This is a genomic window from Salinibacterium sp. CAN_S4 (genome assembly GCF_015752305.1).
In the GTDB taxonomy this organism is placed as follows: domain Bacteria; phylum Actinomycetota; class Actinomycetes; order Actinomycetales; family Microbacteriaceae; genus Rhodoglobus.
In genome coordinates this window covers 55,724-286,409 of the sequence record NZ_JADOVB010000004.1, presented here as the reverse complement: position 1 = coordinate 286,409, position 230,686 = coordinate 55,724, and the positions used below count along the sequence as shown (strand labels likewise).

Genomic DNA, 230,686 nt, shown 5'->3' with positions numbered 1-230,686 from the left:
CAGGATGGTCCACTCCGCGCCGAGCAGCCCTTCGAGGTCTTCGGTGGATGCCCGCACCTCCTGCATGGCGAGGATGTCGACGTCGCGCGCGGCCAGCCATTCACCCATTCCCTTGCGGAACGAGGCGCGGACGCCGTTGGTGTTGACGGATGCGATGCGGAGTCGTGTTGCCATGATTCGAGACTACCGACGGCTGCCGACGCTCCGGGAGCGGCTACAGGGCGGTTGCGGTGTTACTGGGTCGGGCGTCGGTCTTCTCGCCACGTTTCTGGCTGCCCGCGAGGCTCACGCCCCTGTCCTCGGAGCTGACCGAGATCCACGATGCTGCCAGCAGGATCACCTGGCAGATGAAGTTGAACCAGATCAGAAGACCGATGATCACGGCGAACGACGCGAGCAACGGGTTGCTGGTCGCGCCGCCGAGCAGGCTGCTGCCGAGTGCCTTCAGGATGCCGAGCGCCACAGCCCCGATGATGGTGCCCTGCGCGAGAATGCGCCACGGGATGCGGATACCGGACACCACCCTGTAGAACGCACCGAGCACGACGATGTCGAGACCGAGTGCGATCAGGAGGCCGGCGATACGAGCGACGATGACCGTGACATCCGACGTCGAGTCGATACCCAGCCAGCCGAAGACTGTCGCCAATGCGGCGGTGCTGAACACGGTCAGCGCGGCGGAAACGACGAGGGCGATCCCGAAGGCGATCGCGATTCCCAGATCTTTGACCTTCAGGAGCAGGAAGTTGGTGGTGGCAGGCGGCACGGTGAAGATGTTGCGCACGGCATCGCGGCCGGACGCGAGCCACCCGAGGGCGGTGAACACCAGTCCGGCGGCGGCTATGACGCCGGTCCACGTGAGGATCCCGGTCGAGAAGAGGTCGTCCGGATCGATCGCCCCCTCGCTGCCGTCGCCACCGATCAATCCGGGTAGGTTCGAGCGGAGCAGGGTGAGGAACGCATCCTCGACCTCGGGATTGGAGCTGATCACGAAGCCGGCGATGGCGAATCCGACCCAGATGGCCGCGAAGGCCGCGAAGATGGCCTGGAACGACAGCCCGGCCGCCATCAGCGGCCCGTTGTGCGCCGCGTAATGGAGAAACACTCTGACAGGCTTCAGCTTCATCAGCCGCGCGACGATCGCGGTCACATTCTCCATCAACGCCATCACTCCACCATAGCTAGGCTGACAGAGGTGGCATCACGCCGATCTCGGTCGAACACCGCCAGAACCCCGATGGAGAGGACCAGCAGATGGATTTGCACGGTGTAGGAGTCGGCCGCGGAGTCGCTGTCGGACCCATCCTGAGAATGCCCGACCCTCTGCCGGAACCCATGGATGAGCGCCACGCGGGAGATGCTGCCGCCGAATACGCGACAGTGCAGCAGTCGCTCTCGGCCGTGGCCACCGAGCTGGCGGCCAGGGGCGCGTCGGCGGGTGGCGAGGCCCAGGCTGTGCTGGAGGCCGCGTCCATGATGGCGCAGGATCCGACCCTCACCGATGACGTCAAGGAGCGCATCGGGGCCGGCACGTCGGGCGAGCGCGCAGTGTTCGAAGCTTTCGCTGCGTTCCAGGAGATCCTCATCGGGATGGGCGGCTACATGGCCGAGCGGGCCACCGACCTCGGTGATGTGTCTCAGCGCATCATCGCTCACCTGCGTGGAGTGCCCGCGCCCGGTGTGCCCACCAGCGACACCCCCTTCATCCTCGTGGCACCCGATCTCGCTCCCGCCGACACGGCGCTGCTCGATCTCGACAAGGTGCTCGGCCTGATCACCCGCGACGGCGGACCGACCAGCCACACCGCCATCCTTGCTCGGTCGAAGTCGATCCCGGCCATCGTCGGCGTGACGGGGGCTCTCGAGATCGCCGATGGCACCGTCGTCATCGTGGATGCCGCGGCAGGGCTCGTCACGACCGACCCCTCCGAGTCGGCCGTCGCCGAAGCGAACTCGCGTATCGCGGCCCGCGCCGCCGCGTCCACCATCCCGATCGTGGATGGCGCCCTCTCGGATGGCACGAAGATCCCGCTGCTGGCCAATGTCGGTTCGCCGAAGGACGGCCCTGAGGCCGTCGAGCTGGGAGCGGAGGGCGTCGGCCTGTTCCGCACCGAGTTTCTGTTCCTCGACTCGAAGACGGCCCCCACCGTCGCCGACCAGCAGGCGAAGTACACCGAATTGCTGTCGTTCTTTCCCGGTAAGAAGGTCGTCGTGCGTGCGCTCGACGCCGGAGCCGATAAGCCCCTCGCCTTCCTCAACGCCGCCCACGAGGAGAACCCGGCGCTCGGGCTCCGCGGGCTGCGAGCCCTCAGGGCGAGCGAGCAGATCCTGCTCGACCAGCTCACGGCATTGAAGGGCGCCCAGGATGCCACGGAGGCCGACCTCTGGGTCATGGCACCGATGGTCGCCGACGCCGAGGAGACCCGCTATTTCGTCAAGCTCGGTAAAGCACTCGGCCTGAAGACCGTCGGCGTGATGGCCGAGATCCCGTCCCTCGCGCTGATGGCAGACCAGGTGCTGGCGGCGGCCGACTTCGTCTCGATCGGCACCAACGACCTGACGCAGTACACGATGGCGGCAGACCGGATGCTCGGCTCCGTCGCGAGCTACCAGGATCCGTGGCATCCTGCCGTGCTCCGACTCATCAAGATGCTGGGCGACGCGGGAGCGGCCGCGGGCAAAGGCGTCGGAATCTGCGGGGAAGCCGCGGCGGATCCGCAACTGGCCGTGGTGCTCGTCGGACTGGGCGCGACCACCCTGTCGATGACCCCCGCAGCGCTCGCCGATGTGCGGGCAGAGCTTGCGACGGTGAATCCTGAGCAGGCGCGAGCCCGCGCCACCGCCGCCCTGGGAGCGTCGACGGCCGCCGGGGCCCGTGCGGCGGCTGCCGCAGCAGGAGCCTGAGCCGAGGCATCCAGTTGAAGTTTTTGACATCTTTCGGAGAATCGGCGTCATAACCCCCACACCCGGCTGTCTCTTAGGTTGAGAGAAAACTGGCTTTTGCTCAGGCTGGCGAGGCACAATGGCGTAGTCGATTCTGGGGGAATGGACCAAGGGGATGAACATCAGGGACGGCGCGGGGCCAACCACCTCCGATCAGGCACTGGTCGAGCAGACGCGCGAGGGAGACCAGCGCGCGTTCGCCGAACTCTGGCGCCGTCACTTCCGTTCCGGCGCGAGGGTCGCCCGCCAGTTCACGTCATCGATAGATTCGGACGACCTCGTCTCCGAGGCGTACACCCGCATCTACCAGCGCATTCTGGCGGGCGGCGGCCCCACCGGAGCATTCCGCCCCTACCTCTACACGACCATTCGAAACCTCGCCTCGACCTGGGGTGCGGCGTCCAGGGACGTCCAGGTCGACGACATCGCCGACTTCGAAGACCCTGCCACCATCGATGATCCTGCGGCCATCGCCCTCGATCGCACGCTCACCGCCCGTGCCTTCCGTAGCCTCCCCGAGCGCTGGCAGTCTGTGCTGTGGTACACCGAGGTCGAAGGGATGGATCCGCACGAGGTCGCGCCAGTTCTCGGCATGACGGCCAACGGTGTCGCGGCGCTGTCCTACCGCGCCCGCGAAGGGCTGCGGAAGGCGTGGTTGCAGGCCCACATCAACGACGCCACGGCCTCAGGCGCGTGCCAGTGGACGATCTCCCGCATCGGCGAGCACGCCAGGAAAGGCCTGACGGCACGGGACTCGGACCGGTTGGACGCCCACCTCCTGGCGTGCGCGAAGTGCGCGATCATCAGCGAAGAGGTCGATGAGGTCGGCTCGAGGCTGGCATTCGTGATGCTTCCCATCCTGCTCGGTGGAGTCGCCGGCGGGGCCATGCTCGCCTCGTACGGCAGCGCCGGATCAGCGATGGCGGCAACTGTTGGCACGATCCCCGCTGTGCCCGTCGCGTTCGGGTCTGGGGCCGCGATCTCCTCCGGTGCCACGACCGCGGGTGCTCTCGGGTTCTTCGGCATGGCCGGGGCACCCATCGGCGTCGTGGGAACTCTCGTGCTGGCCATGGTGGTATCGGGCTCAGCAGTCACTCTCTCCCCCGGAGGCAGCGATGCGAGCGACTCCGCCAGCACGACGGTTTCCGACGAGAGTGACAGTGCTGCCTCCTCGGGCGGCTCCGGATCTGGCTCGGCGGACGGCACCGGCCCTCGCGCCGACGACCCCACCAACCTCGGAGTCGTCTCAACTGAGACACTGACCGGCACCCTCGACGGCGGAGTCGCCGACGGCCTCGGAACCGTGCTCGGAGGAGTCGATCGGGCGCTCGAGGGCGACGTCGACGGGGCCGTAGGCGGCGTCGTCGACGGAGTCACCGGAGTCGTCGAATCGGTCACTGGGGGCGCGGTCGCGGCTGACGTCTCACTCAGCCTCGCCGGCTCAGGGACGCCGGGGGCGAATCTCTCCCTGCAGGCCGGCGGCCAGGTCTATGCCACGACGACTGTCGACGTGAGCGGCACGTGGGTGATCAGCGCGACGGCGATCCCGGGCGGGGTCAGCTCGCTCGACCTCGTGCAGACGGTCGATCGCGACTACCTGAAAGGCTTGCTTCCCGGCGGTGGAGTGCTGGCAACGGTTCTCGGAACCGTCGACGGCCTCGTCAACGCACTCGTGACGCCGGTGCAGCTCTCGAGCGGTGGCTCGGGGATCACCGTCAACCTGCTGGGTTGAGCGGGGTTCGGTGAGGCCGCGCTAGGTAAGTCCTCGGTCGCAGGCTCCCTCAGCGCTGGCGTCGCGGAAACGCTGGCGCGTTTCTCAAAGCTCCAGCGCGGGGCCATCCTCCACGAAAGGCTTTAAGCCTTCCCCCGGAGGATGGCCTGCTTGACCTCGGCGATGGCCTGCGTCACCTGGATGCCACGGGGGCAGGCGTCTGTGCAGTTGAAGGTGGTGCGGCAACGCCACACACCCTCTTTGTCGTTGAGGATGTCCAGTCGCACCTGGGCATTGTCGTCACGTGAGTCGAAAATGAAGCGGTGCGCGTTCACGATCGCCGCGGGGCCGAAGTACTGCCCGTCGGTCCAGAAGACCGGGCAGCTCGACGTGCACGCAGCGCACAGGATGCACTTGGTCGTGTCGTCGAAGCGCGCACGTTCGACCGGGCTCTGCTTGCGCTCTTTGCCGCCCTTGGGCACGCTTCCCGCCATGAGGAACGGGTTGACGCTCTTGAAGGAGTCGAAGAACGGCTCCATGTCAACGACGAGGTCCTTCTCCAGCGGCAGGCCCTTGATGGCCTCGATGTAGATCGGCTTCGAGATATCGAGATCCTTGATAAGCGTCTTGCATGCGAGGCGGTTGCGTCCGTTGATGCGCATCGCGTCGGAGCCGCAGACACCGTGGGCGCACGAGCGACGGAAGGTCAGCGACCCATCCTGTTCCCACTTGATTTTGTGGAGGGCATCGAGCACCCGATCGGTGCCGTGCATCTGCACGTCGAAGTCCTGCCAGCGCGGCTCGTCATCCACCTCGGGGTCGAAGCGCCGGATGATGAGCGTGGCCGTGAACGTCGGAATCTCTTCCGGGATGCTCGGCTTGCTTTCCATGACCGCGTTGCTCATGAGACTGTTCCTCAGTACTTTCGTTCCATCGGCGGGTAATTCGTGATCACGACAGGCTTCCAGTCGAGACGGATGTGCTCTCCGGCGTCTGCAGACTCGGGGTCGCCGACGCGGTATGCCATCGTGTGCACGAGGAACTTCTCGTCGTCCCTGTCGGGGAAGTCTTCGCGCATGTGGCCGCCGCGGGATTCGTGCCGCGAGCGTGCCGAGTACACGAGAACTTCGGCGAGGTCGAGCAGGAAGCCCAGTTCGACGGCTTCGAGCAGGTCGGTGTTGAACCGCTTGCCCTTGTCCTGGATCTGGATGTTCTTGTAGCGGGCTCGCAGCGTCTCGATGAGCTCGGTGACCTCTTTGAGGCTCTCCTCCGTGCGGAAGATCTGAGCGTTACGGTCCATCGAATCCTGCAGTTCCTTGCGGATCACAGCGATCCGCTCGGTGCCATTGCCCGAACGCACCATGTCGAGGATCGACTGGATGCCCGCGGTGGGGTTCTCGGGCAGCGGGATGAACTCGGCGGTCTGCACGTACTCGACGGCGCGCTTTCCCGCGCGCTTACCGAACACGTTGATGTCCAGCAGCGAGTTGGTGCCGAGTCGGTTCGAGCCGTGCACCGAGACGCAGGCACATTCGCCGGCGGCGTAGAGACCCTTGACGACATCGGTGTTGTTGCGCAGCACTTCGGCGTGCACGTTGGTCGGGATCCCACCCATCGCGTAGTGCGCCGTGGGCAGCACCGGCACGGGCTCCGTGTACGGCTCGACACCGAGGTAGGTGCGTGCGAACTCCGTGATATCGGGAAGCTTCTCGTCGATCACGGCCGGTTCGAGGTGGGTGATGTCGAGGTACAGGTAGTCCTTGTTCGGGCCTGCGCCCCGGCCTTCCCTGATCTCGAGCGCCATCGATCGCGCGATGATATCTCGCGGCGCCAGGTCTTTCAGGGTCGGGGTGTAACGCTCCATGAAGCGCTCGCCCTCCGCATTGCGCAGGATCGCTCCCTCGCCGCGGGCTGCTTCGGAGAGCAGGATGCCGAGACCGGCGAGCCCGGTGGGGTGGAACTGGAAGAACTCCATGTCTTCGAGCGGCAGTCCCTTGCGCCAGATGATCCCGACGCCATCACCGGTGAGGGTGTGCGCATTCGAAGTCGTCTTGTAGATCTTGCCGAAGCCGCCCGTGGCGAAGATGATCGCTTTCGCCTGGAAGACGTGAAGTTCACCGGTGGCGAGCTCGTAGGCGACGACGCCGGAAGGCTGCTCGAGCCCATCCACCTCTGTCATCACCATGTCGAGCACATAGAACTCGTTGAAAAAGTTGATGCCGAGCCTGACGCAGTTCTGGTACAGCGTCTGGAGGATCATGTGACCTGTGCGGTCTGCTGCGTAGCAGGCACGGCGAACGGGCGCCTTGCCGTGTTCGCGAGTGTGGCCACCGAAGCGGCGCTGGTCGATCATCCCGTCGGGGGTGCGGTTGAACGGCAGCCCCATGTTCTCGAGATCGATGACTGCGTCGATGGCCTCTTTTGCGAGGATCTCGGCGGCATCCTGGTCTACCAGGTAGTCGCCACCTTTGACCGTGTCATAGGTGTGCCATTCCCAGTTGTCTTCTTCGACGTTGGCCAGAGCCGCCGCCATGCCACCCTGCGCCGCACCGGTGTGAGACCGCGTCGGATACAGCTTCGAGATGACTGCGGTGCGTGCACCGGGGCCTGCCTCGATCGCTGCGCGCATCCCGGCACCGCCGGCGCCCACGATGACGATGTCGAACTGGTGGTAGTGCACACCGTCGACGATGGCTCCGTCTTCGACCATGCCGTTCTTGTCGCCGGCCATCAGGCCACCGGGCAGAAGCTGGGGAGCAGGTCAGCGGCGGTTCCTGCGGGGCAGGGGTCGAACGTATAAATCACAAGGGTTCCCAAAATGAGCAGTAGGGCGGTGGAAATGGCAACGGCGCTGAGCAGCACCGTGCGCACGAGTCGGTTGTTCGCGTAGTCGTTGATCAGGGTGCGCATGCCATTGCCACCGTGGATGAGCGCCAGCCACAGCAGAGCGGTGTCCCAGGCGACCCAGAACGGGTCGGCCCACTTGCCCGCGACGAACGCGAAGTCGATGGCCTTGACGCCTTCACCGGCGACGAGGTTGACGAAGAGGTGCCCGAAGATCAGCACGACGAGAACGACACCGCTCGCGCGCATGTAGATCCAGCCCCACTTCTCCCAGTTCACACCGCCGCGAGGGCGGCGAACGGGTGCAGGGGTACGGGGAGCGTCGATCGTGGTCATTCTCCGCCTCCGAAGATGTGCATGAACTGGCGAGGCACAAAGCCGATCATCAGTACGACCCACAGGCCGATGACGATGTAGAACATCAGCTTCTGGTGCTTGGTGCCGACGCTCCAGAAGTCGATCAGGATGATGCGCAGGCCGTTCAACGCGTGAAGCCCAATAGCCGCGACGAGTGCGATCTCACCCAGGCCCATGATGGGCGTCTTGTACTGGTTGATCACCGCGTTATACGCCTCGGGGCTCACTCGGACCAGCGCGGTGTCGAGGATGTGCACCAGAAGGAAGAAGTAGATCGCGACGCCGGTGATGCGATGCATCACCCACGACCACATTCCTTCTCGCCCTCGGTACAGCGTTCCCGCTGGCCGCTTGGGCCTGGCAATGGTGGGGACGACGGGCTGTTTGCCTGCCAGGGTACCGGCCGACTTATCGGACACGATCAACCCTCCTTGCGGATTTCAGGCCATCAGTCGTGGCCGACGAAGTGTCCGGTTGACGGACCTAATCAGTCTATTCGGACGAACGGACGCCCACTGCACCGGGCGCCTCCGATACAGCAGAGAAACAGCGACTTTCGAAAGAAATAGCTTTCTTTCATCGCTTTCTGTTGTCGCTATTTTTTCCTGCACTTCTATCGGCGGTGAGAATTGACCGGGCGCCTCGTGGGTGCGACCCGCTGAGCGACTCGCCGCGCGATGGCATGCGCGTAGTGGCCGAGCAGTTCGTTGCAGAGCGATTCCCAGTCTCGCGGCAGAACGGTGCGTCGGCCGGCTTCCCCCATCCGTGACAGGAGTGCGCTGTCCGACGCGAGTGCCTCCACGCTGGCTCGCAACTGGGAGTCGCTGCCCGGCTCGTACAGGAATCCATTGCGACCGTGATCGACGAGGTCTATGGGGCCACCCGCGCGCGGTGCGATCACGGGGATACCGTTGGCGTGCGCCTCCTGGATGGTCTGCCCGAACGTTTCCTCGGTGCCGGTGTGCAGGAACATATCGAAGCTGCCGTACGCGGTCGCGAGTTCAGTGCCAGAGAGTTTTCCGAGCCAGCTCACCGGCATGCCGGCGAGCTGCCTCTTCACGTGGGGAACCGACGGCCCATCGCCGACGATCGCAATACTGATCCCGGCAACGCCGCGAAGGGCGGCGAGGCGCTCCACCTGTTTTTCCGGCGCGATCCGACCCACATAACCGACGACGGTCTCGCCCCGCGGCGCGATCTGCTCCCGGAGCGCGATCGCGGCCGGGGTCGCCCTGTTCCTCGGGTGGTAGGTCACCAGGTCGACTCCACGACCCCAGCGGGCGAGCCGAGCGATCCCGGCCCTCTCCAGGTCGGCCATCGAGGCGCTCGATGGCACGAGGGTGAGGTCGGCGCCTTCGTGGATCCACCGCACCACACGCCATGCAAATTTAGTGGCGGCGCCGAGCCGGTTGCGTCTGGCGTAGCCCGCAACATCCGTCTGGAAGATGGCAACGGAGGGGATGCCGAGCCTCCCCCCGGCCGCAATCGCCTGGGCTCCGAGCAGAAACGGTGAGGCCGCGTGGATCACGTCCGGAGCGAAGTCGGCGATCAGACGCTGAACCTGGGGGCTCGGAAGTCCGACAGGGAACTGCCGATAGGCGATGGTGGGAACACCGAAGACGGGGAATCCCGCGTAGCTCGTGGGCGCTCCAGCCGACGGGACTATGACTATGGCTTCGTGTCCACCGCGCTTCAAGTGGTCGAGCACCTGTCTGACGCTGGTAGTGACTCCGTTGACTGTGGGGAGGAAACTCTCGCTGACAACTGCTACTCGCACACCGACTCCGCTCGATCGTCGTGCTTCCGACGCTAAGTGGGCAGAGTGTCCTGAGGGTGAATGCGGCGTTAAGCCTATGGTGGGGGGCATGAACAACCCCTCTGCGTTCGACGACTTCTACAGTGTTATCCCGGCGGGTGGGATCGGCTCGAGGCTGTGGCCCCTGTCGAGAGCCGACGCTCCCAAGTTCCTGCACGACCTCACGGGATCGGGAAAGACGCTTCTGCGGGACACATGGGATCGGCTCGTGCCCGTTTCGGGAGCCGACCGCATCATGGTCGTCACGGGTCGGGCGCACCGCGCTGCGGTGGAAGAGCAGTTGCCGGACCTCGCTGATCCGAATGTCGTGCTCGAGAGCGAGCCGAAAGACTCATCAGCGGCGATCGGGCTCGCTGCGGCCATCCTGCTGCGCCGCGAACCCGATGTCATTGTCGGATCCTTTGCGGCAGACCATGTGATCAAGGACATGCGAGGATTCCGCCGCGCCGTGGGCGAGGGAGTCGCCGCAGCGCGCGCCGGCTTCATCGCCACGATCGGCATCACCCCGACCGATCCGGCCATCGGGTTCGGATACATCCACTGCGGGGATCCCCTCGCAATAGAGGGAGCGCCCAACGCGGTAACGGTCCAGTCGTTCGTCGAGAAGCCTGACCTGGAGACCGCAGAACGATATCTGGCAGATGGCGACCACCTCTGGAACGGCGGGATGTTCATCGCCAGGGCCGATGTTCTCCTCGCGCAGCTTGGCAAGGCGGAGCCGGAACTGCTCGCAGGCCTGACCGAGCTCGCCGAGGCCTGGGACACCCCGCGCCGGGGTGCCGTCGTCGACAGGGTGTGGCCCGGTCTTGCGAAGGTCGCGATCGACTACACCGTCGCCGAGCCCGCCGCCGCCGCGGGCAAACTCGTCGTCATTCCGGGGGACTTCGACTGGGACGATGTCGGAGACTTCGCCTCGATCGCCAAACTCCACTCCGGCGGCCGCAAGTCCGACCTCGCGATCCTCGGCGAGAACGCACGGGTGCTGGCCGATGCATCCACCGGTGTCGTCATCAGCCAGAGCGGTCGCCTGATCTCCCTCATCGGCGTGACCGACATCGTGGTCGTCGATACTCCGGATGCCCTGCTCGTGACCACGACCGCCAACGCCCAGCGAGTGAAGTCCGTCGTCGACGCGCTCAAGCTGTCCGGGCGCAACGACGTGCTGTGACAGCGAGCCGGACGTCACCTCAGTAACGAACTCGTAACGAACTCGGTCGAGGGCGACCTCGACCGATGGTGCCAGCAGCGATGTGGCTAGCGTCGTTCCCAGTGGAACGGCGTCCCGTCGGCCAGGTCACGAGGAGCAGGGCTTATGTCGAAGTCGTTTGTGGTGCGCGTGGGTGCCGTCGTCGCGGTCGCGATGCTGTCACTGGCTGGTTGCGCTCCAGCTCCTGAAGCCCCCGCAGCTGGCGGGGGAGGCGAGCAGTTCTGCGCCCGCATGGTCACGAACTCGGGCGGACTCGACGACCGGTCATTCAACGACGCGAGCTGGAAAGGCATGCAGGATGCTGCCGACCAGTTCGACATCGACGTCGACGTGCTCGTCTCCACCTCGGAGACCGATCTCGCGCCCAACGTCCAGCAGGCGGTCGACACGGGCTGCGGCTTCGTCCTGACCGTCGGGTACGAGCTCACCCCCGCCACGATCGAGCAGGCGGCGGCCCATCCCGATGTCGACTTCGCCATCGTCGACGATGTGGCGGATGCCCCGAACATCAAGCCGCTCGTCTTCGACACGGCCCAGGCGGCCTTCCTCTCCGGCTACCTCGCCGCCGGCGTCTCGACCACCGGAAAGGTCGCGACCTTCGGCGGAGGAAACCAGCCGCCGGTCACGCTCTTCATGGATGGCTTCGTGGATGGTGTCGCACAGTACAACAAGGTGCACGGCACGGCCGTGGTCGCGCTCGGTTGGGATAAGCAGACCCAGGACGGTGTCTTCACCGGTGACTTCGAAGACATCAATAAGGGACTCACCGTCACCCAGGGGCTCATCGACCAGGGCGCTGACGTGATCCTGCCCGTCGCCGGCCAGGTCGGTGAGGGTGCGGCCCGTGCTGCCCTCGATTCGGGCGGCCGTGCATCCATCATCTGGGTCGACACCGATGGATATGACGTGCTCGCGGCAGAGTTCCGACCCGTGTTGCTCACCTCCGTGTTGAAAAACACCGGGGACGCCGTGGTCACGATCGTCAAGTCGAGCATCGACGGGGACTTCAACAACAGCCCGTACATCGGCACGCTGGAGAACGGCGGAGTGGATATCGCCCCGTTCCACGACCTCGCCGGCAGGGTGACCCCTGAACTCTCCGCTGAGATCGACGCTCTGCGTGCCGACATCATCTCCGGCGCAGTGACAGTGACGAGTCCGAGCACGCCGCGGTGAGCCTGAAGGTCGCGGGCTCACGGCCGCGGCATATGTCAGGTTGATTTCGGAGCAGTCGCGGTTTGGTAACCATTCCGCTTCGGCTGTCATTTCTACTGTCAGCGATACAGGGAAATCTGTAGCCTGTAGCCAATATGTCCCAGCCCTGATGGTTGGACAGCACCCTGGAGGACACCTTGAGAATCACCTCACGCGGCCGCGTCGTCAGCGGCATTGCACTGGTCGGAGCGAGCGCCATCGTGCTCGCCGGTTGTGCAGCAGCACCCGAAACCACAGATGACGGCACCGCCGCCGCCAGCGACTTCATCCCCTGCATGGTCTCTGACTTCGGTGGATTCGAAGACAACTCGTTCAACCAGCTCGGATTCGAAGGACTGACCGAGGCTGCAGATGAGCTCGGTGTCGAGCCGATCACCGTCGAGTCGGCATCAGACTCAGATTTCGCTCCCAACATCGATGGGCTTATCGCCGAGGGCTGCAACCTCGTCGTGACCGTCGGCTTCGCGCTCTCGGCAGCGACCGTCGAGGCAGCTCTCGCCAACCCCGACGTCGAATTCGCCATCATCGATGACGCAGCCGACAACGACTTCGATGGCACGGTCGACGCACCGAACATCAAGCCGATCCTCTTCAACACCGCACAGTCTGCCTTCCTCGTAGGCTACGCAGCGGCCAGCTACACCAAGTCGGGGATTGTCGCGACCTGGGGCGGACTCCCGTTCCCGACCGTCTCGATCTTCTCCGATGGATTCGCCCAGGGCGTCGCGTACTTCAACACCGAGAAGGGCAAGGACGTCAAGGTCCTCGGCTACGACCCGGCAACCCCTGACACCTACACGGTGACCGGTGGATTCGAAGCGAACGACGTTGCCAAGTCGACCGCTCAGAACTTCATCGACCAGGGTGCAGACGTGCTGCTGCCCGTCGGTGGACCCATCTACCAGAGCGCCGTTGCCGCCATCGCCGACTCGGGCAAGGACATCGCCCTCCTCGGAGTGGACGCCGACCTGTTCGTGACCGACCCCGACACCGAGGACGTCATCCTGACCTCGATCCTCAAGGGAATCAAGACGGCAACCACCGCCGTCGTCACGGACGCGGCTGCCGGCAATTTCTCGGCTGACCCGTACATCGGAACGCTCGAGAACGACGGAGTCGGCTACGCACCGTTCCACAACTTCGAGTCCAAGGTCGACCCGGCTCTCGCCGGTGAGCTCGACCAGCTGAAGGCAGACATCATCTCGGGAACGATCCCGGTCGAGTCCTACCTCGGCTAATATTGCCTGAAGAGGTTCTCTAGGCAGAACTAGGGGCGGGGAGGTCAGCTCAGCTGGCCTCCCCGCCCTCTTTAATAAGCCGGAGCACGTCGTTCTATATCCCGAATGAAGACAGAGTTGTCTGCAGGTTAGATTGGTTGACATGAAGCTAGAACTTCGCGGAATCACCAAGAGATTCGGTTCGTTGGTCGCCAACGACCACATCGATCTCACGGTCGAGCCGGGCGAGATCCACTGCCTTCTCGGTGAGAACGGCGCCGGCAAGTCCACGCTCATGAACGTGCTGTACGGCCTATACCAGGCCGACGAGGGGCAGATCCTGCTCGGCGACGAAGTGCAGCACTTCAGTGGACCCGGTGACGCCATGGCAGCCGGAATCGGGATGGTCCATCAGCACTTCATGCTGATCCCCGTTTTCACGGTCGCCGAGAACGTCATGCTCGGGCACGAGGACACCACGTTCGGTGGTCGACTCGACCTCGCCGGGGCACGCGAGAAGGTCCGTGAGATCTCGAGTCGATTCGGATTCGACGTCGACCCGGATGCACTCGTCGACGATCTGCCGGTGGGCGTGCAGCAGCGCGTGGAGATCATCAAAGCCCTGTCGCGCGACGCGAAGGTTCTCGTCTTCGATGAACCGACAGCCGTGCTCACCCCGCAGGAGACCGACGAGCTGATGGTCATCATGCGCCAGCTCAAGGCCACGGGCACCTCCATCGTCTTCATCACGCACAAGCTCCGGGAGGTCCGCGAGGTCGCGGATCGGATCACCGTGATCAGGCTCGGCAAGGTCGTCGGTGAGGCATCGCCTACGGAGACCAACGAAGAGCTTGCCTCCCTCATGGTCGGCCGTGCCGTCGACCTGACCGTCGACAAGGGGCCGGCGCATCCCGGCAAGGCAGCACTCGTCGTCGACCACCTCTCTGTCATCGACCCGCGCAACCAGATCGTCGTCAACGACGTGAGCTTCACGGTGCACGAGGGCGAGATTCTCGCCATCGCCGGCGTGCAGGGTAACGGCCAGACAGAACTCGTCGAGGCCATCATGGGCCTGCAGCACAAGGTGACCGGCGGCATCCACCTCAACGGCAATTCGATCCGCGGGTCTGTGCGCAAGACTCTCGATGCCGGCGTCGGGTTCATCCCGGAAGACCGCACGGAAGACGGGCTCGTGGGAGAGTTCACCATCTCCGAGAACCTCATGCTCGATCGGTACCACACGGCGCCGTTCGTCAGGATGGGAACCCTGCAGCTGGCCTACCTCGACGAATTCGCGCGCGAGAAAGTCACGGAGTTCGACATCAGGGCGCAAGGCATCGGCACTCATGTGGGGCGGCTGTCCGGGGGAAACCAGCAGAAGGTGGTGCTCGCGCGCGAACTCAGCCGTGAGCTGAGCCTGTTCGTCGCTGCCCAGCCCACCCGCGGTCTCGACGTGGGTTCCATCGAGTTCGTGCACACACGGATCGTCCAGACCAGGGATGCTGGAATCCCCGTCATCGTCGTCTCCACCGAGCTCGACGAGGTGGTCGCGCTCGCGGACCGTATCGCGGTGATGTACCGCGGCACGATCGTCGGCATCGTTCCCGGAGACACCCCCAGAGAAGTGCTTGGCCTCATGATGGCCGGCGAAGTGCCCCGATCGGCAGAGAGCGCAGCATGAGCGAACAACTTCCCCCGCCGGTGCAGCCGGAGGCCACCGAGGCCCCGGTGAAGCCCACGACCGAGCCCCAGCAGTCCTCGCGCACCGAACAGGTGCTGAGGGACATCGTCGGCGGCAATGCGATGATCTCGGTCCTCGCTGTGGTGCTGGCGCTGCTCGTCGGTGCCATCCTGATCGCCTTCACCGACGAAGACGTACAGGCGGCATCCGGTTACTTCTTCTCCAGGCCCGGCGACACCCTTCAGGCCATCTGGAACGCGGCATCCGGAGCGTATTCCGCGCTGTTCCAGGGCTCGATCTACAACTTCAGGCGCCCGGGGTTCGCCGATGGGATCAGGCCGCTCACAGAAACGCTGACCTTCGCGACCCCGCTGATCGCCGCCGGGCTGGGCGTCGCGGTGTCGTTCCGCACCGGACTCTTCAACATCGGTGGTCGCGGTCAGATGCTCGTGGCCGCTGGCGCTGCGGGCTACGTCGCCTTCGCCGTTCCGATGCCGTTCCCGCTGCACCTCATCGTCGCCATCATCGCGGGCGTCGCGGCCGGGGCGCTCTGGGGAGGAATCGCCGGGCTGTTGAAGGCTCGTACCGGTGCCCACGAGGTGATCGTCACGATCATGCTGAACTACATCGGCCTCTACCTGATCTCCTTCCTGCTGCGCACAGAGGGTGCGCTCCAGGCTCCGGGATCGAATAACCCGAAGTCGCCGGCCATGCTACCGACGGCCATCTTCCCCGAGCTCTTCGGCGCCAAATACAACCTCCACTGGGGTTTCATCTTTGCCATCGCCGCGACGGCCTGGGTCTGGTACCTCATTAACAGGTCCAACCTCGGATTCCAGTTCCGCGCCGTGGGAGAGAACCCGCACGCGGCTCGCGTCGCCGGTATCAACGTGAAGAACATCTACGTCTACGCCATGCTCATCTCGGGCGGGCTCATCGGCCTGGCCGGCGTGGCGCAGGTGCTCGGAACGGTGACCACCGGATTCGGTGAGGGCATCGATGCCGGCATCGGATTCGACGCGATCACCGTCGCACTGCTGGGACGCTCGAAGCCCGTTGGCGTGTTCTTCGCCGGAATCCTGTTCGGTGCGCTCAAGGCAGGCGGATATTCGATGCAGGCGGCTCAGGGAGTTCCCGTCGACATTGTGCTCGTCGTGCAGTCGCTGATCGTGCTGTTCATCGCGGCACCCCCGCTGGTTCGCGCCATCTTCAGGCTGCCGATACCGGGAACCATGCGTCGGGCGCGCGCCGTCAACCCGAAGGTGATGGTGACCAAGTGAGCATCTCGACCCCGGTCGTGCCGGCCACGACCATCAGCCTTGCCACGGCGGAAGTCAAGAACTGGAAGCCGCCCATCGGGCTGGGAGTCTTCGCGATCATCGCGCTGCTGCTGTTCACCATCGGTGCGCGCGACGGCATCACGACGTTCCGACTCTCGACCGACAGCGACCTGATCCAGCTTCCGGCCGTGTCGGCGAACGTGACGATCGTGACGATCGTCGTCGTCATCCTGTTGTTCGCTGCTGCAGTGTTCTCGGCCATGCTGTCGTCCCGTGCGAGGAAGACACCGCTCTGGCTGACCGCCCTGTTCGCTGTGCTGTTCCTGGTGGCATTCCTGACCTGGGCCGCTGCCGGCGCCACCATCCCGGTGCCCGGACTGCTCGTCGGTGCCGTGGGGCTGAGCGCTCCGCTGATCTTCGGTGCGCTCGGCGGTGTCATCTCGGAACGCGTCGGTGTCGTGAACGTCGCGATCGAAGGCCAGCTGCTGGCCGGGGCTTTCGCGTCGGCGGTCGTGGCATCCCTCACGCAGTCGCTCATCGCCGGACTGCTCGCAGCCATCGTCGCGGGAGTGCTGGTCTCGTTCGTGCTTGCCACGTTCTCGATCAGGTACATCGTCGACCAGGTGATCGTCGGTGTCGTGCTGAACGTGCTGGTGATCGGGCTCACAAGCTTCCTCTTCTCCAAGGTGCTGAGCCCCAACTCCGATGTGCTCAACTCCCCGCCCCGGTTCGACAGGCTGCCCATTCCGCTGCTGGGTGAGATCCCGATCATCGGCCCCGTACTGTTCCGCCAGACGATCATCATCTACATCATGTACGTCGCGATCGCGGTGGTGTGGTTCGCCCTGTTCAAGACGAAGTGGGGCCTCAGACTGCGCGCGGTCGGGGAGCACCCGCAGGCGGCAGACACCGTCGGTATCAACGTCAACCGCACGCGATTCTGGAATGTCTCGCTGGCCGGTGCCATCGCGGGACTCGGAGGGGCGTACTTCACGCTCGGATCGGTCGGTGCCTTCAATAAGGAGATGACCGCCGGCGCAGGCTTCATCGCCCTCGCCGCCGTGATCTTCGGCCGCTGGGATCCGATCCGCGCAACGCTCGCGGCATTGCTCTTCGGGTTCGCCTCGAACCTGCAGAGCGTGCTCAGCATCGTGGGCTCTCCCGTGCCCAGCCAGTTCATGCTGATGCTGCCCTACCTCGTCACGATCTTCGCCGTTGCGGGCCTCGTGGGCCAGGTGAGAGCACCGGCCGCATCCGGAAAGGCGTATGTGAAATCGTGACCATCGATTCGAACACCATCGACTGGGATGCCCTGCGAGCGGTCGCGAACGAGGCGGCCACCCACGCGTACGTGCCGTACTCGAAGTTTCCCGTCGGCGTTGCCGCCATCGTGGACGACGGTCGCATCATCTCCGGAGCGAACGTCGAGAACGCGTCATACGGCCTGACCCTGTGCGCCGAGTGCGCGCTCGTGTCGTCGCTGCACATGACGGGTGGCGGCAAGCTTGTCGCCTTTACCTGCGTCGATGGGCACGGGGCTGCGCTCATGCCGTGCGGGCGCTGCCGACAGTTGCTCTTCGAGCATTCCGCTGAAGGCATGCTTCTCGACACCGTGTCCGGAATCCGCACCATCGACGACGTCATTCCGGATGCCTTCGGCCCGCGCACCCTCGAGGCGTACCGGGCCGAATAGCCCGACACCCCAACCCCGCTGTGTCTCACACCACGCTCTCACCCCACTTTTTAGGAAACCACCATGGCTGTTGAAGCTTTCGATGTCGTCGACCTCATCCATACCAAGCGCGACCACGGGGCCCTGACGACCGCGCAGATCGACTGGCTGGTCGACGCATACACCCGCGGATACGTCGCCGACGAGCAGATGGCTGCCATGACCATGGCGATCTTCCTGAACGGCATGGAGCGCGAAGAGATCCGCGACCTCACTCTCGCCATGATCGCCTCGGGCGAGACCCTCTCGTTCGACGGCCTCGGCAGGATCACGACCGACAAGCACTCCACCGGAGGGGTCGGAGACAAGATCACACTGCCGCTCGCGCCCCTCGTGGCGTCCTTCGGCGTGGCCGTGCCGCAGCTCTCGGGCCGCGGGCTGGGACACACCGGTGGCACGCTCGACAAGCTGGAGAGCATCCCGGGGTGGCGCGCAGCGCTCTCCAACGAGGAGTTCTACGCCCAGTTGCGTTCGGTGGGCGCCGTCATCTGCGCGGCAGGCACCGGTCTCGCACCAGCAGACGGCAAGCTGTACAGCCTGCGCGACATCACCGGCACCGTCGAGGCCATCCCGCTGATCGCGTCATCCATTATGAGCAAGAAGATCGCGGAAGGCACGGCATCGCTCGTGCTCGACGTGAAGTTCGGCTCTGGCGCGTTCATGAAAGACCCTGCTCGCAGTCGCGAACTCGCCGAGACCATGGTGCGCCTCGGCACGGATGCCGGAGTCAAGACCGTCGCACTCCTCACCAACATGAACGTGCCGCTCGGGCTCACCATCGGCAACGCGAATGAAGTGCGCGAATCGGTGGAGGTGCTCGCCGGTGGCGGACCGGCGGACGTGGTGGAGCTCACTGTCGCCCTCGCGAAAGAGATGCTGGCTCTCGCCGGCCAGCCCGATGCCGATGTCGAGGCGGCCCTCGCTGACGGCCGCGCCATGGACACCTGGCGCCGCATGATTTCGGCCCAGGGTGGGGATCCGGATGCGGCGCTGCCGACCCCGCGCGAATCGCAGCCAGTGCTCGCCGACCGTGACGGTGTGCTCGTCGCGCAGGAGGCTCTGCCCTTCGGCATCGCGGCCTGGCGGCTGGGCGCGGGGCGCGCGCGCAAGCAGGATCCGGTGCACCATGCCGCCGGAATCGACCTGCTCGCCAAGCCCGGAGACACCGTCGTGAAGGGCCAGCCGCTGTTCATCATGCATACCGATGAGCCCGAGCGTTTCGACCGAGCGATCGAGGCGCTCGAGGGGGCCTACCGCATCGGTGCTGCCGGCGATCCCGTGGAGGACGGTGGACCGCTCGTCGCGGGTCGCGTCGACTGACACCTTTCATCATTCCGGAGGTCACGTGGTTGGTGTGACTGGAGAGGCGGAGGAGTTCACTTCGCCCCCGCTGACCTCACCCGTCACGCGACCTCCTGAATAATGAAAGGGCGGGGCGGGTCACTGTTCCGGATCGCCGATGCGCTGCAGGGCATCGACCACGAGGGCCCAGAATCTGGAGTGGTCGAGCTTTCCCGCGACCTGGGTGGTGCAGTCGGCGGGGGCCGGCGCGCGGAAGTCGGCGACGGTCATCCCGAGCGTGAGGGTGCCGGTCAGTTCGATGTCCAGCGGCACTCGCGTCACCTGCATCACGGTCGGATCGATCACGAAGGCCACGGCACAGGGATCGTGTACCGGTGGATGCTCGAACCCCTGCTGGTCACGGTAGGTCTCGCCGAAGAATTCCAGCAGCTCGCCGACGAATCGGGCTGGCGCCGTGCCCACCGCAGCGATGGCATCCACGACGTCCGGAGTGGCGAGCGCCTCGTGGGTCAGGTCGAGCCCCACCATCGTGAGCGGCCACGGCTCGTTGAACACGATGTGGGCAGCTTCGGGATCGATGACGATATTGAACTCGCTCGTGGCGCTCCAGTTGCCGACATTCACCCCACCGCCCATGAGCACGACCTGCTTCACCCGCTCGACGATGAGGGGTTGCTTGCGCACGGCCATCGCGATGTTGGTCAGGGCTCCGGTCGGTACGAGGGTGATCTCGCCGATCTCCGCGGCCATGATGGTGTCGATGATGAAGTCGACGGCATGCCGGGAATCGAGCTGCAGGGTCGGCTCGGGAAGTCTCGGCCCGTCCAGTCCCGATTCGCCGTGGATGCTCTCCGCCACCTCGATCTGCCGCACGAGGGGCCGGTGTGCCCCGCGCGCGAACGGCACACCGGTGATCCCGGCGACGCGCGCCACGGAGAGGGCGTTGCGCGTCACTTTCTCGATGGTCTGGTTGCCCATGACGGTCGTCACGCCGACCAGTTCGATCTCTGGGCTGCCCCAGGCGAGCAGCATGGCTATGGCGTCGTCGTGCCCCGGATCGCAGTCCAGGATGATCTTGTTCGGCATCGGATATGAGGTTACCGCCCAGCGACCAACCGGTAGATTGATCCCTATGAACAGCGCGGTCGACGACTACACAATGCCCGGGGGCGGCGCCAACATCGCCAGCCTCCCCAAGGTCTCCCTGCACGACCACCTCGACGGTGGCCTGCGCCCGCAGACGATCATCGAATTGGCGGATGCCGTCGGCATGGCCGTGCCGGTGGCCGACGCCGCGGGGCTCGCGACCTGGTTCGCCGACCAGTCCGATTCCGGATCGCTCGTGGAGTACCTCAAGACGTTCGACATCACCACCGGGGTCATGCAGACGAAGGAGGGCCTCACGCGGGTCGCTCGCGAATTCGTGCAGGATCTTGGCGCCGACGGCGTGGTTTACGGAGAGATCCGGTGGGCTCCCGAGCAGCACCTCGCCCGCGGGCTGAGCCTCGACGAGGCTGTCGAGGCCGTGCAGGAGGGCCTGGATGCTGGAGCGGACGATGTTGCGGACGCCGGTGGCAGCATCCGGGTCGGCCAGCTGATCAGCGCGATGCGTCACGCGGACCGTGGGCTCGAGATCGCCGAACTCGCCGTTCGCCACCGCGGCAACGGTGTCGTCGGTTTCGATATCGCGGGAGCCGAGGCTGGCTTCCCCGCCGGAAAGATGCGCGACGCCTTCGACTTCCTCGCACGCAACTATCTCCCCGCGACGATTCACGCCGGTGAAGCCGACGGGCTCGAATCGATCCGCGGCGCCCTCTTCGACGGTCGCGCGCTGAGGCTCGGCCACGGCGTGCGGCTCGCCGAAGACATCACCACCTCGAGCGAGGACGACGAGAACACCTATGTGACGCTCGGGCCGATCGCCCAGTGGGTCAAGGACCGTGAGATCGCGCTGGAGCTCAGCCCGAGCTCCAACCTGCAGACCGGTGCCATCGAACAGTGGGGCGACGAGCTCATCGACCACCCCTTCGACCTGCTGTACCAGCTCGGATTCCGGGTCACCGTCAACACCGACAACAGGCTGATGAGCGCAACCTCGCTCACCCGCGAACTCTTCCTCCTCTCTGAGACGTTCGGCTACGACCTCACCGACCTCGCGGTGTTCCAGCTGAACGCAGCGGCATCGTCGTTCCTCCCGCTGGAGGAGCGCGAAGAACTCGCGGACATCATCACCGCGGGCTTCGACGCGGCCTGATGTCGCTTCCCCCGCTTCCGGAGAGCGCCATCGTCCTAGCGGCGGAGGCGCACGATTGGCGTGCCGCCGTGATCCTTGCCGGGGAGGCGCTCACCCGTTCCGGCTCGGCAAAGGTGGAATATTCGGGCGAGATGATCCGGATGATCGAACAAAATGGCCCGTACGTCGTCATCGCGCCCGGGCTCGCCCTCGCACACGCCCGGCCGGGGCCGGAGGTTATCGCCGATGGCTTGTCGATCGTGACCCTGGCCACGCCCGTGAACTTCGGACACCCGCACAATGATCCGGTCAGTGTCGTGCTCGGCCTGGCGATAGCCTCGGCCGACACCCACCTTGCGGCTGTGGCCGCCGTGGCCAACGTCTTCAACGACTCGTCGGCCATCGCTGACCTGGCGGCTGCAACGACGGCGCATCAGGTGCAGGAAATCATGGGCGCGGTGGAGCTATGAGGGAGCAGCTGTGAAGATCGTGACCATCTGCGGCGCGGGGATCGGCAGTTCGGGCATCCTGAAGGTCAATGCGGAGCGCGTGCTCGCCAAACTCGACATCGAGGCCACGGTCATCGCTGCCGACATCGGCTCTGTTCAGGATGTCGCGGCCGACGCCCAGGTCATCCTGACGTCGGCTGAGTTCGTCGCCGCGATCGGCACGACGTTCGCTGACGTGATCGTCATCGAGAACTATTTCGACACGAATGAGCTCAGCACCAAGCTCGAGGCCGCGCTGGGCTGACCGCTAGACGGCCAGCAGCGCCCGCATTCCCGCCTCCAGCTCGGCGACCACGGCACCGGCTGCTGCTCTGCGCTCGCCGGCATCACCCTCGGTGCTCGACGCGTCGATGTAGATCTTCAACTTCGGCTCTGTGCCGCTCGGGCGCACGATCACCCGGCTTCCACTCTCGAGGTGGATGCGCAGGATGTCGCCGGGCGGATACTGCTCAAAGCCGTCGATGAAGTCGTCGATCCGGTCGACGGCGATGCTCCCCACCCGAGCCGGCAGGTTCGAGCGCAGTGTCGTCATGGTTCCCGAGATCTGGGACAGGTCGTCGAAGCGTAGCGACACCTGGCTCGAGGCGTACGCTCCGAAACGCTCGGCGAAGCTGTCGAAGTGGTCGTCGATAGTGCGACCGTCGGCCTTCAGCTCGGACGCCAGGGCGAGGAAGTCGACGGCGGCAGAGATGCCGTCTTTATCGCGGATGATCTGCGGATCGACGAGGTAACCGAGGGCCTCCTCGAAGCCGAAGATGAGATTATCGGCTCGCGAAATCCATTTGAAGCCCGTCAGCGTGTCTTCGTAGCCGAGCCGGTACTCCGCTGCGATCGCGCGCAGGGCAGGGCTCGAGACGATGGATGCGGCCAGGGTGCCGCGATCCGTGGCTCGCCCGGCCGTGGCTCGCTCCGCCGCGCGCCAGCCGAGCAGGCAGCCGACCTCGTTACCGCTGAGCCTGCGCCACGACCCATCCCGTCCGGGGACGGCGACAGCGAGCCGGTCAGCATCCGGGTCGTTCACGATGGCGAGATCGGCTCCCACCTCCGCAGCCCGAGCGAACGTGAGATCCATCGCACCGGGCTCTTCGGGGTTGGGGAACGCGACGGTCGGGAACGCGGCATCCGGTTCGATCTGCTCGGTCACGACTTCCGGTGTGCCGAAGCCTGCCGCCTCGAAGACCAGCTGCGCCGTCTCCCACCCGACCCCGTGCATCGCCGAGTAGACGAACGTCAGCGGAGCTGCCGGATGACCCACTGTCGCCGTCTGGCGCACATACTCGAGCATCACCGAGTCATCGGCGACGATGAAGTCGGTCGATCGGGGGAGTTCGTCGATCGAGACTGTCGAGACCAGGGCGATGTCGGCGGCGATCAGCCCATCGGCGGGCGGCACGATCTGGGAACCGTGGTCGGCCCCGCCGAGGTAGACCTTGTAGCCATTGTCGTTGGCGGGGTTATGGCTCGCGGTGACCATCACGCCGGCGCTCGTGCGGAGGTGGCGCACGGCGAAGGCGAGCACGGGGGTCGGCAGGTGGCGTGGCAACAGGGTCGTCGTCACGCCGGCTCCGGCCATGATCGTGGCCGTATCGCGGGCGAAGACCTCGGAGTTGCGCCGGCCGTCGTAGCCGATCACGATGCTCGGGCTCGGTTCGCGCTCGAGGAGGTAGGCGGCGAGTCCCGCAGCCGCCTGGGTCACCAGCACGCGGTTCATCCGTCGTGGTCCGGCGCCGAGCTCGCCACGCAGACCTGCGGTTCCGAATTCCAGCCGGGCGGAGAAGCGGTCGGTCAGCGCGGCGGCGGCGGCGGGGTCGTCGGCCTCTGTGGCGGAAATGAGCCCGTCGAGCTCGGCCCTGGTGACGGCATCCGGATCCTGGTCGCGCCATGTCCTGGCGTCGGCGAGCAGGCCCGCGCTCTGCACGTGATCGCTCACAGTGCTGCCACGATTCGGGCGAGCATGCTGCTGATACGGGACTCGGCATCCTTGCCGGCCTGGATGACCTCCTCATGACTGAGCGGAGTCTTCTGGATGCCCGCCGCGAGGTTCGTGATCAGCGACATGCCGAGGATCTCCATGCCGGACTGCCTGGCCGCGATCGCCTCGAGCGCGGTGGACATGCCCACGATGTGCCCACCGATGGTCTTCGCCATCTGCACCTCCGCCGGAGTCTCGTAGTGGGGCCCGCGGAACTGGCAGTACACGCCCTCGTCGAGGCCGCTCTCCACGGAACGGGCCAGGTCGCGCAGTCGCACGCTGTAGAGGTCGGTCAGGTCGATGAAGGTCGCGCCCTCGAGTGGCGAGTCTGCGGTCAGGTTGATGTGGTCGCTGATGAGCACGGGGGTGCCGGGGGTCCAGGTTTCCCGGATGCCGCCAGCGCCGTTGGTCAGGATCATGGTGGTAGCGCCGGTGGCGGCGGCCGTGCGGACGGAGTGCACGACGCGACGGACTCCGTGGCCCTCGTAGTAATGGGTGCGTGCGCCGATGACGAGCGCGCGTTTGCCGGTCGGCAACAACACAGAACGCAGTGTGCCGACGTGGCCGGCCAGGGCCGGCTTGCCGAACCCGGTGATCTCGGTGGCCGGGATCGTCGCCGTCGTCTCTCCGATCAGGTCGGCGGCCTTCGCCCAGCCGCTGCCGAGGGTGAGGGCGATATCGTGCTTCTCGACCCCGGTTCTCTCTGCAATTTCCGCTGCCGCGGTGGCGGCGATCGCGAAGGGATCTGCTGCCGGGTCATCGAGGGGGTGCGTGAAGGTCTGCTGCGACATCCCCCCACTCTATTCTGCGACAATTGGGCAATGGCCTACGAATTCGAGCGAACGCAACGCATCGCGATCCTGGGAGGTGGGCCCGGCGGATATGAGGCGGCCCTCGCCGGGGCGCAACTCGGTGCCGAGGTCACCCTCGTCGAGCGTGAGGGCGTCGGCGGATCTGCCGTGCTCACCGACGTCGTGCCGTCGAAGACCCTGATCGCGACCGCCGAAGCCACCAACGGCATCGGCGAAGCCGCCGACCTGGGTGTGCAGTTCTTCACCCGCTCAGAGTCGGGGAGAGCGGTGCGACCCGAAGTCACCGTGAACCTCGCGGCCGTCAACGCCAGGCTCATGCGACTCGCCAGGCAGCAGTCAGAAGACATGAAGTCGCAGCTCATCAAAGCGGGAGTGCGCATAGTCCAGGGCGAGGGCCGCCTCGACGGCCCCCAGCGCCTCGTCGTCTCCACGGGCAAGGGCGGGGTCGGCACCGATTTCGATGAGATCGACGCAGACACTGTGGTGGTGTCCGTGGGCGCACGCCCGCGCATCCTGGACACCGCGGTTCCGGATGGCGAGCGCATCCTGACCTGGACGCAGCTGTATACGCTTCAGCAGGTTCCCGAGCACCTCATCGTCGTGGGTTCGGGGGTGACCGGGGCGGAATTCGCCTCCGCCTACACGGCCCTCGGCTCGCAGGTCACTCTCATTTCGTCCCGCGACCAGGTGCTCCCCGGCGAAGACGCCGACGCAGCGAGAGTGATCGAAGACGTCTTCAAGCGAAACGGCATGGAGGTGCTGTCGAAGTCGCGCGCAGCATCCGTGACCCGCACCGAAGACGGGGTCATCGCAACGCTGTCCGACGGCCGCACCGTCGAAGGCAGCCACTGCCTGCTCGCCGTCGGATCCATTCCCAACACTGCCGGCATCGGCCTCGAGGAGGCCGGAGTGCAGCTGACGGCATCCGGCCACATCCGCGTCAACAGGGTGGCGCGTACATCCATGCCGTCCATCTACGCCGCGGGGGATTGCTCGGACTTCCTGCCGCTCGCCTCCGTCGCCTCGATGCAGGGCCGCACGGCGGTGTTCCATGCGATGGGCGACGGTGTCACCCCGATCGAGCTCCGGAACGTGACATCCAACATCTTCACCCAGCCCGAAATTGCGACAGTCGGCTGGACGCAGAAGCAGATCGAGGATGGCATCGCCCAGGGCGAGGTCTACAAGCTGCCGCTGGCGTCGAACCCGCGCGCGAAGATGATGGGGATCAAGGACGGCTTCGTGAAGCTGTTTGCCCGCACAGGATCCGGCACCGTCATTGGCGGGATCATCGTGGCACCGCACGCCTCGGAGCTGATCATGTCCGTCGCGCTTGCCGTCGAGCACCGCCTGACCGTCGACCAGCTGGCGCGCGCCTTCTCGGTGTACCCCTCACTCACGGGCAGCATCACGGACGCGGCTCGCGCGATGCACATCGTCAACTAGCCGCCCCCTTTCATCATTCAGGAGGTTGTGTGGCTGGTGTGGGCTGCGGGGCGATTGTGACCCCGGCATCCCCATGAGCCTCGTACTCAACATGACCTCCGGAATGATGAAAGTGCACTGACCTCGTCGGGAGCCAGAACCGAATCCTCGGCCCGGCCATTCTCGATGCATGGGTCGCCCACAACAATTTCCTCCATCCCGCGCGCGTCGGCCGGCGGATGTCGCCGCCGTGATCGCCCTGCTGGGTGGCGCCGCCACGCGGCAGCAGCTGCTGGCGAAAGACCTGAGCGGGTACGACCTGACACGCGCAGTGCGACTGGGGGAGGTATTTCGGGTTCGTCAGGGCCGCTACATCCTGAAATCCACGACCCCGGATGTCTCCACTGCCGTGCGCGTCGGCGGCATGCTCGCCGGACCGAGTGCTGCGCGCAGCTACGGGATATGGAGCGGCACGGACCAGCGCCTGCACATTTCCGTCGGCGATCACGCCTCCCGGCTGCGGACCAACATCCAGCCGAGCATGGCCCCGCACGGCAGCCTCTCGTCGGACCGCGCACGTCGTCCGATCGTGTTGCACTGGCTGATCGGTGGTGCGGTCGATGAACTCGGCGCCGAATGCTGGCGGGTCTCGCTCGGCGCTTGTCTCACGCAGATGGTGGAGTGGTCTACCGAAGAGACTGCGCTCGCCTGCCTGGATACCGCCCTTCAGCGTCGGCTGATCGGCCGCGAAGACATGGTGTCTCTCTTTGACGGACAGCCACTACGTTCGCGATTGACCGCTGCCCGCGCTCGCTTCGGTGCAGACTCAGGCGCGGAGTCGCTCGTTGCTCGTCGGTTGCGTGCAGTAGGAATCCTGGTGGACCAACAGGTGAGCATTCGCGGAGTTGGCCGAGTAGACATGCGGGTCAGGAATTCTAGGGTGATCGTCGAGGTCGATGGTCGCACCTATCACGAGGATCCCATCGCGTTCGAGAATGATAGACGCCGGGATGCGGAGCTCGTCGCTCGGGGGTACGTCGTGGTCAGACTCAGCTACATTCGCGTGCTCGGCGACTGGGACTGGTGTCAGAAAATGGTGCTCGCTGCGATCGCCCACCACGGACATCCACTTCCATAATTCAGGAGGTGGTGTTGACCGAGTTGTTGATGTCATGAGGTGTGACCCGGCCAGCCCCTCTGGCCCCGCCAGCCCCATCACCTCCTGAATAATGAAAGTAAGGGCGAGGTCAGTCGGTGATGTTGAGCAGAAGGTGACCGGATGACACGGTGGCGCCGACTGTCGCATTCATCCCGGTGATCGTGCCGTCCTTGTGGGCGACGAGGGGCTGTTCCATCTTCATCGCCTCGAGCACGAGGATCAGGTCGCCCTTCACTACGCTGTCGCCCTCGGCGACCGCGAGCTTGACGACGGTTGCCTGCATGGGCGCCTTAAGCGAATCGCCCGTGACCGTGCTCACCGAGCTGGATGCCCGACGCTTGGGGGACGCGGTGAGCGCCGTTCCTCCACCCGCCGTCGGCACGAGTTTCGTCGGAAGGGAAACCTCGATGCGCTTGCCGCCCACCTCGACGACGACGTTGTGTCGTGCCGGTGGGGGAGTGCCGTCGGCCAGCGATCCACTCCACGGCTCGATGTCGTTGACGAACTCGGTCTCGATCCAGCGGGTGTAGACGCTGAAAGGTGACGAGGTGAAGGCGGGATCGCGCACGATCTTGCGGTGGAAGGGCAGAACCGTCGGCAGGCCGGCCACCTCGAACTCGTCGAGTGCGCGGCGGGAACGCTCGAGCGCGTCCTCCCGCGTCGAGCCTGTGACGATCAGCTTGGCCAGCAGCGAGTCGAATGCGCCGCTGATGACGTCTCCGGTCGTTACACCGCTGTCGACACGAACGCCGGGGCCACCGGGCATCCTGAGCACATTGACCGGCCCGGGCGACGGCATGAAGTTGAGCCCAGGGTCTTCACCGTTGATGCGGAATTCGAAGGAGTGGCCGACCGCGACCGGGTCGGCGTAGTCGATGCTGCCACCGGAGGCGATGCGGAACTGCTCGCGCACGAGGTCGATGCCGGTCACCTCTTCGGAGACAGGATGCTCGACTTGCAGTCGCGTGTTCACCTCGAGGAACGAGATGGTGCCGTCGCGGGCAACCAGGAACTCGCAGGTACCGGCACCCACGTAGCCGACCTCGCGGAGGATCGCTTTCGAGGATGAGTAGAGCAGCTCGTTCTGTTCGTCGGTGAGGAACGGCGCCGGTGCCTCTTCGACGAGCTTCTGGTGCCGGCGCTGCAGGGAGCAGTCACGCGTGGAGATGACGACGACGTTGCCGAAGCTGTCGGCGAGGCACTGGGTCTCGACGTGGCGCGGCTGGTCGAGGTACTTCTCGACGAAGCATTCGCCTCGACCGAACGCGGCGACGGCCTCGCGGGTAGCCGATTCGAACAGCTCGGGGATTTCTTCGCGGGTGCGGGCGACCTTGAGTCCGCGGCCTCCTCCACCGAATGCGGCCTTGATGGCGACGGGGAGTCCATGGATGTCGACGAAGTCGAGCACCTCATCGGCCCCCGAGACGGGGTTCAGGGTTCCGGGGGCCAGCGGCGCGCCGACCTTCTCGGCGATGTGCCGCGCAGACACCTTGTCGCCCAGTTGCTCGATCGCGGTGGGGGACGGGCCGATCCAGATCAGCCCTGCATCGATGACGGCCTGGGCGAATGTCGCGTTCTCGGCGAGGAATCCGTAGCCGGGGTGTACGGCATCCGCGCCGGAGCGACGGGCGACCGACAGGAGCTTCTCGATGACGAGGTAGGTCTCGGCCGAGGTGGTGCCGTCGAGCGCGTACGCCTCGTCCGCGAGTTTGACGTGCCGGGCATCCCGGTCCTGGTCTGCGTAGACAGCGACGGTCGCGATGCCGCTGTCTTTCGCGGCGCGGATGACGCGTACTGCGATCTCCCCACGGTTGGCGATCAGTACCTTGGTGATGGGAGCCATAGTTACCTAGCTTATGGGTGGGGGCGCTCAGGTCTTTGGTGAGTGGAGACAAAAACGCCGTGTCGACGCTGTGGGTTTCTACAGCGCGTCTAGTGCTGGGGCTGGCGGTTCCAGAGGCTGTGCCAGGGAACGCCGAACTGCATCAGCAGGGTGCGCACCAGCGACACCGAGAGTCCGACGACGGCATGCGGGTCTCCGTCGATGCGGGATATGAGGGGCGCGCCGAGGCTGTCGATGGTGAACGCACCCGCGACCTGCAGCGGCTCCCCGGTGGCGACGTATGCGTCGATCTCATCGTCGGTGATGTCGCTCGCGAAGGTGACCGCTGCCGTCGACACTCCCCCGACCGCGTCGCCGAGGACGCCGCCGCGGTGGTCGATCAACCAGTGGCCGGAATGCAGCAGTCCCGTTCGGCCGCGCTGTGCGCGCCAGCGGTCACGGGCAACCTCCGGAAGGTGCGGCTTGCCGAACAGCTGCCCGTCGAGTTCGAAAGCAGAGTCTCCGCCGAGGATGAACCCATCGAACTCCGACGTACCGACGACCGCCTCGGCCTTGGCGCGGGCCAGCAGTTGCACGAGCTGGGGACCGTCCAGTGGCGCCGCGGCTGCGGCCACGGCCTCCTCATCCACTCCCGACGACAGCAGTACCGGCTCGACGCCCACCGCACGGAGAGTCGCGAGCCTGGCTGGTGAGGTTGAGGCGAGGTAAAGCCGCACGGTGCTCCTATGCTCGAATAATGGGTGAATTCGCAGGCAGGTCGATCGAGGTCGACGTTACCAACATCGCGCACGGTGGAGTGGGCGTGGCCCGCCACGACGGACGGGTGGTGTTCGTCGCCGACGCGATCCCCGGGGAGCGGGTGGTGGCGAGGGTCACCGAAGACTCCAAGAAGTCGTTCTGGCGCGCAGAGACCGTCTCCGTGGTGTCGGCGAGCGAGTTCCGCCAGCCTCACGTGTGGACCGCGGCATCCATCGACCGGGATCCGGCTGAGCGGGCCGGGGGCGCGGAATTCGGTCACATCAGGCTGGATCACCAGCGTGAATTGAAGCGACGGGTGCTCGCAGAATCGCTCGAGCGCATGGCGAAAGTCACGAGCGACGTTCAGGTCGAGCCGCTGCCCGGTGATGACGAGCGCGGTGGCACAGGATGGCGCACCAGGGTCAGGCTGCATGTGGACGACTCCGGGCGTGCCGGACCGTTCGCCGCCAGGTCCCACAGGGTCATCCCTGTCACAGAACTCCCGCTGGCGACCGATGAGCTCTCGGCCGCGGCCCCGCTCGACCAGGATTTCTCCGGATCCGAGCACGTCGATGTGCTCGCGCCTTCGACGGGCGGCGTGCGGCTCATCATTGGCGGCAAGAACGCCCAAAAGCGCACCACCATCACCGAGATCGTGGGGGAGCGGGAATTTCGGCTGGCCGATTCCGGCTTCTGGCAGGTGCATCGCAGTGCGGCCGAGGCTCTCACCACGGCTGTACAGGATGCCGTGGATCCTGCACTCTTCGACCCTTCAGCCCACAACCTCGACCTCTACGGGGGCGTCGGACTTCTCGCCGCGGCCGTGGCCGACCGATTCGGACCGACCACGAAAATCACCACGGTCGAGAGCGACGCCATCGCCACCGATTACGCCGCAGACAACCTCGCGGAGTGGATCGGCGCGCGGTCCGAGACGGCACGCGTCGAGCGCTGGGTGAGGGATCTCGTGGCCTCAGCGAGTGCATCCGAGAAGTCGCGACTCGCCCGGGCGACCATGGTGCTGGACCCTCCGAGGTCGGGGGCTGGGCGGGATGTGGTCGCGTCGATCGCGGCGCTTGCTCCGGCCCAGGTCGTGTACGTGGCCTGCGACCCGGTCGCCTTCGCCAGGGACGTGGACTTCTTCGCGGGCCACGGCTACACTCTGTCGGCGCTCCGGGCGTTCGACCTGTTCCCGAACACACACCATGTCGAAGCCGTGGGAACGCTCTCACGAGCCTGAATTGGTGCGCCGCAACGACGCGTTTATCGTGAGGCACGGTTAAGCTGGGAGCTAACCACCGCGAGATCGGAACCATCTTGACTGAAACCACCGTGACCGATGCTCCGGCTTCGGCTGACTTCTCGCACATCAGGGTCGCCGTCGTCGACGATCACGAGTCGGTGCGCCTCGGCCTGAAGGCGGCCTTCATCGAGCATGGATACGACTTCGTGATCGAGGCCGCGACCGTCGACGAGTTTGTGGAACGACTCGCGGGACGGGAAGTCGACGTCGTCGTTCTCGACCTCTCGCTGGGTGATGGATCGACCGTGACGGAGAACGTCAAGCGGGTGCAGGCGACAGGATCCGCGGTGCTCGTGCACAGCATCGCCGACCGCGTGGCGAGCGTGCGGGAAGCGCTGGCCGCCGGTGCTGCCGGCGTCATCCCCAAGTCGTCCGCGACCAAGACCGTGCTTGCCGCGGCAACGACAGTCGCCAAAGGGGACGTGCTGAACAACCTCGAATGGGCGACCGCGATCGATGCCGACCGCGACTTTGCGAAGGCGCAGCTGGGGCGCCGTGAGCGCGAGATCCTGCACCTCTATGCTTCGGGGCTGCCCCTGAAGCTGGCTGCGCAGCAATTGGGCATCGGTTACTCGACGGCCCGTGAATACCTCGACCGCATCCGCGTGAAGTACGTGGAGGTGGGTCGCCCTGCTCCCACGAAGGTCGACCTGTTGCGTCGCGCCGTCGAAGACGGCATTCTTCCAGGGCTGGACCCGGATGGCGGAGATGCCCGCTAACAGGGCCGTCGTCTCGCCTGTTCCGCAGGTCAAACAGCCCAGAAACCCGATCAGCCGCAAACAGGTCGAAAAAGTCATCTCTCGCAGTGTTGCGGGCTTCGGAATCGTCTTCGGTGCGCAGACGATCCCATGGTTGCTGGGCCAGATAGACGAGTCGTACCCGCTCTGGCAGTGGATCGTGGTGCCGGCGCTGTTCGGATCCCTGGTGCTGGTGCTGGTGATGTCGATTGTCCAGGTCTGGGTCAGACCCGCGCACGCCCTGTTCGCCATCCTGTACCTGGGCGCTCTCATCAGCTGGCCCTTTGCCGTGATTCCGGGCGTGACAGTGTTTCCCGGCATCCACTGGCTCAATTACATCCTCACCGTCGCTACCGCTATGGCGGCTATCGGCTTCAATGCCCGCTGGGGCACCATCTATTTGTTCGTGGCTCCGATCGTGTACTCGATAGTCCGGACAACCCCGCAGGGCGGTGGCGCAACGTGGCAGCTCGCGGTCGTGGAGGGCTTTTACGCGATCATCCTCGGGGCCGCCATCATTATCATCGTCACGATGCTGAGGCAGGCTGCCACCAACGTCGACAACGCGCAGGCGACGGCGCTGGATCGCTATGGCCATGCCGTTCGGCAGCATGCCACCGAGGTGGAGCGGGTGCAGGTCGACTCGATCGTGCACGACAGTGTGCTGACGACCTTCATCTCGGCCGCCCGCGCGTACACTCCCGAGGCCGAGGCGCTGGCAGCGACGATGGCGGGCAACGCGATCGGACATCTGCGGGACGCGGCAGCCGCCAGCCCCGACGACGGGTCGACTATGCGCATGACCGTGCTCGCGTCGAAAATCGTCGACAGCGCGACCGACCTGTCCATGCCATTCGAGGTGCGGGTGCGGAACCCGGGCAGTGGGTCGTTGCCGATCCAGGCGGCCGATGCCGTGCACTCTGCCGTCATCCAGGCGATGATGAACAGCATGCAGCACGCCGGTGCGTCAGGCGTCTCCCGCTGGGTGAACGTGCGGGGGGTGGTGCCTGAGGGCATCGAGGTGGTTGTCGGGGACGACGGCGCGGGGTTCGAGGCATCCGAGGTTCCGGGCGAACGCCTGGGCGTGCGCATCTCGATTATCGAACGTATTTCGAACGCGGGAGGTCATGCAGCCATCACGACAGCGCCCGATGAGGGCACCGTGGTGAGAATAACGTGGCCATACGAGCCGGGGCCGACGAACGGGATATCTCTCGACGATTCGCTGGCCGACGACCAGGCGGTCGGACGATGAAGATCACAGTACCGAGGTACATGTTCGTCGGAATCGCCGCGCTATTCTCGGCCTACCACATCCTTCTCGCTGCCTTCACGATCGACCAGCCGCGCCATGCCGGTCCGGTGATCGTAGCGATGGTGCTGTACGGCATTGCCACGATCATCAGCCTTCTGCCCGTCGGGCCGGCGCGCATGCCCGTCGCTATGGCGGCCTTCAATTTCGCGGTCGTGATCGCGATAACCCTGCTCGTCGCGAACGAGCTGGACTTCGCTCGCCCGGGTGGTGCCGGCTACGCGAGCTGGTATGTCGCAGCGAGCGGCACACTGCTCACCATCACCTCGACCCGGGGGCGCCATACCTTTGCGTGGCTCGGCATCGGGTTCCTCGTGGTGCATACCATCGCGATCGTCGGCGACGTGGGACCGGCAGGCATCTTCAGCCTCGGTATTGTCGGGAGCGCCTCGTGGGTGGGGGTCTCGCATGTGCTGAGTGCAGCAATGTCCAAGGCGTCGAAAGATGCCCAGCGGTTCGCTCTCGCCGAGCGGGAGGCCACAGAGTGGCAGGCAGCCCAGGATGCCCATGTGTACGAGCGTCAGTTCCGTCTCGGCCAGACCAGCGCCATGGCCCTCGACATGCTGCGCCAGATCGAATTGAGTGGCGGGCACCTCTCCGACGCCCAACGCAGGGAGTGTCTCTACCTCGAGGGTGCCATCCGCGATGAGATCCGGGGCAGGAAACTGCTCAACGATGCCGTGCGAATCGAAGTCATGTCTGCGCGCCACCGCGGAGCTACAGTGACACTGCTCGACGAGGGTGGCATCGACGACCTTTCTGACGTCGAACTCGAGAGGGTGCTCAATCGACTGGCGCTGGCAATCAGAGAGACCGATGCCGATAAGGTGATCGCGCGCACGGTGCCCGAAGGATCCGAGGTTGCCGTGACGGTCGTCGGCCTTCGCAGTTTCGCCGATGGGGAATCAGTGGCACTCGGCCAGGATTCGCTCGAAGACGACGAGGTCGATCTCTGGCTCGAGATACCTCGAGTTCCGGTCACGCCCTGAGAGGCTTGGACAGAGCCTGAGTTATAGCAGAGGGGCCGAAGTGGCTCAGAGAGCGCTTCTTCGACCCCTCGCTAAATTCCGAGTCAGGGCGATAACCCGAATATCACCCTGACTCGCCCCCATTTCATCGGCGCGCTTACCCTAGTCCGCCGATGAATGGCGGTGTTACTCACAATGTGAGACACCTAGCACCAACAACTATGCAGTGTTGTGTAAGGAGTAAATAGTCGTCTCTTTGGGGGACTCTCGGGGGACAATCGGGGAATTCGGCCCTAAAGATGCGCTGAACCGACGGGGATCTCGTTTTCTGCGCAACGAATAGTCGGGGTACAACGTTGCAAATCGTGCTCTTTTTGACCGGATCGCGGGGCGGTTCTGCCCCTTTGCCCCGATTGTGCTGCTGATTTCGTTGTTAGCCGCGTGCCGTTCTTTGGCATCCGCAATTCTGGCCCCCATTCGGGGCGTTATCCGGAGAAATTCCGCCAACTGCCAGCTCCCGGAACGAGAGTCGAGCGGACGGAACGCTGACTGCGCTGCCAGGCCGAGACGGGAGGCGTGGCATCCACTGCCATTCCGCCGGCGAGCTCGTCGAGGGAGGCCGCGATGACCGCAGTCACCGCAGCGATCTCCTCGTCGCTCACGCCCGCTGTCACGATGCGAAGGTCGAGGGCACCAGCATCCGGCGCTTCAGTCGTCACAGCGGGATGTTCCCATGCTTCTTCGCGGGCATCGACGCCCGCTTGGTCCGCAGGGCACGCAGTGCCTTCACGACGGCGACGCGGGTCGCTGCAGGCTCGATGACGCCATCCAGTTCCCCCCGCTCAGCGGCGAGGAACGGGGATGCCACGTTGTAGGTGTATTCGTTGGCCAGCCTTGTGCGAACCGCCGCGACATCCTCACCAGCGGCCTCTGCTGCTTTGATCTCGCCGCGGTAGAGGATGTTGACGGCGCCCTGGCCGCCCATGACGGCAATCTCTGCCGTGGGCCACGCGTAGTTGAGGTCGGCGCCCATTTGCTTGGAGCCCATGACGATGTAGGCCCCGCCGTATGCCTTGCGGGTGATGACCGTGACCAGCGGCACTGTCGCCTCGGCGTAGGCGTAGAGCAGCTTCGCCCCGCGGCGGATGACGCCCGTCCACTCCTGGTCGGTGCCGGGAAGATAGCCGGGAACATCGACGAGCGTGAGGATCGGAATGCTGAACGCGTCGCAGAAGCGGAGGAACCTGGCGGCCTTCTCACCGGCCTCGATGTTGAGGGTGCCCGCCATCGCCTGGGGCTGGTTCGCGATCACGCCGACGGTGCGGCCCTCGACGCGGCCGAACCCGACCACGATATTGGGCGCGTACAGCGGCTGGGTTTCGAGGAAATCGCCGTTGTCGACGATGTGCTCGATGATCGTCTTCACGTCATACGGCTGGTTCGGGCTGTCGGGGATGATCGAGTTGAGCTTGCGATCCTCGTCGGTGATCTCGAGTTCGACGTCGCTCTCGTAGACGAGCGGCTCCGAGAGGTTGTTGTCAGGCAGGAAACCGATGAGGGTCCGTGCGTAGTCGAGTGCGTCATCCTCGTCGCTGGCCAGATAGTGCGAAACACCGGAGATCTTGTTGTGGGTGAGTGCGCCGCCGAGCTCCTCCATGCCCACGTCTTCACCGGTGACGGTCTTGATGACGTCGGGACCGGTGACGAACATCTGGCTGGTCTTATCGACCATGATGACGAAGTCGGTGAGCGCCGGGGAGTACACCGCGCCACCCGCAGCCGGCCCCATGACGATGGAGATCTGGGGGATGACACCGGATGCCTGGGTGTTGCGACGGAAGATCTCGCCATACTTACCGAGCGCGACGACACCCTCCTGGATGCGCGCACCACCGGAGTCGAGCATGCCGATGATGGGCACGCCGGTCTTGATGGCGTGATCCATGACCTTGATGATCTTCTCGCCGGCGACCTCGCCGAGCGATCCGCCGAAGATGGTGAAGTCCTGCGAGTAGACCGCAACCTGTCGGCCGTGGATCGTACCGAGGCCCGTGACGACCGCGTCACCGTATGGCCTCTTCTTCTCCATGCCGAAAGCATGGGTGCGGTGGCGTACGAACTCGTCGAGCTCGACGAACGACCCGTGGTCGAGCAGTTGCTCGATGCGCTCGCGGGCTGTTTTCTTGCCCTTCGAGTGTTGCTTCTCGATGGCGGCCTCACCACTGGCGGTGACCGCCTCGTGGTACCTCACCTTGAGGTCGGCGATGCGGCCCGCTGTCGTCGTGAGGTCGGGCACGTGCGGTTCGGTGTGTGGTGCGGCGTCGGAGATCACCATGTCACTTTACCCACCAGCGACTTGGGCATGTCGTTGGCGGAACCTTACAGAAACGGGGGCCTAACCTGTGGGGATGCACCTTCCCCTGTCGATCGCTGTCGCCGCGCGGCTCGACGTGCTGCCGCAGGCGGGGTCCACCAACGCCGAACTCGTGGCCGCGGCATCCGGTGGTGATCTCCCGCACTTCACGGTGCTCGCCACGACCAACCAGACCGCTGGTCGAGGCCGACTGGGTCGCGACTGGGTCGCTCCTGAGGGAATGACTCTCGCCGTTTCTGTGCTGCTCGGCACCGGCACCGTCGCGCCGGATCGGCTCGGGTGGCTGCCCCTGCTCACCGGGCTGGCCATGACGCGGGCCGTCGGTCGCCTCGTCGGCGGCCACGAGGTGAGCCTGAAATGGCCGAACGACGTGCATATCGACGGCCTGAAGGTGTCGGGAATCCTCGCAGAACTCGTCCCCGGCATCGGCGTCGTGACGGGCGCCGGCCTCAACCTCACGATGAGCGCGGCCGAGCTGCCGACGCCGACGTCCACGTCCCTCGCTCTGAACGGGTGGGGCGATGGGGCTGACATGGCCGACGAGGCGATGCTGGATGCCGCGCTCAGCGCGTACCTCGTCGAGCTCGACTCGCTCTACTCCGCTTTTGCTGCCGCCGGTTTCGACGCTGGTGCCAGCGGATTGCGCGAAGCCGTCAGCACCGCCTGCACCACCATCGGACGCAGCGTCAGGGTCGATCTTCCTGACGGCGACCAGCTGTTCGGCTCGGCGACGGAGATCGATGATTCGGGACGACTTGTCGTGGCGGGCACGAGCTTCGACGGCGTGCGGGCGATCGCGGCCGGGGACGTGACGCACCTGAGGTACGCGTGAGTGCGAAGCCGGAGCGCGACACCGTCATCGTGAAGCTCCGCCCGCATTCCAGGGCACTGTTCTGGCCGACGCTGGTGCTCGTCGTCGTGGTCGGCGGCGTCGGCTATGTCGCGGGACTTGCCGCCGAACAGTGGCAGCTGGTGGTCGTGCTCGTGATCGCGGCACTGCTCGTGTTCACGGGCTGGTTTATGCCTCTGTGCCGGTGGTTGTCGCGGCGCTACACCATCACGAACAGGCGGGTCGTGGTGCGCAGCGGTTTCTTCGTGCGTACGAGGCAGGAGCTTCTGCACAGCCGGGCTCACGACGTCACGGTGCGTCGGGGTGGACTCCAGATCGTGTTCCGCAGCGGGGACGTCATTCTGAACTCGGGCCAGGACGCTCCCGTGATCCTGAAGGATGTGTCGTCAGCCGACCTCGTGCAGGAGGCCCTTCACGACCTCATCGAGGCTGCGCAACGGGAGCAGACTGGTCGGTGAGCTCCGCGGTTGAGGGCGCCTCGTCCGCCACGTCGCGAAGCGGTCGTTCACGGTTGGGGTGGAACACCCAGTACCGGTAGAACGTGAACCTGAAGGCCGTGCCGAGCGCGAGGCCCACCACGTTGCTCGAGATGTTGTCGGCCAGCACCGATGTAAAGCCGAGAACATAGTGCGACACCCACAGGCAGCCGAGCGCGATGAGCATGCCGCCGACGCTGACGGCGACGAACTCGAGGCCCTCGCGCACCACCGTCGAGCGCTTCGTCGCGCCGAAGGTCCAGTAGCGGTTCCCGACGTAGTTCGCGGCAATCGCCAGCGTCGTCGAGATGACCTTGGCGATGAACGGCCCCTCGTGGATCACGGACGGCTCGAGCACGGTGGCTCGGAGGATGTTGAACACACCGACGTCGATCACGAGCCCGACGAGCCCCACGAGCCCGAATCGCGCGAGCTGGGTGACGAACCTGCGCATGAGTCCCCGTTAGGTAAGAATGGAAGTACGTGAGTGTGGTCGCGCGTGTGACAGCGTAACTTCCACCCATCACACCAGGCTGTGTGTCGGCTTCGAGCCAGCTACACGCCGCAGTTCTTGTGACACCACAGTTCTGATCACAACACAGGCACATCGAATCGATCCAGGAGTTGCGGATGCCCCCCATTGTCGGCGTCATCGGTGGCGGCCAGCTCGCTCGAATGATGATACCTCCCGCGATAGAGCTCGGTATCGAGCTGCGTGTCTTCGCCGAGAGCGCCGGTGAGTCCGCCGGGATCGCTGTCACGCAACTGGGGGACTACCGCAACGCCGATGATGTGGTGCGATTCGCCGACGGCGTGGATGTCATCACCTTCGACCACGAGCACGTGCCGCAGCGCGTGCTGCGGGCTCTCATCGCACACGGCGTCCGCGTGAATCCGGGGCCGGACGCGCTGCGATTCGCGCAGGACAAACTCCAGATGCGGCAGCGACTGTCGGAGCTCGGCCTGCCGGTTCCGGACTGGGCTGCCGTGGCATCCACTGTCGAACTCGACGCGTTCCTCGCCGAGCACGGGGGGCGCGCGGTCGTGAAGACCGCCACCGGCGGCTACGACGGCAAGGGCGTCAGGGTGGTCTCTGCCTCGTCCGATGTCGCTGACTGGTTCGATGGCGACGTCCCGCTGCTTGCGGAGGAACTCGTCGACTTCAGGCGCGAACTCTCCCAGGTGCTCGCCCGCCGACCCAGCGGGGAGATCGCGCTGTGGCCCGTTGTCGAATCCATCCAAGTCGACGGTGTCTGCGCCGAGGTGATCGCTCCGGCCCCCGGGTCGAACGGCAGGATCTCGGCGATGGCGGGTGCCATCGCCACCAGCATCGCGCAACAGCTCGACGTGACCGGGGTGCTCGCTGTGGAGCTCTTCGAATCGACGGATGACCGGCTGCTGGTCAACGAACTCGCCATGCGACCGCACAACAGCGGCCACTGGAGCATCGACGGTTCAGCGACGAGCCAGTTCGAGCAGCACCTGCGTGCGGTGCTCGACCTGCCGCTCGGGCCCACAACCATGCGCGAGCCGTGGAGCGTGATGGTGAACGTGCTCGGCGGCACCTCGGACAACCGGTACCCGGCTGCGCTCGAGGATCAGCCCGAGGCGAAGTACCACTTCTACGGAAAGGACCCGAGGCCAGGACGGAAAGTCGGGCACGTGACCGCGGGGGGCGCCGAGCTGGAGAGTGTCGTTTTCCGCGCGCGTGCCGCAGCGGCGTTCTTTGAGGATTGACACCTACCATTGGTGAGTGCCTGAACCGATAACAGAACCCGTGCTCGTCGCGGTCGTGATGGGCTCCGATTCCGATTGGAGCGTCATGGCCGACAGCGCCGCCGTGCTGAAAGAGTTCGGCATCGCGCACGAGGTCGAGGTCGTGTCAGCGCACCGCACCCCGGAGAAGATGATCGCCTTCGGTAAGGCGGCTTCTGCCAGGGGCATCCGCGTCATCATCGCCGGAGCCGGAGGAGCCGCTCACCTGCCGGGGATGCTCGCCTCCGTGACCACGTTGCCGGTAATCGGTGTTCCGGTGCCGCTCGCGAAGCTCGACGGTCTCGATTCACTGCTCTCCATCGTGCAGATGCCCGCCGGTATCCCGGTCGCGACTGTCTCTATCGGAGGCGCGCGGAATGCCGGAATCCTCGCGGCGCGCATCATCGGATCGGGCAACCCCGTGCTGACCGAAAGGCTCGCAACATACGCACGTGGCCTCGAGGCCATGGTGGAAGAGAAGAACTCCTTATTGAAGGGGTCACTGTGAGCCAGGGGTCGCTCGCGTCGAGCCAGCCGGTGCGCTACCCGGATACGCGCTCGCAGCCCGTCATGACTCGCAGGGCCTGGGTGCTGGTGCTTCTCAACATCCTCATCCCCGGTTCGGCGCAACTGCTGGCTGGCAACCGCCGGCTCGGGCGTTTCGGAGTCGGTTCCACGTTCGTGCTCTGGGCCCTCGTCATCGCGGCGGGGCTCACTTTCCTCTTGTCCCGATCGACGATCCTGACGATCGCCAGCATGAGCATCGGCCTCATTGCGATGGCCCTCATCCTGGTGTTCTACGCAGTTCTCTGGCTGATTCTCACTCTCGACACGCTTCGACTGGCGCGGCTCGTCAAGGCGGCGCCCTCCGCGCGAGGATGGGTGGCCGGCCTCGCGACGATCCTGCTCGTAGCAACCTCCGGCACCGCCGCCTACGGCGCGTTCGTGGCGACCACGGCGAGCAATTTCGTCTCCAACGTCTTCATCACCGCTCCTCCCAAGCCGGCTATCGACGGTCGCTACAACATCATGCTCCTCGGTGGCGATTCCGGCCCCGATCGCGACGGGCTGCGTCCGGACAGCATCACCGTGGTCAGTATCGACGCGGCGACCGGTGCCGCCACCATGATCGGTTTGCCGAGAAACATGGAGTACGTCCCGTTCTCCGAGGGCTCTCCGATGGCGGCGGCCTACCCCAATGGCTACGGCCGTGACCTCGGGTGCGAAGTGAGCGTCTGCCTCCTGAACTCCGTCTACACCGAGGTCGAGCTCGTGAGCCCGGAGATGTACCCGGATGCGGTTGCGCAGGGAAGCGAGCCCGGTATCGAGGGCATGCGGGATGCTGTCCAGGGAATCACGGGGCTCACCATCCAGTACTACGCGCTGATCGACATGCAGGGCTTCCTCGACCTGGTCGACTCTCTCGGCGGCATCACCGTCGACGTCGCGACTGCAGTTCCCATCCACACCGATGAGACCTTCACGACTGTCGCGGAATGGATAGGACCTGGCGTCGTGCACCTCGACGGATACCACGCGCTCTGGTACGCACGGTCCCGCCACGACACGACCGACTATGACCGCATGGGTCGCCAGCGTCAGCTGGAGGAGGCGTTGCTCGAGCAGTTCACTCCAGCCAACGTGCTGAGCCAGCTGCAGGCGGTCGCTGCCGCGGGAACACGTGTCGTCAAGACCGATGTTCCGCAGGCGTCACTGGGCTACTTCGTCGACCTGGCGTCCAAGACCAAGAACCTGCCGTTGCAGAGCGTGGAACTGGTTCCGGACAACGGAGTCGATCCCGAGGATCCCGACTTCGACTTCATCCGGCAACTGGTCGCGGAAGGTCTTGCGCCCATTCCCAGCGCAGAGCCATCCGAGGGCTAAAGGTCGGCGTGGAGTTGCCAGACCTTTTCGGCTGAGCTCCGCCAGCTGAAGGCGTTCGCGCGGTCCGAGCCGGAGTATCCGAGCCTGACAGCCAGCTGGCGGTCATCCAGGATGGAACGGATGGCGTCGGCCAGTCGTTCCGGATACAGGGCGCTGTCGCCTCGCTCCACGACGATGCCGCCGCCCGCTGACAGCTCCACCATCGCCGGAGCATCGGAATGGACGACCGGGATGCCGAGGGAGAACGCATCGAGCATGGGCATGCCGAATCCTTCTTCGAGATTGGGATGAGCGAAGACCGTCGCGCGCTCCATAACGACAGCCAGGTCGGCATCCGAGAGCAACCCGAGCCCTCTCACGCGCCCTTCGTCGAGTCCGGCATCGACGATCGCTGCAGCGAGCGAACTGTCATCCGCGGTCGGCCCCACGATAAGCAGCGGTTCGCCGGTTCCGATCTTCGACATCGACCGGACCAGCTGGTCGATGCCCTTGCCGGCCTCGAGCCCCCCGATAGCCAGAATGTATCGATTCGGCAGATCGAGTCTTGAGGCCCGCACGTCAGCGTCAGCGGGCGGGACGATGCGTGAGTTGGCAGCGCCGCTGATGACCCGCACGCGATCACCGAGATCGGCGATCTCTCCCAGCTGATCGGCCACGGCATGGCTGGGCGCCACGACGGCGTCAGCGAACCGCGTGGCGCGCTTGAGCATCGCCCTGTGCCAGGAGACGACGCGGGGAGGTAACAATTCAGGATGCGACCACGCGACGGTGTCGTGCACCGTCACGATGACCTGGTCTGCGCTGTTCAGTCGATCGTGGCGTGACAGCGGCGCGAGCAGGCTGGGTGCGTGCACCATGCCGTGTCCGGGGAGTCTCGTGAAGCCATGCTGCCACGCAGCCTTCACCTCGCGACCAGCGAGAGCACTCTTGTGGAGCGCGGCGAGGCCAGGGAGCCTCTCATTGATGAGTTCGTATTCCGGCTCGGTCGATGCCGAGACGAACGCCTCCACATAGCAATTGCGCGGAGCAGTCGCGATGAGGGCGCGCGTGAGCTCCTCGGTGTACGTGTTCACGTTTCCGGGTGCTGTTGACAGCATTTCGTCGATGATGACTCGAAGGGTGGTCATGAGGCTCCCAATGCTCCTGAGGCGAAAGCTGATTCCAGTGCAGACTTCCAGTCCCGCATCGGACCAAGGCCGACAGTCTTCCAGGCGTTGTGTCCGAGCACCGAGTACGCGGGACGGTGGGCAGGGCGAATGAACCTCGAACTCGTTGTTGGCTTCACGCGACGGGCGTCCAGCCCTGCCAGGGTGAACACTGCCTGGGCGAAATCGAACCAGGTGGCCTCACCGGAATTAGTGGCATGGTAGTTTCCCGGCGCCACGTCGGCGTCGAGCATGGCGGCGATTCGGGTCGCCAGATCCATCGTCCAGGTGGGCTGGCCGCGTTGATCATCGACGACGTCGATGGTGTCGCGCTCGCCGGCAAGTCGAAGTATCGTGGCTGCGAAGTTGCCGCCGTGCTCCCCGTACAACCATGCTGTGCGAATGACCCGGGTACCCTCGGGATGTATTTCTAACGCGAGTCGCTCGCCTTCGGCCTTGGTTCGACCGTACGCGGAGACCGGTGTGCGGGGATTCGACTCCGTGTACGGAGCACCCGCGGTGCCGTCGAATACGTAATCGGTGGACAACTGGACGAGAGTGGCTCCGAATCGAGCTGCAGCGGTAGCCAAATGCGCTGCCCCTGTCGCATTGATCGCAAACGCGTCGACTTCGTGACTCTCTGCGTCATCCACTCGCGTGTATCCGGCAGCATTAACGATGACGTCATGTCCCTCGACCGCCGCCGCGACAGCATCGCCATCGGTCACGTCGAGTTGGCTGCGGGAGAGGGCCGTGACATCTCTGCCCGACAACACCGCCTGAAGATCGCGGCCCAGCATTCCGGCTGCCCCCGTGATGAGATAGCGGGTCACGGCAGCATTCCCTCGACGAGACCATAACGCACGAAGCGCTGGCGTTGAGCGGATTCGCCGTCACCCGTCGCGCGGGGGTTGAGACCGAGAACGCCGATTATCACAAGAGCGATTATCCCCTGAAGTGGGGGCAGGAACGACGCGGCCCGAGTTGGCGGCCCGACCGCACGATCATTCATAAACCCGATGGCCCGTCTCGCGCACTCCGCGTGCAGCATCAGTTCCTGCGGGCCGCCGTCACAGTGCGGCGCGCTCTTTCAACGGTTCCCACCACTGGCGGTTGTCGCGGTACCACTGCACGACGTCGGCGAGGCCCTGCTCGAACGGCACGAGAGGCTCGTATCCGAGTTCCGCTCGGATCTTGGAGATGTCGACGCTGTACCGCAGGTCGTGGCCAAGGCGATCCTGCACACGGTCGACGTACGACCAGTCTGTGCCCGTAGCATCCAGTAGCAACTGGGTGAGCTCCTTATTGGTGAGCTCAGTCCCGCCGCCGATGTTGTAAATCTCGCCGGCGCGACCGCCGACGAGAACCATCGCGATGCCACGCGTGTGGTCGTCGACGTGCAGCCAGTCGCGGATGTTGTTGCCCTCGCCGTAGAGAGGCACGTGCTTGTCGTCGATGAGGTTAGTAACGAAGAGGGGGATGACCTTCTCGGGGAAGTGGTACGGCCCGTAGTTGTTCGAGCAGCGGGTGATCGACAGGTTGAGGCCGTGCGTGCGGAAGTAGCTGCGCGCGAGCAGATCGCTGCCCGCTTTCGAGGCTGAGTACGGCGAGTTCGGTTCGAGCGGTCGTTGCTCATCCCATGAGCCCTCGGCAATCGAGCCGTAGACCTCGTCGGTCGAGACGTGCACGAATCGCTCGAGGTTGTTGCGAAGCGCGGCATCCAGGAGACTCTGCGTGCCGAGCACGTTCGTTTCGACGAAGATGCCGGAATCACGTACCGAGCGGTCGACATGAGATTCTGCCGCGAAGTGCACGACGGCATCGATGCCGGGCAGCAGCTTGTCGAGCAGTTCCGAATCGCGGATGTCACCCTCCACGAACGTGTAGCGCGGTGAGCCTGCGACCGGTGCCAGGTTCTCGAGGTTTCCGGAGTAGGTCATCGCGTCGAGCACGACGACCTCGGCACCCTCAAGCCCGGGGTACGCATCTTCAAGCGTGCGACGGACGAAGTTCGAGCCGATGAAACCGGCGCCGCCGGTGACGAGAATTCTCATGATCTTGCGCAACTTTCTTTCATTTCACCACACGCCGATGGCTACCAATAGAGCAATTATCCTTTGATCCCTCGGTCTTCTCCGCATTTGGCCGCACATGCGAGCCAGCACCAACCGGGATCGGAAGCCGGTCGCCGTCAACAAGTGCAGGATTCGCTCGAGCTCTGGGCGGTCGCTCGGAGGAGCTGACTGAATCGCCACGCGCGTCAACAGGACTGCGTGATTGCGCAGCCAGTGGCTGCGGATCAGCTTCAATCGCGAAAGTGCCGCAGCGAGGCCGGTATTCGAACCCATGACGTTGTCGTCGTGCTGCCGGTAATCGACGCTGGACTCACCGTCGATGTGCCACGACCAGCCATGCGACCGGGCGATCGCGTAGATGAGCGAATCGTGGAAGTCGACCTCCGGTGCGACGGCGTCGGGGCGGGAAAGCAGCTCCCTGGTCAGTTGCGCCAGTCGCGGTGTGAGGAGGAAGGTGCTCCCCGGCCCGGGGCTCTCGAGAAGGTAGTCCCTCGGTCGTTGTGGGTAGTCCTTACGCACCAGGGTGCGCTTCCCGGTGGCGGTAAAGGACGTGACACTGGACGAGACGCCGTCGAAGCCGCGCGCGAGCAGCGCTGCGTGCCTGCGCAGTTTTCCGGGCATCCAGATGTCGTCCTGGTCGGCGAACGCCACGAGCGCATTCCCGGTATCGACGGATCTCAGGAGTCGATAGAAGTTCGCCGCGGAACTGCCCGTCGGCGTGGGATCCTCGAGCACAGTCAGCCGTGGCTCGCGCGATGCCAACTCTCTCAGCCACTCGAGAGTGCCATCCGTGGAGCCGTCATCTGCGGCGATGATCCTCACGCCGACGCCCTGCTGGTCGAGGATGCTGGCGACCTGCTGGGGAATCCAGCGCGCTCCGTTGAATGTCGCGAGAAGCACGACGATTTCGGGCTCGACGCCATCGCAATCGCCGGAGTTGAGCATGGAAATCTACAGTACCGGAGTGTCGAGTGTGCGAGGCTCGGATGGGGGGTAGAAACGCCATTGCCCCCGGGCTTGCACGCCCCTAGCATCATCAGCATGGGTGGCCTTGCGGCGGCCTGTTCTCTTGCGTGGACATTCGGGTTCCGTGCAATGACCCGAGGGATTCCCATGCTGGCCACTCGCTATTCCAGGCAGCGCTCACGAATCGTCGCCGCAGCGGCGACCATCGCAATATGTGGCGCGCTGGCGATCAGCCCTGTCATGGCCGCGGCGGCCGACGAACCGATCGACACGAGCTCGATCGAAGTGATGGGGACGTTTCCCGCTGCCGACTTCGTCGCGGAAGCACAGGACCTCCCGCCCGAGCTCGTCGCCAGTCTCGACACCGATCTCGGTATCACCGGCGAAGAGTTCATCGCCCAGGCGGAAGCTGCAGTCCAGGCCGTGGATGTCGTCGACTCCCTCGAGAGTGCCGGCGTCGACGTGCTCGGGTCGCGCATCGATGGCACCACGCTGACGGTGAATGTGGCTTCCGACGGTGACGTGGCCGTGGTAGAGGCGGTCGGCGCTGTCCCCGTCATCGGGGAACCTACTGCGTACGTTGCGCCGGATGCTCCGCTGAAGTTCATGGCCGACCCGAAATCCACGTTCTATGGCGGACAGGGGTACTACGTCGAGATCGGTGGTAATGCTTTCCGCTGCACTAGTGGATTCAACGGATTCTCTTCCAGCGGTGTGCAGCAGTTTGTGAGTGCCGGACACTGCCTGGTCGGCGCGCAGGGCCAGGTGCGTGCGCTCACCATGTCACGACCAAATGAAGACAACGCTCAGCTTGGATCCGCCCTGGGAACTGCGGTTCCCGGAAGCGCCGCACTCGGGGGTGGGTACGATTCCGGGTTGGTGAACGTGACAAACGCCAGCGTGAGCACAAAGGCCTCACTGCAGACGTGGGGCAACGGAGCGGGAGCGCCGCTATCGTCGACCCCCCTCGGGATCACGGGTAAGTCAGAGACCCTGACGGGAGCGCCCGTCTGCAAATCGGGCAGCAGCACTGGCTGGGCGTGCGGCAGGGTCCTCGCCGTCGACGCACTGGTGACTATCGAGGGAGAGGCCACTAACTCCATCGTGACCACTGCGTGCACGATAGAAGGCGACAGCGGTGGTCCCTTGGTGTCGGGCAATCTGGCTGTGGGCGTCACATCGTGGGCAACGACAGACGTCCCCTGCGGTAACAGGGATTTCGCCTCTGGTTCATTTCCGATGGTCAGTGGCGGTGGCTTCGAAGATGTGACGTCGCTGTATGGCTCCAACTGGCAACTGGCCATCACGGTGCCAGCGCCAGCGGTGACATCGTCGGGCGTCCCCCAGCCGGGAGGAAGCCCCATCACGGGCTCCCTCAGCGGAGCTGAGGCTGGCTCCACTGTCGGGCTGTACCTCGATGGATCGCCCGCTCCGATCGCAACCTCCGCGGTCTCCAGTGGGTCCTGGAGCATCTCCATGGCGTCGGTCCCCCTGGGTAATCACATCTACCGGGTCAACGCATCAACAGGTTTCTCGAAGTCGTCGTCGGTGATCGTGGGGCTGAATCTGGCTCGTATTAGCGGCTCCGACCGCTTCGCCGTCGGGGTAGAGATTTCGAAGCGCTTGTATCCCGATCCTGCTGCCGCCGAAGTCGTCTACGTCACGACGGGACTGAACTTTCCCGATGCCCTGTCTGCGGCGCCTGCTGCGGCAATCCAGAGGGGCGTCATGCTTCTGACCCTTCCGACCAGCATCCCCACGTCGGTTCGCAACGAGATCGTGCGGCTGCACCCGAAGCGCATCGTGGTCGTCGGTGGGGTGAACTCGGTATCCCAGGCGGTGTACAACGAGCTGGCGACACTCACGGCCCGAGACCCCGAGACGAACGAGCCGTTGATCGAACGACAGGGGGGAACCGACCGCTACGACGCTTCCCGCAACATCGTCAGGACGGCGTTCACCGGACTCGCTTCGGCGAGCACGGTCTACATCTCTACAGGAGCCAACTTCCCCGATGCCCTGAGTGCGAGCGCAGCCGGCGGAGCGAAGGGCTACCCGGTGATTCTCGTCGATGGTCGTGCAGGGAACCTCGATGCATCGACGCGCCAGCTGCTCGCGGATCTCGGGGTCACCTCGATCCGTATTGCCGGTGGACCGAACTCAGTGTCGACAGGCATCCAGGCCGACCTGACCGCCATAACCCGCGACACGGTTCGGCTCTCTGGAGCCACTCGCTTCGATGCGTCGTCGAATATCGCCGTCGATGCGTTCGGTGGCTCCAACCCTCAGGACGTGTTCCTGGCGACCGGACTCAACTTCCCCGATGCGCTCTCGAGCGCCGTGCTTGCGGGCCAGGTGAGTGCCCCGCTGATCGTGGTGCCCACCGACTGTGTGCCCACGGCCACGCTCAACGCCATCCGCAACTTCGGGGCAGAGAACATCACGCTGGTGGGTGGTCCGTTGTCGCTGACAGCTAACGTGCTCAACCTCGAGGAGTGCTGAGTCGACGCGTTCGGTAGACTCGCCGAGTGCAAATTCGCGAGCTTTCGATTCCTGATGCCTACGAGATCACCCCCGTCCAGCGGGCCGACGATCGCGGGGTGTTCCTGGAGTGGTACAGGTTCGACAAGCTTGCCGAGGTGACGGGCCACCCCATCACCCTCAGGCAGGCCAACACATCGGTCTCCAAGAAGGGTGTCGTCCGTGGCATCCACTTTGCGGATGTGCCGGTCGGCCAGGCGAAGTACGTGACCGCGATGCACGGTGCGGTGCTCGATTTCGCGATCGATATCCGAGTCGGTTCACCGACGTTCGGCCAGTGGGACACGGTCCTGCTCGACGACGTGGACCGAAAGGCGATCTATCTCTCCGAAGGGCTCGGGCACGCGTTCGTCGCCCTCACCGATGACGCGGTGGTGAGCTACCTCGTCACCGATACCTACAACCCGACTGCCGAGCACGGCATCAATCCGCTGGACGAGCAGATCGGGCTGGTGTTTCCCCCAGAAGCAGGCGAGGCACTGCTGTCACCCAAGGACGTCGAGGCTCCGTCGCTTGCCGAAGCCGAAGCGCGGGGGCTGCTGCCGCGGTGGGACGACGTCAGGGCGTTCTACGACCTCTTGAACGAAGCGAACGGAGCCTGACATGCGCGGAATCATTCTGGCGGGCGGCTCCGGCACCCGGCTGTGGCCGATCACTAAGGGCATCTCGAAGCAATTGATGCCGATCTACGACAAGCCCATGATCTACTATCCCCTGTCGACCCTCATGATGGCCGACATCCGCGAGATCCTGATCATCACGACAGCCGAATACCACGACCAGTTCAAGGCGTTGCTGGGGGATGGCTCGGAGCTCGGCATCCGTCTCGAATACGCCGTGCAGCCGAGCCCGGATGGCCTCGCACAGGCGTTCATCATCGGCGAGGAGTTCATCGGAGACGAGAGCGTTGCCCTCGTGCTCGGCGACAACATCTTCCACGGCGCAGGCCTCGGCTCCTCGCTGCGCGGCAACGAGGTCATCGAGGGTGGGCTCATCTTCGCGTACCACGTGTCGAATCCCACGTCATATGGCGTGGTCGAGTTCGACGACGACATGAAAGCGATCTCGATCGAAGAGAAGCCGACGAAGCCGAAGAGCAACTACGCAGTGCCTGGGCTCTACTTCTACGATAATTCGGTGGTGGAGATCGCGAAGTCGATCACGCCGAGCGCGAGAGGTGAGCTCGAGATCTCCACGGTGAACGAGCGTTACCTGGATGCTGGCAAGCTTCAGGTCCAGGTGCTCGATCGTGGTACGGCCTGGCTCGATACCGGCACATTCGAATCGATGATGCAGGCCTCGGAATACGTGCGCGTCATCGAAGACCGGCAGGGCTTCAAGATCGGGTGCATCGAGGAGATCGCCTGGCGCGCCGGCTGGATCGACGACGCCCAACTCGACGTGCTGGCTGCCCCCCTCAAAAAGAGTGGGTATGGCGTGTATCTCCAGGGGCTTATCGCTGCTGACCACGAGGGCTGAGGCGACCGGATTCGTGAAGGGAACACGCGCGCTCATCGTTGGACGCGGCACCGCAGGCCGCGCACTCTCCGCCGATGTGATCGCCAGAGGTGGCCTTGTCGTGGGATTTCTCGACGACAATATGGTCGACCCTGAGGTTCTGGGGGCACTCGCCGATGTCAATGACGTCATCGCCGAGCACCGGGTTGAAGTCGTGTATTTCGCGATTCCCTCCATCGATGCGAAGACCGTGAGGGACTTCGTGATGACGATCGAGGCTGACCACGTCGAGATCGCGATCATCCCCCGCACCTACGGCATCCTCTCCAAGGAGACCGTGGACATCGATGACCTGACCGATGTAGACGTCCTCGATCTCGTCGGCAGGAAGCCTGTAAAGCACGACTTCCTTGCATCCCAGGCTTTCATCTCGGGCAAGACGGTGCTGGTGACAGGAGCTGCCGGATCGATCGGCTCCCGGCTCGTGAAACAACTCGTCAACATGTCTGCCGCGCGAATCATCGGCGTCGACTGGGCCGAGAGCGGCATTTTCTTTCTCGAGCGCGACCTCGATGAGGCGACGAATCTCGAGCTCCATGTCGCCGACGTGACGAGCGAGGGCGCGATGGAGTCGATCTTCGCGCAGCACACGCCAGACATCGTGTTCCACGCAGCCGCCTATAAGCATGTGCCGCTCATGCAGCGGAATCCAATCCAGGCCGTGAACAACAACGTGTGGGGCACACTGAATCTCGCCACCACCGCCATCCGTCACGGTGTCTCTCATTTCGTGTATGTCTCGACCGACAAAGCGGTCAACCCGGCGAACGTGATGGGAGCCACAAAGCGACTCGGCGAGCTGGTTATCGACGCCGTGGCAGTCGGCTCTTCGACCACATTCAACGCTGTGAGATTCGGGAACGTGATCCAGAGCAGCGGCAGCGTGATGCAGATTTTCCGGAAGCAGATCGCAGACCGCGCACCGCTCACCGTCACCGACCCCGAAGTCACCCGCTTCTTCATGACGCTGGATGAAGCGACCCAGCTGGTCATCCAGTCTGCCTTTGTCGGCGAGCCAGGCGAGTTGTACGTGCTCGACATGGGTGAGCCCGTGCGCATTCTCGACCTGGCGAGGAGTCTCGTGAGGGCGGTGGATCCGTCGCTGACTATAGCGATCACCGGTCTTCGACCCGGGGAGAAGATGTTCGAAGAGCTGAGCTATGACCCCGCCAATGTGCGACCAACGGCGAACGACAAGATTTTCGTGGTGAACGATGCGGAGAATCACGCCTCGCAGGACTGGCTCCGATCCATCTCCGAACTTCTCGGCAGAACGCGCGAATACATAATGACGCCCGATGCCCTCATCGCAGAGCTCCGTGCGATGGGTTTCGCGATCCAGTGACAGCGCGGGTGGTCGTCACCGGCGCCTCGGGGCGCCTCGGCCGGGCCGTCGTCGCAGAGCTCCAGTCGACGGGACAATTCGAGGTGACAGGTTTCGTGTCCCCGAGGGTCGTGCCCCGCGCTGGCGAGGTCGCGGTCGATCTGCTCAGCGCGGCCAGCATCCATGATGCGATGGATGCCGCGAAACCCGACGTCGTCGTGCACCTCGGTGGTCGCGTGCCGACGAACGCGACATCCGCTGAAGATTTCGAGGTGCATCACAGCTCCACTGCAGCCATCGTCGACGCGACCGCGGCGTGGGAACCGAGGGTGATCCTCGCGTCTACGGCCGCGGTCTACGGGGACCAGGGCACGCGGAGCTTCCGCGAAAGTGATCCAGTCACCCTCGGTTCTGACTATGCGACATCGAAGTACAGGGCGGAGCAGGTGTTGCTCGCCTCGACGGCCGAGACTCTGTCGCTGAGGATCTTCAACGTCTTCGGCCCAGGTTTCGACGATTCCATCGTGACAAAACTGCAGGTGGCCACAGAGGATCGGCCGGCGCCGCTGAGAGGATGGCGCAGCTTCGAGCGGGACTACATCCACGTCTCGGATGTTGCTGTAGCCGTGCGCCTCGCCGTCGATTGCACGCTGCCGACCCGGCACGTGACACTCAACATCGGTTCGGGAGTTGCGACGTCGAACAGAGACCTCGTGACAGCGATGTCGGCACGCCTATCCCTCCATTACGCCCTTGTCGACTGGCCGCCCAGCCACAACGTCGCTGACGTGGCAGCAGCTCGCGCTGTCCTCGGGTTTTCTGCTCTGGTGCGTCCAGAAGACATCCAGGCGCGACACTGACCGTACAGTTGTCGGATGCAGTTTCGGCAGTTTCTCGCACGCGTGCGAACAGGGGTACCCCGGCGCACGGCCCGACTGGTCCGGCAGGCCCTCAGGGGCCAGCTCCTCAGGGGCCGCCTCTTCTCGCCCAGCGAATTCGACTATGCCCCGCAGAGCGGCTCAGAGGCGATCGTGCTTATGTGCCTCTGGAATCGGCCGAGCAGGGGGCAGGTTGTTCTGGACATGCTCGACACCCAGGACTTTCCTGAGGGGATCAACCTGTACCTGTGGAACAACAACCCCGCAGACCACGCGCACTACAAGCGCGTTCTCCGACAATTCCGTGGCTCGGGAAACCTGCACAGGGTGACGCTGGCGCGCAGTCCGTACAACCTCGGATCGATCGGCCGGTTCTACTGGGCGAGGAAGCTGGCGGGCCAGCGCCCGAACCTGCCCATCATCGTGCTTGATGACGACCAGGACATCACACCCGATTTCGTGTCAGTGGCGATGCGAGAATTTGATGGGGGAGCGATCACCGCGTGGTGGGCGTGGACGGTTCACAGCTCCTATCACGACCGCGTCCAGGCTGGTCCGGGTGATCGAGTGGATCACGTCGGCCCCGGCGGCAGCGTGATGTCAGCCGACATCTTCACCGATTCACGGTTCTTCACCGATATCCCCGAACAGTTCCGCATGCTCGATGACGTATGGCTCACGAATTTCGCGGTCAAGACGGGATATCGCCTGGCCAAGTTGCCCGTCGAGATCGACTTCGTGATGAACGAGACGAACCAGTATCACGGTCAGATCGACATGAAAACCGAGTTCTACAACTACCTCTACCGGTAGGCACGGTGAGCCGCAATATCCGGATATGACCCACTTTCCGCGAGTTCCCGGGTAGCCTGACAACGGATCTGTGTGTTTCGGGGGGTATGTCATGGGCTGGATCGGTCGAATCGGGATGGGCGTCGTCACGCTCATCGTGGGCACGACGCTTGTCGCCGTGTCGGCGCCGACGGCAGCGACGGCTCTCGATGGCAGTGAGTTCAATCCGGGCTACATCATCAGCGATGCACAGTTCTACGATGCGGACGCGCTCAACGAGAGCCAGATCCAGGCATTCCTCTATGCCAAGGGGCCGGCCAGTTGCAACACCACCGCCCACCCCGGCTACACCTGCCTCTACGACCTCAGCTTCCCCACGTTCACCAAGGTCGCGAACCCGATGTGCTCCCAGTACACCGGTGCCGCGAGCGAGACCGTCGCGCGCATCATCTCGAAGGTGAGCGCGGCCTGCGGAATCAGCCCGAAGGTCTTGCTGGTCATGCTGCAGAAAGAGCAGGGGCTCATCACCGACACCTGGCCGACGGCGGTCCAGCTCGCGACAGCGATGGGAGCGGGGTGCCCGGATACCGCTGCCTGTGATCCCGCACAAAAGGGTTTCTTCCAGCAGGTGTACCTCGCTGCGTACTACATGATCAGGTATGGGATGCCGCCGGGAACAGGTCCGGGCACGCCGTATACAACCAACTACGGCTCCCGATATCCGCTCGGTCAGACCAGCCAGGTGCTGTACCAGGCCAACAACCCCGGTTGCGGCTCCCGTAGCGTCGTTGTGAGCAACCAGCCGACGGCGAGCCTCTATTGGTACACCCCGTACACGCCGAACGCCGCAGCGCTCGCGAATCTGTACGGACTCGGCGATGGTTGTTCGGCCTACGGGAACCGCAACTTCTGGGTGTACTTCAACAACTGGTTCGGCGACCCCACGATCGGGCTTGCGGGAGTCACCGTGGCCAGGACCAGCGGAGCGACGCGGTACGACGTCGCAGTGAAGATCTCCCAGCAGGGGTTCGCGACGGCCGGTGTGCCTGTGGTGTACATCACCAACGGCGACAACTTCCCGGATGCGCTCTCGGCTTCTCCAGCCGCAAGCATCCAGGGTGGCCCACTTCTGCTGACAACTTCGACGACGCTACCGACGGTGGTGCGCACGGAGATCTCACGCCTGAGACCTGCCCGCATCGTGGTGGTAGGAGGTGCGCAATCCGTCTCGGACGCTGTCGTCGCCGAGTTGTCCGGGCTCGCTCCGGCCGGCCAGACGATCAGGATCGGCGGCGCCGACAGGTACGAGGCCTCCCGCAACCTCGCACAGTATGCGTTCGGTTCGTCGAATCCGACGACAGCGTATCTCGCGACGGGCGAAAACTACCCAGACGCGTTGAGCGCCAGTGCCGCGGCGGGTTCCGCCGGGTCGCCGGTCATCCTGATCCCGGGTAGCAACCCGACTGCTGACCAGCCGACCCTCGATCTGGTCACAGCCCTGCGGGTCACCAAACTCAAGATCGCCGGCGGTCCGAACTCGGTCAGCCAGGCCCAGATGGACCAGCTCGGCGCGGTCGTTCCAGCGATCCGACTCTCGGGCACGGACAGGGTCGATGCTTCACGGAACATCGTGCGTGACGCCTTCGCCGGCTCACGGCCCACCGAGATCTTCCTCGCGACGGGCTACAACTTCCCCGATGCGCTCGCTGGAGCTGCCCTCGCCGGCAAGAAGCGAGCGCCGCTCCTGCTCGTTCCCGGATTCTGCGTACCGCAAGCCACGATCGACATGATCCGGAATTTCGGATCGACGTCCGTGACGCTGCTCGGCGGACCGGACTCGCTGAGTCCGGCCGTCCGGTACTTCATCCCCTGCTAGGTGGGGAGTCGAGTAGCGCTTCAGTCGTCCAGCAGTGAGAACTCAGGGGCGGAGTACATCGTTCCCACCGCGTCACGCGGATCATGGGCATCGAACGAAGCCACCTGAGGAAGATCGTGAAGGTGAACACCGGCGGTGTTCATGATCGAGATGTTGATGAAGTACTTGCCGGGGCCGAAGTGGGTGTTGGGGAGCGTGAGTCGCACCCGCTGGGAGCCCAGGAGATCGGGCAGCGGGAATGCGGCGCGCTTGGTGGTCGTGCCGTAGACGACCTGGCCGGTCGTGTTGTTGACCTGGACTGCAAGCATCCACTCGGTCAGCGCTGTCGCCGACTCCATGGTGACGTCGATGTGAACATCGTCGCCGAGCATGACCTCGCCACCACGTCCGTTCGAGGATCCCTCGGCTGCGACGGCGACGATCTTCGGTCCGGACTGCTCTTCGAGTTGTTGCTCGGGCGTGACATCGGCGAGCCGACGATCCTCGAGGATGTCCCTGAACGCTGCGACGGCATCCGTGGGATCGCCGTCCACGACGACCTCACCTTTATTGAGGAGCACCGCGCGATCGCACAACTCGACGACCTGGCCGAGGGAGTGGGTGACGAGGATGATCGTGCGACCCTCCTGCTGAAAGCTGCGGATCTTGTCGAGGCATTTCCGCTGGAATGCTTCGTCTCCTACGGCGAGCACCTCATCGACGAGCAGCAGGTCGGGGTCGGTGTGCACTGCCACCGCAAAGGCAAGCCGCACATACATGCCTGACGAATAGAACTTGACCTGGCTGTTGATGAAGTCACCGATTCCGGAGAATGCCAGGATCTCATCGAAACGTGCATCGGTCTCAGCCGTCGACAACCCGAGGATGGACGCGTTGAGGTAGACGTTCTCGCGCCCGGTCAGATCCGGATGAAAACCGGCGCCCAATTCGAGTAGTGCTGCGATGCGACCCCGGTTCTGCACGACGCCGGTGGTGGGGTCGAGGATGCCGCCGATCACCTTCAGGAGCGTGCTCTTTCCAGAACCGTTGTGACCGATCAGCCCGACGGTCGTTCCTGCGGTGATCTCGATGTCGACATCGCGCAGTGCCCAGAATTCCTCGCGGTGACGGCGACCGACGCGACCGAAGGTCACCAGCCGTTCCTTCAACGAATTGTCCTTGCGAATGACGAATCGCTTTGAGACGTTTTTGACCCTGACCACGACGGGGGATTCGGCCCCTGTTGCGGCAGTGTTCTCGACGACGTCAGTCATGGAAGCTCCTGGATGCGGGTTCGATTTAGAGCTCCTGGGCGAAATTGCCCTGGAGCCGGGTGAAGACCCGCTGGCTGAAGAAGAGGAAAACCAGACCGATGACGAAGACGATCGCGAGTCGCAACAACAACTGGTCTGGATAGGCGGCGGATTCGTGCCCCGAGATCCAGAACGCCCGCTGGAATCCCATGACGGCGAGCGTCACGGGGTTATTCGTGTAGACCTGCAGCGCTATCGAGTCACCCAGAACGTCCCGCGCCATCCCCCAGGAGTAGAGGATGGGCGACGCCCACAGCAGTACGAGCAGCACGACCTCGAGAAGATAACCGATGTCTCTGAGGTAAACGTTGACCGCGGAGAGCATGAGCCCGAGCGCTGTGCCGTAGACGAGCAGCACCATGAGGCTCGGTATGGCGTAGAGGATCTCGGGTGTCGCAGGGAATACGCCGAAGAAGAATGACGCGACGAGGAGGATGCCCACCTGGATCGCGAAGTTGAATAGTGCAGCCCCGACGCTCGCCAGCGGGAACACCTCGCGCGGCAGATAGACCTTCTTGATCAGCCCGCTGTTCCCGACGATGGAGGAGGTGGCACCGGAGACAGCCTCGCTGAAGAGGCTGTATGCGGTCAGGCCGGTGAAGACGTAGACAGCGAAATCCGGAATGCCTTTGGCTGCACCGAGGAATTTGCCGATGACGACGTAGTAGATCAGCAGCTGCGTCAGTGGCCTGATCAGGGTCCAGACGAATCCGAGGGCGCTGTCTTTGTACCGTGACTTGAGGTCGCGCCTGACCAGCAGGGAGAGCATCTCCCTGTGTCGGAAGACGTTTGCGATCGACGCGAAACTCGCGCTCAGGGACCGGGAATTGCCGTTCACCTCGCGGAAGGGCTGCTCACTCAGGCTGGCGAAACGCTCGTGCGCATTCATAGTGCAAACTTTCCGGCTGGGGACAACCCAGTATAACTTTGGCCGCTGCGGCACTGCGCCAGTGGCCTCGGCAGGGCGATTGGTAGACTTCCGGGGCCGTACGTCAGACTCTGAGAGGTTCGAATGCCCACAGTGAAACCAGGGGTCGTCTCCGTTGTCCTCGTCAACTTCCGCGGCACCGATGACACTCTCGAAGCGATCCGTTACCTCGCTGAAATCGACTGGCCCCAGCATCTTCTCGAAATCGTTGTGGTCGAAAACGGCTCGGGTGATGACAGCGCTGATCGGCTGCGCGCGGAAGCTCCCGGCATCAATCTCATCGTTTCTCAGTCGAATGAGGGATTCGCGGGCGGGTGCAACCTGGGGGTTGCCTCATCCACCGGCGAGTACATTGCACTGCTCAACAACGATGCGCGGCCCGATCCGGGGTGGGTTAAGGCCGCGATAGCGCGGTTCGAAGAGTCTCCCCGTGTCGGTGCGGTCGCAAGCCGCGTGCTCGACTGGGACGGAAAACTCGTCGACTACATCGGCTCTGCCATGACCTGGTACGGCATGGGTTACAAGCCATTCACGGCTGAGAACGTGCCGTCCCAGCCCGACAGCGCGAAAGACGTACTGTTCGGAACCGGTTCGGCGATGTTCGTGCGACGGTCGGTGTTCGATTCGCTGGGCGGCTTCGACGAGCGATACTTCATGTTTTTTGAAGACGTGGATCTCGGCTGGCGGCTCAACCTCGCAGGCTGGCGCTTCGTGTACGAGCCGGCATCTCTCGCCTTCCACAAGCACCATGCCTCGATGAGCGCTTTCGGGCCATACAAAGAGACCTACCTGCTCGAGCGGAATGCGCTCTTCACTCTGTACAAGAACATCGGTGACGAGACGGTCGGCTCGGCGTTGCCCGCGGCGATCGGTCTGTCGATCAGGCGAGCGATCACTCGCGGTGAACTCGACTCCACCTCGTTCGACCTTCGCAAGCCCGGCGGGGATGCAGAGCAGTCGATCGTGGTCTCGAAGCAGACCATGGCAGCGACGTTCGCCATCGACCAGTTCGTCGAAAACCTCCCTGGGTTGAAAGTCGCCCGAGATCAGATCCAGGCCGGACGGACGGTGTCGGATGAGCGCATCTGGAAGTTGTTCGGCCTTGCCGATGCGCCGATCTTCCAGGAGGAGGGATACCTCCGCGGATACGAGAACCTCGTCTCGGCGTTCGATGTGACCGAGCCTCCTCCCGTCACCAACGTCGTCGTGGTCACGGGTGATCCCATCGGAGCCAAGATCGCCGGCCCCGCCATTCGTGCGTGGAACATGGCTGAGCTGCTCTCACGCCAGTGCAAGGTCACGCTCGTCAGCCTGTCGAGAGTCGAGAAGGTTGCAGCGCCATTCGACATCGTGCACGTCTCGATGGGGGACGACCGCGCTTTTGGGAAGCTCGAGGCGGCGGCCGACGTCATAGTCTTCCAGGGCAACGCGATGTCGGTCTTCGACTCGCTTCGCGACTCGAAGAAGATCCTCGTGGTCGACCTGTACGACCCCATGCACCTCGAGCAACTGGAGCAGGGCCGCGAACTCCCTGCGGCACAATGGGACCAGCAGGTCAGCGATGCGACGGACGTGCTCAACCAGCAGATGGAACGCGGTGACTTCTTCCTCTGCGCATCCGATCGTCAGCGATTGTTCTGGCTCGGACAACTGGCGGGCCTCGGTCGCATCAATCCGGACACCTACCGTGGCGACCCCGATCTCGATGGACTTCTCGCGGTGGCACCCTTCGGATTGTCGTCGACTCCTCCCGAGCACAAGCGCGACGTGCTCAAGGGTGTGTTGCCCGGCATCGCGCAGGACGACAAGGTGTTGCTGTGGAGCGGTGGCCTGTATAACTGGTTCGACCCGAAGACCCTGATCAGGGCGGTGGGCCAGCTCGCCGCGCGGCATGACAACATCCGACTCTTTTTCCAGGGCACGAAGCACCCTCATCCCGGTGTTCCGGAGATGGCGATCGTGGCGGAATCCAGGGCGCTCGCCGGTGAACTCGGATTGCTGGAGTCCTCGGTGTTCTTCAACAATTCCTGGGTCGACTACGACCAAAGGCAGAACTATCTCCTCGAGGGTGATGTCGGGGTCAGCACGCACTTCTCGCACATCGAGACGACTTTCTCGTTCCGCACACGCGTCCTCGATTACCTGTGGGCCGAGTTGCCCATGGTCGTTACCGAGGGGGACCATTTCGCAGAGCTCATCGCGGCAGAAAACCTCGGAGTTGTCGTGCCTGCGGAGGACGTGGATGCCCTCGCCGCAGCCATCGAGCGCGCGCTCTTCGACGAGACATTCATCGCAGAGGCGAAAGCCAACATCCGGCGAGTCCGGGAACGCTACTACTGGGAAGCCGCCCTCGCGCCCCTCGTCGACTTCGTGACGGCACCGCATCATGCCGGCGACAACGCGGTGCTGTCGACAGCTGCTCGACCGGCCGCAACGTCGCGTAAGCGCCGCAAGCGATCCGGACTGCGCCACGACCTCACCCTGGTTCGCCACTATCTGCGGAACGGCGGACCACGTGTCGTGGTCGACAAGATCAGGCGCCGACTCCGGCAGCGGTAGGCCACCGGTGTCTTCGACGGTTTCTGTCGCCATGTGCACGCACAACGGTGCGCGGTTCGTGGGCGAGCAGATCCGCAGCATCCTCGCACAATCACGACCAGTTTCCGAGGTCGTTGTCTCTGATGACGCCTCCACGGATGACACCGTGCAGATCATCGAGCGGGCCTGGGACGGTATCGGGTCGGGGGGCCCGACCCTGCGAATTCTGCGGAATACCGTCGCTCTCGGCGTTACTCGCAACTTCGAGCAGGCCATCATGGCGACCAGCGGCGAGTTGGTGTCGCTGTCGGACCAGGATGATTCGTGGGCGCCGAACCGGGTGGAGGTGCTCGCCGCGGAGTTCGAGTCGCGGCCGACCCTCGGCCTGGTGTTCACCGACGCCAGGCTCATCGATGAGACCGGGCACGCTCTGCCTACCACCCTGTTCGAGGCCCTCGAGATCTCACAGGCCGAACTGAGAGAAGTGCGTGACGGTGCGGCGATGGGCATCCTGCTCCGCCGAAACCTGGTGACCGGGGCGACTGTGATGTTCCGCCGGAACCTGCTCGAGCAGGCAGTTCCCATCGACCCCGAGTGGGTACACGACGAGTGGATAGCGGTTATCGCATCGATAGTCTCCGAAATCGACTGGCGTCCGGGCCTTCTCGTCGACTATCGCCAGCACGGTGCGAACGAGATCGGGGTCACAGCGCCGACCCTGGCCTACAAGATCGGCCGGGTGCTCGAGCCCAGGGGCGACCGCTATACGGGGCTCGTGAGCCGGGCAGAGCGGCTGAAAGCTCGACTGGACACCCTGGGGGTGGCCGCGGAGGTGACAGCGGCGATCGATGACAAGCTCGAACATCAGCGGCGTCGAGCCGGGCTGCCCTCGCTGCGTCTCGCCCGGGTTCTCCCCGTGCTGCGGGAGGCGTCGACCGGCCGGTATCGCAGGTTCAGCAGCCAGGGCAACCTCGACATCCTGCGCGATCTCTTGCAGCCAGCGCGCTAGAGCAGGACCTTCGCGTCGGTGGGAGGTGCGACTGTGGCGGACGAATTCCACCTTCGCATACTGACGATGACCACGATCGCGGCGAAGGCCAGAGATCCGGCCACCCAGACGCCCATCGGCGAGATGGTGATGTCCCACCACCACTCGACGCCAGAGTCGAGATCGACGCTCGCCACATCCGCTCCGGTGACGTAGCGACGGATGTTGGTGTGCAGGGCGAGCGCGTTCGCCATCGAGATCGCGCCGACGATTATCCATTTTTGGGCCGGCGTCACTCGGATCCTCGTTTCCGCGGACTGAAGGAGAACCAGGGCGCCCAACATGACGATGAGAGGGAGGATGTATCTCGGTTGCACATTGGCGCCGACGATGGAGTTCGACTGCACGAGCAGCACAGTGGGAATCACGACGAGGGCGAGGGCAACGATCGAGATGGCGATCCCCTTGCGGGCAACTCTGAACCCCAGGCCGATCAGGACAGCACCGGCGAAGACGGCGATTCCGGCGAACCAGACGCTGGATGGCATGACGGTGTCGAGCCAGCCCAGGCCCGTCGCGCCGAACGCACCGGCCCACAGTCCGGGGATGTTGATGAGATTGGCCATGGCGAGCACGACAGGACTGTCGATGGGTGGCTCGGTCTCTGAGGCGAGTCCGCCCGAGATTGCTCCGCCCTGCCCGGCAGCGAAGAAGAACACCACAGCCACGATGAGAAGGGCGATGGGACCGAGGGCGGCGATCATCCACTGCCCGCCGCGACGATAGGTCAGCAGCAGCGCAAGCGCGACGGCGAAACCCGAGTAAATGGCTGCGTCAGCCCGCGCGCCTGCGCCCAGCACGGTTGCGATGAGCGCGACGACACCGAGCCCGACCCGTCGTCTGCCCGAGCTCTCCATGAATCCCAGCACCGCCAACAGCAGGGTGCCCGCGGAAAGAACGGCCCAGCTGCTCGGATTCGTGGAGGGGATGATGAACATCCCGAGGGGCACGAGCGTGATCAGGAGTGACCACACCAGCGTCTGCCGCCGGTGCAGGGGGAGCAGCCAGAAGAGTGCAGCCACGAGGCCGACGAACAACAGACTGTTGGCGAGCTTCATCAGCAGCACAGAGTTCTCGATATTGTCTCCGGCAAACAGGCTCATCGTGAAGTAGAACACGGGAGGGTAGAGCCCTGTGTGGTTTCCGCGGGGACTCTGGACCGTGTCATCCGGGTTCACGCCAAAGTCGGCGCCCTGGCACGATGCGCTCGCATCGGGGTTGAATGCGAAACAGACGGAATCGACCACGAGATCGCGCGCGACGACACGTTCGTCCGCCTTTGTGCCCGGCTCGCAGCCACTGTCGTTCTCGCCCTGGCCGCACCAGATGCTCGCCAGGTGGAAATCGTCGTCGGCCGACGAACCGACGGGAGATGACAGCCCCCAGGCCATCAGGGCGACCAGTGCGAACAGGGGAACGAGGATGAAGGATGCCACCCGCCAGCGTTGTGAAGCGATTTCGGGGCGAGGCATGCTGACGATCCTAGCCGCGAGGGTGCCCGGGTAGAATCGTGCGCGTGCAAGCCAGCGACCAGCCAACCCGCTCAATCGGCGAGGCGCTCAATGGCAGCAGCAATTCCCTGGGGCTGATCAGACTCGTCCTCGCGTCGGTGGTGCTGGTGGATCACGCCTTCCCTCTCGGCGGCTTCGGCGCGGATCCCGTGCTCGCCGCGACCAATGGTCAAGCCTCCCTCGGCGCTCTTGCCGTTGGCGGTTTCTTTGCGATCAGCGGCTACCTGATCGCCAAAAGCGGGATGTCCGGTGACGTCGTGCAGTTCATGTGGCGGAGAGCGCTACGTATCTTTCCCGCGTACTGGCTCGTGCTGCTGGCTACCGCATTCCTCGTCGCGCCGATCGTGTGGGTGGCAGGCGACCGGGTCCTCGGTGAATACTTCACCACGCCAGGTGCCGGTCCCGTGTATTACTTCCTGTCGAATTTCACCCTCACCATCGGCAGCTATGGCATCCACGACCTCCTGATCGACACTCCATACGGAATGCTGACCGGCAGCAGTGTCTTCAACGGCTCGATCTGGACTCTCATCTACGAGTGGAACTGCTACCTGATCATCGCGGTGCTGATGGCATTCGGGATCCTGCGGAACGCGCGGATCTTCGTCCCGGTGCTTGCGGGATTCTTCCTCCTCATGCAGATCGTGGTGCTCGTCGATCCTGAGGCTGTCGGCCGGATCATCCCCAGGCTCGCTGATCCCTACATGATCAGCCTCGGCTTCACGTTCCTCGCGGGTTCGGTGATCGCGATGTACTCCCGACAGATCCCCTTCGACAACCGGATCGGAATACTGTCGGGGCTCCTTGTGCTCCTGACGCTGAATTTCGGGGGCTTTTCAACCCTGGGGACCGCCGCAGGTGCGTATTTCGTGATGTATCTCGCCGCGCGACTGCCGCAGTCGACCCACTGGGTCGGCGCAAAGAATGACTATTCGTATGGTGTCTATATCTATGGATTCCTCGTGCAGCAGGTGATCGCCCAGCTGGGGTGGTACAGCCTCGGCTACGTGCCGTTCGTTCTGATCTCGTTCGTGTTGTCCCTGGGATGCGCGTGGATCAGCTGGCACCTTGTGGAGAAGCGTGCGCTGCACTTGAAGGGCTGGGGCCCGGGTCGCGGATGGCGGTACTGGTTCGAGCGTGCGCGCGCGCCATACCTTGAGCGGAAAGCGAAGGCCGAGTGATGGACATCGGAACTGTACTGGTCACGGGTGGAGCAGGATTCATCGGGACAGCCCTGGCATCGAAGCTGGCCGGCCGGGCCGACCGTTGGGTCGTGCTCGACTCGCTTCATCCCCAGGTGCATAAAGACTCTCTTCCGCCGTCGAACCTGCACGACAGGGCCGAACTTGTCGTCGGTGACGTCACCGATGGTGCGGTGTGGGATTCCCTGCTGAGCGATATCAGGCCCGAGGTTGTCATCCATCTCGCCGCAGAGACGGGGACGGCTCAGTCGCTGGATGAGGCGAGCCGTCACTCCCGCGTCAATGTGGTCGGTACCACCGAGATGATCGACGCGTTCGGGCGTGCCGGTCACCTGCCAGCACACGTGCTGCTGAGCAGCAGCCGGGCCGTCTACGGAGAAGGTGACTGGAAGCGCGCGGACGGTTCGACATTCCAGCCCGGGCAGCGCTCGCACGCGCAGCTCGAAGCATCGCAGTGGGACTTCGAAGATTCGACCCCGGTGCCCAGCAGCGCCAAATCGACAGTACCCGCCCCGACAAGCGTTTACGGCGCAACGAAGCTCGCACAGGAGAACATCCTTTCAGCCTGGGGCGGATCGCGCGGGGTGGACATCACGAAGCTCCGACTCCAGAATGTCTACGGGCCGGGCCAGTCACTCATCAATTCGTACACGGGCATCGTGTCGCTGTTCTCGCAGTGGGCCCGGGACGGCCTGTCCATTCCGCTGTACGAAGACGGGCTCATCGGGCGGGACTTTGTCTATATCGAGGATGTCGCTGACGCTTTCGTCGCTGCCATCCTCGCTGGACCGGATGCACGCCGGCCGACTCTCGACATCGGAACCGGCGTCGCGCACACCATCGCAGACATGGCGATCGCCATCGCGAACTACTACGGTGCTCCGGCCCCGGTTGTGAACGGAAAGTATCGGGATGGAGACGTCAGGGCGGCATCCTGCGACATCTCGCTGACGCTCGACCTGCTCGACTGGTCGCCGCAGTGGAGCCTGGATCGCGGGGCGGCCGCACTCCAGAAGTGGATTGCCGCAGAGCTGACCCGGGCCTAGATGACCCAGCGACTGGCCGGATTCTCGACGATCATCGTCGCGACAGGCATTGCCGGCATAGCGGCCTACCTCGTCACGTTCATCGTGTATCGGGTGGCGGGTCCGGCCGATTATGCGCTGTTCGCAGTGTTCTGGGCGACCCTCTACCTGCTCATCGGCGGTCTATCCGGCATTCAACAGGAAGTGACTCGAGCCACCCACGCCATCGAGCCGGGCCAGCGCGCGACCGCGAGCAAAGCCCGTAATTTCGGCGCAGTGGCCGCGGCGCTGGTGTTCTCCGCAATTCTTGCGACGGCGCCATTATGGGTGGATACGGTCTTTGCGGAGGCTGGGTGGTCACTCGTGTTCCCTCTCGCGGTCGGCGTGGCATCGTATGTGCTCGTCGCCGTGCTCGCTGGTTCGCTGTATGGCCTCAAGCGCTGGCGATCCGTCGCACTGATGATCGCCGTCGACCCGATTCTGAGGCTGGCGCTGCTGATGATCGCCCTCATCTTCACGCACGACATCATCGCACTGGCCTGGATCGCGGCCCTGCCATTCCCCCTCACTCTCGCTGTTCTCTGGCCGGTGGTGCGCCGGGGGTTCGTCGGCCGAACCGAGCTCGACGTCGGTTACCGCGCTCTTACCTGGAACTCGACACGGGCGGTACTCGCGTCGGTTGCCACAGCAGTGATGGTGACGGGATTCCCTCTGCTTCTCGGCGTCACATCCGACGGGGTGTCGAACGCGATGCTCGGTGAACTCATCTTCACCATCACCCTCACCAGGGCGCCGCTGATCGTGACGGCGATGTCCCTCCAGAGCTTCTTCGTGGTGAGGTTCCGCGATCATCCCGCAACCTGGTGGCGCACTTTCGTGCGGATCGAGCTGGTCGTGCTGGGAGTCTCACTGCTGTTGGGCTTGCTCGGGCTTCTGCTCGGTCCTGCGGCTTTCGGATTCGTCTCCGGCAGGCCGGTGACCATGAGCGGCGAACTCATCGCGGTCCTGGCATTCTCCTCGGGGCTGGTGGGTGCGATGTGTGTCAGCGGGCCCGCAGTGCTGGCGAGGTCACGCCACCTCATCTACTCGCTGGGCTGGGCAGCAGCGGCCACCGCGACAGTCGTCGTGATGCTGCTGCCGATCGAATTCCTGGCGAGAGTGCAGTTGGCTCTGCTCGCTGGCCCCATCATCGGTCTCGCCGTGCACCTCACGTGGCTTGCATCCCAGCGACATGCCCCGGTGGCAGCGGTGCCGACCGAGACTGATACTCAGGGATGACCAGGTCACGCCGGTTTATCCCCTCCGCCATAGCTGCTGCGGCGACGGTCGGAGCTGCCGCGGCTGTACTCGCCGGGGCATCCACCTGGATCCTGCTTATCGCCGCGATGATCCCCTGGCTGTTGATAACGACAGCACGAATCGGCGTTGCCGCCGGAGCTGCCATGGTTGTTGCTCTCGAATTCTGGGCGCTGCTGGTCACACTCATGACGACGGCGGCACTGGGCCTGCCGATGGTGCCGTCTGTCGCGGTCCTCTGGGCACTGTTCGGCCTCGGGGGCAGCATCGTGCTGGCGAGAACCCCGACGGTGGACCGCACGCCATCGCGTGCGGGAATCACTGTGGCGCTGGCGTCCGCTTTCGGGGGGCTGGTGTGGCTCGCCACTCAGGGGCTCGCCGCCATAGTTCCGGGTGCGAGCAGGGTCTCGTGGGTCATGCGAGGAGATTCTGCCAACAACATGATCTTCGCCCGCCAGATCGTGTACGACTCCGGGATCAGGGTGGGCCCGGGAGAGAACCCCGTGCCTCTGCCTGCGTCACTCATCGCGGTGGTGATGGATGCGGGACGGGCCGGCATCCGACCCGAGGATCTGGCCAGGCACGATCTCGGCTCCTTCGCGCAGGTCTGGTCGATCAGCATCATCATCACCTGCGTTCTGGCGGGATTGGTCGCGGGCGCGATAGCCCGACAGGCGACACGGCATCGCGCCACCCTCGCTGTCGCTGGATCGGTCGGCTCCCTGGTGCCGCTCTCATGGTTTGTGACGGGGTACTCCCTCGAGTTCGGTTTCTTCAGCACCCAACTGGCCCTTCCCATCGTCTGTGCTGCGATCATCCTGTTCCTGTCTTCGCCCCGGAACCCCGCCGTGACTCTGGCGATGCTCGCCGTCTGTGCCACTCTTCTGCTCGCCGTATGGAGTCCGCTGGTGCTGGTGCCGGCCGTGCTCGGGGCTATCGTGATCGTTCGATTCCCGCTGCGCCTGCTCGGCACCCGGCGCTGGATGCTCGCTGTCCTCCTGATCGCTGGTGCGCAGTTGCTCGTCTACGGTCTTGTCGTCGTCCTTCCTGGCTTTCTGCAGAACGCGACATCCCTGGCCGCCGGCGGCGGAATCATCGAGTTCCCCCGACTGGGAATAGTTGTCGCCGTGCTCGTGGCCGGCATCAGCGCGTCTGCGCTTCTCGCGTTTCGTCGGGTGGGGCATCCGGTTGTACTCGCGACGGTGGGAACCATCGTGGCGCTCGCAGCGGGGATCGGCGCGCTGTTGTTCGCCAGCCGTGACGCAGCGGATTCCTGGGGTTACTACCCCATGAAGCTGTTGTGGATGTCGGCGACCATACTCATCGTGTTGCTCGTTGGCACGTCGGCTGCGGTTCTCGAGCGGGTGGGTGTACGGGGCTGGATGCGCGGTGCCGGCCTCGGCGTGGTCACGCTCGGACTCGTGGTGCTGTTGGCCTATGCGCCGGCGCCCTCACCGTCACCGCATCTGAACCCTGTCGACCAGGTGCTGAGCGGGCGTTCGCTGGGGGCTGCGGACGACGTGGCTGAACGGGTCTCCATCCTCGCCGACGCGCGACGCTCACACTTCCTGTGGAATTCCGGATACGAGTTCGAGCAGCCCGTCAACCTGTGGGTGACGCAACTGTGGGCAGACACGCTCGACGGTAATGACGAGCTGAGGTATGCCGCTTACGGCTTCTATGACAGCGGGGACATCGATGAGCTGTGTCGCATTGTCAGCCTGCTCGGGGGCGACACTGTCGTCCATACCGCTGAGAGCGATCTTGTCGAGCGGGTAGCGCTCGCGTGTCCGCTCGAGGGAATCGTGGTCGAGAGGGAGGCCGGCTAGTTCTTGTCGCTGCTCGCCTGCTCGGCATCCCTGAGTCGAAGCTCGAGGATGGCGACCCGCTCTGCCAGGGTGCGTGTCTTGCTCTCCAGCTGCGTGAGTTCTGAACTGTGCTGGAGCCCGACCAGGAACAGGATCGAGATACTCACGAAGAAGACGAGGTTGGTCGGCACTTCGATGCCGAGCAGCCCGGCGGCCCAGCCGAGGGTGACCGGGAAGATGCCGGCAACCAGCGCGAGAACTCCTGCAATGATCCACCAGATCGCGTGGCGTTCCCTGAGGTGCCTCCGGCGCAGCAGTTCGATCACGACGACGAGGATGAGTGCTGCCGAGACGATCCCGAAAATGTAACTCATGGGCGTCACAGTTCTGCTCCCGATCGGTAGGTGGATGACGGCCGCACCAGGGCGAACACCAGCGCGAGCGCGGCGCGTGCGAGATAGGCGGCGGCTTTCATCGGGTTGTGGGACGGGATGCCGCCGGCCCGTGGCCGCATGGCGACGGGCACCTGGGTGATGACGAGCCGGGCGCGGGACGCGATGACAAGAGCTTCGATCGTGTCTCCGAGATACTCGGCGGGATAGTGTTCGGCGAAAAGCGAAACGGCTCGTGGTCCTGATGCTTTGAAGCCTGACGTCGTGTCTGTCAGCGTCGTGCGGGAGGTGCGGCTGAGAATGGCGGCGAGCACTTTCATCGCCCAGGAACGTGGGCCCCTGACCGAGTAATCACCCTCGCCCGCGAACCGGGCGCCCAGCACGAGGTCGGCCGACTGCAGCGCAGCCAGAAGGGCGGGGACCTCTGAAGGGTCGTGTTGTCCGTCCGAATCGACCTGGACGACGTTGTCGAAACCGTTCTCCAGAGCGAACCTGAAGCCCACCCGCATCGCGCCGCCCACGCCGAGGTTGAACGGAAGTGTGGCGACCATCGCACCCGCAGCTCGAGCAACGGCAGTGGTGTCATCCGCCGATCCATCGTCGACGACGAGCACGGAGATCCCCGGCAGTTTCGTGTGGACTTCCCGCACGACGGCGGCCACCGATGCTTCCTCGTTGAACGCGGGCATCACGATGAGTGTGCGCAGGTAAGGGGAAGTCACAGAGTGGATTCTATCGGGGAGGGAGTTCATCGCCTTTGGTCACGGTACGGCAGGCCCAGGATGTGGCGGACGAGGGTGCTGCGACCGATGGCGTTGCTCGTGAGTACCGCTCCGGGGAGTTCGGTGAGCGCGTTGAGCCTGGACGAGAAATAGCGACGGGCGATAGCCGCCGTACGGTGCCATCCCAGCGTGGTGCTGAGTTCTGCGATCTCATAAAAGAGGGTGCGCTCCTGCCGGAACTTGGAGCCGTCAGGTCCCGTCACGGCCGAGAGGCTCGCGGAGTGCCTCCGGTAGTTGAAGACGACGGAGTCATCGAGCACGAGAGTGCCACCGGTCGAGACGATCTCGAACAGCTTCGCCAGATCCTGGACGACATTGAGATCGGTGCGGAATCCACTGCCCAGTCGGGACGTGCGCCAGACCAGGGAGGGGAAGTACGTCCAGTTCCCGCGGAGCAGGCTCGACGCGAGAGGCTCCCCACTGAACTGCCTCGCGCCTGTCCCCCTCAAGCGATACACAGCCTTGACACGATCGGCCAGCGGCAATGACGGCGCACCATCCTCGTCGATGATCGAGACACCGGGCTGGATGATGTCGGCATCAGGGAACTGCTCGATCAGCGCGCGGACCCGTGCGACGAAGCCGGGAAGCATGATGTCGTCGCAACCCATGATGACCATGAACTCGGACTCCGCGAGGCCGATGGACTTGTTGTAGTTGCGGCTCGGCCGCAGGTTCGTGTCGTTTCGAATGTATGAGATTCGAGGGTCATCGAGCGACGCGGCCCACTGGCCGGGAGCCGGATCCGGATACACATCGTCGATGATCGTGAGGCGCCAGTCGGAATCCGTCTGAGCAAGAACGCTCTCGACGGCTGCCATGAAGTGATCGGGGCGCCCGTAGAACGGCATCATGATGTCGAGGGTCACTTGGCTAGGCTAGCAATGCCATGAACGCACCCCGAGTCGCCCTTTCCCTGTTGACGCTCGTGAGGGGAGGTATGGGCGGCAGCGAGACCTACGCACGTGAATTGATCGCCCAGTTGGCGGGAAGCAACCGAGCAGACGCCTTCACCCTCGTGCCGCAGGCGGCTGCAGGGTTCAGCGGTGCGCTGCCAGAGCGCGTCGTTCCGCACCTGAACGGCGGAGCATCCACACTCAATCGCGTCTCGACCATCGTGTCTGCCTCCGTGCGCGCCGCTTCGATCCGCACCCTCATGGCTGACAGCGATGTCGTGCACTATCCCTTCACTGTTGCCGTTCCGCCGCCGCCCAGGGGCACGGCGTTCGTGCAGACCCTGTTCGACGTCCAGCACCTCGACCTGCCTGAATTGTTCTCGGTGACGGAGCGGGCGTTCCGACGGCGGTACTACGAGGGTGCCGCACAACGGGCAGACGCGGTCATCACGATCAGCGAGTTCGCGCGTCGACAGATACTCCACCACCTTCCGATCGAACCGTCTCGCGTTCACGTCGCACCGCTCGGAGTGAATGCCGACGACTTCGAGCCGTTCGCCGGGCAACGCAAGCCTTTCGTGCTGTATCCGGCCCGGGGGTGGGCCCACAAGAACCACTCGCGCCTGATCCAGGCGATGGAACTGGTGCGAACCCAGCATCCGGAGTTCACTCTGGTGCTCACGGGCGGCGCACTCGAATCGCTCGGTGACCTGCCTGAGTGGGTCGATCGACGGGGGCTTGTCAGTCTCGAAGAATTGCGCGAACTCTATCGTTCCGCCGCGGTGATGGCCTTCCCCAGCCTCTACGAAGGCTTCGGGCTCCCGCCCCTCGAGGCTATGGCGTCGGGATGCCCGGTGGCCGCTGCCGACTCTGGTTCGTTGCCCGAGGTTGTCGGTGACGCTGCAGTGACGTTCGACGCCCGGGATGTCGATTCGATCGCGGAAGGCATCCTCGCGGCCATCGATCACGGCGCGGATTTCTATGCAGCCGGTCTCGCACAGGCCCGACGCTTCACGTGGCAACGGTGCGCCGACGTTCATCTCGACGTGTACGAGCAGACCGCCCACGCGAATGCTCACGATCGACGATGATCAGGCCGCGCAATGGCGTATCCGGTAGCTTTGACTAGCTTTGCTTTCTGAGCCACGCCACGCACCGAACGGAATTGCATCATGACTCGCGCACTCATCACGGGAATAACCGGCCAGGATGGCCTCTACCTCGCCGAGCTCCTGCTCTCCAAGGGCTACGAGGTGTACGGGCTCATGCGTGGCCAGAACAATCCCAAGCTCGCACTACTCGAGGAGACCATCCCGGATGCGAAGATCCTCACCGGGGACCTCACGGACCTGTCGAGCCTGCTGCGTGCTCTGAACGTCGCGCAGCCCGACGAGTTCTACAACCTCGGAGCGATCTCTTTTGTCGCGTACTCCTGGGAGAACGCGCACCTCACGAGCGAGGTCACCGGCATGGGAGTGCTGAACGCACTCGAGGCCGTGAGGCTGTACGAGGGAACCAGCGGCAAGCAGGTCAGGTTCTACCAGGCGTCGAGCTCCGAGATGTTCGGCAAGGTCCAGCAGGTTCCCCAGAACGAAGACACACTGCTGTGGCCGCGCTCGCCGTATGGCGTCGCCAAGGTCTACGGCCATTACATGACGATCAACTATCGCGAGTCCTATGGCATGCACGCATCTTCCGGAGTGCTGTTCAATCATGAGTCCCCGCGACGGGGCCCGGAGTTCGTCACTCGCAAGGTGAGCCAGGCCGTAGCGCGAATCTCGCTTGGGCTTCAGGATTCCCTGACCCTCGGCAACCTCGATGCGCGCAGGGACTGGGGCTTCGCGGGCGACTACGTCGAGGCGATGTGGCTCATGCTCCAGCAGGACGTCGCCGACGACTACGTCATCTCGACGGGGGAGACGCACACCATCTCCGCGCTGCTGGATGCCGCTTTCGGGGCCGTCGGAATCGACGACTGGTCGGCACTCGTGACACAGGATCCACGCTTCATGCGCCCGGCCGAAGTCGACCTCCTCATCGGCGATTCCGCCAAGGCGCGAGAGAAGCTCGGATGGACGCCGAAGGTTGGTTTCACTGAGCTCGTCACGATGATGGTGGAGTCGGATGTCGCAGAGCAGAAGCGACTAGCCGGCCTGTAATGACTCGCGTTCTCATCACGGGTATCACCGGCCAGGACGGCTCGTATCTGGCCGAACTGCTGCTCGCGGCAGGTGACGACGTGCACGGCACGTCCCTGAGTGCCGACGAGCATTCCGTGGACGGGGTGGAGTTGCACCAGCTCGACCTCTCTCACCCCGGGATCGGGACATTGATCGCCGAGCTTGAGCCGCAGGTCGTGTATAACCTCGCCGCCATCAGCTCGGTGTTCGGATCGTGGCGCCAGCCGGACGTGACGGCACGCATCAACGGGCTCGCTGTGGCCGAGATGCTGGCCGCCGTGCAGGAGATCCCCGGGGCTCGCTTCGTGCAGGCCTCCAGCGCTGAGATGTTCGGAGCGCCTTCCGAAGTTCCCCAGACCGAGCGCACCGCCATCAGGCCGACATCGCCCTACGGGGCAGCGAAGGCATATGCGCATTCTCTCGTGAACGTCTATCGCACTGCCGGGGTGTGGGCCTCATCCTGCATTCTCTACAACCATGAGTCTCCCCGTCGTCCCGAGAACTTCGTAACGCGGAAGATCACGGCGTCGGCCGCACGGATTTCCCTCGGACTCCAGGACTCGCTCGAGTTGGGACACCTCGATGCCAGGCGAGACTGGGGATGGGCGCCCGACTACGTCGACGCGGTCAGCAAGGCGGCCGCGGTCGAGTCACCCGATGACTACGTTATTGCCACCGGGGTCGATCATTCGGTCCAGGATTTCGTCGCCGCGGCATTCTCCCGCGTAGGGATCGCCGACTGGCGCCCTTTCGTGACGGTGTCTGACGAATTCAAGCGCAGTGGCGACGCCCCTCGGCAACTCGGTGACGCCTCGCATGCCCGCGAGGTTCTCGACTGGGCCCCCACCGTCGATTTCGACGGCATCGTCGCCGCCATGGTGGACAACGACCTCGAGATTTTCTCCTAGCGGGAGCCGAGGTCCGGCTTGTCGGCCAGGCCGCGCCGCCAACTGAGGCCGTCTGACGCCTTGACGGCGCAAATGACGAGCACGAGCCATCCGAACTCCACCAGGATCGTGCTCTCGGCTGCCGAGGTCACGGCAAGCGCGATGAGCATGAGCGCGGGCCAGACGTAGACGACGCTGCGCTTATTGGCGGCGAGCAGCCATGACCGCACCAGGGCGAGCCCGATGAGCAGCAGCAACAGAACCAGTCCGACGATCCCGACCTGCAGCAGGGCGTCGAGGTAGGCGTTGTACGCGGAAGGATTCTCGCCCCGTCGGATACCGAAGCCGAGCGCTATGTACGGGGGGAGCTCCGGTCGCCAGTATCCCAGCCAACCGAAGCCCTCCAGCGGGCTGATTCTCGTGAGGCTGAGGATGCGTTGCCAGATCGTGTATCGGTATTCGAACTCGCTGCCGGCGTTGAAAGCGTCGATGATGGGCGACCTCGCCGCCCACACGATCACCAGCGAAACCACGACAGAACCCAGGATGGCGATCTCGCCGATTCGTTTCCGCTCGGCGGTCAGTCTCCGCAGCCAATACAGCGCGAGTGCCGCGAGGGCGACCGCAGCCAGCGCGCCGAGAGCCACAGGTGAGCGGGAGAACAACAGCATGAGCGAGCCGAGAACAATCGATCCGATCGAGAACCCCCGCGGCAATGACCGGGTGCGCGCCTCGACGACGAAGGTGACGAGTGACATCAGAGCGACGATGCCCATCTGGTTCCGTGTGCCGAAGAGTCCCTGGATCGGTCCAGCCGTATCGAGTCCACCGGTGATGCCCAGCACCGCGATCGGCGTATCGATGAGCAGCCCGGACAGGACCTCGAGGCTGAGGGACGCAACCAGCAGAATCCGCAATACGTCGCCGAATGCTCGAACGATCTGGATCGGGTCACGCAACAGCGCGATGGTGGTGCCGAGCAGGGCAATGCTGACCTGATACAGGACGCCGGCAAGAGTCGCCCACTTGTAGTCGCTCCAGAGTGTCGAGATCGCACACCATCCAACGAAGGCAATGAGGGAGATGGTGAGAAGCCCGCGCCACTCGAGAGTGCGCCTTCGCACGAACAGTGCTCCGGCGGAGAGCACCACGAGCCCGACGACGATGGCGATCAGTGCCGGCCAGCCGACGACGCTGCGCAGGGTGTGCGAAAGGAAAGCCACGCCGATGGAGCAGAGGGACAGCGCGCGGGCGAAGGCCGCGGAGTCGAGGAATGCGGCGATGGTGGCCCTGCGCGCCGATGCTGGAGTGTGTGTCATGGTGACCTGCTCTCTGGCCTCAGCCTCGAGCTCTCCCGGCGGTGAACGGCACCTGCTCCGGTCGCTTGGTCTTCACCGCGAGCAGTGCGAGCGCGAACAGGCCGAACTCCACGAGGAGCCTGCTTTCGGCGAAGCTCTGCACGATGAGTGTCACGAGCAACAGGAGGGGCATCATGGTAGCGGCCGAGTAACTACCGACGGCCGTCGGCGAGAACTGCGCCCTGTCGACGGCGAACAGCCACGTGCGCGACAGCGTGGAGACCGCCAGCGCGATGAACACGACAAGACCGATGATTCCGAGCTGGAACCAGACGTCGAGCCACGCATTGTGCGCGTGCAACTGGCGGATGCCGTTGTTCTCGGCGAGCGTGTCGAAGGGTTTGGCCCACGGAGCCCAGTAGCTGACCCATCCCCAGCCGACCACGGGACGCTGCTGCGCGAGCTCGCTCACGTCCCGCCAGATCTCGGTGCGGTTGGTGAGGTCCGAGCTCTTGCCGAGCAGCGCGAGCACCTGAGCCTGCAGCAGCAGGGCGACGGCGATGCCGGCGGCGGCCACGGCGACGAGCCCGATATAGGTCGAGACGACCGCTTTCGAACTGCCCGCTCGCCGAACCAGCAGCACGGCGACGACCACGGCGATGACGGCGACCAGACCGATGATGTTGGTGGCCGACCGGCTGAAGGCGAGGCAGAGCACGGCGACAGCGAGCCACGGCAGCCCCCAGCGCTTTCGCACGAGACCGTCCGCGAGCTGGATGGCGAACACGATGATCCCGATCAGGGCAACGAATGACAGGAGAGTCGAGTTGCCGACGATGCCCTGGATCTTCCCGTCATCGAAGACCTGGAACAGCTCGTTACGCGACCAGTACAGCATGGGCGGGATCGGGTCGGGCAGGTTCGAGTAGTCGATCCCGGGCTGCGGCACGGGGGGAAGCACCGGATGGCGGATGATCGCGGCGACCACGAACTCGAACACGAGCGACAGCCCGAGCACGAACTTGAGCGCGAGCGCGAATCCGCTCAGGATCTCCGCCCAGCTGAACGTCACGGCGACGGCAATGGCACCGATCGTCGTGCACCAGGTCGCCGCGATTCCGAGGGCGGTCGCCCCGGGATAGAACGACCATACGAGCGAGAGCACCGTCAGCACGAGGAACGCGATGAGCGGATACGGCAGCAGGCCGATCCTCCACTGATCGCGCTGGACGACCAGCATCAGGATGGCGATGACCGCGAGCAGCCCGACCAGGATCGAGAAGCCCGTCCAGCCGAGGATGTACCGCCAGGCATCGCCCGCCATCAGGCTGGCGACGGTGAGCACCAGAAACGCGGTACGCGCTGGCCGGGACTCGATCATTCGCATTCCGCAAGGGTAAACGACGAACGCGCTGCGCCGCCGCCCGCAGCGAACCACGGGCGGCGGCAGCGTCGGGTTAGACGAACGCGGCCTTGCCGGTGATCGCACGGCCCACGATGAGGGTGTTCATCTCGCGAGTACCTTCGTACGAGTAGATCGCCTCGGCATCGGCGAAGAAGCGCATCACACCGTAGTCGAGCACGATTCCGTTGCCGCCGATCAATTCGCGACACCAGGCAACGGTCTCGCGCATGCGACTCGTCGTGAACTCCTTCGCGAGCGCCGAGTGCTCGTCTTTCTGCACGCCCTCGTCGAGCATCTCCGAGACACGGGTCACGAGGCCGATGGATGCGGTGATGTTGCCGAGGCTCTTCGCGAGCAGCTCCTGCACCAGCTGGTGGCTGCCGATCGGCTTGCCGAACTGGATGCGCTCACCCGCGTACTTCACGGCAGCTTCGTAGGCTCCGATCGAGTTGCCGACCGCGGCCCAGGCCACCTCGGCGCGGGTGAGCCGAAGCACGGCCGCCGTCTCGCGGAATGACTGCGACTTCTGCAGCCGGTTCGCCTCGGGGACGACTACGTTCTCGAGCACGATGTCGGCGTTCTGCACGATGCGCAGCGCCTGCTTGTTCTCGATGCGCTTCGCCGAATAGCCGGGCGTCGAGGTCGGAACGATGAAACCCTTGACCTGGTTGTCGTCGGCGTCGCGGGCCCAGATGATGGTGACGTCGCTGATCGAGCCGTTACCGATCCAACGCTTGGCGCCGTTGATCACCCAGTTGTCGCCGTCGCGCTTGGCGACAGTCTGCAGCCCCTGGGCGGTGTCCGATCCCGACAACGGCTCGGTAAGACCGAAGGCGCCGAGCAGCTCGCCGCTCGCGAACTTCGGCAGCCATTCCGCGCGCTGCTCCGGCGAGCCCGCGACGGCGATGGAACCCATGACGAGTCCGTTCTGCATGCCGACGAGGGTCGCGACGCTCGCATCGACCCTGGCGAGCTCGAGGGCCACCCAGCCACGGAAGACGGCGCTGTTGGGGAACTCCTGGGTTTCCTCCCACGGCTGCCCGAACAGGCCGAGTTCGGCGAGCCCCTTGACGACGATGTCGCGGTCGAAGAACTCTGCTTTCGCCCACAGGTCATTGGCGATGGGCCGCACGTTCTCGTCGAGGAACGCCCGCAGCCTGACGATCAGGTCTTTCTCCTGGTCGGTAAGTTTGTTCTCGAAGCCATAGAAATCTGCGCTGATTGTCTCGAATGACATGTATCCACTCCATTGCTTAGTCGAAATCCTCCGAAAGACTACGGCCGCATGCTGAGGGTTTCCTTGTCCATTGGTTAATTGGTCCAACACCCATTCAGGAGTCGACCCCATGTTTGTAGGCATCACCAATACTCCCCGCGATTACGCCTGGGGTTCAGACGGAGCGATCTCGGGACTGCTGGGAACCGAGGCATCCGGGGCGCCAGAAGCAGAATTGTGGTTGGGTGCGCACGCGGGCTCGCCGAGCCGGATCGTGGATTCGACCGACACGCTGCTGGATGTCGTCGACGGCCGGCTGCCGTTCCTGTTGAAGGTGCTCGCGGCGGGCTCGCCGCTGTCGCTGCAGGCGCACCCGACCATGGCGCAGGCCGAAGAGGGATTCGAGCGGGAGAACGCTCTCGGTATCCCACTCGATGCCCCGAACCGCAACTACAAGGACGCGTTCCACAAGCCTGAGCTCATTTACGCCCTCAGCGACGAGTTCGATGCGCTCTGCGGATTCAGGTCGGCGAGCGACACCCGCTCGCTGCTCCAGGCCTCGCTGCCCGACGTCGCAGCACCGTTGCTCGCCCGGCTCACCGACGACGATGCCCTGCGGGCCACCTTCGAGTGGCTCATCACGCGGGGAGAGGGAGTGGATGACCTGGTCGCCGCCGTGAGCGCGGCGGCCGACGACTCCACACCCGAGCTCTCCACGGTGAAGCTTCTCGCTGGTGCGTACCCGGGGGACCCCGGAATCGTGATCTCCCTGTTGCTCAACCGGGTGACGCTGCGCAGGGGTGAGGCGCTCTTCCTGCCGGCGGGTAACATCCACGCCTACCTCTCCGGGCTCGGCATGGAACTGATGGCGGCATCGGACAATGTGTTGCGCGGCGGTCTCACCCCCAAGTTCATCGATGTTCCTGAGCTGCTCGCCGTGCTCGACTTCCGGCCGGTGCCTGTGCCGTACCTCGTGCCGCAGCGCCCTGGCGGCGGGGTCGAGGTCTTCCGGCCGGATGGCGCGGAGTTCGCGTTGCTCATCATCGACGGAGATGCCGTGCGCCAGCTCGATGGTCCCGCCATCGCGCTGTGCCTCGACGGCGAGTTCATGCTCCGCGGGGAGGCAACCGAGACGGTCGTGTCCCGAGGCGCAGCCGTCTACATCGCCGACGAGTCGACGCTCACCATCACCGGTGCCGGCCGGCTGGTGCTCGCGACAACCTGAGTGGCCTAGCTCGCGAGGCCCAGCCCGAACGCGCGTCGATAGGCGAGGGGTGAGACCTGCAGCACCTTCACGAAGTGATGGCGCATCACCGAGGCCGTGCCGAAACCCGTGGCCTGGGCGATCAGCTCGAGGCTGTCGTCGGTCTGCTCGAGCTGCTGCTGGGCCCGGATGAGCCGCTGCCGGTTGAGCCAGGCGGCAGGCGTGGTTCCCATGTCTGCCCGGAAGCGTCTCGCGAAGGTCCTGCTCGACATGAGGGCCTGTCTCGCGAGCTGGTCGACTGTCAGATTCGCCGACAGGTTCTCGAGCATCCATTCCGTCACGGCGGCGAAGGAGTCGGCGGATTCGGCCCTCACGGGCGACTCGATGTACTGCGACTGGCCGCCATCGCGTTGCGGAGGAACGACCATGCGACGGGCGATGACGTTGGCCGCGGCGGCCCCCAGCTCACGACGCACGATGTGAAGCGCGGCGTCGATCCCCGCTGCGGTCCCCGCGCTGGTCACCACCCGGCGATCCTCCACGAAGAGCACGTCGGGGTCGACGTCGACGAGGGGGAACCTGTCGGCCAGGGCCGCCGCGTGCATCCAGTGGGTCGTTGCTTTTCGTCCGCTCAGGATGCCGGACTGCGCCAGCGCGAAGGCCCCGCTGCACACACTGAGCACCCACGCGCCCCTCGCCTCCGCCGCGCGGATGACCTCCAGGTAGCGCTCGTCGACGTGGTCGATGGAGTGCGCGGGGACGGCGATGAGGTCGGCATCGGCCGCGGCATCCAGCCCCGAATCGATGATCATGTCGTAACCGAGGCTTGTTCGGACGGGTCCTGGCTCGGCAGTCGCGATCGTGAAGTCGAACCGGGGACCACCGGACTCGCTGCGGTCGATACCGAACACCTCGCAAATGACGCCGAACTCGAAGGGCGCAACGCCGGGGAGAGCGAGCAGGACGATCGTGCGCAGCATGGGGCTCCCTGGCGGAAATTCAATGAATGGTGCAACTCTGCCACCATCGGCAGGATCACGCAATCCGTCGAAGTCCTGCCATGCCCCAGGGCTGTAGCGTCGACGGAGTGGTCGTCAGCATCGACGGCCGCGAAGACGAGGAGCGAACATGAAGACCATCGACCTTGCCGGAACCGGGATTTCGGCGCCCAACGTTGTGCTCGGCCTCATGCGAATCGCCGATAAGAGCGACGACGAGGTGCGCGAGCTCGTGACGACCGCGCGCGATGCCGGCATCGACTTCGTCGACCACGCCGACGTCTATGGCAACGAGCTGCACGGATGCGAACGGCGCTTCGCCGAAGCCATGCAACTGACGTCGTCGCAACGCGCCGAACTGACTATCCAGACCAAGTGCGGCATCGTGCCAGAGGGTCCGTATTTCGACTTCTCCTACGAGCGCATCATCGAGTCGGTGAATGGATCCCTGGCCGCGCTGCAGACGGACGTCATCGACATCCTCCTGTTGCACCGTCCCGACGCACTCGTCGAGCCGGAAGAGGTCGCCCGCGCGTTCGACGAGCTGGAAGCCGCGGGCAAGGTCCGGGCCTTCGGCGTGTCCAACCACACCCCGCGACAGATCGACCTGCTCAAGAAATACGTGACGCAGCCCATCGTGGCCAACCAGTTGCAGCTCTCGATCACCCATTCGCCGATCATCGCCCAGGGCGTCTCGGCCAACATGGTCGGCCAGGACCAGTCACTGACGCTCGACGGGGGAGGCATCGTCGACTACTGCCGACTGAACGACATCACGATTCAGGCCTGGTCGCCCTTCCAGGCCGGCTTCTTCAACGGGGTGTTCCTCGGATCTCCCGACCACGTCGAACTGAACAAGGTGATCGACAGGCTCGCTGCGGCGTACGACGTTCCGCCCATCGCGATCGCCACCGCATGGATCACCCGCCATCCGGCGAACATGCAGGTCGTTCTCGGCACGACGACTCCTGAGCGGGTCAGCGCCGCCGCACTGGGGTCTGACCTCCCGCTCACCAAAGCCGAATGGTACGAACTGTTCCGTGCCGGCGGGCATCTCGTGCCGTAGGTCACCCGGCGCAGTTCCCGCTCGTCGGCCAGCACTATCGTTGTGACTATGACATGGCTGGTGACGGGTGGGGCTGGATACATCGGATCGCACGTAGTGCGGGCACTGGTCGAGGCAGGCCTGCCCACGGTCGTGATCGACGACCTCTCGACGGGCTTCGAGTCCTTCGTTCCCGACGGCATTCCCTTCGTGCGGGCGTCGATCCTCGACGGCGAGAACCTCGTGCGCGTCATGCAGTTCCACAAGGTCACCGGGGTCATCCACGTCGCCGGCTATAAATACGCTGGCGTCTCCGTCACCCGGCCACTGCACACCTACGAGCAGAACGTCACGGCGACCGCGACGCTCCTCGCGGCGATGGAATCGTGCGGCGTGGATCGCATGGTGTTCTCCTCCAGCGCCGCGGTGTACGGCACCCCATCCACGGAGCTCGTAACCGAGGAGACACCGAAGTCGCCGCAGTCGCCATACGGTGAGTCGAAACTGATCGGCGAGTGGCTGCTGGCGGACCAGGGCGTCGCTCGTTCACTGAAGCACACGTCGCTTCGGTATTTCAACGTCGTCGGGTCAGCTTCGGAAGACCTGTATGACGCGAGCCCGCACAACCTCTTCCCCCTCGTGTTTGCTGCCCTGGTCGATGGCAGGACGCCCCGCATCAACGGCGACGACTATCCGACGCCGGACGGCACGAACGTGCGCGACTACATCCACGTAGCCGACCTCGCAGCGGCTCACATCACGGCCGCCCAGCGGCTCGATGCCGGAGACAGCATCGAACCCGCCTACAACCTCGGCAGCGGCTCTGGCAGCTCCGTGGGCGACATCATGCGCACCGTGGCAGAGGTCACCGGCATCCCGTTGACCCCCGAGATCGGCCCTCGCCGCCCGGGAGACCCCGCACGAATCGTCGCCGCCGGCGATCTGGCGGCACGCGATCTCGACTGGAAGATGCGCCACGACCTGCGAGAAATGGTCGAGAGCCAGTGGATCGCAACACGCCGGGCCGCAGAACCCTCAGAAGCTGATTGAAGGATTTATCATCCTCGACTTGACGTGGGCCTAACTACAACGGTGTAATTATGCCTAACGCAATCGGTGGACCGGGTCGGCTGCGGAGGGGAGATCAGAGTATGACGGAGAACGGATACCGCGCAGGAGTTCCTGACGACTGGTTCGTAGACCCCATCAAGCTCGGAGTCCCTGGAGTCCGCAAGACTGTCGTCGATGACGAGAACCAGCTCGCCTGGCAGACGGACTCGTTGTGTGCCCAGACCGATCCCGAAGCCTTCTTCCCTGAAAAGGGCGGATCGACCCGTGACGCGAAGAAGATCTGCACCTCGTGCGAGGTGCGCAACCAGTGCCTCGAATACGCACTCGAGAACGACGAACGCTTCGGCATCTGGGGCGGCCTCTCCGAGCGTGAACGTCGCAAGCTGCGCAAGCGCGCGTAGTCAGGGCCGTACATAGCCACTGCACAGACTCTCGACTTCGCAGCGAGTCAGGCGGACGCAGTCGGCGCCCGCGCCTAGTCTCTACACGTTATGCAACCGAGAGTCATTGCGGTGCTGGTGGCCCTCAACGGAGCCAGGTACCTTCCGAGAACGCTTGCCGCACTCGCGGCGCAGACCCGGCGACCCGACTCGACGGTCTTCGTCGATGCTGGCTCGACCGACGCGTCATCCTCGCTGCTGACCGCCGCCGGACCCACCCGCCTTGTGACCACACCGGCTCGCCGCTCCTTCGGTGGGGCAGTGGCTCACGCGATGCAGGTGTCGCCGCCCGCCGAATCCGAGAACGAGTGGATGTGGCTGCTCGGCCACGACAACGCCCCCGGCCCCTCCGCCCTCGCCGCGCTGCTCGGTGCCGTGGAGGTGGCGCCATCCGTGGCCATCGCCGGACCGAAACTCATGAGGCTCGATGAACCGGACGTGATCGCGAGTTTCGGGGAGAGCCTCACGGCATACGGTCGCTCGGTTTCCGTGGTCGACGGGGAACTCGACCAGGCGCAACACGACATCCAGGCCGATCATCTGGGCGTCGCTGCTGGCGGCATGCTCGTGCGTCGCACCGTGTTCGCTGCGCTCGGCGGATTCGATCCCGCACTGCCCAGCGCGGATGCTGCACTCGACTTCGCCGTGCGAGCCAGGCTCGCCGGGCATCGCGTGATCGGTGTTCCCGCCGCCAGGGTCACGAGCGCCGGCCCGCCGGAACTGTTCGGAAAGAAGTCGGTGTCGGTGGGGGCGCAGAACCGCATCCGTCGCTTCGCCCAGCTTCACCGCAGGCTCGCCTGGGCACCGACTGTCGCTGTGCCACTGCACTGGCTCACTCTCGTACCCCTTGCCCTGCTTCGATCCCTGGGGCACCTCGTCGCCAAGCGCCCGGGGGCCGTGGGTGGGGAATTCGCAGCGGCATTCCGGGCGACGTTCGACGGAAGCATCCCGGCAGCCAGATCGAACATCAGGCGCAATCGCACCATGAGCTGGGCGGCGGTCGACGCACTCAGGCTCACCTGGGCCGACATGCGGGAGAGGCGATCGAGCGAACGGTCGGCTGCATCCTCCGGCTACACGACAGTGCGCGATCGCCCAGGATTCTTCGTGGGCGGAGGCGCGTGGGTGGTGCTTCTCGCCGCGATCGCCGGGGTCGCCGCGTTCGGTCGATTCGTGGATGCTCCGGCCCTGGCCGGGGGAGGGCTACTGCCGCTCAGCACCACCGTCGGCGAGCTCTGGTCGCACGTCGGCTACGGGTGGCACGACATAGCGTCCGGATTCACGGGGGCTGCCGATCCCTTCGCGACAGTGCTCGCGGTGCTCGGGTCCCTGACCTTCTGGTCACCGTCGCTGAGCATCGTGCTGCTCTATCTCGCCGCCCTGCCGCTCGCGGCGCTCGCCGCGTGGTTCTGCGCAGCCAGGCTGACACAGCGCACCTGGCCCCCCGCGGTCGCTGCCATAGCCTGGGCCGTTGCGCCTCCCTTCCTGGCCTCCCTGGCCGGCGGTCATCTCGGTTCGGTCATCGCCCACATCCTGCTGCCCACCCTTGTGCTCGCGGTCGTGAACGCGGCGCGCAGCTGGTCGATGTCGGCGCTCGCGGCCCTGCTGTTCGCGGCGGTCGTGTCGTCGGCTCCCATCCTCGCTCCTGCCCTGTTTGTCGCGCTGGTGGCCTGGATCGCGGTGAACCCCCGTGGGCTGCTGCGCATCATTGGAATCCCGATTCCGGCTGCTGCGCTGTTCGCTCCGCTGGTGATCGAGCAGTTCACCCGGGGGAACTGGCTCGCGCTCTTCGCCGAACCCGGCGTGCCGGTTGGTGGCGCCGTTCCGACCCCGCTACACCTGTTGCTCGGCGTGCCATCACCGGGATTGGCAGGATGGGACATGTTCCTCGCGCAGTGGGGGCTGCCACCGGGGATCGCCCCGATCATCGTCGCCGCTCTCCTCGCTCCCCTGGCGATCCTCGCGCTGGTCTCGCTCTTCGTCCCGGGGTTCCGTCGATCGATTCCCGCGCTCGTCGTTGCGCTCATGGGTTTCACGACGGCCGTCGCCGTCTCCCAGCTCATGGTGACCACGGTGGGGTCGACCGCGATCCCGATCTGGCCGAGCCCTGCGCTGAGCCTCTATTGGTTCGGCCTCACCGGCGCGATGGTCGTGACGCTCGACGTCGTGCGCAGGGCGGCCGCCGCGCCGGCACTGGTTGCCGCCGTGACTCTGGTAGCCCTCGCGGCCCCCATGATCACCGTGGCCGCCACCGGGGCGATGGATGTCGCGGCGAGCAACGGTCGACTTCTGCCCGCCTTCGCCTCGGCGGAAGCGGCGAACAGCCCTGAGCTCGGCACCCTCCAGATCACCGCCCAGCCCGGCGGCGGAATCGCGACCACCCTGCACCGCGGCCTCGGCACCACGCTCGACGAGCAGAGCACACTGGCTGCTACGGACGGCAGCCTGAGCGCCAGTGACGAACGGATCGCCACGCTGGCGGGAAATCTCGCGTCGCGCAGCGGTTTCGATATCGCGGGCGAACTCGACAGGCTGCAGATCGCTTTTGTGCTTCTGCCCAATGTCACAGTCGACAGCGCGGCAGGAACCAGGCAGCGGGTGGCGGATGCGCTCGACGGTAACCGCATCCTCACCCCCATCGGGGCAACGGCGAACGGATTCCTGTGGAACTACGGTGACATAGCCGAGGGCCCTGCGCCCGTGGGACCCGGCCCGCTCGGCACCACGCTCGGTACCTGGATCATCGTCGGGCAGGCCGTCGTGTTCGGCCTGACACTGCTGCTGGCGATCCCCACCACGAGGCGCAGGAGGGTGAGGGCGGCGCGAGTAGATTCCAGGGTCGACGATGCCGGTGCCGATATCGCCAGGGCCGATACCGCCAGGGCCGACACCCCCGGTGCCGACGCCGTCAGTGCCGATGAGGTGAGAGCATGATCGACGAACCAGGCATGCCCGAGGAGCCCACCGGTGAAGAATTCGCGAAGGATGAGCTCTTCCCCGAGCAGGACGAGGTGCAGAGCTCGAAGCGCCGAACCGTCACAGCGCGCGGCCTCGCAATGGTCGGTGGCAGGGCGGCCGTCGGTCTCGCCGGGGTGGGTGTGGCAGCACTGACGATCGTGGCGTCGATCTTCCTGCAGCTGCCCTCCGTGCAGTCGAGCGCCCCCAGCACGCTTGTCACTCCGGTTCCGACTGCGCAGCAGCTCGTGTGCCCTGGCGGCATCCTGAGGCTTGCCAGCGACAGTGGGCAGGATGCCACATCCACCTCGGGACTCGGACGCGCGACAGTGAGCTCCGGCAGCAGTTCAGGCTCGATCGATTCCGTGGATGCCGCGGCCTCCGACGCCGGCACGGGCGGAACATCCGCGGCACCGACCATCATCAGCACACCACCGGATGCCGCAGACCCGACCCAGCGCATCCTGCTCAGCGGTGCCCAGTCCCAGCAGGTCGCCAGTGGTGACTATGTCGGTCTCGCCGCGGCCGATTGCGGAATCGCGAGTGGCGACAGCTGGCTCGCCGGAGGGGCGACCACGACCGGCCGTACGACGCTTCTGGCCCTGACCAATCCGACCGAGGTGTCGGCAACGGTCGACCTCGAGCTGTTCGCGGAGAACGGGGCCATCGCGGCCCCAGGCACGAGCGGAATCATCGTCCCGCCCAACGGCCAGCGCGTGTTGTCCCTCGCCGGCTTCGCGCCCGGGCTCGTTTCACCCGTCGTGCACGTCACGAGCACAGGCGGGCAGGTGCTTGCGACGATGCAGCAGTCCGTGTTGCGCGGGCTCGATCCCGGCGGGGTCGACATCGTCGAATCGTCGGGATCGCCGTCGACGACGAGCGTCATCCCCGGCGTGGTGATCGGCGACGAGACGGCGATCGCCGCGGTGCGCGGTTCGACCAGCCCGAGTGAGGTGCCGGACGACTTCGCTACGGTACTGAGGCTCTTCGCGCCCGGGGATGAGACGGTTCCCGTGACGGTCAGGGTTGTTCCCGAGAGCGGATCCGGAGCCGGTGCATCGTTCTCGTACGATCTCTCCGGGGGTCTCGTGACCGATGTCCCGATCCAGGAACTCGATCCGGGCGCCTATACGGTCATCGTCGAATCTCCGACTCCGTCGATCGCGTCCGTCAGGTCGAGTTCGGCGGCCGGTGCGGCCAGCGACTTCGCATGGTTCACCGCGGCACAGGACGTCGGTTCGCTCGCCCAGTTCACTGCGGCCGACGGTCCGAATCCGGTGCTGCATCTCTACAACCCCACCAGTGCCGAGTCGAGCGTCACCCTGACCCCCCTCGACGGCGAACCCGTCACGGTGGTCGTGGCCGCCGGGGGCTCGGTCGCCGCCCCGCTGGTAGCAGGCACGAGCTACAGCCTGGGCGGATTCGATTCGCTGTACGCGGCCGTCAGCCTCGCCGGTGGCGGAATGCTCGCGCGATACTCGGTGCACCCTCCGGGCGTCGGCTCGAGCCCGATCACGGTCTACCCGTAGGGCAGTCTTCTACCGGCGGCTCTTCTACCGGCGGCTCTTCTAGAGGCGGCTCTTCTACAGGTGGCTCTTTTACAGGTGGCGGAACCGGTCGGGGGCCAGGTCCCACGGATCCTTGCCCAACAGCTCGGCCACGGCGCGGAACACGCAGCTCTCCACCATCATGCGTTTGTGCACCTCGTCGTAGCTGTGCAGCCGGGAGAGTCTCTCGATGGGCAGCCGGTACAGGATGACCCTGCGATCCTGCAGCTCGACGCGCCACCGATCGACAGCGGGAGTCTCGCCCAGCTCTGCCGGCATGGCGGCGACCTCGAAGGCGACGTCGGCCAGTTCATCCGGCCACAGGTCTTTCAGGTACTCGGCTGTCGACGCGACCGTCATATCGAACATATCGACGCGGTTGCGCAGCAGCGGGAGGTGCGGGCCGGTAACGGGCCCCCGGATGCCACGACCGTGACGGTCCCGCCATCCGCGCCGCGCTGATACCGGCTGGTCTGCACTGCCCGGACTCGTCACAGCCCCGATTCTACCGGCGTGGCTGTGGCATGCTGTCGGCAGTCGGACGTAGCCTTGCAGGGAAATGAATGGTCGCCCGTGCAGCAAGGTCGCCTGTAGCCAGGAGGCCACGTCCACCCTCACCTACGACTACGCCGATTCGATGGCTGTGCTCGGGCCCCTCAGTTACGCATCTGAGCCGCACAGCTACGACCTCTGCGACAGGCATGCCGACCGCATGTCGGTTCCGCAGGGCTGGCAGGTCGTCAGACACGTCGTCATGGGCGGCGAACTGCTCTAGACCGGCTGGTACCCTCGGGTTCCGTGAGCACCAATCCTGACATCCGAGCCGTCGTCTTCGACCTCGACGACACCCTCGCACCCTCCAAGTCGACGATGGACCCGGCGATGAGCCGTGCCTTCGCCGACCTGCTCGATCGCGTGCCGGTCTGCATCATTTCGGGTGGCAGGTTCGAGCAGTTCGAGGCGCAGGCCCTCGACGGCTTCGAGGCCAGCGACGAATCGCTCTCAAGACTGCATCTCATGCCGACCTGCGGCACGCGCTACTACCTCTGGCAGCGGGGCGAGTGGGCACTGCAGTACGCCGAAGACCTGAGCGACGACGAGAAGTCGCGAGCGATCAGCGCGCTGGAGGAGGGAGCTCGTGAGCTGGGGTTGTGGCATCCGGGCCCCTGGGGTGACCTCATCGAAGACCGCGGAAGCCAGATCACCTTCTCGGCCCTCGGCCAGCAGGCGCCCGTGGCCGAGAAGCATGCCTGGGATCCGGACGGAGCCAAGAAGCTCGCACTGTGGGGGTACGTCTCACCGAGACTGCCCGATCTCGAGGTGCGCGGTGGTGGGTCGACGTCGATCGACATCACGCGCAAGGGAATCGATAAGGCCTACGGCATCGGGAAGCTCACCGAAAAGCTCGGTGTTGGCATCGACCAGTTGCTGTTCATCGGAGACCGGCTCGACCCCACGGGCAACGATTACCCGGTGTTCGCCCTGGGAGTCCCGTCGGTCGCGATCGACGACTGGCACGGCACGCTCGCCGCCGTCGAATCGCTCAATGCCTGGTTCGATGCTCCGGATGCCGCGTTCCCCCTCTCGACGATGGAACCGCTGCCGCGCAACCCGTAGGCGCGGGGCGCGCTGGGCTGCGAGAATGGGAGCATGACTTCCGCGACATCCACTGCACTATCGTTCAAGGTCGCCGACCTCTCTCTCGCTGAGGCCGGCCGCCACCAGATCCGTCTAGCCGAGCACGAGATGCCCGGGCTGATGGCTCTTCGGGGAGAGTTCGGAGCGTCCAAGCCGCTCACGGGCGCGCGCATCGCCGGTTCCCTGCACATGACGACCCAGACCGCCGTGCTCATCGAGACTCTTGTAGCACTCGGTGCCGAGGTCCGCTGGGCGTCATGCAACATCTTCTCGACGGAAGACGGAGCTGCAGCCGCCACGGTCGTCGGCCCGACCGGCACTGTCGACGCCCCCGCCGGCGTCCCGGTGTTCGCCTGGAAGGGTGAGACTCTCGAGGAGTACTGGTGGTGCACCGAGCAGATCTTCGACTGGAGCGACTCTGCCGTCTACGGCGAAGGCGCCGTCGGGCCGAACATGATCCTCGACGATGGCGGGGACGCGACGCTTCTGGTTCACAAGGGCCGCGAGTTCGAACTCGCCGGTGCGGTGCCCGCCACGCCTGAGGATGCTTCTCACGAGTACAGCGTCATCCTCGATGTACTGCGCCGCTCGCTCAACGCGTCAGGCGAACGCTGGACCAGGATCGCGGCCGAGATCCAGGGCGTCACCGAGGAGACCACCACCGGCGTTCACCGCCTCTACGAGTTCGCGAGGAGCGGCGAGCTGCTGTTCCCGGCGATCAACGTCAACGACTCGGTCACCAAGAGCAAGTTCGACAACAAGTACGGCATCCGCCACTCACTGCTGGACGGCATCAACCGCGCCACCGATGTGCTCATCGGCGGCAAGGTCGTGTTCGTCGCGGGCTACGGCGATGTCGGCAAGGGATCGGCCGAGGCCATGCGCGGCCAGGGTGCCCGCGTGATCGTCTCCGAGATCGACCCGATCAACGCACTGCAGGCTGCGATGGACGGCTTCCAGGTGACGACGATCGAGAAGGCGCTCGCCGATGTAGACATCTTCGTCACGAGCACCGGCAACGAGAACGTCATCACGGTCGAGCACCTGATGGGCATGAAGCACCTCGCGATCGTCGCCAACGTCGGTCACTTCGACAACGAGATCGACATCGCGGGGCTCGAGAGCCTTGCCGGTGCCGAGCGTGTCGAGATCAAGCCGCAGGTGCACGAGTGGCGCATGCCGTCGGGTCGCAGCATCCTGGTGCTGTCCGAGGGGCGACTGATGAACCTCGGAAACGCCACGGGCCACCCGTCGTTCGTGATGAGCAACTCGTTCACCAACCAGGTGCTCGCGCAGCTGGAGCTGTGGGTGAACAACACCGATGCCAAGTATGAAAACCAGGTCTACGTGCTGCCGAAGCACCTCGACGAGAAGGTCGCCCGACTGCACCTCGACGCCCTCGGTGTCGTGCTGACGACGCTGACCCCCACCCAGGCCGCCTACATCGGCGTTCCGGTCGAGGGGCCGTACAAGGTCGATCACTACCGCTACTAAGGGAACCAGACGCTTCGATGCGTCAGGATGCCCGGCCGTAACTCTCGTTGCGACCGGGCATCCGGCGTTAATGCCTCCCGGTCGCGTAGCCGGCTGGGCCACGTAGCTGACTGAGCAGCGTTCGGCGACGCCCGGGAAGAAAGGGTCTCCGCTGGGCAACGTATGGCGTTGTGCCATACATCCGTAGGTCGAGGGGTCACATCAGTTGTGTGACAGTGTCAGCGAGCTCTGCCAGAGGATCGCGACCGTCCAGCTCGACCCCAGCGCCACGTCGCAGCAACGGCTCGATCTCGGCGACATTCCTGCGAATCTCGTCCTGTTGACTGGCTGACCGACCGTAGGGGTTGTTCGATCGGGTCGAGACACGCTCGATCAGTACCTCGACGGGTGCGCTCAACAACACGACGTGCTCGAATCGGTCATAGAAGCGACCCTGATTTTCGACAGTCCCCGACACGATGACATCCGAATGAGACTCGAGAAGTCCCTTCATCCTGACCTCGTCCCACAAGCCATCGGAACCCACCCAGCCGTCATCATCCGTGTCGACGGTCAGAAATCCCCGCGAGGCGAGTTCGGTGAGCAGCGTCGACTTTCCCGCGCCGGACATGCCGGTGATGAGTATCCGAGGCACGGGGCTTCAGCCACGGTCCGGGAAGCCGCGGGGCAGGCCGCCGAGCACGGGCGCGAGGCGCTCGAGTCCCGATCGTTCGAGACCGAGGGCGGCGGATTCCCTGTCGCGCCGCACCGAGACCACGGCGGCGAGGAAGAGTTCAGCATTGGTTGCGGGAACCGGCGACACGAACACGCTAACCTCGTCGGCGAGCTCGCGACTGAGTCTCTCGCGCGTCGCGGGGGTGAGCGACGCGGCCTGCGCGAGGAATGCCGCCACCCGGCGGGCGAGGGCGTCGGGGAGGGTGGCGACATCCGCCGTCCTCGCCCATTCGGCCAGGGGGGTGGGCACGCCGTAGACCGCGGTGACGGACTTCGAGACCCTCTCGTTCTGGCTGTAGGTGCCGGCCACCAGATCTCCCAGTCGTTTGGCGCGACCATTCAGCAGGGCGATAATCGCGGCCATGCCGCCGAAGGTCATGAAGATCTCGAAGACGCCGGTCAGCGCCCGGATGAAGGCGTGCCGGAAGCCGATCGACCCGCCGTCATCGCGGACAATGCGCGAACCAATGGCCAGCTTGCCGAGGGACTTGCCGTGCGTGGCCGTCTCGACGGCAGTGGGGATCACGACGAGGCACAGCACGAGGGCCGCGACGCTCACGGCAGTGATCAGTGCCTGGTCCAGCCCGAGCTGGTCGGCGAGCGAGAACAGCACCAGGACGATCACGATGTAGCTGCCGAAATAGAGCAGGTAATCGATGATCGTGCCGGCCGCCCGCAGCACGAAACTCGACGACCTCAGATCGAGTGCGACGGCCTCACCGGTGACAAGCTCCTGCAGATCTTCGTCGTGCTCGACAGAATCGATTCTGGCCATGCCATCATTTAAGCAGATGGATCTCGACGCATACTCAGCCGCCCACCGCGAAGAGTGGGATCGCCTTGCCGAGCTCGGCTCCCGGCGGCGATTCAGCGGGGCCGAAGCCGACGAACTGATCGACCGATACCAGTCGGGTGCAACCCAGCTTTCCGCGATCAAGACCACCTCGGGGCAGTCGGTGCAGGGCGACAGGCTGTCGCTGTGGCTGAGCCGGGCACGGCTGCGGTTCACCGGGGCATCCGCCAATGTGCTGAGCCAGGTTCCACGGTTCTTCGCCGCGCAACTGCCCGCGGCCCTGTTCCGGATCCGGTGGCTGTGTCTCGCTGTGTCCGCGGCATCCGTCGTCATCGCATTCCTGTACGCGTGGTGGGCGTCGTCGAATCCCGAAGTACTGGCGACGCTCGGCTCGACCGCCGACCTCGAGCGGTACGCGAAAGAGGACTTCGTCAACTACTACTCCGAGAACTCGGGAACATCGTTCACCAGCTTCGTGTGGACGAATAATGCGTGGCTCGCCGCCCAGTGCATAGCCTTCGGGATCACAGGCCTCTATCCCGCCTACCTGCTCTTCACCAACGCGCAGAGCCTCGGGATGACCGCCGCCATCATGAACGAGTTCGATCGGCTCGACGTGTTCTTCCTCTACATCGCGCCGCACGGCCAGCTCGAGCTGTACTCGATCTTCGTGGCGGGTGCAGCCGGCATGCGCATCTTCTGGGCCTGGATCGCCCCGGGCGCCCGCACCCGGGCCCAGGCGCTCTCCGAGGAGGGTCGCGCGATGTTCACCATCGTGATCGGGCTCATCCTGGCCCTTCTGGTCTCCGGGCTCATCGAAGGTCTCGTCACCCGGCAGGAGTGGCCGTGGCCGATCAAGATCGGCATCGGGACCGTCGCGCTCGGCGCGTTCCTGTTCTACCAGTGGGTGGTGGGTCGAAGAGCGGCTCGCGCCGGGGAAACCGGCGACCTCGACGAGTTCGAGGCAGGGGCACGGCAACTCGTCGCAGGGTAGCCTTATTTTGACCTATTCACGATAAGGGTAGGATGAAGGTAATGACCTTCTCCCCGGACATCGAGCTTCGCAGGGCAGGGCTCCGCATCACGAGCAGCCGCGTACGGGTTCTGTCCGCTCTGGTCGAGCAGCCGCACTCGTCGGCTCTCGTCATCCATTCCCGACTGGGGGATGCGGCAACCTCCGTGCAGTCGGTGCACAACGCCCTCGCCGCCCTCACCGAGGCCGGACTATTGCGCCGCATCGAGCCCGCGGGCTCTGCCGCGCTCTACGAAATCCATGAGAACGACAATCACCACCACCTCGTGTGCAACAGCTGCCGCACCGTCGTCGACGTCGAGTGCGCCGTCGGCCACTCTCCGTGCCTCGCGCCTGTGGACAGCTCAGGTTTCCAGATCTCGACGGCGGAGGTGACGTTCTGGGGACTCTGCCAGGACTGCGCCAGCCGCGAATCCGCCCATTCTTCGACCCCCATCCGCTCATCGAGCACTAACCAGGAGGACTCATGACTGACAATTTCACCACAAGCCAGAGCGGAGCACCGCTGACCAGCGACGAGCATTCGCTCACCGCCGGCCCCGATGGCAGCACCGTTCTGCACGACCGGTTCCTGGTCGAGAAGCTCGCTGCGTTCAACCGCGAACGCGTGCCGGAGCGCAACCCGCACGCCAAGGGCGGCGGGGCTTTCGGAGAGTTCACGGTCACGGAAAACGTCTCGCAGTACACGCGTGCCGCGGTCTTCCAGCCCGGCGCGACGAGCGAGATCCTGCTGCGCTTCTCGTCGGTCGCCGGTGAGCAGGGCTCCCCTGACACATGGCGCGACGTGCGCGGCTATTCGCTCCGGTTCTATACGACCGAGGGCAACTACGACGTCGTCGGCAATAACACCCCGGTGTTCTTCATCCGCGATGCGATGAAGTTCCCTGACTTCATCCACTCCCAGAAGCGCCTCGGTGGTTCTGGGCTGCGCGACGCCGACATGCAGTGGGACTTCTGGACCCTGTCGCCGGAGTCGTCCCATCAGGTCACGTACCTCATGGGTGACCGCGGCCTCTCGAAGTCGTGGCGTCACCTCAACGGCTACGGTTCGCACACCTACCAGTGGATCAATGCCGCGGGTGAGCGTCACTGGATCCAGTACCACTTCAAGTCGCGCCAGGGTGTGGAGCGCATGAGTGCCGAGGAGGGCGAGAAGCTCGCCGGATCGGACGCCGACTACTACCGCCGCGACCTGCATGAGGCCATCGAATCCGGCGACTTCCCGATCTGGGATGTGTTCGTGCAGATCATGCCGTACGAGGATGCGAAGACCTACCGTTTCAACCCCTTCGACATCACGAAGACCTGGTCGCACGCCGACTACCCGCTGGTGAAGGTCGGCGAGTACACGCTGAACCGCAATCCGCAGAACTTCTTCGCGGAGATCGAGCAGGCCGCGTTCTCGCCGGCCAACCTGGTGCCCGGCATCGACATCAGCCCCGACAAGATGCTCATGGCGCGCGTGCACTCCTACCCGGATGCCCAGCGCCACCGCATCGGCACGAACTACAACCAGCTGCCGGTCAACAAGCCGCACGCCGCCCCCGTCGCGAATTACCAGCACGAGGGCAACATGCGGTACGAGTTCAGCGACGCCACGGCGCGCACGTACACGCCGAACTCCTACGGTGGACCCGTCGCCGACCCCGCCCGCTCTGGCGAGGGAAGCTGGGAGTCGGACGGCACCCTGACCCGCGCCGCGGCAACCCTGCATTCCGAGGACGACGACTTCGGCCAGGCTGGCACGCTTTATCGGGACGTCTTCGACGCAGACTCGAAGGCCAGACTGCTCGAGACCCTCACGGGCCAGGGCAAGGCCATCACGGTCCCCGAGATCCGCGAGCGGTTCTTCTGGTACTGGGGCAACGTGGATTCCGTGCTCGGCGCTTCGCTCCGCACCACGGTGGGATCGCTGTAACACCCGCCAGACGCAACGGCCGGCCCTTCGGGGTCGGCCGTTGCCGCGCTGAGCGGGCATCCGTTCCCTTGCCGTGCGGCTGAGAGCGCAATTCTCGCCCGTCAGCGGCACCTTGAGGGCGAAAACTGCGCTCTCGGAGTCGGCCCGCTGGGGCTACAGCCGGCCGGCGGCCTTCAGCGCGATGTAGGTGTCCGCAAGGGCGGGCGGCAGGTCCTGGGGCGCAGCGGTGACGACCTCGGCGCCGAGCTGGCGCACGGCCGCAGCCACGCGCGACTGGTCCAGCAGTGCACGCTCGGCGGCCGCTGCCCGGTAGACCTCGTCGCGATTGTCGCGCTGCGTCGTGGCCTCGAGGATGGCGGGATCTGTGACGGATGCCACGACTACCATGTGTTTGCGGGTCAGCTGCGGCAGCACGGCGAGAAGTCCGCGCGAGGCTCCCGGCGCGTCGACGGTGGTCGCGAGCACCACCAGGGCGTGGTGGGAGGTGATGGACCGCACGAGTGCGGGCACCGCCGTCCAGTCCATCTCGATGAGCTCGGGATCGACCGGGGCCATGCTCGAGACCATGCGCGACAGCAGTTCGGCGCCCGTCGCCCCCTGCACGCGGGCGCGCACCCGCCGGTCGTAGATCACCATGTCGACGCGGTCTCCCGCGCTCGAGGCGAGAGCGGCGAGCAGCAGCGCGGACTCGAACGCCGTATCGATCCTGGGTTCGTTGTCGATGCGGGCGGCTGACGTGCGACCGCTGTCGACGATGATCACGACGCGCCGGTCCCGCTCCGGGCGCCAGGTGCGCACGACGAGACCGGGGCCGGATGCCGCGGCACGACGGGCCGTCGCCCTCCAGTCGATCGAGCGCACGTCGTCGCCGCGCACGTAGTCGCGCAGGCTGTCGAACTCGGTGCCCTGGCCGCGGACCATGACGCTCGTGGCGCCGTCCAGCTCGCGGAGCCGCGCCAGCCGCGAGGGCAGGTGCTTGCGGGAGTTGAACGGCGGGAGCACGGTGATGGCACCGGGTGCGGCGATGGTGGCCTGCCGCGCGGCGAGCCCCAGCGGCCCGAACGACCGGATCGTGACGTGCGCGGCCCGGCGCTCGCCTCGTCGGAACGGGGTCAGCATGGTCGTGATCGTGCGCTGCTCGCCAGCGGGGACATCCAGTGGCGCCCGGGCCGGCTCTGCGACCGCGGAGGGCGACCAGCCGTCGCGGACCATGCCGCGCACGCGACGGCGCCCGGGGTTGGCGATCAGCACGGTGGACGCCACGGTCTCACCCAGCCGCACGCGCGACGGCAGCTGCCGGGACAGCCGCACAGCGCGCGGAGACCCCGCGAGCGCGAGGTCGAGCCCGGCGAGCACGGCCACGAGCAGCAGCCACGCCAGCAGCGCCCAGGGCTGGCCGATGAGGATGATCGGCGCGACGCCGAACACCACGAGCGCCACGAACCTGCCGGAGATAGCCACTAGGGCTTCGCCCTCGGTCGCAGGCTCCCTCGGCGCTGGGGTCGCAGAATCGCTGGCGCGACTCTCATAGCTCCACCGCGCGGAATCACAGCGGCACCTGCACCTGCTGCAGGATCGAGCGCAGGATCGCGTCGGGCGATACGCCCTCGAGCTCGGCCTCCGGGCGCAACTGGATGCGGTGCCGCAGCACCGGAAGCACCATGGCCTGCACGTGGTCGGGGGTGATGGAGTCGAAGCCGTTCAGCCAGGCCCACGCCTTGGCCGCGGCGAGCAACGCCGTCGACCCACGGGGACTCACGCCGAGCTTCACGGACGGGCTCTGCCGGGTGGCGCGGGCGAGATCCACTGTGTAGCCGATGACATCGGCGGTCGCTCCGACGCGGGCCACGGCGGCCTGGGCGAGAGCGAGCTGCTGGGCGTCAAGCACGGCGGTGACTCCCGCGGCGTCGAGATCACGGGGGTTGAAGCCCGCGGCATGGCGGCGCAGCACCTCGATCTCGGTGTCGCGCTCCGGCAGCTCGAGCACGAGCTTGAGCATGAACCTGTCGAGCTGCGCCTCCGGCAGAGTGTACGTGCCCTCGTATTCGATGGGGTTCATGGTGGCCGCGACCATGAACGGTACGGGAAGCGCGCGAGTCACGCCGTCGGCCGAGACCTGGCGTTCCTCCATCGCCTCGAGCAGCGCCGACTGCGTCTTCGGTGGCGTGCGGTTGATCTCGTCGGCGAGCATGATGTTGGTGAACACCGGCCCCTCGCGGAACTCGAATTCGCCGGCCTTCGCGTCGTAGACGAGGGAGCCGGTGACGTCACCGGGCATGAGGTCAGGCGTGAACTGCACGCGTTTCGTGTCCAGCGCGAGCGCGTGGCTGAGGGTGCGCACCAGCAGTGTCTTCGCCACACCCGGCACTCCCTCGAGCAGCACATGGCCCCCGGCGAGCAGTGCGATCGTGAGGCCCGTGACCGCGGCATCCTGCCCGACGACGGACTTGCCGACCTCGGTGCGCAGGTTCGCGAATGATTGCCGCAGGTTCTCGTCGGTCGCTTGCTCGTCAGTCATGGGTCGATTCTCCAGTGTGTTGAGGTCGGTGTGGAACGGATAGGTCGGCGTGAATCGGACGATCAGGGGCGGACGGCGATGGCGACGTCGCGCTCGAGCACGAGCAGGGCGTCCGACAGCGAGACGAGGTCGGCATCGGTGCCGGGAATCGTGTCGACGAGAAGATCCCGGATGACGTGCCGCTGCGCACCGGTCACGGCCGCTACCGCCGAGACGATCTCGTCGACCGAGGCCGAGCGCGGCTGGCCGCAGATCAGGGCCAGTCGCTGGATGGCGCCCATCCTGAGCGCATCGAGCGCCCTCAGCCGTGATGACGAGCGCTCGTACAGGCGCGCACGACCGAGCATCGTCTCGCTGGAACGCACGATCACCGGGAGGTTCTCGATCACCAGGGGGCCGAAGCGCCGGCCCCGCCACACCGCGGCGGCGACGAACGTGAGCACGAGAAGCAGCAACACGGGGGTGACCCAGGGCGGTGTGAGTTCGCCGAGAGTCGCGGGCCCGGCATCCTGCACATCGGCGAGGGTCGGGATGTACCAGACCAGGGTCGGCGTCGCCCCGAGCAGATTCAGTGCAAGGGCCGCGTTGCCGCTGTCGATCACGCGTTCGTTGGTCAGGGCAGCGGTGAGGCCGAGCACGGTCAGTTGCGTGTCGCTGCGATTCACCTGGACGAGCGAGAACACGCCGTCCCCGCTGCCGAAGCACGCGGCAGTGTCAGCGGAGTCGTCGATGACGCGATATCCGGAAGCATCGCCGGCGACGGCACCGGCCCTCGCCGCAGCGGGCACGGCACACCCTGCCGTGAGTTCGTTGTCGGCGTTACCGGCCTGCGCCACTTCCGGGGCGATCGCCTGCAATTGCGTGAAGTCCGCATCGACGATCACGACCGAGCGAGCCAGCGCAGCGGCCGCCGTCAACTGCTCGTCGTCGAGATAGCCGTCGGGGTCGTACAGCAGCACGGTGGTGTCATCGACGCCGACGACCGCATCCCCGGCCTCGATGAGAGTGGATGCCACGATCACATCGACCCCCTGCTGCCGAAGCACCTCGGCCACCGCCATGGAGCCCCCGGGAGCAGCACTCTCGGCGTCGAGCGGTGGACCCTCGGCGGCGGAGCCTGCCGTCGCCAGCGACACGATCGCGATCGCGATCGCGAACAGGGCGACCACCATCCAGAAGAGCGCGCGTGTGGCCACGCGACCCACCGTCGGAGTCAGCACCTCCTGCCGGGGGGCCTGCATCGTCACAGCAGCTCCAGCACGGGCCGGGTGGCCCGCAGGTCGCGCTCGAGGGCAGCGGCCTGCTGGAACTGCTCGGCCGTACCGGTGCGGTCGAGGTAGCGCACCTGGTCGAAGGCGGTGGCGGAGTCGCGCAACGCGTCGGCGAGATCCGGGAACGGGGTGCTCGCAGTGACCGCGAAGTCCCTCGCCGTGGTTCCGGGGCTCGTGGTCACGATCGACCGTTCGGCCAGCCCTCTGGCTATGGCGCGGAACATCTCGGCGACCGCGATCGAGTACTCGCTCCGCGCGGCGGCGGCCTCGGCATCCTGCCGGATGCTGGCGGACGTGCGACGGTCATCCTCTCCGAACAACGACCCGGCGACGGCGCTGCGGCGGTTGAGTCGCGGCACACCGAAGATCAGGAACGCGACGACGATGCCGATCACGGCGAGCGTGACGACGACACCGAGGCCGAGTGCTGGTGGTCCCTGCACGTCGCCGAGCCGCAGGGATGAGAGCCAGTCCTGTACGGCTTTGGCGAGCAGGTCGAACCAGGTCGGTCGTGCTGCCTGGTACTGCGGTTGGGAAAGTTCGTTGATGAGCAGTTCCGCCGCCTCCTGCGGGTCGGGATCGACCGGCACCTCCAGCGGCAGCGCCAAGCCGGTCACGACCACGGGGACGGCTGGGACGGCGGCTGGGGTGCCGTTGCTTCGGCCGTTGCGCGCTGGAGGTACGGGTCGGGCACGCTCGAATTGCCCGCCTGGCGCGCTTCGACGAACCGGTTGAGCTCCAGGTCGAGCCCTTCCTTGCGCATCCTGATGTCGATGTAGATGAGCGCGGTCGTCGCGCTCTGGATCACGGCAGCGATCGCACCGAACACGATGCTCAGGATGATCGTGAGCACGTACAGCACTACGGCGCCGGCGATGAGGCCGTCGCCCTCGCCATTCGGGTTGAGCAGGACGCTGCCGAACCCGAGCAGCAGCTGCAGCGGGGCGCCGATGATGCCGGCGACCGTCTGCACTATGGCGGCGACGAGCAGCTGGATCCCCAGCGTCTTCCAGAAGTAGCCGGTGGTCAGCGACCACGACCGGGCGATGGCGGCGCGCAGCGGAAGCCTCTCGAGCATGAGGGCGCTCGGCACGAGGCACAGGCGGGTGCCGAGCCAGAACGACAGAACCAGGGCGCCGCCAGCCGCGAGAACCCCGAGGATCACGCCGACGACGATTCCGGCGGTACCGCCGAACGCGATGATCAGCCCGATCACGGCAGACAGGATGACCAGCGCGAGCACCGCTGCGCCGGTGAGCAGCAGCGACCAGCCGATGACGGCTCCGATGCGACCCTTCGCCTGGCGCCAGAGGCCAGCGAGCTTCAGCTTCTCGCCGAGCGTTCCCCTCGCGACCTCGAGCACGACGATGGACTGCAGGATCGCGGTCACGACGATGGACAGCACGACAGGAACCAGGGCGGACAGGATGATCGTCGCCACCGATCCCGCTTCGACGGCGTCCTGGTCGGCTCCGGTCGCGCTCGACACCCTCGAGAACGCGAAGAACGATACGAACCCCACCACGAGCAGGGTGAACACGAAAATGAGTCCGGTGAGCAGCAGCGAGAACCCGAAAATGGGCCGCGGGTTTCTGCGGATGACCTGGAACGACGCCGCCAGCAGGGTGCCCAGGGTCAGGGGCCGCAGCGGGATGAGTCCCGGCTTCGGTGGCGCAGTCCATCCCGGAGCGCCGACGGGAGGCGGTGGGGCCGAAGCTGCGTTGGCGTATGGCGACGCAGGCGGCGCAGCGGCAGGGCCACCCGCTGGGGACTGCCACGGGGTGTTGTCACTCACAGCTCATCCTTTGCATAGTGGAACAGTCCTCATCATGGTTTCACACTCGACTACTCTTATGCGAAAGCTCCGGCGCCCGTCCGGCTGGCTCTATGCAGTAGCGAGGTACAGGTGAACGCGCGAATTCTTGTGGTCGATGATGACACGGCGCTGGCAGAGATGATCGGCATCGTGCTGCGCGCGGAGGGATTCGAACCCTCCTTCTGCGACGATGGTGCCGCGGCGGTCGAGGCGTTCCACGCCTCTAAACCCGATCTCGTGCTGCTCGACCTGATGCTGCCGGGCATGAACGGCATCGAGGTGTGCGCCAGGATCCGTGAGGAATCCGGTGTTCCCATCATCATGCTCACTGCGAAGAGCGACACGGCCGACGTCGTGAAGGGCCTCGAGAGCGGTGCCGACGACTATGTCGTCAAGCCGTTCAATCCGAAGGAACTCGTCGCCCGCGTGCGCACTCGGCTGAGGCCCAGCCCGGAGAGCGCCACGGGCTCCCTGCAGGTCGGCGACCTGACCCTCGACGTCGCGGGCCATGAGGTCAGGCGCGGTGAATCCAAGATCAGCCTGACGCCTCTCGAATTCGAGCTGCTGCTTGCCCTCGCACTGAAGCCCCAGCAGGTCTTCACACGGGAGATGCTGCTCGAGCAGGTGTGGGGCTACCACTACAAGGCTGATACGAGGCTCGTGAACGTGCACGTGCAGCGGCTGCGCGCGAAGGTGGAGGAAGATCCCGACAACCCTCGCATCGTCATGACCGTGCGTGGCGTCGGCTACCGCGCGGGCAGCATCACGTAGCACCATGCGCGATTTCCAGTGGCGCGCGATCGTGCAGCGCTTCGTGCGGCTGTGGCGTTCGTCGCTCCAGTTGCGCACGATTGCCTTCACCCTCGCGTTGTCAGGGGTCGCGGTCACGATCATCGGTGGCTACATGTCGGTGAGCGTCGGTGCCAACCTGTTCGATGCGCGCCGCGACCAGCTCAGCCGCACCACCTCCAACGCCGCCATCATCGGCCAGAGATTCTTCGACGAGTCGACTGAGCAGCTGGGGGACGACGACATCGATGCGACGACGGCGGATGCCGCGAGGGCCATCGTGAACGCCGCTGCGAGCACCGGGGTGACCCAGTTCGCCCTCAGACGCATGCCGGGACAGGACGGCCCGCGCAGCCCCACCGAGAGCCAGACACTCGGGCTCGACCCCCAGGTCATCTCCGTCGAGCTTCGCGCCGCTGTGCAGGGCCTCACGGAGTTGCGGACGGTGTCGCAGTCTGTGGGGCTTGTCCAGGCCGATTCTTCGGTGCAGCCGGGGATCGTCTTCGGCACCGTGCTCAACGTGCGCGGTGCGCAATACGAGCTCTACCTCGTCTACAACATCCAGGATCTTCAGGAGTCACTCGGGCTCGTGCAGCGCACCCTGTTTCTCGGCGGGCTCGCCCTGATCGTGCTGATCGGCGCCGTCACCTACGTGGTCGTGCGCCTGGTCGTCGGCCCTGTGCAGCTGGCGGCCGAGACGAGCCAGAAGCTCGCCGCGGGGCAACTGGAGGTGCGCATCCCCGTGAAGGGCGACGATGTGATCGCCACCCTCGCTCGGTCGTTCAACGGCATGGCCGCGTCGCTGCAAAACCAGATCACGAGGCTCGCGGCACTGTCGCAGGTGCAGCAGCGGTTCGTCTCCGACGTCTCCCACGAGTTGCGCACCCCGCTGACGACGATCCGGCTCGCCGGCGACGTGCTCTACGACCAGCGCGATTCGTTCTCGCCGTCGGCGGCGCGCACCGCGGAGCTGCTGCACACCCAGGTGCAGAGGTTCGAATCGCTGCTGGCCGACCTCCTCGAGATGAGCCGGTACGACGCCGGCGCGGTCGACATGGAGACCGAGCCGACGAACCTGGTCTACCTCGTCGAGGATGCCATCGAGAGCGTCACGACGCTCGCGGAGTCGAAGGGGTCACCGCTCAGGATGGTCGCCCCCGGAGGCTATTTCGAGGCCGAGGTCGACAGCCGCCGCATCCGCCGCATCCTGCACAACCTGTTGGGTAACGCCATCGACCACGGCGAAGGGCAGCCGATCGTCGTCTGGGTGGACAGCGACAAGGAGGCCGTCGCCATCGCCGTGCGCGACTACGGCGTGGGCATGACCGCCGCCGCGATGGATCGCGTCTTCGACAGGTTCTGGCGCGCTGACCCGTCCCGGCAGCGTGTGACGGGAGGCACGGGACTCGGTCTCGCGATTTCCCTCGAAGACGCTGCGCTGCACGGGGGCTGGCTCGAGGTCTGGTCTGCTCCCGGCGAAGGCTCATGCTTCAGGCTTACGCTTCCCCGGGTGCGGGGAGCAGAACTGAAGGGGTCACCACTGGCCCTGCCTCCCGAAGAACCGGTACAGGAGGCGATCGATGCGTAAGCAGCCCGTCGTAGTCGCGGCAGCGCTCGCGGTGATCCTGACCCTCGCCGGTTGCGTCGGAGTGCCCTCGAGCGGTGGAGTGCAGGTCGGTCAGTTGATCGACGACCCCGACAATCCTGGGGTCGAGTTGCTCGTCTCTGGCCCGACACCCGATGCCGCTCCCGACGAGATTCTCGCAGGCTTCATGCAGGCCGTTCGCTCGCCGCAATCCAACTTCCAGGTCGCTCGGTCATTCTTCACGGCGGAGATGGCCGGCAGTTGGGATCCGGATGCCCTCACGCTCATCCGATCGGGAGTGGCGACGATCACCGCGGCCGAGGCACCAGACACGCTGTCGTACACGGTCACCACCGGTGCCCTCGTGAACAACCTGGGCAGTTACTCGGAGCCGCCGCCGGCGGCCCAGACCCTGAGCTACGGCTTCACACAGGAGAACGGACAGTGGCGCATCAGTTCGGCTCCACCCGGGATCGTGCTCTCGCGCAGCAGCTTCAGTCTCGTGTTCGCCGAGCAATCCTTGTATTTCTTCGACCCGAGTTACCGATACCTCGTTCCCGACGTGAGGTGGTTCGCCAAGCGCTCGAACATCACGCGTGACACCGTGACAGCACTGCTCGCCGGCCCATCCGATTGGCTCGTGCAGGCCGGGGTGACCGCATTCCCGCAGGCGACGACGCTCGATTCGGTGAGCGTACAGGCCGGGCAGGCGATCGTCGACCTCAGTAACGAGGTCATCGACAGCACGCCGGTCGCCCGGGACCAGATGCGACAACAGCTGGTCGCCACTCTCGGTATCGCGAACGTGGTCATCACCGTCGGCGGCACCGAGCTTACGACGCCCATCGCCTCAGGGGACGACGCGATCACACCCACCGTCGACAGCGCCGCGCTCATCGGAACCGGGACATCATTCGGTTTCAGCGGCGGGGCGGGGATCGCATCGATCCCGGGTGTCTCGAACTCCGTCGTCGCCTCCGAGGCGACCGCCGCCAGTCTCGCCCACAACAGGCTCTCTGCGGCCGTCCTCTCCCCGGAAGGTGTGTCGCTCGCGTCGGCAGGATCGAGTTCTGCCGCACTTCTCGACGATCGTCCCGGCCTCATCAGGCCGTCGATCGATACCTTCGATTTCACCTGGACGGCCCAGGGTGACGACGCCTCGTCCCTGCTCACCTTCGGCTCCGATGGCGTGCCACACCTGCTGCAGTCCGGCCTCCCTCCCGACAGCAGCATCGTGTCCATGGCCGTCTCCCGCGACGGGGCGCGACTCCTGGTCTACCTCTCGACCCCGGTCGGCCCACGGCTCGCGGTTGCGGGCATCATCCGGCAGGATGCCGTGCCGGCCAGGCTCGGCCAGCTGTTCGACCTCCCGACCCCGCTGGGTGCGCCGGTGGATGCCACGTGGGTGGACGACAAGTCGGTGGCGACGATCTCGGGCTCCGGCGTCATCACGCTCGTCGAGATCGGCGGACCAACCCAGTTGCTCGGCCAGCTCGACGACGCGACGACGATCGCCGGTGGAACCGGTGGCACAGACGGGCTGAGGGTGCTGAGCGCCGGTGAGGTGTGGCGCTCGCAGGGCAGCGGCTGGGTCCCGACGGGCATCCAGGCCGCCTTCCTCGCCACCAAGCAGTAGCCCCACCCCTCTCCCCGCGGCCCTCCGTCTCTCCGGCGCTCCGTCTCGCCGGCGCTCCGTCTCGCCGTCTCGCCGTCTCTCCGTCTCTCCGGCCCTCCGGCCCCGCGGCCCGGTGAGCTGACGCTAGCGGTCGCTATGCCTCCCCGTAGACCGCACTGTGCGTCACCTCGGCGCCAGCGTCAGGTGCACAGTCGTCCACGGCCGCGCGCTTTCCACAGTTCGGGCCGGGCGGAGCTTGCGCGCGGTGCGGCGGTGCCACCATCGCTCATGCCGTCATGGATGCCACGGGTCGCCGCCGCGCTTCTCGGCGCACTCCTCGACGCACTGGCCCTGCTCGTGCCGGTCGAGTGCGCCGGCTGCGGGGCTGACGACCGCGGCTTGTGCTCGGTGTGTGCCGCGGAGCTGCACCCGTCGCCGACTCCGCGGTCGACGGCCGGCGGGCTCACGGTCGTCACGGCCCTGCGCTACGAGGGGCGGGTCCGGCGCGTGATCCTCGCCATCAAAGAACACCACCGCACCGACCTTTCCGCTGCCCTGTCCCGCCCGCTCGCCGGTGCCGTGCGGCAGTCTCTCGCCTCCGCGCTGGCGCAGCGGCCGGATGCCCGGCTGGAGCTCGCCGCGGTGCCGACGAGCCGGTCGTCGTACCGCCGACGCGGCTACGACCCGGTCGCGGTCATCCTGGGCCACACCGGTTACCGGGCCGCTGCCGTGCTCAGGACGGCGCGACGCACGGTGTCGCAGAAGTCGCTCGACAGCGCCGCGAGGGCGTCCAACCTGCACGGCGCGATGGTGGCCACGCGACCGCTGACGGGGAGGATCTTCGTGCTGATCGACGACGTGCTGACCACGGGCGCGACGCTGGATGAGGCGGCGAGGGCCGTTCGAGCGGCCGGTGGGGAGGTCGCCGGGGCCGCAACCATCGCGTTCACCCCGAGGTTGTTCGAGGTGCGTGACAACCCCAGCCGCGAGGACTACGGTGGGGCAAAAGGCGCAGAACAAGAACCGCCTGGGTTTGACTGAAGGCTCCGGCGGCCGCGCATGAAGGCTGGGAGGTCGCCGTGGAAATTACCGTCAGCGGACGAAACCTGGGGGTTACCGACAGGTTCAGGGAATACGCGATTGAGAAGGCCGAAAAGGTCGATCATCTCGCCGAGAAGGCGATCGCATTCGAGATCAAAGTCACCCGTCATCACGAGACCAGGGGGGCCAGCGGCGACGACAGGGTCGAGCTCACCCTCATCGGTCCGGGTCCGCTGGTGCGGGCAGAGTCCGCAGGTTCCGATAAGTACGTCGCGTTCGACCTCGCCATGGCGAAACTGATCGAGCGGGTGCGCCAGTCGAAGGATCGCAAGAAGGTGCATCGGGGCCAGCACCGTCCGGTGTCGCTGCGTGAGGCGTCAGCCGGCGGGTTCGCTGTCGTCGACATCACCCCGGCCAGTCCCGAGATTCTCGAGAAGGTGAGCACGGGCTCCATTCCCGTGCAGGAGACCGAGGCGGAACCGGGGGACGAGGACTACTCGCCGGTCGTGATCCGCCGGAAAGTCTTCCCCACCAGCCACATGACCGTCGAGAACGCACTCGATCACATGGAGCTCGTCGGCCACGACTTCTTCCTGTTCATCGACAGCGAAACCGACCGACCGAGTGTCGTGTATCGCCGCAAGGGATGGGATTACGGGGTGATCGGTCTCGAGGAAGAGTCTGAGCAACTGCCCACAGTCGCAAGCCGGGGTCGCGGCAGCAGGCGCTGATCCGGCTCAGGTTGGTACGATTGGCCACCGGTAACGCGCTTATTGTCGTGCCGGAAACTCGGGCATGCCCGACGAAGACTGGAGTTATCGGTGGCCAACGTTCTTGAACGCGCGCTTCGCGTCGGTGAGGGTCGACTTCTTCGACGCCTCAAGCACTATGCGGAAGCGGTCAATCACCTCGAAGAAGACTTCAAGGAACTGACGGACGACGAGCTGAAGAACGAGACAGTCGAGTTGCGTGAGCGCTTCTCGAAGGGGGAGTCTCTCGACGACCTGCTTCCCGAAGCGTTCGCTGCTGTCCGCGAGGCTGCGCAGCGCACGCTGGGTATGAGGCCGTTCGACGTGCAGGCTATGGGTGGAGCCGCTCTCCATCTCGGCAACATCGCCGAGATGAAGACCGGCGAGGGGAAGACCCTCACCGCGGTCTTCGCCGCCTACCTGAACGCGATCCCGTCGCGCGGAGTGCACGTCATCACCGTGAACGACTACCTCGCGAGCTATCAGTCGGAGTTGATGGGTCGCGTCTTCAGGGCACTCGGCATGACGGTCGGCGTCATCCTGTCCGGCCAGACACCGCCCGAGCGTCGTGAGCAGTACGCCGCAGACATCACCTACGGCACCAACAACGAATTCGGATTCGACTACCTGCGCGACAACATGGCGTGGCAGGCCCAGGACATGGTGCAGCGCGGCCACGCCTACGCGATCGTCGATGAGGTCGACTCCATCCTGATCGATGAGGCTCGCACGCCGTTGATCATCTCGGGCCCGGCCTCGGGTGAGGCCAACCGCTGGTTCACCGAGTTCGCGAACCTCGCCAACAAGCTGATTCCGGATGTGGACTATGAAGTCGACGAGAAGAAGCGCACGGTCGGTGTGCTCGAGCCCGGTATCGAAAAGGTCGAGGATTACCTCGGCATCGACAACCTCTACGAGTCGGCGAATACCCCACTGATCTCGTTCCTGAACAACTCCATCAAGGCGAAGTCACTGTTCAAGAAAGACAAGGACTACGTCGTGATGAACGGCGAGGTGCTGATCGTCGACGAACACACCGGCCGCATCCTGATGGGCCGCCGCTACAACGAGGGCATCCACCAGTCGATCGAGGCGAAAGAGGGTGTCGCGGTCAAGGCCGAGAACCAGACTCTCGCCACCGTGACACTGCAGAACTACTTCCGCCTGTACTCGAAGCTCTCCGGCATGACCGGTACGGCCGAGACGGAGGCCGCCGAGTTCATGAGCACCTACAAGCTCGGTGTCGTTCCGATCCCCACGAACAAGCCCATGCTGCGCAAGGACCAGTCGGACCTGATCTACAAGAACGAGCAGGCCAAGTTCGGGCAGGTCGTCGAAGACATCGTTGTGCGACACGCTGCGGGCCAGCCCGTTCTCGTCGGAACGACGAGCGTCGAGAAGAGCGAACTGCTCTCCCGGATGCTCGCCAAGAAGGGCGTCAAGCACGAAGTACTCAACGCCAAGAACCACGCTCGCGAGGCGGCGATCGTCGCGCAGGCCGGCCGCCTCGGCGCCGTGACCGTCGCCACGAACATGGCGGGCCGCGGAACCGACGTGATGCTCGGCGGCAACGCCGAGTTCCTTGCCGTTGCCCAGCTGAACAGCCAGAACCTCAGCCCGAGCGAGACGCCCGACGAGTACGAAGCGGCGTGGGACGACGTCTACGCGACAGTCAGGAGCGAGGTGCAGGTCGAGGCCGAGAAGGTTATCGCGGTGGGTGGCCTCTACGTGCTCGGCACCGAGCGCCACGAATCCCGTCGCATCGACAATCAGCTCCGCGGTCGCTCAGGCCGACAGGGTGACCCCGGCGAGAGCCGCTTCTACCTGTCGCTCGAAGACGACCTCATGCGACTCTTCAACAGCGGAGCCGCCGAGGCCCTCATGGGTCGCGGCAACGTTCCGGATGACCTCGCCATCGAATCCAAGGTCGTCAGCCGCGCCATCCGCAGTGCGCAGAGCCAGGTCGAGGGTCGAAACGCCGAGATCCGCAAGAACGTGCTGAAATACGACGACGTGCTGAACCGCCAGCGCGAAGCGATCTACGGTGACCGCCGTCACATCCTCGAGGGAGACGACCTGCAGGGCAAGGTCACGCACTTCCTCGAAGACGTCGTGAGCGAGGTCATCGACGTGCACACCGCCCAGGGTCACTCTGACGAGTGGGATTTTGACGCGCTGTGGACCGAGCTCAAGACGCTCTACCCCGTGTCGATCTCGACCGACGAGCTGCTCACCGAGGCCGGATCGATCGGCAAGGTCACCTCATCCTTCCTGACCAAGGAAATCATGTCGGATGCGCGGCTGGCCTATGAGCGTCGCGAGCAGCAGCTCGGCGAGCCCGCCATGCGCGAGCTCGAGCGACGCGTCGTGCTCTCGGTGATCGACCGCCGCTGGCGCGACCACCTCTACGAGATGGACTACCTGAAAGACGGCATCGGACTGCGGGCCATGGCCCAGCGCGATCCGCTCATCGAGTACCAGCGCGAGGGATTTGCGATGTACCAGTCGATGATGGCGTCGATCCGCGAGGAGTCTGTCGGGTTCCTGTTCAACCTCGAGGTCGAGGTCACCGGTGGTTCCGGCGTCGAGGCGAAGGGCCTCGCGGCTCCCGCCACCGACACGAACAAGCTCAGCTACTCCGCGCCGAGCGCTGACGCGCAGGGTGAGGTCGAGGTGCGCAACCAGCGCGGCCAGATCGAGCAGGCGGCCACCGCGCGCGCGCAGCAGGCCCAGCAGGCGCAGAGCGGGCAGCCCGCTCCGCAGCGTGCGCCGCAGCAGCCCGCGTCCCGCGGAGCGTTCGGCCAGCGCCCGGAAGGCGAGGCTGCTGCTCCTGCGAACCGCGCAGAGCGTCGGGCTCAGGACAAGAAGAAGTAGCCACAGGCAGGATACGACGAAGGGGCGGCTCCCGTGGAGTCGCCCCTTCGTCGTTACCGGTTTAGGCGGGTTCGACCCCGAACGCGCGCGCCAGCTTGTCGATCTTCTGCGCGCGACCGAGCCGGGGCGGGTCGCTGCCATCGCGGATGACGCGGCCCCTGGCCTCGAAGTCGGCGAGGAAGTCGCGAGCCCATGCCACGTCAGACCGGGTCGGGCTGATGACTTCGTTGATGATCGGGAGCTGCTCGATGTCGAGACACAGTTTGCCGGTCATCCCGAGCGCGACGGCGATGCCGCCCTGCTCGCGCAGCACGGGGTGGTTCGACCCGACGGTGGGTCCGTCGATCGGCCCTGGCAGGTTGCCGACCCTGCTGGCGACGACGAGGCGGGATCGTGGATACGCCATCGCCATGTCGTCCGCGCTGGTGCCGGTGTCACGGCGGTAGTCGCCGCTGCCGAATGCGAGCCGGTATGCGCCGCGAGCGCGCGCGATGTTCGCCGCTTCCTCGATGCCGAGCGCGGATTCCACGAGTGCGATGACGGGGGTGACGCCGTGCAGGCGGTCGAATGTCTCGGAGACGTGCTCCGGCGACTCCGCCTTGGCGAGCATCACGCCGAGGAGTCCGGGGATGCCGACGAGAGCGTCGACGTCATCCGACCAGAAGTCCGAGGTGCGGTCGTTGATGCGAACCCATCCGCTGCCGCCGGTGCTCAGCCAGTCGACGACGCCCGCGCGGGCGCTGTCTTTGAGGCGGGGGTCGACGGCATCCTCGATGTCCAGGATGATCTGGTCGGCGCGGGAACTCTCGGCAGCATCGAAGGACTCCGGCTTAGTAGCTGCGACGAGCAACCACGATCGGGAGATCTCGGCTGACACGGTTCGGGATGCATTGTGCTGCACGACATGGCCTTTCTGGTGCCTGCGCCAAGGTTCAGGCGCCCCCAACAGGCTAGTCGCACGGCCGCCCCTGTCGCGCCCTATGCCGTTGTTGCCCTCCCCGGCAACGTCGGCATGACCCCGTTGTGTTCATAACTCCTGCAGTACGTGCGCCGCGACAGCACCGCCACCGCACCACCCCCGCAATCGCGGGGAGCGTGCGCGTTGCGCCGATCTACCAGCAGGAGTTATGAACACTGGTTGCGCTCAGACGGTCAGCACGATCTTTCCGTGCGCGAGGCCGTCGGTCATCCTCGTGATCGCCGCTGCCGCCTCGGCGAGCGGATACTCGCGATCGATCACGGGCCGCACGGTTCCGGCATCCACGAACTCGAGCAGCGACCCGAGGTCGGCCGTGGACTCCGTCGAAAACAGGGCGATCGCGCGTTGCTTCGCGCGCGGTGTCAGGGCGGCCTGCAGCTGTCGACCGGTGTTGCCCGCGAGGTTCCCCCCGCCCTCGGCGCCGACGATCACGATCCGCCCCTGCGGAGTGAGGATGCTCCGCAGCAGGGAGAGCGGCCGGTTGCCGGCGGTGTCGATGATGACATCGAATGGCGGATGCCCGGTGATCTGCTCGACCGTGTAGTCGATCACGGCCTGTGCACCGAGCGAGCGCACGAGCTCCAGCTTCGATGTGCTGCAGACACCGGTGACCGTCGCGCCGAGCGCCACGGCGAGCTGGACGACGAACGTGCCGATGCCGCCCCCGGCCCCGATGACCAGCACGCGCTGGCCCGCGGAGACGAGCCCGGCATCCCGAACCGCATGAAGGGCCGTGCAACCGGCGAGCGGAATCGCGGCGGCGTGCGGGAAGGAGAGGGATTCGGGGAGGCGGGCGAGCGAACCGACGGCAGCGACGGCATACTGCGCGAAGGAGCCCTTCGCCACGCCGAACACCCTGTCGCCTGCACTGAGGGCCGTGACACCGGGCCCGACGGATTCCACGACCCCAGCGACATCCGCACCCCGCACCGGATTCTTCGGGCGGCGAAGCCCGAACGCGAGCCTGGCGAGATACGGCACGCCCGTCATGAGGTGCCAGTCGGCGGGATTGACTCCGGCGGCGTGCACCCGGACGAGCACCTCGTCTGGCCCCGGTGTCGGCCTCTCGATGTTCCGCAGGGAAAGCACCTTCACGGGGCCGTACTCGTCCTGCACTATGGCGTTCATGCGTGGTTCGTTCATGAGGAAGTTCCTGGTTCTGAGGGGTACTGGAAGACCTCGCCGAGTTGCACGTCGAAGGCCTGGGCGATCTGGAAGGCGAGCTCGAGGGACGGCGAGTAGCGTCCCTGCTCGATGGCGATGACGGTCTGGCGCGTGACGCCGATGCGGTCGGCGAGGTCGGCCTGGGTCATCTCACCGTTGCTGAACCTCAGCGCACGGATCGAGTTGGTGATGCTCGTGGGCTTCACCATGCGGGCAGCCCCCGGCGGTACGACACGAGTTTGGTGATGGTGCCGAGGATGGCCGAGAGTATGAACGCGAGATACAGCACGTTGGCGATCCAGAAGTGGGGCAGCTCGACCATCGCGAAGAGCATGGCGGCGATGGCTCCGGCAACCACGAACGATTGCCCGACGTATTCCCCCATCCGGTAGATCTGGCGATCGCGCTGGTCTTTCTTGCCGAGGTCTTTACGTGACGCGATGACGACGACGATGTGCGACAGGATCGAGACGACGATGGCCGCCCCGATCGTGCCGAGCATGGCAGGCACGTAGTCGACCTCGGCCAGGGGCATGGCCCGGGCGAGGTCCAGCACGACGAACGCATAGACGGCATAGGCGACGACCGACACTATGCCGAGAATCCAGGTGCTTTTCTCTTCGAAAGCCATGACCCCTCCAGGGTCGGATGTAAAGAATTACTGACACGCACAATGTATGAGAAGTCAGACATCGTGTCAAGAAAACTTTACTTGAGCCTGGAGTGTCAGTCGGCGAGCACCTTCGTGATGCGCTGCAGGCTCACCGGTTCGGCGGTGGCGATGTGCTGGGCGAACAGGCTGAGGCGCAACTCCTCCAGCATCCAGCGGGCACGGATGATCCGGCTCTCCGCCGCGGGATCGAGGGGCAGTGTGCCTCCCGCCGTGATGTACCGCCCCTGCGCGAGCTGCACCTCGGTCATCCACACCCTGTCCCTGGCAGGATTCTCGACCAGCTTGCCCGCGCGATGAATCAGGGCGTCGAGGTAGGCGGGGATGCGGCGCAGCCGCTCGAGCCCGGTCGCGCTCACGAACCCATCGAAGAACAGGGCGTCCAACTGGCTGCGGGCATCGCCGAGGGGTGCGATAAGCGCGAGGCTGGTCGCGGCTTTGATGGCCTTATCGGCTTCGCGGGCTTTTGCGGTGATGCGGGAGACGAGGGCGACGGTCTGGAAGAGAGCGTCGACGATCGTGGCGGAGACCGCATCCCGCGCCTTTTCGAACTCTGACCTCGTAAAGAGTTGTCCGTCGCCGATCACGGCATCGACGCACGCGATCATGCAGTCTTCGAAGAGTGCCGCGTTCGAGCGGTACGGGCTCTGGGCGAGCACGAGTTTCTCGTTCGTGGTGAGGTGCTCCTGCACGTAACCGATCGGCGACGGGATGGCGAGCAGCAGCAGACGTCGCACACCGAGGCGGTGGGCGGCGGCCTGGTCTTCCGGGGTGCTCATGAGCCTGATGGCGACCCCGGTCTTCTCGTCGACGAGGGCCGGATAGGCGCGGATCGTGTTCGAGCCGTGCTTCGTGTCGCGGCTGCGGTCGAGCTCGTCGAAATCCCAGCTGGTGATACCGGCGCGCTCGAGACGGTCGCTCTGCGGCAGCGCGGCCGATGCCTTCTCGGTCACCCTTGCGACGCTCGCTCGCGCAACAGGCTTGAGGCTCGCCTGAAGCGCGCTCAGCGCCTTGCCGCTCGCGACGCGGTTGGCGCGGTCATCCATCACGGCGAAGGTCACGCGAAGATGGGCGGGAACCCTGTCGAGGTCGAAGTCGGCGACCGTGACCGGAGTGTAGGTCCTGGCGGTGATCTGGCGGGCAAGGAATGCGACGAGTGAACCCTGGGGTTGGCCGGCCTCGGGCTCGCCCGCCTCGGCGAGCAGGGTGCGTGCCCAGTCCGCCGCCGGCACGACATGGCGACGGATGCTCTTCGGAAGTGACCGGATCAGCGCGGTCACGAGCTCTTCACGCAGGCCGGGCACCTGCCAGTCGAACCCGTCGGGTTTCAGCCCGGCCAGCAGTGGCAGCGGGATCGACACCGTGACCCCGTCATCCTCGGTGCCGGGCTCGAACCTGTAGCTGAGGTCGAGCGACTGGTCGCCCTGCTGCCAGGTACTCGGGAAGGCGAGGTGGTCGAGGTCGGGCGTCTCCTCATCGACGAGGTTCTCGGCCGTCATCGTGAGCAGGTCGGGGGTGTCGACCTTCGCCTTGCGCCACCAGCCTTCGAAGTCCCTGGTCGACGCTACCTCGGGCGGGATGCGCCGGTTGTAGAAGTCGAAGATCGCCTCGTCGTCGAACAGGATGTCGCGGCGGCGCGTGCGCTCCTCGAGCTGCGCCAGTTCGGCGCGAAGTCGTTTATTGGCGCGGTCGAAGTCGTAGAGTCGCGCTCGCAGGGTCTCGTCCGTCACGTCACCCTCGACGAGGGCGTGCCTGATGAACAGCTCGCGGGCATACTGCGGGTCGATGCGGGAGAACTGCACGCGTCGCTTGACGATGATCGGCACGCCGTAAAGGGTGGCCCGCTCGAACGCGACCGACGCGCCCTGCTTCCGTTCCCAGTGCGGCTCCGAATACGTGCGCTTGACAAGGTCTCCCGCGATGGACTCGGCCCAGGCGGGGTCGATCGCGGCGTTCATCCTCGCGAAGAGCCGGCTGGTTTCGACGAGCTCCGCGCTCATCACGGCCGCGGGTTGCTTCTTCGCGAGGGCAGAGCCGGGGAAGATCACGAACCGGGACTGGCGGGCGCCGACGTAATCCTTCTTCGCCGAATCCTTGAGCCCGATCTGGCTGAGCAGCCCGGCGAGCAGGGAGCGGTGGATGCCGTCGGGGTTCGCGTGCGCGTCGCCGAGGTGCAGCCCCAGCTGTTTTGCGGTGCGTGACAGCTGGCGATACACGTCCTGCCATTCGCGCACGCGCAGGAAGTTGAGGTACTCGCTCTTCACTTCGCGGCGGAACTGGTTGCCGCTGAGCTCCTTCTGCCTCTCTTCGAGGTGGTTCCAGAGGTTCAGCATGCTCAGGAAGTCGCTCGTGGGGTCGGTGAATCTCGCGTGCTGCTGGTCGGCCTGCGCCCGGCGTTCCAGCGGTCGCTCGCGGGGATCCTGGATGCTCAGCCCGGCGACGATCGCCATCACCTCGCGAGTGGTGGCGTGCTGCTTCGATTCGATGACCATCCGCGCGAGCCTGGGGTCGATCGGCAGCTGGCTGAGCTGCTTTCCGACGCGCGTGATCGTGGAGTCGGCGGTGATTGCGTTGAGTTCGCGCAGCAGGTCGAGTCCGTCTTTGATGCCGCGGGATTCCGGCGGCTGCAGGAAGGGGAAGGCGGCGATATCGCCGAGCCCGAGGGAGATCATCTGCAGGATGACCGCGGCCAGGTTCGTGCGCAGGATCTCGGGTTCGGTGAACTCGGATCGCTTGCCGAAGTCTTCCTCCGAGTACAGCCGGATGGCGATGCCGTCGCTGGTGCGGCCCGACCGGCCGCTGCGCTGGTTCGCGGAGGCCTGGCTGATCGCCTCGATGGGCAGCCGCTGGATCTTCGACCGCACGCTGTACCGGCTGATACGCGCGGTGCCGGCGTCGATGACGTACCGGATGCCCGGCACCGTCAGGCTCGTCTCGGCCACGTTCGTCGCCAGCACTACGCGGCGGCGGGTTCCGGGAGTCCTGCTGCTCTCGAACACACGATGCTGGTCTGCCGCGCTGAGGCGACCGTAGAGGGGGAGCACCTCGGTTCCGGGCAGGTGTCGGCCGCGGATGGCGTCTTCCGCATCCCGGATCTCGTTCTCGCCGGAGAGGAACACGAGCACGTCACCGTCGCTCTCGCGCCCGAGTTCGTCGACGGCGTCATTGATCGCCTGGAACAGGTCGCGGCCTTCGGCACTGCTGCTGTCGTCATCGTCGGGATCTGTGCCGGGCGCGGCATCCGGCACGAGCGGGCGGTAGCGGATCTCGACCGGGTAGGTGCGGCCGGAGACCTCGATGATCGGGGCTGGGGTGCCGTCGGCATCCGCGAAGTGCCGCGCGAAGCTCTCGGGGTCGATCGTCGCGCTCGTGATGATGACCTTGAGGTCCGGGCGGCGCGGCAGCAGTTGCTTGAGGTAGCCGAGCAGGAAGTCGACGGTCAGGCTGCGCTCGTGCGCTTCGTCGATGATGATGGCGTCGTACTTCTTGAGGTCGCGGTCGCGGTGAATCTCGTTGAGCAGGATGCCGTCGGTCATCAGCTTGATCTTCGTGTCCTTACCGACGCGGTCGGTGAAGCGCACCTGGTAGCCGACGAGCTGCCCGACCTCCTGCCCGAGCTCCTCCGCGATGCGTTCGGCGATGGTGCGGGCCGCGATCCTTCGGGGCTGGGTGTGGCCGATGCTCTCGAAGCCGAGCTCCATGAGCATCTTGGGGATCTGGGTGGTCTTTCCCGAACCCGTCGCACCGGCGACGATCACGACCTGGCTGCCGCGGATCGCCTCCTCGATGTCGTCTTTGCGCTGGCTGACGGGAAGATCCGGCGGGAAAGTGACGTGCGGGGGCCCATTGGGAGGGGCGGTTTCGGTGGACATCAGCCTCACACTCTAACCCGGCCGGGTGGATGCGGGGATCATGGTTCCCGATTCGGCGATGTATGGCACAGTGCCATACCTTGCCGCAACGCAGCCATCGACTCCGGGCCTGACTCCGGGCCTGACTCCGGATCGTCTCTGCGCCGGCGTCCCTCTACGAAACGGCCGTGCCGGGTCGCGCGGCCGTGGCTCTGGGGGTTAGCGGGGAGCCGCGCGGTGCGGCATGCTGGGGAGGTGAACGAGTCACGCACGCCGGCGATCATCTCCCTCGAGCGCTTGCGGGCCTCCCTGGCCGATGTCGGGCTCGGCCTGCCCCTCGACGGTGCGCAGGAGCACCGGGATGCCGCGGCCGCCGCCGTGCGCCAGATCGACGACTACATCCGCCCCAGGCTCGCAGACCTCGACGCGCCGCTGCTCGCGGTGGTGGGCGGTTCGACCGGCTCGGGCAAGTCGACGATCGTCAACGCGCTCGTCGGGACGCCGACGTCGAGGGCGGGGGTCATCCGTCCGACGACGCGCCAGCCGATCCTCGTGCACTCGCCGGCGGATGCCGGCTGGTTCGCGTCAGACCGCATCCTTCCCGGGCTCGCGCGCGTGCGCGGGCAGGTGACGGCGGCCGGGACACCGGCGTCGTCCGCGGGGGATGCGCCTGCGGCATCCCGCATCAACGAACTGATGCTTCTCGGAATCGACCGCGTCCCGCCGTTCCTGGCCATCGTGGATGCCCCTGACATCGACTCTGTCGCCGACGACAACCGGGCCCTCGCCAGCCAGCTGCTCGCGGCCGCCGACCTCTGGCTCTTCGTCACCACCGCGAACCGTTACGCGGACGCCGTGCCGTGGCGGCTGCTCGACAACGCCGCGGCCCGTTCGATCACGGTCGGCGTCATCCTGAATCGTGTTCCACCCGGAGCGGCCGCGGACGTGCTGCCCGACCTCAGGGGAATGCTCGACCAGCGCGGACTTTCCGGCACCCAGGTTTTCGTGATCGACGAGCAGCCCCTCGACGACCTCGGCATGCTGCCGCCGACCGCGGTCGATGCGCCACGGGCCTGGCTGGAGTCGATCGCGGGCGACCGCGCCGAGCGTGCGAGGGTCGCCGCGCGCACGCTGCGCGGGGCCGTCGACGACCTCGACCGGCGTGTGCTGGTGATCGCGGATGCCCGACAGCAGCAACTCGACTGGATCGAGGGTGCCGTGGCCGCGGTCGCCCACGAGTACGAACTGGCGGTCGAGGCCGTGGATGACGCCACCAAGGATGGCGCGCTGCTGCGCGGTGAGGTGCTCGCGCGCTGGCAGGACTTCGTGGGGACCTCCGACGTGTTCCGCCGACTCGAGGGCTGGGTGTCTCGTGCGAGGGACCAGGCGACGGCGTGGTTGCGCGGTCGGCCACAGCCGGTGGTCGAGGTCGAGACACAGATCGAGCGCGGGCTGCATGCGGTCATCCTGGACCAGGGCGGCAGTGCCGCTGCCGCCGCGTGGGCGAGCCTGCAGCGCAGTGCCGCGGGTCGGTCGATCGCCCAGCAGCATCCGGAGCTGAGGTCCGAGAGTGCAGGATTCGCCGAGGCCTCCGCGACCCTCGTGCGGGACTGGCAGGGCGCGTTGATGCAACTCGTGCAGCAGAACGCGGGCTCGAAGCGGGTGCGCGCGCGGGTGCTGTCGCTCGGCCTGAACGTGGTGACGGTGGCCCTCATGGTGGTCGTGTTCGCCTCGACCGGTGGGCTGACCGGCGGCGAGGTCGTGATCGCCGGTGGTTCCGCTGTCGTGGGCCAGAAGCTCCTCGAGACGATCTTCGGAGAGGATGCTGTGCGGCGGCTCGCGGTAGAAGCCCGCCGCGACCTGCAGCAGCGTGTCGACGCCCTGTTCGACTCCGAGGCCGTGCGTGTCACGGAGGCGCTCGCGGACGCTCGCCTGGGTGCATCACCCGAGGTGCTGCGGAGGGAGTCTGAGGCTCTCCTCGACGATGTCGAGCGGGCCGCGGCATCCGGTGACCGTTCGTGAACGTGACACTGGACGCGCGACTGGATGCCCTGCGCACCCTGCTCGATGCGGGCAACTCGCGCATCCCGGTCGAGACCGCCGCCGAGCTCGACGCACTGCTCGGGCGGGCCGGCGCTCGCCGCAGCCTCTCGCCCGACTTCACGGTCGTCGGGGTGTTCGGTGCGACCGGCTCGGGCAAGTCGAGCCTCGTCAATGCACTCGTCGGGGCGGAGGTGGCGCGAACCCATGTGCGTCGACCGACGACCTCGCAGGCGATGTCTGTGGGCTGGAATGCCGATTCAGCTGCGGATTTGCTCGACTGGCTGGGGGTGCGCGAGCGGGTGGTGCGGCAGGATCCGATCGACCCGAGGGCACATAAGCTGTTGCTGCTCGACCTCCCCGATTTCGATTCGGTCGAGGTGGCGAACCGGGACGTGGCGCAGCGACTGGCAGCACAGGTGGATGCGCTGGTGTGGGTGGTCGATCCTCAGAAGTACGCGGACGAGGTGCTGCACGTGCAGTTCATCGCACCCCACGCCCGCCACGGCGCGGTGACCCTCGTGGTGCTCAACCAGGTGGATCTGCTGCCGGAGTCACAGGTCGCCGGCGTGGTGGAGTCCCTGCGGGGCATCCTCGCGAATGATGGACTCGGCCGGGCGACGGTGCTGCCGGTGAGCGCGCGGACCGGCGCAGGGATCCCACAGTTGCGATCGGCGATCGGCGATCTCGCGGCGGCGGGGGAGTTGCGGGATGCGCGGCTGACGGCCGATGTGTCGACTCTCGCGGCGGCGATCCCGGAGCCCGGCGTGCTTCCGCGGCGCACCGACGTTCCGCTGGATCGACTCTCGAGGGAGCTGGCGGATGCCGCCGGCGTGCCCGTCGTCGCCTCAGCGGTGGCTGGTTCGTACCGCAAGCGCTCGCAGCAGGCGACAGGGTGGCCGGTGGTCTCGTGGCTGGCGAGGTTCAGGGTGGATCCGTTGCGCCGGCTCGGACTCGGGCCCCTCGCGAGGGGGTCCGACCGCGGGTCAGACCCGGCGCTGCATCGCACGAGCCTGCCAGCGCTGAGCGCGGGCGGGCGCGCTGCTGTGTCGATGTCGGTGCGGGGGTTTGCGGATGCCGCGGGCGACGGTCTGACGGAATCGTGGCGGGCGGGCATCCGCTCGGTTGCTGACGGCACCATCGCCGCGCTCCCCGATGAGCTTGACCTGGCGATTGCGCGCACGACGCTGCCAGCGAAGGGCTCGTGGTGGTGGGCGATCTTCGCCGTCATCCAGTGGGTGGCGTTGCTGGCGGCGCTGACAGGTGCCGGTTGGCTGCTCGCGAACGCGCTGCTGCCGAGGATCGGCCTGCCGGCGTTCGAGGTTCCGACGGTGGAGGGCTGGGCGGTGCCGACACTGCTGATCGTCGCGGGCGTGCTGCTGGGCATCCTGCTCGGCGTGCTGGGTTCGGTGATCGGAGCGGCCGTAGCGGCCTCGCGCCGGCGCCGCGCCCGAAAGGTGCTGACGGCTGCGGTGCGCGAGGTAACGCAGCGCGTGGTCGTCGGGCCGATCGCGGCCGAGCTCGACCGTGCGCGGCAGTTCACGGCGGCGCTGAGGGTGGCGCGAAGCTAACTCCCCGCGTGCCATCGTTCGACGCGCAGGCCGCCCACGTTCAGCCCGGGGGGTTCGCGGCTGCGCAGGGGGTCGCGTATGACGTGTTCCTTCCGCGGCTCCTGCAGCGTGTACACGCCTTGCCCCCAGACCTCCGGAACAGTGCTCAATACGCCCGGTACGTCGACTGCCGTCGCCTCACAGTCTGCGAAATCCGAAGCCCCCGATGGTATCGACAGACATTATCGACTGATCGCGCCGGAATGCTGGACAAAACCGGGGTACAAACCCCTACCATCGTTACCGAAACGTCATCGAAGGGCTCGCACGCTGTCAGGCCCGTCGCATCGGCCAACCCGGGCTGGTTTCCAGAAGGGATCACCGCATGGATTCTCCCGAAGAACCTGACCTGCGAGTCCGGCACCGTAGCGAGCCGAACGTGGCGCGGCGAGCGATCATAGCGGCGGGAGTCGCGGCGCTTGCCGGAGCTGGTGCCGTAGCGGCGGCCAGCTTCGGTCGTGAATCGGTTCCGCCCTCGCCACAAGGGCAGCCATCACCCTTGCCTGCGACAGGGCAGCGCAAGCCCTCCTCGTTCGACAAGGCGCGGCGGTTGGCCGCGGGGAATAGCCCGTCGGCAACCAACCCTCCTGTCGATCGGGACAGCAGCTACGCCGCTCCAGAGCCAGGGCCACGCGCGGGTAATCGAGCCGATGGAGCCGACGGCGGAGCTCCGTCGGGTCGCACTCCGCCGCCTGCCGCAGGCATCGTGCTTGCCGTCACCGATACCCCGGAAAATCACGCCCACCTCCTGACAAGGCTGACCTTCGGCCCCCGCGCCAGCGATTTCGCCTCGATTGCAGCCATCGGCATCAACCGGTGGGTTGGCACCCAACTCGACCCGGATTCGATCCCCGACCCTGGTGGGGACGCGGCCCGCGCCGCCTTCCCCCTGTCGCAGCTGACGATAGCGCAGGTGCGTTCGTCTGTGGAGGAATTCCAGTGGGGTGCCGCGGAGCAAACGGCACAGGCAACTCTCGCCGCGCAGGTGTTCAGCGAGCGGCAGCTGTTCGAAGTCGTCGTCGATGTCTTCTCGAATCTTCTCAACGTCACCACCCCGTCTGATTCGGTCTGGGCAAGCGGGCCCGACTACGCGAAGACGGTGATCCGCGCGAATGCGTTCGGCAGATATGCCGACATGCTCCATGCCGCCATGCGACACCCCGCGATGCTGACCTACCTCAACAACGACGAGTCCACGAAGACGAACGTCAATGAGAATCTCGGCCGGGAATTGCTGGAGCTCCACACGATCGGAGTCTCCTCCGGCTACACCGAGACCGACGTCCGTAACAGTGCCATGATCCTGTCCGGCCGCAGCATCGACTACGACACGAGCGAGTTCCTGTATCGCGCGGACAGGCACTACGTGGGAGCGGTTGCAACCTCGTGGTTCTCCGACGAGAACGCAAGCGCAGAGGGCGGCCTGGACATGGGCGATCGCTACGTGGACAGCCTGGCGAAGCATCCGGCAACCGCAGCGACCGTCGCCAGGAAGCTCGCCGTGCGGTTCGTCTCAGACGTTCCCCCGCAGTCGTTGCTCACGCTGCTCGCCGACACCTACATCGCCAACGACACCCAGATCATTCCTGTACTGACAGCACTTTTCAGAAGCCGCGAGTTCTGGGCATCGGCGGGATCGAAGTGGCGTCGCCCGCTCGAGGATGCGGTCGGTTCGGTGCGCGCTATCGGCGTCAACCCGAGCGGCGACCTTGCCGACGGCGTGAAGAGCCTGTACTGGTCGCTGAGCACGCTCGGGCATGCTCCGCTCTCGTGGATTCCGCCGAACGGTTTTCCCGACGTGACCGGGGCCTGGACGTCCGCGAGCCAGATGGTGGCTCGCTGGAACCTCCACCGTGGCCTCACGGACGGCTGGTGGAAGGGGCTGATGGCACCATTGAAGATCAACGACGAGCTCGCCCCGATCGCCGGTCAAACTAACGCTCAGTGGGTGGATGCCATCGCGCAGCGCATGATCGGCCGCCCCCTGAGTGCCGAGCACTCGATCGTTCTTCTCGCCTACCTCGGCGAAGACGGCGGTACCGAAGCAGACCCCGGTAATGCGTGGCTCGCTTCTTCCCTGGCTGCGCTCGTGCTCGATTCCCCCCATTTCCAGTTGCGCTGACTGCAGACGATTTCTACGGAGACCCACCGATGACCGACACCCGATTCCTTCATCCGGACTGCCCAGACTGGCGACAGTTGGGCCCGACCAATCTCGATTCGGCGGTGCGAGCTCATAGTGAGATCGTTGTCGCAGAGGAGCGGGCCCGCCGCGAGTTATGGTCGAAAGGTTTCACCCGTCGACGGATGCTCCAGGGCGGTCTCATGGCAGGTGTTGCCGCGATCGGCGCCCAGATTGTGACGACGCAGGTGTCGTACGCCGCCCCTGGTTCGCCCGACACGGGGGCTCTTATCGTCGTGTTCCTGCGCGGCGGAATGGACGGCCTGTCGGTGCTGGTGCCCGCTACTGACGCCGACCTGCTGAAAGCCAGGCCGGGCATCGCAGTCAAGGAGAACTCGGGTCTTATTCCGTTCGAGCGAGGATTCGGCCTTCATCCGGCCCTGGCGGCGCTGCAGCCCATGCTGAAGAAGGGCAAGATTGCCGCCGTTCCCGCGATCGCAACCCCCGATTTATCCCGCAGTCACTTCCAGGCCCAGGACTGCCTGGAGAAGGGTGGGGCCGCGGGCAGTGCTGCGCAGACCGGCTGGCTCAACCGCACCCTTGAGCAAAGCGGCGCCGGCACGACATGGCGCGGGGTCGGGGCCAGCGACCGGCTGGCGCGATCCATGGTCGGAGGGGCAAACGCGGTGGTGGTTCCGGATTTGGGGGCGATGGGCATCCAGGTCGACGATTCGATGCTCGATCGCACCCGCACCGCCCTCGCGAACCTGTACACCGGCATGGATCACCCGGTCGCGGTGCAGACAACGCTCGCGCTTGCGGCGTCTCTCGACGCCACGACTATTGCCGCAGCGGAAAAGAAATCGACAGATCGGGGCTTTCCGGACAACAACTTTTCGAGCGATCTGGCGACGCTGTCGAGCCTGATTCGGGCGAACGTCGGCCTTCGGGTGGGCACGGTGGATCTCGGTGGCTGGGATATGCACACCGACATCGGCACCCCCGACAGCGGCGACATGAAGAACATGCTTACGGCGGTCGGCGAGGGGCTTGCGGCATTTTTCGCCGACCTGGGCCCGAAGGCCGAGACCACCACCGTGATCGTGATGAGCGAATTCGGGCGGCGCGTAGGGCAGAACGATAGCGCTGGGGCCGACCATGGTCACGGTGGCCTCGCGATGGTGCTCGGTGGCGGGGTGAAGGGCGGCGTCCATGGCGCCTGGGAAGGCCTCAGCGATGCGGTGCTCGACCAGGGTGATGTGCCGGGAAGCAACGACTTCCGAGACCTGCTGGGCGAGGTCGTGATGAAGCGACTGAACCTCAGCGCGGGTGACGCCGAGGTGATCTTCCCGGGATGGAAGGTCGCGCCGCTCGGGGTCATGGCCTGACGGCTCGTGGCGCTGGACTCCTCCCTTCATTGATACCAGCGGAGTTCCAGGGGGAACTCGCCGCCGTGCTCGGCGATCCATTCCTTCGCTTTTCGGCGGGATCGGTGCCAGGAAGGAATGCGGATGACTGAGACCAGAAGAATGACGAGCGCTATCAGCCCAAAAACGATGCCGCGAGAATCGCCGGCACGAGGTCATCCTGAAGTTTTCCGAAGACGAACCACACTGCCCATACGAAGACAGGTGCCAACGCGATGTTCACGTAGGGGTTGTTCATGGCCGGATTGATCGCCATGCCGGGCCTGTTCCGAGACCCCAGCGTTCCCGGAATCGTCGTGTGTTTTCTGCCGAGGGCCGTGTCCAGCTCGGGAGTGCGAGCCGCTTCCTGGCTGTCGGTGTACCAACCCTTGCTCTCCCAGGGCAACTGGATGCGCTCGCGGCGCCGCGCGATGCGTGCTCGCCGCCCTGAGGCTTTGTCGGGCGCCGGGTCTACCACCACGACCCGTTTCTCGCTGACACGTCGTCTCCCTGTATCTCTCTTACGACAACGAGCCCGCCGCGGAGCAGCAGTGCCGTTCAGGACAAGATAGTGCGCCAGCGCCGTCCGTGGGGAGAAACCATCACTGCTCGTACACACCGCGAGCCGGAGCGACCCTGTCCAGATGTTGGATGTCAGTTGCGACTGACATCAGTCGGAACTGACAACGTGGTTGCGTGCACCCCTTCGAAGTGCTGGCCGAGCCCGTCCGCCGCCGCCTTGTCGAGTTGCTCGCGTCTGGCGAGCACACGACGGGCGAGCTCGAGGGCGTCATCGTCATGGAGTTCGGGGTCGGTCGAAGCGCGGTCCAGCACCATCTCCGGGTGCTGAGGGACGCGGGGTGGATCGACAGTCGCGACGACTGGCCGAACCGGTACTTCCACCTGAAGCACGGGGTCATCTCGCACATCGAGAGGTTCGTCGCAGACTTTCGCAGGTTGTGGGACCAGCGCGTCGGCTGGAATGGCGAGGAGCGATTTCAGTTCGAACCGCAGCTCAGCCGCAAAGGCAGGAGGGGCCACGGCAAGGATCCTGACGACATCTGGCTGCACGTCTTCGACTGACAGGCCCACCCGATATTCTTGAGTCGTGACGACCCCGCAACCCCCCGCCACACGCAGCCGTTGGTGGAAGCTCGCGTGGATCATCCCCGCCGGCCTTGTCGTCGTCGTGATGGTCGTGCTCGCAGCACAGGGCATCCGGAGCCTCCCGGCCGTGCAGTCGTTCATGACCGACTACCCCGGTGAATCTGAGCTTCCGGACGGCGCCCCCGTCGGGTTCCCCGCGTGGCTCGGCTGGCAGCACTTCCTGAACTCGTTCTTCCTGCTGTTCATCATCAGGACGGGCTGGGAGATCCGCAAAGGCAAACGCCCGGCCGCCTTCTGGACCCGCAACAACACCGGCCTCATCCGCACCAGGAACCCCCCGGTGCGCATCGGGCTCCCCGTCTGGTTCCACCTCACCGTCGACTCGCTCTGGGTGCTCAACGGCGTCGTGTTCTACATCCTGCTGTTCGCCACCGGGCAGTGGGTGAGAGTCATCCCGGTCAGCTGGGACGTCATCCCCAATGCTCTCTCTGCAGCTCTCCAGTACGCGTCGCTGAACTGGCCGACCGAGAACGGCTGGATCAACTACAACGCGCTGCAGCTCATCGCGTACTTCGTCACGACGTTCATCGCGGCCCCGCTCGCGCTCGTCACGGGCATCCGCATGGCGCCGGGCTTCTCGGCGACGTTCCGCAGGTTCGACAGGGTGCTTCCGATGTCGGTGGCCAGGGCCATCCACTTCCCCGTCATGATCTATTTCGTGGCCTTCATCGTCGTGCACGTCACGCTCGTGCTCACCACCGGTGCCCTGCGAAACCTCAACCACATGTATGCGGCGCGCGACGACCAGGGCTGGCTCGGGCTCATCATCTTCGCCGGCTCCGTCGTGCTCATGATCGCGGGCTGGTTCGCCGCACGCCCGAGCCTTCTCGCGCCGCTCGCCAGCCTCACCGGGAAAGTGCGCCGTTAGACCGAGCCGACGGTGGATGCGCCGGCGGCCTCCACGATCACCGTTATCGCGCGCGTGTCGTCGATCGTCGGCGGCACCACGTAGTCGTCCCCGTCGAAGATCTGCCGCATGGTCTTCCTCAGGATCTTGCCCGATCGGGTCTTCGGCAGTGCACTGACCACCACCGCATCCCGGAACGCCGCCACCGCACCGATCTGTTCGCGCACCATTCCCACCAGTTCGGCGATGAGCACAGCATCCTCGATCGTCGTGCCCGACTTCAGCACCACGAGGCCGAGCGGCTTCTGGCCCTTGAGCGCATCCTTCACCCCCACGACAGCACACTCCGCCACCGCCGGATGCTGCGCCAGGATCTGCTCCATCGACCCCGTGCTCAGGCGATGCCCCGCCACGTTGATGATGTCGTCGGTGCGGCCCATCACGTAGAGGTAGCCCTCGCGGTCGAGGTATCCGGAATCACCGGTCAGGTAGCGGCCGGGGAACGCCGAGAGGTACGAATCGATGAACCGCTGGTCGCCCTGCCAGAGAGTGGTGAGCGTGCCGGGCGGCAGCGGCAGATCGATGACGATGTTCCCCTCCTCGAGGTGCGGAACCCGCTCCCCATGCTCATCGACGATCGACACCGCGAATCCCGGCAGCGGGAACGACGGCGAACCCGCCCGCAGCGGCAGGTGCTCGATGCCGCGGGGGCTCGCGCAGATCGCCCAGCCCGTCTCCGTCTGCCACCAGTGGTCGATCACGGGCTTCTCCAGCAACGCGGTCGCCCACGTCCAGGTGTCTGGATCGAGTCGTTCCCCGGCCATGAACATCGCATCCAGCCGGGAGAGGTCGTACGTGTGCGAGAGCTCGGCGTGCGGATCTGCTTTCCGGATGGCACGCAACGCCGTCGGGGCGGTGAACAGGGTTTTCACGCGGTGCTCGTCGATCACCCGCCAGAAGGCACCGGCATCCGGGGTGCCGACGGGCTTCCCCTCGTACAGCACGGTGGTGGCGCCGGCGATGAGCGGCCCGTAGACGATGTAGGAGTGGCCGACCACCCAGCCGACATCGCTCGCCGTCCACATCACGTCGCCGGGGCCGATGTCGTACACGTTGCGCATCGACCAGGCCATCGCCACGGCGTGCCCGCCGTTGTCGCGCACGACGCCCTTGGGCGATCCCGTGGTGCCCGAGGTGTACAGGATGTACAGCGGATCGGTCGCGGCGACGCTCACGGGAGGGTGCGGAAGGGCGTCGGTGGATTGCGCGCTCCAGTCCCACCAGCGGGTGCCGGGCGTGGCATCCTCGAACTCCGAAGCCGAACCGGGGACCTCCGGGCGGTTTTTCACGATGACGGTCTCGACGGTGTGCTCCGCCAGCTCGAGGGCGTTCACGATCGTCGGAAGGTACTCCACGACGCGGCCTGGTTCTATTCCTCCGGATGCCGTGATGATCACGCGGGGTTTCGCGTCGTCGAGACGGCTCGCGAGCTCCTTCGCGGCAAACCCGCCGAACACGACGGAGTGCACGGCGCCGAGCCTCGCGCAGGCGAGCATCGCAACCACGGCCTGAGGCATCATCGGCATGTAGATGACGACGCGGTCTCCCGCGACGACTCCCGCGGCCGCGAGCATCCCGGCGGCGCGACCGACCTTGTCGAGCATCGTCGAATAGCTGTAGCTCTTCTTCTTCAGCACCACGGGGGAGTCGTAGATCAGCGCGGTGGCGTCACCGCGGCCGGCCAGTACATGCCGGTCGAGCGCGTTGTACGAGGTGTTCAGCCTGGCATCCGGAAACCAGCGGTAGAGCGGGGCATCGGAGTCGTTGATCGCGATCGTGGGCGCGACATCCCAGTCGATCGCGCCTGCCGCCTCCAGCCAGAACCGCGACGGGTCCTGCCGGCTGCGTGCAACGACGGATTCGAAGTTCTCGGTGGATGCCACGGCGTACCTCTTCATCGAAGTGTGGAATGTGTGTATACATTCGCTGCAAGAAGTATGACACTTGGCCGCATATTCCGCGCTAGAATCTTTTACTGTATACAAAGCACGAGGAGGTGAGCATGCGAGCGAGCGAACGCGCCTACGCGGCGCTGCGCGAAGACATCCTCGAATGGCGCCTCGAACCCGGCACAGTGCTCGGCGAAGTCGAGCAGTCTGAGCGGCTCGGCATCTCGAGAACTCCCCTCCGCGAAGCCCTGGCGAGGCTGCTCTCCGACGGGCTCGTCGCAGCACAGGGCGGCCGGGGGCTCGTCGTCACGACTGTCTCGGTGAACGACATCGCGCAGCTCTTCGACCTCAGGCAGGCGCTCGAACAGCAGATCGCCCGCCAGGCCGCGCAGCACCGCGACCCCGTGGTATTCGAGGCGCTCGCGGCCGAGTTCAGGGCAGCCCCAGGGCTGCTCGAGCGGTCAGACCATGCCGCATATTACGAGCTCGTCGCCAGGCTCGATGCCGCGATGGATGCCGCCTCCGCCAACAGCTACCTCGTGACCGCCGTCCGCAGCCTCAGGCCGCACCTGGTCAGGCTCCGCCGTATCTCGCGCGACAACAGCTCACGCCTGCTGGCCGCGGCACGCGAACATCTGCTCATCGTGGAGGCGGTCGCGGCCGGCGACAGCGAACTCGCCGCCTCTGCCACCCACGTGCACCTGCACCAGAGCCTGACCAGCATCCTCGCGACCGCGCAGATGCTCAGCACGCCCCCGGAAGGAATCCCAGCATGACAACCCTCCACCACGTCCGTGTCTACACGAGCGAAGAGAACCTGCCCAAGGAAGACCAGCTCGCCTGGAAGATCGCCGAGGTCGCCTCGGAGCAGATCGAGGCAACGGATGCCGTGGCCGACATGGTCATCAACCGCATCATCGACAACGCGTCGGTCGCTACCGCGTCCCTCACCCGCGGCCCGGTTGTCGCCGCGCGAGCCCAGGCCGAGGCGCATCCCGTCTCGCGCAATGGAGCAGGCTCGACCGTCTTCGGCAGCGCCCTCCCGACGAGCCCGGAGTGGGCAGCCTGGGCGAACGGGGTCGCTGTGCGCGAGCTCGACTACCACGACACGTTCCTCGCCGCCGAATATTCGCACCCCGGCGATAACATCCCTCCGATCCTCGCCGTGGCCCAGCACCTCGGCAAGTGCGGTGCCGAACTGCTCAGGGGCATCGTCACGGGCTACGAGATCCAGATCGACCTTGTGAAGGCGATCAGCCTGCACAAGCACAAGATCGACCATGTCGCGCACCTCGGCCCGTCGGCCGCGGCCGGCATCGGCACCCTGCTGGGGCTGCCGACCGAGACCATCTTCCAGGCCATCGGCCAGGCTCTGCACACCACCACAGCCACGCGCCAGTCGCGCAAGGGCGAGATCTCCACCTGGAAGGCCCACGCGCCGGCGTTCGCGGGAAAGATGGCGGTCGAGGCCGTCGACCGCGCCATGCGCGGCCAGACCAGCCCCACCCCGATCTACGAGGGCGAAGACGGTGTGATCGCCTGGCTGCTGGATGGCGCTGATGCGTCCTACGAGGTTCCGCTGCCCGCCGCGGGCGAGGCACGCCTGGCCATCCTCGACAGCTACACGAAGGAGCACTCGGCCGAGTACCAGGCGCAGGCGTGGATCGACCTCGCCCGCAGGCTGAAGCGCGAGCATCCTGAACTGACGGCGGAGTCGATCGTCAGCGCCGTGCTGCACACGAGCCACCACACGCATTTCGTGATCGGCTCCGGAGCGAACGACCCACAGAAGTACGACCCGAGTGCGAGTCGTGAAACCCTCGACCACTCGATCCCGTACATCTTCACCGTCGCGCTGCAGGATGGCGAGTGGCACCACGAACGTTCGTACGCTCCGGAACGCGCCAACCGCGCCGACACCATCGCGCTGTGGAACAGGGTCACCACCGTCGAAGACGCCGAGTGGACGCGTCGCTACCACTCGAACGACATCACCGAGAAGGCCTTCGGCGGTCGGGTCGAGATCGAGCTGGCTGACGGATCCCGCATCGTGGACGAGATCGCGGTCGCCGACGCCCACCCGCTTGGCGCGAGGCCGTTCGCGCGCGAGCAGTACATCCACAAGTTCCGCAGTCTCGCCGACGGCGTGCTGGAGGCCGGCGAAATCGAGAGGTTCCTCGACACCGCACAGAACCTGCCGAACCTCAGCGACCTGACCGGTCTCACCGTCAACGGCAACTTCCCCGCTGTCACCCCGAAGGGCATCTTCTAATGCTGTATTCCACCAAGACTCCCGCGCAGAAGCGGGCCGACCTGCGCGCGGCTCTCGCCACTGGCGAGCTGCTGCGCTTCCCCGGGGCGTTCAACCCGCTGAGTGCGAAGCTCATCCAGGACAAGGGCTTCGAGGGCGTCTACATCTCGGGGGCTGTGCTCGCGGCCGACCTCGGCCTGCCCGACATCGGTTTGACGACGCTGACCGAGGTCGCTGGGCGTGGCCAGCAGATCAGCCGGATGACCGACCTGCCCACCCTCATCGACGCAGACACCGGTTTCGGCGAGCCGATGAACGTTGCCCGAACCGTGCAGTCCCTCGAGGATGCGGGAGTTGCCGGGCTCCACATCGAAGACCAGGTCAACCCGAAGCGCTGCGGTCACCTCGATGGCAAGGCTGTCGTGGGGGCGGATGTCGCGACCAAGCGCATCCGTGCGGCCGTGGATGCGCGGCGCGATCCGAACCTGCTCATCATGGCCCGCACCGACATCCGCGCGGTCGACGGGCTGCAGGCGGCCATCGACAGGGCGAAGCAACTGGTCGATGCCGGAGCCGACGCGATCTTCCCGGAGGCGATGGCCGACCTCGCCGAGTTCGAGGCGATCCGCAAGGCCGTGGATGTGCCGATCCTCGCCAACATGACGGAGTTCGGCAAGAGCGAGCTGTTCACCACCGAGCAGCTCGCCGGCGTCGGGATCAACATCGTCATCTTCCCCGTGAGCCTGCTGCGCATTGCGATGGGAGCCGCCGAAAGAGGGCTGGAAACCATCACTCGCGAAGGATCGCTCAACTCGGAGGTTGCAGGAATGCAAACTCGCGCCAGACTGTATGAACTGCTCGACTACGAGTCGTACAACACCTTCGATACCTCGGTATACAACTTCCAGGTCCCGCAAGGGAAGTAGGGAACATCCATGACTGATTCAGAGATTCACGCTGCTCCGGAGATTCGCAAGGGCCTCGCCGGTGTCTATGTCGACACCACCTCCATTTCGAAGGTGAACCCGGAGACCAATTCGCTGCTCTACCGCGGTTACCCCGTGCAGGAGCTCGCCGCGAACTGCACCTTCGAAGAGGTGGCCTACCTGCTGTGGCACGGCGAACTGCCGACGCCGACCCAGCTGGCGTACTTCGAGAACCAGGAGCGCGCGCTGCGCCACCTCGACGACCGCGTCAAGCGCGTCATCGACGAGCTTCCCCTGACGGCGCATCCCATGGATGTCGTGCGCACAGCCGTCAGTGTCATCGGTGCGAGCGATCCGGATGCCGCGAACTCGAGCCCTGAGTCGAACCTCGGCAAGTCCGTGGCGCTGATGGCGCAGCTTCCCGCGATCGTCGCCTACGACCAGCGCCGCCGCCGCGGTGAGCACCTCGTGGAGCCGCGTGACGACCTCAGCTACTCGGCCAACTTCCTGTTCATGACCTTCGGTGAGCTGCCGGATGAGGTTGTCGTCGACGCGTTCGACGTGTCGATGATCCTGTACGCGGAGCACTCATTCAACGCATCGACCTTCACCGCCCGTGTCGTGACGAGCACGCTCTCCGACCTCTATTCGGCGGTGACCGCAGCGGTCGGAGCGCTCAAGGGCGCACTGCACGGCGGCGCCAACGAGGCTGTGATGCACGTCTTCGAGGAGATCGGCACGGCCGACAAGGCCGAGGCCTGGCTCGACACGGCGCTCGCTGAGAAGCGCAAGATCATGGGCTTCGGTCACCGTGTCTACAAAAGCGGCGATTCGCGGGTTCCCACGATGAAGGCGGCGCTCGACACGCTCATCGCCGAATACGACCGGCCCGACATGCTGGAACTGTATGTCGCCCTCGAGACGGCGATGACGGATCGCAAGAACATCCTGCCGAACCTCGATTATCCGAGCGGTCCTGCCTACAACCTCATCGGCTTCGACACCGAGATGTTCACGCCGTTGTTCGTGGCGTCGCGTATCACCGGCTGGACGGCGCACATCATGGAGCAGCTCGCATCCAACGCCCTGATCCGCCCGCTCAGCCTGTACGTGGGCCACGACGAACGCCACGTCTGACGCCGCGGGTTCCTGACCACGCAGTCAAGCGCGATGGCTCCGAGTTCGCTGTCAGCGACACCCGGGGCCATCGTCACAGTCGCGGCCGTATGGTGAAAGCATGACTGTTCCCACGATTTCACTCAACGACGGCACGACGATCCCACAGCTCGGGTTCGGCGTGTTCAAGGTCGATCCGGATGCGGCAGAGCGCATCGTCAGTGACGCACTCGAGGTCGGCTACCGCCACATCGACACGGCAGCGATCTACGGCAACGAGATAGGCGTCGGGAAGGCCATCGCGGCCTCGGGCATCCCCCGTGAGGAGTTGTACATCACCACGAAGCTCTGGAACACCGACCAGGGAACCCAGTCTGCCGTCGACGCCATGGACCTCAGTCTCGAGAAGCTCGGCCTCGACTACGTCAACCTCTACCTGATCCACTGGCCGCGCGCCGACCTCGACCGTTACCTCGACAGCTGGCTCACGATGGAGCAGTTGAAGGCCGATGGCAAATCCCGGTCGATCGGTGTGAGCAACTTCCACCGCGCCCACCTCGACAGGATCATCGCGGCAAGCGACACGATTCCTGCCGTCGACCAGATCGAACTGCACCCGGCCTTCGCGCAGCGCGAGCTTCGTGAGTTCGGTGCGGAGATCGGCATGAAGATCGAGGCGTGGGGTCCGCTCGGCCAGGGAAAGTACGACCTGTTCGGCGAGACCGCACTCACCGCCGCTGCCGCCGCCCACGGTGTTTCACCCGCGCAGGTCGCAATCCGCTGGCACCTCCAGAACGGTATCATCGTGTTCCCTAAGTCGAACTCGCGAGAGCGCATCGCGCAGAACTTCGACGTGTTCGGATTCGAACTCACGGCGGACGAGATGGCATCCATCGACTCGCTCGACCGCGGACAGCGCGTGGGAGCAGATCCCGACGACGCAGCCTTCTAGGCGGCGCCACTGCGTTACGGTGGGTCTCACCACGGCCTCAACCGAGTGAGAGCGCAGTTTTTGCCCCCTCCCGTGGGGGAATGGGCAAGAACTGCGCTCTCGCTGCGCTCTCGCTGCGCTCCGGCCTCGAGTAACTGCCTGCCTTGCGGGGCCCCGGGGCCAGCTGAGCGCGGCGCGGCATTGCCCCGCTCGTCGGCTGCCTTCCGAAACGACGGAGTTCCGGCATCCGGCACACCCGCGGAGCCCGAAAGCGCAGGGAACGGGGCCTGCGGTTCCGTCGTTTCGGAAGTCCTGGAGCGGGAACCGGGGCGAGGAACGGAACCGGGGCGAGGAACGGAACCGGAGCCGCAAACGAAACCGGAGCCCGGAACGGAACCGGAGCCGCAAACGGAACCGGAGCCGGGAACGGAACCGGAGCCCGGAACGGAACCGGAGCCCGGAACGGAACCGGAGCCGGGAACGGACCGGACGCAGGGTCGCCGGAAGCGCCCATGAGGCCTCGCCTGGCGCTACAGCGTGACCTTCTCGCCGCGCGGTGTTGCCGTGAGCAGCCCCGTGCCTGCGAACGCTGCTTCGAGTTCCGCGCGGGACTCCGAGAAGTGCTTCCAGTCTTCGGTGTGGACTCCGACGACGATGGATGCCCCGAGAGCCGTCGCCGCCCTGACGGCGTCGACCGAGGTCAGGGTCAGCGGGGCGTCGATGCGCGGCACGCGAGCGGCTCCGGCGAAGAGGATGGCGATCGAGACATCCGGAAACCGGCCGGCGATCTGTTCGACCAGCGGGATGGACGCGTTGTCGCCGCTCACGTAGACGGTCGGTTCCCCTTCCGCTTCGAGCACGAAGCCGGTGACCTGGCCGACGAGTCGCTCGCTGCCGGGAGGGCCGTGCAGCGCGGGAACGGAGGTGATGGAGATGCCGTTGACGTCCCACGATTCCCAGGAGTCGAGGCCGATCACCGACCCGCCGAAGAGGTCACTCGCGGCTTCCCTCGTGCTCAGGGTCGGGATGCCGGTGGCGATGAGTTCGAGTCCCTCATAGTCGAGGTTGTCTTTGTGGGAGTGGTGGCTCAGCAGCACCACGTCGATCTGCCCGATGTCGGCGCGCTCGATCGCGGGCCCAGCCGTCTTCACGAGCTCGCTGCTGCCGGGCTCAGCGTAGGTCTGGGGCGCGTCGAACGTCGGATCCGTGATGAAACGGGTGCCCGCATACTCGAGAATTCCGGTGGGGCCACCAAGATATGTGAAGGTCGTCGTCGACATATCCTGAGACTATGCCCAACCGATTGATGGATGCTGTAAGTCCGTATCTTCGGTCCCATGCCGATAACCCGGTCGACTGGTGGCAGTGGGGGCCGGAGCCTTTCGTCGAGGCGGCGCGCCGGGATGTGCCCGTGCTCGTGTCCATCGGCTACTCCACGTGCCACTGGTGCCATGTGATGGCCCGCGAGAGCTTCAGCGATCCCGCGATTGCCGCGATCATGAACGAGCGGTTCGTCGCGATCAAGGTCGACCGCGAGGAGCACGCCGAGGTGGACTCCACCTACATGGCGGCCGCTGCCGCCTTCACCGGCAACCTCGGCTGGCCGCTCAACGTGTTCGTGACGCCCAAGGGGCGAGCGTTTTTCGCGGGGACATACTGGCCGCCGCAGGCCGTGCAGGGGCATCCGTCTTTCGCGCTCGTGCTCGATGCCGTGACCGATGCCTGGCAGCAGCGGCGTTCTGAGGTCGAGAAGAACGGGGCGGCAATAGTGGATGCCCTCGCCAGCGCTCCCGTATCAGGCGGATCACTGGTGATCGACTTCGACCCGATCGTGGCGGAGCTCGCGGGGTACGAAGATGCCCAGTATGGCGGCTTCGGTGGAGCCCCGAAGTTTCCGGTGTCGCCGGTGCAGCGTTTCCTGCTGGAGCGGGCGTTGGTAGGGGATGCCACGGCAGGATCGCTCGCGCAGCGCACTCTCCGCGCAACTCTCGGCCTTCGCGATCCCATGGACGGTGGATTCTTCCGCTACGCGACGATGCGCGACTGGAGCGATCCGCACTACGAACGGATGCTGTACGACAACGCGCAGCTGCTCCCGGCATATGCCATTGCGGGCATGGAGGACATCGCCGAGGGGCTCGCCGACTGGATCAGCTCGATGCAACAGCCAGGCGGCGGCTTCGCCTCGGCGCAGGACAGCGAGAGCACGGTCGATGGTGAACGGGTCGAGGGCTTCTACTACTCCCTGGATGCGGCGAGCCGGAGCAGGGTCGACGCCCCACCCGTCGACTCCAAGATCCTCACCGGATGGAACGGGCTCGCAATCGAAGGGCTCGCGGTGGCCGGCAGGCTGCTCGACCGCCCGCACTGGATAGCGACCGCGCGAGTCGCCGCCGACTTCCTGCTCGAGCACCACGTCGGCGACCGACTGGTGCGCGCGTCGATCGGGGGGACCGTGTCTAGCGCGCGGGCTACCCTCGAGGACGTGGGGATGCTGGCCTCCGGCCTCCTCGAACTCGCCATCGCGACGGGGGAGGTGCGGTTCGCGGAGGCTGCGCGCACGCTCATCGACGAGTCGCTGGCCGCCGGCTCCGGCGGCTTCGGAGTGCGGGGTGGAGCCGACCCCGTGCTGCAGTCGCAGGGGCTCGCGGTGCACCCGGACCCGAGCGACGGCGCTCTTCCGTCGGGGCTCAGCGCCGTGGCATCCGCCGCCCACAGGCTCTTTCTCCTGACCGCTCACGAGCCATACCGTGCCGCCGCGAGTGAGGCCATGGCGGGTGTCGCCGCTGCAGCACAGCGGCAGCCGATCTCCCTCGGCGCAGCGCTCACCGTGATGTCAGCCCTGGCCGAACCCGCCAGGCAGGTCGTCGTGGTCGGCGATGATCCGCAGGATGCCGCGGCCACCCTCGCGCGCAGCTGGCACCGCTCCGGGAGCCTCTCGATCGCACTCACCCGAGCCCAGGCCGTGGAGTGGGCCGCAGCAGGATTCGACCTGATGCAGGGCCGCGCCGGCACGGACGGTGTCACCACCGCCTGGGTCTGCACCGACTTCGTCTGCAGGCTCCCGACGACGGTCGCGGTCGAGCTCAGGCAGCAGCTCGACGAACCGCGGTAGCGCCACGGAGGGTCGCAGGATCGACCCCCACAGGCTCGCCACAAACACTGTTGTCGACTGACGCATTCTGGATAGGCTGTGGCGCAACAATTCGACGGGGTTTCGCCGAGCTGTTGACGCCCCTGCCCCACCCGTTCCCTTCCCTCCCCGCGCAACCACCCGACCCTCCCGGAGTTGTACCGTGAAGCGTTCCGTGCCCCGTCTTCTTGTCGCTCCCGTGCTACTGCTTCTCGCGGTCGGTCTGTCGGGTTGCTCGTTCGGCCCCCTGCCCTTCACGCAAACTCCGGAGGGCGGTTTCAAGAAATCCGAAGTAACAGTGCAGGCGCTGTATGCGGCGGGTGACACGGGCGGTGCTGCCGAGCAGCGGATTTCGGCAAAGCCGAGCGAGGACGGAAAGCTTGCGATCGATTTCTCGGAAGACCAGGTCACCGGTTTCGGAGACATGACCCGCGCGGCATCCTGGAATGCGGTCACCGTTGCGACGCTGCTGTCGGGTGCGCCCCTATCGACTCAGTACCGCTTCGCGTTCGACGGACGAATCGACGGGCCGAGCGCTGGTGCGTTGAGCACCGTCGGGGTGCTGTCGCTGTACTACGGCGACGACATCGATCCGGGATCCACGATGACGGGCACCATCAACCCTACAGGCACGGTCGGAACCGTCGGTGGTATTCCCGAGAAGATCCAGGGTGTCATCGATGCGGGAGAGATCACGAAAGTGCTCATCCCCGCGGGCCAGCGCAATGTCCCGGACTTCGAGGGCAACACGGTCGATGTCATCCAGCTCGGCTCGCAGGGCGGTGTCGAGGTCGTCGAAGTCTCCGACATCTACGAGGCGTACCGTGAGCTCACGGGAGAGCCGCTGCCCCTGCCGGATGCCAACGATGATCCGGCTGTCCCCGAGCTCGGATACGCGAAGCTCAAGAGCGCGACGGATGCGACTCTGGCGCGCTTCTCCCGATCCGAAGGGGACTTTTTGGCTCTGCCGGAGGCGATTCGCGTGACCGGCGCGGCCGTCCTGGAACAGGCGCAGGCGAGTGCCGCGAGGGCGCGGGACCTTCAGAACCAGGGGCTGCAGGGTGGAGCGTTCGTGGAGGCGAGCAGGGCTGCCATCTCCATGCAGGCCATTACGAGCACCTTCGAAACGGTTCAGGATGTGTTTCTCCAGGGCTTTGGCGCGATCGACACGCAGATCGCCCAATCATCGAGCGCCAATGCGGATCTCACTGCCTTCATCGACCAGCTGGGCACCTACTCTCCCAATAACCTGACTGACGTCGAAGCGCTCGTCACTGCCTATGGAAACGCCTTCGATTCCCTCTTCCTCATCGACTACGCCACGAACGACCTCCAGCGCATCTCCGACACCGCGGCGGCAGGGGGCTACGAAGACCTCGAGACGTTCCTCTCGGAGGCGTTCATCCCGCTCATCTACTTCGAGTTCGCTCGTGGCCAGCTGGAATTCGCGAAAGGTACCTTCGAGATCGGTCGCGACAATGATGGCGGGCCGATGGCCGACACTGTCGATGTTTCGGCGATCGCGTCGTTCTTCCGTAGCGGGGCAGACGCCAACTGGGCCGCCTTCGAATCGGGGGTCATCCAGAGCAATGCCGAAGCCGGTGGGGTCAGCAACGACGTGTTCCGGTCACGCCTCGGCGCGGTGGACGTCAACGTCGCACTGTCGTACTCGGGCCAGCAGAATCTCCCCGCGATCCAGAATTACATCGGCGAGGGCAGTCCGAATGCTGACTACGCGGCGATCGGCTATGGAATCGTCAACTACGCGCGCAACGCCAGTCATCTCGAGAAGTATTACAACAACGGCGTGCTGGATGGAGACCTCAACCTCGTCGGCGTGAATTCTGAGGTCATCCTGTCGTCTGCGCTCGACCTGGGCCGCCAGCAGGTTGCAGATGCCGCGTCCGTACTTGCGGCCAACGGAAGTCTTCCGCTGCTCACGATCGGCTCGTTCGAACAGGCGGCAGTTGACCGTGAGGGTGACGTGAGCCAGAAGTTCGACGCGATCTCGCAGTACGCCGGGGCATTCGTCACGGCACGCATGCTCGCCTTCGTAGGTGGATTCCCCACGGAGGGATACGAGCGCTGAGGGTGAAACGCAGGCTCCCGACGACGGTCGCGGTCGAGCTCAGGCAGCAGCTCGACCGCGACTGAGTGGCTACGCGGCGAGGATCGCGTCGATCTGGGCCAGGGCTCCCGTCATTCCCTCGACCATGCCCATCTCGACCATCTGCTGCAGGGTCTCGAGGTTCGGGAACTGGCTCAGCAGGGTCATGCGTGTGCCGCCATCCACCGATTCGAGGGTGATGACGCTGACGGTTGTGTCGATGGAGGTGTCGGGGTTCCCGTCCGCGTCAGCAAAGCCGTCCTCGAATTCGAGTCGGTTCGGTCGGTCGACATGGGTCACTGTCCACCTTCCCCATATCTTCTCGCCGTCGGGGCCCGTCATGTAGTACAGCGCTGTACCGTCCGGGGTGAGTTCGAGGCGCTCGAAGGTGGCCGGATAGTCCGGCGGCCCCCACCAGCGTTCGAGCTGGCGCGGGTCTTCCCACACCTGCCACACGCGTTCGACCGAAGCATCGAAATGCGCGGTGAAGGTCATCGTCAGCGCGTCGACGTCTTTCTCGGAGGTGATGGTCGGCATGGCATTAGTCCTTTCCGTGGGGTTCTCTGAGGATGTCGTCTATGCGGGTGATGCGCTCCCGCCACAGCTGCTCGTACGAGTCGAGCAGTCGTGCCGCGGCGGCGAGCATGTCGGGGTTTCCGTGCACGATCCGCTCCCGTCCCCGTCGTTGTTTCGTGACGAGTGAGGCTCGCTCGAGCACGGCGACGTGCTTCTGGATGGCGGCGAAGCTCATGAGGTACTGGCTCGCAAGCGCCGACACCGATTGCTCGTGATCGATGACCCTCGTGACGATGCTCCTGCGGGTGGAATCCGCGAGGGCATGGAACACCAGGTCGATCTCGGCATCCGTCAATTCTATTACAACCATTTGGTTGTACGTTAGCGCTCCCGCCGGGCTCACGCAAGGGCGACATTGTTCACCTGTTGTTCTCCGGAATATCACAGCGCCGCCATCCGCCGGCGCGGACAGGCTTTGTACCCTTTCCGGGGGTAGACGCTGCATGTCACCCCTGGACATTGCTCGGGAGCCGAACATGCAACGTAAGACACTGGGATTGGCCGCCGCGACACTATCGCTGGTCGTGGCCTCATCGGCACTCGTGGCCGTGGGGACCCCGTTCGCCGGGGCCGCCTCGGCAGATGATGGGAGGACGAAGAACGTCATCTACCTGCTCGGAGACGGCATGGGGCAGACCCACGTCGACGCGGCCAGGCAGCGTTTCGTCGGAGCCGCCGGTTCGCTCGCGATGGAGTCGTTGCCGACACACGGCACCGTGCGCACCTACGCGGTCGAGAAGAATTCCGGGCAGCCCGGGGAAGCGGACTTCGTCCCCAACCTCGTCACGGATTCGGCCTCGGCCGCAACGGCGTGGGCATCAGGCGTGAAGACCTATAACGCAGCACTCGGGGTCGATGCCAAGGGCAACATCACTCCCACCGTCATGGAATTGGCCAAGAGCAGGGGCCTGCGCACCGGCAACGTGTCGACAGCCGAGATCACCGATGCCACGCCCGCGGGCCAGATGAGCCACGCGCTGGCTCGGGGATGCCAGGGACCGCTGTACTCCGCGGCATCCTGCCAGGACCTGCAGATCACCGGCACGGCACTTCCGACGACGGATGTCAGGGTCACCCCGATTGCCGACCAGATCGCCCGCAACGGCACCGCCGACGTCATCTTCGGTGGCGGTCTCAGCCGCTTCGACGCTGCCGACGAGTCGGCGCTCACGGCACAGGGCTACACCGTGCTCGGGTCCCCGGCGACCCAGACCGTCGCCACAGAAGCCGACCTCGCCGCACCGGCGAGCGGGAAGGTCTTCGCCCTGTTCAACAAGGGAAACCTGACAATCGAGAAGTCGAAGCTGGATAACCCGGCCTCGGCCGGAGCGCTCGAGCCCACTCTTGCGGAGATGACGACGAAAGCCATCTCGCTGTTGGCGAAGAGCAATAAGAAGGGCTTCTACCTCCAGGTCGAGGGTGCCCTCATCGATAAGCGCTCGCACGCCAACGACGCAGCGCAGACTCTCGAAGAGATGAAGGCGTTCGACGACGCCGTCGCCGTCGCACAAGCCTTTGCCGAGAAAGACGGGAACACGCTGGTCATCGTCACCGCCGATCATGAGTGTGCCGGATTCAACATCATCGGCAAGGGCAGCTACACCAACGCCGAGGCTGTGGCACCTCCCGTGAACGTCGACAGCGGCAACGTCGGCAACAACTCGACGCCGTCGAGGCCCACGAACGGAGCGCTCGACCCGGCTCGCTCGACCGGCGCCATCAACGGTTCAGGATCCGCCAGCGCGACGAACTTCGCGCCCGCGACGTTCCGGACGGCCGACGATCCCGACTCGGTGACCGATGGTTCGCCTGAAGCCTCGCTCTGGCTGACCTACCTCTCGGGCAACCACACAGGCGCAGACGTTCCGATCTTCTCGTACGGTGCCGGGTCGTCGAAGCTGAACGGCACCGTCGACAATACCGATCTCTTCGATGTCGTCACCCGGGCTCTGCGTCTCCCAGCCCAATTGCCCCCGACACCGACCGCCACGCCGACGGCGACACCGACACCGACCGCCACACCGACGGCCACACCCACGCCGACGGCCACTCCCACCTCGACCCCGCCGGGCGCTGGCACGACGTACGACGTGGTCGTGACAGCCATCGGACCTCGGCGCACCCAGCTGGTAAGCCTGATCACGTCGATCACGCGCCTGAGTGAAAGGGAGGTCAGCGACATCCTGGATAAGAAGCTCCCATACGTGCTGCTGGATGACGTGCGCGAGTCGACCGCTGAGAAGACGAAGCGACTGCTCGAGGCTGTGGGAGCCACGGTCGAGCTCAGGCCGCAGCCGTAGCAGGCCGACGGCAGACAGCAGGCCCGGACGCGCTCCGGGCCTGCTGTCGTTCCCTCCGAAGAAGAACAGGTAACAGATGACATCATCCACTCGAATGGCGATCGTTGCGGGAATCTCGACCGTTGCTGCGATCGCGATCGTGGCTGGACTCGCCGTCGGTTTCTCAAACGGCGCCCTGACTGATGGTGATGCGGCGGGCACAGATGCGCCCGTCGTGACGACGGAGTTTCCGGGGTTGACGGCCCCCACGGGTGACCCGCAGCTTCCCTCGATCGCCCGCATGGCGCCCGCGGCGGGAACCGTCCAACAGGCGGAAGGGCCGTTCGACGACAGATTCCAGGTCGACGAGCTCGCCTTCGACGGTGCGACAGTGTCGGGCCGCATCCTCGTCACGAGCGATGTCAGCGAGGTGATCAACCTGGAAGTGATCGCCGGTTTCTACGACTCCACCGGTGCGCTGATCGGCGAGGGCCGGTTCGTGCTCGACAGCGACCACGCCGAGACCCACGACGCCTCTGGGCCGCCCGACGAGTCAGTGCCGTTCCAGGTCGGTGTACCGGCGGCGATCGCCGGACAGGCATCGTCCGCCGCCGTCGGAGTGCCGGTCCTCGTCAACGAGTGACAGCGGCGGCGCGGTCGAGCGCGGATCGATAGACGTCCAGGTGCGTTCGCGCGATGACACGTCCCTGTTGCTGGCGCTGCCTGCGGCGTCGCATCCGCAGGGAATACCGATCCTCGCCCGCCCGATCGGTGATGGTCGCCGTGATCGCCGCAGCGAGAGATTCCACCGAGCCAGGATCGAACGCCGTCACTGCCCCGGGTTCGTGATGTTGATCCAGCCAGTGTCCCCCCACGGGGGCAAGCACCGGCACAGCCAGATCGAAGCACAACTCGATCCATCCGGAGTGGGTGCCGTGCCGATACGGCAGAACACAAGCATCCAGGGCGGCGACGGACCCGGAAAGATCGCTATCCGACGATCGTGCGTGCTCCAGCAGCCTGACCCCGTCGGCGCGTCGGCACAGTTCCTCCACTGCCCGACGAGCAGGTTCGTCGCGAACCTCCGGACGAATGTGTATTTCAGCCTCGACGAGGAATCCCTCCCGCCGCACAGAGCGAATCGCGTCGATGAGGTTCGAGGTGAAGAGTAGTGGGTCGGTGCCGGGCCGGAGATCCCCGAGGTGCATCCCGATGACCGCGATGGGCGTCGCTCCGGGCTCAGGAATGGATTCGGGCTCTGTGGCGCTACCGGTCAGCAGGTGAGGATGTTTGATCACGGTGACTCGCCGACCCCAGCGGCTCGTGATCTCGCGAGCCGCGCTCGCCGTCAACGTCGTGATCTCCGTCGCTCGAGCCATCAGCACGTCCAGTTGTTGCTCGTGATGGGTTTGGTCGATCAATTGAGGATTCTCGAGGTCATGGACCGTGTACACCAGCGGCCGGCCCGCCGCGTCGAGCGCGTCACAGCACGCGATGAGGTGGGGCAGCGAGAACGACTCGAACCCGAAGTGGACATGCATGAGATCGAACCGGGATGCGTTGTCGGATATCCACGCGGGGTCGAGCGTGGCGGGAGGCGACCATGGGCCCGGAGCGAATCCGGCGGGACTGACGTCCTCGAGGCTGGCGAACCCCGGTGCGTCGGTCGGATCCAGCCCGGAAAGGTGCTCTACGTAGAGGTGTTTCGTGGGTACATGAACTACTCGTATCGGGCGCACAGCGGCAGTAGACGACCTTCATAGTAGTGGGAATGACAGCGACGGGAGTGTGCAGCCGTTATCCCTCATAGTAGAAGAACGACGCGTGATGCCAGCGGGCGTTGACAACCGCACTATGCGGTCTTAGTAGAGGGAGGCTCGCCGAACGTGGACACCGACGTTGACGACAGTGACAGGCCCCTCGTGGTGGTGCATGGCAACTGCCAGGCCGAGTCGGTGCGGCTCATGATGGATGCGCCGGACGTGACCACGGTGCGTATTCCGCCGGCTCACGAACTCTCGTCATCCGACCTGCCGGGTCTGTTCGGGCTGCTGTCGCGCGCCGATGTGCTGATCAGCCAACCCATTCGCGACAACTACAGGGGCCTTCCTATCGGAACCGGCCAGCTCGCCTCATGGATGCCGACCACATCCACGACACTGCTGATCCCGGTGATCCGGTTCGCCGGGCTCTATCCCTTCCACCTCATCGTGCGACCTCCCCACGACACATCAGCTTCTCCACCGCTTGTCGCGTACCACGATGCGAGGCTGTTGCGCACGGCCTACGATCGCCGCTCCGATTCGACGGCGCGGGTTCGTCGGGTCGAACTGTCGACCGACCAGGTGCTGGAGATCGGCCGACAATCGCTGGCCGAGCTGTCCACGCGCGAGGAGCGACACTCGACCTTGGTCGTTTCCGACGTGTTCGATGCCCCGACTTTTGCCCAGATGCGCACGATCAATCACCCGGGCAATGCCGTCTGGTCGGTCGTGAGCGACCGGATCCGAAGCACTCTCGGATACCACGATCCACCCGCCGATCCGGGCAGGCCCCTGCTCGACAGCATCCATGCTCCAAGGTTGCCGGTGGTTGCTGAGGCTTATGGCCTGACCGATCCGATTCAGGATGCCTGGGTCGTCGACGGTCGCTCGGTCGACACTGCGGAGGTGGAGGAGGCTCACCTCGAGTGGTACCACGATCACCCCGACGCTGTGGATGCGGGAATGGCCAGACACGGCGCAACCCTCGCCACCCTGGGTCTCGGTTGACCATGATCGTGCCGGATCTGTTTGTCAGCGGACCGCCCGAACACGGGGTCGTGCGGTATGCGCGGGAGTTGGCCCACGCCGTGAGCGAATCGTTCGAGACGCAGGATCGCCTCACGGAGACACCGCCGCGACGGGTGGAGTCCAGGGACGGGGTTGTTCGGGGGCGCCCGCTGCATGTGCACTTCACCGACCGCATCTTCGGGTCATCGCCCGACCAGGCCGCCGCCTCTTTCGAGGCGATGGCCACGATCGCTCCGGTGTCGGTCACCGTTCACGACATACCGCAGGGATCGGACGGGGCGGCCAGCCTTCTCCGCCGGCGAGAATGTTACCGCCGCGTCGTGAGCTCCGCTCGCGGGGTTGTGTGTAACAGCTTTCATGAGGTTTCCCTTCTGAGAGAGCTGGGTATCCTCGCTCCAGGTCCGGACCCGATGGTGATTCCCCTTGCGGCGAGCCCGCCGGTTCCTGGACCGGAAGTGCCCTTCGGCCACGATCCTGTCGTCGCACTGGTGGGGTGGGTCTACCCGGGTAAAGGTCATCGGGAAGTGGTCGATTCGTTAGCACGCGTTCGGGGCGGGGCCGAGGTCGTCGCCCTGGGGTCGGCGTCTGAGGGGCACGAGTCAGACCTCTCCGTTCTCGCCCGTCACGCGGAATCGCTCGGCGTGCACTTCCGTGCCACGGGGCACCTGTCGGATGAGGAACTGCGTCTGTGGTGCCGTCGGGTTGCTGTGCCGATCGCCGCCCACCAGCACATCTCTGCGTCGGCATCGATTCTGACGTGGCTTGTCGCTGGCAGACGCCCGCTCGTCATCGATTCCCGGTACACCCGCGAGATGCTCGAGCTCAGACCCGGGACCATGACTCTTTTCGACGCTGGCCGAATGGATGCCGCGATCTCGAAGGCGCTTGCCGATCCCGCGTCGACCGTCCTCGACCCCGACGTAGACACCGCACCGACTCTGACCGACACCGTCGGATCGTACCTGCGCTGGTGGAGCACAATCCCGTGGTGAACGAGAGTGTGGGGTTGCTCGGCGAGGCGATCACGGCGAATCACTGGGATCGGATGGATGGGGTGCACCCCGATCCATTACCGGTCGTGTCGGTCGTCATCCCCTACTTCATGCAGCAGAGCCAACTCGACCGAACTCTGCTCGCGCTGCAGAGACAGTCCTACCCGCAGGCGCTGCTCGACATCATCGTCGTCGACGACGGCTCCCCTAAAGCTCCGATCGTTGCCCGCCACGTTCGAGTGATCCGGCAGGAGGACCTCGGCTTTCGGCTCGCTGCGGCCCGCAACGCCGGTGCGAAGGCAGCGAGGGGCACCATCCTGTGTTTTCTCGATGCCGATACCGTTCCGGAACCCGGGTATGTGCGTGAGTTGGTGCGACTTCCGTCGCTGGTCGTCGATGCCGTCACCGTGGGGAGGCGGCGTCATGCGGACCTGAGCCGAGCTGCGGTCGACGACAGGATCGAGCTGATGGCGCCCGCTCTCGAGCTCGACATGCCGGCATGGCTCTCCCTTGCGTACGAACGCACACGGGATCTTCTCGACGTCGACCACCGGTCGTACCGGTATCTGATCGGAGCTGTTCTCGCGTGCAGTCGTGCCTTTTTCGACGAGACAGGGGGTTTTGACGAATCGTTTTCCGACTACGGCGGGGAAGATTGGGAATGGGGCTATCGAGCCTGGCTCGCCGGCGCCGTGCTCGCTCACGTCCCTGCCGCCGTCGCATGGCACGATGGCCCGGACTGGTCAGGCAGATCGGAAGCAGGAACCTCGCAGCAGCATCTCAAGAACAGGGAGACGCTGACGCTGTCGCGGTCCATTCCCGCCCCCGGTAGCCGGGGCCACGGAGTCAGGACATCGACACCTGACGTCGTTGTCGAGATCGAATCGGGCTCGACGACTCCGGCGGCGCTGTTCATCTGCGTGGACAGCATTCTCGAGGCTCTTCCCCATGCAATCGTCGTCCTGTCGCATTCCCCGGTCGGCTTCTCTTTCGACGACCCGCGAGTGGTGACCGGGAGCGATGCGGTGAACTACGCCCTCGCCCGAGCAGTCGTGCTGGTGGGGCAACCGCTGCGAGTCGATCCTGGAGCGTTTCGATTCGAAGTCGAGCGGGTCGCCTCCGGATCAGGGCAGGCAGCCGACGTCATCGCACACTGTCCCCTGGGCAATCCGGTGCTCGAGATCCGATCGATGCGGGCCCGTCGCCGACGGGCGCGATGGAATCGAGAAGAGCTCTTTCCCACGTCGACTGTCGTTCCGGAATGGATCAGCGCACTCGATCCCGCGCCCGATCTCGAGGCGTATCTCGGGGGATGGAACTGACGTCGTCGCGTACAGTGCTCCGCAGTGCTGCGTGAGCACCGATCGGCGCTCCTGGCTCAGTCGCCCACCGTCGATGGCGTCCGTTCCATCGCGACGAGGAGCTGCAGGTGTTCCTCGTACCGGTCGATCATCGCGTCGAATGAGAAACGGGCCGCCGAGCGACGGGTGAACGCTCGATCACACTGTGCGGCATCGCGAATGGCATCGGCAAGAGCTGCCACCGTGACGTCAGCCGCGATCGCTCCGGCGCCGGACACGACCAACTCTGGAAGAGCTCCATTGGGGAACGCGGCTACCGGGGTTCCGCTGGCGAGCGCTTCGACCCCGGATAGTCCGAAGGGCTCCGCCCACAGCGGCGAGGCGACGAACACCGACCCTGACGCCAGGAAGTCACTGAGCTGGGAATGAGGGATGTGACCTCGGTACCGAACATGAGCACCAAGGCGGGGGACGATCTCCGTCTCGAAATATTCCGGGTGGGAAACGGGCCCAGCGAATTCGATATCGAACCCGGCCGAACGAGCAGCATCGATGGCGCAGTGGAGACCCTTCTCAGGGGTGATCCGCGCGGCCCATACGGCGAGACCCGGGACCGGGGCCCGGTCTGGAGTCCATCGATCGAGGTGGATGCCGTTGTGGACGACAAGGACCCGGGGTAACAGCGCTCGCCACGCGTCCGCATTCGTTGCCGACACTGTGACGTAAGCGTGTTGCTTGCTGGGGACCCAGTCCGGGTCGCTGATCACCGCGTTCACGTCGCGCAGCGTCGGCGGGGTGTGCAGGATGGAGAGCATCGGGAGATGCCGCATGAACGAGTACGGCAACGCGCTCAGGGAATTGTTGATGACCGCGTCGAACCCGGAGGACTGGATCACCTCGATGCTGTGGTGCACTGCTTCGGCCAGGAATCCGGCCTGTTCCTCCCTCACCAACCGCGACGCGGCGTACACGAACTCGAAGTCGCTGGGGACAAGCGGATACACGGTGGCCCGGGAAACCGAGCCGGCTTTCGCGAACAGCGTGACGTCGTGCCCGCGATCGGCAAGAGCATCAGCGAGCAGGGCAGTATGCGCCTCGGTCCCGCCTTCGAAAGGCTCCGCGATGGGGTGGTGCATATGACTCAGGATGGCGATCTTCATATCTTTTGTTCTTCCTGCTCGCTGATGACCCCGCCGGCCGAGGGCGACGCCCTGATCCAGTCGCCTGACAGGGGATCGCGAGCGACGAGTCTCAGGTCTTCGAATGCCGATAGCCACCCCGACATGGGCCAGAAACCCCAGCGGCGAGCGAACACCCGACCGTTCGCGAGGATGTCGTCGAGATGCTGCACGGGTGGCGATTGTGTCTCGTGATACTGGTGGAAGGCCTCCGCGCCACCCACCCATCTGAAGGGAACATGTGCGCGCAGTGCGGCCTGGGCGAAATCTGTGTCTTCTGCCCCGTAACCCCGGTATTCCTCGTGAAATCCGCCCACGGCGGCCCAGGTGTCGACAGTGAGCGCGAACGACAGCGACCAGAACAAAGCGGGGTCGGCAGGTTGCGCCTCACCGGCGCCGAGTCTGGGGCGGAATTCGTGGAAATGCGCGACGTCGGACCGCCTGTGATCGAAGGCCGATACCGTCTCGGGGAGGTATCCGACTGCGCCGCCCAGCAGGGAATCCGGGTATGTCTGCGCCGCGGCGGCGTATGCCGCGATCAGCTCCGGGGCAGCGACACAGTCGACGTCGAGGAATACGAGCAGCTCTGCGGAGAGTTCGATGGCTCGCCTAGCGCCGAGATTGCGGGCCTCCGCGACGGGAAGACGGTGGTCGGGACTGCTGAGGGTGACGATCTCAGGGTGCGGCTGCATCCGGGGGAGCCAGTCCTGGACAGCGGGCTCGTCCATTGCCACGACGACATAGCAGTGAGGTTCGACGGAACTCGAGCCGAGACCCCGATGCTGGTTGATCAGATGGTTCTTCCGGCCTGAGACAGTGGTGACAACTCCGACCCTCATGCGGCTGACCCGGTCGCGACGTGATGGGTGGGTCGCGATGTCATTGTGACGACACGGCGGACGACGTCTGCAGCACGCGCCGCCGCCAAGCCGTCCATCCAGGGCAGCCAGGACCCGCCGTCCATCGCACGCGCCCTGTGGATGTCGGCCGCGCGATCACGACCATCGCCGGGATTGCTGATGACGACGGGAAGGGCACTGGATGCCAGTGCCTCAGCCATGTAGCGCTGTTCCCGATGCGGCCGCTCTTCAGGAACGAGGATGGCGGGCACGCGACTCGCCGCGATCTCGGCGATCGCGTTCTGTCCGCAGTGAGCGAAGACCACGGACGCGGAGCGGAGCGTACGTTCCACAGTCGTCTCGGATTCCCCAGCGAGTCGCACCCAGTCGAGCCCGGGCGCCGCAGCCATGGACTCGGCCACAACCTGATCCAGAGCGCTCGCGCCCCGACCTCCCGAGCCGTTCATGACGGCCAGGTGCGGGAGCCGGCGTGGGGTGCCGGGGTTTACCGGGATGCGGCTGATCGCACCGACGAAGTCGATGCGGCGCTCTACCTCAGGGTCGACACGAAGCGCTCGTATTCCCGACATCCAGGGCGCGATGACGGCAGTCGATAATCCGAACCCCAGGGTGTGAGCTCGATCCGTCCGGTCGCCGGGTTGCGCGACGGTGATCACGGGCACGCCGTGGATTCTCACGAGAGTCGCGACTTCGACCGAGACGTCGACAATGACAGCCGCAGGTCGAGAGTCGGCTATCCAGGCAGAGACTGCTGCGGCTCGCTCGCGAAGACCGGGTGAGCCGATGGGAACCCAGTGCAAAGCGCGCCCCGCATCCGGATCGACCGGATGGGCGTCGGTATCGATAGGGAGCTGCAGCCACGGCTGGGCCCAGTCCGTCGGTCGCGGAAGAGAGGAAAGAACGGTAACCGGTTCACCCAGGGCTGCGATGATCGCCCGTGCCCGATGGAGGTGACCCATTCCCTGGTGATGGACGTAATAGCCGATCACGCGGCGGACGATTGCAAGGTCATACATCAAAAATATTCTCGGCAGACCGGGGATGGAATCCCTTGACTTACCCGTCGAATAACGGCAGAGCTCGCCAGCCGCACGGCCTCCTCTCGAGATGACGCGAAGCGTCGTTATCCGGAGCAGATAACCGCTGGTTGCGTCACCTCGGCGATGGATGTGAGGCGCGGCGGCGGCCGCGCGGGGGCCGGCTGCGCGGCTAGCGGGTGGCCCTGCGCGAGCTGATGACTCCGGTGTCGAAGCCGAGCAGGTGCAGACCGCCGTGGAACCTCGCGTGCTCGACCTTGAGGCAGCGGTCCATGACGACCGTCAGCCCTTTCGATTCACCGTAGATCGCGGCATCCTGATTCCAGATTCCGAGCTGGACCCAGACCGTCGTCCCGCCGATCGCGAGAACGTCGTCGATGACGGCGGGGATGTCGCTGGCCTTGCGGAACACGTCGACGATATCGGGCACCTCGGGCAGCGAGGCGAGATCCGGATACGCTTTCTGGCCGAGAATCGTGTCGGCGTTCGGGTTCACAAAGTACACCCGATAATCGCCGGACTGCTGCAGGTAGGTGCCGACGAAGTAGCTGGAACGCGCCGCGTTGGGCGAGGCTCCGACGATGGCGATCGACTTCGCCTTGCGCAGGATCGCGAGCCGCTGCTTAGCGTCGGGTCCGACCCAGGTGCGCTGCGACTTCAGGAGTTTCGCGAGCGGCGAGTTCGCGGGCAGCTCGCACGTGAGCCCGTTCGCGAGCTGGGTGGTCTGCACTTCTGCTGTCGACATCGTCAGCCCTTCGTTGCTTCGGTCAAAGCCTGGTCGAGGTCGTCAACAATGTCTTCGGGGTCTTCTATTCCGACGCTGATGCGCACCACGCCCGGCAGCACACCGGCATCGAGCAACTGCTGTTCGCTGAGCTGGGCATGAGTCGTCGATGCGGGATGGATGACCAGGGTTTTCGCGTCGCCGATGTTCGCGAGGTGGCTGGCGAGGGACACGCTCTCGATGAACTTCTGCCCGACGGCGCGGCCACCCTTCACCACGAACGAGAAGACGGATCCAGCGCCCTTCGGTAGGTACTTCTGCGCACGCTCGAAATGCGGATGCCCCGGGAGCCCCGCCCAGAACACGGTCTCGATGCGCGGGTCGGCCTCGAGCCACTCCGCGACGATGCGGGCGTTGTCGACGTGGGCCTGCATCCGGAACGGGAGAGTCTCCACACCCGTCGCGAGCAGCCAGGCGGAGTGGGGGGCGAGCGCCGGCCCGATGTCGCGCAGCTGCTCGGCGCGCAGCCGGGTGAGGAACGCGTACTCACCGAAGTTGCCGTGCCAGTTGAGGCCGCCGTAGCTCGGCACGGGCTGGTCGAACAGGGGGAAGTGCTCGTTGGCCCAGTGGAACCGGCCGCTCTCGACGACGACGCCGCCGAGGGTGGTGCCGGCCCCGCCGAGGAACTTCGTCGCGGAGTGGGTGACGACGTCGGCGCCCCACTCGATCGGGCGGTTCAGGTACGGGGTCGCGACCGTGGAGTCGATGATCAGCGGCAGGTTGTGGGCGTGCGCGACGTCAGCGAGTCCCTCGATGTCGGCGATCTCACCTGACGGGTTGGCGATGGTCTCGGCGAAGATCATCTTGGTCTTCGGCGTGATCGCGGCGGCGTAGTCGGCAGGATCGGAGGAGCGCACGAACGTGGTGTCGACGCCGAACCGGCGCAGCGTGACATCCAGCTGGGTGATGGAGCCGCCGTAGAGATTGGCGCTCGAGACTATGTGATCGCCGGCGCCGGCGAGTGACGCGAAGGTGATGAACTGCGCGCTGAGCCCGCTGCCCGTGGCAACGGCACCGAGGCCGCCCTCGAGGGAGGCGACGCGCTCCTCGAAACTCGCGACTGTCGGGTTGGCGAGGCGGGAGTAGATGTTGCCGTACTTCTGCAGGGCGAATCGGGCCGCCGCATCCGCCGTGTCATCGAAGACGTAGGCACTCGTCTGGTAGATCGGCAGCGCGCGAGAGCCGGTCGCAGCGTCGGGGATGTTGCCAGCGTGAATTGCGCGCGTGCGGAAACCATACTGTTTATCGGTACTGCCACGATCAGCCATGGCTTCAGGCTACAGAAGCGCGCGATCAAAAGGCCTGTGCGGCGTAACAGAACGCCACGCTAGCGCCAGGTCGGCAGCCACCAGTGCGCCGCGAGCCAGAAATAGTCGAGGCGCTGGCCCGTCCACACCGGCCAGAAGAACGCACTCACCGCGATCGCGGCGACCAGGAAGATGACGACGACCCGGATGCCGCTGAGCCGCCGCCAGCTCGGATTCCTGGCGCTGCCCAGCACGATGCCCATCACCGCGACGAGCGCGAGGATCAGGTACGGCTCGAACGCGATCGTGTAGAACTGGAACACCGTACGGTTCAGGTACAGCAGCCAGGGCAGGTAGCCGGCACCGAGGGCGGCGAGGATCAGCCCGACGCGCCACTCCCTGAAGCGCACCAGCCGGTAGACGAGATAAAGCGCCGCAGCGGTGCCCGCCCACCAGATGATGGGGTTGGCGATGCCCGAGATGGATTCGCCGCCCGACGCATCCCCCTGGTAGTACATGCTCGTCGGCCGCACGAGGAACAGCCAGGTCAGCGGATTCGCCTGATAGGGGTGCGGGCGCATTTCTCCGACGTGATAGTTGTAGACGCTCACCTCGAAATGCCAGAAGCTCTGCAGGCTCAGCGGCACCCAGGAGAGCGCGCCCGTCCACGCGTTCCCCGCGCCTTCGGCCCACTGCCGGGAGTACCCGCCGGAGGTGACGAACCAGCCCGACCACGTGACGAGGTAGGTGAGCACGGCAGCCGGGACCATGAGCAGGAAGCTCACCGGGCCCTGCTTGAAGATCGTGCCGCTCAGCCAGAACGGGATGCCGGCCTGGCGACGGGCGACCGCATCGACCGCGAGGGTGTAGACGGCGAGCGCGGCCAGGAAATATAGGCCGTTCCACTTGATCGCGGTCGTGGCACCGAACGCGACGCCCGCCGCGATGAGCCACGGTCGCCACCAGATCGCGGGGCCCCAGTCTCCGCCCTTGCGTTCCAGCCAGCGGTCGAGCCTGGCCTTGCTCCAGCCCCGGTCGAGCAGGATCGCGATGAAGCCGAGCAGCGCGAACAGCATCACGAAGTTGTCGAGCAGCGCGACGCGGCTCATCACGATCGCGTTGCCGTCGATCGCGAACAGCAACCCCGCGATCGTGGCCAGCAGCGTCGAGCGGAACAGCATCTTCGCGACCACCATGAGCAGCACGACCGCGACGGTGCCGGCCAGCACCGTGGCGATGCGCCAGCCCACCGGGTTGTCCGGTCCGAGCCATCCCATCCCGAGCCCGATCAGCCACTTACCGAGCGGCGGATGCACGACGAAGGCCGGGGCACTCGTGAAGATGTCGGTCTCACCCGCGTTGAATCGCGTGCCGGCCTCGGCGGGCCATGACCCCTCGTAGCCGAGATTGAACAGCGACCAGGCATCCTTCACATAGAAGGTCTCATCGAAGACGAGCGACGCAGGATGCCCCAGGCCGACGAGTCGCGTGAGCGCGGCGATCACGACCACGAGTGCCGGCGCACCCCAGCTGAACGCCCTGTGCACGGCGACGGACTGCCGCAGCCACCAGTCGTCGATGCGGGTGCCGGCGCCCGCGACGATGGCGTCGACGTCGCTGGAGGTCCGGGTGGTCATCCCAGCAATCATAAATGTCGCGGGTGTTCTGGCGCGCTGTACCCGGGCTGGGAGAATGGGCGGGTGATCATCCTCGCGGCAACACCGATCGGCAACCTCGGCGACGCCTCACGGCGACTGATCGAAGCGCTCACCAACGCCGAGGTCATCGCCAGCGAAGATACCCGCACGACCATCCATCTCATGCGTGCTCTCGGCATCGAGAATCGGCCGCGACTGATCGCGCTCCACGAGCACAACGAGAGCGAGAAGGCCGCCGAGATCGTCGAGCTGGCGATGACGGTGGATGTGCTTGTCCTCAGTGACGCGGGAATGCCGGCGATCAGCGACCCGGGTTTCCCCCTCGTCGCCGCTGCGGCCGCCGCCGGGGTCACGGTCACGGCGCTGCCGGGGCCGAGTGCGGTGTTGACCGCGCTGGCCGTCTCGGGATTACCCACCGACAGGTTCACGTTCGAAGGGTTCCTGCCGCGCAAATCCCGCGTGGCGTACTTCACGGCGCTCGCACGGGAAGAGCGCACGATGGTGTTCTTCGAGAGCCCCAACCGGCTGCCCGCGGCGCTCGCCGACCTCGCGACGGCACTCGGTGCCGACCGCAGGGTGGTGGTGTGCCGCGAGCTGACGAAGCTCCACGAGGAAGTGGCGCGCGGCAGTGCCGCCGAGGTGGCCGAGAAGTTCAGGGATGGCGCTCGCGGAGAGATCTGTCTCGTCGTCGAGGGCGCGACCCCCGCGACCTCCGATCTGCCGACCGGAATCGCACAGGTGCTGAAACTCCAGTCGGAGGGGTCGCGACTGAAGGAGGCAGCGACCGAGGTCGCGGAGGCCACCGGGCTGAGCCGTCGCGACCTGTATGAAGGCGCGCTGGAGCTAAAAGAATCGCGCCAGCGTTTCCGCGACGCCAGCGCCGACTGAGCCTGCGAAGGAGGGTCAACCAGAGCAGGGAAGACCGTCCGCGACGCTCTTCCAAAAAAACTCCCCCCCACATGTATCACCGGCCCTTCGGCGTGCTCCTATCGAGCATCCACCACGAGAAGGACCCTCAGATGCCCGTCGTTATCGATCCAGAGATCATCCGCCCGTATGACGGCCGGCTGAGCGTTCTCGCCCTGGGCGAGCGCAGCGATGCCGGCGCCGAGCGCGTTTTCGAGGTGGCACGCAGCGCCTCACCCGATGCCGAATTCCGCGACCTGGCCGACGGCATCCGGGGCGGCTATGTGGATGACCGGCTCGTCGCCTACGTCGACTCGACGTCCGGCGACTCCCGTACCTTCCCGCGGCTCGACCTGCTCGACGCGGCACGCGGTCTCGACCGGCTGGCCCGACGTTCCGCCCGTGAACTGATGGACGACGATGGACTCTTCCCGGCTGATGACACCGCTCGAAACGTTCTCGATCCGCAGATCCTGCACGGTTCGCGGGGCACGGTACGACGGGTCAGTGAGACGTCCGATTTTCTGGCGATCAGCCGGATCCAGCGCGTGGTCGACGGCATCCCGGTCGTCGGTGAGGGGTCCCAGTCCACGGTGACCGTCTCCGGGGCGGGGCTCGAAGGGATCACCCATAACTGGCGGGCAGCCAGGGTCACGGACGAGTTGTCCGGTGCCGATATCGACGCCAGGCGGGTCGCTGAGTCGATCACCGACTCCCTCGCCCCGGCAGCGCAGCGACGTGACATCCGTGTCGAGTCTGTCGAGCTCGTCTACTACGACGGCGACAACGAACTCATCCAGCCGGCCTTCCGCTATCGGGCGATCTTCGATCAGGATGACCGCCTTCCCGCCGCGCGACTGACGGGGTTCGTGCCCGCGATCGATGCCGTCGATCGCTTCCCGATCGCCATACCGACTCCCACCCGCGAGCCGAGAGTGCCGAAAGCGTTCACGACCGGGCTCCGCTCGAGCCTTCGACCGATTATCGGACGCTATGTGGTGCGCGCAGACAACGCTGGCTGGGTGACGAGTGCGAACAGCTTCCTGGCTGGCCTTCGCTCGGCAACACCGTCGACCGGAATCTCGCCGATCGACCGGCAGTACTTCTGGGCAGAACCGCGGCTGTTCACGAGCGAGAACCGCGACTTCGTCGACGCCGTCCAGGTGGCGTTGACGGAAGTGCACGGCGACTGGAGCCTGTTCTCCACCCTTCGCAACAACGCGGACTTCGTAGACCTGGCCGATGTCCCCGCCGATGGTTACGGCGGTGCGTCAGGGGTGGGTTCCCTCGCCTATTGGATCCTGCATTCCTGCGCGGTCATTCCGACCTCCTTCGATTCGACGACGTCATACGACCCCTGGTGGAAGATCTTCAACGGCATGCGGGCTGCACTCGGTTATCGCACAGAGATGTGGATCAACGACGAGATCACCTACACGTTCGGCAGGTTCGCCGGACTCGGTGCGCCGATGGTGTCGAACTGGCTCTCGACGGTGATCACCGATGATTCGTACACGCCGGTGTCGACCTATCTCGAGGATCGTCATCACACGCCCGGTGTCACGCAGCCCATGGGGCGGCCGTCCGCCGTCACAGTTCTCGGGCACGCGGATGACACCATCTTCCAGGTTTCCGCCCTTCCGCGCCCTTCGGTGCTGCAGCAGTGGTGGTACGGAAATTGAGCAGGTGACGCAATGTGCAGTGCACTCTTGCCGGGCGACCGTCAGGGGATCACAATGCCTAGCATGAGCAACGCCGACCTCACCCCTGTTCGGCCGCAGCATCCAGAGACGAACCCGACCAGTCTCTGGAATGCTGCGGCCGACACATTCCGCGAGTGGCGGTCGGGGGAGCCATCCGCGATCGACAGGCTGGTGGGCCTGATGTCCCCGGTGCTCTGGCAGGTCGTGAGGGCGTACGGTCTCTCCGAGGAATCCGCGAAGGATGTCGTGCAGAGCACCTGGCTGGCGTTGCTGCACGGCGGATCCAGGATCTCCGACCCGCAGGCGATCGGCGCCTGGCTCACGATCACCGCCCGACGGGAGGCGTGGCGCACGCAAAAGCGCAACGCGTCGAGTGTGTCGGTCGACGACGAGATTCTGGAGTCGGTGGTCGCGCACGGGACGTCTGCGGAACAGCAGGCGATGGATCGGGACAGCCACCGTCGACTCTGGGCTGGAGTCGCGAGCCTCGACGAACGCTGCCAGCGACTGTTGAGGGTTATCGCCTTCGATGACCACCCCGACTACGCCCGAATCGCGACCGACCTGCACATGCCGGTGGGCAGCATCGGCCCCACCCGGGGGCGCTGTCTCGACAAACTGCGCCAGTCCCTGAGCCGCACGGGAGGTGCGCCGTGATCGAACCAACCAACGCCGATCGAGAGCTGTTCGCAGAGTTGCGTGACATGTGGGAGCGCGAAGACCCGATGCCGGACGGTCTTGTCGAGGATGTCCTGGTCGCGCTCGCCGTGGCCGACCTGGCCTCGGAGCTGACGACTCTCCGTCTCGTGAGCGACTCCAGCGAACTCGTCGGCGCGCGAGCGGCCGAGGGTGCGCGAGTGCTGCAGTTCACGAACGCCGAGTCTGTGCTCATGTTGCGAGTGAGTGAGACGGATGCCGGCGCCCTCCGCATCGATGGCTGGATGGTTCCCGCGCACAACGGAATCCTGCAGCTCGAGCGGGACGCCATCGTGGTCGAGTCGACGACGGCGAGCCCGGAGGGCCGTTTCGAGTTCAGGACGGTGGCGGCGGGAACCGCGCGCCTGATAGTCGCCGCCGACGATGCGGCATCCACATCCATCTTCACCACCGAATCCTTCACGATCTAGGAGACCCATGGCCATCCGCCCGTCACAGAGCTTTGATCGCAGCGGGGCCAGGGAAGGGCCGGGAGCTGACGACTGGCGCCGTCGCTATGACCGGGAGCGACCGAGGGGCGTGGTGCTGGCTCCGGCGTCCCCGGGAGCGGACGGCTACGCGGTGTACCCGACCGCGTATGTGCCGGACCGCATCCTCGTGTCGACCCTGCTCGACGACGGATCGCGGGTCTTCGACCTCGTGAGGGATGTCGCCGAACAGTTCGGCTGGACTCTCACGCCGGACAAGTCGTTCGACGCCGGCAGGCTCGAGCTGGACGAACGCGAACGCGGTGAGCGGCTGTCACGCTACCCGTGGGCGTCGGGCCCGCTCGGGATCGAGAGGTTCATCATCGAGGCGAAGGGCCAGGCCGCCGCTCCCGATGCGTGGCGGCTTCTGCGCGGGGCGAGGCTGCGCGAGACCGAGCTGGCCGGCGGCAGCCTGGTCGGGATCGGACTCGATCACATCCTCACCGTTCATCGCGCCCCGGGAGACGGCTCGACCGGCTCGGGCTCGTTCCAGTCGACGCCCTACCATTCGACCCCGTATCACTCGACTCCGTACCATTCGACTCCGTACCATTCGACGCCGTACCACTCGACTGCCGGCTTCGACCCGGCCACGGGAGCGGAACCAGCAGGTTCCTACCTGGCCCAGGGCTCGGGAGGGCGCCAACCTGTGGCGATCGTCGCCTCCGCGCCGCCCCGCACGACCTCGGTTAAGGAGAGGGTGATCGTCGCGACCCTCGACACGGGAATGGGCGCGCATCCCTGGCTCGATCGCACCCGCTGCGACCTCACCGGACTGCCGGCCATCGGGTCGACGGATGCCGCGGACGATCCTGAGTCGAACCCCGACCTCATCGGCCCGCTCGATGGGATGACCGATGTGCTGAGCGGCCACGGAACGTTCATCGCCGGACTGATCCACCAGCACGCGCCCGATGCCGACATCGCACCGTGGCGGGTGGTCGGACCCGACGGAACGATCGATGAATCGGATGTCATAGCCGCACTCCTGGCGATCGCCTCCCTCATCGGGTCCGCCGTCGACGGGGCGCAGTATCCGGCGCTCGCGATCGACGTGCTGTCCCTGTCGCTGGGGTACTACCACGAGACCCCGGAGGACTCGAAGATCGACATCACCCTCGCCGAGGTGCTGCTGCGCATCCGGCGGGCCGGCACTGTCGTCGTGTGCTCCGCGGGAAATGACGCCACGGCCCGACCGATGTTTCCCGCCGCGTTTGGCCCGTGGTCATCGACGCCGTCGGCAGGGGTTCCGTGGATCGCCCCTGACGACTCTGCGGCGCAGGATGCCGCTCCCCTGGTCTCGGTCGGCGCCCTCAACCCGAACGGCACGACCGCCCTGTTCAGCAATACCGGGCCGTGGGTGCGGTGCTACGCGCCAGGGGCATCCGTTGTCAGCACGGTTCCGCTCATCGACGGAGGCGCGCAGCCGATCGCGCGCACCGCCGCGGCAGGGCGGAAACGGGAGACCGTCGATCCCGACGACTACAGCGCCGGATTCGCGGTCTGGAGCGGCACCTCATTCGCTGCCCCGGTGATCGCGGGGCGGATTGCGGCGGCGCTGCACGGTGTCGAACCGAGGAACGGCGGCAGGGCGGGAAGGGTGGCGCGAGCGATCGAGGCGGCCGCGAAAGTCGTGTCAGAGGCATCCTGACAGCGGATTGACGGCTGCGCCATACTTGACGCATGCTGTCGGCCGCGACGCTGTACCAGCGCGGGGTGGACCTGGGTAACGCCGGACGCCATGCGGCCGCTCGTCGCGAGTTGCTGCGGGCGGCGGAGCGGGATCCTGATCCGGATCTCAAGGCCCTCATCAGCGGAATCCTGGCGTACATCGAATCGGAGACCGGCGATCCCGACGCGGGAATCCTGCTGTGTGGGCGGGCTCTCGCGGATGTGCACATCACCGCGCACACTCGAGCAGTGCTCGCCGGCCAACTCGGCCTCATCGAGCTGCGGCGCGGCAACTCGGCAGCAGCCCTGGCGCATCTTTCCGCTGCCGCTGCCCGGCTCGGAGCCGACCCGGCGCGCCAGGGTCGTGTGCTGCTCAACCGCGGGCTGGTGCGCCTCGATCGCGGTGAACTGTCCGCGGCGCAGGGTGATTTCGAGCGTGCAGCAGAGGATTTCCGTGCGAGTGGGGAGCCCGTCGAGGAGGCCAAAGCGACGAACAACCAGGGTTATACCGCGATGCTCGCGGGTGACCTCGTGACGGCCATCCGCCTGATGGACAGGTCGAGCCCCGTGTTGTCGACACTCTCGCCAGTCTCGGCGGCGGTGGGGGATGCCGATCGGGCCGAGGTGATGCTCGCGGCGGGAATGACGACGGAAGCCGTGGCCCTGCTGCGGGCGGTCGTGCGGACCTATGGCGGGCGTCGACTTCGGCAGGCCCAGGCCGAGGCCGAACTGGCTCTGGCCCGGGCTCTCGCGCTCGAGTCGCCGCAGGAAGCATCGGTCGTCGCGCGGCGGGCTGCCCGGCGATTCCGCGGCCGGGGCAGCGAAACGTGGGCGGTGCGAGCCGACGGTCTTGCGCTCATGACGGCCATCGCCGGGGGACGTGGCGGCGTGGCGGTGGAGCGCGCGGCGGCACGGTCGGTGCGGGCGCTGCTCGGCATCCGGCGCCTGGATGACGCGGCAGCGCTGCACCTGCAACTCGCGCGCGCACAACTGCGCAACGGCAGGGCCAGTGACGCCAGGGCGACGGCGTCCCGGGTGCGCCTCAGAGCCTCCGCCCCGATCGGTACCCGGATCCTGAGGGAGGAAGTGCGGGTGGAGCTCGCCGAAGCCGCGGGTTCGGCGAGCGCCGTCATGCGGCGAGCGGCTGCCGGCCTCGACCAGTTGCAGGAGTGGCAGTCCACCTTCGGAAGCATCGAACTGCAGAGTTCCGCCCGCGTGCACGGCCGGATACTGGCTCATCAGGGGGTGCGGGCTGCGCTGTCGACGGGCCGTCCCGAGGTCGTGTTCGACTGGTCGGAACGGGTGCGACTGCTGTCCAGTCGCATCGCCGGCGTGCGGGCTCCCGCCGACCAGGAGGCAGCCGATGAGCTCGCCGAACTGCGATTGATCCGTGCATCCTCCCCGTCTCCGAGAACCGCGGCCGCCCGTCGAGAGTCCGAACTGCGGGATCGGATCCGTCGTCGCCACTGGACAGACGAGGCCAGCGGCGCGGTATCCCTGCGGGCGAGTCTCGCTGACACCGAGGGTGCGCTCGCGGACGACGGGGCCGTGCTGCTCGCCCCGCTGTGGACGGCTGATGGTGCCAGCATCCTCGTCGTCTCTGCGACGTCGAGTCACCTCGTGGACCTGGGGCCGCTCCCGACGGTCGCGGGTGACATCGACGCACTGCGAGCCGACCTCGACATGTCGGCGCTCTCACTCCCGTCGGATCTCCATCGCGCGGTGTCGACGTCTCTCGACGCGCGACTGGCGCGGATCGACCATATGCTTCTCGCGCCGGCGGCGGCCATGCTGGGCGATGCCCATCGAGTCGTGATCACTCCTTCCGGAGCGTTCGCCGGGATCCCGTGGGGAATGCTGCCGACCCTTGTCGGCCGGGCCGTCACAGTACCCGATTCCGCGACAGGATGGCTGGCGGATCGGGGTCGCGGCGCCCACATCCTCGACACCGGATTCGTGGCCGGGCCGGGGGTGTCCCGCGCTGTCGAGGAGGTGCGCGCGTCGGCGGGGCGCTGGACCGGGAGCGTGTCGCTCACCGGTGCGGATGCCACGGCTGATGCGGTGTCTCGGCTGGCCGGCAGCGTGAACCTGCTCCACGTTGCCGCGCACGGCAGGCATTCCGCCGACAACCCCCTGTTCTCGGCATTCGAGCTGTCGGATGGAGCCTGGTTCGGATACGACATCGACCAGCTGCAGGACGTGCCGTCGGTCGTCATCCTGTCGGCGTGCGAGATGGGTCGGTCAGCGTCCCGCTGGGGGCTCGAAGCTCTCGGGATGTCGCGGGCCTGGTTGCACGCCGGCGCGCGCACCGTGATCTCGTCACCGGTCGTGGTGTCGGATGACGTCGCGGCGATCCTGCTGCAGTCCACCCACGAGTACCTAGCGATGGGCAGACCTCCAGCGGAAGCTCTCGCTGCGGCCAGTGGCGAGACAGGGATCTCCGCGCCCTTCCTGTGTCACGGCTCTGGCTGGTAGTGGCGGCGGGTGTCCTCGCGCTGCCGGGCCCCGCACGCGGTAACACGCACACCGCGCCCGGTACGATTGACCTATGGCCGCCGGCGACTCCTTCTACATCACGACGCCCATCTTCTACGTCAACGATGTTCCCCACATCGGGCACGCGTACACGGAGGTGGCTGCCGACGTTCTCGCACGCTGGCACCGGCAGCGTGGGGACGACACCTGGTTGCTCACGGGCACCGACGAGCACGGCCAGAAGATCCTGCGCACGGCCGTCGCGAACGACACCACGCCGCAGGCCTGGGCCGACAACCTCGTCGAGAACGCGTGGAAGCCGCTGCTGGAGACGATCGACATCCGCAACGACGACTTCATCCGCACCACCGACGAGCGTCACGAGAAAGCCGTCTCGACGTTCCTGCAGAAGCTGTACGACGATGGCCACATCTACTCCGGCGAGTACGAGGGCTATTACTGCGTCGGTTGCGAGGAGTACAAGCAGCTCGACGACCTCATGGAGACCGCCGACGGCGATTACGCGGGCCAGCTGGTCTGCAAGATCCACAGCCGCCCCGTCGAGGTGTTGAAGGAGAAGAACTACTTCTTCAGGATGAGCGCTTTCGAGCAGCCGCTGCTCGACCTCTATGAGAGCCGCCCGGACTTCGTGCAGCCCTCGAGCGTGCGCAACGAGATCATCCAGTTCGTGAAGCAGGGTCTCGCCGACCTGTCGATTTCCCGCTCCAGTTTCGACTGGGGCATCAAAGTGCCATGGGACGACACCCACGTCGTCTACGTCTGGTTCGATGCGCTGCTCAACTACGTGACAGCGGCGGGCTACGGCGTCGACGACGAGCTGTTCGCGCGCCGCTGGCCGGCCGTGCACATCGTCGGTAAAGACATCGCCCGCTTCCACGCCGTGATCTGGCCCGCCATGCTGATGGCGGCCGGGCTCGAGGTGCCGCGCGCCGTATTCGGCCACGGCTGGCTGCTCGTCGGCGGCGAGAAGATGAGCAAGTCGAAGCTGACCGGCATCGCGCCCACGCAGATCACAGACACGTTCGGCTCCGACGCGTTCCGCTACTACTTCCTGTCGGCCATCACCTTCGGACAAGACGGCTCGTTCAGCTGGGAAGACCTCAGCGCGCGGTACCAGTCCGAGCTCGCCAACGGTTTCGGTAACCTCGCGTCGCGCACGATCGCGATGGTCACCAAATACTTCGACGGCCGGATTCCGGATGCCACGGCAGACGACTCCATCACCGGACTCGCCGAGCGTGTCACAGTGGCTGCGGATGCCGCGATCGACCGTTTCGCGATCAACGAGGCGCTCGCCAGCATCTGGGAGCTCGTCGACGCCCTGAACGGGTACATCACGGAGCAGGAGCCGTGGGCACTCGCCAAGGATCCGGCGAACCGGGCCAGGCTCGAACAGGTGCTCGCGACGGTCGTGCACGGCCTCGGCACGCTCACCGTGCTGCTCTCGCCAGTGCTTCCGAAGGCGACATCCACCCTCTGGGCCGCGCTCGGGGGAGTCGGCAGTGTCGACGACCAGCGGGTCGACCGCGCGTGGGAGTTCGAGGCAGGCTCGAGCGTCACGCCGCTGGCAGCCCCGCTCTTCCCGCGCATCGAGCAGACAGACACCGAAGGAGCCGCGTGACCGAAGCGCACATCCGGCATCGCCAGACCGAGGGCCCACGGGATCTCGAGTATCCGCCGCTGCCCGAGGCGCTCGTCGTCGGCACCTACGACAACCACACCCACCTCGAGATTTCCGACGGTGGCCCCGGTGGGCAGCTGGACTACCACGAGCACCTCGACCGGGCATCCAGCGTCGGGGTGCGCGGAGTGGTGCAGGTCGGCACCGACCTCGAGACCTCCCGATGGTCGGCGGATATCGCGAGCGTCGAGCCGCGCGTGCTCGCCGCTGTAGCACTGCACCCGAACGAGGCGCCGCGGTACGACGCCGAGGGCACACTCGATGCGGCGCTTGCGGAGATCGACGAGCTTGCCGGTCGGCCGCGCGTGCGGGCCATCGGCGAGACCGGGCTCGACTTCTATCGCACGGGGGAGGATGGCCGTGACGCCCAGTTCCGCTCGTTCGAGGCGCACATCGAGATCGCCAAGCGGCACAATCTCGCGCTGCAGATCCACGACAGGGACGCCCACTCCGAGGTGATCGAGACGCTCAGGCGCGTCGGAGCTCCCGAGCGCACGGTATTCCATTGCTTCTCCGGCGATGCCGAGATGGCGAAACTCTGCACGGACAACGGTTGGTACCTGTCGTTCGCCGGCACCGTGACGTTCAAGAACGCCGGCGGGCTTCGCGATGCCCTCTCCGTGATCCCGCGCAGCCGCATCCTGATCGAAACCGATGCGCCGTACCTCACCCCCGACCCGCTGCGTGGTCGACCCAACGCGCCATACCTGATCCCGTATACGTTGCGGGCGATGGCGGCCCACCTCGAGACCGAGGTATCGATGCTCGCGGCACAGATCACCTCGACGACCGAAGAGGTCTACGGCCGCTGGGATGCAGAACCCGTCACCGCACCGGATGGCCCATTCGCGGACCTCGCGTGAGCGGCGCGCTGCTCGGACCGGTCGAGATCCGCGAGCTGGCCGAACTGCTCGACATCCAGCCCACCAAAAAGCTCGGGCAGAATTTCGTCATCGACGCGAACACCGTCAGGCGCATCGTGAAATCGGCCGGGGTGTCTGCGGGGGAAACCGTGGTCGAGGTCGGCCCGGGGCTCGGATCCCTCACGCTCGGCCTGCTCGAGACCGGTGCCTCAGTCGTCGCGGTCGAGATCGACAAGCGGCTGGCCGCACAGCTGCCCGCCACGGTGTCGAAGTACCAGCCCGAGGCCGAACTGACGGTCATCACCGAGGACGCGCTGCGCGTCACTGAGCTGCCGGACGACCCGACGGTGTTCGTCGCGAACCTGCCCTATAACGTCTCGGTGCCGGTGCTGCTGCACTTTCTCGAGCGATTCCCGACCATCGACCGCGGGCTCGTGATGGTGCAGGCGGAGGTCGGCCAGCGCGTGGCAGCGGGGCCAGGGTCCAAGGTCTACGGCAGTCCGAGCGTGAAAGCGGCCTGGTACGGCAACTTCTCGACCGCGGGCCAGGTCAGCCGGCAGGTGTTCTGGCCGGTGCCGAACGTCGACTCCATCCTCGTACGGTTCGAGCGGCACGAGCAGCCCGGAACCGAAGCCGAGCGGCTCTCCACGTTCGAACTCGTGGATGCCGCGTTCCAGCAGCGGCGCAAGATGCTCCGTCAGGCGCTCTCCGGTGTGCTCGGCGGCTCGGCTGGCGCGTCATCCACCCTCGAAGCAGCCGGGATCGCCCCCACGGCCCGCGGCGAAGAGCTCACGGTCGCCGATTTCCTCGCCGTGGCACGGGCTCGCGGCTGAGACCTCCTCGTGTCGCGCGCTAGGTTTGACTCATGACTTCCGGGCCAGGTTCGACCATGGTGCACACTCGGGCACCGGGCAAGATCAACGTGTTCCTGAAGGTCGGCTCGCTGCTCGACGACGGATACCACGATGTCGCCATCGCGTACCAGGCCGTCTCCATCTACGAGGATGTCCGCGCCTACCCCGCCGACGATTTCTCGGTATCGGTGACGGGAACCGTCGAGCTCTCCAGGGTGCCGACCGACGGCTCGAACATCGCCATCAAGGCCGCCCGACTGCTCGCGCGTCGCACGGCGTTCCGCGGCGGTGTGCGCCTCGAGATCGATAAGCACGTTCCCGTGACGGGCGGCATGGGTGGCGGTTCGGCGGATGCCGCGGCCACCCTCCTCGCCTGCGACACCCTGTGGGGCACCGGCCTCCCGCGCGAAGAGATGCTCGAACTGGCGAGCGAACTCGGCGCCGACGTGCCGTTCTCGTTCACGGGCGGCACGGCGATCGGCACGGGTCGCGGCGACCAGTTGAGCCCGGCTCTGGCGAAGGGCACATTCCAGTGGGTGCTCGTGCTCGCCGACTTCGGGTTGTCGACCCCCGAGGTCTACCGGGAGCTCGACCGCCACCGTGATCGCCACTCGCAGGACATCTTCCCGGCATCCTTCGCTCCGTCGGTCGATGCGAACGTGCTGCAGGCGCTGAGGGCCGGCGACCCGCACATGCTCGCCGAGAGCCTCCACAACGACCTCCAGGCTCCAGCGCTCTACCTCGAGCCGTCGCTCGCCTCGGTCATCGAGCTGGGCGAGCAGAATGGCGCCCTTGCCGGGATCGTTTCGGGCTCGGGGCCGACCGTCGCCTTCCTGACGGCGGACCTCGACTCCGCGTTGGAGCTGCAGATCGCGCTCAGTGCCGCGCGACACACCGTGGTCAGGGCGACCGGCCCCGTACACGGCGCCCGCGTCATCACCTGATCCTTCCCCGTTCACACCCGTGCGCGAACTGCGGCATATCGTCCGCAGCGCCGTCGCGACCCACGATCTGCCGCAGTTCGCGGCAGAAGGCGCGGCTACGGAAGGCGCGGCTACGGAGGGCGCGGCTACGGAGGGCGCGGCTACGGAGGGCGCGGCTACGGAGGGCGCGGCTACGGAAGGCGCGGCAACGGAGGGCGCGGCTACGGAAGGCGCGGCAACGGGCGGCGCGGCGACGCTCAGTCGCGGGTGTAGCGCACGACCCGCACGTTGGTGAAGCTCCACTCCTCGGTCTCGCGCCAGCCGATCGAGGCGAGGGCTGCCGTCGTGGCCGGCCGCACGTCGCGGGAGGGGCTCGCGATCAGGTAGGCCACGTCGGTTCCGCTCAGCCGGTCGAGCGACTCGTCGATCGGGGCGCGAGTCTCCCAGAGCTGGGCGGTGTCGGCCGCGGGCGTTCGGATCGTGACATCCACCGTCGATTCGAACTGTTCAGGATAGGAGTACGCGATCACCCTGGTCGTCGCTTTCGCGTGGCCCCAGAGCTCCCCGTAGATGATGGCTGTCGTGCTGCCGGGGCCGTCTGCGGCCCGCTCGGTGGCAATCAGGTCGGCGACCTGCGCCCACGACGAACTCTCTTTAGCCTCGGGCTGTCGCTGCACGACGATTTGCGGAACGGCCAGCACCGCGAGCAGGGCGATGGCCATAACCGCGGCGGGCCGCCAGCGGATCGCATCGATGCCGGCGGCGATTGCCAGGGCCACGAACGGGGTGCACATGGCGAGGTATCGGGGCTGATAGATCGGCTGGTGCACGACGCTGATGACCAGCAGCGCGATGGTCGGCAGGAGCAGCGCCGGCACGACCACGGCGAGAACCGTGCGCGAGCGGCTGCGGATCAGTGCGCCGATTCCCAACAGGATGAAGGCCCAGGATGCCACGGCGAACCATTCGCTCGAGTAGAACCACTGCGACCGCAGTACACCCCGCACCGTGGAGCCGCCGAGCGGCGGGATCCACGACAGCTGCCCGCTCTGGCTGACGACCTCGAGCGCGAACGGGATGCTCGCCGCCCCCGCGATGCCCGCGGAGAGCACCCAGTTGCGCGCGACGCGGCGTGACGCGGCGGTGCGGTCGCTGAGCATCCAGGCCACGGTCAGTCCGTGCGCCACGATCACGAGCGCCAGGTAGATGAAGATCGTCACCGACAGCATGGCGACGATTCCATAGACGATCCACGATGTTCGAGTGCCGACGCGGATCGCGCGCAGCAGCGCGACTGTCGCGAGCACGGCGAGAGTGGCGGTGAGGGCGTACGAGCGACCCTCCGTGCCCATCCACGTGACGCGCGGGATGAGGCAGAACGCGATAGCGGCGATGACCGCAAGCCTCGGCCGGCCGAGCTGGCGGCCGAGGATGACCACGAGGGCGGCGGCGACGCCGACGGCGATGGCGCTGGGCATCCTGAGCGACAGCGGCGAGTAGCCGACCACGTCGAAGATGATGTGCAGGATGGCGTAGTGCAGGGCGTGCACGGCATCGACGTTGCCGACTTCGGCCCACAGTTGCGGCCAGCTGCGGGTCGCGGAGCTGACCGTGGCGGCTTCGTCGTACCAGAGGCCGGGGACCGTGATGCCGATCATCGAGATCGTGAAGCCGAGAACCCCGACGACGATTGGGGTCACCGCGGGGGACCAGAGGGTGCCCAGGGTGCCGACCGACTCGCGGCCCATCGTCGCGGTCATCCCTGCAGGATATCGGTCTGCGCTGAGGCTGTTGCTGGGAGCGTGCGGAACACTCGAGTGCCTCCGGGAATGCGGAAAGCCCCGCTGCGCATGATGCGCAGCGGGGCTTTCCGTGTAGCTGGGGCTGTTATTACGCAGCAGCCTTGGCCGTGATGGTGGCGATGCCGACGACGAGCTCGTCGGTGACAGCGTCGGTGCCGAACGTCTCGTTCAGCAGCGCAGCGGCGTCCGAGCTGATCAGGACCGTGGTGCCCTGGAGCACAGCGTTGCCATCAGCGTCGGTCTCGAGCGGGTTCAGGGTTGAACCGTCGAGGTTGAAGATGAAGATGTCCTGGCCGACCTCTTCACCGTTGGCGGTGACGGTGCCGGTGAGGCGTGAGGTGCCCGGGTCGATCTCGAAGTCGCTGAGGCCGACGACGATGTCACCAGCGGTCAGCGTGATGCCGGAGCCATCGTGATTGATGAGGCCCTGGACGTACGGGCGGTAGGACTCGTTGGGGTCGTAGTAGTCGACGTTTCCACCGGTGATCGGGAAGATGAGCGAGCCGTCGACGAGCGTTGCGGTTCCGGTCACTCCGGGGGTCAGGCCGAGGCTCGTGAGGGCGTCGACGAAGCCCTGGTCGAGAGCAACTGCGGTGCTTTCACCGTCGAGGGCCGGGATCGAGGCCAGGGGCTCCGGGTCGGCTTCAACGGAAGGAGCGGTGGTCTCTTCGGTCTCGGCTGCAGGAGCCGAGCAGCCGGCGAGGCCTGCAACGAGGAGGCTGGCGGTGGCGAGTCCGAGAGTTACTTTCGAGAACGTGCGCATTTGTTCAATCCTTTGTTTGGTGTGGGTTGTCTTGGTGTTGATGATGGTTCGGGCCCCTACCGCGAATCAGATTGGAATGAGTCTGTTCCGTTATCTTTCTGTTACAAACTGGGATCGAGATCCGCGTGATTCCGCGATTTTTGCTCCGCCGAAAGGATGCCGGAGCGCGGTCCGGAGCCGAGCGAGTGCTCCCGGCCCCGCCCGGTGGATGGTCATAGCGACGATCAGGATGATCGCCAGAGTGACCGTGAGCCGTGCCAGCTCGACCGAGGGGATGAGCAGCCGCTCCGTCAGGGCGAGGGGAACGGCGAGCCATTCCCAGCGTCCGGTCATGGCGATCATGGGCACGAGCAGCAGCGCGTACCAGGGGTAGCGCGGGGTCACGATGAGCAGGGTCACACCGATCATGACGAGCTGGGCGAGCCACGGGTCATCCGGATTCGACTTCCACCAGGTCAGTGCGGCAGTGATCAGGATGAGCACTGCGGCCACGACGAGGGCGGCGGAGCCCGGCGCCACGAGCGAGATCATAATGAAGCGGGTGCCCGTGGTGTAGCCCTCCTCGCTGAGATAACCCGGAAGGTAGCCCAGCACGTCGATGCCGCTCGCCAGTACGTACGGCACATAGAGGAGTGCGAAAGTGCCGACGGCAGCGAGGGTGACCGTGACCGGGTTGCGCTTCAGCAGAGCGAACGACCCGATCGCCGGGATGAGTTTGACGGAGATGGCGATTCCGAGGGCGATTCCGCCGAGCAGCGGTCGACGCACAGAGACGAGGAGTGTTGCCACCAGAAGGAAGAGCGCTCCGACGATGTCGATGTGGGAGTTGGTGACTCCCTCGGTGGCGACGAGCGGGCACCACCCCCACAGGGCGGCCCACCGCGGATCACGACCCCGGGCAATGAGCTCCCGCAACAGGATGACCGTGGTGCCGAGGCTCACGAGCAGCCCGAGCAGCTGCATCGGCCAGTACTGGGGCCCCAGCCCGGTGAGTGCTCTCACGCCCGCAAACACCAGCTCGCTCGCCGGCGGGTAGATGGTGGTCACTTTCGCGCGGTTGATCGCCGTGCAGATCACGTCACCTGACCCGGGCTCTTCGACCTTCATGATGCGCGGCCCCGTGCAGCCCTGCTCACCGTCGCTTCTGACGACCGACTCCGGGAACAGCCACTCGGTCCGCAGGCTCGAGAGGGCGGGATCCGCCGGCACATAGTCGTACGGCGAGATCCCGGCGTTCTGCACTATGCCGTCCCATGCGTATCGCGCGGAGTCCGTGCTCGTGTTGGGTGGCCCTGCCATTGCCGCGCCCCCGATCGCGACGGAGCCGACGAGCACGAGCACGATCGCCGCGCGGGTGCGCACGGCACGCAGGGACAGGAGGGAGACGGCGAACACGATCCAGAGCCCTGCCGTCACCCATACCAGGGCTTGGAGGTCACCGGTCTTATCGTCGTAGTAGGGGAGAACGGTGATCGACAGAGCGGTTCCCGCCGCGGCGACGGCCAGGAGCAGGCAGGTCAGCAGAATTCGCACCACTTCATCCTGTCTGATCTGATGGCCGCTACGAACCATACTGAGACAGAGGGTTTTCACGTCCAAAGGGGGTCGCACGTGCTGCTGAAATGGCAAGTCCAACGCTTACTGCACCACACGCGACACTCGCTCGCGGCACCATCCCGCAATCCGCGGGCCGCCGTCGTGCTCGGTCGTCTGCTCGGCATCGCGTTCCTCATCTGCTTCGCGACGGGGCTCTACAGCCACTTCATCCAGGAGCCGCAGCCGTGGATGGTGTTCCTCACGAGGCCGATCTGGATCTACCAGGTCTCGCAGGGCATCCACATCACGGCGGGCATCATCTGCTTCCCGCTGCTGTTCGCGAAGCTCTACACGATCTTCCCCGAGCTCTTCAAGACACCGCCGGTGCGATCGTTTCCCCACTTCCTGGAGCGGGCATCCATCGCCCTGTTCGTCGCATCGTCGCTCGTGCAGATCACCATCGGCCTGCTGAACACCTACCAGTGGTACGCGCTGTTCCCCTTCGCGTTCCGCCAGACCCACTACGCCCTGTCGTTCGTGATCATCGGATCGCTCGCCATCCACATTGCGATCAAGCTGCCTATCATCTCGCAGTACTGGCGCAAGCGGGACGCCGTCACGGCCGATGGCGAGATCGTCGAGCACGCGCCTGCTGACGACGTGACTGCTCCGGATGAACTGGAGCGCCTCACCGGAAAGGGAGAGTACGCCGGGGTCACCGGTCGCATTTTCCAGTGGATCGACTCCAGCCCCGCGCCGCGACCGCAGACCAGCCGCCGGGGATTCTTCGCGACCGTCGCCGTGGCATCCGCTGCCCTGGTCACCCTCACCGCCGGGCAGTCGTTCCGCGTGTTCGATGCCACGAACCTGTTCGGGCCCCGCAAGAACGATGTCGGGCCGCAGGGCCTGCCCGTGAACCGCACCGCGAAGCGCGCGAAAGTGCTCGAGACCGCGACCTCGGCCGACTGGCGGCTGACGGTCAGCAATGGTGACTCCACGAAGTCGTTCAGCCTCGCCGACCTGCGGGCAATGACCCAGTACGAGGTCGTGCTGCCGATCGCCTGTGTCGAGGGCTGGAGCCAATACGCCACCTGGCAGGGCCCGAGGCTCAAAGACCTCATCGCCTCCGTCGGAGCCGATCCGTCGTCGACCGTGCGACTCACCAGCCTCGAAGAGGGCAGTTCGTACGCCCAGACCACCATGGGGCCCGAATTCGTTCGGGACGACCTGACCCTCATCGCGCTCGGCCTCGAGGGTGAGCCCCTCGACATCGACCACGGGTATCCCGCCCGGGCGATAGCGCCGGCCCGCCCCGGCGTGCTGCAAACTAAATGGCTCAGCACCCTGGAGGTCATGTCATGAGCAACACCACTGCACCAGAGCCTGTTCTGGCCGGCCGGATGACCGTGACGAGGCGCTGGCAGACGGGGCTCATCCTCCTGGGCATCGCTCTGCTCGTGGTCGGGGCGATCACCCTGCTGAACGACGTCTCGCCGAACGACTACATCGGCATCGCCATCTGGTTCCTCGGCGCACTCGTGATCCACGACGGCATCGCGTCCTTCGCGATCTTCGGCGTCAGTGTCGTCATGCGCAGGGCATCGCGGAAGATTCCGCTCGCCGTCATCGCGATCATCCAGGGAGCACTCGTGATCGGCGCGATCTTCTTCGTGATCGTGGTTCCCGCGATCCTCAAGAAGGACATCGGATCGGCCAACCCGTCGATCCTGCCGCTCGACTACGGCCTCAACCTCGTGTTGTTTTACGCGGGCCTGGCGGTCGTGACCGCCGCGGCGATTGCGGTCTACCTGGTCTTGGCGAGGCGGCAGAACGCACGCCCGTCGAGCTCCCAGGACTGAACGAGCTGCAGGCCGAGGCGGTCGAGCATCAGGCTCAACCGGTCGAGGCCGATTTCGGCCCAGGGGAATGAGTCGCTGCGGTTGCCGTGGGAGTCGGCGACCTCGGCGAAGTAGTGTTCCTCGTGAGCCGGGTCGGCGTTGAGCTCGATGACGATCTCGCCGGAGGCAGACAACAGGTCGCGACAGCGGGCCAGCAGGCTCGGGATGTCACCACCGATGCCCACGTTCCCATCGACCAGCAGCGTGGTCTGCCACCTGCCCTCACCGGGCACCCTGTCGAACACCGAGCCCCGGTAGAACGAGCCACCGAGGCTGTTCGCCATCTCTAGGGCGGCTGCGGACACGTCGATGCCGACGGCGTGCATGCCGAGATCCATCGCGGCACGCACCATACGGCCGGGGCCGCATCCGATGTCGAGCACGGGGCCCGTCACTCGTGACAGCAGGCTGAGGTCTGCGGCATCGGCGTCGGCGTTCCAGCGCGACACATCCATCGTCACGCGCGTGGTCGAGCGTGTGCGGGTGTCGCTCAGGTAGAGCAGTTCGCCGGCCCGAAGTGCGTTGGCGTAGGGCTCGGCGCCGCCGGCGCCGAAGGTCGTGGCTGCGATGCTCACGAGGTCACCTGCTCGAACTGCTGCAGGGTGCGGGCGAAGAGAGTATGGGGGGCGATGGCGGCGACCTCGCGAGCCGAATCGATGGTGTCGACGTCGGTGAGGGTGGGGAGCGTGCCTACCGTCAGTCCGGCTTCGTGCAGTCGGGCGAGCTGGGCTGCGCCCGTGTCATCCTTCGACATCTCGACGCCCCGGATCAGGTCGCCGCGCGGTTCGCGCATGCCGAGAGCCCAGAATCCGCCGTCGCCGGCCGGGCCGAACCACGCATCGACGCCGGAGTGCTCGTCGATCGGCCAGCCGCCGAAAGCCGGGGCGAGGTCGTCGGAGGTCAGCTGTGGAGTGTCCATGCCGATCAGCAGCATCGGTTCATCGCACTCGTCGAAGATCGCGCCGAGGCGGAGGTCGAGAGTGCCGGTTGTTTGCCCAGTCACGTCATAGGATTCGGAGCGCTCGGGCAGGCGGTTGCCGTCGAAGAGCAGGATTCTGCGGGTCGCTGGCAGCGACTCCATCGCGCGCAGGGTGTCGTCGATCGCGGCTGCGGCCAGGGTCGCGGCCTGCTCGAGAGTGAGGGGCGGGTGGAGTCGGGTCTTCGCCTTGCCGGGAAGCGGCTCTTTGGCGATCAGGACGAGAGTGGTCACAATCGGTTGTTCGGAGCCCTCCGCTGAGCCGCTAGGAGTCTGGACATATCTTTTACCGCGACGATAGTGCCCCTCACGGTTCCCGTTACTTTGGAGCGCCCGACCCTGGGCGCGTAGGGGGTGTCCACTTCCGTAATGCGCCATCCCGCATCGTTCGCCTTCAACACCATCTCGAGCGGATAGCCGCTGCGACGATCCTGCAGTCCCAGCGCGACGACAGCTTCGCGATTCGCCGCCCTCATCGGGCCGAGGTCGTGGAAAGCGATGCCCGTCGCCCGTCGCATCAGGAAGGCGAGAGCCCGGTTGGCGATACGGGCATGGATGGGCCACGCGCCGCGCGTGGTCGGCCGTCTGCGCCCCAGCACGAGGTCGCTCGAACCGGCCACCACGGGGTCGACGACGAGCGGAAGGTCGGCCGGGTCCATCGAGGCATCCGCATCGCAGATCGCGACGATGGGGGCTGTCGCCGCCGTGAGCCCGGCGTGCGCAGCCGATCCGAATCCGCGGACGGACTCCGTCACGACGAGCGCGCCATGTTCTCGAGCCACGGCCGCGGAGTTATCGGTCGAGCCGTTGTCGACGACAATCGCGCGGTAACCCTCGGGCAACCTCGACAGCACCCAGGGCAGGGCTCCCTCCTCGTTGAGGCAGGGGAAGACGACGTCGACGAGGGGAGTGGGGGTGGTCACTGTGCGATGGTAGCGGTGTCTGCGGGTGCCGCCTCATCGCGATGGGAGCGGTCGATGATGAGCGCCCTGATGCCGGCGATGATCGAGGCGAGGATGACGACACCCGCGACGATGTAGGCGATCGGACGCAACTCTGGTTGCGATCCCGCCGCGTAGCCGACGACCGTGATCAGCACGCCCCACGAGACGGCGCCCACGAGGTTCGCGGTGAGGAAGCGCCAGTACGCCATTCCCGCGATGCCCGCGACGGGTGGAACGAACACCCGCCCCCATGGGATGTAGCGCCCCACGACCACGGACCACCAGCCGAACAGCTCGTAGAAGCGCTCGGTGCGCGCGATCCCGGCCTGCACCCAGCGGCCGCGACGACGGCTCAGGTAGGGCCGCCCGAAGTGCCGGCCCAGCACGAATCCGACCTGGTCCCCGGCAAACGCGGCGACGCCCACCCCGATGGCGAGCACCCAGATCGACAGGTCATCATTGGTGGCTGTCGCGATTCCCGCCGCGAAGAGCAGGGAATCGCCGGTGATGAACGGGATGAATACACCCACGAACAGCGCCGTGCCGGCGAAGACGAGCCCCCACACGACGAGGTAGAACGCGATCGGCCCGACCTGCGTCAGGAGGTCGGCAAGCTGGTCCCCGATCGTGGACGTTGCGCTCGAAGCGGCGGGCATGGCGTCCTCCCCGGGGCGTCCTCAGGATGCCAAGACTACTCCGGGCGCGGGAGCGGCGCTCCGGTCATCCATTTCCCCGCCCCTTTTCCGAAATGACGGAGATTTCGGCGATGTGGGCTCACCACGGCCCCGTGGCGAGGATATCCGACGCGAACTCCGTCATTTCGGAAGAGAGAGGGCGGGGAAAGGGGGGGAAGAGGGACGGAGGGAAGCGGGACGGAGGGAGGGAGGACCGGACCCGAGGTCAGGCGACGGGGGGCCGCAGCGGGGCTGTGGCGAATTCACGCATGCCGTCCTCGAAGCTGACGGCGGGCATCCAGTCCAGTTCACTGCGAAGGCGGGCGGATGACGCGGTGATGTGTCGCACGTCGCCGAGCCGGTATTCGCCCGTCGTCACCGGCGGCAGCCCCCCTGAGTGCAGGCTGACCTGCTCAGCGAGTTCGCCGATGGTGTGAACGGTGCCGCTGCCGACGTTGAACGCGCGGAAGCTGCCTGCGCTCGCTGTGGACGCCCACTCGAGGGCGGCGAGGTTGGCTGTCGCAACGTCCCTGACGTGCACGAAATCGCGACGCTGGGCGCCATCCTCGAACACTCTCGGCGCTTCGCCGCGCTCGACGGCGCTGCGGAACAGCGACGCGACCCCGGCGTACGGGGTGTTTTGCGGCATACCGGGGCCGTAGACGTTGTGGTACCTCAGGGCGACGGCCGTGCCGCCGGTGGCACGGGTCCAGGAGCTCGCGAGGTGCTCCTGCGACAGCTTCGACGCGGCATAGACGTTGCGCGGGTCGAGTGGGGCATCCTCGTCGATGAGTTCTGGCGTGAGTCTGTTGCCGTCGGCGTCGAGCGGGTCGAATCGACCGGCATCGAGGTCGGCGACGGCGCGGGGCGCGGGGCGAGTGAGGCCGTCCGGTCCCGAATACGAGCCCTCGCCGTAGACGACCATCGAGCTCGCGACGACGAGTCGGCTGGTTCCCGCGGCCGTCATGGCGGCGAGCAGCACGGCCGTTCCGAGGTCGTTGGATCCGATGTAATCCGGAGCATCGGAGAAGTCGACCCCGAGCCCGACCTTCGCGGCCTGGTGGCAGACGACGGTGACGCCATCGAGGGCGGATGCCACGGCAGCGGCATCGCGCACGTCGGCGTGCACGAACTCGACTCCTTGCGGCACCACGGGGGAACCGCCGTGCACGTCGGCCCGCAGCGAGTCGAGCACCCGCACGGTCTCGCCGCGCTGGAGCGCTTCGGCCACGATCGCGCCGCCGATGAAGCCCGCGCCGCCGGTGATGAGCAGGGTCATGATGCGGTCCGTGCGAGCACCGCCGCGACCTCGGCTGGCGCGATCAGCTCCCGGGGCGCATAGTCCTCGGGGATGGAAGCGACGACCGATTCGAGCGCGGCGATGATGCGCGGCTGCGCCTCGGCGAACCTCGCGAAGACGAGCTCTGCGCTCAGTTCCTCGTCGGCGGGGGCGGCATCAGCATCCGTGACGTAGGCGATGTTGACGGTGCCGATGTTCAGCTCGGAGGCGAGCGGCACCTCGGGGTAGAGGGTCATGTTCACGATGTGGGCTCCGGCGGCACGGAACCACTGCGACTCGGCGCGCGTCGAGAATCGCGGGCCCTGGATCACGACGACGGTGCCGGTTGGCACGGCGATACCCGCGAGCGCATCCTCGGCGGCCTCGTGCAGGGCCGGGCAGAACGGGTCGGCCGACGAGAGGTGCTGCACCGAACCCTGGTCGTAGAAGGTGTCTGCCCGACCGGTGGTGCGGTCGATGTACTGGTCGGCGAGCACGAGGCTTCCCGGCGGATAGTCGGGGCTGACCCCTCCGACCGCTGCCGTGGAGACGATGGCCTTGACTCCGATCGACGCGAGCGCCCAGATGTTGGCGCGGTAGTTGATGAGGTGCGGTGCGGCGGTGTGGCCTACCCCGTGGCGGGGGAGGAACGCGACTCTGCGGCCGGCGAGCACACCGGTCGTGACATCCACTGCTCCATAGGGCGTCTGGATCCCCAGGATCTCGGACTCGGCCGGGTCGAAGAGGGAGTAGAGGCCAGACCCGCCGATGACGGCGATGGATGTGCTGGTGTTGGTCATGGCTCAAGTCTGCCATCACCGTTCCTTGGTAGATTCGAGCCCTATGCCTATTCCCTTCTCCCTTCCCCTCATCGACGACGATGTCGTCGCCGAGGTGAACGACGCGCTCACGGGCACCGGCTGGCTCACCACCGGCCCCAAGGTGCGCCAGCTCGAAGCCGAGATCAGCGGCATCACGGGCACCCCCGTGCTGTGCGTCAATTCGTGGACCTCCGGTGCGATGCTGATGCTGCACTGGTTCGGGGTCGGCCCCGGCGATGAGGTGATCATCCCCGCGTATACCTACAGCGCGACGGCGCTCTGCGCCATGAACCTCGGCGCGACGGTCGTGATGGTGGATGTGGACGACGACTTCACCGTCTCTGCCGACAACATCCGCGCGGCGATCACGCCCCGCACGAAAGCTGTCATCCCCGTGGACATGGCCGGCTGGCCCGCCGACTACGACGCGATCAAGGCCGTGCTCGCAGAACCGGCGGTCGTTGCGCAGTTCTCCGCGTCGACCGAGCGCCAGGCAAAGCTCGGGCGCATCCTGCTCATCTCGGATGCCGCCCACTCGATCGGCTCCACCTATAAGGGCGAGCCCAACGGCCAGCAGGCGGATGCCGCGATCTTCTCGCTGCACTCCGTGAAGAACATCACCACCGGTGAGGGTGGCGCGATCTGCGTCAACCTGCCGGCGCCCTTCGACAACGATGCCGAATACCTCTTCCTGCGCGCTTTCGCGCTCAACGGGCAGACCAAGAGCGCGTTCGAGAAGAACCAGCCAGGCGCGTGGCGCTACGACATCATCGACCAGGGCATGAAGGTCAACATGCCCGACATCGGGGCGGCGATCGGACTCGCGCAGATCCGCAAATACGAGTCGACCCTGCTGCCCGACCGCAAGCGCATTTTTGCGCGATACCAGGACGGATTCGCGGGCCGCGAGTGGGCCGCGCTGCCCGTGTCGAAGAACGCCGAGCGCGAGAGCTCGTGCCACCTCTACATGCTGCGCATTGCCGGAGCCGACGAGACCGCCCGCGATGCGATCATTCAGGCGATCGCCGACCGCGGCGTCGGCGTGAACGTGCACTACATCCCGATGGCGATGCTCACGCTCTTCAGGAACCGCGGATTCGACATCGCCGACTACCCGAAGACATACGAGCTCTACTCGAACGAGATCACCCTGCCGCTGTACAACGGGCTCACCGACGAGCAGGTGGATGAGGTCATCCGTGTGGTGATCGAGTCCGTCGAACAGGTGCTGTGATGTTCGATCTCGAGACCTTCATCGCGACACACGTGACGGGCCGCGACGAGTCACTGTTCGCTGCCGACCTGGCCGCACACGAACCCGAGCTGCGCGCCGCGATCGCCGGTCGCTCCGTGCTCGTGATCGGTGGCGCCGGCACCATCGGGTCGTCGTTCATCCGCGCGCTGCTGCCGTTCGAGCCGGCGCGACTCTACGTCGTCGACCTCAATGAGAACGGGCTGACCGAGCTCACGCGCGACCTGCGCAGCACTTCGGGCCAATTCGTCCCCGACGACTTCAAGACCTATCCGATCAGTTTCGGCGACCCGGTCTTCGCGCGGATGATGCGTCGCGAGGGCCCCTTCGACGTCGTCGCGCACTTCGCCGCCCACAAGCACGTGCGCAGCGAGAAAGACCGCTACTCGATCGAGGCGATGGTCGAGAACAACGTGATGAACACCGTCGCGCTGCTCGACCTGCTGCTCGAACAGCCGCCAGAGCACTTCTTCTGCGTGTCGACCGACAAGGCTGCCAACCCCGCCAACGTGATGGGCGCCTCCAAGAAACTCATGGAGGAGGCGGTGCTCGCCTACTCCGCGAGGCTGCCTGCCGTCACGGCCCGCTTCGCCAATGTCGCGTTCTCCAACGGCAGCCTGCCCGCCGGATTCCTCGAACGCGTCGCCAAAGCGCAGCCCCTGTCTGCCCCGCACGACGTGCGCCGCTACTTCGTCTCGCCCGCCGAGAGCGGCGAACTGTGCCTTCTCGCCTGTGTGCTCGGCGCGCCGGGAGACATCTTCTTCCCCGAGCTCGACGAGCCCAGGATGCTCACCTTCTCCACCATCGCCGACGCCCTGTTGCGCGACATGGGGTACACGCCAGTGCCGTGCTCGAGTGAAGACGAGGCCAGGGATGCGGCGGCGCGGCGTTCGCCCGAGGATCCTGCGTGGCCGGTGTACTACTTCGCCTCCGAGACCTCGGGGGAGAAGCCATTCGAGGAGTTCTTCACCGCAGACGAGAACGTCGACCACGAGCGCTTTGTGGCGCTGGGAGTGATCGCCGGCACGACGCGCAACGATGTGGCGAGCATCCGGTCGACCGTCGCAGACCTCCACACGCTCTTCTCCAGCCCCGAGCTCACCAAGGGCGCCATCGTCGAAACCCTCACCAGGCTCGTTCCGAGTTTCCAGCACGTGGAGACCGGCAAGAGCCTGGATGCGAAGATGTGACAGTGAGCCGATTCTTCAAGAGGTTCTTCGACGTGCTGGTGGCGGCCGTCGCGCTGCTGATCCTGACCCCGCTGCTGCTGCCCGTCATGATCGCGCTCAGGCTCACGGGCGAAGGCGAGGTGTTCTACCGTCAGCGGCGCATCGGTCTGCACAACGACGACTTCAACATCCTCAAGTTCGCGACGATGCTCAAGAACAGCCCGAACATGGGCACGGGAAGCCTGACCGTGCGCGGCGACCCTCGCGTCACCCCGCTCGGGCACGGGCTGCGCGCGACGAAGATCAACGAATTGCCGCAGTTGATCAACGTACTCGTCGGCGACATGAGTTTCGTGGGACCGCGCCCGCAGATGCAGGTCGACTTCGACGTGTATCCGGGCCCGGTGCGTGAACGCATCTACGAGGTGCGACCGGGAGTGACCGGCATCGGGTCGATCGTGTTCCGTGACGAGGAGCGGTTGCTCTCGCGCGACGGCATCGACCCCCGGGAGTTCTACAGCGACAAGATCGCGCCATACAAGGGCGCGCTCGAGATGTGGTACCTCGACCACCATTCCCTCTGGCTGGATGCCCAGCTCATGCTGCTCACCGTCCGCGCCGTGCTCCGACCGGAGTCAGACCTCGTCTACCGCCGCTTCCCCGACCTGCCGGCACGCCCGCACTGGATGGACTGAGCAGTCCTTACAAAACGCTGACTTCTGCCGGGATCCCGGCACTTCGCGCAGTGTCACGGGCTAGCATCGCGACTATGGATAGCAGGCGCATCACCCTCTGGGCCGCGGTCACCGGCGTTCTCGCCGCCGTCGTGACGCTCGCGATCGCGGAGGCTTTCGCCGCATTCATGGCTACCCCCGGCAGCAGCCCGCTCTTCGCCGTCGGCTCGGCCGTCATCGACCTCGCGCCCAGCTGGGTCAAAGAGCTCGTCATCTCGCTGTTCGGCACCGCCGACAAGATCGCACTGTTCGTGGTTCTCGGCATCCTGGTGATGATCCTGGCCATGGTCGTGGGCGTGCTGCAGTTCCGCCGGCCGCCGTGGGGCTCCGTGCTGCTCGCCGTGGTCGGTGTGGTCTCGGTGGTCGCCGTCGCCACTCGCGCAGGATCCTCAGCCCTGTGGGCGTTGCCGTCCCTCGCCGGGGTTCTCGGCGGCATCCTCGTGCTCCGCGCCACCTCGAACAAACTCCACGACTGGGTGGATGCCTCGGCGCAGGCTCCCGCGCCCATCACTCCCGGGCTCTCCTCCTCGAGGACGGCAGCGCGATCGGCCCTCACCCGTCGACGGTTCTTCATCCTGCTCGGGGGCACCGCCGCCGGAGCCGTCGTGATCGGACTCGGAGCGCGCGCCCTCAACGCCGGGACGGCGGCCGTCAATACTGTGCGCCAGGCACTCGTGCTGCCGGCGCCCGCCACAGCGGCTCCTCCCATTCCTGCCGGGGCCTCGCTCGATATCCCGGGGATCACAGCGCTTATCTCGAGCAATGACGGCTTCTACCGCATCGACACCGCGCTCCAGGTGCCGGTCATCGATGCGTCCACCTGGAAGCTCAAGATCACCGGCATGGTCGATAACGAGATCGAGATTGGCTTCGACGAACTGCTCGCCCTGCCCATGACCGAGCACGTGGTGACCCTGATGTGCGTGTCGAACGAGGTCGGCGGTGATCTCGTCGGTAACGCGACCTGGCTGGGGTATCCGATCAGAGAACTGTTGAACAGGGCGGGACCCCAGCCCGGCGCAGACATGGTGCTGTCGACGAGCATCGACGGATTCACCGCTGGAACTCCACTCGATGTGCTGCTCGAGAAAGACCGCGAATCGCTCCTCGCGGTCGGCATGAACGGCGAGCCGCTGCCCATCCAGCACGGATTCCCCGTCCGGATGGTCGTGCCGGGGCTGTACGGATACGTCTCAGCCACCAAGTGGGTGGTCGAGTTGCGCGTCACGACCTTTGCCGCGGACATGGGTTACTGGACCCCGCGCGGCTGGGACGCGCTCGGGCCCGTGAAGACGGCATCCAGAATCGATGTGCCAGCGAGCGGATCATCGGCTCCCGCCGGAACGGTCGCGATCGCGGGCGTCGCCTGGGCCCAGCACCGCGGCGTCGAGGGCGTCGAAGTGCGCATCGATGACGGCGACTGGCAGCCCGCGACGATGGCCGAGGCGATCTCGATCGACACCTGGCGCCAGTGGTATCTGGAATGGGATGCGCCCGCCGGCAACCACACCGTCGCCGTGCGCGCGACGGGTGCGCCGGGCGACACGCAGCGCGAAAACAGAATTCCTGTCGCGCCAAACGGTTCCGAGGGCTTTCACACCATTACAGTGAACATCACATAACCTGTCCCCTTTACTGGGGTGCACGAATTGCATCCCAGTCGCCGTACAGTGGAGTCTGGCGCGGGGGCGCCCTATATATCGGGGGACAGATGACAAGCACGGTGCAGGATCGGGCCTTCCCGACAGATGTGCCTGCCGTCACCCTGGAAAGCGACGCAGCAGAGGGCAATCGTCGCGCCCAGGGTTGGCTCATCGCGATCGGCGCTTCGGCGCTGCTCTGGACCGGCATCATCGTGGCGATAGTCGGCATCGCGGGTCTCGGGCGCTAGTCGCGGGTTTCCCCGCGCGGCTGCATCCATAGCCCGTATGGTCCCGGGTCACTCCGATCGGCTGAAAGCGCACTTTTCGCCCCGAACGGCCCGCAAGTGGGCAAAAACTGCGCTCCGAGATGGCGCATTCGTCCCGGAAGAAGCGATTGTGGACGAATCGAGTCGGCGCTGCTGCGATCGGGCACACTCTCGTGGTGCGTGCATCCTCTCCATTACCAAGCGGGCTTGGCGAGACCTTCTCGGTTGTGGATGCCGAGCGCGCCGGTGTGTCGCCGAAACGCCTCAGAGCACGCGACCTGGCCACGCCGTTCCATGGTTCACGGGCGATTCCGCTCGAGCCGGATGCCTCGGATCCGTTCGAGTCTGCTCGGCGGGAGCTCATCCACCGATGTCGTGCCTACCGCACAGTTGCCCCGCCCGAATTCTGCTTCAGCGGTGTGACGGCGGCCGCTCTGTATGGCATACCCCTGCCACGGCGGATCGCCGAAGATCAGGTCGTAGACGTCAGCGTGCCTGTCAGCCACCCCCTGCCCCGCCGACGTGGTGTGCGCGGCCATCGACTCACCGATTGGCGGGTGCGATCATTTCTCGGGATGCCGCTCATCCAGCCGGCGATCGCCTGGGCCCAGTTGGCGTCGTGGCTGACCCTCGACGAACTTGTCATCGCAGGCGATCACCTGGTGCGGCGTAAGCGGCCGCTGGAGACGCTCGACGCGCTGACCATTGCCGCCACAGGAATTCGGAGGGGCGGTCTGCTTGCTCGGGCAGCCTTGCTGGACGTGAGGAAGGGCACCGATTCCCCGCGTGAATCCGAGACCAGGCTGCTACTCGTCCGGGGCGGGTTGCCCGAGCCGATCATCGGGCACACGGTCTTTCATGACGGATACTTTGTGGGAACCCCGGACCTCGCCTACGTCGACGAGAAGATCGCGATCGAGTACCAGGGCAGCGTGTATCGGCTCGACAAGGACGTCTTCGAGGATGACATCATCCGCCGCGAGCTGTTCGAGCGTGCCGGATGGAAGGTTATCCTGATAACCGCCACCAGGTTGCGCCGACCCGCGTCGTTGGTCGCAGAGGTCGGAGCCGTGCTGCGCGAACGGTTCCAGCCGGTATGAGAGCGCACTTTTCGCCCGCAACACTGAGAAATAGGGCGAAAACTGCGCTTTCAAGTAGAGGGTGACGGCACCGCGCGCTTAAAACAGTGCGAGGGGAGCGGTGGATGCCACGGCACGGCGCACGATCGCCGGGCCGAGCGTGAGCGTTCCGCTGGTGAGGGGCTCGCAGCGCATGCCGCCGCGCTGCCGGAGCGCCCGGTGGGCGCCCGGAGCCAGCACCACATCCATCCAGGCGCAGGGATTCGCGGGGCGGTGGGCGATCAGCGTGACGGGGCCGTGCCCGCTGTCGATGCTGAAGGTTTCGCCGCGCATCGCATCGATCTCGAGCCCGCGCACGATGATGTTGCGGCGGGTGTCCGCCGCGAGCAGGGGGCCGGTGCCGAGGGTCCGCGCGACATGCTCCACCGATTCGGCGGCCATCACGGTCACCGAGGCGGTGACGTGCGCCCGCTGCCCGAAGTGCCGGTCGCCGACGATACCGAGGCCCGCCCGCACCTCGATGGAGTCGTGCAGCTCCCTGGCCGTGGCATCCATTGGTCCATCGGATGGCCTGCCCTCGTAGCGGTGCTGGGGCGAGGCGAGCAGCAGTTCGATCGTGACCCGAGTCTCGAACGGTAAGTGCACCCGACAACGCTACCCTCCGCGCGCGGATAGGCTTGCCCGAATGGCACACCTTCTGGGCGCTGAAGCGCTGCACCTCGAATATCCGACCCGCGTCATCTTCGACAAGATCACGATCGGGCTCGATGAGGGCGACCGCATCGGCATCGTCGGCCGCAATGGCGACGGCAAATCCACCCTGCTCAGGATGCTGGCGGGCCGGCTCGAGCCCAATTCCGGCCGTGTCACGCGCCGGGGTGGCGTCACGATCGCCATGCTCGACCAGGCCGACGAGCTCGACGACTCCCTCACGGTGCACCAGACGGTCATCGGGGACATCGACGAGCACGTGTGGGCCGGGGATCCGCAGGTACGGGATGTGATCGCGGGCCTCATCGCCGACATCCCGTGGGAGGCCAGCGTCTCCGACCTCAGCGGTGGCCAGCGCAGGCGTGTCGCGCTCGCGGCGCTGCTGATCGGCGACCACGACGTAATCTTCCTAGATGAGCCCACCAACCACCTCGACGTCGAAGGCATTACGTGGCTCGCGCGGCACCTGAAGCGGCGCTGGTCGGCGAACGCCGGCGGTCTCGTGGTCGTGACTCACGACCGGTGGTTCCTCGATGAGATCTGCACGGCCACCTGGGAGGTGCACTACCAGCTGATCGAGCCCTTCGAGGGTGGATACGCGGCGTACATCCTGCAGCGGGTCGAGCGTGACCAGATGGCGGCGACGATGGAGTCGAAGCGCCAGAACCTCATGAAGAAGGAGCTGGCCTGGCTGCGTCGCGGAGCCCCGGCCCGCACCGCGAAGCCCAAGTTCCGCATCGATGCCGCCAACGAGCTGATCGCGAACGAGCCACCGGCCCGCGACAGCGTGAGCCTCGCCTCCATGGCGATGCAGCGCCTCGGTAAAGACGTCGTTGACCTCGAGAACATCAGCGTCTCGTACGGCGACAAGAAGGTGCTGACGGATGTCACGTGGCGCATAGCCCCGGGCGAGCGCACCGGCATCCTCGGGGTGAACGGCGCGGGCAAGAGCACGCTGCTGTCGCTCGTGGCCGGGAGCCTGCTGCCGACGAGTGGCAGGGTGAAGCGCGGAAAGACCATCAAGGTCGCGACCCTCACCCAGCAGCTCGCGGAGCTCGAAGACGTGTGGAACGACCGCGTCAGCGACGTCATCTCCCGCCAGAAGAGCACGTACATCACCGGTGGCAAGGAGATGACGCCGAGCCAGATGCTGGAGCGCGTCGGTTTCGCGAGCGCTCAGCTCAGCACGCAGGTCAAGGACCTGTCTGGCGGGCAGAAGCGACGACTGCAGCTGTTGCTGATCCTGCTGTCAGAACCGAACGTGCTGATCCTGGATGAGCCGACCAACGACCTCGACACCGATATGCTCGCGGCCATCGAAGACCTGCTCGACACTTACCCCGGCACCCTGCTCGTGGTCAGCCACGACCGGTACCTCGTGGAGCGCGTCACCGACCAGCAGTACGCCGTGATGAATGGGGCGCTGCGCCACCTGCCGCGTGGGGTCGACCAGTACCTGGAGTTGCGCACCGCCCAGGACAAGGCATCGTCGAGCACGTCATCCTCATCCAGTGCCTCGAAGGCCGAACCGAAGCTGGGCGGCGCGGAATTGCGCACGGCCCAGAAGGAGTTCGCGGCCGCCGGTCGCAAGCTCGAGAAGTTCACCGGCCAGATCGCAGAACTGCACCTGAAGCTCGCGACCCACGACCAGGGTGACTACGTCGGCCTGGGTGAGATCTCCAAAGAGCTGCAGTCTGTGGAGGCTGCACAGTCGGCCCTCGAACTGCGCTGGCTGGAGCTCGAAGAACTGCTCGGCTAGCGCCGGGTACGGGAGAATGGTGAGCGTGTCACACGATCACGCGAGCCGGACCTCTGCGCACAGCCACGGCTCCGGGTCGAGCCGCGGCCGCCTGGCCATCGCCCTCGGCATCACGTCGGTCGTGCTCGTCGCCGAGGTGATCGGCGCGATCGTGACCGGCAGCCTGGCGTTGCTGGTGGATGCCGCACACATGCTCACGGATGCCGGTGGCCTCACCATCGCCCTCGTCGCCGCGACCCTCGCCGGGCGACCCGCCACGGCGAAGCGCACGTGGGGGTTCGCCCGGGGTGAAGTCCTCGGTGCGACGGCCCAGGCGGCCGTGCTGCTCGCGGTGGGAATTGTCGTGGTGGTCGAAGCCGTGCAGCGCCTGTTCGATCCGCCGGAGCTCGCGGGCGACCTGCTGGTGGTCTTCGGTGTGATCGGGCTGCTCGGCAACGTGGCATCCATCGCCGTGCTGGCGAGCCAGCGGGGCAAGAACCTCAATATGCGCGCAGCGTTCCTCGAGGTGGTCAACGATGCGCTCGGTTCGGTCGCCGTCATCGTCGCGGCGCTCGTCATCCTGCTGACCGGATTCCAGTTCGCTGATGCCATAGCCGCGATCATCATCGGCGCGCTGATCGTGCCTCGTGCCGTGTTGCTGCTGCGAGACTCGACGAACGTGCTTCTCGAATCGACACCGAAGGGCGTCGACCTCGAATCCGTGCGGGGGCACCTGCTCGAACTCGAACACGTCATCGGCGTCCATGACCTGCACGTGAGCCAGATCGCGACGGGGTTGCCGGTGCTCACCGCGCATGTCGTGGTCGAGGATGGCTGCTTCTACGACGGCCACAATGCGCAGATGCTCGACTCACTCCAGCACTGCGTGGCCGAGCACTTCGACGTGCAGATCGAGCACTCCACGTTCCAGCTCGAGCCTGCCGGCCACGGCGCCCACGAGCATCCGACCCACGACTAGCGCTGCTCCCGGGCTTTCCCCTTTCATAATTCAGGAGGTGGTGGGGCGGCTGGGGCCAGAGTCGAGTTGTGAGGTCACATCAGCCCCGTTCTCCCCACCACCCACACAACCTCCGGAATAATGAAAGGGGGGCAGTCAAGGGTCAGAACAGCGGCCACGGCACCGCGGGCATCGGGCCCTGCGGTTCGGGGAAGACCGCTGCCGACCGCAGCCTGTCGCACCGCTCGCCGAGTGCCGCGATCTCCTGTGCGGTCAGCAGGGATGACAGTGCTTCGCCGAGGTCGCCGGCCAGGGCATCCTGAACCCGCGCGACGCCGGCCAGTTCGTCCGGGGTCAGAGGCTCGCCCATCCATCCCCACAGCACTGTGCGCAGTTTATGTTCCGTGTGGAAGGTGAGGCCGTGGTCGCAGCCGTACCGGTGACCGCCCTCGACAGGCAGCACGTGGGCGCCCTTGCGGTCGGCGTTGTTCACGACGATGTCGAAGACCGCCATGCGGCGCAGCGCTGCGGAGTCCTCGTGGATGAGGGAGACCTCCTCGTCGTTTTCGTCACTGCCGTCGAGCACGTGCCGCCACCCCGTGTCGGGCACGGCATCGGCCGCAACGAGGTCGACCGGATCCTCGTCCGGCGCGCACTCCTGCCAGAGCTGCACCATGCCCTCGCCGGCGGGGCCGTCGCGCAGCCACGTGCGGGGCACCACGTTCCAACCGAATGCCTCCGACACCAGATGGGCCGCCACCTCCCGGCCCGCCAGGTCACCGTCGGGAAAGTCCCAGAGCGGGCGTTCGCCGGCGATCGGCTTGTAGACGACCCTGGTTCCGTGGATGCTCGCCAGGAAGGTCGCGTTCGACGCCGTGGTGATGCGTCCCAGCAGTTCGAGTTCACCCGAGAGGAGGGCGTCGCCAGACCCGTGCATGTCGGCGCCAGGCGACGGCATCGTCACTAGCCCTCGGAGAGGATGCAGTCGTGGCCGTCCGGGTCCATCGGTTCGCCGCAAAACGCGCAGAGCGGCCGACCGGCGCCGACAACCTCGAGAGTGCGCTTGGCAAACGCCCTCGCAGCCCCAACCGGGATTCTCAGCAGCAGCATCTCCGGTGGTTCGATCTCGATCGAATCGAGACTCGAGAGGTCGGTATCGGCATCCACCTCGATCTCGATGATCGGGAACGCCTCGATGACGAGCTGGGCCGTGGCATAGTCCCAGCCGAGACTGATGCCACCGGTGCGGAACTGCTCATCCACGGGCTGCTCGAGCGGATCGTTGTCCACGAGCTCGACCGGGGTCGTCGCGGGGACGCTGAACGGATTTCCCTCGGTCGCCATGAGCCCGTCGAGCAGCTCGTCGATCTTCTCCGCGAGGGCAGCCGACTGTCCCTTCTCGAGGCCGACGCTGACGATGCGGCGTCCCGATCGAGCCTGCAGGTAGAAGGTGCGCTGCCCGGGGGCGCCCACCGTGCCGATGACGACGCGATCCGGCCAATCGAGTTCGTGTACGAGTGTTGGCATCTGTTAACTCTACGATCCTGCCCGAGCCGCAGGCTGGGTGCCGGCGCCGCCGCCGACGGGAGCATCGGCCGCCGGGGCGGTGTGCTGCAGCCACGAGAGGTCGCCAGCGTCTGAATTGGTCGTGACGACCGTCGGGCGCGTCGAGCCGTAGCGGATGATGGAGACGGATGCCGGAGCAACCGTGATCCGCTGGAACAGGTCGAGGTGCATGCCGAGCGCGTCGGCGAGCACCGACTTGATGATGTCGCCATGGCTGACGGCGACCCAGACGGCGTTCGGCCCGTGTTCGGCTTCGATCGCGGCATCCCACCGACGGATCGCGCCGACCGATCGAGCCTGCATCGCCGCGAGTGATTCTCCGCCGGGGAAGGTCACCGCCGACGGCTGGGCCTGGACCACCGTCCACAGTGGCTCGAGGGAGAGTAGCGAGAGCGGCTGGCCCTGCCAGTCGCCGTAGTCGCACTCGGTGATGGCGCTCTCGACGGCCGAAGTGGGCGCAGCCGATTGCGCGTCCAGGATGTGCCCGGCGGTCTGCGCGCACCGCTCGAGCGGGCTCGCGACGACCGCAGCCAGGGGGACGTCGGCGAGCCGTTCGGCGGTGCTGATCGCCTGGGCCCTGCCGACCTCGTCGAGGTCGACACCGGGGGTGCGACCCGCGAGCATGCCCGACACGTTGGCGGTGGTGCGTCCGTGCCTCACGAGGATGACTGTGGCCATGGATCGAGCCTAAGCCGTGTCGCCTGTGCGAGTGGGGTCAGCGCAGCGCAGGCACCCCGGCGGCCGTGGCGATGGCGACGGCGCCGAGGGACATCGCGGCGATCGCGATCCACGAGATGGCGGCCACGGCCAGCGGCCTGGCCCCGGTGCGCACCAGCGCGCCGACGCGGATGGCCGCTCCCAGCCCGAACAGCGCCATTCCGAGCAGCACCAGCTGGATGAGGTCAGCCACCTGCAGCACCACGTCGGGGATGGGCACGAACGTACGCAGCACCACGGCAGCCATAAATCCGACGAGGAACAGCGGCACGAGCGCCGGTCGTTTTCCCTCGCCGTCCCGCTTCAGCACGAGACCGGCGATGGCGATCATCGGCGCGAGCATCGCGACCCTGGTCAGCTTCACGACGACGGCGATAGCGAGGGCGGATGCCCCGGCGATCTGTGCCGTCGCCACGACCTGTCCCACGTCGTGCACGCTTGCCCCCGTCCACATTCCGAACTGTTCGGCGTCGAGGCCGAGCACCGGCTGGAGCGCGGGCAGCAGCGCGATCGCCAGGGTGCCGCACAGGGTGACGAGGGCGATCGGGGTCGCCTGTTCCGACGCCTTCGAGCGCGTCACCCCGCTCATCGCCCCGATGGCGGATGCGCCACAGATCGAGAAACCGGCGGCGATCAACAGCGGCTGGTCACCCGGCAGGCGCAGCACGCGGCCGAGGCCGAACGTGATGGCGAACGTCGCGATGACGATCAGCACGATCATTCCGAGCACGAGCCAGCCGAGACCGGCAATGTCGACGAGGCTGAGTTTCAGCCCGAGCAGCACGATTCCGATGCGCAACAACCGTCGGGCCGCCGTGGCGAGTCCTGGCGTGAACACCGCGCGCGCTCCCGGGGACCACGGCAGCGAGGTGAACACCACGCCCAGCACGACGCACGCCGTCAGGGTGGGGATCCACGGCAGCGCGAACTGCGCGAGGCTCGCGAGGCCGAAGGCTGCGAGAGCGAGCGCCAACCCGGGCAGCACGGCGACGAGTCTGCTGGTGAGGGTCGAGCCTTCAGTCAAAGTCGAGGCTCAGCTTGCGCAGCAACGCACTGAGGCGTTCCTGTTCGGCCTTCGGCAGCGACTCGAGCAGCTCGTGTTCCGCGACGAGCAGCGTCCGGATCGCGGCATCCACCCGTTCCCGGCCCTCGGCGGTCATGATGACCAGGATGCCGCGGCCATCGTTCGGGTCGGTGCGTCGTTCCACGAGCTCGCGGGTGACCAGCCGGTCGATGCGGTTCGTCATGGTGCCGCTGGAGACGAGGGTCTGCTGCAGCAGCGCCTTGGGGCTCAGCTGGTACGGGGCACCGGCGCGACGCAGCGCCGAGAGCACATCGAATTCCCACAGTTCCAGATCGGATGCTTCAAACGAGGTCTTGCGCGCCAGCTCGAGGTGCCGGGCCAGTCGGCCCACACGCGACAGCACCTGCATGGGGGAGAAGTCGAGGTCGGGCCGCTCGCGCGACCACCCGTCGACGATGCGGTCGACTTCGTCGCTGGTGGGCATCCACCAATTATCGCTGGTGTGCTGCCCGGCCGCATGCCTGCCCGAGGTGCTACCCGGCAGGCCGCCGATGTTGTCGGCAACGGTCTGACAGGTGAACGACGACTTATGCTGCAGAAAAGACTGTGCGAACTGATGCGCGAGCGTCAGAAGCGCCCACGCGGTGCGCGCGACGCGCTGGCACCATGGTGAGGTGAGCACGGATCGAAGCCTGAAGTCGCGCCTCGGCGCGGTCACCACCTCGGCTATTCTCGCGATCTTCGTGGGCTCACTCACCCCCGCCGGCGTCGCTGCGGCGCCCGCGTCACCGGCCGTCGTGCGATCCACAGTCGTGTGCACGACCGACGCCTGCGACGGCGGACTCTGGCAGGCCGCCAGGGGCACCGCAGACCAGATCTCTTACTGGGGCATGGGCGCCGGGCACAACTGCACGAACTACGTCGCCTGGAAGCTGATCTCGAACGGAGTCGGCCGCCCCAACATCGGCCTCGGCGATGCGGGCCAGTGGGCGGAATCCGCGATCGCCAACGGCATCGGAGTCGACAGGGTTCCCGCTGTCGGTGCCGTCGCGCAGTGGAATGCCTACGCGTCCAACATGGGGATGTACGGCCACGTCGCCTACGTCGAGAAGGTCAACGACGATGGCACGATCCTGATCTCCGAAGATGCGTGGCGGCCCAACAACATGGGCGGCCCGCTGACCTTCAAGACTGTGGATGCCGCGACCGTCTCGAACTTCATCCACTTCGGTGATAAGTCCCGCTGGATCCGCGAGGTCACCTTCGAGGTGCCCGTTCCTGTCACAGTGGCGCCGGTCGAGGAGCAGGTGCTGCAGCCGGGCGACGTCGCCCCGAGCATCCCTCCGCAGCAGGAGCCCCGTCCGAGCTTCGCCCTTCCCGGCGAGGCTCCCGCGAACCCGTTCATCGTTCCCGCACCGCTCGGTGGCGCCTCAGGGTGGAAGGCGCCGGATGCCCAGCCGACGGCCCCGGAATCGCCCCCTGCGCCCACCCCCGCCCCGGCCGAGCCCGCGCCAGAGCCGACCACGGCGCCTGAGCCCGCTCCGACGGAACCCGCGCCCGCGCCGGCACCGGTGGACCCGACCCCGGTGCCGACCGAGACTCCGACGCCCACCGCCACGGAACTCCCCCTGACGGGCGAGCCCGGAGCGCCGGTATGGCAGGAGCGCAGCACCGGGCTGCTGAAGCAGCCGAGCGCCATGAGCGCCGTGGCCATGCGGGCGGTGGAGGCACAGGACAGCGTCACGGGCCTGCCGGTCGCGGCATCCACCCAACTTGTCTTCGCCGACAACGGCACACTCAGCACCGCCACGAGGACGACCGACGGATGGGTCGTCACCGACACCGGCGTGCCGTCACGCAGCGAAAAGCTCGTGGCCGTCGACATGGGCGGCGCGTGGCCGCAGGTGGTGTCGATCGACGACGGCCAGTTGGTGCTCACGGCGGCGAGCAGGTCGGGCTGGCAGAAGATGCCGACCGGTATCAAGGTCAGTGGCGAGATCGCTGCGCTCGACATGGGCGGACTCTGGCCGACGATCATGGTCTCGCAGAACGGAACGCTGTTCCAGGTGCGCCGCGGCATGGAGGGCTGGAAGGTCACCGACACCGGCATCGCGGTCACCGGCGCGATCACGGCCGTCAACGTGGGCGGTTCGCTGCCCCAGGTCTTTTCCCTCGAGGACGGCGAGTTGCAGCAGGCGTGGGGCGACTCCCTCGGCTGGCACCAGAAGAGCACGGGCATCGAGGCGGCTGGCGCGATCTCGGCGGTGGTCGTCGGCGGTGCCGTGCAGGTCATCCTGAACGAGGATGGCGTCGTCAACCAGGTCTGGCTCGACAGCAGCGGCTGGCACAGGGTCTCGACGGGGATCAGGGCTGGCACCGAGTCGACGCCGGTGGATGTGGGGCTCGACTACCCGCTCATCATCCAGGCCGGATAATTCCGGCCGCTGCGCCCGGTCAGCGGGTGCTGATCTGGCGGAACTTGCGGATCGATGCAGGTACGAAGATGACGAGCATGATCGCGATGCCGGCGAGCACAGTCAGCACGGGGTTCTGCTGGGTCCAGACGTCGGAGGTCGGCGCGCCTTCCGGCACGTTGCCGAACAGTTCACGGGCCGACTGCACAAGGGCGGAGACCGGGTTGTACTCGGCGAAAATCCGCAGCGGGGTCGGCAGCGTGTCGCTCGGGACGAACGCATTCGACAGGAACGTCAGGGGGAACAGGATCAGGAAGGAGACGTTGTTGATGACCTCGGGGCTGCGCACGCTCATCCCAATGAACGCCATCACCCACGACAGTGCGTAGGCGAACAGCAGCAGCAGGGCCACCGCGGCGATGGCTTCGAGCGGGCTGGAGCGGATGCGCCAACCGACGATGAAACCCGTCGTCATCATGACGATCATGGAGATGGTGTTGATGAGCAGGTCGCCGTTCGTGCGGCCCACGAGCACGGATGACGGGCTCATCGGCAGGGTACGGAACCTGTCGATGATGCCGTCTTTGAGGTCGTTGGCCATCGCCGAACCCGAGTATGTCGAGCCGAACACGACGGTCTGGGCGAAGATGCCCGCCATGATGAACTCGGTGTACGTGCTTCCGGGGATGTCAATGACGCCGGCGTAGACGTAGGTGAAGAGCAGCACGAACATGATCGGCTGCAGCGTCGTGAACACCAGGATGTCTGGCACACGCTTGATCTTGATGAGGTTGCGACGGGTCGCGATCCAGCCGTCGTTCAGCCAGGTGGCAAGCGACGCGCTGTACTGCTGCCGGGGGGCATCCGCGGTCATTTCTTTACCTTCTTCTTTGTGTTCTCCGGCGACTCGTCTTCCAGAGTGGCGACGTGGCCGGTGAGCCTGAGGAACACGTCGTCGAGTGTGGGTCGACGCATGCCGGCATCGAAGAGCTGGATGCCGCTGCTGCCGAAATCCGCCAAGATACGCTGCAGGGCGGCCGGGGCATCATCCGCGGTGACGGTGAGAGCACGACCGTCGGAGGTGACTGTCGGTTCACCGGAGCCGTAACGCGCCAGGATCTCGCGGGCGGCGGCCGAGTCATCCGCGCTGACGAGGCTGAGCTCGACCCGCTGGCCACCTATAGAAGCTTTCAGTTCGTCTGAGGTGCCCTTCGCGATGACCTTGCCGTCGTCGATCACCGAGATGCTGTCGGCGAGCTGGTCGGCTTCTTCGAGGTATTGCGTGGTCAGCAGCACGGTGGTGCCTTCGCCGACGAGGGTGGTGATGATGTCCCACATGCCGAGTCTGCTGCGCGGGTCGAGACCGGTGGTGGGTTCATCCAGGAACAGCACCCTCGGCCTGGTGACGAGGGCCCCGGCGAGGTCGATCCTGCGGCGCATGCCGCCACTGAAGCCTTTGACCGGCCGGTTCTGCGCCTCGGTGAGATCGAAGAGGGCGATGAGTTCTTTAGCGCGGGCCCGGGAGGTGCGTGCGCCCAGGTGGTAGAGGCGGCCGACCATATCGAGGTTCTCGAAGGCCGTCAGGTTCTCGTCGACAGCCGCGTATTGGCCCGAGACTCCGATGATCGGGCGGATGCGCTCGGGGTTCGCGATGACATCGATTCCGTCGATGATGGCGGTGCCGGAGTCCGGGGTGATGAGGGTGGTGAGCACCTTCACTGTCGTCGTCTTGCCCGCGCCGTTCGGGCCGAGCAGGGCCGTCACGGTGCCCTGGGGCACGGCCAGGTCGAGACCGTCGAGGGCATGGACGGGGGATGCCCCGCGTGGGGTGTACGTCTTCTTCAGGCTGTCGGCCTCGATGAAACTCACGCGGCAGATGTTACTCGTCGCCAGCGACATCCGGCCATACGAATTCGGCCTCCCCGTGCCGCCCTCCGGCATTCGCACAGGGGTAGCTGTGAAGATGGAGTGTGCTGACCACCACCACTGACCCTGGCGACCTCGGCGGAATCGTCGGATTCGCGGCCGGCCTGATCGACGCCATCGGCGAGTGGGGCGTCGGCCTCTTCACCTTCATCGAGACGGTGTTCCCCCCGATTCCGAGCGAGGTGATCCTGCCTCTCGCGGGCGTTCTCGCCCAGCAGGGCAGACTCAACATGGCCCTCATCATCGTGACGAGCACCCTTGGCGCCTACCTCGGTTCCCTCGTGCTCTATGCGCTCGGGGCGAAGCTCGGCGTCGAGCGATCGATCAGGTGGCTCTCGAAACTCCCGCTCGTCGATCGTGAGGATTTCGAGAAAGCGACTGACTGGTTCACAAGGCATGGCAGGCCGGCGGTGTTCTTCGGGCGCTTCATCCCGGGCATCCGGAGCCTGATCTCGATACCGGCCGGTGCTGCAGGTATGCCGTTGCTCACCTTCACCATCTTCACCGTCGCCGGCAGCGCGATCTGGAACGGGTTGCTGATCGGTCTCGGAGCCGCTCTCGGCACCCAGTACCACCTGATCGACGAGTACTCCTCATACCTCAACTACGCCGTGTATGCCGCGTTCGCCGGAATCATCGTGTGGCTCGTGATCCGTCGTGTGCGTCGCAGGCGGGTGTCGAACTAAGAGCTGGCGCCGATGGTGCAGGTTCCACCGTTTGAGACTGACGACCATGCATCGCCGCCGCCACCGAACTGGGTACCGAGGTCGGTCAGCGCGAAGCTGCAGTCACTGAAGGTCACACCGGCCGCAGCCGTGAATCCGTAGCGCTGGCTCGTCCAGCCTCGGAAGGTGCCGTTGTCGCCCTTCATCCCGAGCGCGATCGCTCCGTTACCCAGGCTCGAGAACGACTTGGCGTCGGCACACGGCGTCGTCGCCTCCGCGGTCTCACGCAGCATCCCACGCCCGACGACCGGCACAGTGCCCGGGGTCGGCATGACCTGAACTGCGGCATCCGAGGGCCATTCGGCGGTGGATGCGGCCGTCGGCACCGCGCTGATGTTCGCCCGGGCGAAGCTCCACGCTTCGGCCGCGAACAGGTCGGCGTTGTAGGTAGCTCCGCACGATTCGATGAAGGCCCCCGGCAGCGTCTGGTTGGGCACGTCATCGAAGGAGATCGGCTGGCGCACGCGCATCTCGAGCTGCAGCTGGGCGCCATTGGGGGCCGTCGCGATTGACTTCACGATCAGTGTCGTGTCGGGCTCGATCTCGCCAGGCGGCACTGCCGTGGGGGTGTCCTCCGGCGTCGGAGCGGGGACGTTCGATTCCTCGGGAACCGGGGTTGGTGTGGGGGTCGGCGCTGCGGTGCAGCCGGCGAGGAGCAGCAGGACGGGGACTGCGGCGAGGACGGTGCGCGATCTCATAATGCGCACATCATAGGGTCGGCTGGTAACGACTTATCGACCGAAAGTTAACGGCAGCAGTCCGGCCCCGGAGCGAGCCACCCGGTCGGTCTGGCAGACTTGACCGGCACGCATGTGCGGTCCGCCTTGGTGTAATGGCAGCACGACAGCCTTTGGAGCTGTTAGGTCTAGGTTCGAGTCCTGGAGGCGGAGCCGGGAGGGGTTCCGATAACTACGGGTTCATCCGCTCAGTTGTGATCTGGTCGAGGTTCGAGTAGGCGAGAGCTGAATTTTCCTGCGGCAACGATCGAGATGCTTTCGTAATTGTGATGGTGAGCAGAAGTTGCTTACGACACATACAGTGGCCCCATGTCCAAGCTGTCCGTCGCCGTTGCAAGCTCCTTTCTGACGATTGTGCTCTTGAGCGGATGCGCCGCAACCGGTGGTGTGCCTGCCGCAGAGCCGACAGCCACGCCCACGGCGGTGCCGACTACAGATCCCACCGAGATGCCCGTCAACCGATTCGGCCTCGACTGCGCGTCGCTCATAGGCGAAGACGACTTCGCGGCAATCTACGGCGAGTCTCTTTCCTTGAACCCCAGCGATTATTTCCGCCCCCGCGCAACGGAGGCGCTGATCGCAGACGGGGCCCTCGTTTGCTATTGGGGCGAAGGGACATACATCGGTGCGGGTGCGCCCTACCTCGAGATTCTTGCTGGTCCGAGCGACGGAGTTGTGACCGGCGATTCTCCAGCCCGTCAGGAGGTGTCGTGCTTCGGCAGCCCATCGAGCGTCAATTCATGTGTCTGGAACCGCATCACCGAGGAGGTGTGGCTTTCTGTGACGTTTCACAACCTTCTTGAGAACCAGGTTGACGCGATTCAATCCGACCTTTACAACTATGTCGTGACGCCTCGGCCTGGCTCGAATAGTGAGCTACTGGTATCGAGAATTTCCGACCAGCTTTCGGCAGGGCCGGCTGACCCTGTTCGTGCATCCCGGGGAACACTTTCCTCTTGTGATGCGATCGTGAACTGGTCCGCAGTCGCCGCTGAACTGGGTCTTTCGCAAATTTCTGTCGAGCCAGTAGAAAATCAGAGCCTTGCATGGTTCAAGGAGGCTGGAATCGATCCGGCTGATCGTCAGTCTGTCCGAAGCTGCTTGGCCACTTTCACTGATCCAACAGACGTCAACTCCGGTCGCGCCGACACCTTTCTCACGGCCGTCCCCGGCGGTGAGTGGGTCGAACGCAGCGGACTGCGTGCCGGCTGGGCGGGCGAGGAATGCAGCGAGTGGGAGGGGGCGCGCACGTGTCACCTGAGCATGATGGTCGGCTCGACGGCCGTGATGGTCAGCGTCGATCAACTGGTGGACGCAGTCCCCGGCGGTACAGGTGCCTCGGTCGTCGCGTCATTCCTCGGCTGACGCCACTACGTCAGCGAGGCCTGGAGGCGGAGTCGGATGTACCCCGGGCGGTACCCCGAGACATCCATTGTTCACCTAAAAAAACGCTGTTGTATGCGATTGCGACGCGACGCGTTTAGTGCCTGAGATTTGACTGCTCTCGCCTCGCTACCCGATGTCGAGGCTCCTGTCTCAGTAGAAGGTGGCCTGACAATGGCTGTTGGTCCTCGCATAGTTTTCGTGCGCTTCCAAAGTGCCGAGAGCCCCAAGCTAACCCCTTGGATTACTCACGTTTCGCGGGTTGTCGGTCGCACGCCGCGAGCCATCGTGCCTGTCATCGGAGACAGCCGCATTGTCTGGCAACTGGTGTCTGCGAACAACCGCGAACTGGCCCGCAGCGTGGATGTCTACGGCACCTTCGAGTCAGCAACCGCCGGCGCCCAGCACGTCGTCGATTCGAGCGCCGACTCGGTGGTCGAGCAGGTGAGCGAATCTGGCCGCGGAGTGTACGGCTGGTACTCCACGGTCGATGGCGTACCCGTGATGACGTGCGCTCGATGGTACGTCACTGATCGTGACCGCCGCCACTCGATCGAGATCGCACGCAAGGCCATCGCCGCCGCGACCCTGCACACCGGCGCACGACTCAACCTGCCTGCGCTGATGGGAGGCGACCTTGGCCGACAGCGATAAGACCCACACCACGGTGCTCGAGGTTGCCGAGCCGGCAACTGAGGCACTCCCCGTTCCCGAAGACAAGCCCCGCAAACTGTCGTCGAAGATCGACCGGCCGGATGCCGCGTTCCGCTGGATCGCGCGAGGCGGCGGCACCATCGTGGTCACCGTCATGTCGCTCGTGGGGCTGTTCCTCGCCTACCAGGGCTTCACTGCGCTGCAGGTCGCCGGGCCGTCGTTCCTCACCGAGCAGGCCTGGGACCCGAACTCGGGAAAGTTCGGCATCGCCGCGGTGCTCGCCGGAACTTTCTTCATCGCCCTCACCGCGATCGCCTTTGCCCTTCCTCTCGCCCTCGGCACCGCGCTGTACATCAGCGAATACGCGCCGGCCAAGATCAAGAACGGTCTCGTCACGATCGTCGACCTCATGGCGGCCGTGCCCAGCGTGGTCTACGGACTGTGGGGCGTGTTCTTCCTCAGCCCCAACATCATCCCGGTCTCCCAGTGGCTGTCGACCTATCTCAACTGGATCCCGTTCTTCCGCGTGAATGGCTTCGACACGAACGACCCGCTCGCCAGCCCGACGGTGTTTGCGGCATCCACCTTCATCGCCGGAATCGTGGTGGCGCTCATGGTCGCGCCGATCACCAGCTCGATCATGCGCGAGGTGTTCACACAGGCGCCGATCGGCGAGCGGGAGGGTGCCCTCGCGCTCGGTGCGAGCCGCTGGGGCATGATCCGCAACGTGGTGCTGCCGTTCGGGCGAGGCGGCATCATCGGTGGCACCATGCTCGGTCTCGGCCGGGCGCTCGGCGAGACCATCGCGGTGTTCCTGATCATCTCGCCGGTGTTCGTGATCCAGCCGAACATCCTCGAGAAGGGCGCGAACTCGATCTCGGCCCTGATTGCGCTGCGCTACAACGAGGCGTCGGTCTTCGAGATCTCCGCTCTCATGGCAGCCGGTCTCGCCCTCTTCCTCATCACTCTCGTCGTCAACTTCGTTGCATCGACGATCATCGTGCGAAGCCGCTCAGGGAGCCAAAGCGACTGATGTCCACCATCGAACTGACCGAAGCACCACCCACCGTCGAGCCGACGAGTACTGGTCCACGCACGTGGACCCGGGACCCCACCATGGCGACACCGCTGGCGAAGGACGAGCCCCGCCGGTCCACCGCGACCATCCGCACGGTCGACGTGATCCGGATGCTCGGATCCGCCGCCGCAGCGATCGGACTCACGTCCTGGCTCTACTTCTTCGCGCTTCCCCTGCAGGGGGAGCTCGGTTTCGTGCTGATCTCCTACCTGATCTTCCTCATCCTGTTCGCGATCCTGACCTCGTTCGACGAGAACCGGATCACGGTGAAGGATCGCCTCGTCGCCGTCTTCATCCAGTCGCTCGCGTTCATCCTGTTGCTCGCCCTGTTCTCCGTCGTCATCTACACCTTCGGTCGCGGCCTCGCGCCGCTGGGCAATCTCAACTTCTTCACCGAAGACATGAGCAACGCCGGCCCCCTGGACCCGCTGACCGAGGGTGGCGTCATCCACGCCGTCGTCGGAACGCTCATCATGATCACCATCGCGCTCGCGATCAGCATTCCGCTCGGCCTGCTCACGGCCGTCTTCCTGAGCGAGTTCCCCGGCCGATATGCGAGCTTCGTGCGCACCATCGTGGAGGCCATGACCGCCCTGCCGTCGATCGTCGCCGGCTTGTTCATCTACGCCACGATCATCGTCTTCCTCGGCTTCAACCGTTCGGGATTCGCCGCGTCCCTCGCCATCACCGTGATGATGTTGCCGATCATCATCCGATCGGCCGATGTCGTGCTGCGGCTCGTGCCGGGAAACCTCAAGGAAGCGTCTCGAGCCCTCGGTGCCTCGACGTGGCGCACGGTCTGGAACGTCACTCTGCCGACGGCGAAGTCGGGGCTCACGACGGCCATCATCCTCGGCACCGCTCGCGGGATCGGCGAGACCTCGCCGGTGCTGCTGACCGCAGGGGCGACGACGTTCCTCAACCTCAACCCGTTCAACGGGCCCATGACGTCCCTGCCGCTCACGACCTTCACGTTCGTCAAGTCTCCCGAGCTGAACATGGTCGCCCGTGGATTCGGCACGGCAGCCGTGCTCATGGTTCTCGTCGTGATCCTGTTCGCGCTCGCCCGCGCCATCGGGGGCAGGGGAGCGGGCCAGCTCTCCACGCGCCAGCAGCGCGCGCGGGCGAGGCAGTCCCGTGATGACGACTACCGCTACCGCAGTCGTGAGCTCGGGCTCGATCGCACCCTCGGAGGAGCGTCGCGCGGTTCACCGTTCGCGCGGCTCGGGATAGGCCGACCACGATCAGCGAAAAAGACCACAGCCAGTCCAGCACCGACCAGGAAAGACGAAGATTCGTGAACATGACGCTGCCCCTGCGCCGGGGCATCCAGGGCACCATCGTCGCAGTGATCGTCACCGCTTTGACACTGGGATCCAGTGTTGCCAGCACCACTGCGGCCCAGGCCGAGGTCGGCTCTGAGTACCAGTCGGTGCAGGGCTCGGGATCGAGCTGGTCGGCGAACGCCCTCGACCAGTGGATCAGAAACGTGTTCGCGAACTATCGCTGGACAGTCTCGTACACCAACAACGGATCCACCGCGGGTCGCACGCTGTTCTCCCAGGGCTCCATGGATTTCGGTGTCTCTGAGATCCCCTACGCCCTGAGCGGCAGTGATGCGCCGGACCCGAGGCCGAAGCGGCAGTTCGCCTACATCCCCATCGTCGCCGGTGGCACCTCGTTCATGTACAACCTCGCCATCGGCGGCCAGCGGGTGACGAACCTCCGGCTGTCCGGAGACACCCTGGCCAAGATCTTCACCGGCGTGATCACCAAGTGGAACGACCCCGCGGTGGCGAAGGACAACCCGAAACTCACGCTCCCCGCCATCACCGTGGTTCCCGTTGTACGCTCCGACGGCTCCGGCACGACGGCCCAGTTCTCCGCGTGGATGCGCTCGCAGCATCCGGACATCTGGAACGCGTACTGCGCCAAGGCCGGCCGCTCGAACTGCGGCATCACCTCCAACTACCCGGTCGTCCCGGGCTCGGCGTTCGTGAGCCAGCAGGGTTCAGACGGCGTCGCCGGATTCGTCAAAGGCGATGCGGCCGGGGCGATCACCTACGTCGAGACGTCCTATGCGCTCAACGAGGGATTCCCCGTGGCCAAGGTGCTGAACAGCGCCGGGTACTACACGGAGCCGACGGCATCCAACGTCGCAGTATCCCTGCTGGCCGCCGTGATCAACTCCGACGAGACGTCCGTCGACTATCTCACCGCCAACCTGGGCGGTGTCTACGGCAACGGGGATCCGCGCACCTATCCGTTGTCGTCCTATTCCTACATGATCGTGCCGACGGCAGTCGAAGGAAACTTCTCGCTCAATAAGGGGCGGACGCTCGCTGACTTCGTCTCCTACTTCCTGTGCGAAGGCCAACAGCAGGCCGAGGTGCTCGGCTATTCACCGTTGCCGGTCAACCTCGCCTCCGCGGGTCTCGAGCAGGCCCAGAAGATTCCCGGGGGAGACCCCCAGAACAAGACCATCGCCAGTTGCAACAACCCGACATTCTCCCCGGATGGCACCAATAAGCTCGCGAACGAGGCGCCCCAGCCCCAGGCTTGCGATAAGCAGGGCGCTGACCAGTGCCTCACGGGCACCGGCGGAGCGGCAGGAACCGTCACCGCGGACAGTTCGTCCTCCGCTTCGGGCGGTGGCTCGGCAGCAGCAGGCGGAACGGGTGCAGCGGGAGCGGCAGGTGCTGGCGGCGCGGCAGGAGCTGTCGGGTCGGGCGGGGCGCCAACAGCCGTCGACGGAAAAGCAGTCGGACTGACCGCCGGAGGAGACCCGATCGTCGCGGGCTCGCCGATCGATCTCCCGGGTCGGGACCTGTCGCTGAGGACGCTCGCGTTCATGCTGCTTGCCGCCATGGCGGCCATCGCCCTCGTCGTTCTTCCCCCGATCGTGGCCCGTCGGCGGGCTGCAATGGTGGGCATTCCTCGGGGTCCGACGAAGCGGAGGCCCGCGGGTCAGATGCAGTTCCAGAAGCCATCCCGGAATCGGCTGGGAATTCCGAAAGTTCATCTCGGTGTCCCCTTTAGGAAACGTGGTAGTGCCGCAGCTTCGAAAGGTGACTCATAACGTGCTCTCTGTGATGCTCCCCCACCCGAAATCGCCAGCACGACGCAGCCTCCGGCGCGCCGTGGCGGCAGTCTCCGGTGCACTCGTCACGCTCGTAGTGATGGGCCTGGTCGTGGTCGTTCCCCTCGACGCGACGCCCGCTGTTGCCGCGACATCCACCAACTCCGAACTAACCGTCGCATGGCAGGGCGACCTCTCCCCGGCAAAGGATTTTCAGCCGAAACGCGATAAGACGGACTCGTTCGCGAGAGGCAGTTTTTCCGAATTCGACGACATCAAAGTCTCGGTGTCACAGACGCAGGGGATCGTCGACCAGACGGTCCGCGTGACCGTCACCGGGTTCAGACCAACGATCAGCTCGACGCAGAGCCAGGACGGATTTGCGGCAGATAACGCCAAGAACTATGTCCAGGCCATGCAGTGCTGGGGGCCAGACCCGAAGGCCGCCGACTTCAACGAGACCTGCCAATGGGGCGGTCGAGTGGATGGCACCGGCGTCGGCGACTCGGTGATCGCCGATAACCTCGGCCGGGTCGGCCCGCTCGACAACGACTTCGGAAATCCCACCGACCACGACGTTCAGTTCCGCACCGCGGGCGGCACCGAGGTCAGCGGCAAGCCGCGCCTGGTCGACGGGCTCACCCAGTACGACATGCTCAACTACTTCAGTTCATCCACCACCAATGAGGTGAACGCCGCTCGCATCGGTTCTGACGGCTCGGGATACTTCGACTTCGAAACGCAGTCGGCCGACTCGGCCCCGCAGTTGGGTTGCGGTTCGGCCAAGAACCCGAGGTGCTGGCTCGTCATCGTTCCCCGCGGTACCTACTTCGGTGGCGACGGCGCCAAGTGCAGCGGCATCACTACAAGAGATGGCGACCCCTTCACAAAGGGAGACAGGAACGTCATCCAGGGCGGAAGCCCCGTCAACGACCAGTGCGACTATTTCGACAACCGCATAGTCGTTCCTCTCGACTTCAGGCCGACGGGTGCATCGTGCGCCATCGGCAGCACGGAGACCAGGGTGATCGGTTCGCAGCTGATGACCGCGGCGATGAGCTCATGGCAGCCGTCGCTCTGCACGACCGTCAAGTCGACCTTCAGTTTTTCCACCAACTCGGATGTGCTGGCGCGTGCCCAGTTGATCGAAACCGGGGCGAACTCGCCAAACATCGCCTACAGCGGATACCCGGTGAGCCCGGGCGAACTGACCACGGAGACTCAGCGCACGAACCTGTCGAAGACGACGATCTCCTACGTGCCGGTGGCGGTGTCGGCGATGGTGGTCGGATTCGTCGCCGAATCCCCGTCGGGTCGACAGGAAAGCCTTGTCGTCTCGCCCCGGCTGATGGCGAAGTACCTGACGCAGTCCTATCCGTTCCTCGTTCCGCAGTCGACCTCGAGCCAGGGCCAAAACGCCACTCACCTCGGAGCTGTCAACCAGACCTACACGAAACCGTTCCAGGATCCCGAGTTCAAAGCGTTGAACCCCACGAATTACTTCCAGTTCCAGTACGTCCCGTCCCTCGTGCTTCCAGGATCCAAGTCCGACGGCATCAAGCAGGTATGGCGGTGGATCCTCGCAGACGCCGATGCCCGCGCCTTCCTCTCCGGCACGAAGGACCCGTGGGGAATGACGGTGAACCCGTACTACCTGCCCAGGGGCGCTGCGACGACCACCATCCCGTGGTACCTGAGCGAGGCCAAGGAATACCTCGAAACTGCTACGACACGGGAGGTTGGACTCAGCAAGCTCGACGGCTCCCCGCGCAAGCTGGTCGACGAGCCGGCTGATGACTTCTCGAAGTACGACCAAACCGTCATGCCCCTGAAGCTCTCGACAGAGCGCTCACGTTTCGACTCGATCCAGTTCGCGCCGTACGCAGATACCTTCCTCTCCGGTGCTCGCCAGGCGTTCCGCGCAGACTCGCGAGCGAAGACGCTCTGGGACCCGAACTCCGTCAACGCGGTGGGAGAGAAAGGGGACTGGAAGTCCAACGGCGCCCAGATCCCCGGCCAGCGTTTCATCATTACTGTCACCGACAGTGTGTCGGCTCAGCGGTGGGGCATCAGCACGGCGAGCCTGACGGTTCCGGGCACCGTTGTCACGGCTGCGACCCTGCCTGCTGACGTCAAGACGGTCAGGCCCACCTCCGAAACGGTGACGAAATCGCTGTCGGCGGTGGAGCCGACCAGCCTCGATTCGATCAAGCAGATCAACCCGGCCAAAGTGGGGGCTGATGGATGGCCGATGACCATGATCACCTACGCCGGGGTCAACCTGACGAAGACCCAGGTCGAGCCGCGCAAGACCATCTCGGCGATGTTGAAGCAGGTCACGACGAGCGGACAGATTCTCGGCACAGCGCCGGGCGAGCTTCCGGAAGGATATGTCCCCCTGACTGACGAGTTGAAGGCTCAGGCCGTCGCCGGCATCGCCCAGATCGACTCGTACGTCGCACCTCAGCCCACGTCGACTCCGGCACCGCCCAAGCCGGCATCGCCGTCCAACGGCATTGCCCAGGATCCGTTCGAGGCGGCAACCGACTCGGGGGCTGCTGCAAGCGGTGCCGCAGCCGACCCGGCCGTGGTGGCCGGTGTGGACGAGCTTTCCGCGGCCCGGACGAACGCCTCGTCCACCGACCCACTACTTCTCTCCGGCCTGGTGATCGCTCTGGTCATCGGTCTGGCGGGATTGCTCGTCGCCCCCGTCTTGCTCAGAGGCAGAGGTTTCTTCTAAACACCCGAAACTTCCTGTGCGTTTCGCTCCGACGCATAAGAAAACCCCTCATCGAACCGCAAAGCCAATGAGGGGCTAGTCCATCCGGACTGAACTGCAGGGGCACCATACCAAACGAAGGTTGGAACACAATGCTCAAAAAGAACAAGCTGCGCCTCGGCGTGGTGGCAGCTGCTGCCGCCGCGACGATCGCTTTCGGCGCAGCGGCCCCCGCATACGCAGACCCGATCGGCTTCAAGCCGCTCAACGGCGCGGGCTCAGACACCACTCAGGATGTTCTGAATGGCGTCGCAACGGTTGTCACCTCGATCGGCTCTTACGACGCGACTGGCTCGGCAACGATCCAGACCACGTCGGGCGGCCCGACGTTCAACCGTCCGAACGGCTCCACTTCCGGAGTCCAGGCTCTCAGTGCGTCGATCAACAACACCGGCGTTCGCACCTTCCCGGCTTCGGGTGGCGTGAGCATCACCGGCCAGATCGACTTCGCTCGCAGCTCGAGCGCACCGAGCAGCTCGTTCGTCGGAACGGACCTGACCTTCATTCCCTTCGCCCGTGACGCCGTCACGTACGCAGTGAGCCAGGCCAGCGACTTCCCGCGCGACATCGCCCTCGGAGCCGCTTCGCAGGATGCCGTTTCGCCCGCGCCGTTCACGCTGCGGAACATCTACCGCGGCGCAGTCACGTCGTACACCGATGGCGACTTCAATCCGGTCACGATCCGTCCGATCATCCCGCAGGCAGGATCTGGCACCCGCTCGTTCTGGCTCGGAGCTCTCGGACTGACCGAGACGAGCATCATCGGAACCCCGACGACCGACATCGGAAACACCGCCCAGGAGCACAACGGAACGTACATCCGCAACGCCGGTGACATCGCGCCGTTCTCCATCGCGCAGTACATCGCGCAGGGTAACCACGGTGCACTGCCGACCAACGTGATCGAGCGTCGTGGAAACATCGCGCTGGGCGGCGTTGACACGGTCAAGCCCATCCTGCTCACCCCGGGTGGTGGCGTAGAGCTCAACTCCTCCTTCCCGATCAACCGCCTCGTGTTCAACGTCGTGCAGTCCTCCCGCCTCACCGGCACGTCGACCGCAGACACCCTGCTCAAGAACACCTTCTCAGGAACGACTTCGTCGGTTTGTGCGGCTACCGCCCAGATCAAGCAGTACGGATTCGGCACCATCGGCTCTCTCTGCGGCAACACCACCACCTACAAGCAAGCCTTCCGTTACTAACCCCCGATAGAAAAACGAAAAGGACCCTGAAAGACATGAACATCTCTAAAAAGATCGCAGCGATCGCGGTTGCCGCGGCGCTCACTGTCGGAGGCTTGACTGCTGCCCAGTCCGCTTCGGCTGCCGAAATCCCCGGAACCCTCGCAGTCACGCCGACCTCAGGTAACGTCTCCGACACCTACCTGTTCGACAGCATCAGCCTGAGTGTCGGAGCAGTCGCTCCGAACAACCTGCTGGCCGGTACCTTCGCGTACCAGGGTGGCGTTGAAATGGGATCGCTTGCTAACGCCCGTAACGCTGGAAACGTGCCCGCAACGGCCGGAACAAGCGGCCTGAACGGTCAGCCGGCATTCCACGACCGCTCGATCAGCCCGACGAACAACTTCGTCAGCAACAAGCAGCTGACCGCGCTCACCACCCCGCTGGTGACCGGAGACTGGGAGCTGCGTTGGTACTACTTCGCATCGACCACCGCCCCTAACCGCCTCACGGACCCGTACGTCAAGCTCGCCATGACGTTCGATGCCGCGACCGGCAACTGGGCAGTCAAGGCCGCCACGGTTCCGGCAGTCACTACCTCGACCTCGCTGACGGCTCTCGCCACCGGCTCGGCCGTAACGCTGACCGCGACCGTGTCCCCTGCCACCGCCGTCGGTACCGTCACGTTCTTCGAGGGCTCGACTGCTGTTGCGTCGAACGTCGCGATCAACGGTTCAGGAGTCGCCACGGCGAACCTCCCGACCGTTGCCGACGGCTCGCACACCTACACCGCGTCCTTCGTTCCGACGAACGTGGCGAACTTCACGGCGTCCACCTCGGGCACCGCGACGGTTCAGGTCGGTGGCGTCCAGGCAACCACGAACGTCACCACGACGATCCTCGCCGGTGCTGGTGGCGGAGTTCTGACGCTGACAGGTGTGCCGGCGACGGTTGCACTCGGTACCGCAACGCTCGGCGCCGGAACGCTCAACGCCTCCGGAACGCTGAACGCTGTTGTCACCGATTCGCGCCAGCTGGACTACCCGGCGTGGAGCCTCACCGGCCAAATCGGTGACTTCACGTCAGGCACGAAGGTCCTCTCGGGTAAGTACCTGGGTTGGACCCCGGCTGTCACCGGTGCTCCGAACTCGGTTGCCGGCGCGGTTGTTGCTCCGGCTCCGGCTACGGTCAACGGCCTGAAGACGATCAGCACGCTGGCCACCGGTGCTCCCAACGATGTCGAGGTCAGCAACGTTTCGGCGCTGCTGCAGCTCAAGGCACCGAAGAACACCCCTGCCGGTAACTACTCGGCAGTGCTCACCCTGACCCTCATCTAGGTCAGTCGCTTCATCGGCGGGTTGGGCCAGCGCAGCGTTGGCCCGACCCGCCATTGTCATCCTTCCGGGCGGATACGGTTCCCGAATCCGTCGTTAACGTTCCGTTCATACCCCGCTCGCTTCGCACTGATTGGCTAACCCGGATGTCCCGAATCACCACCCCCGCTTCCCTGCTTCTGGCCACGGTTTTAGCCCTGTCGCCGTTGGCTGTTTCGGCGTTCGCATTTGCGTCGACTCCCACTGCGGTGGCGGCCGACGGTGACATCACCTGGAGCGTGGAGCCCGCCCCCACGGCAGAGGGCGGTCGGCGCACCTTCGACTACACGACCGATCCCGGCACGCAGATCAACGACACGGTGCTCGTCACGAACCAGGGCACCACCGCTGCCGAATTCCTCATCTACGCGACCGATGCGCGGAACGAGCTCGAGACCGGAGCATTCGGCCTGCTCAAGCGCGAAGAGACTCCCATCGATGCCGGGGCGTGGATCACGACCGGTATCGACAAGATCACCCTCCAGCCCGGTACCGAGGCGAGCATCCCTTTCACCGTTCTCGTTCCCTCGGATGCCACTCCCGGAGACCACGTGGGCGGCATAGTCGCGGCCGTGCTGACCACCGGCAACGAGGATGGCGCTGCGGTCGTGCTCGAGCAGCGCGTCGGTGCCAGGGTCTACCTGACGGTGTCGGGAATTCCGGATGTCGGAGTCGAGACGAGCGGTTTCGTCGCCGGCTACACGGCCGAGTTGAACCCCTTCGCCCCGGGGACGATGTCCGTCACCTACGACGTGCGCAACACCGGAAACGTGCGGATGGACGTCAACCAGAAGCTGCAGATCACCGGCCCGTTCAGCATCCCGCTGGGTGAGATCACGCCGGAGCCGATCTCGAACATCCTTCCCCGGCAGTCCGTTCGGGTGACCTCAGAGGTTCCCGCTGTCGCCGCGCTCCTGCTCGCATGGTCGAACGTCACCCTTGTGCCGGGGGCCATCGGCACGGCCGGAACTCCCGTCGGAGACACCGCCACTGCTGGCGCGTCTGCGGTACCCACGAGCCCCGTCGCTGCCGATCCCGCCGTGGATCCTGCCGCTGCACCCGACGCCCCTGTGGTCGAGACGGAGGAGGCGCTCGAGTTCCTGCCCGTGTCATCCTCGGCCTTCTCACTCGCCGTGTCGTGGACGCTGCTCGCGCTCGTCGTGATCGTGATCCTCGCGATCTTCCTCGTCTACCGCTACGTGACCGGCACACGCGACCGCCTGTACGACGCCATCGACGAAGCAGCCGAGGCTGCGCGGGCCGAAGCGCTCAACGGCCAGGGCGGCACGGGGGCTCAGACAGTATGAATCGACTGACCGCCCTGGGAATCACTGCGCTGATCCTCATGTCGAGCATGCTGCCGACCCTGACCGAGGGCGGCAGCGCCGTCGCGGCGACCTGCCCCGGAACCAGTTCATCGCTGCCGGTCACCGTGACCATTCCCGACATCGGCCAGTCCGGCGGAGGGGACGTCGCCGGGCCCACACCGACGGCCTGCGCCACGACACCACCGCCCGCGACCGGCGGAAGCGGCACGACGCCGGGCGGATCCGGTTCAGGATCGGGTAGGCCAGGCTCGGGTTCAGCTGCAACACCTGCCACCCCGGCCGGCACCTCGGGCGAGGTGGTCGCGCCAATACCGCCAGCGACCCCCTCGGAGAATGCGTCGAAGCTCGAACTCGACCCAGAGCGCATCTCGGCAAACGAATGGATGACCGCCACCGGCACCGGTTACAACGCGGGCGAGAACGTGCAGTTCGTGCTCTATCCCGGCGCCGAGGTGATCGACAGTTACGTGGCAGATGCCACGGGCAACGTCACCGCGCGCTTCAGGATCCCCGAAGAGACCCGATCCGGTTCCCACGTGCTCGAGGCGACGGGCTGGGTTTCGGAGAAAGTGTCGAACGGGGAGTTCACCGTCGTGACCCCCGCCGGAGCCGGCGCCATCCCCACGCTCTGGTGGGTCGTCATCGTGTGCGGATCACTGCTGCTCGGGCTCATCGTGCTCGCGATCTACTTCCGGCGCAGCATCGGCCGCGCGTTCCGTGGCGGGCCCGACACGGTGGGGAGCACACCGTGACCCTGGTGGCAGAACCCGAGGTGGATGGCGCGGCTGGTGCCGAGGCATCCGTCGAACCGCCCACGCCGAAGAAGGCGCCCCCGGCGAAGAAGCCGCCCAGGGGACTGCCGATCTGGCTGCGCAAGCGTCCCAACCGCCCGCGTAATACGCGGCCAGCTCCGACCCCGCGCGACATCCGCTGGTGGGTCGGAGTCGTCTGGCTGCTGCTGTCGGCCCTGCTTCTCGGCTTCGTGACCCACGTGACGATCATCGGATCGCTGCAGCACTCCCGGGCGCAGTATGTGCTCTATCAGGATCTGCGCACCGAACTCGCGCTCGCGACCACTCCACTCGGCCAGCTCGATGTCGACGGCAAGCTCGTACCCAATGGCACCCCGCTGGGGCTGATCAGCATCGACCACCTCGGAATCAACGAGGTCTACGTGCAGGGAACCACGCCCAGCGACCTCACCGAAGGGCCCGGACATCGCCGCGACACCGTCATGCCCGGCCAGGAGGGCACCAGCATCATCATGGGCAGGCAGGCGACATACGGCGGCCCGTTCGGTTCGTTGAGCGCGCTGGTTCCCGGGGATGAGATCGTCGTGACGACGGGCCAGGGCAAAGCCACGTACACGGTGTTCGGCGTGCGTCGCGACGGTGACCTCCTGCCGCAGCCCCTGGAATCGGGCGAGGGGCGCCTCGAGCTGATCACGGCGAACGGGGTTCCGCTGGCCCCATCCGGAGCCCTGCACATCGACGCGTCTCTCGAATCCGACGTCAACCAGACCCCTTCGCCGGTGTTCACGAAGGAGGTGCTCGATCCCTCAGAGCTCGACCTCGGAACGGATTCGACGGGCTGGTTCCCGCTGCTCTTCTGGCTGCAGTGGCTCACCGTCGCCGTCACCGCCCTGCGCTGGGTGCGGGGTCGCTGGGGCATGTGGCAGACGTGGATGATCGCCGTCCCCGTCGTGCTCGCCCTCGGGGCCGCGACCGCCGATGCCGCGATGACGCTCCTTCCCAACCTGCTCTAGCCCGACCCGAGGAAACGACATGGACGAACCGACGAAACCCACCCGCACTGCGGCATCCGCGCGCGCCAACAGCACGGTCACCTCCAAAAAAGCCACTACGCCGCGGGCGAAGGGCGCAGTGCAGCGCAAGCCCGCCACGGCATCGACCGCAACAGCGAAGAAGTCCACCGCCGCTCCCCGGACGGCTGGGTCGAAGACGGCTCCAAAGGCTTCCACACAGCAGGTACAGGCTTCGGTCGAAGCCCCACCGGCACCCGTCGACGACACGACAACAGACGTGCCCACCATCACCGGCGTAATGAAGCGCCCCGAGCTTCCCGAGACGCAGTGGCAGGGTGGCGAGCTCGCCTCGAACACCCCGCCGCCGCTTCCGGACGCGCCCCTCGCCGTCCTGCAGGCGAACTCGATCTCCGCCTGGTTCGGCGACCGCAAGGTGCTCGACCGCGTCGACCTCACTATGGAGGCGGGCAAGGTCACGGCGCTCATCGGCCCGTCCGGCTGCGGCAAGTCGACGTTCCTGCGCATCCTGAACCGGATGCACGAGATGATTCCGTCAGCCTCCCTCGCGGGCGAGGTGCTGCTCGATGGAGTCGACATCTACGACGCCAACCGCAGGCTCACCCAGGCGCGGCGCGACATCGGGATGGTGTTCCAGAAGCCGAACCCGTTCCCGGCGATGTCGATCTACGACAACGTGATCGCCGGCCTCAAGCTCACCGGCATCTCGGCGAGCCGCGACACCAAAGACCAGCTCGTCGAGTCGAGCCTGACGAAAGCCGGCCTCTGGAAAGAGGTCCGCGACCGGCTCCGCCAGCCCGGCGGCGGCCTCTCCGGTGGGCAGCAGCAGCGACTGTGCATCGCCCGCTCGCTCGCGGTGCGCCCACGAGTGCTGCTCATGGACGAGCCGTGTTCGGCGCTCGACCCGACATCCACCCGTGTCATCGAGGAGACGATGCTCGAGCTCGCCAAAGAAGTCACGATCGTGATCGTCACGCACAACATGCAGCAGGCCCAGCGTGTGTCTGACAACTGCGCGTTCTTCCTGGCCTCGCTCGGCACCCCCGGCGCGATCGTCGAACAGGGCGACACCGAGGTGATGTTCTCCGACCCGACAGACCCGCGCACCCTCGACTACGTCAATGGCCGATTCGGATGATGCCCGCGGCGCCGGATCCGTTCGCCGAGTATCACCGGGCCGGGCGCAGGATCACGCTCACGCGGGTGATCCCGGCCGTGATTGCCGCGCTCGCCATCGGCACGGGGCTGGGCTTTCTCGCCGGTAATACTCCCGCCGCCCCTCCGGCGGCCGTGGAGCAGGCTTCGCCTGCCCCGTTCGCGGCCCCCGCCCCGGACGCCGTGGAGCCGCCGATCGTCGCAGCCCAGCTGCCGCAGCCGGCTGCGCCAGCCGGAGCGCCTGCGACGGAAACACCCGCTCTTCCGACCCTGGCGACGACCGGGCAGGGTGAGTGGTCCATCGCGATCGACACGACGGGGTACCAGGCCGAGATCGACCAGTGCCTGTGGGTGCGGATGGACCTGGGCGTGCACGCGCCCATCGTCGGCAAGCACAACTACTGCGGCGGTGACATCGTGCTCGGCATGTCCATCGGTGACACCGTGACCCTCTCCGGGGTCGGCCTCGACGGCACCTACACCGTGATCGCGGCCAGGGACGCGCAGGCCGGGGACTACGCGAAGGTCGCCACCGACGGGCTCGGCGGCTCGGTCATCCTGCAGACCTGCTACTGGGGCGATAGCGGGGCCGAACGGTTGGTCGCGCTCGACCGGACATAGCGACCACCGCCGCGACATTCACCGCCGAGTGTTCCGCTTCTGCTGGCACCACAGCGCGCCAGCCCGCAGAAGCGGAACACTCGGCGGCTATCGCGTCGCGTCACGGGCAAGACTGAGCCGTCGCAGTGCGAGACAATGGCAGCATGACTGACCAGAACCTCGCCGTCATCGTTCTCGCCGCAGGCCAGGGCACCCGCATGAAGTCGTCGCGCCCGAAGGTGCTGCACTCCATCGCGGGCCGAAGCCTCATCGGGCACGTGCTCGCCACGGCGCGCGAGCTCGAACCCAGCGTCGTCATCGCAGTCGTGCGCCACGAGCGCGACACCGTGGTCGCCTCGATCTCAGAACTCGCGCCCGACGTCATCTTCGTCGACCAGGACGACATCCCGGGCACGGGCAGGGCCGTGGAGGTCGCGCTCGAAGCGCTGCCCGAGGGCTTCGATGGCGACGTGATCGTGGTCAGCGGCGATGTTCCGCTGCTGGATGCCCCCACCCTCGCCGCGCTGATCGCCGAGCACCGCGCCGCCAGCGCGGCCGCGACACTGCTGTCTGCCGTACTCGATGACGCCACGGGCTACGGCCGCGTCATCCGGAACGAGGACGGCGCACTCGACCGCATCGTGGAACAGAAAGACGCGACAGACGCAGAGCGGGCCGTCACCGAGATCAACTCCGGAACCTACGTGTTCAGCGTGGGGGAGCTGAGGGTGCAGCTTCCGCTCGTCGGAACCCAGAACCTGGCGGGCGAGAAGTACCTCACCGACGTCGTCGGGATGTTGAGCGCGAGCGGATCCGTCGTGACTGCCGTGCCCGTGAGCGACGGCTGGATGGTCAGCGGAGTCAACGACCGCGTGCAGCTGGCCGAGGCATCCCGCCGCATGAACGACCTGATCGTGCGCCGCTGGCAGGTGGGGGGTGTGACGGTGCAGGATCCCGCGACGACCTGGATCGACGCCGATGTCACCCTGGCCGAAGACGTCGAACTGCTGCCGGGCACCCAGCTGAAGGGCGCCACGCTCATCCAGCGCGGAGCGACTGTAGGTCCTGACACCACGCTCGTCGACTGCGAGATCGGCGAGAACGCCGTGGTCAAGCGAACGGATGCCACGCTCGCCGTCATCGGCGCCGGTGCCAGTGTCGGCCCCTTCGCCTACCTGCGTCCCGGAACGTATCTCGGTGCAGACGGCAAGATCGGCACCTTCGTAGAGACGAAGAACTCGACGATCGGCGCCGGAAGCAAGGTGCCGCACCTCAGCTACATCGGCGATACCACCGTGGGGGAGCAGTCGAACGTGGGCGCCGGCACCATCACCGCCAACTACGACGGCGTTAACAAGAGCGCCACCGTCGTGGGTTCCCACGTGCGCACGGGTTCGCACAACGTGTTCGTGGCCCCCGTGACCATCGGGGACGGCGCCTATACGGGAGCCGGCACGGTGGTGCGCAAGGATGTGCCGGCGGGATCGCTGGCGATCACCGTCGCACCGCAGCGCAACATGAGTGGATGGGTCGAGGCCAACCGCGCAGGAACTGCAGCAGCGCGAGCGGCGGCCGAGGCATCCGGCACCCCGGAGGTTTAGCGACAGGTCTGCGCCGATAAGATTGGCGAAGACAAACGCCGACGATGTGTCGGCAGAGAGCGGGGACTGTGTCCGAGATCAAGATCACCGGACAGAAGAGGCTCGTCATCGTGAGCGGCAGGGCCCACCCGCAGCTCGCCATCGACATCGCCACCGAGCTCGAGACAAGCATCGTGCACACGGATGCCCGCACCTTCGCCAACGGTGAGATCTACGCCCGCTACGACGAAAGCGTCCGCGGGTGTGACGCGTTCGTGATCCAGTCGCACACCGACCCCATCAACGAGTGGCTCATGGAGCAGCTCATCATGGTCGACGCCCTCAAGCGCGCCTCGGCCAAGCGCATCACCGTCGTCTCGCCCTTCTATCCATACGCCCGCCAGGACAAGAAGGGTCGCGGCCGCGAGCCGATCAGCGCCCGTCTGATCGCCGACCTCTACAAGGCGGCCGGCGCCGACCGGATCATGAGCGTCGACCTCCACGCCGCCCAGATCCAGGGATTCTTCGACGGGCCCGTCGACCACCTCTTCGCGATGCCCGTGCTGCTCGAGCACTTCCAGCGGATCCTCGATCCCTCCACCCTCACCGTCGTCTCGCCGGACATGGGCCGGGTGCGGGTGGCAGACATCTGGAGCGACAAGCTCGGTGCGCCGCTCGCCATCATCCATAAGCGTCGCGACCCGCTCATCCCGAACAAGGTGACGGTGCACGAGATCGTCGGCGACGTCGCTGGCCGCGTCTGCCTGCTCGTCGACGACATGATCGACACCGGCGGCACCATCGTGAAGGCGGCCGAAGCGCTCAAGGCCGCCGGCGCGACGAAGGTCGTCGTTGCGGCAACCCACGCGATCTTCTCCTCTCCCGCGCCAGAGCTGCTGCAGCACGCCTCCATCGACTCGGTCGTCGTGACAGACACCCTGCCGATCCCGGAAGAGAAGCGCTTCCCCACGCTCACCATCCTGCCGATCGCTCCGCTGCTCGCCCGCGCCATCCACGAGGTCTTCGACGATGGATCCGTGACGAGCATGTTCGACGGAGCCGCGTGACCATCTCCACCCCTCGCCCCTGGCTCGCCTCATACGCAGAAGGTGTTCCGGAGGAGCTGGAACTGCCCACGGGTTCGCTGTACGACCTGGTCGAGGCATCCATCGCCGAGTTCCCCGACAACGTCGCCCTCGAGTTCTTCGGTCGCGAGACCACATATGCCGAGATGGGCATGCAGATCGAGCGAGCCGCGGAAGGCCTCAGGCTGCTCGGCGTGCAGAAGGGCGACACCGTCGCACTGGTACTGCCGAACTGCCCCCAGCACATCGTCGCGTTCTACGCGGTGCTGCGCATCGGCGCGATCGTCGTGGAGCACAACCCGCTCTACACCCCGCGCGAGCTGCGCCACCAGTTCGAAGACCACGCCGCGAAGGTCGTCATCGCGTGGAACAACGTCGTCGGCACGATCCAGGCCTTCCCGGCCGATGTGGCCGTCGACACGATCATCTCTGTGGATGTCACGCGCGCGATGCCCTTCGCAACGAGGGCGCTGCTCAGGCTGCCGATCAGCAAAGCCCGCGAATCACGCGCAGCGCTGACGACGAGCGTCCGCGGCACCGTCGTGTGGGATGACCTTCTGAAGTCTCAGCCGATCAAGCCCGAGATCGTCCGCCCGGACGCGGCTGACGTTGCGCTCATCCAGTACACCAGCGGCACCACCGGCAGCCCCAAGGGCGCCACCCTCACCCACCTCAACCTCACGATGAATGCGGCCCAGGCCAGGGCTTGGGTGCCGACCGTCACGCGTGGCGAGGGTTGCGTGGTCTACGCGGTCCTGCCGATGTTCCACGCCTACGGGCTGACCTTGTGCCTGACGTTCGCGATGAGCATGGGCGCGCGCCTTGTGCTGTTCCCGAAGTTCGACCCCGACCTTGTGCTCGCCGTCGCGAAGAAGCGCCCGGCGACATTTCTGCCGGCCGTGCCGCCGATTTACCAGCGGCTGCAGGCCGCCGCCTACGAGAAGGGTGTCTCGCTTCAGGGCATCCAGATCTCCATCTCGGGAGCTATGCCGTTGTCGGCCGCGGTAGTCGAACCGTGGGAGCAGGAGACGGGCGGATACCTCGTCGAGGGCTACGGACTCAGCGAGACCAGTCCCGTGCTGATGGCCAACCCCGTCGGCCCCACCAGGGTCGCCGGTACCGTGGGTCTTCCACTGCCCAATACCGAAGTGCGGGTCGTCGATCCCGAGAACCCGACCGTCGATCGCGCTCCGGGTGAAGAGGGCGAGCTCATCGTGCGCGGCCCCCAGGTGTTCTCCGGGTACTGGAAGAAGCCGGATGAGACGGCTGCCGTCTTCGTCCCGACCTCCGACGACGGTGCCGACTGGTTCCGCACCGGCGACATCGTCACTGTCGACGAGGCAGGGTTCGTCCGCATCGTCGACCGCATCAAGGAACTCATCATCACGGGCGGCTTCAACGTCGCGCCGAGCGAGGTCGAAGACACACTGCGGGCGCATCCGGATGTCTCGGATGTCGCCGTCGTGGGCCTGCCGAGCACGCACAGCGGTGAGGATGTCGCCGCCGCCGTGGTGCTCGTGGCCGGCGCGAAGCTCGACGAGGAGTCGATCCGCGACTTCGCGAGGTCGAACCTCGCCGCCTACAAGGTGCCCCGTCGCGTCTACCAGGTCGACGAACTACCCCGATCGCTCATCGGCAAGGTGCTGCGTCGCGAGGTGCGCGAGAAGCTGACCGCTCTCTAGGAGTCGCTGGTCGACACGTCCGGGCCCGCCGGCAGTCGCGCGCCGCCGGGGATGATCCCCATGCTCGCCAGCAGGGTCTCGGTGCCGCCGAAACCGACCGCGTAACAGTTCCAGCCCATGCCGGAGGCGCTGACCAGTTCGAACCTCGCCGAGAAATTCACCGCTTCCGGCGAAAGATAGCTCGTGTAGATCGCGCACGATCGCTGCGCCGTGTTGTTGGCTGTCGACACGCCGATCAGGATGCCCGGCAGCACCAGCCCGATGAGCCCGACGACGACCACCACCCGCATCACGGTAAGCAGGTGAGGGCTGCGCAGCGGCCTGTCGCCGTGCGGTTCGTAGCCGGCGAGCTCCGGCTCGTCGTCGTACTCGGGGGAGTTGTCTGCGGGGGATGCCATGGCCATTCCATTGTGTCACCCGCGGCTCCGCGCCATCCATTATTCAGGAGGTCACGTGACTGGAGTGACTTCTGCTTCACACGAGGTCGCACCTGCCACCTCAGCAACTCCAGCCCCACAACCTCCTGAATGATGAAAGGGAGTTAGTGCGAGCTGCCCGCCGACTCGATCTCGCTGCGGTCGCCGCTCCACAGCGTGTGGAAGGTGCCATCCTTGTCGATGCGCTTGTAGGTGTGGGCGCCGAAGAAGTCGCGTTGGCCCTGCACGAGGGCGGCGGGCAGGCGGTCGGCACGCAGTCCGTCGTAGTAGGCGAGCGACGACGAGAATGCGGGAGTCGGGATGCCGGACTGGGCGGCTCCGGAGACGACCCGGCGCCAGGCATCCTGTGTCCTGGCCATCACGTCGACGAAGAACGGCGCGGTCACGAGGGCGACGAGGCCGGGGTTCTCGGCGTAGGCCTCGGTGATGCGGTTCAGGAAGCGCGCACGGATGATGCAGCCTCCGCGCCAGATCTTCGCGATCTCACCCTTCTGGATGTCCCAGCCGTACTGCTCGGCGCCGGCGACGATCGCGTCGAATCCCTGGCTGTATGCGATGACCTTGGATGCGTAAAGCGCGAGCCGCACGTCTTCGATGAATGACTCGTCATCTCCGGCGACCTGCGACGACGGGCCGGGCAGCGAGGCGGCGGCGTCGCGCTGGGCCGGCTTGGACGACAGCGAGCGGGCGAAGACTGCTTCCGCGATACCGGAGACCGGAATACCGAGGTCGAGGGCGGTCTGTACAGTCCACACTCCGGTGCCTTTGGAGCCGGCCTGGTCGAGGATCACGTCGACGAGTGGACGCCCGGTGTCGGCATCCACCTGCTTGAGTACCTCGGCGGTGATCTCGATCAGGTAGCTCTCGAGCTCGCCCTTGTTCCACTCGGTGAAGATCTCGGAGATCTCGGCGGGAGTCTTGCCGGTTCCGCGGCGGATGAGGTCGTAGGCCTCCGCGATGAGCTGCATGTCGGCATACTCGATGCCGTTGTGGATCATCTTCACGAAATGGCCGGCACCGTCGTGGCCGACGTGGGTGACGCAGGGCTCACCCTCGGCGACGGCGGCGATGGACTTGAGGATCGGGCCGAGCGTGACCCACGACTCGTCGGAGCCGCCGGGCATGATCGACGGCCCGAGCAGCGCGCCCTCCTCGCCGCCGGAGATCCCGGCGCCGACGAAGTTGATGCCGGTCTCGCGCACGGCCTTCTCGCGGCGGATCGTATCGGTGAACAGCGCGTTGCCGCCGTCGACGATGATGTCGCCCGGCTCGAACACGGCCAGCAGCTCGTCGATGACAGCGTCGGTGCCCTTGCCCGCCTGCACCATGATCAGCGCGGTGCGCGGCTTCGACAGGGAGGCAGCGAATTCGGCGTAGGTCTTCGACGCGACGAATTCGGCCTCGGGGTGCTCGGTGAGCAGGGTCTCGGTCTTCTCGTAGGAGCGGTTGAAGATCGCCACAGAGTTGCCTTCGCGGCTGGCGAGGTTGCGGGCGAGGTTACTTCCCATCACTGCGAGTCCAACAACGCCGATATTTGCCTGTGCCACAGTGTCTCCTTGAGAAAAGCCAGTCGAGGGGGAAGTGCGAGTTGAGGGGTAGTGCCGTGTGAGGCAGAAGCCGACTTCTAGGCTAGACCGTCCGGCTAGCCTGAGATGGTGAGCACACCACGGATCGTCGTCATGGGGGTCAGTGGCTCCGGTAAGTCCACGATCGGTGAACTGCTCGCCGAACGACTCGGGATCCGTTTTGTGGATGCCGACTCCCTGCATCCGCCCGCCAACGTCGCCAGGATGGCGGCGGGACATCCGCTCACCGACGCTGACCGCTGGCCGTGGCTCGCGGTGGTGGGCGACGTGATCGCGGCAGCACCGGCTCCGGGAATCGTCGTGGCCTGTTCGACGCTCAAGCGCAGCTATCGCGAGGCGATCCTGAAACAGGCGGGGGATTCGAGATTCGTGCATCTCCATGGATCTCCCGAGTTGCTCGCGCAGCGGATGGGGCACAGGGAGGGCCACTTCATGCCGACATCGCTGCTCGGCTCCCAACTGGCCACTCTCCAGCCGCTCGACGCCGGTGAACCCGGCGTGACCGTCGACATCGCTCCGGCACCTGCGGCGATCGTCGATCGCATCGTGCGCGAACTGTTCGACTAATCACCCCGCGTCACTCTTGCGCGCCGGAGCCCGCTCGTTAGTCTCTGACTATGGTCAGAACCGCCCTCAGTGTCGTGGTCTCGCTGGTCGCGACTGCGCTGGGATACGCGGCGCTCTGGCAGGGCGGTGCCGTGCTCATGAGGGAAGCCGTGCGATTCGACCGGACCACGGATCCCCTCGCGCTGCCGCTCGTGGTCGGGGGGCTCATGCTTCTCGCGGTGGCCATGCTGAGCGTGGCGATGTCGTCGGTCGGGGTGATGACCGTGGGCGTGATCCATCTGCTGTTCGGGCTCGTCGCTGTGCTGGATCCTTCACTCCCGTTCATCCGACTCATCGCGCAGGCGTTCGGCAGGGATTCGACGGTGGGCGATGGAATGCTCTACTCGGTCTCCACCGGCATCGGCATGCTTGCCGGGATCGTCTTCGTCGTGACCGGGCTGGCAGCGCTGACCGGTCGCTCGCAGAAGCCCGGTGCCGTCGCGCGTGCCGCCAGCGTGATCGTGGCGATCGTCGCCGGACCCATGGGCGTGCTCCTCGCCTTCATGGGGGGCGGGCTGGTCTACACCGACCTCGTCGTGCTCGCGACCGGGGGGTTCAACCCCACGGGAGCCGTGCTGCTCCTCGTCGGGACCGTGCTCGTCGGCCTGGCTGTGCTGACCCTGCGCTGGTCGTCAGTCGGCCTTGCCGTGCTCGGCCTGGCGATAGCGGGGATCGGTTTCTTCGGGCTCGCAGAACCGGGGCAACTGGCATCCATCGCCGGTCAGGTCTCGAGGGAGCTGAGCGTGACCGTGCAGTTCGCGGCTCCGAACGGCAACCTCGCCCTGCTCGGGATGCTGCTGCTCGCGGCCGCCTTCGGCACCCTGCTGCGCTCCCGCCGCTGGCGATGACCGGCTGGGGGTTCGCCCCCGAATCCGTGTAAGATCGTGCACTGAACTTCGGCGAGGGAACCTGCGGGTTCCGTTATCGACGCGGCGGGTGAGTCACTGATCTTAAGTGCATTGGGCTTTTCCTCACGCTGGCAATCATGCGTTCGAGTTGAATACGATCTGGGCACCTGCCCGTTATGGAGAACATCATGGCTAAGAAAGCCGCACAGTCTGAAGACACCAACTACCTCCTCACCGAGGTGCGCGACACGTTCGGCAAGGGCGTAGCCCGCAAGATCCGCGCGCAGAACAAGATCCCCGCGGTCATCTACGGCCACGGAACCGAGCCGAAGCACGTCACCCTGCCCGGCCACGAGACCGCGCTGATCCTGCGTAAGTCCAACCAGGTTCTCGAGCTCGACATCCAGGGCACCATCCAGCTCGCACTGGTCAAGGATGTGCAGAAGGATCCGGTTCGCCAGATCATCGAGCACATCGACCTCATTGTCGTCCGCAAGGGCGAGAAGGTCATCGTCGACATCCCCGTGCACGTCGAGGGTGAGCCGGTTGCAGGAACCACGATCAACCAGGACGCGAACACCGTGTCGCTCGAGGTCGAGGCAACCCACATCCCCGAGAACGTCGTCGTCTCTGTCGAGGGCCTCAAGGAGGGCTCGCAGATCCTCGCGAAAGACCTCACGCTGCCGACCGGCGCCACGCTGGTCACCGATGAGGAGACCCTCATCGTCGGCATCACCGGCGAGGTCGAGCAGGACCTCGGCGACGAGCCGGAGACCGAAGAGGGCGCCGAGGGCGCAGAAGCTGCCGAGGGCGACGACGCCGCTGCCGAGGAATCCGAGTAGTCCGAGGGTTTCGGCCGATCTGGTTCTCACGTAAGGCGCAGCCTGTGGATGACCTTTGGCTTGTAGTCGGGCTCGGTAACCCCGGGCCCGGCTACGCCGGAAATCGCCACAACGTCGGCCAGATGGTGCTGGCCCAGCTCGCCGACCGGCTGTCGTCGAGCTTCAAGAACCACAGGGCCAACGCCTCGGTTGCCGAGGGCCGCAGCTTCCCGGCTGGGCCTAAGCTCGTGCTCGCCAAGCCCAATACGTTCATGAACGTGTCGGGCGGGCCGGTCGCAGCGCTGCTGCGTTTCTACAAGATCGAGCCGTCCCGGCTGATCGTGCTCCACGACGAACTCGACATTCCGTTCGACTCGGTGCGCCTCAAGTTCGGCGGCGGTCACGGTGGTCATAACGGCATCCGGGACATCATCGCCGCCACCGGCACCGGGGACTTCACCAGGGTGCGCATCGGGATCGGCAGGCCGCCCGGCCGCCAGCCTGCTGCCGACTTCGTGCTGCGCGATTTCACGGGCGAGGAGCGCGCAACCCTGCCCAACCTCCTCGACGAGGCGGCGGACGCCACGCAACTCATCGCCACGGACGGGCTCACCGCAGCCCAGCTGAAGTTCCACACCGCGCGACCGTAGTTCGCCCGCCGACGGCCGGCGCCCCGCCGCAGCCCCGCGCAGCCGCTGCCCGCGCAGCCGCTGCGTTCATAACTCCTGCAGTTCGCCTGCCACCGGCCGGCGCGTGCGCGGAGTTCCGGGGTCATGCGCGATCGCGGGACGCTCCCTGCAGGAGTTACGAACACCGGGGGTGAGCACCGGGGCGGGCAACGGGGGCGGGCAACGGGCACCGGTGGGGTCGGGCGCCTGGCCGCGCGACGGCAGCTCGCACGCAGCCCGCTGTCAGTGGCGCGGCGTACACTTGTCCGGTGATACTCGAAGGATTTATCCCGGCCCTTTCGCGCGCCCGGACGTTCGAGAAAGCACTTTCTCTCGGCGCCAGAAGCGCCGATTTCTCTCTCGTCGACGGGCTCCGCGCCCCTCTTCTTACCGGACTCCTGTCGCGCAAGGGCGGCCCTCGGGCGCTGCTCGCGGTCGTGGCGACGGGTCGGGAATCCGAGGCGCTTCGTCGATCCCTGGCGAGCTACCTGCCGAGCGCCACGATCGTCGAGTTCCCGGCGTGGGAGACCCTGCCGCACGAGCGGTTGAGCCCCAGTTCGGAGACGGTGGGCAAGCGCATTGCTGCCCTCCGTGCCATCCGCAACTGGACTGCCGGTGACCAGAAGACGCCGTTCGTCATGGTCGCCAGCGTGCGGGCGGCCCTCCAGCCCCTGGCCGACAACCTCACCACCATCGAACCGATCTCGCTCGTGAAGGGCGGTCGCGGCTACGACCTCGCGCACCTCAGCCGCCGCCTCGTCGACCTCGCGTACGCGCGAGTCGACATGGTGACCAGGCGGGGCGAGTTCGCTGTGCGCGGCGGCATCGTCGACGTGTTCGCGCCGACCGACGAGCATCCGCTCCGCCTCGAATTCTTCGGAGACGAACTCGAGCAGGTTCGCGAATTCTCGGTCGCCGACCAGCGCTCCCTGCCGACGGAGATCACCGAGGCCGAGCTGCCCCCGAGCCGGGAGATGCTGCTGAGCGACAGCGTGCGCCAGCGTGCCCGCGAGATGCAGCACGAGTTTCCCAGCCTGTCGACGATGCTGGCCAAGATCGGCGAGGGAATCCCGGTCGACGGCATGGAGTCGCTCGCGCCGGCGCTTGTCGACCGGCTCGTGCCCCTCACCCACTACCTGCCTCAGGATGCCGCGATCGCTGTGCTCTCGCCGGAGAAGGTTGCGACGCGCGCGGTGAATCTCGCCGAAACGAATCGCGAGTTCCTCAGTGCAGCGTGGAATGCCGCGACCGCCGGAGCCGAGGCTCCGATCGACCTGGACGCTGGCGACTTCGTCACTCTCGCAAGGCTGCGCGAGTCGGCCGGCGACCGCCTGTGGTGGACGCTGAGCGCGTTCGATTCCGGCGCGCTGGAGCTGGGAGAATCGCGCCAGCGATTCAGCGACGCCAGCGCCGACGAAGCTACGCTTCGTCGGTTCGAAAAGGAGCTCGAGGCGACGGGCCTGGAGTCATATGTGCGCGTCGAAGCTCGCACCGTCCCGAACTTCGCGGGCCAGCCGGACGGTGCTCTCGGGCACGTCGGCGAGCTTCTGCGGGATGGCTGGTCGGTGGCCATCGTCTCCGAGGGCGCCGGTCTCGTGGAGCGCACGGCCAACGTGCTTGCCGAGCATGAGCTCGCCGGTCGCGCGGTGGACGAGTTCCCCGCGAAGGCCGAACCGGGCGTCGCATACCTGGTGCAGGCATCCATCGACCAGGGTTTCGAGCTCGCCGATATCAAGCTCGCCCTGTTCAGCGAGAGCGAGTTCTACGGTCGCACGGCGGGCTACGACACCCGGCAGGTGAAGAAGCTCGCGAGCCGCCGCAAGAATGTCGTCGACCCGCTGCAGCTCAAGGCCGGCGATTTCGTGGTGCACAACACTCACGGCATCGGCAAGTTCGTAGAGCTCGTGCAGCGCGAGGTGTCGACCGGTGGTCGCAACGCGATCAAGACGCAGCGCGAGTTCCTGGTGATCGAATACGCGCCCAATAAGCGTGGATACCCCGGGGACAAGCTCTACGTTCCCACCGACCAGCTCGACCTCCTGAGCCGCTATGTCGGTGGCGAAGCCCCGGCGCTGAGCAAGATGGGCGGCAGCGACTGGGCCGCCGCCAAGGGCAAGGCGCGCAAGGCCGTCAGGGATATCGCCGTCGAGCTCGTGAAGCTCTACAGCGCGCGAATGGCGTCGAAGGGTCATGCCTTCGGGCCGGATACTCCGTGGCAGCGCGAACTCGAAGAGGCTTTCGCCTTTGCGGAGACCCCCGACCAGCTCACCACCATCGACGAGGTCAAGGCCGACATGGAGCGGCCGATCCCGATGGATCGCCTGCTCAGCGGAGACGTCGGCTACGGCAAGACCGAGGTCGCCGTGCGCGCCGCGTTCAAGGCCGTGCAGGATGGCAAGCAGGTCGCGATGATAGTGCCGACCACGCTGCTCGTGCGCCAGCACATGGAAACGTTCGCCGAGAGATTCGCCGGATTTCCCGTGCACCTCCGCGCGCTGTCCAGGTTCCAGACCGACAAGGAATCGAAGGAGACCATGGCGGGCATGGAGGACGGCACGGTCGACGTCGTCATCGGCACGCATCGCCTGCTCAGCAAGAACATCGCGTTCAAAGACCTCGGTCTCGTCATCATCGACGAGGAGCAGCGCTTCGGCGTCGAGCACAAGGATGCGCTGAAGAAGCTGAAGACCAACGTCGACATCCTGGCGATGACAGCCACCCCGATCCCGCGAACCCTCGAGATGGCGGTCACCGGCATCCGGGAGATGTCGACGCTCGCGACGCCTCCGGAGGATCGCCATCCGATCCTCTCCTTCGTCGGCCCGTACTCCGACCGGCAGGTGGGTGCTGCGATCAGGCGCGAACTGTTGCGCGAGGGCCAGATCTTCTACGTGCACAACCGCGTCTCCAGCATCAACAGGGTCGCCAACCAGCTCGCAGAGCTCGTGCCTGAGGCGCGGATCGCCGTGGCCCACGGCCAGCTGCCCGAGCACGTGCTCGAGCAGGTCATGGTCGACTTCTGGGAGCGCAAGTTCGACGTGCTCGTCTCGACGACGATCATCGAGACCGGGCTGGACATCGCCAACGCCAACACCCTCATCATCGACAGGGCCGATAAGTACGGGCTGTCGCAGCTCCACCAGTTGCGCGGTCGGGTGGGTCGTGGCCGCGAGCGCGCGTACGCGTACTTCCTCTACGATGAACTGAAGCCGCTCACCGAGACCGGGCACGAGCGACTGAACACGATCGCCGCCAACAACGAACTCGGCGCCGGCATGCAGATCGCGCTCAAGGACCTCGAGATCCGTGGAGCGGGAAACCTGCTCGGCGGCGAGCAATCCGGGCACATCGCGGGGGTGGGTTTCGACCTGTACCTGCGGATGATCGGCGAGGCCGTCTCGACCTTCCGCGGCGACGTGGCGGAGGGGCAGACCGAGCTCAGGCTCGAGTTGCCCGTCGACGCGCACATCCCCGAGGACTACGTCGAGAGCGAGAGGCTCAGGCTCGAGGCGTACCAGAAGCTGTCGACGGCGTCGGCTCCGGCAGCGACAACCGACAGCATCGACAGGGTGATGGAGGAGCTCACGGACCGTTACGGTGAGCCGCCGGAACAGGTCGCCAACCTCATCGCCGTCTCGCGACTGCGCCGCATGGCGCAGAAATCCGGGCTCAGCGAAGTCGTGGTCATGGGCGACAAGCTGCGGATCGCGCCGGCGAACCTCGCCGACTCCATCCAGGTGCGGCTGCAGCGCATGTACCCGGGAGCGCGCTACCACGCCGCAGCGGCCGCCGTTCTGGTGCCATTGCCGCCGGAACCCACAGACACCCAGCTCATCGCCTGGACCACCGACCTGCTCGTGGCCATCTTCGGTGCCGAAGTAGTGGCATCCGAAGTAGTGGCATCCGAGGGGGCGAGCGCGGAGGAGGCCTCTCCCGGGGCAGCTGTCTGACGTGGGGTGGGTCACTGTCCGGGGCGCGCGCGAGCACAACCTGAAAGAGATCGATATCGACATCCCGAGGGATGCCATAGTCGCGTTCACGGGGGTATCGGGTTCGGGAAAGTCGTCTCTCGCCTTCGGCACGCTCTATGCGGAGGCCCAGCGACGCTACTTCGAGTCGGTGGCCCCGTACGCCCGTCGGCTGCTCAACCAGGTCGGGGCGCCTGACGTCGACGAGATCACCGGGCTCCCTCCCGCCGTTGCGCTGCAGCAACGCCGGGGCGCTCCGAGTTCCCGCTCCACAGTGGGCACCATCACGACGATGTCCAATCTGCTCAGGATGCTGTACTCGCGTGCAGGGACCTATCCGTCAGGCGGCTCGCACCTCGCGGCCGAGGCCTTCTCCCCGAACACCGTGGCAGGGGCATGCCCCCGCTGCCACGGGCTCGGGGTGGTGCATGACGTGTCCGAAGAGCTGCTCGTGCCGGACGACTCCCTCAGCATCCGCGACGGGGCGATCGCGGCGTGGCCAGGAGCGTGGCAGGGTGCGAACCTGCGCAGCATCGTGCATGGGCTCGGGATCGACATCAAGAAGCCGTGGCGCAGGCTGTCCCGCGCGGATCGGGAGTGGTTGCTCTACACGGATGAGCAGCCCTCGGTGATGATCGAGCCCGAGGAGGGCCGCGTCGATCACGGCTACTACGGCAAGTTCTGGAGCGCACGCAAGCATGTGATGCACGTGATCGCTCAGTCGCAGAGCGAGCGGATGCGCGAGCGTGCCCTGCGATTCGTGCAGAGCATCGCGTGCCCGGACTGCGGCGGAAGCGGCCTGCGCCCCGAAGCGCGCGCCGTCACGTTCGCCGGGCGCACGATCACCGATATGAACGCGGTGCCGCTCGCCGACCTCGCCGCAGCCCTGCGCGAAGGGTTGGTGTCGGTCGAGGCGTCCCCTCGCGGAGAGACCGGCGGTGCCGCCAGCCGGATCGCGACCGATGTCATCGGCCGGGTGGACGAGTTGCTCGCCCTCGGGCTCGGCTACCTCAGCCTGGGGAGAAACTCCACGACGCTGTCCGGAGGCGAATCGCAGAGACTGCGGATCGCGACCCAGTTGCGGTCGGGACTGTTCGGGGTGATCTACGTGCTCGACGAGCCGTCGGCGGGCCTGCACCCGGCCGACGCTGAGCCCCTGCTCGACGTGCTGGAGAGGCTCAAGGCATCCGGCAACTCACTGTTCGTGGTGGAGCACGACCTCGACGTGGTTCGGCGCGCAGACTGGGTGGTCGACATCGGCCCGGGCGCGGGGGAGAGCGGCGGACACGTCGTGTATTCGGGCCCGGTGGACGGGCTCGAGAACGTTCAGGAGTCGGTCACGGCCCGCTATCTCTTCCCGACAATGGCGAGGGCTGCGCACGAGCTGCGAACGCCGACGGGATGGATAGGACTTCGCGGCATCAGCCGCCACAACCTCCGTGATGTCACGGTCGACGTGCCGCTCGGCGTCATGACCGCCGTCACGGGAGTGTCGGGCTCCGGCAAGTCCACCCTCGTGACGCAGGTACTGGCGCAGGTGGTGCGCGATCGCCTCGGTGCAGGGGTCGACGACCCCGACGAAGCCGCGCTCGAGCTCGACGTTGCCGGCGTCTCCGGTGTGGAGGCTGTCGACCGGCTGGTGGTGGTCGACCAGCGGCCCATCGGCCGCACGCCGAGATCGAACCTCGCCACGTACACCGGCATGTTCGACGTGGTCAGGAAGGTCTTTGCGGCGATGGATGAAGCCCGCCGACGCAGGTACAGCGCCGGCCGATTCTCGTTCAACGTGGCCGGCGGTCGTTGCGAGACGTGCCAGGGCGAAGGATTCATCTCCGTCGAGCTGATGTTCCTGCCGGGCACCTACGCGCCCTGCGACACCTGTCACGGCGCGCGGTACAACGCCGAAACGCTGGAAGTGACCTACCGCGGCAGCACCATCGCCGACGTGCTGGGGATGACCGTCGACGCGGCAGCGCTGTTCTTCCACGACACCCCTGCCGCATCCAGAAGCCTGGAGACCCTCCGTGAGGTGGGTCTCGGCTATCTGCGGCTGGGCCAGCCGGCCACGGAACTCAGCGGCGGTGAAGCGCAGCGGATCAAATTGGCGACGGAACTGCAGCGCGCGAATCGTGGTCACACCCTTTACCTGCTGGACGAACCCACTGCCGGGCTCCACCCCGCAGATACCAGGCTGCTGCTCGACCAGTTGCAGAGACTCGTGGACACCGGGAACACCGTCGTCGTGGTCGAGCACGACCAGGCCGCCATCGCCGACGCGGACTGGGTGATCGACCTGGGGCCGGGAGGCGGAGACAGGGGCGGCACGATCGTGGCGGCCGGCGATCCTCACGAGGTGGCGAGCGGGACCGGTGCCACGGCACGTCACCTCGCGGCCTGGCTGGCCCGCCAACCGGCTGCAACGGGGTAGGCGATCCGGCATCCGGTCGCGACATCCACGCATCGGAGGTTGCGTCCTCGCGTAAGCTGTACCTGTCGCAACTGGCGTTGAGATGGGCAACCATCGGGGAGCGACGGTCGCTGGTGTCTCAGCGGCAGCAGCACGATTGGGCCGTACGCCTGGGCTCAACGGATACCTTTGTTCTATCCGTCGAGTGTTTTTAGGAGCGCCCATGTCTGACACCTTCACTTCACCCCTGGCCGAAGTCGATCCCGAGATCGCGCAGGTTCTCGAGCAGGAGCTCGGCCGCCAGCGTGGCACGCTCGAGATGATCGCGAGCGAGAACTTCGTGCCCCGCGCCGTGCTCGAAGCGCAGGGCTCGGTGCTGACGAACAAGTACGCGGAGGGCTACCCCGGCCGTCGGTACTACGGCGGTTGTGAATTCGTGGATGTGGCCGAGAGCCTCGCGATCTCGCGCGCCAAAAGCCTGTTCGGTGCCGCATACGCCAACGTCCAGCCGCACTCGGGCGCCTCGGCGAACGCGGCCGTGCTGTCCGCTATCGCCCAGCCGGGCGACCGCATCCTGGGTCTCGAACTGGCCCACGGCGGCCACCTCACCCACGGCATGCGCCTGAACTTCTCCGGCAAGCTCTATGAGGCGCACGCCTACGGGGTCGACCCGCAGAGCTTCCTCATCGACATGGACGTCGTGCGCGAGAAGGCCCGCGAGGTCAAGCCGCACGTGCTCATCGCCGGATGGTCCGCATACTCCCGCCTGCTCGACTTCGCCGCGTACCGCGAGATCGCCGACGAGGTCGGCGCGAAGCTGTGGGTGGACATGGCCCACATCTCCGGGCTGGTCGCGGCCAAGCTTCATCCATCGCCCGTGCCCTACGCCGACGTCGTCTCGTCGACGGTGCACAAGACGCTCGGTGGCCCGCGCGCCGGGTTCATCATGACCAACGACCTCGAGCTGCAGAAGAAGATCAACTCCAACGTGTTCCCCGGCCAGCAGGGTGGGCCGCTCATGCACGTGATCGCGGCCAAGGCGACCGCGTTCAAGCTCGCCGCTGAGCCCGAGTTCATCGAGCGCCAGGAGCGCACCATCCGTGGCGCGCAGATCCTTGCCGAGCGACTCACCGCACCCGACGCTGTGGCCGCCGGAATCGACGTGCTCACCGGAGGAACCGACGTGCACCTCGTGCTCGTCGACCTGCGCAAGGCACCGATCCACGGCCAGGAGGCAGAAGACATCCTGCACTCGGTCGGCATCACCGTGAACCGTAACGCCGTGCCGTTCGACCCCCGCCCGCCGATGACCCCCTCGGGGCTCCGCATCGGCACCCCGGCGCTCGCGACCCGCGGCTTCGGCGACGTCGAGTTCACCGAGGTGGCCGACATCATCGCCCAGGCGCTCAAGCCGGCACCGGATGTCGCGGCCCTCCGTGCGCGCGTGCTGAAGCTGACCGACGGCTATCCCCTCTACCCGGGCCTCGAGAGCCCGGGATCCTGGCACTGATGACTGCGGTCAGGCTCGACGGCGTCGCCACAGCGACGGCGGTCAAGGCGGAACTCGCCGAGCGCATCACCGCGCTCACGGCCAGGGGCGTCACTCCCGGCCTCGGCACCCTGCTCGTCGGAAGCGACCCGGGCTCCCTGTCGTACGTAGCGGGAAAACACCGCGACTGCGCCGAGGTGGGCATCGAGTCGATCCGGGTCGACCTGCCCGAGACCGCGACAGCCGACGAGGTCCGCGCCGCGATTGCCGACCTCAACGCGAACCCCGCCGTGACGGGTTACATCATCCAGCTTCCGCTGCCGGCAGGGCTCGACGAGAACGCGATGCTCGAGCTCATGGATCCCGATAAGGATGCCGACGGCCTGCACCCGACGAACCTCGGGCGACTCGTGCTCGGCGTCGGCGGGGAGATCAACTCTCCGCTGCCCTGCACGCCGGCCGGAATCGTCGAGATGCTGCAGCGCTACGACGTGCCCATCTCGGGTCGTCACGTCGTCGTCGTCGGCCGAGGGCTGACCGTCGGTCGCCCGCTCGGCCTGCTGCTGACGCGCAAGGGACTGGATGCCACGGTCACCCTCACCCATTCGCGCACCGTCGACCTCGAGAGCTATGTCCGCAGGGCCGACATCCTCGTCGCCGCGGTCGGGGTTGCGGGGCTCATCCAGCCCGAATGGCTCAAGCCTGGCGCGGCGGTGCTCGACGTCGGAATCACCAGGGTGGTCGATCCGGAGACGGGAAAGGCGCGGCTCGTGGGCGATGTGGACCCTGCCGCGGTGGAGGTCGCGGGGTACCTGTCACCGGTGCCCGGCGGAGTCGGCCCCATGACCCGTGCCATGCTGCTTAAGAACGTCGTTGATGCTGCTGAAAGGAACGTCTCGTGAAGCATTTCCCCTGGGGTCGATTCTGGCTCACCATCGGAGTGATCGTCGCTCTCGTCGGCATCGTCTCGTTCACGCTGAAGTACCTCGAGGTCTTCTAACCCCTTTCATTATTCCGGAGGTTGTGTGGCTGGTGGGTGTGTTGGGGCGAGAGTGACCTCCCGGGTCACGTCAGCCCCGCCAGACACACCACCTCCTGAATAATGAGCAAGCAGCAGCAGGCGCGGCGGCAGCAGCAGCAGCAGCAGCAGGGGAGTGGATGCCGCGGCTCAGCGGTCGCGCTGGGCTCCGTTCGAGGCGGTCACCGTGAACATCGTCGGCTGGCCGAATCCGTGCTCAGCGAACGCTCCATCGATAGCGACCTGGATCCTCGAGATTCCGGACGCAGGCACCAGGGCGATGGCGGCACCGCCGAAACCGCCCCCGGTCATCCGCGCCCCGATGGCACCGTTCGCCTGCGCGGTCTCCACCGCGAGATCGAGCTCGGGCACCGAGATCTCGAAGTCGTCGCGCATGGAGAGGTGCGAGGCATCCAGCAGCTCGCCGATGGCGGTGGGCCCCTCGGAGCGCAGAACCCTGACCGTGTCGAGCACACGCTGGTTCTCGGTCACGATGTGACGCACGCGACGGAAGGTCTCGTCGTCGAGTGTCTCCCTCGCCCGTGGCAGGTCGTCGACGCTGAGATCGCGCAGCGACGACACTCCCATGCCGGCGGCTCCCGCCTCACATGATGCGCGCCGGTCGGCGTATCCGCCGGTGGAGTGGTCGTGCGACACCCCGGTGTCGATGATCAGCAGCTCGAGTCCCGCCTCGGCGAACCCCAGTGCAACGAGCTCAGACTCCAGGCTGCGGCAGTCGAGGAAGACGGCGTGGTCGTCGCGGCCGAGCAGGGACGCGGACTGGTCCATGATGCCGGTCGGGGCTCCGACCGCCTTGTTCTCGGCGAGCTGGCCGGCTTTCGCGAGGGTGGGACGGTCGAGGCCGAGCTGCCAGACCTCGTCGAGCGCGACGGCGACGGCGCTCTCGATGGCGGCGGATGACGAGAGCCCGGCACCGACCGGCACCGTCGACTCGATGTAGAGGTCCACTCCCGGCACGGCGGCCAGGTCGGCGCCGGCCTCGCCGAGTGCCCAGGCGACCCCGAGCGGATAGGCGGACCAGCCCTCGAGCCGCGACGGCGTCAGTTCGGCCAGCGGGATGCCCGCCATCTCATCCGCGAACTCGCTCGCCACATTCATGCGGGAGTCATCCCGGATGCCGAGCGCGACGACCGTGCGCCGGTTGATTGCGAACGGAAGCACGAATCCCTCGTTGTAGTCGGTGTGCTCACCGATGAGGTTCACCCGGCCGGGAGCAGACCAGATGCCGAGCGGCGTGTAGCCGTGAACCTGTTCGAAGCCTTCTGTGACGTCGTCCCTGATGTCGCTCATGCGCGATCGATGCCTTCCCTGATGAATGCTGCAGTCTGCTCGGGGAGGATGTCGCCGATCCACGCGCCCATCGCCGCCTCGGAGCCCGCGAGGTATTTCAGTTTAGTTTCGGCCCGTCGGGGGCTGGTCACCTGCAGCATGAGCCGGATGTCGTCGCGCGCAACGGTGACGGGAGCCTGGTGCCAGGCCGCGATGTACGGCGTCGGGGTGTCGTACAGCGCGTCGATGCCGCGCAGCACCCTGAGATACATGCCGGCAAGTTCGGCGCGCTCCGCGTCGTTGGTGGCGGCGAAGTCGGGGATGTGCCGGTGCGGCAGCATGTGCACCTCGATCGGCCAGCGGGCCGCGAACGGCACGAAGGCCGTCCAGTGCTCGCCGCTCAGCACAACCCGGTCTGAGGCGCCCTCGAAGTCGAGAATCGACTGGAAGAGGCCGGGGCCGAACTTCTCGATCGAGGCGATGACGCGTTGCGTGCGCGGCGTGATGTACGGGTATGAATAGATCTGGCCGTGCGGATGCCGCAGGGTCACGCCGATCTCCTCGCCACGGTTCTCGAACGGGAACACCTGCTGCACCCCGGGGATCGCGCTGAGCGCCTCGGTGCGGTCGGCCCAGGCCTCGATGACGGTGCGTGCGCGCGATGGCGTGAGGGTGCCGAACGATCCTTCGTGCTCGGGGCTGAAGCAGACCACTTCGCAGCGGCCGACCGAGGGCAGGGAGCGACCGAGTCCGATCTCCTCCAGCAGGGCTGGATCGAACGCATCGTGGGAGGGGCCGAATGACGGCGACCGGTTTTCGAACACCGCGACGTCGTAGTTGCTCGGCACCTCTGACGGATTGGCGGGGCTCGCCGGTGCGAGGGGATCCTGGTCGGCGGGAGGGAGGAAGACACGGTTCTGGCGCGCAGCGGCGATCGAGATCCATTCGCCCGTCAGGGGATCCTGCCGCATCGTCGCGGTGGCGGGGCGTGGATCGAGCACTCGCGAGTCGACGGCGCGCTCGGCCGGCAGGGTGGAGTCGGCGTCGTCGAAGTAGATGAGCTCGCGACCATCGGCGAGCGTGGTCGGGTGTTTCGTGATTCCAGCCATCAGCATGGTATTACGATATCGAAAGTTGACCTTTCGACATCGGAGGAATTCGTAAATGGTACTCCCAGTGCAAGCGCGACAGCATGAGCTCGAAAGACTGGTCACCGAGCGCGGCTTCGTCAGGGTGACCGACGCGAGCCTGGAGCTCGGCGTCAGCGAAGTGACAGTGCGCGCCGACCTCAGCACCCTCGAGCGCCGCGGCCGGGTGACGAGGGTGCACGGCGGCGCGATGCCAGCGGGCGCCGCCGAGCCCTCGCTGGAGACGGCGCTGGACCGGGACGCCGCGGCCAAGGTCGCGATCGGTCGCGCAGCTGCCCACCTGGTCGGCAACGGCGACAGCATCTATGTCGACGCCGGCAGCACGTCCATGGCCTTCGCCCTCGCACTCGTCGACCGTCGCGACCTGCATGACGTGGTGATCGTCACGAGCGGACTCACCATCGCGCTCGCCCTCGAACCCGCCATTCCGCGCCTGACGGTGCTCGTCACCGGCGGGACCCTCCGGCCGCTGCAGCATTCGCTGGTCAACCCGTTCGCGGCGTCCATGCTCGACACGCTCATCCTGGATCTGGCGTTCATCGGCTGCAACGGGGTGCATCCCGTCGAGGGAGCCACGAACATCAACCTGGCTGAGGCTGAGATCAAGTCGATGGTGCGCGCGCGGTCGCGACGCGGCATCCTGCTGGCGGATGCCACGAAGCTGGGTCGAACGGCGCTGGCAGCGATCGGTGGCCCCCGTGAGTTCGACACCCTCGTCACGGCGGGCATCACCGACGACACCGTGGTGGACGAACTGCGCGGAGGCGGAATGACCGTGATCGTCGCCGATAAGCTGACCGCGTGAACCAGCCATCCACCGCCCCGACCGGCGAGCAGTTCGAGATCACCCGCGCCGGAGCGACGGCGATCATCGCCGAAGTCGCAGCGTCGCTTCGACACCTGTCGATCGACGGCACCGACCTGACCGAGTCCTACCCCGACGACGCGACACCTCCTTTCGCCGACGGCATCGTGCTGGTGCCGTGGCCGAACCGCATCGAAGACGGCCGGTGGCTGCTCGACGGCAAGACCATGCAGCTCGACCTCACGGAGCCCGATAAGCACAACGCGATCCACGGTCTGCTGCGCAACACTGCGTACCGGCAGGTCGAGCGCACCGAGGGGTCCGTCACGCTCGGAGCGGTCATTTTCCCGCAACACGGATACCCGTTCCACCTTGCGACGTCCATCACCTACGAACTCGTCGACGGCGGTCTCGACGTCACCCACACCATCGAGAACCTGTCGCTGACGAAGGCCCCGGTCGCCGTCGGAACCCATCCGTTCCTCAAAATCGGCGACGTGCCGACGGGGCAGCTCCGGCTGACCGTGCACGCATCCACGTACTTCGAGGTGGATGGCCGGCTCAACCCGCTCGCCGAACGCCCCGTCGACGGCACGCGGTTCGACCTGCGCGAACCGAAGCTCGTCGGTGAACTTACGCTCGACACCGCGTACGGCGCCGTGGAGAC

200 protein-coding genes, 1 tRNA gene, 1 pseudogene and 1 riboswitch (2 of these 203 cut by a window edge) are annotated in these 230,686 nt (G+C 65.9%); of the genes and pseudogenes, 126 read left to right on the top strand and 76 right to left on the bottom strand.

The window, feature by feature from the left end; genetic code table 11:
- Both IWX81_RS11950 and IWX81_RS11945 read right to left on the bottom strand, forming a co-directional pair.
- A protein-coding gene (locus IWX81_RS11950) for an exodeoxyribonuclease III (protein WP_199281537.1) crosses the window boundary here: on the bottom strand, window positions 1-174 show its beginning. It extends 672 nt beyond the left edge of the window; only the first 174 of its 846 coding nucleotides appear in the window; the start codon lies at window positions 172-174; its stop codon lies beyond the left edge, outside the window.
- A gap of 40 nt (window positions 175-214) precedes the next feature.
- Complete coding sequence (locus IWX81_RS11945) at window positions 215-1,168, bottom strand: YihY/virulence factor BrkB family protein (protein ID WP_199281536.1); 954 nt, start codon at window positions 1,166-1,168, stop codon at window positions 215-217.
- Window positions 1,169-1,254: 86 nt separating this feature from the next.
- On the opposite strand from IWX81_RS11945, the gene ptsP reads away from it, so the two are divergent.
- Both ptsP and IWX81_RS11935 read left to right on the top strand, forming a co-directional pair.
- Window positions 1,255-2,904: a phosphoenolpyruvate--protein phosphotransferase gene (ptsP, locus tag IWX81_RS11940; RefSeq protein WP_199281535.1), complete on the top strand. Its 1,650-nt coding sequence runs from the start codon at window positions 1,255-1,257 to the stop codon at window positions 2,902-2,904.
- 154 nt (window positions 2,905-3,058) lie between these two features.
- Window positions 3,059-4,675, top strand: coding sequence for a sigma-70 family RNA polymerase sigma factor (locus IWX81_RS11935; protein ID WP_199281534.1), 1,617 nt, complete (start codon window positions 3,059-3,061; stop codon window positions 4,673-4,675).
- 122 nt (window positions 4,676-4,797) lie between these two features.
- Here IWX81_RS11935 and IWX81_RS11930 read toward each other — a convergent pair whose 3' ends face one another.
- The 5 genes from IWX81_RS11930 to IWX81_RS11910 all read right to left on the bottom strand — a co-directional run bounded on the left by IWX81_RS11930 (window position 4,798) and on the right by IWX81_RS11910 (window position 9,632).
- Window positions 4,798-5,559 carry a succinate dehydrogenase iron-sulfur subunit gene (locus IWX81_RS11930; protein ID WP_199281533.1) on the bottom strand — a complete coding sequence of 254 codons (762 nt, stop codon included), beginning with the start codon at window positions 5,557-5,559 and terminating at the stop codon, window positions 4,798-4,800.
- Between the two features lie 11 nt (window positions 5,560-5,570).
- Window positions 5,571-7,385, bottom strand: coding sequence for a succinate dehydrogenase flavoprotein subunit (gene sdhA, locus IWX81_RS11925; RefSeq protein ID WP_334594039.1), 1,815 nt, complete (start codon window positions 7,383-7,385; stop codon window positions 5,571-5,573).
- The gene (locus IWX81_RS11920) at window positions 7,385-7,834 is read right to left on the bottom strand and encodes a succinate dehydrogenase hydrophobic membrane anchor subunit (protein ID WP_199281532.1); all 450 of its coding nucleotides are present in this window, start codon (window positions 7,832-7,834) and stop codon (window positions 7,385-7,387) included. The genes sdhA and IWX81_RS11920 overlap by 1 nt, the downstream gene beginning before the upstream one ends.
- Window positions 7,831-8,274, bottom strand: coding sequence for a succinate dehydrogenase, cytochrome b556 subunit (sdhC, locus tag IWX81_RS11915; protein WP_442977745.1), 444 nt, complete (start codon window positions 8,272-8,274; stop codon window positions 7,831-7,833). Before sdhC ends, IWX81_RS11920 begins: the two co-directional genes overlap by 4 nt.
- Window positions 8,275-8,468: 194 nt before the next feature.
- A complete protein-coding gene (locus IWX81_RS11910) occupies window positions 8,469-9,632 on the bottom strand; it encodes a glycosyltransferase family 4 protein (RefSeq protein ID WP_199281531.1) in 1,164 nt (387 codons plus the stop codon).
- 88 nt (window positions 9,633-9,720) lie between these two features.
- Here IWX81_RS11910 and IWX81_RS11905 point away from each other — a divergent pair, with 88 nt between their 5' ends.
- The 8 genes from IWX81_RS11905 (at window position 9,721) to IWX81_RS11870 (ending at window position 19,323) form a co-directional block, all read left to right on the top strand.
- Window positions 9,721-10,839: a mannose-1-phosphate guanylyltransferase gene (locus IWX81_RS11905; RefSeq protein WP_199281530.1), complete on the top strand. Its 1,119-nt coding sequence runs from the start codon at window positions 9,721-9,723 to the stop codon at window positions 10,837-10,839.
- 144 nt (window positions 10,840-10,983) lie between these two features.
- Entirely contained in the window at window positions 10,984-12,054 is a 1,071-nt protein-coding gene (locus tag IWX81_RS11900) for a BMP family lipoprotein (protein ID WP_199281529.1), read from the top strand.
- Between the two features lie 176 nt (window positions 12,055-12,230).
- Complete coding sequence (locus tag IWX81_RS11895) at window positions 12,231-13,331, top strand: BMP family lipoprotein (protein ID WP_199281528.1); 1,101 nt, start codon at window positions 12,231-12,233, stop codon at window positions 13,329-13,331.
- Between the two features lie 142 nt (window positions 13,332-13,473).
- The gene (locus IWX81_RS11890) at window positions 13,474-14,991 is read left to right on the top strand and encodes an ABC transporter ATP-binding protein (protein WP_199281527.1); all 1,518 of its coding nucleotides are present in this window, start codon (window positions 13,474-13,476) and stop codon (window positions 14,989-14,991) included.
- Complete coding sequence (locus tag IWX81_RS11885) at window positions 14,988-16,271, top strand: ABC transporter permease (RefSeq protein ID WP_199281526.1); 1,284 nt, start codon at window positions 14,988-14,990, stop codon at window positions 16,269-16,271. Before IWX81_RS11890 ends, IWX81_RS11885 begins: the two co-directional genes overlap by 4 nt.
- A complete protein-coding gene (locus IWX81_RS11880) occupies window positions 16,268-17,551 on the top strand; it encodes an ABC transporter permease (RefSeq protein ID WP_199281525.1) in 1,284 nt (427 codons plus the stop codon). The genes IWX81_RS11885 and IWX81_RS11880 overlap by 4 nt, the downstream gene beginning before the upstream one ends.
- Window positions 17,548-17,964 (top strand): cytidine deaminase, encoded by a 417-nt coding sequence (locus tag IWX81_RS11875; protein WP_442977743.1) that lies wholly within the window; start codon window positions 17,548-17,550, stop codon window positions 17,962-17,964. The genes IWX81_RS11880 and IWX81_RS11875 overlap by 4 nt, the downstream gene beginning before the upstream one ends.
- 63 nt (window positions 17,965-18,027) lie before the next feature.
- On the top strand, window positions 18,028-19,323 hold the full coding sequence (locus tag IWX81_RS11870) for a thymidine phosphorylase (RefSeq protein WP_199281524.1): 1,296 nt from the start codon (window positions 18,028-18,030) through the stop codon (window positions 19,321-19,323).
- A 120-nt stretch (window positions 19,324-19,443) separates the two neighbouring features.
- On the opposite strand, the gene uriH is transcribed toward IWX81_RS11870, so the two are convergent.
- A complete protein-coding gene (uriH, locus tag IWX81_RS11865) occupies window positions 19,444-20,391 on the bottom strand; it encodes a uridine-preferring nucleoside hydrolase UriH (protein WP_199281523.1) in 948 nt (315 codons plus the stop codon).
- A gap of 46 nt (window positions 20,392-20,437) precedes the next feature.
- On the opposite strand from uriH, the gene IWX81_RS11860 reads away from it, so the two are divergent.
- The 3 genes from IWX81_RS11860 to IWX81_RS11850 are packed head-to-tail and all read left to right on the top strand — an operon-like array spanning window position 20,438 to window position 22,291.
- Complete coding sequence (locus IWX81_RS11860; protein WP_199281522.1) at window positions 20,438-21,559, top strand: adenosine deaminase; 1,122 nt, start codon at window positions 20,438-20,440, stop codon at window positions 21,557-21,559.
- On the top strand, window positions 21,559-22,008 hold the full coding sequence (locus tag IWX81_RS11855; protein ID WP_199281521.1) for a PTS sugar transporter subunit IIA: 450 nt from the start codon (window positions 21,559-21,561) through the stop codon (window positions 22,006-22,008). The genes IWX81_RS11860 and IWX81_RS11855 overlap by 1 nt, the downstream gene beginning before the upstream one ends.
- A 10-nt stretch (window positions 22,009-22,018) precedes the next feature.
- Window positions 22,019-22,291, top strand: coding sequence for a PTS sugar transporter subunit IIB (locus IWX81_RS11850; RefSeq protein WP_199281520.1), 273 nt, complete (start codon window positions 22,019-22,021; stop codon window positions 22,289-22,291).
- A gap of 3 nt (window positions 22,292-22,294) precedes the next feature.
- On the opposite strand, the gene IWX81_RS11845 is transcribed toward IWX81_RS11850, so the two are convergent.
- Together IWX81_RS11845 and IWX81_RS11840 are read right to left on the bottom strand one after the other, a co-directional pair.
- Entirely contained in the window at window positions 22,295-23,977 is a 1,683-nt protein-coding gene (locus IWX81_RS11845) for a phospho-sugar mutase (protein WP_334594030.1), read from the bottom strand.
- Window positions 23,974-24,810, bottom strand: coding sequence for a purine-nucleoside phosphorylase (locus IWX81_RS11840; protein ID WP_199281519.1), 837 nt, complete (start codon window positions 24,808-24,810; stop codon window positions 23,974-23,976). The genes IWX81_RS11845 and IWX81_RS11840 overlap by 4 nt, the downstream gene beginning before the upstream one ends.
- A 30-nt stretch (window positions 24,811-24,840) precedes the next feature.
- Here IWX81_RS11840 and IWX81_RS11835 point away from each other — a divergent pair, with 30 nt between their 5' ends.
- Both IWX81_RS11835 and IWX81_RS11830 read left to right on the top strand, forming a co-directional pair.
- Window positions 24,841-26,277 (top strand): NAD(P)H-quinone dehydrogenase, encoded by a 1,437-nt coding sequence (locus IWX81_RS11835; RefSeq protein ID WP_199281518.1) that lies wholly within the window; start codon window positions 24,841-24,843, stop codon window positions 26,275-26,277.
- A 169-nt stretch (window positions 26,278-26,446) separates the two neighbouring features.
- Window positions 26,447-27,394 carry an endonuclease domain-containing protein gene (locus IWX81_RS11830; RefSeq protein WP_199281517.1) on the top strand — a complete coding sequence of 316 codons (948 nt, stop codon included), beginning with the start codon at window positions 26,447-26,449 and terminating at the stop codon, window positions 27,392-27,394.
- A 109-nt stretch (window positions 27,395-27,503) separates the two neighbouring features.
- Here IWX81_RS11830 and IWX81_RS11825 read toward each other — a convergent pair whose 3' ends face one another.
- The gene (locus IWX81_RS11825; RefSeq protein ID WP_199281516.1) at window positions 27,504-29,258 is read right to left on the bottom strand and encodes an acetyl/propionyl/methylcrotonyl-CoA carboxylase subunit alpha; all 1,755 of its coding nucleotides are present in this window, start codon (window positions 29,256-29,258) and stop codon (window positions 27,504-27,506) included.
- An 89-nt stretch (window positions 29,259-29,347) separates the two neighbouring features.
- Window positions 29,348-29,974, bottom strand: a complete 627-nt coding sequence (locus tag IWX81_RS11820) for a Maf family protein (protein ID WP_199281515.1) — start codon at window positions 29,972-29,974, stop codon at window positions 29,348-29,350.
- A 20-nt stretch (window positions 29,975-29,994) separates the two neighbouring features.
- Here IWX81_RS11820 and IWX81_RS11815 point away from each other — a divergent pair, with 20 nt between their 5' ends.
- From IWX81_RS11815 to IWX81_RS11800, 4 genes are all read left to right on the top strand, one after another.
- Window positions 29,995-31,236, top strand: a complete 1,242-nt coding sequence (locus IWX81_RS11815; protein ID WP_199281514.1) for a class I SAM-dependent RNA methyltransferase — start codon at window positions 29,995-29,997, stop codon at window positions 31,234-31,236.
- A 77-nt stretch (window positions 31,237-31,313) separates the two neighbouring features.
- Window positions 31,314-32,018: a response regulator transcription factor gene (locus IWX81_RS11810; RefSeq protein WP_199281513.1), complete on the top strand. Its 705-nt coding sequence runs from the start codon at window positions 31,314-31,316 to the stop codon at window positions 32,016-32,018.
- Window positions 32,008-33,291 (top strand): sensor histidine kinase, encoded by a 1,284-nt coding sequence (locus IWX81_RS11805; RefSeq protein ID WP_199281512.1) that lies wholly within the window; start codon window positions 32,008-32,010, stop codon window positions 33,289-33,291. Before IWX81_RS11810 ends, IWX81_RS11805 begins: the two co-directional genes overlap by 11 nt.
- On the top strand, window positions 33,288-34,337 hold the full coding sequence (locus IWX81_RS11800) for a hypothetical protein (RefSeq protein ID WP_199281511.1): 1,050 nt from the start codon (window positions 33,288-33,290) through the stop codon (window positions 34,335-34,337). The genes IWX81_RS11805 and IWX81_RS11800 overlap by 4 nt, the downstream gene beginning before the upstream one ends.
- A gap of 464 nt (window positions 34,338-34,801) precedes the next feature.
- On the opposite strand, the gene IWX81_RS11795 is transcribed toward IWX81_RS11800, so the two are convergent.
- Window positions 34,802-35,035 carry an acyl-CoA carboxylase epsilon subunit gene (locus tag IWX81_RS11795; RefSeq protein ID WP_199281510.1) on the bottom strand — a complete coding sequence of 78 codons (234 nt, stop codon included), beginning with the start codon at window positions 35,033-35,035 and terminating at the stop codon, window positions 34,802-34,804.
- A complete protein-coding gene (locus tag IWX81_RS11790; protein ID WP_334594027.1) occupies window positions 35,032-36,648 on the bottom strand; it encodes an acyl-CoA carboxylase subunit beta in 1,617 nt (538 codons plus the stop codon). Before IWX81_RS11790 ends, IWX81_RS11795 begins: the two co-directional genes overlap by 4 nt.
- Before the next feature lie 76 nt (window positions 36,649-36,724).
- Between IWX81_RS11790 and IWX81_RS11785 the strand changes: the two genes are divergently transcribed.
- Both IWX81_RS11785 and IWX81_RS11780 read left to right on the top strand, forming a co-directional pair.
- The gene (locus tag IWX81_RS11785; protein WP_199281508.1) at window positions 36,725-37,522 is read left to right on the top strand and encodes a biotin--[acetyl-CoA-carboxylase] ligase; all 798 of its coding nucleotides are present in this window, start codon (window positions 36,725-36,727) and stop codon (window positions 37,520-37,522) included.
- Window positions 37,519-37,998 carry a PH domain-containing protein gene (locus tag IWX81_RS11780; protein ID WP_199281507.1) on the top strand — a complete coding sequence of 160 codons (480 nt, stop codon included), beginning with the start codon at window positions 37,519-37,521 and terminating at the stop codon, window positions 37,996-37,998. The genes IWX81_RS11785 and IWX81_RS11780 overlap by 4 nt, the downstream gene beginning before the upstream one ends.
- On the opposite strand, the gene IWX81_RS11775 is transcribed toward IWX81_RS11780, so the two are convergent.
- Window positions 37,961-38,470 (bottom strand): GtrA family protein, encoded by a 510-nt coding sequence (locus tag IWX81_RS11775; protein ID WP_199281506.1) that lies wholly within the window; start codon window positions 38,468-38,470, stop codon window positions 37,961-37,963. The two genes, IWX81_RS11780 and IWX81_RS11775, sit on opposite strands and share 38 nt — an antisense overlap.
- 152 nt (window positions 38,471-38,622) lie before the next feature.
- Here IWX81_RS11775 and IWX81_RS11770 point away from each other — a divergent pair, with 152 nt between their 5' ends.
- From IWX81_RS11770 to IWX81_RS11760, 3 genes are read left to right on the top strand one after another with little or no spacing between them, the layout of a single operon-like run.
- Window positions 38,623-39,753 carry a 5-(carboxyamino)imidazole ribonucleotide synthase gene (locus tag IWX81_RS11770; RefSeq protein ID WP_442977756.1) on the top strand — a complete coding sequence of 377 codons (1,131 nt, stop codon included), beginning with the start codon at window positions 38,623-38,625 and terminating at the stop codon, window positions 39,751-39,753.
- A 58-nt stretch (window positions 39,754-39,811) separates the two neighbouring features.
- Window positions 39,812-40,279, top strand: a complete 468-nt coding sequence (purE, locus tag IWX81_RS11765; protein WP_199281611.1) for a 5-(carboxyamino)imidazole ribonucleotide mutase — start codon at window positions 39,812-39,814, stop codon at window positions 40,277-40,279.
- Entirely contained in the window at window positions 40,276-41,655 is a 1,380-nt protein-coding gene (locus IWX81_RS11760) for an LCP family protein (RefSeq protein ID WP_334594024.1), read from the top strand. Before purE ends, IWX81_RS11760 begins: the two co-directional genes overlap by 4 nt.
- On the opposite strand, the gene IWX81_RS11755 is transcribed toward IWX81_RS11760, so the two are convergent.
- From IWX81_RS11755 to IWX81_RS11740, 4 genes are all read right to left on the bottom strand, one after another.
- Window positions 41,652-42,782, bottom strand: a complete 1,131-nt coding sequence (locus IWX81_RS11755; protein ID WP_199281504.1) for a glycosyltransferase family 4 protein — start codon at window positions 42,780-42,782, stop codon at window positions 41,652-41,654. The two genes, IWX81_RS11760 and IWX81_RS11755, sit on opposite strands and share 4 nt — an antisense overlap.
- Window positions 42,779-43,633, bottom strand: coding sequence for a dTDP-4-dehydrorhamnose reductase (gene rfbD, locus IWX81_RS11750; protein ID WP_199281503.1), 855 nt, complete (start codon window positions 43,631-43,633; stop codon window positions 42,779-42,781). Before rfbD ends, IWX81_RS11755 begins: the two co-directional genes overlap by 4 nt.
- A 237-nt stretch (window positions 43,634-43,870) precedes the next feature.
- Complete coding sequence (gene rfbB / locus IWX81_RS11745; protein WP_199281502.1) at window positions 43,871-44,854, bottom strand: dTDP-glucose 4,6-dehydratase; 984 nt, start codon at window positions 44,852-44,854, stop codon at window positions 43,871-43,873.
- A gap of 24 nt (window positions 44,855-44,878) precedes the next feature.
- Window positions 44,879-45,820 (bottom strand): glycosyltransferase, encoded by a 942-nt coding sequence (locus IWX81_RS11740; protein WP_199281501.1) that lies wholly within the window; start codon window positions 45,818-45,820, stop codon window positions 44,879-44,881.
- 168 nt (window positions 45,821-45,988) lie between these two features.
- Between IWX81_RS11740 and IWX81_RS11735 the strand changes: the two genes are divergently transcribed.
- The 7 genes from IWX81_RS11735 to IWX81_RS11705 all read left to right on the top strand — a co-directional run bounded on the left by IWX81_RS11735 (window position 45,989) and on the right by IWX81_RS11705 (window position 54,770).
- Entirely contained in the window at window positions 45,989-48,343 is a 2,355-nt protein-coding gene (locus tag IWX81_RS11735; RefSeq protein WP_199281500.1) for a cell wall-binding repeat-containing protein, read from the top strand.
- Window positions 48,344-48,369: 26 nt separating this feature from the next.
- A complete protein-coding gene (locus IWX81_RS11730) occupies window positions 48,370-48,984 on the top strand; it encodes a dTDP-4-dehydrorhamnose 3,5-epimerase family protein (RefSeq protein WP_199281499.1) in 615 nt (204 codons plus the stop codon).
- A 1-nt stretch (window position 48,985) separates the two neighbouring features.
- Window positions 48,986-49,861, top strand: a complete 876-nt coding sequence (rfbA, locus tag IWX81_RS11725) for a glucose-1-phosphate thymidylyltransferase RfbA (RefSeq protein WP_199281498.1) — start codon at window positions 48,986-48,988, stop codon at window positions 49,859-49,861.
- The gene (locus IWX81_RS11720; protein WP_199281497.1) at window positions 49,815-51,245 is read left to right on the top strand and encodes a polysaccharide biosynthesis protein; all 1,431 of its coding nucleotides are present in this window, start codon (window positions 49,815-49,817) and stop codon (window positions 51,243-51,245) included. The genes rfbA and IWX81_RS11720 overlap by 47 nt, the downstream gene beginning before the upstream one ends.
- On the top strand, window positions 51,242-52,084 hold the full coding sequence (locus tag IWX81_RS11715) for an NAD-dependent epimerase/dehydratase family protein (protein WP_199281496.1): 843 nt from the start codon (window positions 51,242-51,244) through the stop codon (window positions 52,082-52,084). The genes IWX81_RS11720 and IWX81_RS11715 overlap by 4 nt, the downstream gene beginning before the upstream one ends.
- A 15-nt stretch (window positions 52,085-52,099) precedes the next feature.
- Window positions 52,100-52,915, top strand: coding sequence for a hypothetical protein (locus tag IWX81_RS11710; protein ID WP_199281495.1), 816 nt, complete (start codon window positions 52,100-52,102; stop codon window positions 52,913-52,915).
- 91 nt (window positions 52,916-53,006) lie between these two features.
- A complete protein-coding gene (locus IWX81_RS11705) occupies window positions 53,007-54,770 on the top strand; it encodes a cell wall-binding repeat-containing protein (RefSeq protein ID WP_199281494.1) in 1,764 nt (587 codons plus the stop codon).
- 20 nt (window positions 54,771-54,790) lie between these two features.
- On the opposite strand, the gene IWX81_RS11700 is transcribed toward IWX81_RS11705, so the two are convergent.
- Entirely contained in the window at window positions 54,791-56,023 is a 1,233-nt protein-coding gene (locus IWX81_RS11700; protein WP_199281493.1) for an ABC transporter ATP-binding protein, read from the bottom strand.
- A gap of 25 nt (window positions 56,024-56,048) precedes the next feature.
- Entirely contained in the window at window positions 56,049-56,951 is a 903-nt protein-coding gene (locus tag IWX81_RS11695) for an ABC transporter permease (RefSeq protein ID WP_199281492.1), read from the bottom strand.
- Window positions 56,952-57,074: 123 nt separating this feature from the next.
- Here IWX81_RS11695 and IWX81_RS11690 point away from each other — a divergent pair, with 123 nt between their 5' ends.
- Both IWX81_RS11690 and IWX81_RS11685 read left to right on the top strand, forming a co-directional pair.
- Window positions 57,075-59,549: a glycosyltransferase gene (locus IWX81_RS11690; RefSeq protein WP_199281491.1), complete on the top strand. Its 2,475-nt coding sequence runs from the start codon at window positions 57,075-57,077 to the stop codon at window positions 59,547-59,549.
- Between the two features lie 31 nt (window positions 59,550-59,580).
- Window positions 59,581-60,537: a glycosyltransferase family 2 protein gene (locus IWX81_RS11685; RefSeq protein ID WP_199281490.1), complete on the top strand. Its 957-nt coding sequence runs from the start codon at window positions 59,581-59,583 to the stop codon at window positions 60,535-60,537.
- On the opposite strand, the gene IWX81_RS11680 is transcribed toward IWX81_RS11685, so the two are convergent.
- Window positions 60,534-62,048: a DUF2142 domain-containing protein gene (locus IWX81_RS11680; RefSeq protein WP_199281489.1), complete on the bottom strand. Its 1,515-nt coding sequence runs from the start codon at window positions 62,046-62,048 to the stop codon at window positions 60,534-60,536. The two genes, IWX81_RS11685 and IWX81_RS11680, sit on opposite strands and share 4 nt — an antisense overlap.
- Window positions 62,049-62,092: 44 nt before the next feature.
- Here IWX81_RS11680 and IWX81_RS11675 point away from each other — a divergent pair, with 44 nt between their 5' ends.
- From IWX81_RS11675 to IWX81_RS11660, 4 genes are read left to right on the top strand one after another with little or no spacing between them, the layout of a single operon-like run.
- Window positions 62,093-63,268, top strand: a complete 1,176-nt coding sequence (locus tag IWX81_RS11675) for an acyltransferase family protein (RefSeq protein ID WP_199281488.1) — start codon at window positions 62,093-62,095, stop codon at window positions 63,266-63,268.
- The gene (locus tag IWX81_RS11670) at window positions 63,268-64,335 is read left to right on the top strand and encodes an NAD-dependent epimerase/dehydratase family protein (RefSeq protein ID WP_199281609.1); all 1,068 of its coding nucleotides are present in this window, start codon (window positions 63,268-63,270) and stop codon (window positions 64,333-64,335) included. Before IWX81_RS11675 ends, IWX81_RS11670 begins: the two co-directional genes overlap by 1 nt.
- Window positions 64,336-65,592: a hypothetical protein gene (locus tag IWX81_RS11665; RefSeq protein WP_199281487.1), complete on the top strand. Its 1,257-nt coding sequence runs from the start codon at window positions 64,336-64,338 to the stop codon at window positions 65,590-65,592.
- On the top strand, window positions 65,589-67,439 hold the full coding sequence (locus IWX81_RS11660; protein WP_199281486.1) for a hypothetical protein: 1,851 nt from the start codon (window positions 65,589-65,591) through the stop codon (window positions 67,437-67,439). The genes IWX81_RS11665 and IWX81_RS11660 overlap by 4 nt, the downstream gene beginning before the upstream one ends.
- Here the strand turns inward: IWX81_RS11660 and IWX81_RS11655 are convergent.
- From IWX81_RS11655 to IWX81_RS11645, 3 genes are read right to left on the bottom strand one after another with little or no spacing between them, the layout of a single operon-like run.
- Window positions 67,436-67,792, bottom strand: coding sequence for a DUF2304 domain-containing protein (locus tag IWX81_RS11655; protein WP_334594009.1), 357 nt, complete (start codon window positions 67,790-67,792; stop codon window positions 67,436-67,438). The two genes, IWX81_RS11660 and IWX81_RS11655, sit on opposite strands and share 4 nt — an antisense overlap.
- Before the next feature lie 5 nt (window positions 67,793-67,797).
- A complete protein-coding gene (locus tag IWX81_RS11650) occupies window positions 67,798-68,499 on the bottom strand; it encodes a glycosyltransferase family 2 protein (protein ID WP_442977754.1) in 702 nt (233 codons plus the stop codon).
- Window positions 68,500-68,558: 59 nt separating this feature from the next.
- Window positions 68,559-69,461 carry a glycosyltransferase gene (locus IWX81_RS11645; RefSeq protein ID WP_199281483.1) on the bottom strand — a complete coding sequence of 301 codons (903 nt, stop codon included), beginning with the start codon at window positions 69,459-69,461 and terminating at the stop codon, window positions 68,559-68,561.
- Between the two features lie 20 nt (window positions 69,462-69,481).
- Here IWX81_RS11645 and IWX81_RS11640 point away from each other — a divergent pair, with 20 nt between their 5' ends.
- From IWX81_RS11640 to IWX81_RS11630, 3 genes are all read left to right on the top strand, one after another.
- On the top strand, window positions 69,482-70,579 hold the full coding sequence (locus tag IWX81_RS11640; RefSeq protein WP_199281482.1) for a glycosyltransferase family 4 protein: 1,098 nt from the start codon (window positions 69,482-69,484) through the stop codon (window positions 70,577-70,579).
- Window positions 70,580-70,660: 81 nt separating this feature from the next.
- Window positions 70,661-71,647 carry a GDP-mannose 4,6-dehydratase gene (locus IWX81_RS11635; protein WP_199281481.1) on the top strand — a complete coding sequence of 329 codons (987 nt, stop codon included), beginning with the start codon at window positions 70,661-70,663 and terminating at the stop codon, window positions 71,645-71,647.
- A complete protein-coding gene (locus IWX81_RS11630) occupies window positions 71,647-72,576 on the top strand; it encodes a GDP-mannose 4,6-dehydratase (protein ID WP_199281480.1) in 930 nt (309 codons plus the stop codon). The genes IWX81_RS11635 and IWX81_RS11630 overlap by 1 nt, the downstream gene beginning before the upstream one ends.
- Here the strand turns inward: IWX81_RS11630 and IWX81_RS11625 are convergent.
- The 3 genes from IWX81_RS11625 to IWX81_RS11615 all read right to left on the bottom strand — a co-directional run bounded on the left by IWX81_RS11625 (window position 72,573) and on the right by IWX81_RS11615 (window position 76,495).
- Window positions 72,573-73,874, bottom strand: coding sequence for an O-antigen ligase family protein (locus tag IWX81_RS11625; protein WP_199281479.1), 1,302 nt, complete (start codon window positions 73,872-73,874; stop codon window positions 72,573-72,575). The genes IWX81_RS11630 and IWX81_RS11625 overlap by 4 nt on opposite strands.
- Before the next feature lie 19 nt (window positions 73,875-73,893).
- Window positions 73,894-75,240, bottom strand: coding sequence for an O-antigen ligase family protein (locus IWX81_RS11620; RefSeq protein WP_199281478.1), 1,347 nt, complete (start codon window positions 75,238-75,240; stop codon window positions 73,894-73,896).
- A gap of 70 nt (window positions 75,241-75,310) precedes the next feature.
- Complete coding sequence (locus IWX81_RS11615) at window positions 75,311-76,495, bottom strand: acyl-CoA dehydrogenase family protein (RefSeq protein WP_199281477.1); 1,185 nt, start codon at window positions 76,493-76,495, stop codon at window positions 75,311-75,313.
- Window positions 76,496-76,604: 109 nt separating this feature from the next.
- Here IWX81_RS11615 and manA point away from each other — a divergent pair, with 109 nt between their 5' ends.
- The gene (gene manA / locus IWX81_RS11610) at window positions 76,605-77,699 is read left to right on the top strand and encodes a mannose-6-phosphate isomerase, class I (protein WP_199281476.1); all 1,095 of its coding nucleotides are present in this window, start codon (window positions 76,605-76,607) and stop codon (window positions 77,697-77,699) included.
- A gap of 5 nt (window positions 77,700-77,704) precedes the next feature.
- Here manA and IWX81_RS11605 read toward each other — a convergent pair whose 3' ends face one another.
- A complete protein-coding gene (locus tag IWX81_RS11605; protein WP_199281475.1) occupies window positions 77,705-78,658 on the bottom strand; it encodes a GlxA family transcriptional regulator in 954 nt (317 codons plus the stop codon).
- A 148-nt stretch (window positions 78,659-78,806) separates the two neighbouring features.
- Here IWX81_RS11605 and IWX81_RS11600 point away from each other — a divergent pair, with 148 nt between their 5' ends.
- The 5 genes from IWX81_RS11600 to IWX81_RS11580 all read left to right on the top strand — a co-directional run bounded on the left by IWX81_RS11600 (window position 78,807) and on the right by IWX81_RS11580 (window position 85,716).
- Window positions 78,807-79,742 carry an aldo/keto reductase gene (locus tag IWX81_RS11600; protein WP_199281474.1) on the top strand — a complete coding sequence of 312 codons (936 nt, stop codon included), beginning with the start codon at window positions 78,807-78,809 and terminating at the stop codon, window positions 79,740-79,742.
- Window positions 79,743-79,790: 48 nt separating this feature from the next.
- A complete protein-coding gene (gene galE, locus IWX81_RS11595; protein ID WP_199281473.1) occupies window positions 79,791-80,771 on the top strand; it encodes a UDP-glucose 4-epimerase GalE in 981 nt (326 codons plus the stop codon).
- A gap of 101 nt (window positions 80,772-80,872) precedes the next feature.
- Complete coding sequence (locus tag IWX81_RS11590; protein WP_199281472.1) at window positions 80,873-81,193, top strand: WhiB family transcriptional regulator; 321 nt, start codon at window positions 80,873-80,875, stop codon at window positions 81,191-81,193.
- A gap of 90 nt (window positions 81,194-81,283) precedes the next feature.
- Entirely contained in the window at window positions 81,284-84,166 is a 2,883-nt protein-coding gene (locus IWX81_RS11585; RefSeq protein ID WP_199281471.1) for a glycosyltransferase, read from the top strand.
- Window positions 84,163-85,716 carry a DUF5719 family protein gene (locus IWX81_RS11580; protein ID WP_199281470.1) on the top strand — a complete coding sequence of 518 codons (1,554 nt, stop codon included), beginning with the start codon at window positions 84,163-84,165 and terminating at the stop codon, window positions 85,714-85,716. The genes IWX81_RS11585 and IWX81_RS11580 overlap by 4 nt, the downstream gene beginning before the upstream one ends.
- Before the next feature lie 69 nt (window positions 85,717-85,785).
- Here IWX81_RS11580 and IWX81_RS11575 read toward each other — a convergent pair whose 3' ends face one another.
- A complete protein-coding gene (locus IWX81_RS11575) occupies window positions 85,786-86,229 on the bottom strand; it encodes a metallopeptidase family protein (RefSeq protein WP_199281469.1) in 444 nt (147 codons plus the stop codon).
- Between the two features lie 64 nt (window positions 86,230-86,293).
- Between IWX81_RS11575 and IWX81_RS11570 the strand changes: the two genes are divergently transcribed.
- From IWX81_RS11570 to ahcY, 3 genes are read left to right on the top strand one after another with little or no spacing between them, the layout of a single operon-like run.
- A complete protein-coding gene (locus IWX81_RS11570) occupies window positions 86,294-86,509 on the top strand; it encodes a DUF3499 family protein (RefSeq protein WP_199281468.1) in 216 nt (71 codons plus the stop codon).
- Between the two features lie 23 nt (window positions 86,510-86,532).
- Window positions 86,533-87,351, top strand: coding sequence for an HAD-IIB family hydrolase (locus IWX81_RS11565; protein WP_334593998.1), 819 nt, complete (start codon window positions 86,533-86,535; stop codon window positions 87,349-87,351).
- Window positions 87,352-87,384: 33 nt separating this feature from the next.
- The gene (gene ahcY, locus IWX81_RS11560; RefSeq protein ID WP_199281467.1) at window positions 87,385-88,866 is read left to right on the top strand and encodes an adenosylhomocysteinase; all 1,482 of its coding nucleotides are present in this window, start codon (window positions 87,385-87,387) and stop codon (window positions 88,864-88,866) included.
- 196 nt (window positions 88,867-89,062) lie between these two features.
- Here ahcY and IWX81_RS11555 read toward each other — a convergent pair whose 3' ends face one another.
- Window positions 89,063-89,500: an AAA family ATPase gene (locus IWX81_RS11555; protein WP_334593995.1), complete on the bottom strand. Its 438-nt coding sequence runs from the start codon at window positions 89,498-89,500 to the stop codon at window positions 89,063-89,065.
- Between the two features lie 6 nt (window positions 89,501-89,506).
- Window positions 89,507-90,355: an RDD family protein gene (locus tag IWX81_RS11550; protein ID WP_199281466.1), complete on the bottom strand. Its 849-nt coding sequence runs from the start codon at window positions 90,353-90,355 to the stop codon at window positions 89,507-89,509.
- Window positions 90,356-90,371: 16 nt separating this feature from the next.
- On the opposite strand from IWX81_RS11550, the gene IWX81_RS11545 reads away from it, so the two are divergent.
- From IWX81_RS11545 to IWX81_RS11535, 3 genes are read left to right on the top strand one after another with little or no spacing between them, the layout of a single operon-like run.
- Complete coding sequence (locus IWX81_RS11545) at window positions 90,372-91,367, top strand: stage II sporulation protein M (protein ID WP_199281606.1); 996 nt, start codon at window positions 90,372-90,374, stop codon at window positions 91,365-91,367.
- A gap of 32 nt (window positions 91,368-91,399) precedes the next feature.
- Entirely contained in the window at window positions 91,400-91,876 is a 477-nt protein-coding gene (locus IWX81_RS11540; RefSeq protein WP_442977732.1) for a Fur family transcriptional regulator, read from the top strand.
- Entirely contained in the window at window positions 91,873-93,324 is a 1,452-nt protein-coding gene (locus IWX81_RS11535) for a catalase (protein WP_199281464.1), read from the top strand. Before IWX81_RS11540 ends, IWX81_RS11535 begins: the two co-directional genes overlap by 4 nt.
- A gap of 153 nt (window positions 93,325-93,477) precedes the next feature.
- On the opposite strand, the gene IWX81_RS11530 is transcribed toward IWX81_RS11535, so the two are convergent.
- The 5 genes from IWX81_RS11530 to IWX81_RS11510 form a co-directional block, all read right to left on the bottom strand.
- On the bottom strand, window positions 93,478-94,785 hold the full coding sequence (locus tag IWX81_RS11530; RefSeq protein ID WP_199281463.1) for a DUF58 domain-containing protein: 1,308 nt from the start codon (window positions 94,783-94,785) through the stop codon (window positions 93,478-93,480).
- A gap of 85 nt (window positions 94,786-94,870) precedes the next feature.
- Window positions 94,871-95,842: an AAA family ATPase gene (locus IWX81_RS11525; RefSeq protein ID WP_199281462.1), complete on the bottom strand. Its 972-nt coding sequence runs from the start codon at window positions 95,840-95,842 to the stop codon at window positions 94,871-94,873.
- Window positions 95,843-95,904: 62 nt separating this feature from the next.
- Window positions 95,905-97,083: a DUF4350 domain-containing protein gene (locus IWX81_RS11520; protein ID WP_199281605.1), complete on the bottom strand. Its 1,179-nt coding sequence runs from the start codon at window positions 97,081-97,083 to the stop codon at window positions 95,905-95,907.
- Window positions 97,084-97,085: 2 nt separating this feature from the next.
- The gene (locus IWX81_RS11515) at window positions 97,086-97,730 is read right to left on the bottom strand and encodes a DUF4129 domain-containing protein (protein WP_334593992.1); all 645 of its coding nucleotides are present in this window, start codon (window positions 97,728-97,730) and stop codon (window positions 97,086-97,088) included.
- A complete protein-coding gene (locus IWX81_RS11510) occupies window positions 97,727-98,908 on the bottom strand; it encodes a glycerophosphoryl diester phosphodiesterase membrane domain-containing protein (protein ID WP_334593990.1) in 1,182 nt (393 codons plus the stop codon). Before IWX81_RS11510 ends, IWX81_RS11515 begins: the two co-directional genes overlap by 4 nt.
- A 111-nt stretch (window positions 98,909-99,019) precedes the next feature.
- On the opposite strand from IWX81_RS11510, the gene mtrA reads away from it, so the two are divergent.
- The 6 genes from mtrA to secA all read left to right on the top strand — a co-directional run bounded on the left by mtrA (window position 99,020) and on the right by secA (window position 107,582).
- Entirely contained in the window at window positions 99,020-99,700 is a 681-nt protein-coding gene (gene mtrA, locus IWX81_RS11505; RefSeq protein WP_199281460.1) for an MtrAB system response regulator MtrA, read from the top strand.
- Window positions 99,701-99,704: 4 nt separating this feature from the next.
- Entirely contained in the window at window positions 99,705-101,306 is a 1,602-nt protein-coding gene (gene mtrB, locus IWX81_RS11500; RefSeq protein WP_199281459.1) for an MtrAB system histidine kinase MtrB, read from the top strand.
- Window positions 101,299-102,939, top strand: coding sequence for a GerMN domain-containing protein (locus IWX81_RS11495; RefSeq protein ID WP_199281458.1), 1,641 nt, complete (start codon window positions 101,299-101,301; stop codon window positions 102,937-102,939). The genes mtrB and IWX81_RS11495 overlap by 8 nt, the downstream gene beginning before the upstream one ends.
- Before the next feature lie 252 nt (window positions 102,940-103,191).
- Window positions 103,192-103,959: a ComF family protein gene (locus tag IWX81_RS11490; protein WP_334593987.1), complete on the top strand. Its 768-nt coding sequence runs from the start codon at window positions 103,192-103,194 to the stop codon at window positions 103,957-103,959.
- A gap of 38 nt (window positions 103,960-103,997) precedes the next feature.
- Window positions 103,998-104,690, top strand: a complete 693-nt coding sequence (gene hpf / locus IWX81_RS11485) for a ribosome hibernation-promoting factor, HPF/YfiA family (protein ID WP_199281457.1) — start codon at window positions 103,998-104,000, stop codon at window positions 104,688-104,690.
- 90 nt (window positions 104,691-104,780) lie between these two features.
- Window positions 104,781-107,582: a preprotein translocase subunit SecA gene (gene secA / locus IWX81_RS11480; protein WP_199281456.1), complete on the top strand. Its 2,802-nt coding sequence runs from the start codon at window positions 104,781-104,783 to the stop codon at window positions 107,580-107,582.
- Window positions 107,583-107,643: 61 nt separating this feature from the next.
- Here the strand turns inward: secA and IWX81_RS11475 are convergent, their stop codons facing one another.
- The 5 genes from IWX81_RS11475 to hrpA all read right to left on the bottom strand — a co-directional run bounded on the left by IWX81_RS11475 (window position 107,644) and on the right by hrpA (window position 114,267).
- Window positions 107,644-108,483: an HpcH/HpaI aldolase/citrate lyase family protein gene (locus IWX81_RS11475; protein WP_199281455.1), complete on the bottom strand. Its 840-nt coding sequence runs from the start codon at window positions 108,481-108,483 to the stop codon at window positions 107,644-107,646.
- 243 nt (window positions 108,484-108,726) lie between these two features.
- Window positions 108,727-109,704, bottom strand: coding sequence for an NAD(P)-dependent alcohol dehydrogenase (locus IWX81_RS11470; RefSeq protein WP_334593983.1), 978 nt, complete (start codon window positions 109,702-109,704; stop codon window positions 108,727-108,729).
- A complete protein-coding gene (locus tag IWX81_RS11465; protein WP_199281454.1) occupies window positions 109,701-109,934 on the bottom strand; it encodes a helix-turn-helix transcriptional regulator in 234 nt (77 codons plus the stop codon). The genes IWX81_RS11470 and IWX81_RS11465 overlap by 4 nt, the downstream gene beginning before the upstream one ends.
- The gene (locus tag IWX81_RS11460; protein WP_199281453.1) at window positions 109,928-110,356 is read right to left on the bottom strand and encodes a hypothetical protein; all 429 of its coding nucleotides are present in this window, start codon (window positions 110,354-110,356) and stop codon (window positions 109,928-109,930) included. The genes IWX81_RS11465 and IWX81_RS11460 overlap by 7 nt, the downstream gene beginning before the upstream one ends.
- 95 nt (window positions 110,357-110,451) lie before the next feature.
- Window positions 110,452-114,267, bottom strand: a complete 3,816-nt coding sequence (hrpA, locus tag IWX81_RS11455) for an ATP-dependent RNA helicase HrpA (RefSeq protein ID WP_199281452.1) — start codon at window positions 114,265-114,267, stop codon at window positions 110,452-110,454.
- 234 nt (window positions 114,268-114,501) lie between these two features.
- Here hrpA and IWX81_RS11450 point away from each other — a divergent pair, with 234 nt between their 5' ends.
- The 4 genes from IWX81_RS11450 to IWX81_RS11435 all read left to right on the top strand — a co-directional run bounded on the left by IWX81_RS11450 (window position 114,502) and on the right by IWX81_RS11435 (window position 121,406).
- Window positions 114,502-116,268 (top strand): dynamin family protein, encoded by a 1,767-nt coding sequence (locus tag IWX81_RS11450; protein ID WP_199281451.1) that lies wholly within the window; start codon window positions 114,502-114,504, stop codon window positions 116,266-116,268.
- On the top strand, window positions 116,265-117,857 hold the full coding sequence (locus IWX81_RS11445) for a GTPase (protein WP_199281450.1): 1,593 nt from the start codon (window positions 116,265-116,267) through the stop codon (window positions 117,855-117,857). The genes IWX81_RS11450 and IWX81_RS11445 overlap by 4 nt, the downstream gene beginning before the upstream one ends.
- 364 nt (window positions 117,858-118,221) lie before the next feature.
- On the top strand, window positions 118,222-120,018 hold the full coding sequence (locus tag IWX81_RS11440) for a DUF1800 domain-containing protein (RefSeq protein WP_199281449.1): 1,797 nt from the start codon (window positions 118,222-118,224) through the stop codon (window positions 120,016-120,018).
- A 29-nt stretch (window positions 120,019-120,047) separates the two neighbouring features.
- On the top strand, window positions 120,048-121,406 hold the full coding sequence (locus IWX81_RS11435) for a DUF1501 domain-containing protein (protein WP_199281448.1): 1,359 nt from the start codon (window positions 120,048-120,050) through the stop codon (window positions 121,404-121,406).
- A gap of 154 nt (window positions 121,407-121,560) precedes the next feature.
- On the opposite strand, the gene IWX81_RS11430 is transcribed toward IWX81_RS11435, so the two are convergent.
- Window positions 121,561-121,905, bottom strand: coding sequence for a hypothetical protein (locus IWX81_RS11430; protein WP_199281447.1), 345 nt, complete (start codon window positions 121,903-121,905; stop codon window positions 121,561-121,563).
- Window positions 121,906-122,120: 215 nt separating this feature from the next.
- Here IWX81_RS11430 and IWX81_RS11425 point away from each other — a divergent pair, with 215 nt between their 5' ends.
- Window positions 122,121-122,507 carry an ArsR/SmtB family transcription factor gene (locus IWX81_RS11425; protein WP_199281446.1) on the top strand — a complete coding sequence of 129 codons (387 nt, stop codon included), beginning with the start codon at window positions 122,121-122,123 and terminating at the stop codon, window positions 122,505-122,507.
- A 25-nt stretch (window positions 122,508-122,532) separates the two neighbouring features.
- Entirely contained in the window at window positions 122,533-123,459 is a 927-nt protein-coding gene (locus IWX81_RS11420) for a cytochrome b/b6 domain-containing protein (RefSeq protein ID WP_199281445.1), read from the top strand.
- On the opposite strand, the gene IWX81_RS11415 is transcribed toward IWX81_RS11420, so the two are convergent.
- Window positions 123,456-125,396: an AMP-binding protein gene (locus IWX81_RS11415; protein WP_199281444.1), complete on the bottom strand. Its 1,941-nt coding sequence runs from the start codon at window positions 125,394-125,396 to the stop codon at window positions 123,456-123,458. The genes IWX81_RS11420 and IWX81_RS11415 overlap by 4 nt on opposite strands.
- Window positions 125,397-125,500: 104 nt before the next feature.
- Here IWX81_RS11415 and IWX81_RS11410 point away from each other — a divergent pair, with 104 nt between their 5' ends.
- The 5 genes from IWX81_RS11410 to IWX81_RS11390 all read left to right on the top strand — a co-directional run bounded on the left by IWX81_RS11410 (window position 125,501) and on the right by IWX81_RS11390 (window position 130,632).
- On the top strand, window positions 125,501-126,163 hold the full coding sequence (locus IWX81_RS11410; RefSeq protein WP_199281443.1) for a GntR family transcriptional regulator: 663 nt from the start codon (window positions 125,501-125,503) through the stop codon (window positions 126,161-126,163).
- Window positions 126,160-127,659 carry an MmgE/PrpD family protein gene (locus IWX81_RS11405; RefSeq protein ID WP_199281442.1) on the top strand — a complete coding sequence of 500 codons (1,500 nt, stop codon included), beginning with the start codon at window positions 126,160-126,162 and terminating at the stop codon, window positions 127,657-127,659. The genes IWX81_RS11410 and IWX81_RS11405 overlap by 4 nt, the downstream gene beginning before the upstream one ends.
- On the top strand, window positions 127,659-128,564 hold the full coding sequence (prpB, locus tag IWX81_RS11400; protein WP_199281441.1) for a methylisocitrate lyase: 906 nt from the start codon (window positions 127,659-127,661) through the stop codon (window positions 128,562-128,564). Before IWX81_RS11405 ends, prpB begins: the two co-directional genes overlap by 1 nt.
- 9 nt (window positions 128,565-128,573) lie before the next feature.
- A complete protein-coding gene (locus IWX81_RS11395; RefSeq protein WP_199281440.1) occupies window positions 128,574-129,701 on the top strand; it encodes a bifunctional 2-methylcitrate synthase/citrate synthase in 1,128 nt (375 codons plus the stop codon).
- A 100-nt stretch (window positions 129,702-129,801) separates the two neighbouring features.
- Complete coding sequence (locus IWX81_RS11390; protein WP_199281439.1) at window positions 129,802-130,632, top strand: aldo/keto reductase; 831 nt, start codon at window positions 129,802-129,804, stop codon at window positions 130,630-130,632.
- A 509-nt stretch (window positions 130,633-131,141) separates the two neighbouring features.
- Here IWX81_RS11390 and IWX81_RS11385 read toward each other — a convergent pair.
- A complete protein-coding gene (locus IWX81_RS11385; protein ID WP_199281438.1) occupies window positions 131,142-131,891 on the bottom strand; it encodes an MBL fold metallo-hydrolase in 750 nt (249 codons plus the stop codon).
- Window positions 131,892-131,902: 11 nt separating this feature from the next.
- Here IWX81_RS11385 and IWX81_RS11380 point away from each other — a divergent pair, with 11 nt between their 5' ends.
- Both IWX81_RS11380 and IWX81_RS11375 read left to right on the top strand, forming a co-directional pair.
- Window positions 131,903-133,726 (top strand): thioredoxin domain-containing protein, encoded by a 1,824-nt coding sequence (locus tag IWX81_RS11380; protein ID WP_199281437.1) that lies wholly within the window; start codon window positions 131,903-131,905, stop codon window positions 133,724-133,726.
- Window positions 133,727-133,919: 193 nt separating this feature from the next.
- Complete coding sequence (locus tag IWX81_RS11375; RefSeq protein WP_199281436.1) at window positions 133,920-135,833, top strand: S16 family serine protease; 1,914 nt, start codon at window positions 133,920-133,922, stop codon at window positions 135,831-135,833.
- Between the two features lie 69 nt (window positions 135,834-135,902).
- Here the strand turns inward: IWX81_RS11375 and IWX81_RS11370 are convergent, their stop codons facing one another.
- Window positions 135,903-136,388 (bottom strand): SRPBCC family protein, encoded by a 486-nt coding sequence (locus IWX81_RS11370; protein WP_199281435.1) that lies wholly within the window; start codon window positions 136,386-136,388, stop codon window positions 135,903-135,905.
- Between the two features lie 4 nt (window positions 136,389-136,392).
- A complete protein-coding gene (locus IWX81_RS11365) occupies window positions 136,393-136,737 on the bottom strand; it encodes an ArsR/SmtB family transcription factor (RefSeq protein ID WP_199281434.1) in 345 nt (114 codons plus the stop codon).
- A gap of 166 nt (window positions 136,738-136,903) precedes the next feature.
- Between IWX81_RS11365 and IWX81_RS11360 the strand changes: the two genes are divergently transcribed.
- Both IWX81_RS11360 and IWX81_RS11355 read left to right on the top strand, forming a co-directional pair.
- Complete coding sequence (locus IWX81_RS11360) at window positions 136,904-138,727, top strand: ribosomal protein L7/L12 (RefSeq protein ID WP_199281433.1); 1,824 nt, start codon at window positions 136,904-136,906, stop codon at window positions 138,725-138,727.
- 76 nt (window positions 138,728-138,803) lie between these two features.
- Complete coding sequence (locus IWX81_RS11355; RefSeq protein ID WP_199281432.1) at window positions 138,804-139,349, top strand: hypothetical protein; 546 nt, start codon at window positions 138,804-138,806, stop codon at window positions 139,347-139,349.
- Here the strand turns inward: IWX81_RS11355 and IWX81_RS11350 are convergent.
- The gene (locus IWX81_RS11350; RefSeq protein ID WP_199281431.1) at window positions 139,339-140,445 is read right to left on the bottom strand and encodes a glycosyltransferase; all 1,107 of its coding nucleotides are present in this window, start codon (window positions 140,443-140,445) and stop codon (window positions 139,339-139,341) included. The two genes, IWX81_RS11355 and IWX81_RS11350, sit on opposite strands and share 11 nt — an antisense overlap.
- A 147-nt stretch (window positions 140,446-140,592) precedes the next feature.
- On the opposite strand from IWX81_RS11350, the gene IWX81_RS11345 reads away from it, so the two are divergent.
- From IWX81_RS11345 to IWX81_RS11335, 3 genes are read left to right on the top strand one after another with little or no spacing between them, the layout of a single operon-like run.
- Window positions 140,593-141,477, top strand: coding sequence for a WcbI family polysaccharide biosynthesis putative acetyltransferase (locus IWX81_RS11345; protein WP_199281430.1), 885 nt, complete (start codon window positions 140,593-140,595; stop codon window positions 141,475-141,477).
- Window positions 141,474-142,490, top strand: a complete 1,017-nt coding sequence (locus tag IWX81_RS11340) for a hypothetical protein (protein ID WP_199281429.1) — start codon at window positions 141,474-141,476, stop codon at window positions 142,488-142,490. Before IWX81_RS11345 ends, IWX81_RS11340 begins: the two co-directional genes overlap by 4 nt.
- Window positions 142,487-143,812 (top strand): glycosyltransferase family 2 protein, encoded by a 1,326-nt coding sequence (locus tag IWX81_RS11335; protein ID WP_334593964.1) that lies wholly within the window; start codon window positions 142,487-142,489, stop codon window positions 143,810-143,812. The genes IWX81_RS11340 and IWX81_RS11335 overlap by 4 nt, the downstream gene beginning before the upstream one ends.
- 56 nt (window positions 143,813-143,868) lie before the next feature.
- Here IWX81_RS11335 and IWX81_RS11330 read toward each other — a convergent pair whose 3' ends face one another.
- From IWX81_RS11330 to IWX81_RS11305, 6 genes are all read right to left on the bottom strand, one after another.
- Entirely contained in the window at window positions 143,869-144,951 is a 1,083-nt protein-coding gene (locus IWX81_RS11330) for a glycosyltransferase (protein WP_199281428.1), read from the bottom strand.
- Complete coding sequence (locus tag IWX81_RS11325; RefSeq protein WP_334594079.1) at window positions 144,948-145,697, bottom strand: glycosyltransferase family 2 protein; 750 nt, start codon at window positions 145,695-145,697, stop codon at window positions 144,948-144,950. Before IWX81_RS11325 ends, IWX81_RS11330 begins: the two co-directional genes overlap by 4 nt.
- 107 nt (window positions 145,698-145,804) lie before the next feature.
- Window positions 145,805-146,845 carry a glycosyltransferase gene (locus IWX81_RS11320; RefSeq protein ID WP_199281426.1) on the bottom strand — a complete coding sequence of 347 codons (1,041 nt, stop codon included), beginning with the start codon at window positions 146,843-146,845 and terminating at the stop codon, window positions 145,805-145,807.
- A gap of 193 nt (window positions 146,846-147,038) precedes the next feature.
- Window positions 147,039-147,611, bottom strand: coding sequence for a CoA-binding protein (locus tag IWX81_RS11315; protein ID WP_199281425.1), 573 nt, complete (start codon window positions 147,609-147,611; stop codon window positions 147,039-147,041).
- 2 nt (window positions 147,612-147,613) lie between these two features.
- The gene (locus IWX81_RS11310; protein ID WP_199281424.1) at window positions 147,614-148,918 is read right to left on the bottom strand and encodes an O-acetylhomoserine aminocarboxypropyltransferase/cysteine synthase family protein; all 1,305 of its coding nucleotides are present in this window, start codon (window positions 148,916-148,918) and stop codon (window positions 147,614-147,616) included.
- Between the two features lie 59 nt (window positions 148,919-148,977).
- The gene (locus IWX81_RS11305; protein WP_199281423.1) at window positions 148,978-150,534 is read right to left on the bottom strand and encodes a dolichyl-phosphate-mannose--protein mannosyltransferase; all 1,557 of its coding nucleotides are present in this window, start codon (window positions 150,532-150,534) and stop codon (window positions 148,978-148,980) included.
- A 63-nt stretch (window positions 150,535-150,597) separates the two neighbouring features.
- Between IWX81_RS11305 and rsmI the strand changes: the two genes are divergently transcribed.
- The 11 genes and pseudogenes from rsmI to IWX81_RS15085 form a co-directional block, all read left to right on the top strand.
- Window positions 150,598-151,443, top strand: a complete 846-nt coding sequence (rsmI, locus tag IWX81_RS11300) for a 16S rRNA (cytidine(1402)-2'-O)-methyltransferase (RefSeq protein WP_199281422.1) — start codon at window positions 150,598-150,600, stop codon at window positions 151,441-151,443.
- Between the two features lie 131 nt (window positions 151,444-151,574).
- Window positions 151,575-153,143, top strand: coding sequence for a DUF6345 domain-containing protein (locus IWX81_RS11295; protein WP_199281421.1), 1,569 nt, complete (start codon window positions 151,575-151,577; stop codon window positions 153,141-153,143).
- Window positions 153,144-153,206: 63 nt separating this feature from the next.
- The gene (locus IWX81_RS11290) at window positions 153,207-153,821 is read left to right on the top strand and encodes an RNA polymerase sigma factor (RefSeq protein WP_199281420.1); all 615 of its coding nucleotides are present in this window, start codon (window positions 153,207-153,209) and stop codon (window positions 153,819-153,821) included.
- Complete coding sequence (locus tag IWX81_RS11285) at window positions 153,818-154,291, top strand: hypothetical protein (protein WP_199281419.1); 474 nt, start codon at window positions 153,818-153,820, stop codon at window positions 154,289-154,291. The genes IWX81_RS11290 and IWX81_RS11285 overlap by 4 nt, the downstream gene beginning before the upstream one ends.
- Before the next feature lie 7 nt (window positions 154,292-154,298).
- Entirely contained in the window at window positions 154,299-155,999 is a 1,701-nt protein-coding gene (locus tag IWX81_RS11280; RefSeq protein WP_199281418.1) for a S8 family peptidase, read from the top strand.
- 32 nt (window positions 156,000-156,031) lie between these two features.
- A complete protein-coding gene (locus IWX81_RS11275) occupies window positions 156,032-158,494 on the top strand; it encodes a CHAT domain-containing protein (protein ID WP_199281417.1) in 2,463 nt (820 codons plus the stop codon).
- Between the two features lie 73 nt (window positions 158,495-158,567).
- Entirely contained in the window at window positions 158,568-160,136 is a 1,569-nt protein-coding gene (metG, locus tag IWX81_RS11270) for a methionine--tRNA ligase (protein WP_199281416.1), read from the top strand.
- The gene (locus IWX81_RS11265) at window positions 160,133-161,059 is read left to right on the top strand and encodes a TatD family hydrolase (protein WP_199281415.1); all 927 of its coding nucleotides are present in this window, start codon (window positions 160,133-160,135) and stop codon (window positions 161,057-161,059) included. The genes metG and IWX81_RS11265 overlap by 4 nt, the downstream gene beginning before the upstream one ends.
- Window positions 161,056-161,892 (top strand): 16S rRNA (adenine(1518)-N(6)/adenine(1519)-N(6))-dimethyltransferase RsmA, encoded by an 837-nt coding sequence (gene rsmA, locus IWX81_RS11260; RefSeq protein WP_199281414.1) that lies wholly within the window; start codon window positions 161,056-161,058, stop codon window positions 161,890-161,892. The genes IWX81_RS11265 and rsmA overlap by 4 nt, the downstream gene beginning before the upstream one ends.
- Before the next feature lie 32 nt (window positions 161,893-161,924).
- The gene (locus tag IWX81_RS11255) at window positions 161,925-162,857 is read left to right on the top strand and encodes a 4-(cytidine 5'-diphospho)-2-C-methyl-D-erythritol kinase (protein ID WP_199281413.1); all 933 of its coding nucleotides are present in this window, start codon (window positions 161,925-161,927) and stop codon (window positions 162,855-162,857) included.
- Window positions 162,854-163,027, top strand: a pseudogene (locus IWX81_RS15085) (pentapeptide repeat-containing protein); the annotation flags it as partial. The gene IWX81_RS11255 and the pseudogene IWX81_RS15085, both read left to right, overlap by 4 nt.
- Window positions 163,028-163,093: 66 nt before the next feature.
- On the opposite strand, the gene IWX81_RS11250 reads toward IWX81_RS15085, so the two are convergent.
- The 3 genes from IWX81_RS11250 to IWX81_RS11240 form a co-directional block, all read right to left on the bottom strand.
- Window positions 163,094-164,596: a glycosyltransferase family 39 protein gene (locus IWX81_RS11250; protein WP_199281412.1), complete on the bottom strand. Its 1,503-nt coding sequence runs from the start codon at window positions 164,594-164,596 to the stop codon at window positions 163,094-163,096.
- Between the two features lie 130 nt (window positions 164,597-164,726).
- Window positions 164,727-165,401, bottom strand: coding sequence for a hypothetical protein (locus IWX81_RS11245; protein ID WP_199281411.1), 675 nt, complete (start codon window positions 165,399-165,401; stop codon window positions 164,727-164,729).
- 90 nt (window positions 165,402-165,491) lie between these two features.
- A complete protein-coding gene (locus tag IWX81_RS11240; RefSeq protein ID WP_199281410.1) occupies window positions 165,492-166,934 on the bottom strand; it encodes a glycosyltransferase family 87 protein in 1,443 nt (480 codons plus the stop codon).
- A 78-nt stretch (window positions 166,935-167,012) separates the two neighbouring features.
- Here IWX81_RS11240 and IWX81_RS11235 point away from each other — a divergent pair, with 78 nt between their 5' ends.
- The gene (locus IWX81_RS11235) at window positions 167,013-168,299 is read left to right on the top strand and encodes a molybdopterin-dependent oxidoreductase (RefSeq protein ID WP_334593952.1); all 1,287 of its coding nucleotides are present in this window, start codon (window positions 167,013-167,015) and stop codon (window positions 168,297-168,299) included.
- The gene (locus tag IWX81_RS11230) at window positions 168,296-168,796 is read left to right on the top strand and encodes a hypothetical protein (RefSeq protein WP_199281408.1); all 501 of its coding nucleotides are present in this window, start codon (window positions 168,296-168,298) and stop codon (window positions 168,794-168,796) included. Before IWX81_RS11235 ends, IWX81_RS11230 begins: the two co-directional genes overlap by 4 nt.
- On the opposite strand, the gene IWX81_RS11225 is transcribed toward IWX81_RS11230, so the two are convergent.
- From IWX81_RS11225 to IWX81_RS11200, 6 genes are all read right to left on the bottom strand, one after another.
- Window positions 168,742-169,410, bottom strand: coding sequence for a methyltransferase domain-containing protein (locus tag IWX81_RS11225; protein WP_199281407.1), 669 nt, complete (start codon window positions 169,408-169,410; stop codon window positions 168,742-168,744). The two genes, IWX81_RS11230 and IWX81_RS11225, sit on opposite strands and share 55 nt — an antisense overlap.
- On the bottom strand, window positions 169,407-170,045 hold the full coding sequence (locus IWX81_RS11220) for a TIGR04282 family arsenosugar biosynthesis glycosyltransferase (protein ID WP_199281406.1): 639 nt from the start codon (window positions 170,043-170,045) through the stop codon (window positions 169,407-169,409). The genes IWX81_RS11225 and IWX81_RS11220 overlap by 4 nt, the downstream gene beginning before the upstream one ends.
- Window positions 170,042-170,734, bottom strand: coding sequence for a glycosyltransferase family 2 protein (locus IWX81_RS11215; protein ID WP_199281405.1), 693 nt, complete (start codon window positions 170,732-170,734; stop codon window positions 170,042-170,044). The genes IWX81_RS11220 and IWX81_RS11215 overlap by 4 nt, the downstream gene beginning before the upstream one ends.
- On the bottom strand, window positions 170,731-171,411 hold the full coding sequence (locus IWX81_RS11210) for a DedA family protein (protein WP_334593948.1): 681 nt from the start codon (window positions 171,409-171,411) through the stop codon (window positions 170,731-170,733). Before IWX81_RS11210 ends, IWX81_RS11215 begins: the two co-directional genes overlap by 4 nt.
- 244 nt (window positions 171,412-171,655) lie before the next feature.
- On the bottom strand, window positions 171,656-172,708 hold the full coding sequence (locus IWX81_RS11205; protein ID WP_199281404.1) for an NAD-dependent epimerase/dehydratase family protein: 1,053 nt from the start codon (window positions 172,706-172,708) through the stop codon (window positions 171,656-171,658).
- The gene (locus IWX81_RS11200; protein ID WP_199281403.1) at window positions 172,705-173,508 is read right to left on the bottom strand and encodes an MTAP family purine nucleoside phosphorylase; all 804 of its coding nucleotides are present in this window, start codon (window positions 173,506-173,508) and stop codon (window positions 172,705-172,707) included. The genes IWX81_RS11205 and IWX81_RS11200 overlap by 4 nt, the downstream gene beginning before the upstream one ends.
- Before the next feature lie 43 nt (window positions 173,509-173,551).
- Here IWX81_RS11200 and IWX81_RS11195 point away from each other — a divergent pair, with 43 nt between their 5' ends.
- The 6 genes from IWX81_RS11195 (at window position 173,552) to IWX81_RS11170 (ending at window position 179,693) form a co-directional block, all read left to right on the top strand.
- The gene (locus IWX81_RS11195) at window positions 173,552-174,763 is read left to right on the top strand and encodes a DegT/DnrJ/EryC1/StrS family aminotransferase (RefSeq protein ID WP_199281402.1); all 1,212 of its coding nucleotides are present in this window, start codon (window positions 173,552-173,554) and stop codon (window positions 174,761-174,763) included.
- On the top strand, window positions 174,763-175,971 hold the full coding sequence (locus IWX81_RS11190) for a UDP-N-acetylglucosamine 4,6-dehydratase (protein ID WP_199281401.1): 1,209 nt from the start codon (window positions 174,763-174,765) through the stop codon (window positions 175,969-175,971). Before IWX81_RS11195 ends, IWX81_RS11190 begins: the two co-directional genes overlap by 1 nt.
- Window positions 175,972-175,973: 2 nt before the next feature.
- Entirely contained in the window at window positions 175,974-176,645 is a 672-nt protein-coding gene (locus tag IWX81_RS11185; protein ID WP_199281400.1) for a sugar transferase, read from the top strand.
- Between the two features lie 74 nt (window positions 176,646-176,719).
- Complete coding sequence (locus IWX81_RS11180) at window positions 176,720-178,306, top strand: molybdopterin-dependent oxidoreductase (RefSeq protein ID WP_199281399.1); 1,587 nt, start codon at window positions 176,720-176,722, stop codon at window positions 178,304-178,306.
- An 89-nt stretch (window positions 178,307-178,395) separates the two neighbouring features.
- Window positions 178,396-178,575 (top strand): hypothetical protein, encoded by a 180-nt coding sequence (locus tag IWX81_RS11175; protein ID WP_199281398.1) that lies wholly within the window; start codon window positions 178,396-178,398, stop codon window positions 178,573-178,575.
- 119 nt (window positions 178,576-178,694) lie between these two features.
- The gene (locus IWX81_RS11170) at window positions 178,695-179,693 is read left to right on the top strand and encodes a hypothetical protein (RefSeq protein ID WP_199281397.1); all 999 of its coding nucleotides are present in this window, start codon (window positions 178,695-178,697) and stop codon (window positions 179,691-179,693) included.
- A 78-nt stretch (window positions 179,694-179,771) separates the two neighbouring features.
- Here the strand turns inward: IWX81_RS11170 and IWX81_RS11165 are convergent, their stop codons facing one another.
- On the bottom strand, window positions 179,772-180,317 hold the full coding sequence (locus IWX81_RS11165) for an MOSC domain-containing protein (RefSeq protein ID WP_199281396.1): 546 nt from the start codon (window positions 180,315-180,317) through the stop codon (window positions 179,772-179,774).
- 40 nt (window positions 180,318-180,357) lie between these two features.
- Here IWX81_RS11165 and IWX81_RS11160 point away from each other — a divergent pair, with 40 nt between their 5' ends.
- Together IWX81_RS11160 and IWX81_RS11155 are read left to right on the top strand one after the other, a co-directional pair.
- Window positions 180,358-182,142 carry an ABC-F family ATP-binding cassette domain-containing protein gene (locus IWX81_RS11160; RefSeq protein WP_199281395.1) on the top strand — a complete coding sequence of 595 codons (1,785 nt, stop codon included), beginning with the start codon at window positions 180,358-180,360 and terminating at the stop codon, window positions 182,140-182,142.
- Between the two features lie 25 nt (window positions 182,143-182,167).
- Window positions 182,168-183,100 (top strand): cation diffusion facilitator family transporter, encoded by a 933-nt coding sequence (locus IWX81_RS11155; protein WP_334593943.1) that lies wholly within the window; start codon window positions 182,168-182,170, stop codon window positions 183,098-183,100.
- 142 nt (window positions 183,101-183,242) lie between these two features.
- Here IWX81_RS11155 and IWX81_RS11150 read toward each other — a convergent pair whose 3' ends face one another.
- The 5 genes from IWX81_RS11150 to IWX81_RS11130 are packed head-to-tail and all read right to left on the bottom strand — an operon-like array spanning window position 183,243 to window position 186,870.
- A complete protein-coding gene (locus tag IWX81_RS11150) occupies window positions 183,243-184,037 on the bottom strand; it encodes an SCO1664 family protein (RefSeq protein ID WP_334594078.1) in 795 nt (264 codons plus the stop codon).
- A 5-nt stretch (window positions 184,038-184,042) separates the two neighbouring features.
- Entirely contained in the window at window positions 184,043-184,606 is a 564-nt protein-coding gene (locus tag IWX81_RS11145) for a DUF3090 domain-containing protein (RefSeq protein WP_199281393.1), read from the bottom strand.
- A gap of 9 nt (window positions 184,607-184,615) precedes the next feature.
- Window positions 184,616-185,323 carry an MSMEG_4193 family putative phosphomutase gene (locus tag IWX81_RS11140; protein ID WP_199281392.1) on the bottom strand — a complete coding sequence of 236 codons (708 nt, stop codon included), beginning with the start codon at window positions 185,321-185,323 and terminating at the stop codon, window positions 184,616-184,618.
- A gap of 37 nt (window positions 185,324-185,360) precedes the next feature.
- Window positions 185,361-186,386: a YeiH family protein gene (locus IWX81_RS11135; RefSeq protein ID WP_199281391.1), complete on the bottom strand. Its 1,026-nt coding sequence runs from the start codon at window positions 186,384-186,386 to the stop codon at window positions 185,361-185,363.
- Entirely contained in the window at window positions 186,379-186,870 is a 492-nt protein-coding gene (locus IWX81_RS11130) for a MarR family winged helix-turn-helix transcriptional regulator (protein WP_199281598.1), read from the bottom strand. The genes IWX81_RS11135 and IWX81_RS11130 overlap by 8 nt, the downstream gene beginning before the upstream one ends.
- Before the next feature lie 190 nt (window positions 186,871-187,060).
- Here IWX81_RS11130 and IWX81_RS11125 point away from each other — a divergent pair, with 190 nt between their 5' ends.
- Window positions 187,061-188,821 (top strand): CHAP domain-containing protein, encoded by a 1,761-nt coding sequence (locus tag IWX81_RS11125; RefSeq protein ID WP_199281390.1) that lies wholly within the window; start codon window positions 187,061-187,063, stop codon window positions 188,819-188,821.
- Between the two features lie 19 nt (window positions 188,822-188,840).
- Here IWX81_RS11125 and IWX81_RS11120 read toward each other — a convergent pair whose 3' ends face one another.
- Window positions 188,841-189,674: an ABC transporter permease gene (locus tag IWX81_RS11120; RefSeq protein WP_199281389.1), complete on the bottom strand. Its 834-nt coding sequence runs from the start codon at window positions 189,672-189,674 to the stop codon at window positions 188,841-188,843.
- A complete protein-coding gene (locus tag IWX81_RS11115) occupies window positions 189,671-190,669 on the bottom strand; it encodes an ATP-binding cassette domain-containing protein (RefSeq protein ID WP_199281388.1) in 999 nt (332 codons plus the stop codon). The genes IWX81_RS11120 and IWX81_RS11115 overlap by 4 nt, the downstream gene beginning before the upstream one ends.
- A gap of 101 nt (window positions 190,670-190,770) precedes the next feature.
- On the opposite strand from IWX81_RS11115, the gene IWX81_RS11110 reads away from it, so the two are divergent.
- Entirely contained in the window at window positions 190,771-191,412 is a 642-nt protein-coding gene (locus tag IWX81_RS11110) for a DedA family protein (protein ID WP_199281387.1), read from the top strand.
- On the opposite strand, the gene IWX81_RS11105 is transcribed toward IWX81_RS11110, so the two are convergent.
- Entirely contained in the window at window positions 191,409-192,149 is a 741-nt protein-coding gene (locus IWX81_RS11105) for a hypothetical protein (protein ID WP_199281386.1), read from the bottom strand. The genes IWX81_RS11110 and IWX81_RS11105 overlap by 4 nt on opposite strands.
- Window positions 192,150-192,269: 120 nt before the next feature.
- Between IWX81_RS11105 and IWX81_RS11100 the strand changes: the two genes are divergently transcribed.
- From IWX81_RS11100 to IWX81_RS11020, 17 genes are all read left to right on the top strand, one after another.
- Window positions 192,270-192,341, top strand: a tRNA-Gln gene (locus tag IWX81_RS11100).
- A 156-nt stretch (window positions 192,342-192,497) separates the two neighbouring features.
- Window positions 192,498-193,553, top strand: a complete 1,056-nt coding sequence (locus IWX81_RS11095; RefSeq protein ID WP_199281385.1) for a hypothetical protein — start codon at window positions 192,498-192,500, stop codon at window positions 193,551-193,553.
- Between the two features lie 306 nt (window positions 193,554-193,859).
- Window positions 193,860-194,225: a hypothetical protein gene (locus IWX81_RS11090; RefSeq protein WP_199281384.1), complete on the top strand. Its 366-nt coding sequence runs from the start codon at window positions 193,860-193,862 to the stop codon at window positions 194,223-194,225.
- Window positions 194,209-195,258 carry a phosphate ABC transporter permease subunit PstC gene (gene pstC, locus IWX81_RS11085; protein ID WP_334593936.1) on the top strand — a complete coding sequence of 350 codons (1,050 nt, stop codon included), beginning with the start codon at window positions 194,209-194,211 and terminating at the stop codon, window positions 195,256-195,258. Before IWX81_RS11090 ends, pstC begins: the two co-directional genes overlap by 17 nt.
- The gene (pstA, locus tag IWX81_RS11080; protein ID WP_199281383.1) at window positions 195,258-196,604 is read left to right on the top strand and encodes a phosphate ABC transporter permease PstA; all 1,347 of its coding nucleotides are present in this window, start codon (window positions 195,258-195,260) and stop codon (window positions 196,602-196,604) included. Before pstC ends, pstA begins: the two co-directional genes overlap by 1 nt.
- A 2-nt stretch (window positions 196,605-196,606) precedes the next feature.
- Window positions 196,607-198,382, top strand: coding sequence for a phosphate ABC transporter substrate-binding protein PstS (locus IWX81_RS11075; protein ID WP_334593934.1), 1,776 nt, complete (start codon window positions 196,607-196,609; stop codon window positions 198,380-198,382).
- Window positions 198,372-201,122, top strand: a complete 2,751-nt coding sequence (locus tag IWX81_RS11070; RefSeq protein WP_199281382.1) for a hypothetical protein — start codon at window positions 198,372-198,374, stop codon at window positions 201,120-201,122. Before IWX81_RS11075 ends, IWX81_RS11070 begins: the two co-directional genes overlap by 11 nt.
- Window positions 201,123-201,253: 131 nt before the next feature.
- On the top strand, window positions 201,254-202,363 hold the full coding sequence (locus tag IWX81_RS11065) for a substrate-binding domain-containing protein (RefSeq protein ID WP_199281381.1): 1,110 nt from the start codon (window positions 201,254-201,256) through the stop codon (window positions 202,361-202,363).
- Window positions 202,364-202,398: 35 nt separating this feature from the next.
- Window positions 202,399-203,679 (top strand): Ig-like domain repeat protein, encoded by a 1,281-nt coding sequence (locus IWX81_RS11060; protein ID WP_199281380.1) that lies wholly within the window; start codon window positions 202,399-202,401, stop codon window positions 203,677-203,679.
- A gap of 143 nt (window positions 203,680-203,822) precedes the next feature.
- On the top strand, window positions 203,823-205,022 hold the full coding sequence (locus IWX81_RS11055; RefSeq protein ID WP_199281379.1) for a DUF916 domain-containing protein: 1,200 nt from the start codon (window positions 203,823-203,825) through the stop codon (window positions 205,020-205,022).
- Window positions 205,019-205,795: a hypothetical protein gene (locus IWX81_RS11050; RefSeq protein WP_199281378.1), complete on the top strand. Its 777-nt coding sequence runs from the start codon at window positions 205,019-205,021 to the stop codon at window positions 205,793-205,795. The genes IWX81_RS11055 and IWX81_RS11050 overlap by 4 nt, the downstream gene beginning before the upstream one ends.
- The gene (locus IWX81_RS11045) at window positions 205,792-206,808 is read left to right on the top strand and encodes a sortase (protein WP_199281377.1); all 1,017 of its coding nucleotides are present in this window, start codon (window positions 205,792-205,794) and stop codon (window positions 206,806-206,808) included. The genes IWX81_RS11050 and IWX81_RS11045 overlap by 4 nt, the downstream gene beginning before the upstream one ends.
- Before the next feature lie 391 nt (window positions 206,809-207,199).
- On the top strand, window positions 207,200-207,964 hold the full coding sequence (locus IWX81_RS11040; protein ID WP_442977753.1) for a phosphate ABC transporter ATP-binding protein: 765 nt from the start codon (window positions 207,200-207,202) through the stop codon (window positions 207,962-207,964).
- Entirely contained in the window at window positions 207,961-208,602 is a 642-nt protein-coding gene (locus IWX81_RS11035) for a hypothetical protein (RefSeq protein ID WP_199281376.1), read from the top strand. The genes IWX81_RS11040 and IWX81_RS11035 overlap by 4 nt, the downstream gene beginning before the upstream one ends.
- A 143-nt stretch (window positions 208,603-208,745) precedes the next feature.
- On the top strand, window positions 208,746-210,182 hold the full coding sequence (glmU, locus tag IWX81_RS11030) for a bifunctional UDP-N-acetylglucosamine diphosphorylase/glucosamine-1-phosphate N-acetyltransferase GlmU (protein WP_199281375.1): 1,437 nt from the start codon (window positions 208,746-208,748) through the stop codon (window positions 210,180-210,182).
- Window positions 210,183-210,250: 68 nt separating this feature from the next.
- A complete protein-coding gene (locus IWX81_RS11025; protein ID WP_199281374.1) occupies window positions 210,251-211,228 on the top strand; it encodes a ribose-phosphate diphosphokinase in 978 nt (325 codons plus the stop codon).
- Window positions 211,225-212,928 carry a long-chain-fatty-acid--CoA ligase gene (locus IWX81_RS11020; RefSeq protein WP_199281373.1) on the top strand — a complete coding sequence of 568 codons (1,704 nt, stop codon included), beginning with the start codon at window positions 211,225-211,227 and terminating at the stop codon, window positions 212,926-212,928. Before IWX81_RS11025 ends, IWX81_RS11020 begins: the two co-directional genes overlap by 4 nt.
- On the opposite strand, the gene IWX81_RS11015 is transcribed toward IWX81_RS11020, so the two are convergent.
- Entirely contained in the window at window positions 212,925-213,326 is a 402-nt protein-coding gene (locus IWX81_RS11015) for a hypothetical protein (RefSeq protein WP_199281372.1), read from the bottom strand. The two genes, IWX81_RS11020 and IWX81_RS11015, sit on opposite strands and share 4 nt — an antisense overlap.
- A 143-nt stretch (window positions 213,327-213,469) precedes the next feature.
- Window positions 213,470-214,912 (bottom strand): NADP-dependent phosphogluconate dehydrogenase, encoded by a 1,443-nt coding sequence (gene gndA / locus IWX81_RS11010; RefSeq protein ID WP_199281371.1) that lies wholly within the window; start codon window positions 214,910-214,912, stop codon window positions 213,470-213,472.
- A 108-nt stretch (window positions 214,913-215,020) separates the two neighbouring features.
- Here gndA and IWX81_RS11005 point away from each other — a divergent pair, with 108 nt between their 5' ends.
- The 8 genes from IWX81_RS11005 to IWX81_RS10970 all read left to right on the top strand — a co-directional run bounded on the left by IWX81_RS11005 (window position 215,021) and on the right by IWX81_RS10970 (window position 226,660).
- Entirely contained in the window at window positions 215,021-215,518 is a 498-nt protein-coding gene (locus IWX81_RS11005; RefSeq protein ID WP_199281370.1) for a gluconokinase, read from the top strand.
- Window positions 215,519-215,568: 50 nt separating this feature from the next.
- On the top strand, window positions 215,569-216,405 hold the full coding sequence (locus IWX81_RS11000; RefSeq protein WP_199281369.1) for a hypothetical protein: 837 nt from the start codon (window positions 215,569-215,571) through the stop codon (window positions 216,403-216,405).
- Between the two features lie 188 nt (window positions 216,406-216,593).
- Window positions 216,594-217,247, top strand: coding sequence for a 50S ribosomal protein L25/general stress protein Ctc (locus tag IWX81_RS10995; RefSeq protein ID WP_199281368.1), 654 nt, complete (start codon window positions 216,594-216,596; stop codon window positions 217,245-217,247).
- 44 nt (window positions 217,248-217,291) lie between these two features.
- The gene (gene pth, locus IWX81_RS10990; RefSeq protein WP_199281367.1) at window positions 217,292-217,876 is read left to right on the top strand and encodes an aminoacyl-tRNA hydrolase; all 585 of its coding nucleotides are present in this window, start codon (window positions 217,292-217,294) and stop codon (window positions 217,874-217,876) included.
- A 287-nt stretch (window positions 217,877-218,163) separates the two neighbouring features.
- The gene (gene mfd / locus IWX81_RS10985; RefSeq protein WP_199281366.1) at window positions 218,164-221,844 is read left to right on the top strand and encodes a transcription-repair coupling factor; all 3,681 of its coding nucleotides are present in this window, start codon (window positions 218,164-218,166) and stop codon (window positions 221,842-221,844) included.
- Between the two features lies 1 nt (window position 221,845).
- The gene (uvrA, locus tag IWX81_RS10980) at window positions 221,846-224,290 is read left to right on the top strand and encodes an excinuclease ABC subunit UvrA (protein ID WP_334593925.1); all 2,445 of its coding nucleotides are present in this window, start codon (window positions 221,846-221,848) and stop codon (window positions 224,288-224,290) included.
- Window positions 224,291-224,347: 57 nt separating this feature from the next.
- A riboswitch (ZMP/ZTP riboswitch) is annotated at window positions 224,348-224,452 on the top strand.
- Between the two features lie 40 nt (window positions 224,453-224,492).
- A complete protein-coding gene (glyA, locus tag IWX81_RS10975; protein ID WP_199281365.1) occupies window positions 224,493-225,779 on the top strand; it encodes a serine hydroxymethyltransferase in 1,287 nt (428 codons plus the stop codon).
- Entirely contained in the window at window positions 225,779-226,660 is an 882-nt protein-coding gene (locus tag IWX81_RS10970; protein ID WP_199281364.1) for a bifunctional methylenetetrahydrofolate dehydrogenase/methenyltetrahydrofolate cyclohydrolase, read from the top strand. Before glyA ends, IWX81_RS10970 begins: the two co-directional genes overlap by 1 nt.
- Window positions 226,661-226,926: 266 nt before the next feature.
- Here IWX81_RS10970 and galK read toward each other — a convergent pair whose 3' ends face one another.
- Window positions 226,927-228,087: a galactokinase gene (gene galK, locus IWX81_RS10965; RefSeq protein ID WP_199281363.1), complete on the bottom strand. Its 1,161-nt coding sequence runs from the start codon at window positions 228,085-228,087 to the stop codon at window positions 226,927-226,929.
- Entirely contained in the window at window positions 228,084-229,175 is a 1,092-nt protein-coding gene (gene galT, locus IWX81_RS10960) for a galactose-1-phosphate uridylyltransferase (protein WP_199281593.1), read from the bottom strand. The genes galK and galT overlap by 4 nt, the downstream gene beginning before the upstream one ends.
- Window positions 229,176-229,230: 55 nt before the next feature.
- On the opposite strand from galT, the gene IWX81_RS10955 reads away from it, so the two are divergent.
- Complete coding sequence (locus IWX81_RS10955; RefSeq protein ID WP_199281362.1) at window positions 229,231-230,019, top strand: DeoR/GlpR family DNA-binding transcription regulator; 789 nt, start codon at window positions 229,231-229,233, stop codon at window positions 230,017-230,019.
- Window positions 230,016-230,686 carry the 5' portion of an aldose 1-epimerase family protein gene (locus tag IWX81_RS10950; RefSeq protein WP_199281361.1) on the top strand. The gene runs 265 nt beyond the window's last position, so only the first 671 of its 936 coding nucleotides appear in the window; its start codon is at window positions 230,016-230,018; its stop codon lies off the right edge, out of view. The genes IWX81_RS10955 and IWX81_RS10950 overlap by 4 nt, the downstream gene beginning before the upstream one ends.

Coding starts and splice junctions, on each gene's coding strand:
- IWX81_RS11290 (WP_199281420.1), top strand. CDS start 153,207: ATGAGCAACGCCGACCTCACCCCTGTTCGGCCGCAGCATCCAGAGACG.
- IWX81_RS11245 (WP_199281411.1), bottom strand. CDS start 165,401: ATGCGCACGTTCTCGAAAGTAACTCTCGGACTCGCCACCGCCAGCCTC.
- IWX81_RS11190 (WP_199281401.1), top strand. CDS start 174,763: ATGTTCGATCTCGAGACCTTCATCGCGACACACGTGACGGGCCGCGAC.
- IWX81_RS11315 (WP_199281425.1), bottom strand. CDS start 147,611: ATGTCGACAGCAGAAGTGCAGACCACCCAGCTCGCGAACGGGCTCACG.
- IWX81_RS11755 (WP_199281504.1), bottom strand. CDS start 42,782: ATGACCACCCTTCGAGTCATCATCGACGAAATGCTGTCAACAGCACCC.
- rfbA (WP_199281498.1), top strand. CDS start 48,986: ATGCGCGGAATCATTCTGGCGGGCGGCTCCGGCACCCGGCTGTGGCCG.
- IWX81_RS11685 (WP_199281490.1), top strand. CDS start 59,581: ATGTGCACGCACAACGGTGCGCGGTTCGTGGGCGAGCAGATCCGCAGC.
- IWX81_RS11310 (WP_199281424.1), bottom strand. CDS start 148,918: ATGGCTGATCGTGGCAGTACCGATAAACAGTATGGTTTCCGCACGCGC.
- IWX81_RS11705 (WP_199281494.1), top strand. CDS start 53,007: ATGGGCTGGATCGGTCGAATCGGGATGGGCGTCGTCACGCTCATCGTG.
- IWX81_RS11655 (WP_334594009.1), bottom strand. CDS start 67,792: ATGAGTTACATTTTCGGGATCGTCTCGGCAGCACTCATCCTCGTCGTC.
- mtrB (WP_199281459.1), top strand. CDS start 99,705: ATGCGCGATTTCCAGTGGCGCGCGATCGTGCAGCGCTTCGTGCGGCTG.
- IWX81_RS11365 (WP_199281434.1), bottom strand. CDS start 136,737: ATGGTTGTAATAGAATTGACGGATGCCGAGATCGACCTGGTGTTCCAT.
- manA (WP_199281476.1), top strand. CDS start 76,605: ATGTTTGTAGGCATCACCAATACTCCCCGCGATTACGCCTGGGGTTCA.
- IWX81_RS11605 (WP_199281475.1), bottom strand. CDS start 78,658: ATGCTGCGCACGATCGTCCTGCTCGCTCTCCCCGGCGTTGCGCCCTTC.
- metG (WP_199281416.1), top strand. CDS start 158,568: ATGGCCGCCGGCGACTCCTTCTACATCACGACGCCCATCTTCTACGTC.
- IWX81_RS11250 (WP_199281412.1), bottom strand. CDS start 164,596: ATGACCGCGACGATGGGCCGCGAGTCGGTCGGCACCCTGGGCACCCTC.
- IWX81_RS11660 (WP_199281486.1), top strand. CDS start 65,589: ATGACCAGGTCACGCCGGTTTATCCCCTCCGCCATAGCTGCTGCGGCG.
- IWX81_RS11635 (WP_199281481.1), top strand. CDS start 70,661: ATGACTCGCGCACTCATCACGGGAATAACCGGCCAGGATGGCCTCTAC.
- galT (WP_199281593.1), bottom strand. CDS start 229,175: ATGGCTGGAATCACGAAACACCCGACCACGCTCGCCGATGGTCGCGAG.
- IWX81_RS11130 (WP_199281598.1), bottom strand. CDS start 186,870: ATGCCCACCAGCGACGAAGTCGACCGCATCGTCGACGGGTGGTCGCGC.
- IWX81_RS11065 (WP_199281381.1), top strand. CDS start 201,254: ATGCTCAAAAAGAACAAGCTGCGCCTCGGCGTGGTGGCAGCTGCTGCC.
- IWX81_RS11695 (WP_199281492.1), bottom strand. CDS start 56,951: ATGAATGCGCACGAGCGTTTCGCCAGCCTGAGTGAGCAGCCCTTCCGC.
- IWX81_RS11150 (WP_334594078.1), bottom strand. CDS start 184,037: ATGCCGTCGCCTGGCGCCGACATGCACGGGTCTGGCGACGCCCTCCTC.
- IWX81_RS11775 (WP_199281506.1), bottom strand. CDS start 38,470: ATGCGCAGGTTCGTCACCCAGCTCGCGCGATTCGGGCTCGTGGGGCTC.
- IWX81_RS11395 (WP_199281440.1), top strand. CDS start 128,574: ATGACTGATTCAGAGATTCACGCTGCTCCGGAGATTCGCAAGGGCCTC.
- IWX81_RS10995 (WP_199281368.1), top strand. CDS start 216,594: ATGGCTAAGAAAGCCGCACAGTCTGAAGACACCAACTACCTCCTCACC.
- IWX81_RS11060 (WP_199281380.1), top strand. CDS start 202,399: ATGAACATCTCTAAAAAGATCGCAGCGATCGCGGTTGCCGCGGCGCTC.
- ahcY (WP_199281467.1), top strand. CDS start 87,385: ATGACTTCCGCGACATCCACTGCACTATCGTTCAAGGTCGCCGACCTC.
- IWX81_RS11105 (WP_199281386.1), bottom strand. CDS start 192,149: ATGAGATCGCGCACCGTCCTCGCCGCAGTCCCCGTCCTGCTGCTCCTC.
- IWX81_RS11945 (WP_199281536.1), bottom strand. CDS start 1,168: ATGGCGTTGATGGAGAATGTGACCGCGATCGTCGCGCGGCTGATGAAG.
- IWX81_RS11550 (WP_199281466.1), bottom strand. CDS start 90,355: ATGGCCAGAATCGATTCTGTCGAGCACGACGAAGATCTGCAGGAGCTT.
- IWX81_RS11835 (WP_199281518.1), top strand. CDS start 24,841: ATGGCCTACGAATTCGAGCGAACGCAACGCATCGCGATCCTGGGAGGT.
- glmU (WP_199281375.1), top strand. CDS start 208,746: ATGACTGACCAGAACCTCGCCGTCATCGTTCTCGCCGCAGGCCAGGGC.
- IWX81_RS11075 (WP_334593934.1), top strand. CDS start 196,607: ATGACGCTGCCCCTGCGCCGGGGCATCCAGGGCACCATCGTCGCAGTG.
- IWX81_RS11380 (WP_199281437.1), top strand. CDS start 131,903: ATGCCCAACCGATTGATGGATGCTGTAAGTCCGTATCTTCGGTCCCAT.
- IWX81_RS11415 (WP_199281444.1), bottom strand. CDS start 125,396: ATGAAGAGGTACGCCGTGGCATCCACCGAGAACTTCGAATCCGTCGTT.
- IWX81_RS11050 (WP_199281378.1), top strand. CDS start 205,019: ATGAATCGACTGACCGCCCTGGGAATCACTGCGCTGATCCTCATGTCG.
- IWX81_RS11015 (WP_199281372.1), bottom strand. CDS start 213,326: ATGGCATCCCCCGCAGACAACTCCCCCGAGTACGACGACGAGCCGGAG.
- IWX81_RS11435 (WP_199281448.1), top strand. CDS start 120,048: ATGACCGACACCCGATTCCTTCATCCGGACTGCCCAGACTGGCGACAG.
- IWX81_RS11360 (WP_199281433.1), top strand. CDS start 136,904: ATGCAACGTAAGACACTGGGATTGGCCGCCGCGACACTATCGCTGGTC.
- IWX81_RS11275 (WP_199281417.1), top strand. CDS start 156,032: ATGCTGTCGGCCGCGACGCTGTACCAGCGCGGGGTGGACCTGGGTAAC.
- pstA (WP_199281383.1), top strand. CDS start 195,258: ATGTCCACCATCGAACTGACCGAAGCACCACCCACCGTCGAGCCGACG.
- IWX81_RS11330 (WP_199281428.1), bottom strand. CDS start 144,951: ATGAAGATCGCCATCCTGAGTCATATGCACCACCCCATCGCGGAGCCT.
- IWX81_RS11870 (WP_199281524.1), top strand. CDS start 18,028: ATGGCTGTTGAAGCTTTCGATGTCGTCGACCTCATCCATACCAAGCGC.
- IWX81_RS11440 (WP_199281449.1), top strand. CDS start 118,222: ATGGATTCTCCCGAAGAACCTGACCTGCGAGTCCGGCACCGTAGCGAG.
- IWX81_RS11640 (WP_199281482.1), top strand. CDS start 69,482: ATGAACGCACCCCGAGTCGCCCTTTCCCTGTTGACGCTCGTGAGGGGA.
- IWX81_RS11495 (WP_199281458.1), top strand. CDS start 101,299: ATGCGTAAGCAGCCCGTCGTAGTCGCGGCAGCGCTCGCGGTGATCCTG.
- IWX81_RS11670 (WP_199281609.1), top strand. CDS start 63,268: ATGGACATCGGAACTGTACTGGTCACGGGTGGAGCAGGATTCATCGGG.
- IWX81_RS11355 (WP_199281432.1), top strand. CDS start 138,804: ATGACATCATCCACTCGAATGGCGATCGTTGCGGGAATCTCGACCGTT.
- IWX81_RS11035 (WP_199281376.1), top strand. CDS start 207,961: ATGATGCCCGCGGCGCCGGATCCGTTCGCCGAGTATCACCGGGCCGGG.
- IWX81_RS11280 (WP_199281418.1), top strand. CDS start 154,299: ATGGCCATCCGCCCGTCACAGAGCTTTGATCGCAGCGGGGCCAGGGAA.
- sdhA (WP_334594039.1), bottom strand. CDS start 7,385: ATGGCCGGCGACAAGAACGGCATGGTCGAAGACGGAGCCATCGTCGAC.
- IWX81_RS11935 (WP_199281534.1), top strand. CDS start 3,059: ATGAACATCAGGGACGGCGCGGGGCCAACCACCTCCGATCAGGCACTG.
- IWX81_RS11545 (WP_199281606.1), top strand. CDS start 90,372: ATGGATCTCGACGCATACTCAGCCGCCCACCGCGAAGAGTGGGATCGC.
- IWX81_RS11930 (WP_199281533.1), bottom strand. CDS start 5,559: ATGAGCAACGCGGTCATGGAAAGCAAGCCGAGCATCCCGGAAGAGATT.
- galE (WP_199281473.1), top strand. CDS start 79,791: ATGACATGGCTGGTGACGGGTGGGGCTGGATACATCGGATCGCACGTA.
- IWX81_RS11890 (WP_199281527.1), top strand. CDS start 13,474: ATGAAGCTAGAACTTCGCGGAATCACCAAGAGATTCGGTTCGTTGGTC.
- IWX81_RS11230 (WP_199281408.1), top strand. CDS start 168,296: ATGAGCAACACCACTGCACCAGAGCCTGTTCTGGCCGGCCGGATGACC.
- hrpA (WP_199281452.1), bottom strand. CDS start 114,267: ATGTCCACCGAAACCGCCCCTCCCAATGGGCCCCCGCACGTCACTTTC.
- IWX81_RS11710 (WP_199281495.1), top strand. CDS start 52,100: ATGCAGTTTCGGCAGTTTCTCGCACGCGTGCGAACAGGGGTACCCCGG.
- uriH (WP_199281523.1), bottom strand. CDS start 20,391: ATGCCGAACAAGATCATCCTGGACTGCGATCCGGGGCACGACGACGCC.
- glyA (WP_199281365.1), top strand. CDS start 224,493: ATGTCTGACACCTTCACTTCACCCCTGGCCGAAGTCGATCCCGAGATC.
- IWX81_RS11255 (WP_199281413.1), top strand. CDS start 161,925: ATGACTTCCGGGCCAGGTTCGACCATGGTGCACACTCGGGCACCGGGC.
- IWX81_RS11370 (WP_199281435.1), bottom strand. CDS start 136,388: ATGCCGACCATCACCTCCGAGAAAGACGTCGACGCGCTGACGATGACC.
- IWX81_RS11590 (WP_199281472.1), top strand. CDS start 80,873: ATGACGGAGAACGGATACCGCGCAGGAGTTCCTGACGACTGGTTCGTA.
- IWX81_RS11600 (WP_199281474.1), top strand. CDS start 78,807: ATGAAGACCATCGACCTTGCCGGAACCGGGATTTCGGCGCCCAACGTT.
- prpB (WP_199281441.1), top strand. CDS start 127,659: ATGCTGTATTCCACCAAGACTCCCGCGCAGAAGCGGGCCGACCTGCGC.
- IWX81_RS11390 (WP_199281439.1), top strand. CDS start 129,802: ATGACTGTTCCCACGATTTCACTCAACGACGGCACGACGATCCCACAG.
- IWX81_RS11210 (WP_334593948.1), bottom strand. CDS start 171,411: ATGCCCGCCGCTTCGAGCGCAACGTCCACGATCGGGGACCAGCTTGCC.
- IWX81_RS11305 (WP_199281423.1), bottom strand. CDS start 150,534: ATGACCACCCGGACCTCCAGCGACGTCGACGCCATCGTCGCGGGCGCC.
- IWX81_RS11805 (WP_199281512.1), top strand. CDS start 32,008: ATGCCCGCTAACAGGGCCGTCGTCTCGCCTGTTCCGCAGGTCAAACAG.
- IWX81_RS11900 (WP_199281529.1), top strand. CDS start 10,984: ATGTCGAAGTCGTTTGTGGTGCGCGTGGGTGCCGTCGTCGCGGTCGCG.
- IWX81_RS11625 (WP_199281479.1), bottom strand. CDS start 73,874: ATGACACACACTCCAGCATCGGCGCGCAGGGCCACCATCGCCGCATTC.
- IWX81_RS11885 (WP_199281526.1), top strand. CDS start 14,988: ATGAGCGAACAACTTCCCCCGCCGGTGCAGCCGGAGGCCACCGAGGCC.
- IWX81_RS11200 (WP_199281403.1), bottom strand. CDS start 173,508: ATGACCAACACCAGCACATCCATCGCCGTCATCGGCGGGTCTGGCCTC.
- ptsP (WP_199281535.1), top strand. CDS start 1,255: ATGGATTTGCACGGTGTAGGAGTCGGCCGCGGAGTCGCTGTCGGACCC.
- IWX81_RS11405 (WP_199281442.1), top strand. CDS start 126,160: ATGACAACCCTCCACCACGTCCGTGTCTACACGAGCGAAGAGAACCTG.
- IWX81_RS11470 (WP_334593983.1), bottom strand. CDS start 109,704: ATGAACGAACCACGCATGAACGCCATAGTGCAGGACGAGTACGGCCCC.
- IWX81_RS11630 (WP_199281480.1), top strand. CDS start 71,647: ATGACTCGCGTTCTCATCACGGGTATCACCGGCCAGGACGGCTCGTAT.
- IWX81_RS11825 (WP_199281516.1), bottom strand. CDS start 29,258: ATGGCTCCCATCACCAAGGTACTGATCGCCAACCGTGGGGAGATCGCA.
- IWX81_RS11840 (WP_199281519.1), bottom strand. CDS start 24,810: ATGTCGCAGCAGACCTTCACGCACCCCCTCGATGACCCGGCAGCAGAT.
- rfbB (WP_199281502.1), bottom strand. CDS start 44,854: ATGAGAATTCTCGTCACCGGCGGCGCCGGTTTCATCGGCTCGAACTTC.
- IWX81_RS11535 (WP_199281464.1), top strand. CDS start 91,873: ATGACTGACAATTTCACCACAAGCCAGAGCGGAGCACCGCTGACCAGC.
- IWX81_RS11615 (WP_199281477.1), bottom strand. CDS start 76,495: ATGTCATTCGAGACAATCAGCGCAGATTTCTATGGCTTCGAGAACAAA.
- IWX81_RS11325 (WP_334594079.1), bottom strand. CDS start 145,697: ATGGACGAGCCCGCTGTCCAGGACTGGCTCCCCCGGATGCAGCCGCAC.
- IWX81_RS11460 (WP_199281453.1), bottom strand. CDS start 110,356: ATGGCTTTCGAAGAGAAAAGCACCTGGATTCTCGGCATAGTGTCGGTC.
- IWX81_RS11740 (WP_199281501.1), bottom strand. CDS start 45,820: ATGCTCAACTCCGGCGATTGCGATGGCGTCGAGCCCGAAATCGTCGTG.
- IWX81_RS11520 (WP_199281605.1), bottom strand. CDS start 97,083: ATGCAGGCCCCCCGGCAGGAGGTGCTGACTCCGACGGTGGGTCGCGTG.
- IWX81_RS11055 (WP_199281379.1), top strand. CDS start 203,823: ATGTCCCGAATCACCACCCCCGCTTCCCTGCTTCTGGCCACGGTTTTA.
- IWX81_RS11860 (WP_199281522.1), top strand. CDS start 20,438: ATGAACAGCGCGGTCGACGACTACACAATGCCCGGGGGCGGCGCCAAC.
- IWX81_RS11665 (WP_199281487.1), top strand. CDS start 64,336: ATGACCCAGCGACTGGCCGGATTCTCGACGATCATCGTCGCGACAGGC.
- IWX81_RS11680 (WP_199281489.1), bottom strand. CDS start 62,048: ATGCCTCGCCCCGAAATCGCTTCACAACGCTGGCGGGTGGCATCCTTC.
- IWX81_RS11095 (WP_199281385.1), top strand. CDS start 192,498: ATGTCCAAGCTGTCCGTCGCCGTTGCAAGCTCCTTTCTGACGATTGTG.
- IWX81_RS11120 (WP_199281389.1), bottom strand. CDS start 189,674: ATGACCGCGGATGCCCCCCGGCAGCAGTACAGCGCGTCGCTTGCCACC.
- IWX81_RS10955 (WP_199281362.1), top strand. CDS start 229,231: ATGGTACTCCCAGTGCAAGCGCGACAGCATGAGCTCGAAAGACTGGTC.
- IWX81_RS11175 (WP_199281398.1), top strand. CDS start 178,396: ATGACAAGCACGGTGCAGGATCGGGCCTTCCCGACAGATGTGCCTGCC.
- IWX81_RS11385 (WP_199281438.1), bottom strand. CDS start 131,891: ATGTCGACGACGACCTTCACATATCTTGGTGGCCCCACCGGAATTCTC.
- IWX81_RS11905 (WP_199281530.1), top strand. CDS start 9,721: ATGAACAACCCCTCTGCGTTCGACGACTTCTACAGTGTTATCCCGGCG.
- IWX81_RS11205 (WP_199281404.1), bottom strand. CDS start 172,708: ATGACCCTGCTCATCACCGGCGGCGCGGGCTTCATCGGCGGCGCGATC.
- IWX81_RS11720 (WP_199281497.1), top strand. CDS start 49,815: ATGGCGTGTATCTCCAGGGGCTTATCGCTGCTGACCACGAGGGCTGAG.
- IWX81_RS11145 (WP_199281393.1), bottom strand. CDS start 184,606: ATGCCAACACTCGTACACGAACTCGATTGGCCGGATCGCGTCGTCATC.
- IWX81_RS11800 (WP_199281511.1), top strand. CDS start 33,288: ATGAAGATCACAGTACCGAGGTACATGTTCGTCGGAATCGCCGCGCTA.
- IWX81_RS11585 (WP_199281471.1), top strand. CDS start 81,284: ATGCAACCGAGAGTCATTGCGGTGCTGGTGGCCCTCAACGGAGCCAGG.
- IWX81_RS11690 (WP_199281491.1), top strand. CDS start 57,075: ATGCCCACAGTGAAACCAGGGGTCGTCTCCGTTGTCCTCGTCAACTTC.
- IWX81_RS11855 (WP_199281521.1), top strand. CDS start 21,559: ATGTCGCTTCCCCCGCTTCCGGAGAGCGCCATCGTCCTAGCGGCGGAG.
- IWX81_RS11180 (WP_199281399.1), top strand. CDS start 176,720: ATGGATAGCAGGCGCATCACCCTCTGGGCCGCGGTCACCGGCGTTCTC.
- IWX81_RS11140 (WP_199281392.1), bottom strand. CDS start 185,323: ATGGCCACAGTCATCCTCGTGAGGCACGGACGCACCACCGCCAACGTG.
- IWX81_RS11815 (WP_199281514.1), top strand. CDS start 29,995: ATGGGTGAATTCGCAGGCAGGTCGATCGAGGTCGACGTTACCAACATC.
- IWX81_RS11465 (WP_199281454.1), bottom strand. CDS start 109,934: ATGGTGAAGCCCACGAGCATCACCAACTCGATCCGTGCGCTGAGGTTC.
- IWX81_RS11920 (WP_199281532.1), bottom strand. CDS start 7,834: ATGACCACGATCGACGCTCCCCGTACCCCTGCACCCGTTCGCCGCCCT.
- IWX81_RS11295 (WP_199281421.1), top strand. CDS start 151,575: ATGCCCGTCGTTATCGATCCAGAGATCATCCGCCCGTATGACGGCCGG.
- IWX81_RS11650 (WP_442977754.1), bottom strand. CDS start 68,499: ATGCCCGCGTTCAACGAGGAAGCATCGGTGGCCGCCGTCGTGCGGGAA.
- galK (WP_199281363.1), bottom strand. CDS start 228,087: ATGAGCGACATCAGGGACGACGTCACAGAAGGCTTCGAACAGGTTCAC.
- IWX81_RS11160 (WP_199281395.1), top strand. CDS start 180,358: ATGGCACACCTTCTGGGCGCTGAAGCGCTGCACCTCGAATATCCGACC.
- IWX81_RS11410 (WP_199281443.1), top strand. CDS start 125,501: ATGCGAGCGAGCGAACGCGCCTACGCGGCGCTGCGCGAAGACATCCTC.
- IWX81_RS11000 (WP_199281369.1), top strand. CDS start 215,569: ATGGTCAGAACCGCCCTCAGTGTCGTGGTCTCGCTGGTCGCGACTGCG.
- IWX81_RS11320 (WP_199281426.1), bottom strand. CDS start 146,845: ATGTATGACCTTGCAATCGTCCGCCGCGTGATCGGCTATTACGTCCAT.
- IWX81_RS11580 (WP_199281470.1), top strand. CDS start 84,163: ATGATCGACGAACCAGGCATGCCCGAGGAGCCCACCGGTGAAGAATTC.
- purE (WP_199281611.1), top strand. CDS start 39,812: ATGGGCTCCGATTCCGATTGGAGCGTCATGGCCGACAGCGCCGCCGTG.
- IWX81_RS11735 (WP_199281500.1), top strand. CDS start 45,989: ATGCTGGCCACTCGCTATTCCAGGCAGCGCTCACGAATCGTCGCCGCA.
- IWX81_RS11785 (WP_199281508.1), top strand. CDS start 36,725: ATGCACCTTCCCCTGTCGATCGCTGTCGCCGCGCGGCTCGACGTGCTG.
- IWX81_RS11195 (WP_199281402.1), top strand. CDS start 173,552: ATGCCTATTCCCTTCTCCCTTCCCCTCATCGACGACGATGTCGTCGCC.
- IWX81_RS11525 (WP_199281462.1), bottom strand. CDS start 95,842: ATGACTGACGAGCAAGCGACCGACGAGAACCTGCGGCAATCATTCGCG.
- IWX81_RS10970 (WP_199281364.1), top strand. CDS start 225,779: ATGACTGCGGTCAGGCTCGACGGCGTCGCCACAGCGACGGCGGTCAAG.
- IWX81_RS11570 (WP_199281468.1), top strand. CDS start 86,294: ATGAATGGTCGCCCGTGCAGCAAGGTCGCCTGTAGCCAGGAGGCCACG.
- IWX81_RS11830 (WP_199281517.1), top strand. CDS start 26,447: ATGGGTCGCCCACAACAATTTCCTCCATCCCGCGCGCGTCGGCCGGCG.
- IWX81_RS11700 (WP_199281493.1), bottom strand. CDS start 56,023: ATGACTGACGTCGTCGAGAACACTGCCGCAACAGGGGCCGAATCCCCC.
- IWX81_RS11170 (WP_199281397.1), top strand. CDS start 178,695: ATGGCGCATTCGTCCCGGAAGAAGCGATTGTGGACGAATCGAGTCGGC.
- IWX81_RS11620 (WP_199281478.1), bottom strand. CDS start 75,240: ATGCGAATGATCGAGTCCCGGCCAGCGCGTACCGCGTTTCTGGTGCTC.
- IWX81_RS11540 (WP_442977732.1), top strand. CDS start 91,400: ATGAAGGTAATGACCTTCTCCCCGGACATCGAGCTTCGCAGGGCAGGG.